207 protein-coding genes, 2 tRNA genes, 1 pseudogene and 2 riboswitches are annotated in these 214,546 nt (G+C 66.1%); of the genes and pseudogenes, 101 read left to right on the top strand and 109 right to left on the bottom strand.

Features of this window, described 5'->3' with window-relative positions:
- The 6 genes and pseudogenes from ABIE58_RS05120 to ABIE58_RS05095 form a co-directional block, all read right to left on the bottom strand.
- Window positions 1-401: pseudogene (locus ABIE58_RS05120) on the bottom strand (phage major capsid protein); the annotation flags it as partial.
- Window positions 394-717 carry an HNH endonuclease gene (locus tag ABIE58_RS05115; protein ID WP_354543614.1) on the bottom strand — a complete coding sequence of 108 codons (324 nt, stop codon included), beginning with the start codon at window positions 715-717 and terminating at the stop codon, window positions 394-396. The gene ABIE58_RS05115 and the pseudogene ABIE58_RS05120, both read right to left, overlap by 8 nt.
- Window positions 714-1,061 carry a head-tail adaptor protein gene (locus ABIE58_RS05110; protein ID WP_354543612.1) on the bottom strand — a complete coding sequence of 116 codons (348 nt, stop codon included), beginning with the start codon at window positions 1,059-1,061 and terminating at the stop codon, window positions 714-716. The genes ABIE58_RS05115 and ABIE58_RS05110 overlap by 4 nt, the downstream gene beginning before the upstream one ends.
- Window positions 1,058-2,554, bottom strand: coding sequence for a terminase large subunit domain-containing protein (locus ABIE58_RS05105; RefSeq protein ID WP_354543611.1), 1,497 nt, complete (start codon window positions 2,552-2,554; stop codon window positions 1,058-1,060). Before ABIE58_RS05105 ends, ABIE58_RS05110 begins: the two co-directional genes overlap by 4 nt.
- A 141-nt stretch (window positions 2,555-2,695) precedes the next feature.
- The gene (locus tag ABIE58_RS05100) at window positions 2,696-3,244 is read right to left on the bottom strand and encodes a head-tail connector protein (protein WP_354543610.1); all 549 of its coding nucleotides are present in this window, start codon (window positions 3,242-3,244) and stop codon (window positions 2,696-2,698) included.
- A gap of 510 nt (window positions 3,245-3,754) precedes the next feature.
- Window positions 3,755-4,627 carry a hypothetical protein gene (locus tag ABIE58_RS05095; RefSeq protein ID WP_354543609.1) on the bottom strand — a complete coding sequence of 291 codons (873 nt, stop codon included), beginning with the start codon at window positions 4,625-4,627 and terminating at the stop codon, window positions 3,755-3,757.
- A gap of 207 nt (window positions 4,628-4,834) precedes the next feature.
- Between ABIE58_RS05095 and ABIE58_RS05090 the strand changes: the two genes are divergently transcribed.
- The 3 genes from ABIE58_RS05090 to aroA all read left to right on the top strand — a co-directional run bounded on the left by ABIE58_RS05090 (window position 4,835) and on the right by aroA (window position 9,094).
- Window positions 4,835-5,989, top strand: coding sequence for a phosphoserine transaminase (locus ABIE58_RS05090; RefSeq protein WP_354543608.1), 1,155 nt, complete (start codon window positions 4,835-4,837; stop codon window positions 5,987-5,989).
- 87 nt (window positions 5,990-6,076) lie between these two features.
- Window positions 6,077-7,672, top strand: coding sequence for a phosphoglycerate dehydrogenase (gene serA, locus ABIE58_RS05085; RefSeq protein WP_354543607.1), 1,596 nt, complete (start codon window positions 6,077-6,079; stop codon window positions 7,670-7,672).
- Between the two features lie 75 nt (window positions 7,673-7,747).
- Window positions 7,748-9,094, top strand: a complete 1,347-nt coding sequence (gene aroA / locus ABIE58_RS05080) for a 3-phosphoshikimate 1-carboxyvinyltransferase (protein ID WP_354543606.1) — start codon at window positions 7,748-7,750, stop codon at window positions 9,092-9,094.
- Window positions 9,095-9,362: 268 nt separating this feature from the next.
- Here aroA and ABIE58_RS05075 read toward each other — a convergent pair whose 3' ends face one another.
- The 5 genes from ABIE58_RS05075 to ABIE58_RS05055 are packed head-to-tail and all read right to left on the bottom strand — an operon-like array spanning window position 9,363 to window position 14,506.
- Complete coding sequence (locus ABIE58_RS05075) at window positions 9,363-9,911, bottom strand: cytochrome c oxidase subunit 3 (protein ID WP_354543605.1); 549 nt, start codon at window positions 9,909-9,911, stop codon at window positions 9,363-9,365.
- Entirely contained in the window at window positions 9,908-11,845 is a 1,938-nt protein-coding gene (locus ABIE58_RS05070; protein ID WP_354543604.1) for a nitric oxide reductase activation protein NorD, read from the bottom strand. The genes ABIE58_RS05075 and ABIE58_RS05070 overlap by 4 nt, the downstream gene beginning before the upstream one ends.
- 9 nt (window positions 11,846-11,854) lie before the next feature.
- Complete coding sequence (locus tag ABIE58_RS05065; RefSeq protein ID WP_354543603.1) at window positions 11,855-12,667, bottom strand: CbbQ/NirQ/NorQ/GpvN family protein; 813 nt, start codon at window positions 12,665-12,667, stop codon at window positions 11,855-11,857.
- A 5-nt stretch (window positions 12,668-12,672) separates the two neighbouring features.
- The gene (locus tag ABIE58_RS05060) at window positions 12,673-14,037 is read right to left on the bottom strand and encodes a cbb3-type cytochrome c oxidase subunit I (RefSeq protein ID WP_354543602.1); all 1,365 of its coding nucleotides are present in this window, start codon (window positions 14,035-14,037) and stop codon (window positions 12,673-12,675) included.
- Between the two features lie 16 nt (window positions 14,038-14,053).
- Window positions 14,054-14,506: a c-type cytochrome gene (locus ABIE58_RS05055; protein ID WP_354543601.1), complete on the bottom strand. Its 453-nt coding sequence runs from the start codon at window positions 14,504-14,506 to the stop codon at window positions 14,054-14,056.
- Window positions 14,507-14,764: 258 nt separating this feature from the next.
- Here ABIE58_RS05055 and ABIE58_RS05050 point away from each other — a divergent pair, with 258 nt between their 5' ends.
- The 12 genes from ABIE58_RS05050 (at window position 14,765) to ABIE58_RS04995 (ending at window position 26,103) form a co-directional block, all read left to right on the top strand.
- Window positions 14,765-16,444, top strand: coding sequence for a cytochrome D1 domain-containing protein (locus tag ABIE58_RS05050; protein ID WP_354543600.1), 1,680 nt, complete (start codon window positions 14,765-14,767; stop codon window positions 16,442-16,444).
- An 85-nt stretch (window positions 16,445-16,529) separates the two neighbouring features.
- The gene (locus ABIE58_RS05045) at window positions 16,530-18,272 is read left to right on the top strand and encodes a NapC/NirT family cytochrome c (RefSeq protein ID WP_354543599.1); all 1,743 of its coding nucleotides are present in this window, start codon (window positions 16,530-16,532) and stop codon (window positions 18,270-18,272) included.
- Between the two features lie 78 nt (window positions 18,273-18,350).
- Window positions 18,351-18,752 carry a c-type cytochrome gene (locus ABIE58_RS05040; protein WP_354543598.1) on the top strand — a complete coding sequence of 134 codons (402 nt, stop codon included), beginning with the start codon at window positions 18,351-18,353 and terminating at the stop codon, window positions 18,750-18,752.
- A gap of 108 nt (window positions 18,753-18,860) precedes the next feature.
- Complete coding sequence (gene cobA, locus ABIE58_RS05035; RefSeq protein WP_354543597.1) at window positions 18,861-19,640, top strand: uroporphyrinogen-III C-methyltransferase; 780 nt, start codon at window positions 18,861-18,863, stop codon at window positions 19,638-19,640.
- A complete protein-coding gene (locus ABIE58_RS05030) occupies window positions 19,633-19,935 on the top strand; it encodes a c-type cytochrome (RefSeq protein WP_354543596.1) in 303 nt (100 codons plus the stop codon). The genes cobA and ABIE58_RS05030 overlap by 8 nt, the downstream gene beginning before the upstream one ends.
- Window positions 19,936-20,072: 137 nt before the next feature.
- Window positions 20,073-21,200 carry a cytochrome D1 domain-containing protein gene (locus ABIE58_RS05025; RefSeq protein ID WP_502950063.1) on the top strand — a complete coding sequence of 376 codons (1,128 nt, stop codon included), beginning with the start codon at window positions 20,073-20,075 and terminating at the stop codon, window positions 21,198-21,200.
- A 3-nt stretch (window positions 21,201-21,203) separates the two neighbouring features.
- Window positions 21,204-22,193: a siroheme decarboxylase subunit beta gene (gene ahbB, locus ABIE58_RS05020; protein ID WP_354543595.1), complete on the top strand. Its 990-nt coding sequence runs from the start codon at window positions 21,204-21,206 to the stop codon at window positions 22,191-22,193.
- Complete coding sequence (locus tag ABIE58_RS05015) at window positions 22,190-22,639, top strand: Lrp/AsnC family transcriptional regulator (RefSeq protein ID WP_354543594.1); 450 nt, start codon at window positions 22,190-22,192, stop codon at window positions 22,637-22,639. Before ahbB (ABIE58_RS05020) ends, ABIE58_RS05015 begins: the two co-directional genes overlap by 4 nt.
- Window positions 22,636-23,124, top strand: a complete 489-nt coding sequence (ahbB, locus tag ABIE58_RS05010) for a siroheme decarboxylase subunit beta (RefSeq protein ID WP_354543593.1) — start codon at window positions 22,636-22,638, stop codon at window positions 23,122-23,124. The genes ABIE58_RS05015 and ahbB (ABIE58_RS05010) overlap by 4 nt, the downstream gene beginning before the upstream one ends.
- A 1-nt stretch (window position 23,125) precedes the next feature.
- Window positions 23,126-24,343, top strand: coding sequence for a heme d1 biosynthesis radical SAM protein NirJ (gene nirJ, locus ABIE58_RS05005; RefSeq protein ID WP_354543592.1), 1,218 nt, complete (start codon window positions 23,126-23,128; stop codon window positions 24,341-24,343).
- Window positions 24,318-25,865 (top strand): cytochrome D1 domain-containing protein, encoded by a 1,548-nt coding sequence (locus ABIE58_RS05000; RefSeq protein WP_354543591.1) that lies wholly within the window; start codon window positions 24,318-24,320, stop codon window positions 25,863-25,865. The genes nirJ and ABIE58_RS05000 overlap by 26 nt, the downstream gene beginning before the upstream one ends.
- A 7-nt stretch (window positions 25,866-25,872) precedes the next feature.
- Entirely contained in the window at window positions 25,873-26,103 is a 231-nt protein-coding gene (locus ABIE58_RS04995; RefSeq protein WP_354543590.1) for a hypothetical protein, read from the top strand.
- 22 nt (window positions 26,104-26,125) lie between these two features.
- Here the strand turns inward: ABIE58_RS04995 and ABIE58_RS04990 are convergent, their stop codons facing one another.
- The 8 genes from ABIE58_RS04990 to ABIE58_RS04955 form a co-directional block, all read right to left on the bottom strand.
- The gene (locus ABIE58_RS04990) at window positions 26,126-27,013 is read right to left on the bottom strand and encodes an FAD:protein FMN transferase (protein ID WP_354543589.1); all 888 of its coding nucleotides are present in this window, start codon (window positions 27,011-27,013) and stop codon (window positions 26,126-26,128) included.
- A complete protein-coding gene (locus ABIE58_RS04985) occupies window positions 27,010-27,519 on the bottom strand; it encodes a nitrous oxide reductase accessory protein NosL (protein WP_354543588.1) in 510 nt (169 codons plus the stop codon). Before ABIE58_RS04985 ends, ABIE58_RS04990 begins: the two co-directional genes overlap by 4 nt.
- Window positions 27,516-28,340, bottom strand: coding sequence for an ABC transporter permease (locus ABIE58_RS04980; RefSeq protein WP_354543587.1), 825 nt, complete (start codon window positions 28,338-28,340; stop codon window positions 27,516-27,518). Before ABIE58_RS04980 ends, ABIE58_RS04985 begins: the two co-directional genes overlap by 4 nt.
- Window positions 28,337-29,242, bottom strand: coding sequence for an ABC transporter ATP-binding protein (locus tag ABIE58_RS04975; RefSeq protein ID WP_354543586.1), 906 nt, complete (start codon window positions 29,240-29,242; stop codon window positions 28,337-28,339). The genes ABIE58_RS04980 and ABIE58_RS04975 overlap by 4 nt, the downstream gene beginning before the upstream one ends.
- A complete protein-coding gene (locus ABIE58_RS04970; protein ID WP_502950064.1) occupies window positions 29,229-30,485 on the bottom strand; it encodes a nitrous oxide reductase family maturation protein NosD in 1,257 nt (418 codons plus the stop codon). Before ABIE58_RS04970 ends, ABIE58_RS04975 begins: the two co-directional genes overlap by 14 nt.
- A 28-nt stretch (window positions 30,486-30,513) precedes the next feature.
- Window positions 30,514-32,409 (bottom strand): TAT-dependent nitrous-oxide reductase, encoded by a 1,896-nt coding sequence (gene nosZ / locus ABIE58_RS04965; protein WP_354543585.1) that lies wholly within the window; start codon window positions 32,407-32,409, stop codon window positions 30,514-30,516.
- Entirely contained in the window at window positions 32,402-34,591 is a 2,190-nt protein-coding gene (locus ABIE58_RS04960) for a 4Fe-4S binding protein (protein ID WP_354543584.1), read from the bottom strand. The genes nosZ and ABIE58_RS04960 overlap by 8 nt, the downstream gene beginning before the upstream one ends.
- A gap of 107 nt (window positions 34,592-34,698) precedes the next feature.
- Window positions 34,699-34,893: a SlyX family protein gene (locus tag ABIE58_RS04955; RefSeq protein WP_354543617.1), complete on the bottom strand. Its 195-nt coding sequence runs from the start codon at window positions 34,891-34,893 to the stop codon at window positions 34,699-34,701.
- A gap of 111 nt (window positions 34,894-35,004) precedes the next feature.
- On the opposite strand from ABIE58_RS04955, the gene hisS reads away from it, so the two are divergent.
- From hisS to hisG, 3 genes are read left to right on the top strand one after another with little or no spacing between them, the layout of a single operon-like run.
- Complete coding sequence (gene hisS / locus ABIE58_RS04950; RefSeq protein WP_354543583.1) at window positions 35,005-36,642, top strand: histidine--tRNA ligase; 1,638 nt, start codon at window positions 35,005-35,007, stop codon at window positions 36,640-36,642.
- Window positions 36,642-37,727: an ATP phosphoribosyltransferase regulatory subunit gene (locus tag ABIE58_RS04945; protein ID WP_354543582.1), complete on the top strand. Its 1,086-nt coding sequence runs from the start codon at window positions 36,642-36,644 to the stop codon at window positions 37,725-37,727. The genes hisS and ABIE58_RS04945 overlap by 1 nt, the downstream gene beginning before the upstream one ends.
- The gene (gene hisG, locus ABIE58_RS04940; RefSeq protein WP_354543581.1) at window positions 37,724-38,419 is read left to right on the top strand and encodes an ATP phosphoribosyltransferase; all 696 of its coding nucleotides are present in this window, start codon (window positions 37,724-37,726) and stop codon (window positions 38,417-38,419) included. Before ABIE58_RS04945 ends, hisG begins: the two co-directional genes overlap by 4 nt.
- Before the next feature lie 72 nt (window positions 38,420-38,491).
- Here the strand turns inward: hisG and ABIE58_RS04935 are convergent, their stop codons facing one another.
- The 17 genes from ABIE58_RS04935 to ABIE58_RS04855 all read right to left on the bottom strand — a co-directional run bounded on the left by ABIE58_RS04935 (window position 38,492) and on the right by ABIE58_RS04855 (window position 51,641).
- Complete coding sequence (locus ABIE58_RS04935) at window positions 38,492-39,076, bottom strand: outer membrane protein (protein ID WP_354543580.1); 585 nt, start codon at window positions 39,074-39,076, stop codon at window positions 38,492-38,494.
- 293 nt (window positions 39,077-39,369) lie between these two features.
- Window positions 39,370-40,023, bottom strand: a complete 654-nt coding sequence (locus ABIE58_RS04930) for an outer membrane protein (protein ID WP_354543579.1) — start codon at window positions 40,021-40,023, stop codon at window positions 39,370-39,372.
- A gap of 111 nt (window positions 40,024-40,134) precedes the next feature.
- Window positions 40,135-40,560 carry a DUF1489 family protein gene (locus ABIE58_RS04925; RefSeq protein ID WP_354543578.1) on the bottom strand — a complete coding sequence of 142 codons (426 nt, stop codon included), beginning with the start codon at window positions 40,558-40,560 and terminating at the stop codon, window positions 40,135-40,137.
- 182 nt (window positions 40,561-40,742) lie between these two features.
- Window positions 40,743-42,257, bottom strand: a complete 1,515-nt coding sequence (gatB, locus tag ABIE58_RS04920) for an Asp-tRNA(Asn)/Glu-tRNA(Gln) amidotransferase subunit GatB (protein WP_354543577.1) — start codon at window positions 42,255-42,257, stop codon at window positions 40,743-40,745.
- 65 nt (window positions 42,258-42,322) lie between these two features.
- Window positions 42,323-43,006: a TenA family protein gene (locus ABIE58_RS04915; RefSeq protein ID WP_354543576.1), complete on the bottom strand. Its 684-nt coding sequence runs from the start codon at window positions 43,004-43,006 to the stop codon at window positions 42,323-42,325.
- Window positions 43,003-43,935, bottom strand: coding sequence for an ABC transporter substrate-binding protein (locus tag ABIE58_RS04910; protein ID WP_354543575.1), 933 nt, complete (start codon window positions 43,933-43,935; stop codon window positions 43,003-43,005). The genes ABIE58_RS04915 and ABIE58_RS04910 overlap by 4 nt, the downstream gene beginning before the upstream one ends.
- A complete protein-coding gene (locus ABIE58_RS04905) occupies window positions 43,932-44,909 on the bottom strand; it encodes a ThiF family adenylyltransferase (protein ID WP_354543574.1) in 978 nt (325 codons plus the stop codon). Before ABIE58_RS04905 ends, ABIE58_RS04910 begins: the two co-directional genes overlap by 4 nt.
- On the bottom strand, window positions 44,906-45,502 hold the full coding sequence (locus tag ABIE58_RS04900) for a thiamine phosphate synthase (protein WP_354543573.1): 597 nt from the start codon (window positions 45,500-45,502) through the stop codon (window positions 44,906-44,908). Before ABIE58_RS04900 ends, ABIE58_RS04905 begins: the two co-directional genes overlap by 4 nt.
- Window positions 45,502-46,272, bottom strand: a complete 771-nt coding sequence (locus tag ABIE58_RS04895) for a thiazole synthase (RefSeq protein ID WP_354543572.1) — start codon at window positions 46,270-46,272, stop codon at window positions 45,502-45,504. The genes ABIE58_RS04900 and ABIE58_RS04895 overlap by 1 nt, the downstream gene beginning before the upstream one ends.
- A 1-nt stretch (window position 46,273) precedes the next feature.
- Complete coding sequence (gene thiS / locus ABIE58_RS04890) at window positions 46,274-46,471, bottom strand: sulfur carrier protein ThiS (RefSeq protein WP_354543571.1); 198 nt, start codon at window positions 46,469-46,471, stop codon at window positions 46,274-46,276.
- Window positions 46,455-47,441, bottom strand: coding sequence for an FAD-dependent oxidoreductase (locus tag ABIE58_RS04885; RefSeq protein ID WP_354543570.1), 987 nt, complete (start codon window positions 47,439-47,441; stop codon window positions 46,455-46,457). Before ABIE58_RS04885 ends, thiS begins: the two co-directional genes overlap by 17 nt.
- Window positions 47,438-48,232, bottom strand: coding sequence for a bifunctional hydroxymethylpyrimidine kinase/phosphomethylpyrimidine kinase (gene thiD, locus ABIE58_RS04880; RefSeq protein ID WP_354543569.1), 795 nt, complete (start codon window positions 48,230-48,232; stop codon window positions 47,438-47,440). Before thiD ends, ABIE58_RS04885 begins: the two co-directional genes overlap by 4 nt.
- 46 nt (window positions 48,233-48,278) lie before the next feature.
- Window positions 48,279-48,382: riboswitch (TPP riboswitch) on the bottom strand.
- Window positions 48,383-48,510: 128 nt separating this feature from the next.
- Window positions 48,511-49,626 (bottom strand): site-specific DNA-methyltransferase, encoded by a 1,116-nt coding sequence (locus ABIE58_RS04875; protein ID WP_354543568.1) that lies wholly within the window; start codon window positions 49,624-49,626, stop codon window positions 48,511-48,513.
- A gap of 96 nt (window positions 49,627-49,722) precedes the next feature.
- Complete coding sequence (gene rnhB, locus ABIE58_RS04870; RefSeq protein WP_354543567.1) at window positions 49,723-50,346, bottom strand: ribonuclease HII; 624 nt, start codon at window positions 50,344-50,346, stop codon at window positions 49,723-49,725.
- A 57-nt stretch (window positions 50,347-50,403) separates the two neighbouring features.
- A complete protein-coding gene (locus tag ABIE58_RS04865) occupies window positions 50,404-50,835 on the bottom strand; it encodes a hypothetical protein (protein WP_354543566.1) in 432 nt (143 codons plus the stop codon).
- A 52-nt stretch (window positions 50,836-50,887) separates the two neighbouring features.
- Complete coding sequence (locus ABIE58_RS04860; RefSeq protein WP_354543565.1) at window positions 50,888-51,256, bottom strand: hypothetical protein; 369 nt, start codon at window positions 51,254-51,256, stop codon at window positions 50,888-50,890.
- A 52-nt stretch (window positions 51,257-51,308) separates the two neighbouring features.
- Entirely contained in the window at window positions 51,309-51,641 is a 333-nt protein-coding gene (locus ABIE58_RS04855; RefSeq protein ID WP_354543564.1) for a hypothetical protein, read from the bottom strand.
- A gap of 202 nt (window positions 51,642-51,843) precedes the next feature.
- Between ABIE58_RS04855 and ABIE58_RS04850 the strand changes: the two genes are divergently transcribed.
- Both ABIE58_RS04850 and ABIE58_RS04845 read left to right on the top strand, forming a co-directional pair.
- The gene (locus ABIE58_RS04850) at window positions 51,844-52,077 is read left to right on the top strand and encodes a hypothetical protein (RefSeq protein WP_354543563.1); all 234 of its coding nucleotides are present in this window, start codon (window positions 51,844-51,846) and stop codon (window positions 52,075-52,077) included.
- An 18-nt stretch (window positions 52,078-52,095) separates the two neighbouring features.
- Entirely contained in the window at window positions 52,096-52,806 is a 711-nt protein-coding gene (locus ABIE58_RS04845; RefSeq protein ID WP_354543562.1) for a winged helix-turn-helix domain-containing protein, read from the top strand.
- Window positions 52,807-53,016: 210 nt separating this feature from the next.
- On the opposite strand, the gene ABIE58_RS04840 is transcribed toward ABIE58_RS04845, so the two are convergent.
- Genes ABIE58_RS04840 through ectA form a run of 4 tightly spaced genes read right to left on the bottom strand, consistent with a single transcriptional unit; the run spans window position 53,017 to window position 56,754 of the window.
- Window positions 53,017-54,453, bottom strand: coding sequence for an aspartate kinase (locus ABIE58_RS04840; RefSeq protein WP_354543616.1), 1,437 nt, complete (start codon window positions 54,451-54,453; stop codon window positions 53,017-53,019).
- Between the two features lie 35 nt (window positions 54,454-54,488).
- Window positions 54,489-54,881 (bottom strand): ectoine synthase, encoded by a 393-nt coding sequence (locus tag ABIE58_RS04835; protein WP_354543561.1) that lies wholly within the window; start codon window positions 54,879-54,881, stop codon window positions 54,489-54,491.
- Between the two features lie 6 nt (window positions 54,882-54,887).
- Window positions 54,888-56,180 (bottom strand): diaminobutyrate--2-oxoglutarate transaminase, encoded by a 1,293-nt coding sequence (gene ectB / locus ABIE58_RS04830; protein ID WP_354543560.1) that lies wholly within the window; start codon window positions 56,178-56,180, stop codon window positions 54,888-54,890.
- A 43-nt stretch (window positions 56,181-56,223) separates the two neighbouring features.
- Window positions 56,224-56,754: a diaminobutyrate acetyltransferase gene (gene ectA / locus ABIE58_RS04825; protein WP_354543559.1), complete on the bottom strand. Its 531-nt coding sequence runs from the start codon at window positions 56,752-56,754 to the stop codon at window positions 56,224-56,226.
- Window positions 56,755-56,986: 232 nt separating this feature from the next.
- Between ectA and ABIE58_RS04820 the strand changes: the two genes are divergently transcribed.
- On the top strand, window positions 56,987-57,463 hold the full coding sequence (locus ABIE58_RS04820) for a MarR family winged helix-turn-helix transcriptional regulator (RefSeq protein WP_354543615.1): 477 nt from the start codon (window positions 56,987-56,989) through the stop codon (window positions 57,461-57,463).
- Window positions 57,464-57,520: 57 nt separating this feature from the next.
- On the opposite strand, the gene ABIE58_RS04815 is transcribed toward ABIE58_RS04820, so the two are convergent.
- The 3 genes from ABIE58_RS04815 to ABIE58_RS04805 form a co-directional block, all read right to left on the bottom strand.
- Entirely contained in the window at window positions 57,521-57,862 is a 342-nt protein-coding gene (locus ABIE58_RS04815) for a DUF2853 family protein (protein ID WP_354543558.1), read from the bottom strand.
- Between the two features lie 189 nt (window positions 57,863-58,051).
- Window positions 58,052-59,440 carry an adenosylhomocysteinase gene (gene ahcY / locus ABIE58_RS04810; protein WP_354543557.1) on the bottom strand — a complete coding sequence of 463 codons (1,389 nt, stop codon included), beginning with the start codon at window positions 59,438-59,440 and terminating at the stop codon, window positions 58,052-58,054.
- A 72-nt stretch (window positions 59,441-59,512) separates the two neighbouring features.
- Window positions 59,513-59,839 (bottom strand): hypothetical protein, encoded by a 327-nt coding sequence (locus tag ABIE58_RS04805; protein ID WP_354543556.1) that lies wholly within the window; start codon window positions 59,837-59,839, stop codon window positions 59,513-59,515.
- Window positions 59,840-60,000: 161 nt separating this feature from the next.
- On the opposite strand from ABIE58_RS04805, the gene ABIE58_RS04800 reads away from it, so the two are divergent.
- Together ABIE58_RS04800 and ABIE58_RS04795 are read left to right on the top strand one after the other, a co-directional pair.
- Window positions 60,001-60,912, top strand: coding sequence for an FkbM family methyltransferase (locus ABIE58_RS04800; RefSeq protein ID WP_354543555.1), 912 nt, complete (start codon window positions 60,001-60,003; stop codon window positions 60,910-60,912).
- Window positions 60,913-60,941: 29 nt separating this feature from the next.
- The gene (locus tag ABIE58_RS04795; protein ID WP_354543554.1) at window positions 60,942-61,535 is read left to right on the top strand and encodes an HD domain-containing protein; all 594 of its coding nucleotides are present in this window, start codon (window positions 60,942-60,944) and stop codon (window positions 61,533-61,535) included.
- A 115-nt stretch (window positions 61,536-61,650) separates the two neighbouring features.
- Here the strand turns inward: ABIE58_RS04795 and ABIE58_RS04790 are convergent.
- Window positions 61,651-61,736, bottom strand: a tRNA-Leu gene (locus ABIE58_RS04790).
- A 145-nt stretch (window positions 61,737-61,881) separates the two neighbouring features.
- Here ABIE58_RS04790 and ABIE58_RS04785 point away from each other — a divergent pair.
- Window positions 61,882-62,862 carry a complex I NDUFA9 subunit family protein gene (locus ABIE58_RS04785; protein ID WP_354543553.1) on the top strand — a complete coding sequence of 327 codons (981 nt, stop codon included), beginning with the start codon at window positions 61,882-61,884 and terminating at the stop codon, window positions 62,860-62,862.
- 5 nt (window positions 62,863-62,867) lie between these two features.
- Here the strand turns inward: ABIE58_RS04785 and ABIE58_RS04780 are convergent, their stop codons facing one another.
- Entirely contained in the window at window positions 62,868-63,674 is an 807-nt protein-coding gene (locus tag ABIE58_RS04780; protein ID WP_354543552.1) for an undecaprenyl-diphosphate phosphatase, read from the bottom strand.
- 215 nt (window positions 63,675-63,889) lie between these two features.
- On the opposite strand from ABIE58_RS04780, the gene ABIE58_RS04775 reads away from it, so the two are divergent.
- Window positions 63,890-65,323: an NAD(P)-dependent oxidoreductase gene (locus ABIE58_RS04775; protein WP_354543551.1), complete on the top strand. Its 1,434-nt coding sequence runs from the start codon at window positions 63,890-63,892 to the stop codon at window positions 65,321-65,323.
- A gap of 130 nt (window positions 65,324-65,453) precedes the next feature.
- Window positions 65,454-69,989 carry a glutamate synthase large subunit gene (gene gltB, locus ABIE58_RS04770; protein WP_354543550.1) on the top strand — a complete coding sequence of 1,512 codons (4,536 nt, stop codon included), beginning with the start codon at window positions 65,454-65,456 and terminating at the stop codon, window positions 69,987-69,989.
- A 26-nt stretch (window positions 69,990-70,015) separates the two neighbouring features.
- Here the strand turns inward: gltB and ABIE58_RS04765 are convergent, their stop codons facing one another.
- Together ABIE58_RS04765 and ABIE58_RS04760 are read right to left on the bottom strand one after the other, a co-directional pair.
- A complete protein-coding gene (locus tag ABIE58_RS04765) occupies window positions 70,016-71,680 on the bottom strand; it encodes an ABC transporter permease (protein ID WP_354543549.1) in 1,665 nt (554 codons plus the stop codon).
- A gap of 82 nt (window positions 71,681-71,762) precedes the next feature.
- Window positions 71,763-72,227, bottom strand: coding sequence for an Lrp/AsnC family transcriptional regulator (locus ABIE58_RS04760; protein WP_354543548.1), 465 nt, complete (start codon window positions 72,225-72,227; stop codon window positions 71,763-71,765).
- Between the two features lie 136 nt (window positions 72,228-72,363).
- On the opposite strand from ABIE58_RS04760, the gene ald reads away from it, so the two are divergent.
- Window positions 72,364-73,476 carry an alanine dehydrogenase gene (gene ald / locus ABIE58_RS04755; protein ID WP_354543547.1) on the top strand — a complete coding sequence of 371 codons (1,113 nt, stop codon included), beginning with the start codon at window positions 72,364-72,366 and terminating at the stop codon, window positions 73,474-73,476.
- Between the two features lie 63 nt (window positions 73,477-73,539).
- Here the strand turns inward: ald and ABIE58_RS04750 are convergent, their stop codons facing one another.
- Window positions 73,540-74,025 (bottom strand): fasciclin domain-containing protein, encoded by a 486-nt coding sequence (locus ABIE58_RS04750; protein WP_354543546.1) that lies wholly within the window; start codon window positions 74,023-74,025, stop codon window positions 73,540-73,542.
- A 188-nt stretch (window positions 74,026-74,213) separates the two neighbouring features.
- Between ABIE58_RS04750 and ABIE58_RS04745 the strand changes: the two genes are divergently transcribed.
- Window positions 74,214-75,554 (top strand): metallophosphoesterase family protein, encoded by a 1,341-nt coding sequence (locus ABIE58_RS04745; RefSeq protein WP_354543545.1) that lies wholly within the window; start codon window positions 74,214-74,216, stop codon window positions 75,552-75,554.
- The gene (locus ABIE58_RS04740) at window positions 75,554-79,030 is read left to right on the top strand and encodes an AAA family ATPase (RefSeq protein ID WP_354543544.1); all 3,477 of its coding nucleotides are present in this window, start codon (window positions 75,554-75,556) and stop codon (window positions 79,028-79,030) included. The genes ABIE58_RS04745 and ABIE58_RS04740 overlap by 1 nt, the downstream gene beginning before the upstream one ends.
- A 391-nt stretch (window positions 79,031-79,421) precedes the next feature.
- Here ABIE58_RS04740 and ABIE58_RS04735 read toward each other — a convergent pair whose 3' ends face one another.
- Both ABIE58_RS04735 and ABIE58_RS04730 read right to left on the bottom strand, forming a co-directional pair.
- Entirely contained in the window at window positions 79,422-80,345 is a 924-nt protein-coding gene (locus ABIE58_RS04735) for a glucokinase (protein ID WP_354543543.1), read from the bottom strand.
- Window positions 80,338-81,108, bottom strand: a complete 771-nt coding sequence (locus ABIE58_RS04730) for an HpcH/HpaI aldolase family protein (RefSeq protein WP_354543542.1) — start codon at window positions 81,106-81,108, stop codon at window positions 80,338-80,340. The genes ABIE58_RS04735 and ABIE58_RS04730 overlap by 8 nt, the downstream gene beginning before the upstream one ends.
- 122 nt (window positions 81,109-81,230) lie before the next feature.
- Here ABIE58_RS04730 and ABIE58_RS04725 point away from each other — a divergent pair, with 122 nt between their 5' ends.
- The gene (locus ABIE58_RS04725; protein WP_354543541.1) at window positions 81,231-82,130 is read left to right on the top strand and encodes a DMT family transporter; all 900 of its coding nucleotides are present in this window, start codon (window positions 81,231-81,233) and stop codon (window positions 82,128-82,130) included.
- Window positions 82,131-82,178: 48 nt separating this feature from the next.
- On the opposite strand, the gene ABIE58_RS04720 is transcribed toward ABIE58_RS04725, so the two are convergent.
- A complete protein-coding gene (locus tag ABIE58_RS04720; protein ID WP_354543540.1) occupies window positions 82,179-82,988 on the bottom strand; it encodes a division plane positioning ATPase MipZ in 810 nt (269 codons plus the stop codon).
- 306 nt (window positions 82,989-83,294) lie between these two features.
- Between ABIE58_RS04720 and rsfS the strand changes: the two genes are divergently transcribed.
- Both rsfS and rlmH read left to right on the top strand, forming a co-directional pair.
- On the top strand, window positions 83,295-83,657 hold the full coding sequence (gene rsfS / locus ABIE58_RS04715) for a ribosome silencing factor (protein WP_354543539.1): 363 nt from the start codon (window positions 83,295-83,297) through the stop codon (window positions 83,655-83,657).
- Window positions 83,658-84,128: a 23S rRNA (pseudouridine(1915)-N(3))-methyltransferase RlmH gene (gene rlmH, locus ABIE58_RS04710; protein ID WP_354543538.1), complete on the top strand. Its 471-nt coding sequence runs from the start codon at window positions 83,658-83,660 to the stop codon at window positions 84,126-84,128.
- Window positions 84,129-84,170: 42 nt separating this feature from the next.
- On the opposite strand, the gene mscL is transcribed toward rlmH, so the two are convergent.
- Window positions 84,171-84,593 (bottom strand): large conductance mechanosensitive channel protein MscL, encoded by a 423-nt coding sequence (gene mscL, locus ABIE58_RS04705; protein WP_354543537.1) that lies wholly within the window; start codon window positions 84,591-84,593, stop codon window positions 84,171-84,173.
- A gap of 207 nt (window positions 84,594-84,800) precedes the next feature.
- Between mscL and ABIE58_RS04700 the strand changes: the two genes are divergently transcribed.
- The 5 genes from ABIE58_RS04700 to serB all read left to right on the top strand — a co-directional run bounded on the left by ABIE58_RS04700 (window position 84,801) and on the right by serB (window position 89,994).
- Window positions 84,801-85,610, top strand: coding sequence for an alpha/beta fold hydrolase (locus ABIE58_RS04700; RefSeq protein ID WP_354543536.1), 810 nt, complete (start codon window positions 84,801-84,803; stop codon window positions 85,608-85,610).
- Window positions 85,607-86,548 (top strand): DMT family transporter, encoded by a 942-nt coding sequence (locus ABIE58_RS04695; RefSeq protein ID WP_354543535.1) that lies wholly within the window; start codon window positions 85,607-85,609, stop codon window positions 86,546-86,548. The genes ABIE58_RS04700 and ABIE58_RS04695 overlap by 4 nt, the downstream gene beginning before the upstream one ends.
- 13 nt (window positions 86,549-86,561) lie before the next feature.
- A complete protein-coding gene (locus ABIE58_RS04690; RefSeq protein ID WP_354543534.1) occupies window positions 86,562-88,091 on the top strand; it encodes an AAA family ATPase in 1,530 nt (509 codons plus the stop codon).
- Window positions 88,088-88,807, top strand: a complete 720-nt coding sequence (locus tag ABIE58_RS04685) for an SDR family oxidoreductase (protein ID WP_354543533.1) — start codon at window positions 88,088-88,090, stop codon at window positions 88,805-88,807. The genes ABIE58_RS04690 and ABIE58_RS04685 overlap by 4 nt, the downstream gene beginning before the upstream one ends.
- Window positions 88,808-89,124: 317 nt before the next feature.
- A complete protein-coding gene (serB, locus tag ABIE58_RS04680; protein WP_354543532.1) occupies window positions 89,125-89,994 on the top strand; it encodes a phosphoserine phosphatase SerB in 870 nt (289 codons plus the stop codon).
- Here the strand turns inward: serB and ABIE58_RS04675 are convergent.
- Together ABIE58_RS04675 and ABIE58_RS04670 are read right to left on the bottom strand one after the other, a co-directional pair.
- Window positions 89,967-90,950: an alpha/beta fold hydrolase gene (locus tag ABIE58_RS04675; protein ID WP_354543531.1), complete on the bottom strand. Its 984-nt coding sequence runs from the start codon at window positions 90,948-90,950 to the stop codon at window positions 89,967-89,969. The genes serB and ABIE58_RS04675 overlap by 28 nt on opposite strands.
- Window positions 90,950-91,240, bottom strand: coding sequence for an SCP2 sterol-binding domain-containing protein (locus tag ABIE58_RS04670; protein WP_354543530.1), 291 nt, complete (start codon window positions 91,238-91,240; stop codon window positions 90,950-90,952). The genes ABIE58_RS04675 and ABIE58_RS04670 overlap by 1 nt, the downstream gene beginning before the upstream one ends.
- Window positions 91,241-91,321: 81 nt before the next feature.
- Between ABIE58_RS04670 and ABIE58_RS04665 the strand changes: the two genes are divergently transcribed.
- The 7 genes from ABIE58_RS04665 to ABIE58_RS04635 all read left to right on the top strand — a co-directional run bounded on the left by ABIE58_RS04665 (window position 91,322) and on the right by ABIE58_RS04635 (window position 97,152).
- Complete coding sequence (locus ABIE58_RS04665) at window positions 91,322-91,873, top strand: tetratricopeptide repeat protein (protein WP_354543529.1); 552 nt, start codon at window positions 91,322-91,324, stop codon at window positions 91,871-91,873.
- 33 nt (window positions 91,874-91,906) lie between these two features.
- On the top strand, window positions 91,907-94,786 hold the full coding sequence (locus tag ABIE58_RS04660) for a helicase-related protein (RefSeq protein ID WP_354543528.1): 2,880 nt from the start codon (window positions 91,907-91,909) through the stop codon (window positions 94,784-94,786).
- Between the two features lie 51 nt (window positions 94,787-94,837).
- A complete protein-coding gene (locus ABIE58_RS04655) occupies window positions 94,838-95,131 on the top strand; it encodes a hypothetical protein (protein ID WP_354543527.1) in 294 nt (97 codons plus the stop codon).
- A complete protein-coding gene (locus ABIE58_RS04650) occupies window positions 95,128-95,583 on the top strand; it encodes a PIN domain-containing protein (RefSeq protein WP_354543526.1) in 456 nt (151 codons plus the stop codon). The genes ABIE58_RS04655 and ABIE58_RS04650 overlap by 4 nt, the downstream gene beginning before the upstream one ends.
- Window positions 95,580-95,960, top strand: coding sequence for an RNA-binding S4 domain-containing protein (locus tag ABIE58_RS04645; protein ID WP_354543525.1), 381 nt, complete (start codon window positions 95,580-95,582; stop codon window positions 95,958-95,960). The genes ABIE58_RS04650 and ABIE58_RS04645 overlap by 4 nt, the downstream gene beginning before the upstream one ends.
- 63 nt (window positions 95,961-96,023) lie before the next feature.
- A complete protein-coding gene (gene fdxA, locus ABIE58_RS04640; RefSeq protein WP_354543524.1) occupies window positions 96,024-96,362 on the top strand; it encodes a ferredoxin FdxA in 339 nt (112 codons plus the stop codon).
- A gap of 280 nt (window positions 96,363-96,642) precedes the next feature.
- A complete protein-coding gene (locus tag ABIE58_RS04635) occupies window positions 96,643-97,152 on the top strand; it encodes a CarD family transcriptional regulator (RefSeq protein ID WP_354543523.1) in 510 nt (169 codons plus the stop codon).
- A gap of 78 nt (window positions 97,153-97,230) precedes the next feature.
- Here the strand turns inward: ABIE58_RS04635 and ABIE58_RS04630 are convergent, their stop codons facing one another.
- The 10 genes from ABIE58_RS04630 to leuS form a co-directional block, all read right to left on the bottom strand.
- Window positions 97,231-98,004 carry a LamB/YcsF family protein gene (locus ABIE58_RS04630; RefSeq protein WP_354543522.1) on the bottom strand — a complete coding sequence of 258 codons (774 nt, stop codon included), beginning with the start codon at window positions 98,002-98,004 and terminating at the stop codon, window positions 97,231-97,233.
- Window positions 98,005-98,007: 3 nt separating this feature from the next.
- On the bottom strand, window positions 98,008-99,021 hold the full coding sequence (locus tag ABIE58_RS04625) for a 5-oxoprolinase subunit C family protein (protein WP_354543521.1): 1,014 nt from the start codon (window positions 99,019-99,021) through the stop codon (window positions 98,008-98,010).
- Complete coding sequence (locus ABIE58_RS04620) at window positions 99,018-99,767, bottom strand: 5-oxoprolinase subunit B family protein (RefSeq protein WP_354543520.1); 750 nt, start codon at window positions 99,765-99,767, stop codon at window positions 99,018-99,020. The genes ABIE58_RS04625 and ABIE58_RS04620 overlap by 4 nt, the downstream gene beginning before the upstream one ends.
- Before the next feature lie 33 nt (window positions 99,768-99,800).
- Complete coding sequence (locus ABIE58_RS04615; RefSeq protein WP_354543519.1) at window positions 99,801-101,084, bottom strand: TRAP transporter large permease; 1,284 nt, start codon at window positions 101,082-101,084, stop codon at window positions 99,801-99,803.
- Complete coding sequence (locus tag ABIE58_RS04610; protein ID WP_354543518.1) at window positions 101,081-101,647, bottom strand: TRAP transporter small permease subunit; 567 nt, start codon at window positions 101,645-101,647, stop codon at window positions 101,081-101,083. The genes ABIE58_RS04615 and ABIE58_RS04610 overlap by 4 nt, the downstream gene beginning before the upstream one ends.
- Window positions 101,648-101,649: 2 nt before the next feature.
- On the bottom strand, window positions 101,650-102,690 hold the full coding sequence (locus ABIE58_RS04605) for a TRAP transporter substrate-binding protein (RefSeq protein ID WP_354543517.1): 1,041 nt from the start codon (window positions 102,688-102,690) through the stop codon (window positions 101,650-101,652).
- Window positions 102,691-102,715: 25 nt separating this feature from the next.
- Window positions 102,716-103,534 carry a putative hydro-lyase gene (locus ABIE58_RS04600; protein ID WP_354543516.1) on the bottom strand — a complete coding sequence of 273 codons (819 nt, stop codon included), beginning with the start codon at window positions 103,532-103,534 and terminating at the stop codon, window positions 102,716-102,718.
- A 152-nt stretch (window positions 103,535-103,686) separates the two neighbouring features.
- Window positions 103,687-104,712: a DNA polymerase III subunit delta gene (gene holA / locus ABIE58_RS04595; RefSeq protein WP_354543515.1), complete on the bottom strand. Its 1,026-nt coding sequence runs from the start codon at window positions 104,710-104,712 to the stop codon at window positions 103,687-103,689.
- Window positions 104,709-105,200, bottom strand: a complete 492-nt coding sequence (lptE, locus tag ABIE58_RS04590; protein WP_354543514.1) for an LPS assembly lipoprotein LptE — start codon at window positions 105,198-105,200, stop codon at window positions 104,709-104,711. Before lptE ends, holA begins: the two co-directional genes overlap by 4 nt.
- Complete coding sequence (gene leuS / locus ABIE58_RS04585) at window positions 105,187-107,865, bottom strand: leucine--tRNA ligase (RefSeq protein ID WP_354543513.1); 2,679 nt, start codon at window positions 107,863-107,865, stop codon at window positions 105,187-105,189. The genes lptE and leuS overlap by 14 nt, the downstream gene beginning before the upstream one ends.
- Before the next feature lie 153 nt (window positions 107,866-108,018).
- Here leuS and ABIE58_RS04580 point away from each other — a divergent pair, with 153 nt between their 5' ends.
- A complete protein-coding gene (locus ABIE58_RS04580; RefSeq protein WP_354543512.1) occupies window positions 108,019-109,269 on the top strand; it encodes a glycosyltransferase in 1,251 nt (416 codons plus the stop codon).
- Window positions 109,270-109,332: 63 nt separating this feature from the next.
- Here the strand turns inward: ABIE58_RS04580 and ABIE58_RS04575 are convergent, their stop codons facing one another.
- Window positions 109,333-109,767 (bottom strand): MerR family transcriptional regulator, encoded by a 435-nt coding sequence (locus tag ABIE58_RS04575; protein WP_354543511.1) that lies wholly within the window; start codon window positions 109,765-109,767, stop codon window positions 109,333-109,335.
- A gap of 72 nt (window positions 109,768-109,839) precedes the next feature.
- Between ABIE58_RS04575 and ABIE58_RS04570 the strand changes: the two genes are divergently transcribed.
- The gene (locus ABIE58_RS04570) at window positions 109,840-110,478 is read left to right on the top strand and encodes a cation efflux transmembrane domain-containing protein (RefSeq protein ID WP_354543510.1); all 639 of its coding nucleotides are present in this window, start codon (window positions 109,840-109,842) and stop codon (window positions 110,476-110,478) included.
- Here the strand turns inward: ABIE58_RS04570 and ABIE58_RS04565 are convergent.
- On the bottom strand, window positions 110,460-110,939 hold the full coding sequence (locus ABIE58_RS04565; RefSeq protein ID WP_354543509.1) for a DUF3576 domain-containing protein: 480 nt from the start codon (window positions 110,937-110,939) through the stop codon (window positions 110,460-110,462). The genes ABIE58_RS04570 and ABIE58_RS04565 overlap by 19 nt on opposite strands.
- Window positions 110,940-111,059: 120 nt before the next feature.
- Here ABIE58_RS04565 and ABIE58_RS04560 point away from each other — a divergent pair, with 120 nt between their 5' ends.
- The gene (locus ABIE58_RS04560) at window positions 111,060-111,713 is read left to right on the top strand and encodes a YggS family pyridoxal phosphate-dependent enzyme (RefSeq protein WP_354543508.1); all 654 of its coding nucleotides are present in this window, start codon (window positions 111,060-111,062) and stop codon (window positions 111,711-111,713) included.
- Window positions 111,714-111,974: 261 nt separating this feature from the next.
- On the opposite strand, the gene ABIE58_RS04555 is transcribed toward ABIE58_RS04560, so the two are convergent.
- Window positions 111,975-112,469: a L,D-transpeptidase family protein gene (locus ABIE58_RS04555; RefSeq protein ID WP_354543507.1), complete on the bottom strand. Its 495-nt coding sequence runs from the start codon at window positions 112,467-112,469 to the stop codon at window positions 111,975-111,977.
- Window positions 112,470-112,653: 184 nt separating this feature from the next.
- Here ABIE58_RS04555 and ABIE58_RS20330 point away from each other — a divergent pair, with 184 nt between their 5' ends.
- Window positions 112,654-112,989, top strand: a complete 336-nt coding sequence (locus ABIE58_RS20330; RefSeq protein ID WP_502950062.1) for a DUF1127 domain-containing protein — start codon at window positions 112,654-112,656, stop codon at window positions 112,987-112,989.
- A gap of 226 nt (window positions 112,990-113,215) precedes the next feature.
- Here ABIE58_RS20330 and ABIE58_RS04545 read toward each other — a convergent pair whose 3' ends face one another.
- Entirely contained in the window at window positions 113,216-113,497 is a 282-nt protein-coding gene (locus ABIE58_RS04545) for a hypothetical protein (RefSeq protein WP_354543506.1), read from the bottom strand.
- Between the two features lie 93 nt (window positions 113,498-113,590).
- A riboswitch (cobalamin riboswitch) is annotated at window positions 113,591-113,794 on the bottom strand.
- A 123-nt stretch (window positions 113,795-113,917) separates the two neighbouring features.
- Between ABIE58_RS04545 and ABIE58_RS04540 the strand changes: the two genes are divergently transcribed.
- From ABIE58_RS04540 to ABIE58_RS04530, 3 genes are all read left to right on the top strand, one after another.
- Window positions 113,918-116,425 carry a heavy metal translocating P-type ATPase gene (locus tag ABIE58_RS04540; protein WP_354543505.1) on the top strand — a complete coding sequence of 836 codons (2,508 nt, stop codon included), beginning with the start codon at window positions 113,918-113,920 and terminating at the stop codon, window positions 116,423-116,425.
- Between the two features lie 14 nt (window positions 116,426-116,439).
- A complete protein-coding gene (gene cueR, locus ABIE58_RS04535) occupies window positions 116,440-116,856 on the top strand; it encodes a Cu(I)-responsive transcriptional regulator (RefSeq protein WP_354543504.1) in 417 nt (138 codons plus the stop codon).
- Window positions 116,857-116,951: 95 nt separating this feature from the next.
- On the top strand, window positions 116,952-118,589 hold the full coding sequence (locus ABIE58_RS04530) for an amidohydrolase family protein (RefSeq protein WP_354543503.1): 1,638 nt from the start codon (window positions 116,952-116,954) through the stop codon (window positions 118,587-118,589).
- Window positions 118,590-118,771: 182 nt separating this feature from the next.
- Here the strand turns inward: ABIE58_RS04530 and katG are convergent, their stop codons facing one another.
- The 4 genes from katG to rpe form a co-directional block, all read right to left on the bottom strand.
- Window positions 118,772-120,937 (bottom strand): catalase/peroxidase HPI, encoded by a 2,166-nt coding sequence (gene katG, locus ABIE58_RS04525; RefSeq protein ID WP_354543502.1) that lies wholly within the window; start codon window positions 120,935-120,937, stop codon window positions 118,772-118,774.
- 338 nt (window positions 120,938-121,275) lie between these two features.
- Window positions 121,276-122,232, bottom strand: coding sequence for an NAD(P)H-dependent flavin oxidoreductase (locus tag ABIE58_RS04520; RefSeq protein WP_354543501.1), 957 nt, complete (start codon window positions 122,230-122,232; stop codon window positions 121,276-121,278).
- Entirely contained in the window at window positions 122,229-122,885 is a 657-nt protein-coding gene (gene gph, locus ABIE58_RS04515; protein ID WP_354543500.1) for a phosphoglycolate phosphatase, read from the bottom strand. Before gph ends, ABIE58_RS04520 begins: the two co-directional genes overlap by 4 nt.
- Window positions 122,882-123,583, bottom strand: a complete 702-nt coding sequence (gene rpe / locus ABIE58_RS04510; protein ID WP_354543499.1) for a ribulose-phosphate 3-epimerase — start codon at window positions 123,581-123,583, stop codon at window positions 122,882-122,884. Before rpe ends, gph begins: the two co-directional genes overlap by 4 nt.
- A 199-nt stretch (window positions 123,584-123,782) precedes the next feature.
- On the opposite strand from rpe, the gene ABIE58_RS04505 reads away from it, so the two are divergent.
- The 4 genes from ABIE58_RS04505 to ABIE58_RS04490 are packed head-to-tail and all read left to right on the top strand — an operon-like array spanning window position 123,783 to window position 127,655.
- A complete protein-coding gene (locus ABIE58_RS04505; protein ID WP_354543498.1) occupies window positions 123,783-125,426 on the top strand; it encodes a long-chain fatty acid--CoA ligase in 1,644 nt (547 codons plus the stop codon).
- A complete protein-coding gene (locus ABIE58_RS04500; protein WP_354543497.1) occupies window positions 125,423-126,445 on the top strand; it encodes a phosphotransferase family protein in 1,023 nt (340 codons plus the stop codon). The genes ABIE58_RS04505 and ABIE58_RS04500 overlap by 4 nt, the downstream gene beginning before the upstream one ends.
- Window positions 126,442-126,840 carry a PaaI family thioesterase gene (locus tag ABIE58_RS04495; protein ID WP_354543496.1) on the top strand — a complete coding sequence of 133 codons (399 nt, stop codon included), beginning with the start codon at window positions 126,442-126,444 and terminating at the stop codon, window positions 126,838-126,840. The genes ABIE58_RS04500 and ABIE58_RS04495 overlap by 4 nt, the downstream gene beginning before the upstream one ends.
- 47 nt (window positions 126,841-126,887) lie before the next feature.
- A complete protein-coding gene (locus ABIE58_RS04490; protein ID WP_354543495.1) occupies window positions 126,888-127,655 on the top strand; it encodes an FkbM family methyltransferase in 768 nt (255 codons plus the stop codon).
- A 106-nt stretch (window positions 127,656-127,761) separates the two neighbouring features.
- Here ABIE58_RS04490 and ABIE58_RS04485 read toward each other — a convergent pair whose 3' ends face one another.
- The 6 genes from ABIE58_RS04485 to ABIE58_RS04460 are packed head-to-tail and all read right to left on the bottom strand — an operon-like array spanning window position 127,762 to window position 134,181.
- Window positions 127,762-128,718, bottom strand: coding sequence for a hypothetical protein (locus ABIE58_RS04485; RefSeq protein WP_354543494.1), 957 nt, complete (start codon window positions 128,716-128,718; stop codon window positions 127,762-127,764).
- Window positions 128,718-129,677, bottom strand: coding sequence for a glycosyltransferase family 2 protein (locus tag ABIE58_RS04480; RefSeq protein ID WP_354543493.1), 960 nt, complete (start codon window positions 129,675-129,677; stop codon window positions 128,718-128,720). Before ABIE58_RS04480 ends, ABIE58_RS04485 begins: the two co-directional genes overlap by 1 nt.
- Window positions 129,678-129,694: 17 nt before the next feature.
- Window positions 129,695-130,498 carry a hypothetical protein gene (locus ABIE58_RS04475; RefSeq protein WP_354543492.1) on the bottom strand — a complete coding sequence of 268 codons (804 nt, stop codon included), beginning with the start codon at window positions 130,496-130,498 and terminating at the stop codon, window positions 129,695-129,697.
- 24 nt (window positions 130,499-130,522) lie between these two features.
- Complete coding sequence (locus ABIE58_RS04470) at window positions 130,523-131,272, bottom strand: FkbM family methyltransferase (protein ID WP_354543491.1); 750 nt, start codon at window positions 131,270-131,272, stop codon at window positions 130,523-130,525.
- Between the two features lie 30 nt (window positions 131,273-131,302).
- A complete protein-coding gene (locus tag ABIE58_RS04465) occupies window positions 131,303-132,349 on the bottom strand; it encodes a glycosyltransferase family 2 protein (RefSeq protein ID WP_354543490.1) in 1,047 nt (348 codons plus the stop codon).
- On the bottom strand, window positions 132,346-134,181 hold the full coding sequence (locus ABIE58_RS04460; protein ID WP_354543489.1) for a hypothetical protein: 1,836 nt from the start codon (window positions 134,179-134,181) through the stop codon (window positions 132,346-132,348). The genes ABIE58_RS04465 and ABIE58_RS04460 overlap by 4 nt, the downstream gene beginning before the upstream one ends.
- Window positions 134,182-134,278: 97 nt before the next feature.
- On the opposite strand from ABIE58_RS04460, the gene ABIE58_RS04455 reads away from it, so the two are divergent.
- Window positions 134,279-136,285: a tetratricopeptide repeat protein gene (locus ABIE58_RS04455; RefSeq protein ID WP_354543488.1), complete on the top strand. Its 2,007-nt coding sequence runs from the start codon at window positions 134,279-134,281 to the stop codon at window positions 136,283-136,285.
- A 319-nt stretch (window positions 136,286-136,604) separates the two neighbouring features.
- Here the strand turns inward: ABIE58_RS04455 and ABIE58_RS04450 are convergent, their stop codons facing one another.
- The gene (locus ABIE58_RS04450) at window positions 136,605-137,588 is read right to left on the bottom strand and encodes a hypothetical protein (RefSeq protein ID WP_354543487.1); all 984 of its coding nucleotides are present in this window, start codon (window positions 137,586-137,588) and stop codon (window positions 136,605-136,607) included.
- A 420-nt stretch (window positions 137,589-138,008) separates the two neighbouring features.
- Between ABIE58_RS04450 and ABIE58_RS04445 the strand changes: the two genes are divergently transcribed.
- On the top strand, window positions 138,009-139,220 hold the full coding sequence (locus ABIE58_RS04445) for a hypothetical protein (RefSeq protein ID WP_354543486.1): 1,212 nt from the start codon (window positions 138,009-138,011) through the stop codon (window positions 139,218-139,220).
- Window positions 139,221-139,229: 9 nt separating this feature from the next.
- Here ABIE58_RS04445 and hutU read toward each other — a convergent pair whose 3' ends face one another.
- Genes hutU through hutI form a run of 4 tightly spaced genes read right to left on the bottom strand, consistent with a single transcriptional unit; the run spans window position 139,230 to window position 144,401 of the window.
- Window positions 139,230-140,900 (bottom strand): urocanate hydratase, encoded by a 1,671-nt coding sequence (hutU, locus tag ABIE58_RS04440; protein ID WP_354543485.1) that lies wholly within the window; start codon window positions 140,898-140,900, stop codon window positions 139,230-139,232.
- Window positions 140,900-141,679, bottom strand: a complete 780-nt coding sequence (hutG, locus tag ABIE58_RS04435; protein ID WP_354543484.1) for an N-formylglutamate deformylase — start codon at window positions 141,677-141,679, stop codon at window positions 140,900-140,902. Before hutG ends, hutU begins: the two co-directional genes overlap by 1 nt.
- Window positions 141,676-143,202: a histidine ammonia-lyase gene (gene hutH / locus ABIE58_RS04430; RefSeq protein ID WP_354543483.1), complete on the bottom strand. Its 1,527-nt coding sequence runs from the start codon at window positions 143,200-143,202 to the stop codon at window positions 141,676-141,678. The genes hutG and hutH overlap by 4 nt, the downstream gene beginning before the upstream one ends.
- Window positions 143,199-144,401, bottom strand: a complete 1,203-nt coding sequence (hutI, locus tag ABIE58_RS04425; protein WP_354543482.1) for an imidazolonepropionase — start codon at window positions 144,399-144,401, stop codon at window positions 143,199-143,201. The genes hutH and hutI overlap by 4 nt, the downstream gene beginning before the upstream one ends.
- A 70-nt stretch (window positions 144,402-144,471) precedes the next feature.
- Here hutI and ABIE58_RS04420 point away from each other — a divergent pair, with 70 nt between their 5' ends.
- The 4 genes from ABIE58_RS04420 to ABIE58_RS04405 all read left to right on the top strand — a co-directional run bounded on the left by ABIE58_RS04420 (window position 144,472) and on the right by ABIE58_RS04405 (window position 148,307).
- Window positions 144,472-145,842, top strand: a complete 1,371-nt coding sequence (locus ABIE58_RS04420; protein WP_354543481.1) for a formimidoylglutamate deiminase — start codon at window positions 144,472-144,474, stop codon at window positions 145,840-145,842.
- Entirely contained in the window at window positions 145,839-146,540 is a 702-nt protein-coding gene (gene hutC, locus ABIE58_RS04415) for a histidine utilization transcriptional repressor HutC (RefSeq protein WP_354543480.1), read from the top strand. Before ABIE58_RS04420 ends, hutC begins: the two co-directional genes overlap by 4 nt.
- 148 nt (window positions 146,541-146,688) lie before the next feature.
- Window positions 146,689-147,594 (top strand): LysR family transcriptional regulator, encoded by a 906-nt coding sequence (locus tag ABIE58_RS04410; RefSeq protein ID WP_354543479.1) that lies wholly within the window; start codon window positions 146,689-146,691, stop codon window positions 147,592-147,594.
- Between the two features lie 125 nt (window positions 147,595-147,719).
- Window positions 147,720-148,307 (top strand): glutathione S-transferase family protein, encoded by a 588-nt coding sequence (locus tag ABIE58_RS04405; RefSeq protein WP_354543478.1) that lies wholly within the window; start codon window positions 147,720-147,722, stop codon window positions 148,305-148,307.
- A gap of 8 nt (window positions 148,308-148,315) precedes the next feature.
- Here the strand turns inward: ABIE58_RS04405 and ABIE58_RS04400 are convergent, their stop codons facing one another.
- A complete protein-coding gene (locus ABIE58_RS04400) occupies window positions 148,316-149,479 on the bottom strand; it encodes a TIGR03862 family flavoprotein (RefSeq protein WP_354543477.1) in 1,164 nt (387 codons plus the stop codon).
- A 314-nt stretch (window positions 149,480-149,793) separates the two neighbouring features.
- Between ABIE58_RS04400 and ABIE58_RS04395 the strand changes: the two genes are divergently transcribed.
- Window positions 149,794-149,973 carry a hypothetical protein gene (locus ABIE58_RS04395; protein ID WP_354543476.1) on the top strand — a complete coding sequence of 60 codons (180 nt, stop codon included), beginning with the start codon at window positions 149,794-149,796 and terminating at the stop codon, window positions 149,971-149,973.
- Window positions 149,974-150,024: 51 nt separating this feature from the next.
- Here the strand turns inward: ABIE58_RS04395 and gabT are convergent, their stop codons facing one another.
- Window positions 150,025-151,404, bottom strand: coding sequence for a 4-aminobutyrate--2-oxoglutarate transaminase (gene gabT / locus ABIE58_RS04390; protein ID WP_354543475.1), 1,380 nt, complete (start codon window positions 151,402-151,404; stop codon window positions 150,025-150,027).
- A gap of 220 nt (window positions 151,405-151,624) precedes the next feature.
- On the opposite strand from gabT, the gene ABIE58_RS04385 reads away from it, so the two are divergent.
- The 5 genes from ABIE58_RS04385 to ABIE58_RS04365 are packed head-to-tail and all read left to right on the top strand — an operon-like array spanning window position 151,625 to window position 158,498.
- The gene (locus tag ABIE58_RS04385; protein WP_354543474.1) at window positions 151,625-152,200 is read left to right on the top strand and encodes a cupin domain-containing protein; all 576 of its coding nucleotides are present in this window, start codon (window positions 151,625-151,627) and stop codon (window positions 152,198-152,200) included.
- 60 nt (window positions 152,201-152,260) lie between these two features.
- On the top strand, window positions 152,261-153,229 hold the full coding sequence (locus tag ABIE58_RS04380) for a carbon-nitrogen hydrolase family protein (RefSeq protein WP_354543473.1): 969 nt from the start codon (window positions 152,261-152,263) through the stop codon (window positions 153,227-153,229).
- A gap of 60 nt (window positions 153,230-153,289) precedes the next feature.
- Window positions 153,290-156,031 (top strand): aminotransferase class I/II-fold pyridoxal phosphate-dependent enzyme, encoded by a 2,742-nt coding sequence (locus tag ABIE58_RS04375; RefSeq protein WP_354543472.1) that lies wholly within the window; start codon window positions 153,290-153,292, stop codon window positions 156,029-156,031.
- A gap of 35 nt (window positions 156,032-156,066) precedes the next feature.
- Complete coding sequence (locus tag ABIE58_RS04370) at window positions 156,067-157,515, top strand: biotin carboxylase (protein WP_354543471.1); 1,449 nt, start codon at window positions 156,067-156,069, stop codon at window positions 157,513-157,515.
- 8 nt (window positions 157,516-157,523) lie between these two features.
- Window positions 157,524-158,498, top strand: coding sequence for a C45 family autoproteolytic acyltransferase/hydrolase (locus ABIE58_RS04365; protein WP_354543470.1), 975 nt, complete (start codon window positions 157,524-157,526; stop codon window positions 158,496-158,498).
- Window positions 158,499-158,507: 9 nt separating this feature from the next.
- Here ABIE58_RS04365 and ABIE58_RS04360 read toward each other — a convergent pair whose 3' ends face one another.
- Window positions 158,508-159,284 carry an enoyl-CoA hydratase gene (locus ABIE58_RS04360; RefSeq protein ID WP_354543469.1) on the bottom strand — a complete coding sequence of 259 codons (777 nt, stop codon included), beginning with the start codon at window positions 159,282-159,284 and terminating at the stop codon, window positions 158,508-158,510.
- A 71-nt stretch (window positions 159,285-159,355) separates the two neighbouring features.
- A complete protein-coding gene (gene mutM, locus ABIE58_RS04355) occupies window positions 159,356-160,207 on the bottom strand; it encodes a bifunctional DNA-formamidopyrimidine glycosylase/DNA-(apurinic or apyrimidinic site) lyase (protein ID WP_354543468.1) in 852 nt (283 codons plus the stop codon).
- A gap of 96 nt (window positions 160,208-160,303) precedes the next feature.
- Between mutM and ubiE the strand changes: the two genes are divergently transcribed.
- Both ubiE and ubiB read left to right on the top strand, forming a co-directional pair.
- Window positions 160,304-161,047, top strand: a complete 744-nt coding sequence (ubiE, locus tag ABIE58_RS04350) for a bifunctional demethylmenaquinone methyltransferase/2-methoxy-6-polyprenyl-1,4-benzoquinol methylase UbiE (protein WP_354543467.1) — start codon at window positions 160,304-160,306, stop codon at window positions 161,045-161,047.
- Window positions 161,044-162,576 (top strand): 2-polyprenylphenol 6-hydroxylase, encoded by a 1,533-nt coding sequence (gene ubiB, locus ABIE58_RS04345; protein ID WP_354543466.1) that lies wholly within the window; start codon window positions 161,044-161,046, stop codon window positions 162,574-162,576. Before ubiE ends, ubiB begins: the two co-directional genes overlap by 4 nt.
- Window positions 162,577-162,579: 3 nt before the next feature.
- Here ubiB and ABIE58_RS04340 read toward each other — a convergent pair whose 3' ends face one another.
- Together ABIE58_RS04340 and ABIE58_RS04335 are read right to left on the bottom strand one after the other, a co-directional pair.
- Window positions 162,580-163,272 (bottom strand): flagellar hook capping FlgD N-terminal domain-containing protein, encoded by a 693-nt coding sequence (locus ABIE58_RS04340; protein ID WP_354543465.1) that lies wholly within the window; start codon window positions 163,270-163,272, stop codon window positions 162,580-162,582.
- Between the two features lie 74 nt (window positions 163,273-163,346).
- Window positions 163,347-164,285, bottom strand: a complete 939-nt coding sequence (locus ABIE58_RS04335) for a flagellar hook-length control protein FliK (protein ID WP_354543464.1) — start codon at window positions 164,283-164,285, stop codon at window positions 163,347-163,349.
- 572 nt (window positions 164,286-164,857) lie between these two features.
- Between ABIE58_RS04335 and ABIE58_RS04330 the strand changes: the two genes are divergently transcribed.
- The 6 genes from ABIE58_RS04330 (at window position 164,858) to ABIE58_RS04305 (ending at window position 168,698) form a co-directional block, all read left to right on the top strand.
- Entirely contained in the window at window positions 164,858-165,157 is a 300-nt protein-coding gene (locus tag ABIE58_RS04330; RefSeq protein ID WP_354543463.1) for a rod-binding protein, read from the top strand.
- On the top strand, window positions 165,144-165,503 hold the full coding sequence (locus ABIE58_RS04325; RefSeq protein ID WP_354543462.1) for a hypothetical protein: 360 nt from the start codon (window positions 165,144-165,146) through the stop codon (window positions 165,501-165,503). Before ABIE58_RS04330 ends, ABIE58_RS04325 begins: the two co-directional genes overlap by 14 nt.
- Window positions 165,504-165,713: 210 nt before the next feature.
- Complete coding sequence (locus tag ABIE58_RS04320) at window positions 165,714-167,045, top strand: flagellin N-terminal helical domain-containing protein (RefSeq protein WP_354543461.1); 1,332 nt, start codon at window positions 165,714-165,716, stop codon at window positions 167,043-167,045.
- 74 nt (window positions 167,046-167,119) lie between these two features.
- Window positions 167,120-167,494, top strand: coding sequence for a flagellar biosynthesis regulator FlaF (flaF, locus tag ABIE58_RS04315; RefSeq protein WP_354543460.1), 375 nt, complete (start codon window positions 167,120-167,122; stop codon window positions 167,492-167,494).
- A complete protein-coding gene (flbT, locus tag ABIE58_RS04310; RefSeq protein ID WP_354543459.1) occupies window positions 167,491-167,898 on the top strand; it encodes a flagellar biosynthesis repressor FlbT in 408 nt (135 codons plus the stop codon). Before flaF ends, flbT begins: the two co-directional genes overlap by 4 nt.
- The gene (locus ABIE58_RS04305) at window positions 167,898-168,698 is read left to right on the top strand and encodes a DUF1217 domain-containing protein (protein ID WP_354543458.1); all 801 of its coding nucleotides are present in this window, start codon (window positions 167,898-167,900) and stop codon (window positions 168,696-168,698) included. Before flbT ends, ABIE58_RS04305 begins: the two co-directional genes overlap by 1 nt.
- 70 nt (window positions 168,699-168,768) lie before the next feature.
- On the opposite strand, the gene ABIE58_RS04300 is transcribed toward ABIE58_RS04305, so the two are convergent.
- On the bottom strand, window positions 168,769-170,151 hold the full coding sequence (locus ABIE58_RS04300) for a FliI/YscN family ATPase (protein ID WP_354543457.1): 1,383 nt from the start codon (window positions 170,149-170,151) through the stop codon (window positions 168,769-168,771).
- 84 nt (window positions 170,152-170,235) lie between these two features.
- On the opposite strand from ABIE58_RS04300, the gene ABIE58_RS04295 reads away from it, so the two are divergent.
- Genes ABIE58_RS04295 through ABIE58_RS04255 form a run of 9 tightly spaced genes read left to right on the top strand, consistent with a single transcriptional unit; the run spans window position 170,236 to window position 174,815 of the window.
- Window positions 170,236-170,622, top strand: a complete 387-nt coding sequence (locus ABIE58_RS04295) for a FlgB family protein (protein ID WP_354543456.1) — start codon at window positions 170,236-170,238, stop codon at window positions 170,620-170,622.
- Between the two features lie 11 nt (window positions 170,623-170,633).
- On the top strand, window positions 170,634-171,020 hold the full coding sequence (flgC, locus tag ABIE58_RS04290; RefSeq protein ID WP_354543455.1) for a flagellar basal body rod protein FlgC: 387 nt from the start codon (window positions 170,634-170,636) through the stop codon (window positions 171,018-171,020).
- 36 nt (window positions 171,021-171,056) lie between these two features.
- On the top strand, window positions 171,057-171,344 hold the full coding sequence (gene fliE / locus ABIE58_RS04285) for a flagellar hook-basal body complex protein FliE (RefSeq protein WP_354543454.1): 288 nt from the start codon (window positions 171,057-171,059) through the stop codon (window positions 171,342-171,344).
- A gap of 4 nt (window positions 171,345-171,348) precedes the next feature.
- Entirely contained in the window at window positions 171,349-171,618 is a 270-nt protein-coding gene (locus tag ABIE58_RS04280) for a flagellar biosynthetic protein FliQ (RefSeq protein ID WP_354543453.1), read from the top strand.
- Between the two features lie 3 nt (window positions 171,619-171,621).
- Window positions 171,622-172,335, top strand: a complete 714-nt coding sequence (locus tag ABIE58_RS04275; protein WP_354543452.1) for a flagellar hook-basal body complex protein — start codon at window positions 171,622-171,624, stop codon at window positions 172,333-172,335.
- A gap of 17 nt (window positions 172,336-172,352) precedes the next feature.
- Window positions 172,353-173,138, top strand: coding sequence for a flagellar basal-body rod protein FlgG (gene flgG, locus ABIE58_RS04270; RefSeq protein ID WP_354543451.1), 786 nt, complete (start codon window positions 172,353-172,355; stop codon window positions 173,136-173,138).
- Window positions 173,138-173,554: a flagellar basal body P-ring formation chaperone FlgA gene (flgA, locus tag ABIE58_RS04265; RefSeq protein WP_354543450.1), complete on the top strand. Its 417-nt coding sequence runs from the start codon at window positions 173,138-173,140 to the stop codon at window positions 173,552-173,554. The genes flgG and flgA overlap by 1 nt, the downstream gene beginning before the upstream one ends.
- A gap of 8 nt (window positions 173,555-173,562) precedes the next feature.
- Window positions 173,563-174,297 carry a flagellar basal body L-ring protein FlgH gene (gene flgH, locus ABIE58_RS04260; RefSeq protein WP_354543449.1) on the top strand — a complete coding sequence of 245 codons (735 nt, stop codon included), beginning with the start codon at window positions 173,563-173,565 and terminating at the stop codon, window positions 174,295-174,297.
- Window positions 174,298-174,320: 23 nt separating this feature from the next.
- On the top strand, window positions 174,321-174,815 hold the full coding sequence (locus tag ABIE58_RS04255) for a flagellar basal body-associated protein FliL (protein WP_354543448.1): 495 nt from the start codon (window positions 174,321-174,323) through the stop codon (window positions 174,813-174,815).
- On the opposite strand, the gene ABIE58_RS04250 is transcribed toward ABIE58_RS04255, so the two are convergent.
- The 9 genes from ABIE58_RS04250 to ABIE58_RS04210 all read right to left on the bottom strand — a co-directional run bounded on the left by ABIE58_RS04250 (window position 174,803) and on the right by ABIE58_RS04210 (window position 184,142).
- Window positions 174,803-175,252: a hypothetical protein gene (locus ABIE58_RS04250; protein WP_354543447.1), complete on the bottom strand. Its 450-nt coding sequence runs from the start codon at window positions 175,250-175,252 to the stop codon at window positions 174,803-174,805. The genes ABIE58_RS04255 and ABIE58_RS04250 overlap by 13 nt on opposite strands.
- On the bottom strand, window positions 175,249-176,337 hold the full coding sequence (locus ABIE58_RS04245) for an EscU/YscU/HrcU family type III secretion system export apparatus switch protein (protein ID WP_354543446.1): 1,089 nt from the start codon (window positions 176,335-176,337) through the stop codon (window positions 175,249-175,251). Before ABIE58_RS04245 ends, ABIE58_RS04250 begins: the two co-directional genes overlap by 4 nt.
- Entirely contained in the window at window positions 176,337-177,110 is a 774-nt protein-coding gene (locus ABIE58_RS04240) for a flagellar biosynthetic protein FliR (protein WP_354543445.1), read from the bottom strand. The genes ABIE58_RS04245 and ABIE58_RS04240 overlap by 1 nt, the downstream gene beginning before the upstream one ends.
- Window positions 177,107-179,188 carry a flagellar biosynthesis protein FlhA gene (gene flhA, locus ABIE58_RS04235; protein WP_354543444.1) on the bottom strand — a complete coding sequence of 694 codons (2,082 nt, stop codon included), beginning with the start codon at window positions 179,186-179,188 and terminating at the stop codon, window positions 177,107-177,109. Before flhA ends, ABIE58_RS04240 begins: the two co-directional genes overlap by 4 nt.
- A gap of 199 nt (window positions 179,189-179,387) precedes the next feature.
- Window positions 179,388-181,715 carry a hypothetical protein gene (locus tag ABIE58_RS04230; RefSeq protein ID WP_354543443.1) on the bottom strand — a complete coding sequence of 776 codons (2,328 nt, stop codon included), beginning with the start codon at window positions 181,713-181,715 and terminating at the stop codon, window positions 179,388-179,390.
- The gene (gene motA / locus ABIE58_RS04225) at window positions 181,712-182,581 is read right to left on the bottom strand and encodes a flagellar motor stator protein MotA (protein WP_354543442.1); all 870 of its coding nucleotides are present in this window, start codon (window positions 182,579-182,581) and stop codon (window positions 181,712-181,714) included. The genes ABIE58_RS04230 and motA overlap by 4 nt, the downstream gene beginning before the upstream one ends.
- Window positions 182,582-182,653: 72 nt before the next feature.
- Window positions 182,654-183,232 (bottom strand): MotE family protein, encoded by a 579-nt coding sequence (locus tag ABIE58_RS04220; RefSeq protein WP_354543441.1) that lies wholly within the window; start codon window positions 183,230-183,232, stop codon window positions 182,654-182,656.
- The gene (locus tag ABIE58_RS04215) at window positions 183,229-183,618 is read right to left on the bottom strand and encodes a hypothetical protein (protein WP_354543440.1); all 390 of its coding nucleotides are present in this window, start codon (window positions 183,616-183,618) and stop codon (window positions 183,229-183,231) included. Before ABIE58_RS04215 ends, ABIE58_RS04220 begins: the two co-directional genes overlap by 4 nt.
- An 11-nt stretch (window positions 183,619-183,629) precedes the next feature.
- Window positions 183,630-184,142, bottom strand: a complete 513-nt coding sequence (locus ABIE58_RS04210; RefSeq protein ID WP_354543439.1) for a flagellar basal body-associated FliL family protein — start codon at window positions 184,140-184,142, stop codon at window positions 183,630-183,632.
- Between the two features lie 126 nt (window positions 184,143-184,268).
- Here ABIE58_RS04210 and fliF point away from each other — a divergent pair, with 126 nt between their 5' ends.
- From fliF to fliP, 4 genes are read left to right on the top strand one after another with little or no spacing between them, the layout of a single operon-like run.
- On the top strand, window positions 184,269-185,903 hold the full coding sequence (gene fliF, locus ABIE58_RS04205) for a flagellar basal-body MS-ring/collar protein FliF (RefSeq protein ID WP_354543438.1): 1,635 nt from the start codon (window positions 184,269-184,271) through the stop codon (window positions 185,901-185,903).
- Window positions 185,903-186,496, top strand: a complete 594-nt coding sequence (locus ABIE58_RS04200) for a FliH/SctL family protein (protein ID WP_354543437.1) — start codon at window positions 185,903-185,905, stop codon at window positions 186,494-186,496. The genes fliF and ABIE58_RS04200 overlap by 1 nt, the downstream gene beginning before the upstream one ends.
- Window positions 186,493-186,795, top strand: coding sequence for a FliM/FliN family flagellar motor switch protein (locus tag ABIE58_RS04195; protein WP_354543436.1), 303 nt, complete (start codon window positions 186,493-186,495; stop codon window positions 186,793-186,795). Before ABIE58_RS04200 ends, ABIE58_RS04195 begins: the two co-directional genes overlap by 4 nt.
- Window positions 186,792-187,544: a flagellar type III secretion system pore protein FliP gene (fliP, locus tag ABIE58_RS04190; protein WP_354543435.1), complete on the top strand. Its 753-nt coding sequence runs from the start codon at window positions 186,792-186,794 to the stop codon at window positions 187,542-187,544. Before ABIE58_RS04195 ends, fliP begins: the two co-directional genes overlap by 4 nt.
- Here fliP and ABIE58_RS04185 read toward each other — a convergent pair whose 3' ends face one another.
- A complete protein-coding gene (locus ABIE58_RS04185; protein WP_354543434.1) occupies window positions 187,545-188,447 on the bottom strand; it encodes a MurR/RpiR family transcriptional regulator in 903 nt (300 codons plus the stop codon). It lies immediately after the preceding gene.
- 86 nt (window positions 188,448-188,533) lie between these two features.
- Between ABIE58_RS04185 and ABIE58_RS04180 the strand changes: the two genes are divergently transcribed.
- From ABIE58_RS04180 to ABIE58_RS04150, 7 genes are all read left to right on the top strand, one after another.
- Window positions 188,534-189,340 (top strand): N-formylglutamate amidohydrolase, encoded by an 807-nt coding sequence (locus ABIE58_RS04180; RefSeq protein WP_354543433.1) that lies wholly within the window; start codon window positions 188,534-188,536, stop codon window positions 189,338-189,340.
- Window positions 189,333-189,941, top strand: a complete 609-nt coding sequence (locus tag ABIE58_RS04175; RefSeq protein ID WP_354543432.1) for a TRAP transporter small permease subunit — start codon at window positions 189,333-189,335, stop codon at window positions 189,939-189,941. Before ABIE58_RS04180 ends, ABIE58_RS04175 begins: the two co-directional genes overlap by 8 nt.
- Complete coding sequence (locus tag ABIE58_RS04170; RefSeq protein ID WP_354543431.1) at window positions 189,931-191,256, top strand: TRAP transporter large permease; 1,326 nt, start codon at window positions 189,931-189,933, stop codon at window positions 191,254-191,256. Before ABIE58_RS04175 ends, ABIE58_RS04170 begins: the two co-directional genes overlap by 11 nt.
- 64 nt (window positions 191,257-191,320) lie before the next feature.
- Entirely contained in the window at window positions 191,321-192,358 is a 1,038-nt protein-coding gene (locus tag ABIE58_RS04165) for a TRAP transporter substrate-binding protein (RefSeq protein WP_354543430.1), read from the top strand.
- Between the two features lie 90 nt (window positions 192,359-192,448).
- Window positions 192,449-193,804: a glutamine synthetase family protein gene (locus tag ABIE58_RS04160; RefSeq protein ID WP_354543429.1), complete on the top strand. Its 1,356-nt coding sequence runs from the start codon at window positions 192,449-192,451 to the stop codon at window positions 193,802-193,804.
- Between the two features lie 73 nt (window positions 193,805-193,877).
- A complete protein-coding gene (locus ABIE58_RS04155) occupies window positions 193,878-195,260 on the top strand; it encodes an aldehyde dehydrogenase family protein (RefSeq protein ID WP_354543428.1) in 1,383 nt (460 codons plus the stop codon).
- Entirely contained in the window at window positions 195,257-196,402 is a 1,146-nt protein-coding gene (locus tag ABIE58_RS04150; RefSeq protein WP_354543427.1) for an iron-containing alcohol dehydrogenase, read from the top strand. The genes ABIE58_RS04155 and ABIE58_RS04150 overlap by 4 nt, the downstream gene beginning before the upstream one ends.
- 272 nt (window positions 196,403-196,674) lie before the next feature.
- On the opposite strand, the gene ABIE58_RS04145 is transcribed toward ABIE58_RS04150, so the two are convergent.
- The gene (locus ABIE58_RS04145) at window positions 196,675-197,658 is read right to left on the bottom strand and encodes an adenosine kinase (RefSeq protein ID WP_354543426.1); all 984 of its coding nucleotides are present in this window, start codon (window positions 197,656-197,658) and stop codon (window positions 196,675-196,677) included.
- Window positions 197,655-198,299, bottom strand: a complete 645-nt coding sequence (gene nth, locus ABIE58_RS04140; protein WP_354543425.1) for an endonuclease III — start codon at window positions 198,297-198,299, stop codon at window positions 197,655-197,657. The genes ABIE58_RS04145 and nth overlap by 4 nt, the downstream gene beginning before the upstream one ends.
- Window positions 198,300-198,394: 95 nt before the next feature.
- Here nth and ABIE58_RS04135 point away from each other — a divergent pair, with 95 nt between their 5' ends.
- Together ABIE58_RS04135 and ABIE58_RS04130 are read left to right on the top strand one after the other, a co-directional pair.
- Window positions 198,395-199,219, top strand: a complete 825-nt coding sequence (locus ABIE58_RS04135) for a methylated-DNA--[protein]-cysteine S-methyltransferase (protein WP_354543424.1) — start codon at window positions 198,395-198,397, stop codon at window positions 199,217-199,219.
- Window positions 199,220-199,340: 121 nt separating this feature from the next.
- Complete coding sequence (locus ABIE58_RS04130; RefSeq protein ID WP_354543423.1) at window positions 199,341-199,997, top strand: YiaD family glycine zipper/OmpA-like lipoprotein; 657 nt, start codon at window positions 199,341-199,343, stop codon at window positions 199,995-199,997.
- A 79-nt stretch (window positions 199,998-200,076) separates the two neighbouring features.
- Here the strand turns inward: ABIE58_RS04130 and fdhF are convergent, their stop codons facing one another.
- The 6 genes from fdhF to ABIE58_RS04100 form a co-directional block, all read right to left on the bottom strand.
- Window positions 200,077-202,851, bottom strand: coding sequence for a formate dehydrogenase subunit alpha (gene fdhF / locus ABIE58_RS04125; RefSeq protein ID WP_354543422.1), 2,775 nt, complete (start codon window positions 202,849-202,851; stop codon window positions 200,077-200,079).
- 176 nt (window positions 202,852-203,027) lie between these two features.
- The gene (gene pnp / locus ABIE58_RS04120) at window positions 203,028-205,160 is read right to left on the bottom strand and encodes a polyribonucleotide nucleotidyltransferase (protein WP_354543421.1); all 2,133 of its coding nucleotides are present in this window, start codon (window positions 205,158-205,160) and stop codon (window positions 203,028-203,030) included.
- A 166-nt stretch (window positions 205,161-205,326) separates the two neighbouring features.
- Entirely contained in the window at window positions 205,327-205,596 is a 270-nt protein-coding gene (gene rpsO, locus ABIE58_RS04115; protein ID WP_354538684.1) for a 30S ribosomal protein S15, read from the bottom strand.
- Between the two features lie 155 nt (window positions 205,597-205,751).
- Entirely contained in the window at window positions 205,752-206,861 is a 1,110-nt protein-coding gene (locus tag ABIE58_RS04110; protein ID WP_354543420.1) for a calcium-binding protein, read from the bottom strand.
- A gap of 75 nt (window positions 206,862-206,936) precedes the next feature.
- The gene (locus tag ABIE58_RS04105) at window positions 206,937-207,905 is read right to left on the bottom strand and encodes an NAD(P)-dependent oxidoreductase (RefSeq protein ID WP_354543419.1); all 969 of its coding nucleotides are present in this window, start codon (window positions 207,903-207,905) and stop codon (window positions 206,937-206,939) included.
- 81 nt (window positions 207,906-207,986) lie between these two features.
- Window positions 207,987-209,012, bottom strand: a complete 1,026-nt coding sequence (locus ABIE58_RS04100; protein WP_354543418.1) for a LacI family DNA-binding transcriptional regulator — start codon at window positions 209,010-209,012, stop codon at window positions 207,987-207,989.
- A gap of 143 nt (window positions 209,013-209,155) precedes the next feature.
- On the opposite strand from ABIE58_RS04100, the gene ABIE58_RS04095 reads away from it, so the two are divergent.
- From ABIE58_RS04095 to ABIE58_RS04085, 3 genes are all read left to right on the top strand, one after another.
- Window positions 209,156-209,232, top strand: a tRNA-Arg gene (locus ABIE58_RS04095).
- Between the two features lie 232 nt (window positions 209,233-209,464).
- Window positions 209,465-209,596, top strand: coding sequence for a hypothetical protein (locus ABIE58_RS04090; protein WP_354543417.1), 132 nt, complete (start codon window positions 209,465-209,467; stop codon window positions 209,594-209,596).
- Between the two features lie 125 nt (window positions 209,597-209,721).
- On the top strand, window positions 209,722-210,132 hold the full coding sequence (locus ABIE58_RS04085; protein WP_354543416.1) for a hypothetical protein: 411 nt from the start codon (window positions 209,722-209,724) through the stop codon (window positions 210,130-210,132).
- On the opposite strand, the gene ABIE58_RS04080 is transcribed toward ABIE58_RS04085, so the two are convergent.
- Window positions 210,110-210,577 (bottom strand): GNAT family N-acetyltransferase, encoded by a 468-nt coding sequence (locus ABIE58_RS04080; protein ID WP_354543415.1) that lies wholly within the window; start codon window positions 210,575-210,577, stop codon window positions 210,110-210,112. The two genes, ABIE58_RS04085 and ABIE58_RS04080, sit on opposite strands and share 23 nt — an antisense overlap.
- Window positions 210,578-210,757: 180 nt before the next feature.
- Between ABIE58_RS04080 and ABIE58_RS04075 the strand changes: the two genes are divergently transcribed.
- A complete protein-coding gene (locus ABIE58_RS04075; protein ID WP_354543414.1) occupies window positions 210,758-214,213 on the top strand; it encodes a chromosome segregation SMC family protein in 3,456 nt (1,151 codons plus the stop codon).
- The last annotated feature ends 333 nt before the right edge of the window (window positions 214,214-214,546 follow it).

Below are 214,546 nucleotides of genomic sequence, written 5' to 3'. Positions count from 1 at the left end.
CCGGCCACCGTCTCGCCCGCGCGTTGCTCCAGCGCCTGCCAAGGAACCGGGATGCCACGGAACCCGCCAGCCGAACGCAGCTCTTGCACGATCTCGCCCGTCTGGCCCTCGATCGCGCGCCCCTCGTCCAGATAGAGGGCCACCTGCCGCATCTCGAACCCGGCCATCATTTCGGACCACTCGCGGCTGGAACGGGTTTCCAGCTCGCCCTTGGCCTGCTCGCGTTCCTCGTTTTCGCTGATCAGGGCCGCGCGGAACCTGCGCTCATTGTCCTGATATTCGCGGTCCATCGCGTCCATCTTGGACCGGGTTTCGTCGGTCAGGGTTTCAGCCCCGGCCAGCTCGGCCAGCGCCTGCCGGATTTCCGACTGCCGACGCTGGATTTTCACGGAATCAAGCATTGATTTCTCCTTTTCGCTCGATCGGTTTCGTGGCCAGCTCGGCCACCGCTTTGCGCCATGCGACGCGCTTCGGATCGGGATTGTTGCCCAGCTCCAAATTCGTGACTCGTGTGTGGCAGGGACCGCACAGGGTGAGGCAATTCGACGGATCGAACGCCAGCTCGGGGTGATCGGCCACGCGCTTGACGTGATGCACCTCCAGCCGCCGCCGCGCCCCGCAATGCTGGCATTGCCAGCCGTCACGCTCCAGAACGCCGTGCCGCACCGCCTGCCATTCCTTGCGCACAAGCGCCCATCTGCCCGGTCGCTTGGTCATGTCAGCGGCCCCTCGACGGTGAACTCCAACAGCTGCCGACGCCGCCCTTGGGCTGGCTCCTTGATGCCGACGATGCCGAACAGCTGGCCCTCGTGCTGGATCCGATCGTCTGCCGTGATGCCCCGCGTGAACTCGGTCGATCGGCACTGAAACCGGATCATTGACCGCTCGCGGAACACGCCCGCCGCCACGGTTTCGGTATCGCTCACGTCCATGCGCAGCGCCGGGATAACCTCGCCCAGATCAGACCAGACCAGGGTGAACCCGCCGAACCCGTCCGCCGTTTCCGTTGCCCGCTGAAACTGAATTTGCCGGTCCAGTGCCGACCCGATAGCCCGTGTCATGCCCATTGCATCCTCGCTTTGCTCACCGGTCGGCTGGCCATCCGCTGGCCCTCGGCTATCGCCAGAACCGCCGCCGCCGCCGGATCAATGCGCCCCAGAGAACGCCCCTTTGCCAATTTCAGATTGCCCGCCGGATCCGATAGACAGACTGCATCCGACAGGGCCGCGCGCAGTAGCAGGCTCTTGGGGGCCGCAATCTGCCGATCGTAAACCGCGCGCTGAAAGCGGGTGATGTCCTCGGCCCCGTCGCGCCAGCCAAAACCCCGCCATGTCACCGGGCCGCGATAGCCTGCCGATTGAAGCCCGTCCTGCACCTCGCCCTGTTTAAACCGATCGGCCAGAACCGTGGCGATGCTCTCGCCAGCGACGTGCTGCAACACCTGCTCGATCCACAGCGCCACCGGCACGGTGCGCCCCGTCATGGTGCGCAACTCGCCCCGATCGGCCATCTCCTGATACCGCCGCCCCACGCCATCATTCACGCCGCGAACGGCCAGAGATGGATCATCCGGGAACCAGCCCAAAGTTTCCAGCCTGCCGCTATCCGGCCAGTAGAACGCCGCCGCCGTCATGCTGGCACTTGCGCCCAGATCAAGCCCGACACAAACCGGACCCTGCCGTGACGGTTGCATGTCAACCTCACACGCCGCCCATTGCTCCAGCTCGATCAACAGCTGCCGCGCCTCGGTATTCACGCGCTCGTTTCTGTGAAGGTTTCTGAAACTGGCCAGCGCATTGCCGCCGCGCTCGATCGCCTGCGCCGCCGCGCGCAACAGCCAGTCCTTGGACGGGCCGATATTCTCGGGGACGCCGGGGTTGGCCTGCAACAAGCTCGGCCAGTCATCCGCCGCCAGATCAGGGGCCGCGCGATGCTCTTGCACATAGCAGCCGCGTGGGGGTGTATCCAGCCAGCGTGAGAACGCATTGCCATCATCCGGGGCCGATGTGCTGATCAACAGCGCCCGCCCGTCACGCTTGCCCAGGGACGTGAGAAGCGCGCTTTCCAGCTCATCGCCGCGCCCCTCGGGCCATGCCGCCCTTTCGTCCAGGATCGCCAAGGTGGCCGAACCGCCCAGGGCCGTCTTGCCCTGCGATGCAATGGCCTTGAGAAGGTGCGGGCCGGTGGCGTCCTGATACTCGATCTCCAGCACATTGCCGCGCCGAATTGTGACGTCCTCACAATCGCCCACGAAAGAGGCACAGAACCGAAAGCATGTGCGGGCCTGATCCAGCGTCCGGGCCGATATGACGATCTCCCGCTGCGCCTGATCGTCCCAATGGCCAAGAAGGTGGGTGACGGCCAGCGCCGCAGACAGGGCCGTTTTGCCAGCACCTCGGCCGACAGACAGGCAACCGATATTGACGCCCCCAGAGAACGCGCCCTCGATGAACTCGCGCTGGAACTTTGCCAGCGTGACAGGCTCACCAGCAAGCGGGCCTTGGGGAACTGTCAGCCCCTGCACCGCGTCGATGATCTGCCCCGCCATCGTCATGGCCGCGCACTCGCAAGAAAATGTGAACTCTCACCACCGGTTACTGTCTGTGAGAAAAACGTCGGCATTGGGACCGCCAGCGCCCACAGGGCCCCAGAGCGCCTCACACAGTGCTGTTGACGTGCTGCCATGTGCCCCCCCCTACGCGCCTATCGCAACGCGCCTGTAGCGGGCCGCTATGCGTGCTGTTGAGGGTGCAAGGCCGGGGGACGTGTCCGCGTCGCCGCGCCTGTCGTAAAGCCGGATCGCCTGATCCAGGATCGCAAGGGACAGGTCGCGGGGCAGGGCTTCATAGTCAGTGCCATAGCCTGCCGTGTATGTGACGCGCAGCTCGGCCTCGGGGGCCACGTCGAAGCGTAGGCTTGGATAGCGCCCGTGTATCAGGTGCCAGCCCGAGGCGATCGGTGTGGTGCTGCCATCCTCCTCGATCCGCTCAACCGTGACAAGCGCACCGGCTTGGACAGGGCCGATCGGCAATGACGCGACGGTGCCGATAGCTGATCCGGTGGCCACGATCTCTTGCGTCAACAGGGCCAGCGCCGCGTGCCGCTCGACCTCATCCGCCGCCGCTCGGGCAAAGCGCATGGCGTTCGCTGCCTCGGCCAGCTCCACGCGCAGGTGGTCGGCCAGGTCGATCACGTCAACAGGCTCGCCGGTGGCAACAGGGTTTCGCTCGATCAGCTGCAACATGGTGTGGCCCTAATAGGTCAGCGTTGCTTACCGATACCACAGATGGGATAGGTCAGCAAGGTTTACCTATCCTCTCAGGACACACTCCCGCACCCGCTACTTCCCCCCGCCTAAGGCTTGCAGGCCAGTGCGGCCCGACTTGGGGAAGTCCCTGCGCCTCCTCGATCCGTATCCACGCGATGCCCGTATCGTGGGCCAGCCGCTTCCCCCTGAGCTTTTCACTCAGCCCGCCCTTTGCAGCTCTGCGCCGGTGCGGTCCCCGATCTGTCACCACGGCCCTATGGGCAATGTCACCAGCCGGTGGGTTTTAGTCGTCGCGTTTCTGAGCGGGCCTAGCAGGAGCCGGTGCCGCTCGGGGTGGGTTACAAGTCCCCGGATCGTCATAAGCCCATTGATTTCGCTCAACGGTCAAAGGCTAGGGCGGGTCGGTGGGATATGCCCGGTCTGGCCGGTCTGCTCCGGTGGGTTGACGCTCCAGCACCACGCCCATGATGCTGGGGCGCGGTGGCGTTAAGCTGCCCTTCCGATGAATTGGAGAAGGGTCTGGCGTTCGGCGCGCTCGATCTCTTTGAGGCGCTGCAACTCATACGCTGGCAGGTGACGCTCGATAGCCTCGCGCACCATGTCGCGCAGCGTGTCGGGTGGTATTGCGTCCAGCTCGGCGGCATAGTCATGCGGCCAGCGTTTATCGGCTTCGCTCTTGCGCTTGGCTGGTCGCGTTGGAAGGCTCAGATAGCCGACCTGAAATTCAGTCAGCCCCAGCTCCTCGAACACCACCGGGACGCCATATTCCGCGCCGAACCGCTCTACCTTTTCCTTGAGCGATGCCGCTGCATCCCGGCCTGATCGGTCGAAGTCATAGAGCGCATAGACCACCAGTGTTTTGCCGGAGCCGCGCAGGTGATTGACCGCCTCATGGGCGAATGTCTCAGAGGTGTAGCCGCCCGTTGGCATGAGCGGCACGTCATACTCCGCCGTCACCGGGTAAATGACACCGGCAAGCGCCGATTTCTCCACCCATATTTCAACTTCCAGATCGGTATTGGCCCAGAGGTTTTTGCGATAGAGCCTCGCCGTATCCTGCAGAGCGTCCTCCCAGCCGTCGAAGGTCCGGGGCTTGCGCATGTAGCGGGTTGCATCGGCTATGCAGTGATATGGCAAGCGGCCCTCGCGCCGTAGTGCCAATACCTGAGCCTGCACCTTGTTATAGCCGCTCTCCGATTTCTCAATCAGATCGACCACCGTTGCCGCATAGAACAACTGCCGCACCGTGACCGGGCCATGACGCCGGGCATAGTCGATCAGGAACGCGGCCCGCTCGGCCATCTCGGCTTTTGTCGCGCGTTTCCGTTTTATCGGGCTGGCCTGATAAACGTCCGTCATGTCGCCGCCCTCGCAGCAACAATCCGCGAACATCCTGTGTCAGTTTTGTGCCACTTAGTCCCGGACGTTCTTGTTTCATTCTGCGACAAGTCGCCAGAACCTGCATGGCAACGCGCTTTGGCACTTGCTGTTTTTATGGGGTTTCTGTAGAGGCGTCCGTGGGACACCCCTCCCCAACGAGGGGCGCTTATCTGAAAGGGTAGCTACATGGCTATTGCAAAGCCCGGCACGCGGCCGGAAAATCCGCGTTTTTCCTCTGGCCCCTGCGCCAAATTCCCCAATTACAACGTCAACATGCTTGCCGATGCGCCGCTCGGGCGCTCGCACCGTGCCGCCGTGGGCAAGGCGCGGCTCAAGGCCGCCATTGACGGCACGCGCGAAGTGCTCGGCATTCCCGATGACTATCGCATTGGCATCGTGCCCGCGTCTGACACCGGCGCGGTGGAAATGGCGATGTGGTCGCTTTTGGGCGCGCGGCCCGTGGAAATGCTCGCCTGGGAAAGCTTTGGCGCGGGCTGGGTGACCGACGCGGTCAAGCAGCTGAAGCTCGACGCGGTGGTGAAGACCGCCGACTATGGCGAGATCGTCGATCTGACCTCGGTCGATACCGACAATGACGTGGTGTTTACCTGGAACGGCACCACCTCGGGCGTGCGCGTCCCGAATGGCGACTGGATCAAACCGGATCGCCAAGGGCTGACGATCTGCGACGCCACATCGGCGGCCTTCGCGCAGCGCCTGCCCTGGGACAAACTCGATGTGACCACGTTTTCGTGGCAAAAGGTGCTGGGCGGCGAGGCGGCGCACGGGATGCTGATCCTCAGCCCCCGCGCGGTGGAGCGGCTGGAAAGCTACACACCGCCCTGGCCCCTGCCGAAGATTTTCCGCCTCACCAAGGGCGGCAAGCTGATCGAGGGTATTTTCAAGGGCGAGACGATCAACACGCCGTCGATGCTCGCGGTCGAGGATTACCTTGCCGCGCTCGACTGGGCGCGCTCTGTGGGCGGGATCGAGGGGCTGCGCAACCGCGCCTATGCCAACCTCGCCGAAATCCAGGGCTTCGTTGCCGCGCATGACTGGCTGGCCTTCCTCGCCAATGATCCGGCGGTGCGGTCCAACACCTCGGTGTGTCTGAAATTCACCGATCCGCGCATCAGCGATGGCGCGGCCTTCGCCAAGGCGGTGGTGAAACGGCTCGATGACGAGGGCGTGGCCTTTGATATCGGGGCCTATCGCGACGCGCCGCCGGGGCTGCGCATCTGGTGCGGCGGCACGGTCGAGACGGCCGACGTAGCCGCGCTGATGCCGTGGATCGAATGGGCCTTCGAGGCCGAGATCGCGGCGCTCACCGAGTCGGCGTGACCCCGATTTCCTGAAAAGAAATCGGCCCGGAGTCTTTTCAAGACTCCGGGCCTTCCCCCGAAACGTTTCATCAAAGGACCAGCAAAAATGGCTCCCAAGGTTCTCGTATCCGACAAGCTTTCCGAAACAGCCGTGCAGATCTTTCGCGATCGCGGTATCGACGTGGATTTCCAGCCTGATCTTGGCAAGGACAAGGACAAACTGGCCGAGGTGATCGGCCAATATGATGGCCTCGCCATCCGCTCGGCCACCAAGGTCACCGAGAAAATCCTCGCCAATGCCACCAATCTCAAGGTGATCGCGCGCGCGGGCATCGGCACCGACAATATCGACAAGGCGGCGGCCTCGAAGCGCGGCGTGATCGTCATGAACACGCCCTTTGGCAACATGATCACCACCGCCGAACACGCCATCGCGCTGATGTTCGCCGTGGCGCGGCAAATCCCCGAGGCCAGCGCCTCGACCCATGCCGGGAAATGGGAGAAATCGAAATTCATGGGGGTGGAGCTCACCGGCAAGACGCTCGGTGTGATCGGCGCGGGCAATATCGGCGGCATCGTCTGCGACCGCGCGCGCGGCCTCAAGATGAAGGTGGTGGCCTATGACCCGTTCCTCGGCCAGGAAAAGGCTGACAAGATGGGGGTGGAGAAGGTCGAGCTGGACGACCTCCTGAAGCGCGCCGATTTCATCACGCTGCATGTGCCGCTGACCGATCAGACCCGCAACATCCTGAGCCGTGAGGCGCTGGAGAAGACCAAGACGGGCGTGCGCATTATCAACTGCGCGCGCGGCGGTCTGGTGGACGAGGCGGCGCTGGCCGACCTTCTGAAATCCGGCCATGTCGCGGGCGCGGCTTTTGACGTGTTCGCGGAGGAACCCGCCACAGAAAACCCGCTGTTCGGCCTGCCCAACGTGGTCTGCACGCCGCATCTGGGGGCCGCCACCACCGAGGCGCAGGAAAACGTCGCCCTGCAAGTGGCCGAACAGATGTCGGATTACCTGCTGACGGGGGCGGTGAGCAACGCGCTCAACATGCCGTCGGTCACCGCCGAAGAGGCCAAGGTGATGGGGCCGTGGATCAAGCTCTCGGATCACCTGGGCAATTTCATCGGCCAGATGACCGACGAGCCGATCAAGGCCATCAACATCCTCTTTGACGGGGTGGCGTCCGAGATGAACCTTGGCGCGCTGACCTGCGCCGCCGTGGCGGGGATCATGAAATCGGTGAACCCCGAGGTGAACATGGTCTCGGCCCCCGTCGTCGCCAAGGAGCGCGGGGTGAAGATCTCCACCACCAAGCAGGACAAATCCGGTGCCTTCGAGGGCTATGTCAAGATCACCGTGGTGACAGACAAGCGCGAGCGCTCCATCGGCGGCACGGTGTTCTCGGACGGCAAGCCGCGTTTTATCCAGATCAAGGGCATCAATATCGACGCCGAGATCGGGCGGCACATGCTCTATACCACCAACGAAGACGTGCCCGGCATCATCGGCACGCTGGGCCAGACCATGGGCGAGAACGGCGTCAACATCGCCAACTTTACCCTTGGCCGGTCGGATGCGGGCGGCGAGGCCATCGCGCTTCTCTATGTCGATGCGCCGGTGCCCGAGGCCGCGATTGCCGCGCTCAACGCGACGGGCAAATTCCAGCAGATCCGCCCGCTGCACTTCGACATGGCCTGAGCCACACCCAAGCGATGGACACCGGTCGCCTGCCTGCGCTATCAGGCAGGCGATTTCGCATTGAGGAGCGCGCCCATGTCCGGCCACGGCACCCCCATCCCGATGGTCTCGCACCCGTCCGGGGCCTTGACAGGCACGGCGGATGTGCCCGGCGACAAGTCGATCTCGCACCGCGCGCTGATCCTTGGCGCGCTCTGCGTCGGCGAGACGGTCATCACCGGCCTGTTGGAGGGCGATGACGTTCTGGACACCGCGAAGGCAATGCGCGCCTTCGGGGCGGAGGTGACGCGCGACGACGGCGGCACATGGCGCGTGCATGGCGTGGGTGTGGGCGGCTTTGCCGAGCCGGAACAGGTGATCGACTGCGGCAATTCCGGCACCGGCGTGCGGCTCATCATGGGGGCGATGGCGACCTCGCCCATCACCGCGACCTTTACCGGCGATGCGAGCCTCAACAAGCGGCCCATGGCGCGGGTCACCGATCCGCTGGCGCTCTTTGGCGCGCGGGCGGTGGGGCGCGCGGGCGGGCGGCTGCCGATGACGATCGTCGGGGCGGACTATCCGGTGCCGGTGCGCTATACCGTGCCGGTGCCGTCCGCGCAGGTGAAATCGGCGGTGCTGCTGGCCGGGCTCAACGCGCCGGGGCAGACCGTGGTGATCGAGCGCGAAGCAACGCGCGACCATACCGAGCGGATGCTGGCGGGGTTCGGGGCGGAAATCACCACCGAAGCGACCGACGAGGGCCGCGTCATCACCCTGACCGGGCAGCCGGAACTCATCCCGCAAACCATCGTCGTGCCGCGCGATCCAAGCTCGGCGGCCTTCCCGGTCTGCGCGGCGCTCATCACACCCGGCTCGGATGTGCTGGTGCCCAACATCGGGCTGAATCCCACGCGGGCGGGGCTTTTCACCACGTTGCGCGAGATGAGGGCCGATCTCACTTACGAGAATGAGCGCGAGGAGGGCGGCGAGCCGGTGGCCGATCTGCGCGCGCGTTTCTCTCCCGATCTGAAGGGCATCGAAGTGCCGCCCGAGCGTGCCGCCTCGATGATCGACGAATACCCGGTGCTGTCGGTCGTCGCAGCCTTCGCCCAAGGGGCCACCGTGATGCGCGGCGTGAAGGAATTGCGCGTCAAGGAAAGCGACCGGATCGAGGCCATGGCCACGGGCCTGCGTGCGGGCGGCGTCACGGTCGAGGATGGGCCAGATTGGTGGATCGTGCAGGGCATGGGGCATGGCCGCGTGCCCGGCGGGCAGATCTGCGCCAGCCATCTCGATCACCGTATCGCCATGTCGTTTCTGGTGATGGGCATGGCCGCAAACGCCCCGGTCAGCGTCGATGATGCCAGCCCCATCGCCACGTCATTCCCGGTATTCGAGCCGCTGATGGCCGGGCTTGGCGCGGATATCCAGCGGGGGTGAGCCGTGCCCGATGCGAGATAAAGCCCGAGCAGCAACAGGCAGAACCCGGCAAGCGATACCCCGAACCCCCGCCGCCAGAACGGTGCCGCGACAAGCCCGAGATAGCGGCCAAGGATCACGCGCGCCTTGAGCCAGGCAAGCCCGAGGATGAGCGCCCCGGCAACGGCGCTCAGGCCCGGCGGCACCGGTGCGAGCGACAACAGCGTAGACCCGAGGCTAAGCCCGATCAGCGCGCCCCAGGCGCGCAGGAGCGGATCGCGGGGCATCCTCATCGCAGCAGGTAGATGACCGGGAACAAGAGCACCCAGACCAGATCGACCATGTGCCAGAACGCGGCCCCCGCCTCGATATTGCGCGGCGCGTCCTGCCACGCGACCAGCAACAGCACGACGACCCCCGCGACGACATGCGCCGCGTGAAACCCGGTGAGAAGGTAATAGAAGGTAAAGAACGGGTGGGTATCCCAGCCGATACCCTCGGCGGCCTTGCCCGCATATTCCGCGCCCTTGATGACGAGAAACACCACGCCGAGCGCCGCCGCCCCGATCAGCGCCACGCGCGCAGCCCCGCGCCGCGCGCCCTCGCGCAGGCGCAGGGCAAGGGCGGCCAGCGCGCCGCTTGTCACCAGAACCACGGTGTTGAGCCCCGCGCCGGTGCGGTAAAGCGCGTCCTGCGCCACGGCAAACCCCTCGGGATCGGTGATCCGCACCGCCAGGAATGCAGCGAGGCCCGCCCCGAAAACCAAAAGCTCGCTGACGATCAGAACCCAGATCATCAGATCGCCGGGCAAGTCGTCGAACACGCTGGTGTCGCTCATGCGCCCACCAGATCGCGATAGATCATCGGCAGCGCCTCGGTCAGGCGTTCGGGATGGGGGATGACGTGAAACCCGCCCTGCCCGAACATCCGCGCGAACCACGATTTGGCCTGCCGGTCCACGGTGATGCCGAACACCGATTGCCCCGCGCGCCGCGCCTCGCGCACCGCCATGGCGGTATCCTCGATGCCGTGGCGGCCCTCGTAATGATCGAGATCGTTGGGCTTGCCATCGGTGATGACCAGAAGCAGGCGGCGCCTGCCGCCCTGCGCCGACAGCCCCTTGGAGGCGTGGCGCACCGCCGCCCCCAACCGGGTATAGAAACCGGGGCGCAACCCGCCGATCCGGTCCTCGACCGAGGCGCTCATCGGCTCGTCAAAGCGCTTGCAGGTGCGGATATAGACCCGGTCGCGCTTGAGCGAGGAAAACGCGTTTATGGCGAAACTGTCGCCGCAGGCCTCCAGCCCCCAGGCCAGCGCCGCCAGCGCCTCGCGCTCCACATCGATCACCGCGCGGTCGCCCACCGCGCTCTCGGTCGAGCGCGATATGTCGAGCAGGATCGACACCGCGAGGTCACGGGCCTGCGGGCGGGTCTGCCGCCAGATGCGGTTGCTGCCCGCCCCGTTGGCGAGGATATCGACGCGCGCGCGCACCGCCGCCTCGATATCGAGCTCGTCGCCGTCGAGCTGACCGGGGATCGAGACGCGGCCGGGGCGCAGCGCCTCGAATTGCCGCCGCACCCGGTGGATGCGCCGCTGCGCGCGCGGGTCGGCGCGAAACGAGGGCACGCCGCTGCCCGGCTCTGCCACGCTATCCAGCACGCGCACATGATCGGGCAGGTAGGCCCCGGTGCGCACGTCCCATTCAGGGTATAGCGTGACGCCCGACAGGCGGTCGCGGTCGACATCCTCGGGCGCAAGATCAAGATGCAGCTTGAGCCGCGTCGCGGGGGCCTTCGATATCTGGCCCAGCCCGATTTCCTCCTGGTCGTCGGCGGCCTTCTTGGCGCTGTCGGGGTCGTCGTCATCGACACGGCGGTTGAGGTTAAGAAACTCGGTCCAGCTCAGGATCGCCTCGAACTTGTGCAGGATCAGGCTGTCGCCGCGCTCGGCCTGATCGGCCTTGCGGCGACGGGCGCGGTGGGTCTTGTTGCTGCCCTCCTCGGGCGGGCCGTCGGTGTCGCGGCTCTCGACCTCGTCGCGCGCCGACATCACCAGTTCGCGCAGGTCGGGCCAGAGCGCAACCGGCTGAAACGGGCGATAGCCGCGCGGGGCGGCGATCTGCGCCAGGTCGCCCGCCTCGATCGCGGAGTGCAACGCCTTTGCCCGGTCGGTCAGGGGCGCGGGATCCCCGAGCATCTCGCGGATCAGCGCCTCGATCGCCGCTTCCTCGCGCGGCAGGGCTTGCGCTGCGCGGTAATGCAGGGTGGCCGCACACAGGTTCTGGTAAAGCTCTTGCAGGCCCGGCGCGGCGGCAAGGGTGGCCTGCACCATCGCCCGCGCGGTGCGCAACGCGCGCAGGTCCGCGCGCAGCGGATCATCCTCGGCCACATGGCCGGGCGCATGGGCCACTGCCGCCGTCAGCCACAGGTAAAGCGCGCCATTGGCCGCGCGCGTCGGCAACAGCCCGAGGCTGTCGGGCAGGCGCAGCACCTCGCCGTCAAAGCTGGCGCGCGGGGTGATTTCCACCTCGGTGCCCAGACGCCGCAAAAACCGCAGGCGATGGCGCGATACCTCTGGCGAGACCGGGCGGATTTCGACCGAATGCCCGCCGCCAAGCCCACGAAAGAACACCGCCAGCCGCCCGCTGACCTCGGACAGGTCCACGGCGGCCCCGTGATGCGCCTTGGGCGCATCAAGGCGGCTGGCGAATGCGTGCCACAGTTTCCCGATGGTTTCTTCGGGCTCCCACGGCTCTATGTCGATACCGGTCACGGCCATGCCTCACCCAAAGACGGCCGTGACCAGATCGAGAAGCCCGCGTTTGATATCAGCATCATCGGTCAGCGGCTCTATCATTGCGGCCTCGATGGCGCGCTCCACGGGCATTCCCTGCCCGATGAGGGTGGCCGCGTAAATCACGAGGCGGGTCGAGACGCCTTCCTCAAGATCCTGGCCCTTGAGCGCGCGCAGCTTGCCCGCAAGCCGCACAAGGGCGCGGGCGCGATCCTCGGCGATACCCGTTTCCTGCACCACGATGCGGGTTTCCAGATCGGGGGGCGGAAAATCGAACTCCATCGCGATAAAGCGCTGCCGGGTCGAGGGCTTGAGCGTCTTGAGGATATTCTGATAGCCGGGGTTATAGGACGCCACGAGCATGAAACCCGGTGCCGCCTCCAGCTCTTCGCCGGTGCGGTCGATGGGCAGGATGCGGCGATCATCGGTGAGCGGGTGCAGCACCACGGTCACGTCCTTGCGCGCCTCCACCACCTCGTCGAGATAACAGATCGCGCCCTCGCGCACCGCGCGGGTGAGCGGACCATCGACCCAGACCGTCTCGCCACCCTTGAGCAGGTAACGGCCAATCAGGTCCGCCGCCGACAGGTCATCATGACAGGCCACGGTATAGAGCGGGCGGCCAAGCGTTGCCGCCATATGCGCCACGAAACGGGTCTTGCCGCAGCCGGTCGGCCCCTTCAGGAGCACCGGCAGGTCATTCTCGCTGGCGGCGCGGAACAGCGCGCATTCATCGCCTTGCGCGAGGTAGAAGGGGGCGGTGGCCGCCCCCTCCTGTTGCAGGGTCATATCACCGTCCATGCCCGTCACTCCGCGGCCATCGACGGCTCGGCCGTGATGATCTCCCGGCGCGGGAAGGCCAGCGAATAGACCAGCAGGACCAACCCGAGGAATACCACCACGCCCGCACCAAGGCGCATCCAGTAGAAGATCGCGATCTGGTCCTGAACGGTCATGTAATACTCGCCCATCACCCGTTGCAGATGGGTTTGCACCGTGCCGGCAATGGTCAGCGTGAAGGTCATGAACACCATCCCGCCCGACATCAGCCAGAACGCGGCCATGTTGAGCACCTGGTTATAGGGATCACGCCCGCGCAGAATGGGCAGCGCATAGGTGAAGATCGCGATATTGAGGCAGACATAGGCCCCGTAGAACGCAAGGTGCCCGTGAGCGGCGGTGATCTGCGTGCCGTGGGTATAGTAATTGACCCCGTGCAGCGTGTGCAGGAACCCCCAGACACCCGCCCCGAAGAACGCCAGCGTGGCACAGCCCAGCGACCACAGAAGCGCCGCCTTGTTGGGATGATCGCGCCGCCCCTTCCAGACCATGACAAAGGCAAAGGCCATCATGGCAAAGAACGGGATCACTTCGAGCGAGGAGAAGATCGAGCCGATCCACTGCCAATAGCCCGGCGTGCCGATCCAGTAGTAGTGGTGCCCGGTGCCGAGAATGCCCGAGAAAAGCGCGGCGGCGACAATGACATAGAGCCATTTTTCCACCACCTCGCGGTCAACCCCCGTCAGCTTGAGCATCAGGAAGGCGAGGATCGAGGCCATCACCAATTCCCATGTGCCCTCCACCCAGAGATGGACCACATACCACCAATACATCTTGTCCAGCGACAGGTTGGCGGGGTTGTAGAAGGAAAACAGGAACAGCAGCGCAAGCAGCCACAGGCCCAGCAACAAGATGTTGGTGATCGCGGTCTTGCGGCCCTTCAGCACGGTCATCGACACGTTGTAGAGAAAGATCAGCGCCGCCACGACGATACCGGCCTTGACCCATTTGGGTTGCTCAAGGAACTCGCGCCCCTCCTTGCCCAAAAGCCAATGCCCCTCGAACAGATTGAACAGATAGGTCACCACCACGCCCAGCGTGCCGAGAACCAGGATCGCGAGTTGCAGATAGGCAAGTGTCGGCGAATGGATCTCGCGCTCGGATTCCTCGGGGATAAGAAAATAGGCGGCCCCGAAGAAGCCCAGCAAGAGCCAGACGATGAGCGAATTGGTGTGCAGCATCCGCAGGATGTTGAACGGCACAAGCTCGCTGAGGAAATTGGGGCTGACATAGACCCAGCCCACCAGCAGCCCGCCGATGATCTGGATCACGAAAAGACCCAGCGCGACAGCAAAGTAGGCCATCGCAATTTTTTGCGTTTGGTATTTCATCGAGTGTCTCCTTCACTCAGCCCGCATCATTGGGCGGCCAGCCCTGTGCATCGATCTGGTCAACCCAGAGCAGGAAATCGGCAAGGTTGCGCGTCTCTTCCTCGGTCAGGTCGAAATAGGGCATCTGACGGCGCCCCTCGACGCCCGAGGGCTGCGATTTCATCCAGCCGTCGAGGATCTCGTAACCGGCCTCGGCATCACCGCTCGCGCCCCAGCGCGTCATCACGTTCATCAACTCGGGCGCAAAGTAGGCCCCCTCGCCCATGATCGAATGACAGTTGATGCAGGAGTGCTTCTCCCAGACATGCTTACCCTTGGCGACGCTCTCGGTGAGTTGGTCGTTATTGGTCGATTTGGTCAGGATATGACGGTGCGAGTGAGCAGTGAGGCCGACGAAGATCACGATGAAGAACAGCGATCCTCCGTAAAAAATGTTTCGGGCCATGCTCTTGGTCATGACTTCGCGCATGCGATTCTCCTTTGCGCGTGAATGCGACTGCACACAAATTGCGCAGGTCCGGCGGCCCGCTCCTTGACTATTGTTAACAGGGGGCAAAACAGTTTGGCCGCTCTTGGGCCGCGCGGCGCGCATGCCCAGCGCCCTTTTGCACAAGCGATCTCAACCGCATCGCGTGGCCCTTGTGGCCGCCTTAACGAAAGTCAAGGCGCGCGGCGGCAAGGTCATGTTCACTTTCCCGTGCCTCACCAACGCAATGGAGAACATGATATGACAGCCCCAAATGCGAAGACTGCGCGCGCCGCAGGCCTTGGCCTTGGCTTTTCCCTGCTTTTGTCAACGGTCGCCCTGCCGGTCTTTGCGCAGGATCGGCCCACCATGACCGAAGAGGCCTTTGAAGGTGCCAAGCAGACCTATTTCGAGCAATGCGCCGGCTGCCACGGCGTGCTCCGCAAGGGCGCGACCGGCAAGCCGCTCCTGCCCGAAGTCAAGACCAAGGCCGCCGACGGCACCGAGACGGTCACCGGCACGCTCAAGCTTGGCCAGGACCGGCTGGAGCGAATCATCGCCTACGGCACCGAAGGCGGGATGAACAATTTCGACGGCATCCTGAGCGAAGAGAAGATCCGCGACCTGGCGACCTATATCCAGCTCGATCCGCCCAAGCCGCCGGAAATGTCGCTCGCGCAGATGAAGGAGACCCGCAAGGTCTATATCGAGCCCAAGGATTACCCCACAGAGCCGCTGCATGGCCGCAACTGGGAGAATTTCTTTGTCGTGATCGAGCGCGACGTGGGCAAGGTCGCGGTGATCGACGGCGACACCAAGGAGGTGCTGGTCCATATTCCCACGGGCTATGCCGTCCACGTCCTCAAGGCGTCGGAACATCACAGCATCGACGAGCCGGAAAACCCCGGCCGGTTCTGGTACACGATGGGCCGCGACGGCAAGATGACCAAGATCGACCTGTGGCAAAAGCCCGAGAACATGCTCGTGGCCGAGGTCAAGATCGCCTATGACGCCCGCGACGTGGCCGTATCCGGCGACGGCAAATACGTCATCGGCGGGGGCTACTGGCCGCCGCATTTCGCCATCGTCGATGCCGAAACGATGGAGCCGAAAAAGGTCGTCTCGACCCGCGGCGTCAACGTCGATGGCGAATATGTCGAGGAGGCGCGCGTCGCCGCCATCTACACCACCCCGCACGAGCCGACATGGCTGGTCGCGGTCAAGGAACTGGGTCAGATCTGGCAGGTCGACTACTCCGATATCGACAACCTGCGGATCGACAAGATCGACAACTCGAAATACCTGCATGACGGGTTCTTTGATCCGACAGGCCGTTATTTCCAGATCGCGGCCAATGCCTCGAACCAGATGGTTGTGATCGACTCCAAGACCCGCAAGCTCGAAGCGATCATCGACGTCAAGTCGAAGCCGCATCCGGGACCGGGCGCCAACTGGGTTGACCCCAATTGCGGCCCCGTGGGCGGCACCACGCATCTTGGCACGGGCTTCGTGACGGTCTGGGGCAACGATCCCGAGGGCCATCCCGACAACGCCTGGAAGATCTGCTACGAGGTCGAAACCGACGGGCCGGGCCTGTTTGTGCGCACCCATCCGAACAGCAAATATGTCTGGGCGGATCAGACGCTGCATCCCGAACCCGAGATCCAGCAATCGGTGCAGGTGATCGACAAGGCCACCGGCGAGATCGTCAAAACCATCCAGTTGACCGAAACCGAAGGTTCTGTCGCCGTTCATTTCGAATTCAACCAGGACGGCACCGAGGTCTGGGCCTCGGTCTGGAACCGGTCGGATTCGAAAACCGACAATGGCGAGATCGTGGTTTTCGACGCCGAGACGCTGGAAGAGAAATACCGGATCAAGGGCCTCTTTGCCCCCACCGGCAAGTTCAACGTCTATAATCGGTCGAACCACAAGACCTGAGCCATGAGGGCCGGGGGGCATGATCGCCTCCCGGCCCTTTCTCTTTGCCAAGGATCAACCGCAGACCTGACGGAGCGCCGATCACATGACTGACGAAACCCCCAAGAAACCCGGCCGCATGTGGCGGCGCTGGGTGCTTTTCGGCGTGCCCATCGGTGGTGCGGCCGCAGCCTTTATCGCCGGCATCGTCTTCTGGGGCGGGTTCAACACCGCGATGGAAGCGACCAACACGCTGGATTTCTGCATCTCCTGCCACGAGATGCGAGAGAACGTGTTCAAGGAATACGAGCACACCATCCACCACGAGAATCGCTCGGGCGTGCAGGCGACCTGTTCGGATTGCCACGTGCCCGACCCTTGGGTGCACAAGATGGTGCGCAAGGTGCAGGCGTCCAAAGAGCTTTACGGCAAGCTTGTCGGCACGATCGACACGCGCGAGAAATTCGAGGAGGAACGCCTGCGGCTTGCCACCAATGTCTGGACCGCGATGAAAAAGACCGATTCGCGCGAATGCCGCAACTGTCACACCATCGAAAGCATGAACCCGCGCTTTCAGAAACCGCGCGCGCGTCAGCAGCATCTGACCGCGATGGAGACAGGCCAGACCTGTATCGACTGTCACAAGGGGATCGCGCATTCGGATGTGCGCAGCCGCGCGCCCGAGGAATTGATCGAGGCGCTGGAAACCCCGAACCCTGCCCATATCAAGGAGGTGCCGCAAAGCTTCCTCGACGGGCTGGCCTATATCGAGAAGGTCGAGGCCGAAGAGGCGGCCGCCGCCGCCAAGGCAGCGCAGGCGGCCGAAGCAGCGGTCGAGGCGCGCATTGCAGCGGCTGTTGATGCGGCGCTGAGCGAGAGCGAGCCCGCCCCCGCCACCGAGGGGCCGGACGGCGCAATCGACTGGTCCGCCATCACCCCCGTCACCGTTGGCCTCTTCTATCCCGGCCAGACGCCGTGGGAATGGGTGCTCAACGGCAAGGAACATGGCGGCGCGCGCGCCTTTACCAAGGGCGGCGATCAATGCTCGGTCTGCCACGCCAAGGAGACCGCCGCGATGGGGGCCAAGATGGTCAGCGGCGAAAAGGCCGAGCCCACCCCCATCCCCGGCAAGCGCGGCGCGGTGGATGTGGCCATTCAGGCCGCGCATGACGCCGACAACCTCTACCTGCGCCTGCGCTGGAAGGATGGCGGCCACGCGCCGGTGCCCTTTGTCGATGGCGGCATGATGGACCCGGAAAACCCGGTGAAACTCGCCATGATGATCGTGGGCAGCGGGGTGGAGCGCGCCAATCAGGCGGGGTGCTGGGCAAGCTGCCACATGGACAGCCGCACCATGCCCAACACGCCCGAGAGCCTTGGCGATCTCGACGCGGCGCTGGGCGGGCACGGCTATGTGCAGAAATACATCCCCAACAGCCGCACCGATATCGAGATCCGGGGCCGGTCGCGCCCGGCGGGCGGCTGGGATCTGCTGCGCGACGAGGGCGAGCTTAAAGCCTTCCTGGAGAGCGACACCTTCATGGACTTCACCCGGCTCGACGCTTCGGGCAATGCGCGGCGCGGCTATTTGCTGGAGCGGCGGCACGAGGATGCGGGCCACCCGGTAGACGGCTCGATGGTGCGCGAGGGCGATACCTGGACGGCGGTGCTGGTGCGTCCGCTTGCGGCCACCGCGCCGGGGCAGATCGCCATCGAGCCGGGCAAGGTCTACACGGTGGGCTTTGCGCTCCATGACGATCACGCGGCGGCGCGGTTCCACCATGTCTCGCTCGATCTGCGGCTGGCGCTCGACGATGCGTCGGTCGAATTGAACGCCGTAGCGCCCTGAGGGCGGGTGTGCCGGCGCAGGCGGCCCCGGTCCCGAAACGGGCCGGGGCCGCTGTTTTGTAATGGAAAGGAGAGAGCCATGCCCCCGATTCGAACCCTTGCGCTGCTTCTGGTATTCTTGCCACTGCCCGCACACGCCACTGACGACCTGCCCACCGACCCCGAGGCGCTGGCCGAGGGCGCGGCGATCTTCGAGCGACGGTGCAGCCAGTGTCACGGGCTTGACCACGTGATCTACAAGGCACCGTGGCTCAACGGGTTGATCGGGCGGCCCGCAGCTTCGGTGCCCGATTTCCCCTATTCCGAGGCGATGCGCGCCTGGGGGGGGACCTGGACGGTGGAGAACCTCAAGACCTGGCTGACCAAGCCCGAAGCCTTCATCCCAGGCACCGCGATGAATTTCGGCGGCTTCCGCCGCCGCACCGAGGACCGCGACAAGGTCATCGCCTGGCTCATCGAGGCGACACGCGCAAAAGAGTGATCGCGCGCTGCCCTTTTCAACGGCAGTCGCGGCGCACCTTAACGAAAGTCAAGGCGCGCCCCGCCCGATGGGCGACAATCGCGGGGTAGGTCACACCGGGAGACAGCGATGACATATCTTAGCCAGGGCCGCGTGTTGCTTGTAGGGGCCGGACCGGGCGCGGTGGACCTGATGACGCTGCGCGCGATGCGGATGCTCGAGACCGCCGACGCGGTGGTCTACGATCGCCTCGTCAGCCCCGAAATCCTCGGCTTTGCGCCCCCTGACGCGCGCATGATCGCGGTGGGCAAGGGCCCGAAATGCCCCACCGTTCCACAGGAGCGGATCAACGAAATCCTCTATGATCTTGCGCGCGAGGGCCTGTGCGTGGCGCGGCTCAAGGGAGGCGATCCGCTGATCTTCGGGCGCGGATCGGAAGAGGCGGAATACCTGCGCGCGCGCGGGGTCGCGGTCGAATACTGCCCCGGCATCACCGCCGCGCAGGGCATGGCCGCGAGCACCGGCGTGCCGCTCACCCATCGCGGTCTCTCGACCGGGGTGCGCTATGTCACCGGCCACCGGGCGCGCAACGCGCCGCTCGATCTCGACTGGAAGAGCCTTGCCAGCGAGGACACCACGCTGGTGGTCTATATGGGTGCGGCCAATATCGCGGAAATCGCGCTCAACCTGATGCGCGAGGGCCTGCCCGGCGCGCTGCCGGTCATGGCGGTGTCCGAGGCCACCACCCCGCGCGAAATACGCCGCGTGTCGCGGCTCGACCGGATCGGGCTGGACATGGCCGCCGCCCCGCTGCCCGCGCCGGTGCTGTTTGTCATCGGTCACGTCGTGTCGCTTTACCGCGATACGGCGCTGCCCTTCGATCTGCCCGAGGCAATGGCCGGTGAATAGGGCGCTTGTGATCCTGGCGCTCGCCGCCGCCACGCCTGCATGGGCCGAGCCCGACGCCGCCGCGCTCGAACGGCTGGTGTTGCAGGATTGTGGATCGTGCCACGGGCTGACGCTCAAGGGCGGGCTGGGGCCGGATATCCGCACCGGCGCGCTTGGACATCACGACAACGACAGCCTGGCCCGCGTCATCCTCGACGGCATTCCCGGCACCCCGATGCCGCCCTGGCGACCGCTCTTGAGCGAGGCCGAGGCACGCTGGATCGCAGCCTATCTTTTGGAAAGAGACCCCGGATGACCCGCATCACACGCCTTTTCGGGGGCGCTGCCCCCGTCGCGCAAAGCGCGACTCCCCCGGAGTATTTCCCTCAGGAAGAAACGCGATCAGGGCATCTTCTTGGTCCAAATACCCGCCTCCGTCATCTGCTGGGCGCGGTGGCGCTTGTTCTATGCAGCGCGTTTGCCAGCGGGGCCGGGGCGCAGGGCACCGGCGATCTGGGGCTGGTGGTGGAACGCGCCAGCGGCTCGCTGCTGGTGGTCGATCAATCAGAGCGCGCGCGGATCGGGCGGATCGAGGGGCTGGGCGATCTGAGCCATGCCTCCATCGTCTATTCGCCGGACGAGCGCTTTGGCTTCGTCTTCGGGCGGGATGGCGGGCTGACCAAGGTCGATATCCTCGAGCGAAAGATCGTGGGCCGGGTGATGCAGGCGGGCAATTCCATCGGCGGGGCGATCTCGGATGATGGGCGCTATGTGGCGGTGTCCAATTACGAGCCGGGCGGCGTGCGGGTGTTCGACGCGGCCACGCTCGATCTGGTGGCCGATATCCCCACGGGGTCGAAAACCGTCGGGCTGGTGGATATTCCCGGCACGCGCTTCGTGTTTTCGCTCTGGGATGCGGGCGAGACATGGGTCGCCGATCTGTCGGGGGACACGCCCGAAATCACCCGGATGACGGGCATGGGCAAGAACCCCTATGACGCGCTGGTGACCGGGGACGGGCGCACCTATATCGTCGGGTTGTTCGGCGAGGATCATCTGAGCGCGCTCGACCTGTGGCAGGACGCGCCCAAGCCAACGGCCATCCTGCCCGGCTATGCCGAGGGGCGCGAGGGGCTGCCGGTCTACAAGATGCCGCATCTCGAGGGCTGGGCGCTGGCGGGGCACGAATTCGCCCTGCCCGCGATGGGCCAGCACGAGGTGCTCTGGGTCGATGCGCGCAGCCTTGGGGAATCCGGGCGCACGGCGGTGCATGGTCAGCCGGTCTTTGCCATGGCGCGGCCGGATGGACGCCATGTCTGGGTGAATTTCGCCCATCCCAGGAACGACACGATCCAGGTGATCGACAGCCTGAGCAAGCAGGTGATCCACGAATTCAAGCCCGGCCCCGGCGTGCTCCATATGGAGTTTACCCCGCGCGGTCACGAGGTGTGGCTGTCGGTGCGCGATGCCGGAAAGATCATGATCTACGACACCGAGACCTTTGAAAAGCTGGGCGAGATCGAGGCCGATAGCCCCTCGGGCATCTTCTTTACCGCGCGCGCGCACAAGACGGGGCTGTGAGCCATGCACCACTTTGCCGATCCCATCGACCGGGCGCTGCTCAACGACTGGCAGCGTGATTTCCCCGTCACGGCGCGGCCCTATGACGTGCTGGCGCAGCATCTCGGCACCACCGAGCTCGATGTGCTGTCGCGCCTTCTGGCCAAGCGGGCGGCGGGGCAGATCACCCGCGTCGGGGCCACCTGCGCGCCCAACACCATCTCCGCCAGCACGCTGGCGGCGGTGGCCGCCCCCGAGGACCGGATCGAGGAGGTGGCGCGGATCATCGGCGAAGAGCCGGGGGTGAACCATTCCTACCTGCGCGAGAACGACTGGAACCTGTGGTTCGTGGCCACCGGCCCGGACCGGGCGCATGTCGATGCGGCGCTTGCGCGGATCGCGCGGCGCAGCGGCTTGCAGGTGCTGGATTTGCGGCTGGTGCGCCCGTTCAACCTCGATCTCGGGTTCAGCCTGCGCGACGAGCCGCGCGGCGGGATCGTGCCCATCCCCCCCGATACAAGCGTGCTGGAGCCCGGAGACCGGGCGATCATGCAGGCCCTGATGAGCGGCCTTCCGCTGGAGCCGCAGCCCTATGCCGCGCTGGCCGCGATGATCGGCCTGCGCGAGCACGCGGTGATGGCGCGTATCCGCGCGCTGATTGATGCGCGGATCGTGGCGCGGCTGGGCGTCATCGTGCGCCACCGCGCGCTGGGCTGGCGGGCGAATGCGATGGTGGTCTGGGATTTGCCCCACGAGGCGATAGACCGCGCCGGGCCGGTGCTGGCGGCATCGCCCGGTGTGACGCTGTGCTATGAGCGCGGCATCGTGCCGGGCCTCTGGCCATACCGTCTCTACTCGATGATCCACGCCCGCAGCCGCGCCGAGGCGCTGGGCTGGCTGCACCAGGCCGCCTCTCTGCCCGAATTGCGCGGGGTGCCGCATCTCGCGCTGTTTTCCACCCGCTGCTTCAAGCAGACCGGTGCCATGATCGCCCCCGAAAGGAACAGCGCATGACCCCCGACGCCACCGATCGCGCGATCCTGAACCGCTTGCAGGACGGCTTTCCGATCACGCCTGCGCCCTTCGCCGCCGTGGCGCGGGAATTGGGGCTGACCGAGGCCGATCTGATCGCGCGGCTGGAGCGCATGAAGGCTGCGCGCATCCTCACCCGGTTCGGCCCGTTCCTTGACGCCGAGGCGATGGGCGGCGCGTTCTGTCTTTGCGCGATGGCGGTGCCGGAGGCCGATTTCGAGACCGTGGCGGCGCAGATCAACGCATACCCGCAAGTGGCGCATAATTACGCGCGCGCGCACCGGCTCAACATGTGGTTCGTTCTCGCCACCGAGACCGGCGACGAGATCGCGGCGGTGGCCGGGATGATCGAGCGCGAGACGGGCCTGCGCGTGCTGCGCTTTCCGAAACTGCGCGAGTTTTTCATCGGGTTCCGGGTGGCGGCATGAGCATCGACGCCACCGACCGCCGCATCATCGCCGCCACGCAGGCGGGCCTGCCGCTGGTGGCAGAGCCCTATGCCGCGCTGGCCGATACGCTGGGGATGGACGAGGCGGCGCTTTGCGACCGGCTGCGCGCGATGCAGGAGCGCGGGATCATCCGCCGCATCGCGCTTGCGCCCAATCACTATGCGCTGGGTATGGTGGCCAATGGCATGTCGGTCTGGGATGTGGAGGATGCGCGGATTGCCGGTCTCGGCCCGCGTATCGGCGCGCTCGACTATGTCAGCCATTGCTACGAGCGCCCGCGCGCCCTGCCGGACTGGCGCTATAACCTGTTCGCCATGATCCACGGCACAAGCCGCGACGAGGTGGAGCAAAAGCGCGCGCAGATCAAGGCGATCCTCGGCGAGGCCTGCCGCGACGATGACATCCTCTATTCCACGCGAATTCTGAAAAAGACCGGGCTGCGGCTGCGGCAAAAGGAGGGCTGAGATGTTCCGTCTCACCGAATATATGCACCAACTGGTCACCCCCACACCGGTGGCCGCGCGGCGCGGCACCGGGCCGGTCAAGCCGGTGGTGATCTGGAACCTCACGCGGCGCTGCAACCTGCGCTGCCGACATTGCTACACGGTGTCGGCCAATGTCGATTTCCCAGGAGAGCTGAGCCACGACCAGGCGATGGCCACGCTGGATGATCTGGGTGATTTCGGCATCCCGGCGCTGATCCTGTCGGGGGGCGAGCCGCTGGACCGGTTCGATTTCTTCGATCTGGCCGAGGCCGCGCGCGACAAGGTGCGGTTTCTGGCGCTGTCGACCAATGGCACGAAAATCCACGGCGAGACCGCCGACCGGGTGGCCGATATGGGGTTTCACTATGTTGGCATTTCCATCGACGGGATCGGCAAGACGAATGACTGGTTTCGCGGCGTCAACGGCGCATTCAACGATGCGCTGCGCGGCGTGCGCGAGTGCAAGGCGCGCGGCATCAAGGTGGGCTTGCGCTTCACGCTGACCCGCGACAATGCCGGGCAACTGCCCGATCTGCTGAAGCTTTGCGACGATGAGGGGGTGGACAAGTTCTACCTGAGCCACCTCGTCTATGCCGGTCGCGGCGACAAGAACCGCGGCGAGGATGCCGTGCACGATCACACCCGCGCCGCGCTCGACCTGCTGATCGACCGCGCGTGGCGCGCCGCGTCGGAGGGCCGCCCGCTCGATATCGTCACCGGCAATAACGATGCCGACGCGGTCTATATGCTGCATTGGGCCGAGCGGCATTTCACGGCGGATCGCGTGGCGCATCTGCGCGATCACCTGGAGGCCTGGGGCGGCAATTCCTCGGGGCTGGGCGTGGCCAATATCGACCCGCAAGGCCGCGTGCATCCCGATACCTATTGGTCGGATTACACGGTGGGCAACGTCAAGACCGCCAAATTCTCAGAGCTTTGGACCGGCGATGATCCGATGCTCGCGCAACTTCGCCTGCGCCCGCGCCCCTTGAAGGGCCGCTGCGGGGCCTGCGCCCATAAATCGGTCTGCGGCGGCAATACCCGCATCCGCGCGCTGCAACTGACCGGCGACCCCTGGGCCGAGGATCCGGCCTGCTATCTCGACGACCGCGAAATCGGCGTCGAGACCAGCGCCGCCCGCCTGACCGTCACACCATTCCGGGGGAAACGCCATGATCCGGCACATCGTTTTCAATAGCGCGCTGGCAGCGGCGCTCTTGTGGGGGCCTGCGGCGCAGGCAGAACCCGACGCCAAGGCCCTCTACCGCGCGCATTGCGCCGAGTGCCACGCCGAAACCCGGCTGGGCGGCACCGGCCCGGCGCTCATTCCGCAGACCCTGCGGCGCATGTATGGCCCTGCCCTGACCGAGGTGATCGCGCATGGCCGGGTGGCCACGCAGATGCCCGGCTTTGCCGAGGTGCTGAGCCCCCCCGAGATCGCCGCGCTGGCGGCATGGCTAGAGACCCCGCCCGAGCATGTGCCCGCCTGGGACGAGGCGGCAATCGCCGCCACGCTGGCCCTGCGCGAGGATTACACGCCCGCCGAGGCACCGGTATTCGACGCCGACCCGCTCAACATCACGCTGGTGGTCGAGATCGGCGATCACCATGTCAGCGTGCTGGATGGCGATACATTCGCGGTGCTGGACCGGTTCGAGACCCCCTTTGCCGTGCATGGCGGACCAAAGTTCAGCCCCGACGGGCGATTCGTCTACATCATGTCGCGCGATGGCTGGGTGCAGAAATACGATATCTGGTCCCTGTCGGAGGTGGGCCGCGTGCGCGCCGGCCTCAACAGCCGCAACATCGCGATCAGCCGCGATGGCAAATGGCTGGCGGTGGCCAATTACCTGCCCATGACGCTGAGCATTCTCGACGCGGCCACTCTCGCGCCGCAGAAAACCATCGCGATCAAGGGGCGCGATGGCACCCCGAGCCGCGTTTCGGCGGTCTATCAGGCCCCGCCGCGCGACAGCTTTGTTCTCGCGCTCAAGGACATCCCCGAGGTCTGGGAAATCTCCACCGCCGAGAACCCGCCGCATACCGGCTGGGTGCACGATACCCGCGTCGAAGGCCCCCCCGAGATCACCCGCCGCTTTCCGGTGCGCAAGATGAAGGTGGATCATATCCTCGACGATTTCTTCTTTGACCAGAGCTATGAGCATGTCATCGGTGCCTCGCGCGCGACCGAAACCGCACAGGTGATCGACCTGACCTATGGTCACAAGGTCGCCGAGATCGACCTGCCGGGAATGCCCCATCTGGGATCGGGCATCACATGGGAGAGGGGCGGCACAAGGATCATGGCCACCCCGCACCTCAAGGAAGGGGTGATTTCCTTCATCGACATGACCACATGGCAGACCGTCAAGCGGCTTGAAACGCTGGGGCCGGGCTTTTTCATGCGCTCGCACGAGACAAGCCCCTATGTCTGGGCCGATGTCTTCTTTGGCCCCAACCGCGACGCGATGCATGTCATCGACAAGCAAAGCCTAGAGATCGTGCGCACGCTGCGCCCGGTGCCCGGTGCCACGCTGGCGCATGTGGAGTTTACCCGCGACGGGCGCTATGCGCTGGTGTCGCTCTGGGAGGATGATGGCGCGGTGATCGTTTATGATGCCGCCACGCTGGAAGAGGTGACGCGCCTGCCGATGCGCAAGCCTTCGGGAAAATACAATGTCTACAACAAGATCACATTCGCCGAAGGCACCAGCCATTGAGCGCGCCATGACCGGCCAGAAACGCCCGCCGCTGCGGCTTTACCTGCTCCTTTACCCGTTCACGGCGCTTGCCGTGGCGGTCAACCTTTTCATGCTGTCGCTGATGTGGCAGGCTGTGGGCCTGCCCGTCTTGTCACCGATGGCGGCGCTGTTGCTCTGCGTGCCGCTCGGGCTGCCGGTCAACATATGGGTTGCCCGGTGGGTGCAAGGGCTGATGGATGAGGCCGATGGCGGCTGACGAGCCTTCGCCCACTGCAGCCTCAGGCCAGAGCCTCGATCCGCGCCCCGGCAAAGCGCGCCACCGCGCGCTCTGCGGTAACGTCATCAACAAGGCATAGCGCCGTTGACAACCCGTCGGCCACCGCCGCACGGGGGGCCGATACGCTAACCAGCGTCCGGCGCGCCTGCCCGCCCACAGGATCGATGATATGGCCGCGCCCACCCACGAGGCGCGTGCCCATCGGGGCCGATGTCGCCAGTGCCCGGTCGCGCAGCGTCACCCGCCCGACAAGCGCGCCGTCGGGGGCGGCAATCCCCGCCTGCCAGGCCGCGCCATCGCCACGGCGGCCACGCGCCACCACCTCGCCCATATCCACCAGCACATCGCCAAAGCCACGTGATCGCAGCAGGTCGGCGATGCGGTCGGTGATATAGCCTTGTGCGATCCCGTTGAGCGTCAGCGCCATGCCGGGGCGGGCAAGCGTCACGGTTTGCGCATCGAACCGCACGCCTTGCCAGCCAATAAGCCCCCGCGCCGCCGCCTCGTCGCCACCGGTGGCGCGCGCGCGCCAGAGCGGCTGCACCGTGGGATCGAACGCGCCGCCAGTAGCGTCATGGATCGCGCCCGCGAGCGACAAGAGGTCGAGCATCTCGGGCGGCGGGGCGTCAAGATGGCCCTGCGCATTGAGCCGCGCCAGCGCGCTGTCATCGCGGTAGAGGCTGAATATTCGCTCCAGCCGCAGCACTTCGGCCTCCAGCGCGGCAAAGACCGGGCGCGCGGCAGGGGGCGTCACCCCGGCAAGCACCATCGAGGCGGGCGCGCCCAGCGCCACGCCCTGCCAGCGGGCGCTCTCACCCGCCTGCGCGGCAGCCGGGACAGATAGCGCGGCGGCGGAAATGCTCAGGAAGCGGCGGCGGGTCAGGGTCATGTCGGTGGCTCCTCCAGCGTGATATCGACGGGGGCAAGGACCAGTTCGGCGGGGATGGCGTCGAGCATCATTACCTCGCCGCCCTTGTCCTCGGCAAAGCGTTGCGCGGCCTCGACCTGCGAAAAGGGCACGATCTCGGGTGCGCCCATGCCCCCCCTCACATCCGCACCGACGACGAAATACGCGGTCGTCGCGTCGGTCCAGTTGTCGATCCCGGGCAGATCCCATGAGGCGGCGCGGCCCATGTCGCTGACATAGATGGCGCGGATATCGGCATCGCGCTCGGGGCCTTTGAGATAGGCCAGCGCATCGCGCACCTGAGAGAAAAAGATCGGATCGGGCAGCCCGGCAAGGTGGATTTGCGCCTTGGGGCCGGGGTGCTGATCGAGCTGCATCATGCAGAAATGGCCCAGCGCATCGCCGGTCATGGTGACGGGATCGGGCGCGCGCGCCTCTTCCTCGCGGCAGGCGGCGAGCAACAGCACGGCAAGCAAAAGACGTTTCATGGTTCAACCCTCGCAAAAGCCGCCCGTGCCAGCAAAAGCGCCAGCACCGGCCAGAGCAAAAGCGACAGCGGCGCGGCCCAGACGGGCAAGGCCGCCCCCGCCCCGGCCATGCCTGATACGAGCGCCACCTGCTCGGACCCGGCGACATTCCACAGCCGGAACGCATCTGCCGGGTTGGCGGCGAGAAGCCACGGAAAGGCATGTTGCGTGAACGCGCCGCCATCATCAAAGACCAGCGCCCCCAGAAGCCCCAGATCATACAGCACCACCAGCACCAGCCACAGCCCCACGGCCAGCCCGGCGGCCCCCGCGCCGCTGCCTGATAGCGCCGAGGCGGCATAGCCAAGCGCCAGGAACGATGCCCCCAGCAGGATCGCGGTGGCAATCAGGCGCGCCAGCGACATGAGGCTCTCGGGCCCTGCGCCGCCTGCCAGCCATGCCGCCGCCCCCGCCGCGCCCAGCCCCAGCCCGATGGCGATGGCCAGCACCGCCAGATGCGCCGCGAACTTGCCCAGGAGCATCTCGCCGCGCGACAGCGGGTAGGTGAGCGTCAGGCCCAGCGTGCCGCGCTCTGCCTCGCCCGCCACCGCGTCAAACGCGATCATCAGCGCGAGGAAGGGGGCGAGATAGACGGCAAGCGTGGTCATCGAGGCCACCGCGACGGTGAGCAGGTCCACCCCCAGCGTGCCGGTGGGGGCCGATCCGGCAAAGGTCAGCGCCAGCGCGAAAAGCAGCATCAGCACCGTGGCCGAGGCCAGCCAGCGGTTGCGGGTCTGGATGCGGAATTCGGCCGCCGCGATGGCCATGATACGGGCGATCATTTCAGGCCCTCCCCGCAATAGTGACGATAGAGATCCTCAAGGCTCGGCGGCACCATCTCGATGTCGCGCACCGCATCGCCAAGGGCGGTCACGCGGGCAAGCTGCGCCATCTTCTGATCGGTGGTGCATTGCAATTCGACCGCGCGGCCATTGATCCGGGTGCCGCCCAGTTCCGAGTGCAGCGCATCCGCCGCGCCGTCGCGCGCCGTGAGCTTGATCCGCGTTGGGAGGGCGGCGGCGCGGGCCAGATTGGCAAGGCTGTCATCGGCCACCAGCCGCCCGCGCGCCATGATCGCGATACGGTCGGTGCGCGCCTCCAATTCGGTGAGCGCGTGGCTCGCGATCAAAAGCGCGGTGCCGTTTGCGGCCATCTCGTCGATCACGGCATAAAGATCGTGGCGCGAGATCGGGTCAAGCCCGCTTGTCGGCTCGTCCAGAAGCGCGACGCGGCGACGGCCCAGAAGCGCCTGCGCAAGGCCAAGCCGCTGGCGCATCCCCTTGGAATACGTGCCGATGCGGCGGTCGGCGGCGTCGATCAGGCCGACACGTTCCAGAAGCGGGGCCACAGTTTTCACCGGCTCGCCCGCCAGCCGCGCGAAGGTGGTCAACTGTTCGCGTCCGGTGAGGGATTTGTGAAACGCCACCTGCTCGGGCAGATAGGCGGTGGCGATGCGCGCGCCCGTGCTGCCGGGGGCGTGACCCGCCACGCGGATCGTGCCGGATGTGGGCCGGGTGAGGCCCAGCACCAGCTTTATCAGCGTCGATTTGCCCGCGCCGTTATGACCCAGAAGCGCCACCCGCTCTCCGGGGGCCACGTCAAGCGCGATACCGTCGAGCACCTGCGCCCGGCCATAGCGCTTGCCAAGGCCCGCGATGTTCAGGGCGCTGTCACGATCCGTCATGGTTTGCCTCCCAGTCGGGGACGAAAATCTCCACCGGCTGCATCAGCGGCGCGCGGTCCACCACGCCCCCCGGCAACAGCGCCGGAAAGGCCGCTTGCGCCCATTTCACCAGTTGCACGGCGGGAGACCCCAGCAGGAGCTTGGCCGATGGCTGGCTCCAGAGCACGTGATCCATGCTGTCATTGGGCCGGTAAGGCGTGTCCGCGATGCCGTCGCCGTCAAGGTCATAGCCCGCAAAATCCGACCAGTAATTGCCGATGCCCCCGGCGCTCCAGTCCACCCATGTGGTGCCCACGTATTTCACCTGCGTGCGGTTGCCGACAAAGGCGTTGCCGCTGATGGTGTTGCGCTCTGACCCGGCGGTGAAATGCACGCCCACAGCGCAGCGCTCGAACCGGTTGCCGGTGATCTCGTTCTTGTGGGCATTGTAGATAAACAGGCATTTCGTGCCGCCCCCGCGCACAAGGTTGCCGCGCAGCACCGAGCTGTTGGTATAGTTGAGCATCACCCCGTGCTCGGCATCATTGATCGAGATGTTGTCGATGATCTTCACATCCTTGGAATACATCACCGCATAGCCCAGATCGTTGCCGATCGAGAGATTGCCGCGCACCTCGGAGCGGTTGGCATACATGTAATGCACGGCGAATCGCAGGTCGCGAAAGCGGTTGCCAATAAAGGCGTTGGAATGCGAGGTGTTGACGAATATCCCGTCGCGCCCCCAGCGGATATCATTGGCCTCGATGCGCGCGCCCGGCGCGTTCCAGATATAGACGCCGTTGCCGCGCGCGTTCTTAACCGCATCGCGCCGCCCCTCGATCACGTTGGCCTGCACGAGCGCATCGCGCGCACCGTGGATATCCACGCCGTAAAGGTTGCCGATCAGGCGGTTGGCGGTGATGCGGGCGCGGTCGGCCCCCTTGAGCAGGCGAATGCCGCTGTCGATCCCCTCGTGATCGCTGCCCGATCCGGTGAGGAGGCAGCCGGTGATCGTGACATCCGGGGCGGTCACGGTCAGAACGCTGCCCTGCCCGCCGCCGTCGATTTGCGCGCCCTTGGCGCAGTCGATCGTCAGCGGTCGTGAAATCTCGATGCCGCCCTCGTGGCGACCGGCACCAAGGCGGAGGGTCTCCCCCGCCCCGGCATTTGCAACGGCCTGCGCCAGCGCGCCCCCGCCCGCCATGACCTCGCGCCCTGCCGCCGGGGCCATGTCGCCCCACGCGGCCCAGGCAAGCCAGATCATCAATGGCAGAAGGAGACGCAGCATGGGATCAGGCCCCTCTCGGCTCGACCAGCATCCGGCCGCGCATTTCCATGTGCAGCGCGTGGCAGAACCACTGGCAGTAGAACCAGTGCACGCCCGGACGGTCGGCGGTGAAGGTGACCGAGGCGGTGGCCATTGGCCCGATCTCCATCGCGACACCGTAGTTCGAGATCGTGAGACCGTGGGTCACGTCATCCACATCGTCGAGGTTGGTGACATAGATCGTCACCTCGTCGCCCTCGCGCACGATGAATTTCTCGAGGCTGAACATGGGCGCCTGCGACCACATGTAGATGCGCACCTTGTTGCCATCGCGGATCGACTCGGGGTGACCATCCTCGAGCACCACACCATCGGCGGCAGCCTGTTTGCGGGCATCCTCGAACATCGGATCGTTGCGGTCCCAGACATTGACCGGGTTGACGATATCGCGGCGCACGATGATCGAATCATGCGGTTCGGCGAATGTCGGGCCGTCATGCACAACCTTCATTTCATCGCCGCTGGTGATGTCGATCAACTGCTCGTTCTCGGGCTTCAAGGGGCCGACATTGATGAACCGGTCCTTGGAGAACTTGTTCATCGAGATGAGCCATTTGCCATCGGCTTCCTTGGTTTCGCCCATGGAGGTGGAGTTGTGGCCCGGCTGGTAATGCACATCGACCTTGGAGATGATCGGATCCTCACCGCGCAGGGCCTTGGCGATGTTCCACTTGGCGATCTGGCTGTCGAGAAACAGCGTGGTAAAGGCGTTGCCCTGCCCATCGAATGCGGTATGGAGCGGCCCGAGGCCAAGCTGCGGCTCAGCCACCACGGCAGAGCGCGGATCGGCGTCGCTCTCGAACAGCGCATCGAATTTGGTCACGTCGAGGATCGACACGGTGGGCGAGAGCTTGCCGTTGATGACCACATGTTGTCCGTCAGGGGCGGTGTTCACGCCATGCGGGCTGTTGGGGATGGGGATGTAGCGCGTGTATTTCTTGTTGCGGCCCTTGCGCCCGTCGAGCACCGGAACGCCGTTCAACTCCTGGTAATCGCCTGCCGCAACCCCGGCCTCGATCTCGGCAAGGTTGAAGACCACGACGTGATCCATCTCGCTTTCCGTCATCTCGGGCAGGTTCATGCCCATTTCCGAGTTGTAGGAGGTCGAGAAGGCATATTTGCCCTGATAGTCGCAATCGGTGTTATCAAGGTTGCCCGAGACGATCACCTGCCACGCCACCTTCATCGTGTCGCCGTCAATCGCGCTGAAGATGTTGACGTATTCCTCGGGCTTGTCGAGCACCGAGCCGTCATTCACCAGCGGGGCCTCATGCTCGCCATTGGCAAAGACATAGCCGGTGCGCGGGTATTTCTGCGGGCGCATCCCGTGGATGTCGCTGGCATTGGGGATTTCGATGATCTTGTCGCATTTCATCACGTCGCAGCGCACCCGCGCCACGCGGGTGTTGGCCTTGTCGTTCATGAACAGGTAACGCCCGTCATAGGTGCCATCGGTGAACGACATATGCGGGTGGTGCAGGTCGCCATTGTCATAGGTGACCTTGCCGCGCTTGGCGAGGAACGCCTTGGTTTCCTCGGTCAGCCCCTCGGTCAGGATCTTGAGGCTTTCGTTGGTCTGGCCCCAGCCGGTGGCCGAGCAACGGTTGAACACCGGCACGCGCATCAATTCGCGCATCGAGGGAAAGCCGAGGATGCGCAATTCGCCGGTCTGACCCGAGGACCAGAAGCCGTAATACTCGTCCAGCTCGCCGGGTTCCAGATTGACCTTGCCCGCCGCCCTGGCCATCGGTGCGCTGGCAAACAGCCCCGCACCGCCAGTGGTGGCGGCAAGCGCGCCGGTGGCCGTGACCCCGAGCATCCCGCGTCGGCTCAGTTTCATCTTTCCTTGATCGTCAGACATTGTGGGTCTCCTTTCCCGCTGTCTTGGGGCCGACAAGGCGCTCCAGCGCACCTGCGTCGGCCTCTTGCGTCGCACGATCCTTCGCGCGACGTTTGAGTTGCCGGATGATTACCGGGCATTTCGCGTCGGACTGATACAGAACCTGGCAATGCAGGCAGTTGACGCATTCGTTGGGGTTGATCTCGCCCGTCGGGTGGATCGCCTGCACCGGGCATTCATGGGCGCAGGTCTGGCACGGGCTGCCGCAATCGCGGTAGCGCCTCAGCCAGTCAAACATCCGCATCCGCGCCGGAATCGCCAGCGCCGCACCAAGCGGGCAGAGGTAGCGGCAATAGAACCGCTCGATGAAGAGCCCGATCACCAGCAGGATCAGCGCGAACACCACGAAGGGCCAGTCGCGCATGAACTTGAGGATGATCGCGGTCTTGAACGGCTCCACCTCGGCGAGTTTCTCGGCCATCGGCATCGAGGCCAGCGACACGCCGAAAAGCCCGAGAAAGATCATGTATTTCACCGGCCAAAGGCGTTCATGCAGCCCCCAGGGCAGGGTCCATTGCGGCACTTTCAGGGCGCGCGCGATGCGGTTGGTGATTTCCTGCAACGCGCCGAACGGGCACAGCCAGCCGCAATAGGCCCCGCGCCCCCAGAAGAGCAGCGCCGTCGCCACCGCGAACCACTGGATAAAGACCAGTGGGTCCATCAGGAACGCATCCCATGTAAAGCCCGCACGCAGCGATCCCGCCAGCGCCATCAGGTTCACCACCGACAGTTGCGCATTGGCATACCAGCCCAGAAACACCAGCGTGAAAGCGAGAAAGCCGACGCGAAAGGCCCGATAGGCCCGCGCGTTACGGGTGATCTGCATCTGAAAGAAGAACGCACCGGTCAGAACCGTCAGCATCACGCCCAGCACCGCGATCTCGGGTATCTTGTCGCGCCAGATCCGTTGCCACAACGCGGTTTTGGCGGCGGCCTCCTCGTCCGCCGCGTTGATCTGCAGGGCAGGCGCAAGCGGGGCGAGATATGTCTCGGGCAGGCGATAGCCGAGGTCGTAGGTGACGAAGGTCTTTTCCACCGCGCCCACCGCCCGCTGCACCAGAAGTTGCAAGCGCCATGGCTCTGCCGGATCAAAGCCGCTCTCGGCGGGGATGCGAAAGAGGTCAAGCTCGGGGAAACTCGGCGCGCCATCCGCCGCGATCTCGCCCAGCCGCCGGTGATCGCGGTCAAAGAACCGCACCGAGCGATCCCCCTGGATAAGCTGGATACGGTCGAAAATTCCGCCGCGCACATAGCCCGATCCCTTGAAGGAATAGCGCCCGCGCCCCGCCACCAGGATCGCGTGATCGCCGTCCTTCAGCCATTCTTGCAGGTTGGCATATTCATTCTCGCCCAGCAGGCTGCGCCCGATGGTGGGCACGCTGACAAGGGCCGCGCGCATGTCGATGAAGGTCTCGTCATCCGCCCCTTTCTCGGGGCGGGCGGCGGCGCGGGCATCGCCGGTTTCCTCGAACGCGCGGTTGACCTGCCCGATATCGAGCGCCAGCCCCCGAACAGAGCCATCCCCAGCCAGCGTCTGCCAGTCCTTGATCGTGCCCTCACCCGGCATAAGCGTGCGTTTCGGCCCCGCCTGCGCCACCGGGGCCAGCCCGCCAAGGCCCAGCGCGCGCGCCACCTTGATCCCGCCGCGCACAAGGCTGTCGTCGATCACCATCACCGTGACCGTCGCGCCGGAAATGATATCGAGATCATGCGCCGTGCCCGATTGCGCCGCCTCGGCCTTGAGGTCGAGCCCGGCATAGCCCTCGATCACGCGGCGCATCTTGGATTCGGGGATACCGACCAGAACGATCGGCTCGGAATGCTTGACCAGAAGCGCGCCGGTCATCACCGCATCCGCGTCAATCGCGGCGACGACGTGAATCGGCTTGCCCGAATAGCCGATGGTGCCCGCGAAATCCGAGGTCAGGAACGCCCAGGCGACGGTTTCGCCGGCCTTGAGGACCGGGGCCACCGGCACGTCCTCGCGCAGCGCGCCAAAGCTATCGGCCCCGGCAACAAGCTGATTTGCCTCGATATCGGGGAGAAAGCGGCCAAGCTGCGCCCCGTCATTGGCCTGTGCCGCGGCGGCAGATAGCAGGACACCCAGCGCCACTACGAGGCGGAATGTAAGACGCGCGACCATGAGACCCCAACGGATTGACTGTGTGGGGCTCAGAACACCACGCGGCGCGCCGGATGGCGTTGACCTAAGTCAAGGGTAGAGCATGATTTGCGCGCTTGGGGGCCGGGCTAGTAATGCGGCGGGCGCTCGTCGCCGAGCACGATGCCGCCCTCGCCGTCGCGCGCTTGATCCCCCGCACGACGCGCAAGCCACGCCACCTGCGCGGCAAGGCGGTCGATCTCACGGTCCTGCCGCGCGACCACCTCGGAGAGGTCATCGACGGCGCGGATGAGATGGGCCAGCTTTTCCTCGATCTCGGTCATGGGGCGGGGGATACGCGGCGGCACGGGGGCGGTCAAGCGTGCCGCCATGCTTGCCCCCGCTGGCCCCTTGGGCTAGACCGCGCCGCGAAGTGCCCCCGAAGGACAAAGCGCATGGCCAAGCACGCCAAGACCCCCCGCCCGAGGGCCGAAACGCCCAAGGGATTCCGCGATTATTTCGGCTCGGAAGTGGTTGAGCGCGCCGAGATGCTGCGCCGCATCGCCGGGGTCTATCATCGCTACGGCTTTGACGCGCTGGAAAGCAGCGCGGTGGAGACGGTCGAGGCTTTGGGCAAGTTCCTGCCCGACGTTGACCGCCCCAACGAGGGGGTCTTTGCCTGGCAGGACGAGGACGAGAAATGGCTGGCGCTGCGCTATGACCTGACAGCACCCCTCGCCCGCGTCTATGCCCAGCACCGCAATGACCTGCCCACCCCCTACCGCCGCTACGCAATGGGGCCGGTCTGGCGCAACGAGAAGCCGGGGCCGGGGCGGTTTCGCCAGTTCTATCAATGCGATGCCGATACGGTGGGCACGAGCAGCATGGCGGCGGATGCCGAAATGTGCATGATGTTGGCCGATGCACTTGAAGAAGTGGGAATTAAGCGTGGCGATTACACGATACGTGTCAGTTCCCGTAAACTTTTGGAAGGGTTGTTGAACGGACTAAATGATAGTGAGCACGATCCGCGACCGATTTCCGCACCGCAGCGTGAGATTGTATTCCGTTCCGTTGATAAATTGGACAAAATCGGAATTGAAGGCGTGCGAGAGTTACTTGGAAAGGGACGACGTGATGCGAGTGGAGACTATACAGTAGGGGCGGATTTATCAGAGTGGCAATGCGACCGTGTTGTTGGTTTATTGGATCACACAAAAACTGTTTCAGATGTGATTGCACATATCCTAGAAGCGCAAAACAATGATGACCAAGTAGACAAAGACTACCTGCAAAAGCTTGTGGAAACCCAATCCTTCATCAGCGGGCATCCTTTGCTTGATAACCCAGTCGTTAATCGGTTGCGATTGAACGAATTGCACCTTGCCGCTCTTAAAGCCCTCGCAGAAATTGCGCCAGAAATGAACGAAGGCATCTCTGAGTTGGAGCAAATCACGGAGATTTGTGCGGCCCAAGGCTACGGCCCCGACCGTATCGTGATCGATCCTTCGGTGGTGCGTGGCCTCGGATACTACACCGGCCCGGTCTTCGAGGCCGAACTCACCTTCGAGATCACGGACGAAAAGGGCCGCCCGCGCCAATTCGGCAGCGTGGCAGGCGGTGGCCGCTATGACGATCTGGTGGCGCGCTTTACCGGGCAGAAGGTGCCGGCCGTGGGCGTCTCCATCGGCGTGGATCGCCTGTTGGCCGCGCTTCATGCCAAGGGGCGCGCGGGCGGCGAGGCGCAGGGGCCGGTCGTGGTCACCGTGATGGACCGCGCGCGCATGGCCGAGTATCAGGCGATGGTGGGCGACTTGCGCCGCGCGGGTATCCGCGCCGAGGTCTACCTCGGCAATCCGAAGAATTTCGGCAACCAGATGAAATATGCCGACCGGCGCGGCAGCCCCGTCGCCATCATCGCAGGCGAGGATGAATTCAAGCGCGAGGTTGTGCAGGTCAAGGACCTGATCCTCGGCGCGCAGATCGCGCAAAACGCGACGCTGGAGGAATGGAAGGACCGCCCGAGCCAATATGAGGTTTCGCGCGACGCCCTTGTGGACAAGGTGCGCGCCATCCTCGCGGGGCAGGCCTGATGCCGGAGCGCGCCGCGACGCTGGCCGAGGCGCTGCGCCTGCGCGGCCTCTTTGAGGCGGCAGGCGCGCTGCCCGTGGAAACCGCGATCCTGCAACCCGCCGAATTGCTGCTTGATCTCTACGGCGAGGACATTCGCGCGCGCGCCTATGTGACCTCGGACACTTTGCGCGGCGAGCAGATGCTGCGCCCCGACTTCACCGTGCCGGTGGTGCAGATGCACATGACCCACGGCGCGGAGCCCGCGCGCTATACCTACGCGGGCGAGGTGTTCCGCCGTCAGGAAGAGGATGCGCGCCGCGCCAATGAATATATCCAGGTGGGGTTCGAGATCTTCGCGCGCGAAACACCCGAGGCCGCCGATGCCGAGGTGTTCGCGCTCTTTTGCGATATCCTGCGCCCGCTTGGCCTGCGCGCGGCGACCGGCGATATCGGTATCCTGATGGCCGCCGTCGGGGGGCTGCGGACCACCGGGGCGCGCAAGGCGGCGCTCATGCGCCATATCTGGCGACCGCGCCGTTTCCGTGCGCTGATCGAGCGTTACGCGGGCCGGGTGCCCGTGCCCGAGGCGCGCGCGGCGCTCCTGGCCGCGCGAGATCCGATGGCCGGGGCAGAGCCGCTGATCGGACTGCGCGGCCCCGACGAGATCGCCGCCCGCATCAATGCCTTGCGCGAGGATGCGGCGGCGGGGCCGCTCTCGGGCACGGAGGTGGACCTGCTCGACGCGCTTCTGGCGGTGCGCGAGACCTCGGATAACGCGCTGGAACACCTGCGCGATATCGCCGTGGACCTGCCCGCGATCCTGCCCGCGGTGGAGCGGCTGGCGCGCAGGCTCGATGCGCTCACCGCGCGCGGGCTTGACGTGACGCAGCTTGATTTCGAGGCCAGCTACGGGCGCACGCAGATGGAATATTACGATGGCTTCGTGTTCGGCTTTTATGCCGAGCGCCGCCCCGACCTGCCCCCCGTCGCCACCGGCGGGCGCTATGATGCGCTGACCCGGCGGCTTGGTCAGGGGCGCGAGATCCCCGCCGTGGGCGGCGTCATCCGCCCCGGCCTGGTGCTGAGCCTGGGAGGTGCGGCATGAGCCTCAAACTGGGCGTGCCCTCCAAGGGGCGGCTGATGGACAAGACCGTTGAATGGTTCGCGCGGCACGGAATCGACCTTGGCCGGTCCGGCTCCGAGCGCGAATATGCGGGCTATGTCAGGGGGATAGAGGGGGTCGAGCTGGTCCTTCTGTCGGCGGGCGAGATCCCGCGCGAACTGGCGGCGGGGCGCATCCATCTGGGCGTGACCGGCACCGATCTGGTGCGCGACAAGCTCGGCCAATGGGAGCAGCAGGTCGAGGAACTGGCCGAGCTGGGTTTCGGTCAGGCCGATCTGGTCATTGCCGTGCCGCGCTGTTGGGTGGATGTGGCGCGGCTCGACGATCTCGACGCCGTGGCCGCCGCGTTTCGCGCGCATCACGGCGTTCGCCTGCGGATCGCGACCAAGTATCACCGGCTGGTCCGCGATTTCCTGCGCGACAACGGCGTGGCGGATTACCAGCTTGTCGATAGCCAGGGCGCGACCGAGGGCACGATCAAGAACGAGACCGCCGAGGCGATTGCCGATATCACCTCGTCGGGCGATACGCTGCGCGCCAACCACCTGAAAATCCTCGAGGACGGGCTGATCCTGAAATCGCAGGCGACGCTGTTCAGGTCGCGGATGGCCCCGATGGCAGATGCCCAGCGAACCACGCTGCGCGCGCTCCGGGATCGGCTGCATCTGGGCTGAGATGCCAAGGCGCGTCCGTCACGCGAAAGGGCGGCCCCGTGAGGGCCGCCCTTTGCTCATAGCCCTGCCGGATCAGAAGCGGAACGTGGCCCGCGCCTGAACCGTGGTCGCATCGATATCACCGCCGCCGTTGAAATCGTCGAACTGGTGATACAGAACCTCGCCGCCGAGCGAAATTTTCTCGGTGACCATGTGCTCATAGCCGGCACCGATGAAATACCCGTCATCATCGCCAAGATCGTCGGTATCCGCCCAGGCATAGCCACCGGTGGCATAGGCCAGGCCGCGCCCGATCTTGTAGCCGCCGCGCAGCTTGGCGCGGAACAGTTCCTCAGCCGTGCCGGCATTGCCGATATCGGCATCGAGGAAATCATAGTCGAGCCCGGCCCCCACGACGAAGCCGTTCTGGAAGTCATAGTCATACCCGGCCGTCAAACCGCCGATCAGGCTGTCATCATCATCGAACCCGTCCGCGTCAACATTGGCATAGCCAACTTGACCACCAGCGTAAAAACCGGTCCAGTTCGGGGTGATGGGGGCGGCGGGAACGGGGGCCGAGATCACCGGCTCGGGGGCGGGTTCTGCCTTGTTCCCCGCGAAGGCGGGAACCGCCATGAAAGAGGCCACTGCCACAATCGCCGTTGTCGTCCTGAACATCTTGCGTCCTTTCCTTTTATCTACGGACCGGAGGCGCGCGCCCCGGCCCGGCGGCCATTCATCTGACCGTCCTGGTGTATGTTGTCATCATGTCGCATATCGGCAAGGGGCGGAGGGCTATGGCGCGGTCACGACCTGGTGAGTGGCACATACTTGCGGACCTCCGGGAGGATTTCGGCGGATTTCCGCAGGTTTCTGCCGCCTGCGACCAAGGCTGGCGCGATCCGCCCTTGACGGAGACAGGCGGGCGCGCTGGAGGACGCCCCCGCCTGCCCTGCCGCGCCGTCGCCCACTCAGAAGCGGTAGGTGGCACGCACCTGCACACTGGTGAATTCGATATCATTGCCGGTGCCGTTGAAGCTGTCGAATTCGTGGTAAAGCACCTCACCACCGACCGAGAACCGGTCATTCACCATGTATTCATAGCCCCCCCCGATGAACCAGCCGTCATCGTCGCCAAGGCTGCTGGTATCGGCAACGGCCCATCCCGCGGCCCCGTAGAGCAAGCCCCTGCCGATCTTGGGGCCGCCGCGGATCTTGAGGCGGAACACCTCTTCGAGATCGGCACCGGGGGCAACCTCGGCATCCGCAAAATCGTAATCGAGCGCCCCGCCCAGCACCCATCGGCCGAAATCATGATCGTAGCCAAGGGTGACACCGCCCATGATACTCTCGTCGTTGCTGGACCGGTTCGACTCGGTGAAGCCGGCCCCGAACTGCCCGCCGATATAAAAGCCGGTCCAATCGACCGACCCGCCGATGGGCCGCCCCTGCGAAGACATGATCGAGCCGGTGCCAGCGGTGGCGGGCATATCCGCGCCAAAGCTCAGATCAGGCGGCGTGTCAAAAACGGGATCGGGCAACGTGGTGCCCGTCGCCTGGGCAAAGGCCGGCGCGGCAAGCGGAAGTGCCGCGACAAGGGCGACGGCGAGAGCCGGGAAATGCATGATCCTGTCCTTTCATTCTATCTTGATGAAAGGATGGGGGCACACGGGGATTGTCGCAATGAACGTTCCGGTCGCGCGGTGTCAATGCCTCGTGATCGGCCCGAGAGGATCTCAGATCACACCGATATCCGCGAGCGCCGAGGACAGCTCTGGCGGCAGGCTGTCCTCGCTCTGGCGCGACGATGGCAGATCGGGGGGCGCGTCATCGGGCACGAGGTAGCGCCATCCCTGGAACGGGCGCTTGTGCGCGGCGGCGGTGCGGATGAGCATCGGATCAAGCACGATAGCGCAGCGGCGGATACCGTCACCGCCCGTCGCCTCGTCAAGCCGCAGGATGCGCTGACGGCATTGCACCAGCCCCCCGATCACCCAGTAGATCGAGCCGCCATCGAGCAATTCCCCGGCACGGCGCGGCCACATGCGGGTGACGTGACGGGGCTGGCCGTCTGGCCCCTTGGCATGCACCGAACCCTGCCACGCGGCGAGATCCTCGACCGAGGATGTGCCGACGCTCAGTTTTATCAGGTGCAGTGCCATGCGAATCTCCCGTTGAGCAGGATCGTAGCGTTCAGGACGCGGGGGGCAAGGGATTGCGGCGGGTGGCACCGCGCGCGCCCGAAGAGACAAGACAAACGGCCCCGACATCGCCCGAATACGAGACCCGTATAGGGCAGCGCGTGACGGTGCATGACGGGGCGCGCTTGCTCTATCCCCCGGCGTTACAGGCCCAGTTTTGCCGCCACGATCTCATTGACGGCCTTGGGGTTTGCCTTTCCGCCCGTGGCCTTCATCACCTGACCGACGAACCAGCCCGCAAGCTTGGGGTTGGCCTTGGCCTTTTCCACCTGCGCGGGGTTGGCGGCGATGATCTCGTCCACGGCTGTCTCTATCGCGCCGGTGTCGGTGACCTGTTTCATGCCGCGATCCTCGACGATCTTTTCGGGGTCACCGCCCTCGGTATAGACGATCTCGAAGAGGTCCTTGGCGATCTTGCCGGAAATGGCGTCGGATGTGATGAGCCGCACGATGGCGGCGAGTTGATCGGGGCTGACCGGGCTTTGCTCGATGGAGTGATCCTCTTTCTTCAACCGCCCGAACAGCTCGTTGATGACCCAGTTCGCCGCCAGCTTGCCGTCGCCCGCCTTTGCGGCCACCGCCTCGAAATAGGCGGCGTTGGCGAGATCTGCCGTGAGCACAGAGGCGTCATATTCCGACAGACCGAATTCGAGCACGAAACGCGCCTTCTTGGCGTCGGGGAGTTCGGGCAAGCTGGCCTTGATGCTGTCGACCCATTCTTGCTCGATCTCCAGCGGCAGAAGGTCGGGATCGGGGAAATAGCGGTAATCATGCGCCTCTTCCTTGGAGCGCATGGACCGCGTTTCGCCCTTGTCGGGATCGTAAAGGCGGGTTTCCTGCACCACCGCGCCGCCTGCCTCGACAATGGCGATCTGGCGGCGGGCCTCGACCTCGATGGCTGCCTGGATGAAGCGCATGGAGTTCATGTTCTTGATCTCGCAGCGGGTGCCGAGATGCGCGAAATCCTGCGTCTCCTGATATTTCTCATACTGACCGGGCCGACAGATCGACACGTTCACATCGGCGCGCAGGTTGCCGTTCTGCATGTTGCCGTCGCAGGTGCCAAGATAGCGCAAGATCTGGCGCAGCTTGGTGACATAGGCGGCGGCCTCCTCTGGCCCGCGAATATCGGGGCGGCTGACGATCTCCATCAGGCAGACGCCGGTGCGGTTCAGGTCCACAAAGGACATCGCCGGGTCCATGTCGTGGATGGATTTGCCCGCGTCCTGCTCCATGTGAATCCGCTCGATCCGCACGAGGCGCGCGATACCGGGGGCCATATCGACAAGGATTTCGCCCTCGCCCACCAGCGGATGATAAAGCTGGCTGATCTGGTAGCCCTGCGGCAGGTCGGGGTAGAAATAGTTCTTGCGGTCAAAGGCCGACCAGAGGTTGATCTGTGCGTTGAGGCCGAGGCCGGTGCGCACCGCCTGTTCGACACAGTATTCGTTGATGACCGGAAGCATCCCCGGCATCGCCGCATCGACAAAGGCGACATGGCTGTTGGGCTCTGCGCCAAAGCCGGTCGAGGCTCCGGAAAACAGCTTGGCGTTGGAGGCCACCTGCGCGTGGACCTCCATCCCGATCACCAGTTCCCAATCGTGCTTGGCCCCGGCGATCACCTTGGGCTTGGGGGTGTCATAGGCAAGGTCCAGCATCCTGCGGCTCCGTCAATTGGCTCTGGCGGCGTTCTACGCGGCAGGGGCACGCACGACAAGGGGCCTCAATGTCCCAACGAAAGCCCCATCTCCCAGAACCCGACCTCTAGCCGCGTCGCGGTGGTGAAGCGGCGGCAGAGGCGCGCCCAGCCCGGCGTGGTGTGCGGATCGGGGCCAAGGCGGCGGGTGACGGCCCCGTCCAGCAGCACGCCCGCCTCGCGGCAGACCTGTTGATAATCGTCGCCTGCATAGGTGCCGATCCAACCGGCATAGGGATGATCCCCCGCCACCGGCCCCAGCCGCGCGCCGATCTCGCCATATCCCATTACACAAGGGGCAAGTGCGGCGAGCAGGTCGAGCAGATCGCCCGAATGCCCGGCATCGAGCACATAGCGCGTATAAGCGAGGTTGGCGGGGTGTTCCTCGGCATTGTAAAGGTCCGCCTCCGACAGCCCCGCCTCGGCGCAGGTTGTCACATGCAGGCCCAACTCGTGGTTCACCAGCGCATCGACCGTGGCGGCGCAGGCGCGCATTTCCGCCAGCGTCTCGGTCTTGGTCACGGCAAGTGCCCAGGCGCGGGCGAAATGGATGAGGAACACGTAATCCTGCACCAGATAGCCAAGAAATGCCGTGCGCGGCAGGCGGCCCGTGCGCAGCCCCTCGACAAAGGCGTGGTGGGTATAGTCCCGCCAGACCGGCCCCGCCGCATCGCGCAGGCGGGCAAAGGTCACGCCGTAATCGCCGGTCATTCGGCGTTCAGGTCCATGGCCAGGCCCGAGACGGGCGTGGCTGTCTCGATCATCCCGGCATCGAGCAGGAATTGCTCGAACCGCTTGTAACGCGCGTGATCGAGCGCGGCGGGACGGGTGGCGAAGCGCTGGTAGGTATCGGCCCAGGCCTTTTCGTTCAACGCGTCCTGCAATTCGCGCGAGGTGCCCGCGAAAATCTCCCATGCCTTCTCGGGATGGTTCAGGATGTATTGCGTCGCGCGCTCGGTCGCGTGCAGGAAGCGGCGGATCATGTCCGCGTCCATGCCCTCGGGATTGGCCACGTAGATCAACTCGTCATAGGCGGGAATGCCCTCTTCCTCGACGAAGAAGCAGCGCCCCGGCACGCCCTCGATCTCCATCTGGTTCAGTTCGAAATTGCGATAGGCCCCGATCACCGCATCCACCTGCCCCGACATGAGCGAGGGCGAGAGCGACCAGTTGACGCTCACCAGTTCGATATCGTCGAGATTGTGGCCGTGCTGTGCGAGGATTGCCGAGAGCAGCGCCTCCTCGACGCCCGCCACCGAAAACCCCACCTTGCGGCCCTTGAGATCGGCGGTGGATTTTATCGGGCCGTCCTCGAGCACCAGAAGACAGTTGAGCGGCGTGGCAATCAGCGTGCCGACCCGGCGCAGCGGCAGGCCGTTCTCGATCTGCATGTGGAGTTGCGGCTGATAGGACACTGCCAGATCGGCGCGCCCGGCGGCGACCATCTTGGGCGGGTCCGAGGGATCGGCTGGGGCGACCACCTCGACCTCAAGCCCGGCCTCGCGGAAATAGCCAAGCTCCTCGGCGAGGATGATGGGGCCGTGATCGGGGTTCACGAACCAATCGAGGATCAGCGTCATGCGGTCCTGCGCCATGGCCGGGGCGGCCAGAAGCGCGAGGATCAGGGTCAGGTATTTCATGGGTTTGTCTCCTCGGGGGAATCGCCAAGGGCGATCAATGCAATCTCTCCGTCCCAATGCGCGCTAAGCCGCGCCGCCGCCTGCCACGACCGCAGGCCGGATCGGCACGCCAGCACGGCGCGCGTGCCTTGGGGGTGAAGCGTGTCGAACTCCGGCACGCCGTGGCGCGTAGCCCCCGGCAGGGCGGGGCCGCTTTCATCCTCGGCGCGCAGATCGGCGAGCCAATCGGTCTTGGCGATCTGAGCAGGCGCGATGAAGGCAAAACCGCCCTCCGGCTCTGGCGCGCCGTCGAAACGGAACCCGCCGAAGCGCGGCCCAAGCGCGTCAAAACTCACAAGCTGCCCCAGCGGAACGGGCTCTATTCCCGCCAAAACGGCCAATGCCATCTGCGCCTGAAGGCTTCCGATCACGCCCACCGACGGCCCCATGACGCCATCCGCGTCACAACTGCCAAGCCGGTCGGGCAGGTCGGGAAAGACCGCGCGCAGGCTCGGCGCGCCGCCGCAGAAGCCGCCGACATAGCCAGAAGTGCCCACCACCGAGGCGCTGATGAGCGGTGTGCCTTCTGCAAGGCAGGTGTCAGAGAGCACATATGTTGCCGCGAAACTGTCGGCGCAGTCGAGCACCAGATCGGCCGCGGCCACGCGCGCGGGGGCGTTCAACGGGGTGAGCGGCTCTAACACGGCAGAAATCGTGCAATCAGGGTTGAGCGCGGCCATATGCGCGGCGGCGGCCTGCGCCTTGGGGTGGCCGATATCGGCCATGCGAAAGAGGGTCTGCCGGTGCAGGTTGCTCAAGGCTACCCGGTCGCCATCCATCAGCGTGATCCGCCCCACGCCCGCGCCCACGAGATATTGCAGCACCGGCGCGGTGAGGCCCCCCGCGCCGACGATCAACACATGCGCCGCCGCGAGGCGATCCTGCCCCGCTGCCCCGAATTCGGGCAGGGCGATCTGACGGGCGTAGCGGCTCATGCCGTCACCTTGATCCATTGCCGCACCCGCACCTCGGGATCGGCATTGAGCGTGATATCCGTCACCGCCGAGACCACATCCGCCCCCGCCTCGAACGCACCGCGCGCGCGCGCCACCGACATGCCGCCAATGGCGACAAGCGGCGTGTCGCCAATCAGGCGCTTCCATTCGGTGAGGCGGTCCAGGCCCTGCTCGTGCCATTTCATCTGCTTGAGGATGGTCGGATAGACCGGGCCAAGCGCCACGTAATCGGGGGCAAGCGCCAGCGCGCGGTCAAGCTCGGCATGGTCATGGGTGCTGAGGCCGATCCTGATCCCGGCGCGGCGGATGGCGGGGATGTCGGCGGTGTCGAGATCCTCTTGGCCCAGATGCACCCAGTCGCAGCCCAGATCAATCGCCACCTGCCAGTGATCGTTGACCACGAGGATCGCACCATGCGCGCGGCTGAGGCTCTGTGCCTGCGCGATTTGCGCGTGCAGCGCCGCGCCAGCCATCTCCTTGATGCGCAATTGCACCAGCCCCACGCCAAGCGGCAGCAGGCGGCGCAGCCAGTCGGCATCATCGAAAATCGGGTAGAAACGCGGCAGGGCCATCAGGTAAACGCCCTCCCCAGAACCGGCGTCGAGGGCGCGGCCATGTCGCGCGGCTCCATCGGGTCGGCCTCATAGCCCAGCCGCCCCGCCTCCAGCGCGCGCGCGAACCCCTCGGCCATCGCCGCCGGGTCGCCCGCACGGGCCACTGCGGTGTTGAGCAGCACCGCATCATAGCCCAATTCCATCGCGTGGGCCGCCTGTGAGGGCAGGCCCAATCCGGCGTCGATCACAAGAGGCAGGTCGGGGAAATGCGCGCGCAAGCTGCGAAGCCCATAGATATTGTTCAGCCCCAGCCCGGTGCCGATGGGCGCGCCCCAGGGCATCAGCACCCGGCATCCGGCCTCAACCAGCCGCTCGCAGAGCACCAGATCCTCGGTGCAATAGGGAAACACGGCAAAGCCCTCATCGGTGAGGATGCGCGCGGCCTCGACAAGGCCGAAGGGATCGGGCTGCAACGTGTCGGCATGGCCGATCACCTCCAACTTGATCCAGTTGGTGTCGAAAAGCTCGCGCGCCATCTGCGCCGTGGTCACCGCCTCGCGTACCGAATGGCAGCCGGCGGTGTTGGGCAGGACATGCACGCCAAGCGCGCGGATCATGTCCCAGAACGCCTGCCCCGCGCGCTCGCCCCCCGCCTCGCGGCGCACGGAGACAGTGGCGATGCCCGCGCCGGAGCGTTTAAACGCGTCGGCCAGGATCGCGGGAGAGGGGTATTGCGCGGTGCCCAGCATCAGGCGGGATGTCACTTCTATATCGTAGAAAACCGGCATATCAGCCCCCTTGCCGAGGGGCGACGATCTCGACGCGGTCCCCGTCATTCAGTCTCTGTTCCGGCCTGAGAGCGGCAGGAACAAAGCGTTCGTTCACCGCCGTCGCGACCTTGGCCCCGCCGTGGCCCACCTCGATCAGCAGCGCGTCGAGGGTCGGCGCGGCGGTGTCCTGTGCGGTGCCGTTAACCGTGATCTTCATGGGCAAACTCCGGTTTTTCATTCTCGCGCATCACCAGCGCGGCGGTCATCCGCGCCACGGCGGGCGACAGCAGAAAGCCGTGGCGAAAGAGGCCGTTGGCATGGATCGTCTCGCCCCTCGCCGTGATGCGCGGCAAGTTGTCGGGGAAGGCCGGGCGCGCGTCCACGCCGATTTCCACCACCTCCGCCTCGCCAAAGGCGGGGTGGAGCGCGTAGGCCGCCGACAAAAGCTCCATCACCGACCGGACCGAGGCGCGCCAGCGGTCGCCGCTCTCGATCTGCGTGGCCCCGAGCATGAAGACGCCGTCGCCGCGCGGCACGATATAGAGCGGAAAACGCGGATGAAGCAGGCGAACGGGCCGGGACAGGGTCACATCCGGGGCGCGCAGCACCACCATCTCGCCCTTGACGCCGCGCAGATCGGGCAGGCTGTCCTGCGCCGCGAGGCCGCGACAGTCGATCACCGGGCCATCGGCGGGCGCGTCGGTCTGCTCGAACCGCGCGCCCGCCTCTTGCAGCCGCTTGCGCAGGTGAAGCAGCGCGGCGCGCGGGTCGATATGCGCCTCACCTGCAAAAAACAGCGCGCGGTCGTGGCGATCCGCGAGATGCGGCTCTAACGCGGCCAGTTCTGCACCTGTGAGCAGCCGGTGGCCGGTGGTGCGGCGCGCGAATTGGTCGAGTTCGCGCCGGTCGCGCGCGAGTGTCACCACCAGCGATCCGCGCCGGATCACCTCCACGCCCTGCGCCTGCCACCAGTCGGCGGCCTCCTGGCCCAACCGCATCACCGGTTCTTCGGCGCTGAACCCCTCGCAGAACGGCGCGAGCATCCCGCCCGCCCACCAAGAGCAGCCATGCGCGCCGGGGGCGGGGGCGGGATCGCGCAGGGTGACGGAGATGCCGCGCGCCATCAATTCGGTGGCGACGCAAAGCCCCACGACGCCTGCGCCACGGATGGTGACAGCCCCGGTCATGGCCAGACCTCGTGGAAATGATGCACCGGGCCGTGGCCGTGGCCGATATCGAGCCTGTCGGCGGCGCGGATCGCGGCGTGGAGCCAGCTATGCGCGTTGCTGACCGCCTCGGGCAGGTCCAGCCCCTGTGCCAGCCCCGCCGCGATGGCCGACGAGAGCGTGCAGCCGGTGCCATGCGTGTTGCGCGTGGCAATGCGCGGGGCGTCAAGGCGGATCACCTCGTCACCGATCAGCCAATCGGTGCAGGTCTCGCCCCGGCCATGCCCGCCCTTCATCAAAACGGCCCCCACCCCCATCTCGCGCAGGCGCGCGCCCTGCTGCTGCATCGCCCGATCATCGCGCGCCTCGGCACAGCCCAGAAGCACCGCCGCCTCGGGCAGGTTCGGGGTGAGCAGATCGGCGCGCGGCAACAGATGCGCAATGAGCGCCGCGCGCGCGGCATCGGGCAGGAGCCGCGCACCGGATTTCGCGACCATCACCGGATCGAGCACCACGGGGCCTTGGTAATCCGCCAGCGCCCCTGCCACCGTCTCGATCAGGCTGGCATCGCCCAGCATCCCGATCTTGATCGCATCGACCCTGATATCGCCCAACACGGCGGCGAGTTGCGCGGCGACCGTGGCATCGGGGATCGGGTGAACATCGCTGACGGCCACGGTGTTCTGCGCGGTGACGGCGGTCAGCACGCTTGCGCCATAGACGCCCAGCGCCGAGAATGTCTTGAGATCGGCCTGAATGCCCGCGCCGCCGCCGCTATCGGAGCCTGCGATCGTCAATGCGGTTGCGACCATGTACCGTTCCTCTCAGACTTTCGGGGAACGGGAGGGGGCGCGCGAGGGCGTGCCGAAATCCGTTCCCTACGCCGGTATCACCCGGATCAGGTTCGATGGGTTGGCGGATGGCCTCTCAGCCCCGTTTTCGGGGCACCCCAACGGATGAAACAAACGTAACAGCGCCCACGACCGGCAACAAGGGGGCCGCACAAAAAAGCCCCGTCACGCCAATAGTGACGGGGCAAGGCAAGGGTGCCCGGTCAAGTCAGTGCCCGGACACCGGCGGCACGCAGGGATCAGTTGGGGCGGTCGGCCATCTCGGCGCGGATCTGCTGGCGCAGCACGTCGATGGGCACGATCTTGCCCTCGCGGCGAAAGCACCAATAGGTCCAGCCATTGCAGCTTGGCGCGCCCTCAAGATGCGCGCCGACCTGGTGGATCGAGCCGTTCACGCCATCGGCCACGAGCGTGCCATCGGCGCGCACCTTGGCCGCCGCCTTGCCGTTCATCGAGGTCAGCACCTCGCCCGGGCGCAGCATCCCGCGCTCGACAAGCTGGCCAAAGGGCACGCGCGGCTCGGCGCGTTTCGAGGTCGAGACGCGCAGCGCCTCGCTGTCATATTTGCGCACCGCCCGGAGCCGCGCCTCGGCCACGCGGCGATAGCTTTCCTCGCGCTCGATACCGATGTAATCGCGGCCCAGCATCCGCGCCACGGCCCCCGTCGTGCCAGTGCCAAAGAACGGATCAAGCACCACATCGCCGGGATTGGTGGAGCCGACCAGAACCCGGTGCAACAGGCTCTCGGGTTTTTGCGTCGGGTGCGCCTTGTCGCCGTTTTCGTCCTTGAGCCGCTCATGTCCGGTGCAAATCGGCAGAACCCAGTCGCTGCGCATCTGCACGCCCTCGTTCAATGATTTCAGCGCCTCGTAATTGAACGTGTATTTCCCGCCCTCCTCGCGGCTGGCCCAGATCATCGTCTCATGCGCGTTGGTGAGCCGCTTGCCGCGAAAATTGGGCATCGGGTTGGATTTGCGCCACACCACATCGTTGAGAATCCAGAACCCCGCATCCTGCAACGCGGCACCGACGCGAAAGATGTTGTGATACGAGCCGATGACCCAGATCGCGCCGGTGGGTTTGAGCAGGCGCCGCGCGGCGGCGAGCCAATCGCGCGTGAAACGGTCATAGGCGGCAAAGCTGGCAAAGCTGTCCCAGGCGTCATCGACGGCATCGACCTGGCTGTTATCGGGCCGGTGCAGATCGCCGCGCAGTTGCAGATTGTAGGGCGGATCGGCGAAAATCAGGTCGATGCTGGCCTCGGGAAGGCCGTTCATCACCTCGATGCAATCACCGGCGATAATCGTGTTGAGAGGGAGCGCGGGCGCGCCCTTTGCCTTGGTTTTCGTTGTCATTTTCTGCCTCTGTCCCGGCGCCTTGGGCGCTCTGATCCTTGGCAAAACAATGAGTCAAAGCTGATTCGTGGTCAATTTCTTTTTTGAATCAGTAGGTTAGTTATTTTCTTGATACAAGATATTGTGGACGGGCCTGAACGAACGCCTATGGTGAGGGGTCACACCAAGATTTAGGAGCGCGTCGCGATGCGCCTTTGACGGGTAGCCTGCGTTGCGCTCCCATCCATAGCCCGGAAACTGTTGCGCCAAATCCCGCATGAGGCGATCACGCGCCTCCTTGGCCACGATCGAGGCGGCGGCAATCGAGAGCGAAGCGGCATCGCCCCTGATGATCGCCCGCGCCGGGAGCGTCAGGCCGCGCGGAACCATATTGCCGTCGATCAGCACCATCTCGGGGGCCGGATCGAGGCCCGCAATGGCCCGTTCCATCGCCAGATGCGCCGCGCGCAGGATGTTGAGGCTGTCGATCTCGGCGACGGTGGCATGGGCAACCGACACCTCGGCACAGGCCATGAGCGCCGCACAAAGCGCCGCGCGCCGCCCTGCGCCGAGCTTCTTGGAATCGTCGAGCCCCTCGGGCACGCGCGCGGGATCGAGGATCACCGCCGCCGCCGTCACCGGCCCGGCAAGCGGGCCGCGCCCGACCTCGTCCACCCCCGCGATGCGGGCATGGCCAAGGGCGCGGGCGGCGTGCTCATGGCTAAAATCGGGGCCGGTCATGCGCCGTCATGGCACGGGCTTGCGGCGAATGCAAAGGCCCGCACGCCTGCCCGTCCCTCAGTAATAGCCATACCGGTTGAGGCAGCGGTCACGATAGACCGTCCCGTGATACCCGCCGATATGCACCGCGCAGTCCGAGGGCAGCGCCGAATAGCCGTAATTGTAGCCATTCAGGCAGCGCCCAGAATATCCCGAGCGGTAATTGCTATGCACGCGGCAGGCACCGGGCAGGTTGACGCGCCGCTCCGGGCCATAGCTGTCATGGCCCTGATAGCCGCGATCATGGCCGTCGTAAGAGCTATTGCGATATCCGCCGCCATGACGATCCCGCCCGTTGTCGCTGGCAATGGCCGCGCCGATGATCGCACCGACGGCAAGACCGGCGATGACCTTGCCGGCGTCATTGTCGGCGCGCACCTGCGTCGGCGCGGCAACCGAGGCAAGCGCGAAAGCGCTTGCCATGAGGGTGGTGGTGAGCCTTGTAAACATGATCCGATCCTTTCCTTTACGGGGACGATGTCATGACAGGGACGCGGCGCGATCACCGGCCATAGTCATGACCATAGGAACGGTGACGCGGCGCATGGCGCGGGCCGCGCTGGTAGACGCGCTGCTGCTGGCCATAGCCGTGACGCCCCCGATACCCGCGATCATGGCCACGGGAATAACCGCGATCATACCCGCCCTGGTATCCGCCCTGGTATCCGCGCGAGTATCCGCGCGAGACATAGCCGCCATCGTGACGGTTCCGATTGTTGTCGCTGGTAATGGCCGCGCCGATGATCGCGCCAATGGCAAGCCCGGCGATGACCTTGCCGGCGTCGTTGTCGGCGCGCACCTGCGTCGGTGCGGCGAGGGTGGCGAGCGCGAGAGCGCCCGCCATGAGGGTGGTGGTGAGCTTGTTAAACATGATCTGATCCTTTTCTTTGGTGATACGATGTCACGACCGGTCTGCGGCGCGATCACCGGCCATATTGATGCCCATAGGAGCGGTGGCGCGGTGCGTAATACGGGGCGGGGCGATAGACATAATGCCGACCATAACCGCGCTGATAGCCATAGCTCGGGCGGTAGTGGCCGCGCCCGCGATAGCGGGGCCGCGCGTGGCCATAGCCGTTATGGCCGTAGCCATAGCCGCGCGAGACATGGCCGCGATAATGGCGCTGGCCGCCTGCTAGGATGATCTTGGCACCGGCGGCGGGAGCGGTCTGGGTGATCGGGGCCGCAGAGGCGACAGGCGCGCCACCAAGGCTGAGCGCCGCGCCAAAGGCGAGAGCGAGGACTGTGCGAAACATGGTGTCTCCTTTCAGGTTTGCGTGGCAGCGCGGCGTCGGGAGCCGTTGTCATTCGCCCTGGCCGCAAGTCGTGCCCTGAACATGTGCCCGCCCTGCCCGGACAGGCAATATCACCCCCATGATATCCGATATCACCCGCTTTCAGGGTCATTTCGGGTCACGGGTTATTGAATAGCCGCGGGCGCTGGCGCATGTTGTCGCCATGACACGCATCATCCCCACCCTCGCAGCGACCCTCGCGTTCACCCTCTCTGCCGAGGCGGCGGTGGCGGCGTGCCAGGTCGAATACAAGGCCAAACGGGAAAACCCGTTCGAGCTTTTCTATAACGTGACCACGCTCAGCGTGCCCTGTTCGGCGGCAGAGGGGGCGCTTCGGGCGCAACTGGCCCAACAGGGGCTGACGCTGCTCAAGATCATGTCGAAGAAGGAAAAATAACGTGGTTTCACGATCAAGATGAGGCTGGGCGGACAAGGCACCTCCGCCGCCGACATGCGCCGGTCGGGTAACCGCGTCGTCGTGTTCGGCGTGGTGGCCATCGTTGCGATCCTGACGGTCGCAGCGGTGTTCCTGTTTCTGAGCCTGCCCGACGCGAATGCCTTCAACGCGCGGGTCGAGCGTATCTTTGTCGAGAACGACGCGCTGACCGGTCAGGGCGAGATAAAGCTTCTGGAAATCCTCGCCCTGTCGGGCACCGCCTTTTCCGAAACACTTGTCAGTTACCGGATGGTCATATTCGTGCTGCTGGTGTTTTCCACCGCTTTGCTGGTGGCCTCGCTGGTGTTTCTGGTGATGCTGGTGGCGCTCAACCGGCGCATGGCACAGATCGAGCGGACGGGGATACAGGTCTCGTCGCTGCATATCAGCCGCGAGGAACGCACCGTCTATCTCAACGACATGGCGTTCAAGCTGACCGATGCCGCGCTCGAGACGCTGAGCATATTGGCCGAGGCGCGGCTTGACGATGACGTGCTCAGCGGGGCCGAGATCGAGGCGATCATCTCGGGGCGGAAATCTGAGGATTGCGAAGAGGCCGCCGGGGCCACCCGGATAAAGCGGCTGCGCGACGCGCTCGGCAATCAGCTTGTCAGCGAAATGCTGGTCAAGAACATCGCCCGGCGCGGCTATGTCCTTCTGGTGGATAAGTCGGCGATCCGCGTGCAATGACGGGCACAGGCGCGACACGATGAAAACGGAGGATGCCAGCCCGTTGACCAGCACCCTCCGCCACCCCACGTGCTCCCTACGCACCACACGTGTTACTCTTTGGAAGGTCCCGGCCATCCTGGCCCTGACCCTTTGACCCTACAGCAAAAGCGCGGCACCGCCAAACCCGGAGTGCCGCGCATTCGTCTCAAATTGTGGGAATAGCCCCCCTCACGCGGCCTGTCGTGGAGCCTGCACTGCCCTGCCCTCGATCAACGCGCGGTGCAGCGCGGTGATGCCCGCGTCAAGATCGCCGGTGCCCAGCACGAATTGCACATCCACGCCGCGCGGTGTCTGATGCGCGGCGATCACCTCGATCCCCGCCTCTTCCAGCGCGGCAAGGCCCCGGCTCAACACCCTGAGCCCCTTGAGGTCGCGCCCGATGGGCGAGACCAGCGCCAGCGTGCGCGCAGAGACCTGCGCCGCCGGATAGAGCGCCTCCAGGTCATGCGCCACGCGACGCACCACCTTAAGCGAGGCCTGCACATAATGCGTGATCGTGTTGGCGTTCGAGGTCTTGGAGACGATCCAGACATTGTGCCGCTTGAGCGCGTCGAGAATCGCCGCATCATAGCCCTTGACGCCCACCATGTCCTGCTCGAACAGTTCCAGCGCCACCACCTTGAGGCCGGTCACGATCTCGACCGCCGGGGTATCGGTGGGCTGATCGTCGATCAGCGTGCCGGGATCGCCGGGATCAAAGGCGTTGGTCACGCGCAGGGGCACCTCGGCCTGCCGCAGCGTCTTGGCGGCCTTGGGGTGAATCGCCTCCATCCCAAGATTGGAAAGCTGATCGGCCACGTCGTAATTGGTATGCCCCAGCTTGCGCACGGCCTCTTCGCCCACCAGCTTCGGATCGGCCGAAGACAGGTGAAATTCCTTGTGAATGATCGCCTCGCGCGCGCCCGTGTGGGCGGCGATGCGGGCGAAGGTCACCTCGGAATAGCCGCGATCAAACTCGCGCATCAGCCCCTCGCTGCATTGCGCATAGCCGGTGACGATGGGCATTTCCGCGCTCAGGTCCACATCGCTCAATCCCGCCGCGATCCGCTCGGCGAGCGTGTGCTCGGTCTCGTCGCGCCAGCCGCTGAGGTCGATGAACCGCGCATTGACGCCCGCGCGCTGCAGCAACAGCGTGGTGACAAAGGCCGAATGCGCCTCGCCCAGACCCGAGAGCAATTCGCGGATGACCATCATGTGATCGCCCAGTCGGAAATGCCCGTAGGAACACAGCCGTTGCAGATCAAACAGGCACGAGCGCGCGCCCTCAATCCGTTCGCGCACGAATTCGTCGGCCATGTTGCGATCACCGGGATTGTCGAGGATATCGCCATGCGCCGCACGCATCGCGTGGCCCACCTCGGTCAGCGCATCAAGCCAGCCGTGATCGTCGTCATTATTGGCAAAGCGCGCATAAACGCCGGGCTGCCCGGATTTCTTGTGTTCCAGCAACAGGTTGGTGATCCCGCCAAAGGCCGAGACCACGAAAACGCGACCATAGAGAGCCGCCCCCTCGCGCCCCGCGATAAAGAGCGTGTCGAGCAGTTCATTGACACGGCTCATCGACGTGCCGCCGATCTTCTCGACGGTGTGGGTTGGAAATGTCATATCCCTCATGCCGGGGCCTTCGCGCCCCGACCCTCTCAACTTGATTGAAGCGCGTAAGAGCCGTCGGCCTGATGCACCTCTTTGCCGGTCACCGGCGGGTTGAAGCAGCAGGCCATCACAAGCTCTTCGTCGGCGCGCAGGGTGTGGCGATCATGCTTGTCGAGCGCATACATCACGCCCGGCGTGATCTCATACGTCTCACCCGTGGCCAGATCGGTGATCGAGCCTTTGCCCTGCATGCAGTAGACACTCTCGAAGTGGTTCTTATACTCAAAGGTGTGCTCCGATCCCGGCTCCAGAAACGTGATGTGGAACGAAAACCCCATCCCGTCATCTGCAAGCAGCATCCGCACGCTTGACCATTGCGCATCTGACACGACGCGATTGCGTTCTTCCTCGATGATCTTGTTGAAGTCTCTGACGATCATTTTGCGTTACTCCGCTGCTATTTTCTGGGTCTTGGTCACATCCCGCACCGCTTGCGCGAGGATGTCCAGCCCCTTGGCGAATGTGTCCTCGGGCGTGGTGAGCGGGGCAAGCACCTTGACCACCTCATCGCGCGCGCCCGAGGTCTCGATGATGAGGCCCAATTCAAAGGCCCGCGCACAGATCGCACCGGCCAGATCGCCATTGCCCACATCGACCCCCTGCATCATGCCGCGCCCCTTGAGGCGGGCACCGGGGATGGTGTCGGCGATACGGCCAAGCGCCGCGCGCAGCATCTCGGCCTTTTCGGCCACTTCGTTTTGAAAGGTGTCGTCCTTCCAGAACTTCTCCAGCGCCACCCGCGCGGTGACAAAAGCATGGGTATTGCCTCGGAACGTGCCGTTATGCTCGGCCGGCCCCCAGATATCATGCTCGGGCTTGATCAGGAGCGCGGCAAAGGGCAGGCCCATGCCGGAAAAGCTCTTGGCCATCGGGATCAGATCCGGCTCGATCCCCATTTCCTCGAAGCTGAAGAAGGTGCCGGTGCGCCCGCACCCGGCCTGAATGTCATCAACGATCAGCAGCGCGCCGTGATCCTTGGCGATCCGCGCGATGCCCTGCATGAAGGCGGTGGAGGCGGCGTTCAGCCCGCCCTCGCCCTGCACCGGCTCGATGATGAACGCCGCGGGCGCATCGACGCCGCTTGACGGGTTGCCGAGCATTTCCTCGATGATGCGCAGGCTATCCACATCTTCGCCAAAGGCACCCTCGAACGGCATATGCGTAGTGCCACACAGCGACCCGCCGCCCGCGCCCGCGCGCTTGCTGGAATTGCCGGTGCAGGACAGCGCACCCATTGTCATGCCGTGAAACCCGTTGGTAAAGGCGATGATGTTGCGCCGCCCCGTGACCTTGCGCGCCAGCTTCATAGCGGCCTCGACGGCGTTGGTGCCGGTCGGGCCGGTCATCATCACCTTGTAATCCATGCTGCGCGGTTTGAGGATGATATCCTCGAAGGCGCGCAGGAAATCGGCCTTGGCACCGCTGTGCATGTCAAGGCCGTGGGTGATGCCATCGGCGGTGATATGCTCGATCAGCGCGGCCTTCATGTCCGGGTCGTTATGGCCGTAATTCAGCGACGAGCACCCGGCGAGAAAGTCGATATAGGTGCGGCCCGTCGCATCTGTCAGTTCCGAGCCAGTCGCCTTGACGAAAGACGTGGGAAAGCTGCGGCAATAGCTGCGCGCCTCGGATTCGCGGCGGGAATAGATGTCGAGATCGGCTGATTGCTCAGTCGGCATGTCATGTTCCTTCATGTGATTGGGGAGCGGGCGGCGGCCCCGGTCAGGCCGCCTTTTTCATCCGCGCCTTGAGAGAGATCGTCACCATGTATTCGGTGTCGTGAAGCTCGTCGAAATGCTGCGATTTCGAGAAATAGGGCGCGCTTGACAGCTCTGCCTCGCTCACCTCGGTGAACTTGCGAAAGAGCGCCCAGCTTGCGGCATTGTCGCGGGTGATCGTGGTCTGCACGCGCGTCACGCCCTTGCAGCTCTCGCGCGACAACAGCCCGCGCAGCATCAACGTGCCAAGCCCGGTGCCCCGCGCCGTCTGCGAGACCGCGACCTGCCAGACAAACAGCGTCTCGGGGTCGTCGGGCAGGCGGTAGCCCGAAACCCAGCCGACGATCTCGCCATCCATCTCGGCGACGATGCAGGTGTCGCGGAAGTGGTCGCACTGCACGAGGTTGCAATACATGGAATTCTCGTCGAGCGGCTTGCAGGCGCGAACGAGCCTCCAGATATCTGCCCCGTCCTCTGCCACCGGCTTGCGCAGCGATGGCAGTGATTTCCCGAAAATTTCCCTTGCATGGCGCATGGATCATCAGCCCTCTGTTGTTTCGATTGACTAAGTATAATACTTAGCCTATAAAATCAACCTTGTTCCTAAAATTTGTTCTGGAACGGTAAATTTGAGCATAAAATGCAGGCTTACACGATAATTATCATTAGCTTTGTCTATGATATCGAGCGAAAATGGCAAGGGAGGGAAGGATTTGCAATTGAGTGACAGCTTTGCGACCATCGCGTCCATCACCGGGAGGGACCGCATGGATCGCACCGATCAGAGCCTCATCGCGCTACGGCGCATCCTGCGCGCCACGGAAATCTACGGGCGCAAGCTCGCGAATGCCGCCGGTCTGACGGCAGTGCAGTTTCGCGTGCTTCAGATCGTGGCCGAGCGCGGCCAAAGCACCGCGACCGAAATCGCGCGCCGGATGCGCGTTAGCCAGGCGACGGTCACCTCTCTGGTGGACAAGCTGGTGAAACAGGGCATGGTCACGCGCGAGAAATCACAGGCGGATCGGCGGCAGATCAACATCCTGATATCCCAGGCCGGTCACGACACGATCCGCCTTGCGCCCGACGCGCTGCAACAGCGCTATGTGCGCAAGTTCGAGGCGCTGGAGGATTGGGAACAGGCGCAGCTTGTCGCCTCACTGGAACGGGTGGCGGCGATGCTCGATGCAGACGAGATCGACGCCTCGCCAGTGCTTGATACCGGCGATCTGCGCAGCGCGTCCTGAGCCAGACATGAAAACGCCCGCCACGGGGGGCGGGCGCATGGGCAATCGCGGGGCCGGTCAGCCGTAGACGGCCTCCTTGCCGAAATGCTTGGTCAGCATGTAATAGACCACCGCGCGATACTTGTTGCGCTCGGAGCGGCCATAGGTGTCGAGCACCTGATTGATCGCATCCATCAGCGCGGGGCTGTCGGCAAGGCCCAGTTTCTTGATCAGAAAATTGGTCTTGACCGTCTCAAGCTCGTCGGGCTGGCCTGCGGCCACGGTCGCCGCATCGGCATTGTAGATCGCCGGACCACAGCCGATGGTCACCTTGGTGAGCAGCGCCATATCCGGCTCCATCCCGCATTTGTTGCGCAGGTCATCCGCGTAGCGCGCAATCAGATCGTCACGTTTTCCCATCGACTATCTCCCAATCACCCGGCAGTTTCGCCGGTCCCTCGTTTCTGCAAGCCCCGGAAATGGTGCTCGGGCGAGGATAGCGGCAGTTGTTCGACGCACAAAGGGAAAATTGCCCGCCCCCTCCCCGTCCACGAAAAACGCCCGCCAGCCAAGGGCCAGCGGGCGCAAATCCTGTGCAGGCCGCGCCGCTTAGTAGCGGTAATGCTCGGGCTTGAACGGCCCTTCCGGCGACACGCCGATATAGGCGGCCTGATCGGGGCTCATCTGGGTCAGCTTCACGCCGATGCGATCCAGATGCAGGCGCGCGACCTTTTCATCCAGATGCTTGGGCAGGATATAGACCTCGTTGCCGTATTGGTCGCCCTTGGTCCAAAGCTCGATCTGCGCCAGAACCTGATTGGTGAAGGACGCCGACATCACGAAAGACGGGTGGCCGGTGGCGTTGCCAAGGTTCAGCAAGCGCCCCTCGGAGAGCAGGATCAGACGGTGCCCATTGGGCATCTCGATCATGTCGACCTGTTCCTTGATGTTGGTCCATTTGTGGTTTTTCAGGGCAGCGACCTGAATTTCATTGTCGAAATGGCCGATATTGCCGACAATCGCCATGTCCTTCATCTCGCGCATATGCTCGATGCGGATCACGTCCTTGTTGCCGGTGGTGGTGATGAAGATGTCGGCGGTGGATACGACATCCTCCAACAGCACCACTTCAAACCCGTCCATCGCCGCCTGAAGCGCGCAAATCGGGTCAACCTCGGTCACCTTGACGCGCGCACCGGCACCGCGCAGCGACGCAGCAGAGCCTTTGCCGACATCGCCATAGCCCATAACCACGGCCACCTTGCCCGCCATCATCGTGTCGGTGGCGCGGCGGATACCGTCGACCAGCGATTCCTTGCAGCCATATTTGTTGTCGAATTTCGACTTGGTCACGCTGTCATTGACGTTGATCGCCGGGAAGGGCAGTTGGCCCTGCTTGTGCAACTCGTAAAGACGATGCACGCCGGTCGTGGTTTCTTCCGACACGCCCTTGATCTGGTCACGCACGCGTGTGAACCAACCGGGGCTGGCGGCCATGCGCTTGGCGATCTGCGCCTTGATGACCGCCTCTTCCTCGGATTGCGGCACCGGGATGATATCCTCGCCCGCCTCGGCGCGCGCGCCAAGCAGCACGTAAAGCGTGGCATCGCCGCCATCGTCGAGGATCATGTTGGGGCCATCTGCAAACTGGAACGACTTGTCCAAGTAATCCCAATGCTCTTCAAGGCTCTGGCCCTTGATCGCGAACACGGGCGTGCCGCCCTCGGCGATCGCCGCCGCCGCGTGATCCTGCGTGGAAAAGATGTTGCACGACGCCCAGCGCACATCGGCCCCAAGCTCTACCAGCGTCTCGATCAGCACGGCGGTCTGGATGGTCATGTGCAGACTGCCGACGATCCGCGCGCCCTTGAGCGGCTTGGCCTCGCCATATTCGGCGCGCAGCGCCATCAGGCCGGGCATTTCGGTTTCGGCAATATCGAGCTCCTTGCGGCCATAGGCGGCGAGGCTGATATCCTTGACGATGTAATCATTTGCCATTCGGGGGGTGGCTCCTTGCGTGTTAATATCGCGAGGCAGATAGCACTCCCCCCCTTCATGGGCAATGCGCGATCACCCGGCCACGCCTGCGGCGGCGGCGGTGGTGGCCCCGGTCCAGTGCTGACCGGTCGCAACAATGCAACTCACGCCGTTGGGACGGGTGATGAAGACGGTAAAGCTGCCGGTCTCGGACGAGGCCCAGACCTCCAGCAATTGCTGCGGATTCTGAAGCCCGCCACCGGTCGGGCTTTCCTTGTAGGCCCCCTCGAGCCGCTCGACGAGCGCGGCGCGCGGCAGGCAGGTCAGGCCCTGCGCCTGGGCCTGTGCCTGCGTGGCAAAAGGCGGGGCAAGGGCTGCGGCGCCAAAGATGACGGCGGTGGAACAAAGACGCTTGAACATGGTGTTTCTCCTTGGTTTGGGGCGCGCGGGACATGCGCCGGTTTCGTGCCTTGAATCTGGGGGGATGCGCGGCGCTACGCACTAAAATTCAGTGCACAAGCGCGTGTGGCGGGCGTGTGCGCCTCTGGCCTCTGCCCCGGTGCCGGGTTAGGTGCTGTGGCATGACCCGCCTCACCTTTTCCTCGCCCTCCGCGCGGGTGCAGTATCACCTGCTGATGGGCCTCTTCCGGCTCGCCGTGACGCGCGCGCTTTATGGCCGCTTCGCGCGCGGGCTGGCGCGGCTCTTTCCGAAAGGCAATGCGGTCTTTCTCCACGAGAGCGGCGCGCCGCCGTTTCGCATCGCTCTGAGTGACGGCTACTGGACCCGCTTCGCCCTCTACCGCGCGCCCTATGAGCCCGAGGTCGGCGCGGTGTTGCGCGCCGCCGCCGGGGCCACGCCGCTCTTTTGCGATCTGGGCGCGAACAAGGGATACTGGACAACCCGCGCCGCGCCGCTTTTCGAGCGCGTGCTCGCGGTCGAGGCATCGGACGCGACCTTTTCCGCGTTGCAGGGCAATGCGGGCCATCTCGCCAATGCCACCCTGCACCGCGCCGCGATCCACGCGCGCTCGGGCGAGGTGCTCAGCTTCGTCAACACCCATCTCAGCCACGCCTCCGCCCGCCTTATGGGCGACACGCCCGCCGGGACCGGGGACCGCATCGAGACCGTGCCAACGCTCGCGGTTGACGATCTCGTGCCCGAAGGCACCGCCGCCCTCATCAAGCTTGACGTGGAAGGGGCCGAGATTGCCGCCATCGACGGGGCGGCGCGCGCGTTGCGCGATGGCGCGGTGCTGATCTACGAGGATCACGGCAACGATCCCGCCTGCACGGTGAGCGCGCATCTGTTGCAAGACCCGGAGATGGTGGTGTTTGCCATCGAGGGCGGGCTGATCCCGATGGCCGAGGTTTCTGCCATCGCCGCGCGGAAAACCGATCCCTACAAGGGCTACAATTTCCTCGCCGCCCACAGCACCTCGCCGCTTCTGGCCACGCTCAGGGCGCGCTTTGCAAATCCTTCGCCACCGGGCTAATCAAGACCACCGCAAATCCCGGAGGCCCCATGCCCAAACCCCGCGCCTGGCAAAAGATGCTCTCGGGCCGCAGGCTCGACGTGCTCGATCCGACCCCGGTCGATATCGAGATCGAGGATATCGCGCATGGTCTCAGCTTTGTCGCACGATGGAACGGTCAGACACTGGGAGAGTTTCCCTATTCCGTGGCCGAGCACTCGCTGCTGGTGGAGCGGCTCTATTCCCGCCTCAATCCGCGCGCGCCTGCGAAATGGCGGCTGGCCGCACTCTTGCACGACGCGCCGGAATACGTGATCGGCGACATGATTTCACCGGTCAAGGCCGCCATCGGCCCCGCCTATGACGATCTCGACAAGCGGCTTGCAGCGGCGGTGCATCTGCGGTTCGGCCTGCCCGCCGCCTTGCCCGCCCCCGTCAAACGGCAGATCAAGACCGCCGACAAGATCAGCGCCTGGATGGAGGCCACGGAGATTGCCGGGTTCACCCTGGCCGAGGCGAACCGGTTCTTCGGCACCCCCGGCGCCGGCGTGCTGGACGGGCTCACCGTCGCGCTGCGCCCCCCGGTCGAGACCCGCGCCGCCTACCTTGCGCGGCATAACGAATTGCTCGCGGAGATGGGCTAATCTCGGCCCCCCTCACCACAGGTTGCGGGGGGGGTTGAAAATCCAACGCCAGCATTTGCATTGAGCTTGATGGCGACCAAGGCGCACGGGCAGCCATGCGGCCAGGTCAAACAAATGGTGCCCAGGAGAGGACTCGAACCTCCACGGCCTTGCGGCCACTGGCACCTGAAGCCAGCGCGTCTACCATTCCGCCACCTGGGCAGGTGTCGTGAGGCAGGCGTGTAAACGCCGCCCGTTCGTGTGTCAACGCCGATTCCGAGCGATTTGGCGCGGGGGCTTTATCGTCTTGTCGGTCGGGCGTCCCGGCGTTAGGAAAGAAGGGATTATGCACATCCCGGAGGCCCCGATGTCCAAGCTTGTCACCATTTACGGCGGATCAGGTTTTGCAGGTCGTTACATCGCGCGGCGCATGGCGCAGGCCGGATGGCGGGTGCGGGTGGCGGTGCGTCGGCCTAACGAGGCGATGCATGTCAGGCCCTACGGCGTGCCGGGGCAGGTCGAGCCGGTGCTATGCAACATTCGCGATGATGCCAGCGTGCGGGCGGCGATGCTGGGGGCCGATGCGGTGGTCAACTGCGTCGGCACCTTCGATCGCGGCGGGCGCAACAATTTCAATGCCGTGCAGGCGGAGGGCGCGACGCGAATCGCGAAGATCGCCGCCGAGCAAGGCGTGGCGCGGCTTGTGCACCTGTCGGCGATCGGGGCAGATCATGCGTCGGCAAGCGCCTATGCGCGCAGCAAGGCGGCGGGCGAGGCCGGGATCCAGAGCCATTTCCCGCAGGCGGTGATCCTGCGACCGTCGGTGATTTTCGGCGGCGAGGACCAGTTCTTCAACCGGTTCGCGGGCATGACGCGCTTCTCGCCCATTCTGCCGGTCGTGGGCGGCGAGACGCGGTTTCAGCCGGTCTATGTGGATGATGTTGCGCAGGCCGCGGCCAAGGCGGTCATGGGCGCGGTGGAGCCGGGCATCTACGAGCTTGGCGGCCCCGAAGTGGCGACGTTCCGCGAATGGATGCAGGTAATGCTTGGCATCATCCGCAGGCGACGGCTGATTGTCGGCATCCCGTTCGGGGTGGCCTCGGTCATGGCGGCGGGGATGGAACTGGTGCAGACGGTCACGCTTGGCCTTGTGCCGCCGCAGATCACCCGCGACCAGGTGCGCAGCCTGCGGGTGGACAATGTGGTGAGCGCGGATGCGCGGAGCTTTGCCGATCTCGGGATCGACCCGGTTGCACCCGAGGCAGTGCTTTCGGACTACCTGTGGCGCTTCCGGCCCGCAGGCCAATACGAGGCGATCCACGAATCCGCCCGCAATCTCAATGCGTAAGCGCCTCAGCCATAGGCAAATGCGAGCAGCACCACGCCCAGCGCGACCCGGTAGATCACGTAAGGGGTAAAGCTCACCCGGTTGAGAAACTGCATCATGAGGCTGAGCGCGCCCCAGGCGGCTGCGAATGAAAACAGCGCGGCGAAACCGGCGCGTGCCAGCAGGTCGGCCCCCGCCTCGGCCTGCGCCAGATCAATCGCGAGCACGGCACCGGTGGCGAGCGTCGCGGGGATCGACATGAGCATGGACAGCCGCGTGGCGTCGTGCCGTTCCAGGCCCAAGGCGCGTGCCCCGGTGATCGTGATGCCCGAGCGCGAGACGCCGGGGATGAGCGCCACCGCCTGCCATAGCCCAAGGATGATGGCGCGGCGCAGGCTCCAATCGGGGGCGCGCAGGGTTTGCGAGGCGGTGCGGTCGATCCACCACAAGAGGATGCCGAAAACGATCATCGTCCAGCCGATCACGCGAATGTCGCGCATCGCGTCCTGCCAATCCATCAGGACGATCACCCCGCCCGCCATGACGAGCGGTATGGTGGCGACGATGAGATTGCGCGCAAGGCGCGCCTCGGAACTGTGCCGCCTGCCGCGCAAGATATCGGCCAGCCCGCGGCCCGCAGCGGCGGACTCGGTGCGGAAATAGATGATGACGGCAAGAATCGACCCGAGATGAACCGCCACATCGAGGGCGATATCGTCCGTCCCGGCACCGTTGACCTGATGCAGAAGCGCCAGATGCGCCGAGGAGGAAATGGGCAGAAACTCAGTGATGCCTTGAATGATTGCGAGGAGAAAAAGCGAAAACAGCGTCATGAACCAAGTCCTACAAATATTTTCGCTGTCCGTATAAGAGGTTGAGTTTAATAAACAAGGCGATTATTTATTCCGGTTCGGACCTATATTGCCAGAAAATTCATGCAAAATGCTTCCTTTCTGATGACTAAAGCAAAACCAAGTCAGCATATATGACTTTTAATGCTCGCATACCTGCGTTACAACATTGCTGACCGAGTCCGGGAGAGATGAACATGGCGAAGCAACCCATGCTGAAATTCGTGACAGTCGGGCGCGATATGCCCGAGAAGCGGGGGGCGGCGGCGCGCAGGCGGGATTTTGATGAAATCTATGCCGAGTTCGCCGAGGCCAAGGCGCAGGAGCAGGCGGGACGGTGCAGCCAGTGTGGCGTGCCCTATTGCCAGAGCCATTGCCCGCTGCACAACAACATCCCCGACTGGCTGCGCCTCACCGCCGAGGGGCGGGTGAAAGAAGCCTACGAGCTCAGCCAGTTCACCAATACCTTCCCGGAAATTTGCGGGCGCATCTGCCCGCAGGACCGGCTCTGCGAGGGCAATTGCGTGATCGAGCAATCCGGCCACGGCACCGTCACCATCGGCGCGGTTGAGAAATACATCACCGATACCGCCTGGGAGGAAGGCTGGGTCGAGCCGATCAAGCCCGCCTCGGAACGCATTGAATCTGTTGGAATAATCGGGTCTGGGCCCGGCGGGCTTGCAGCGGCGGATGTGCTGCGGCGGGCGGGGGTGCAGGTGACTGTCTATGAACGCTCCGACCGGGCGGGAGGCCTGATGACCTATGGCATTCCCGGCTTCAAGCTCGAGAAGGACGTGGTGATGCGGCGGATCGCGCAGCTTGAGGAAGGCGGCGTCGAATTCGTGCTCAATTGCGACGTGGGCACAAGCATATCCTTTGACGAAATTCGCAGTAAACACAACGCGGTAATGATCGCGACCGGGGTCTATAAGAGCCGTGATCTGGGCGGGCCGGGGGCGGCGGCGCAAGGCATCGTGCGGGCCATCGACTATCTGACGGCGAGCAATCGGGTGGGCTTTGGCGATGCTGTGCCGGAATTTGACAGCGGCGAATTGAATGCCGAAGGCAAGCGAGTGGTTGTGGTTGGCGGCGGTGATACCGCAATGGATTGTGTGCGCACGGCGATCCGGCAGGGGGCCAAGGCCGTCACCTGCCTCTACCGCCGCGACCGCGACAACATGCCCGGAAGCCAGCGCGAGGTGACCAATGCCGAGGAAGAAGGCGTTGTTTTCGAATGGCTTAGCGCGCCTGTGGGGTTCACGGGCGATCCGGTGAACGCGGTGAAGGTGCAGAAGATGCGCCTTGGCGCGCCCGATGCGACGGGCCGCCAAAGCCCCGAGCCGATCGAGGATGCGATCGAGGATGCGCCCGCCGATCTGGTCATCAAGGCGCTGGGGTTCGAGCCGGAAAACCTGCCAACCCTCTGGGATCAAAGGGAATTGGAGGTCACGCGCTGGGGCACGGTCAAGGCCGAGTTCACCACCGGGCGCACCGCGATGCCGGGGGTTTACGCGGTGGGCGACATCGTGCGGGGCGCCTCTCTCGTGGTCTGGGCAATCCGCGACGGGCGCGATGCGGCGGCGGCGATCCTCGAGGATCTGGGCGCAAAGCAGGCCATCGCGGCGGAATGAACCGCAGGGTTTGGGACCGGCGGCGTGACCGGGCGGCAAGGGGCGGTTAACCGAAGCGATACCGCACCGACAAGAACAACATGACTGACCTTTCAGGTGCTGGGCCGGGGTCAAGGAAGGGTAAGGACCGATGACCGAATTCGATCTGAACTGGGCGGCCAAGGAAGCGGCCAAGCGCGACTGGCTGGCCGAGAACGGCATGTATGCCCATGACGAGGAGCATTCCTCTTGCGGCGTCGGCCTTGTCGTCAACATCGACGGCACGCCGTCGCGCAAGGTGGTGCAAGCGGGGATCGACGCGCTCAAGGCGATCTGGCACCGGGGCGCTGTCGATGCCGATGGCAAGACCGGCGATGGGGCGGGCATTCATGTGCAGATCCCGGTGCCGTTCTTCTACGACCAGATCCGCCGCACCGGGCACGAGCCCGATGAAAGCCGCCTGATCGCGGTCGGGCAGGTGTTCCTGCCGCGCACCGATTTCGGCGCACAGGAGCGGTGCCGCACCATCGTGGAAACCGAGGTGCTGCGCATGGGTCACACGATCTATGGCTGGCGGCATGTGCCGGTGGATGTGTCCTGCCTGGGTGAAAAGGCCAACGCGACGCGGCCCGAAATCGAGCAGATCCTGATTTCAGATGCCAAGGGGCTTGATGAAGAGGCATTCGAGCGCGAGCTATACGTGATCCGCCGCCGGATCGAGAAATCCGCGCAGGAAGCGGCGATCACGGGCCTTTATATCGCCAGCCTCTCGTGCCGCAGCATCATCTACAAGGGCATGATGCTGGCCGAGCAGGTGGCGGTCTTTTATCCCGATCTGGTGGACGCACGGTTCAAGAGCGCCTTTGCCATCTATCACCAGCGCTATTCCACCAATACTTTCCCGCAATGGTGGCTGGCGCAGCCGTTCCGGATGCTGGCGCATAATGGCGAGATCAACACGCTCAAGGGCAACCTGAACTGGATGAAGAGCCACGAGATCCGCATGGCCAGTAGCGCCTTTGGCGAGATGGCCGAGGATATCAAGCCGATCGTGGCGCAGGGATCGAGCGATAGTGCCGCGCTTGATGCCGTGTTCGAGGTGCTTGTGCGCGCAGGCCGCAACGCGCCGATGGCCAAGACCATGCTGGTGCCGGAATCCTGGTCGAAACAGGCCGAGGAACTGCCGGTCGCGTGGCGCGATATGTATTCCTATTGCAACTCCGTGATGGAGCCGTGGGACGGGCCTGCGGCGCTTGCGATGACCGATGGCCGCTGGGTCTGTGCCGGGCTTGATCGCAACGGGCTTCGTCCGATGCGCTATGTGGTGACGGGCGACGGGCTGGTGATTGCCGGGTCCGAGGCCGGGATGGTGCCGGTGGACGAAGCCACGATAAAGGAAAAGGGCGCGCTTGGCCCCGGTCAGATGATCGCGGTGGACATGGAAGAGGGGCGGCTGTTCCACGATTCCGAGATCAAGGACAAGCTGGCCAATGCGCAGCCATTCGGCGAGTGGGTTGGCAAGATCAACGAGTTGGACGAGGTGCTGGCGGGCGTGACCGAGGCCCCGCTTTTCAACGGGGCAGACCTGCGTCGCCGTCAGATCGCCGCCGGATACAGCATCGAGGAGATCGAGCAGATCCTTGCGCCGATGGCCGAGGATGGCAAGGAGGCGGTGGCCAGTATGGGCGATGATACGCCCGCCGCCGTCCTGTCGCGGCAATACCGCCCGCTGAGCCATTATTTCCGGCAGAACTTCAGCCAGGTGACCAACCCGGCGATTGACAGTTTGCGTGAATTCCGGGTGATGAGCCTCAAGACGCGGTTCGGCAACCTCAAGAACGTGCTGGATGAATCGAGCGCACAGACCGAGATCATCGCGCTGGAAAGCCCGTTCGTGGCCAATGCGCAATGGGACGAGCTGTTGCGGCAGTTCGGCGGCGACGTGGCCGAGATCGACTGCACCTTTGCCGCAGATACCGGGGCGTTGCAGGCCGGGCTGGAGCGCATTCGCGCCGAGGCCGAGGATGCCGTGCGCTCTGGCATTGGCAATATCGTGCTGAGCGATCATGGGCTAGGCGAGGCGCGTATCGGGATGCCGATGATCCTCGCCACGAGCGCGGTGCACAGTCATCTTACGCGCAAGGGGCTGCGGACCTTCTGTAGCCTCAACGTGCGCGCAGCGGAGTGCATCGACCCGCATTATTTCGCGGTGCTGATCGGCGCGGGGGCGACCACGGTCAACCCCTATCTTGCCGAGGACACGATTGCCGACCGCATTGGCCGGGGCCTTGTAGATGGCAGCCTGACCGAGGCGGTGGCGCGCTATCGCGCGGCGATTGATCTTGGGCTTCTCAAGATCATGTCGAAGATGGGCATTTCGGTGATTTCCTCCTATCGCGGCGGGCTCAATTTCGAGGCGGTGGGGCTGTCGCGCGCCATGTGCGCGGAGTATTTCCCCGGCCTGGTGAGCCGCATCTCGGGGATCGGGGTGAGCGGTATACAGGCCAAGCTTGAAGAGGTGCATGGCCGCGCTTTTGCGGGCGGCGGCAGCGCCATTCTGCCCATCGGCGGCTTTTACAAGGCGCGCAAATCGGGCGAAACCCATGCCTGGGGCGCGCAGGTCATGCATATGATGCAGACGGCGTGCAACACTGCGAGTTTCGAGCTGTGGAAGCGGTATAGCGCGGCGATGCAGGCGAACCCGCCCATCCATCTGCGCGACCTGATGGCGATCAAGCCCAAGGGCGAGGCGGTGCCGCTCGAAGAGGTCGAGAGCGTGACCGCGATCCGCAAGCGGTTTGTCACGCCGGGGATGAGCCTTGGCGCGCTGTCGCCCGAGGCGCACAAGACGCTGAATATCGCGATGAACCGGATCGGCGCACGCTCTGATTCGGGCGAGGGTGGCGAGGATCCGGCGCATTTCACGCCCGACGCCAATGGCGACAACCCGTCCGCGAAGATCAAGCAGGTGGCGAGTGGCCGCTTCGGGGTGACGGCGGAATACCTCAACCATTGCGAGGAGCTGGAGATCAAGGTGGCCCAAGGTGCCAAGCCCGGCGAGGGCGGGCAGTTGCCTGGGATGAAGGTCACCGACCTGATCGCGCGGCTGCGGCATTCGACCAAGGGCGTGACCCTCATCAGCCCGCCGCCGCATCACGATATCTATTCCATCGAGGATCTGGCGCAGCTTATCTATGACCTCAAGCAGATCAACCCCACCGTCAAGGTGACGGTCAAGCTGGTGGCGCAATCGGGCGTCGGCACGATTGCCGCCGGTGTGGCCAAGGCCAAGGCGGATGTGATCCTGATTTCGGGCCATAATGGCGGCACCGGGGCATCACCTGCGACAAGCATAAAATATGCCGGGCTGCCGTGGGAAATGGGCCTCACCGAGGCGCATCAAGTGCTGTCGATGAACAAGCTGCGGGGGCGGGTGACGCTGCGCACCGATGGCGGTTTGCGCACCGGGCGCGATATCGTGATGGCGGCGATGATGGGGGCCGAGGAATTCGGTATCGGCACCGCCGCGCTCATCTCGATGGGCTGCATCATGGTGCGGCAGTGCCAGAGCAACACCTGCCCCGTGGGCGTGTGCACGCAGGACGAGGCATTGCGCGACAAGTTCACCGGCACGGCCGAGAAGGTGGTGAACCTCATCACCTTCTACGCGCAGGAGGTGCGCGAGATCCTCGCGAGCATCGGCGCGCGTAGCCTTGATGAGGTGATCGGGCGGGCGGACCTGCTCACGCAGGTCAGCCGGGGCTCGGCGCATCTCGACGATCTCGATCTCAACCCGATGCTGATTACCGTCGATGGCGCGAGCCATATCCGCTATGACCGCACCCGCCCGCGCAACGAGGTGCCCGACACGCTCGACGCCGAAATCGTGCGCGACGCGGCGCGGTTTCTGGAGGATGGCGAGAAGATGCAGCTTCACTATACGGTGCAGAACACGCACCGGACCGTGGGCACGCGGGTCAGCAGCCACATCGTGCGCCGTTTCGGGATGCGCAACAGCCTGCAACCCGATCACCTGACCGTCAAGCTCAAGGGCAGCGCGGGGCAAAGCCTTGGCGCGTTTGCGGCCCCCGGTCTCAAGATCGAGATCGCGGGCGATGCCAATGATTACGTCGGCAAGGGCCTCTCGGGGGCGACCATCGTGGTGCGCCCGCCGATGGCAAGCCCGCTTGTGGCGCATGACAATACCATCATTGGCAACACGGTGCTTTACGGGGCGACCGATGGCTATCTCTTTGCCGCCGGGCGCGCGGGCGAGCGGTTTGCCGTGCGCAACTCGGGCGCCAAGGTGGTGGTCGAGGGCTGTGGCAGCAATGGCTGCGAATACATGACCGGCGGGGTAGCGGTGATCCTGGGCGGGATCGGGGCCAATTTCGGCGCGGGCATGACCGGCGGCATGGCCTATATCTACGATCCCGAGGGCCGCGCGCCCGCGCTGGTCAACGGCGAGACGCTGGTGGCCTGCCCGGTGGCCGAGCCGCATTGGCAGGCCGAGCTGAAAGGGCTGATCGAGCGCCACGCCGCCGAGACCGGATCGCAGCGGGCGCGCGATATCCTGCAATACTGGGACCGCGAATTGCCGCATTTCGTGCAGCTTTGCCCGCGCGAGATGCTCGACAAGATCGCGCATCCGCTGGGCGCGGAGCCGGAGGCGATCCCGGCGGAGTGACGCGACGGGGGGGCGCGCGGCCCCCCTCAACCCGCCGAGAGCGCCGCCCCCAGCCGCACGCTGGGGCGCGACTGACCGTCACGCCCCAGCGTGCGGCACAGGATCAACACCGGGATCAGCCCGAACGCCACCAGCACCAGCGACGGCACCGCCGCCTCGGCAAGCCGCTCGTCCGAGGCGAGCCGGTGCGCCTGCACCGCCAATGTCTGGAAGTTGAACGGGTGCAGGATCAGCGTCGCGGGCAATTCCTTCATCACGTCCACGAACACGATGAGCAGCGCCGTCAGCACCGAGCTGCGCGCCACCGGCAGATGCACCCGTCTGAGCAGCCCCGGCCCCGGCTGACCCAGCGAGCGCCCGATCGCGTCGAGATTATGCGGCACCGTCGCCATGCCGCTGTCATAGGCGTTGAGGGCGGCGGCCATGAAGCGCACCACATAGGCCGTGACCATCAGCCAGATCGACCCGGTGATGAAGAGCCCGGTGCGAATGCCGAAATACTCGCGCATGACCGAATCCAGCGCGTTGTCGAACGCCGCCATCGGCACCATCAGCCCCACCGCGATCACGCCGCCGGGCACCGCATAGCCAAGCCCCGCGCCCACCACCAGCGCGCGCGACGCCCGCCCCGGCCGCGTGCGGGCGCGAAAGCCGACAAGGATCGCGCAGAGCACCGTCAGCACCGAGGCGACCGAGGCCAGCACCAGCGAGTTGGACATGAAGCCAAGATAGCGCGGCGACAGCATATCTTGCCCCGATCCCGCAGCCATCACCCCCAGCATCACCACCGGCACCACGAACCCGAGCAGCACCGGCAGCGCGCAGAACACCACCGCCGCCACCGCCGCAGCGCCGCGTAGTGCCGGGCGCTCCATCGTCTCGAAGCGGCCGCCGCGCCCGGCGGTCTGCGCGCGGCCCCGGCTTGCGCGTTCTATCCCCGCGAGAAGCAGCGCAAAGGCCAGCAGGCACAGCGCAAGCTGCGCCGCCGCCGCGCGATCCCCGAGCGAGAACCACGCCTGATAGATGCCGGTGGCAAAGGTCTGCACGTTGAAGAACGCCACCGTGCCGAAATCGGCGATGGTCTCCATGATCGCCAGCAGAACGCCGCCCGCGATGGCGGGCCGCGCCATCGGCAGCGCCACCCGCCGGAACGCGTAGGCGGGCGAACGCCCCAGCGTGCGCGCCACCAGGAAGGCATTGGCCGATTGCTGCCGGAACGAGGCGCGCGCCAGCAGGTAGACGTAAGGATAAAGCACGATGGTCAGCATCAGCGCCGCGCCGCCAAGGCTGCGGACCTCGGGAAACCAATACTCGCGCGGGCCCCAGCCCATTACCGCCCGCAGCGCGGTTTGCACCGGGCCGGGATGGTCGAGCATATGGGTATAGGCATAGGCCATCACATAGGCCGGAAAGGCCAGCGGCAGCGCCAGCGTCACCTCGAGCAGGCGCACGCCGGGAAAGCGGTAAACCGTCACCAGCCACGCCGTCCCCGCCCCGATCACCGCTGTGCCCAATGCCACGATCACCACCAGCTTGAGCGTGTTGGCGGTATAGCGCGGCAGCACCGACCACAGCACATTGCGCCAGGTCTCCAGATCGCCGGTCAACGCCGCCAGCGCCGCCGCCACGATGGGCGCGAGGCACAGGGCCACCACGATCCAGGCCAGGCGGTGCAGAAAGGTCTCGCTCATCGCGGGGGATGGCTCCGGGCTTATCCGACGAAATCAATCAGTATTCCGCCCGGCGGGAAGGGTCAAGCGGGCCGCGCGCCGCTTAGCCGTTCACCGGCAGGGCGGTGGTGGAAAATACCGTGCGCAGGGCAAAGCTCGATTGCATCTTGGCCACGCCGGGCAGGCGCGCGAGGTGCTGGCGGTGGATGCGCGCGAAATCCTCGGTATCCTCGGCCACGACCTTGAGCACGTAATCCGCCGCCCCCGCCGTCAGGTGACATTCGAGCACATCGGGCACCCGCGCCACCGCCTTCTCGAAGGCGTCGAGCACGTCATCGGCCTGCGTGGTCAGCGTGATCTCGACAAAGATCACCGCAGGAACGCGCAGCTTGCGCGCGTCGAGCAGGGCGACATAGCCGGTGATATAGCCGTCGGTTTCCAGCCGCTGCACCCGCCGGTGACAGGCCGAAGCCGACAGGTTCACCGCCTCGGCCAGATCGGCATTGGAAATGCGGCCGCGTTTCTGAAGCACGCGCAACAGCCGTCGGTCTGTGTCGTCCAGCGCCATTGCCGCAAGACCCTCCCCCGAAACCACGCAATCTTCGAAGTATATTCACAAGAATGCCGGTCAGGCGAGCAGAATTTCAACCCTCTTGCGGCGCATCCGGGCCAGACTATGGCGATAATCCAAGGAGGAGACCCAAATGAAAATCGGCTGCCCCACTGAAATCAAGCCACAGGAATTCCGCGTCGGCCTGACGCCCAATGCCGCACAGGAGGCCGTGGGCCACGGCCACGAGGTGATCGTGCAATCGGGTGCGGGGCTTGGCGCGGGCTTTGACGATGCCGCCTATGAGGCGGCGGGCGCGCGCATCATCGCCACGGCAGAGGAGGTGTTCGCCGAGGCCGACATGATCGTGAAGGTCAAGGAGCCGCAGGCCGCCGAGCGCGCGATGCTGCGCGAGGGGCAGTTGCTGTTCACCTATCTTCACCTCGCCCCCGACGAGGCGCAAACCCGCGACCTTCTGGCCTCGGGCTGCACGGCGATTGCCTATGAGACCGTGACCGACCGCGCGGGCGGCCTGCCGCTTCTGGCACCGATGTCCGAGGTTGCCGGGCGGCTGGCACCGCAGGTGGGGGCCTGGACGCTGCAAAAGGCCAATGGCGGGCGCGGCGTGCTGATGGGCGGCGTGCCGGGCGTCGGGCCTGCGAAGGTGATCGTGATCGGTGGCGGCGTGGTCGGCACGCACGCGGCCAAGATCGCCGCCGGGATGGGTGCCGATGTAACGGTGCTCGACCGTTCCCTGCCGCGCCTGCGCTATCTTGACGATGTATTCGGCGGCACGTTCAAGACCGGCTATTCCTCTGCCGGGCTGGTCGAGGAGCTTTTGCCGCAGGCCGACATGGTGATCGGCGCGGTGCTCATTCCCGGTGCGGCGGCCCCCAAGCTGGTGCGCCGCGATCAATTCGGCATGATGAAGCCGGGCGCGGTGCTGGTGGATGTGGCCATCGACCAGGGCGGCTGTTTCGAGACCTCGAAGGCGACCACCCATGCCGATCCGATCTACGAGGTGGACGGGATCATGCATTACTGCGTGGCCAACATGCCCGGTGCCGTGGCCCGCACCTCGACGCTCGCGTTGGGCAATGCCACCATGCCGTTCATGCTGGCGCTGGCCGACAAGGGCTGGAAGCGCGCCTGCGCCGACGATCCGCATCTGCTTGCAGGTCTTAACGTCCATGCCGGTCAGCTTACCTATGCCGCCGTGGGCGAGGCGCTGGGGATCGAGACCGTCGATCCCAAATCGCTGCTTTGATCTAACACCCCCCGGCCCTTGCGCGGGCCGGGGGGCGCTCTGCCCTTCGGGGCAAAGCAGGCGTTACTTGGGCAGGATAACCCCGTCGATGACGTGAATCACGCCGTTGCTGGCCTCGATATCGGCCTGCACCACGTTGGCACCGTTCACCGTCACGCCGCCGGTCGTGCCGATGGTGACCTCGCCGCCCTGCACGGTCTTGGCGTTCATCCCATCCGACAGATCGCCCGACATCACCTTGCCCGGCACCACGTGATAGGTAAGGATCGAAACAAGCTGATCCTTGTTCTCGGGCTTGAGGAGGTTTTCAACCGTGCCCTCGGGCAGGGCGGCAAAGGCCTCGTTGGTGGGTGCGAAAACCGTGAAGGGTCCATCGCCCTTGAGCGTCTCGACAAGGTCTGCGGCGGTGACGGCAGCGACGAGGGTCGAGAACGTATCGTTGCCAGCGGCGATATCGACGATATCCTTCTTGTAGCCGTGCCCGTCGGCAAAAACGGGGCCCGCCATCAATGTGGCGGCGGCGAGGGTAAGACAGGTTCTGCGAAGCATGTCGGTTTCTCCCTTTCTAAAGAGTATGGCGACGCCGCGTTTGCGGCACCGATGCAAGGACTACGGAGGATCTGGCGGATCGGTTCAGCGGGGATTCCCGCTTATGCCGTTTGACGTCGAGGCAATCGCCGCTAAGCTGGGCCGCACTGAAATATCCAGTCACGATCTTGTGACTTCACCGGCCTGCGATGAGGGCAAACCGCCCCTGCCCCGCCCCCATCGGCTTTGGCTTGAGCTTTGTCCCGGCGGCTGACATGGTCGGGTCGAAGGGGCGCGCCGTGATCCGTATCCTGCACACCGCCGATATCCATCTCGATGCGCCGCTGGTCTCGCTGGCGCTGCGCGATCCCGAGTTGCGCGAGAGTGTCGCGGCGGCCACGCGCGCGGCCTTTGAACGGATCGTCGAGGTGGCGATCTCGGAGCGGGTGGCAGCACTCCTGATCGCGGGCGACCTGTTCGATGGCCGCGCCCGCAGCGCGCGCACCGCCGCCTTTCTGACCGGGCAGTTCGAGCGGCTGGGCGCGGCGGGCATCCGCACATTCTATATCAAGGGCAATCACGACGCCGAAAACCCGGTGGCGGGCGCGCTTGACCTGCCCGAGGGGGTGCATGTCTTTGACGCGCGCGGCGGCAAGGTGCAGCTTGCCGAGGATATCTGGATTCACGGCGTGAGCTTTGCCGACCGCCACGCCCCCGAGAGCCTGTTGCCGCGCTTTGACGCGCCGGTGGCGGGGACGGTCAACATCGCCATGCTGCACAGCTCGCTTGGCGGGGCAGCGGGGCATGACACCTATGCGCCGTGCAGCCTCGGGGATATCACGCGCATGGGGTTCGATTACTGGGCGCTGGGCCATATCCACAAGCGGCAGGTCCATGCCACCGACCCTTGGGTGGTCATGCCCGGCACGCCGCAGGGCCGCGATATCGGCGAGACCGGGCCGAAATCGGCCAGCCTGCTGAGCATTCATGACGGCGCGATCGAGGTGACGGAGGTGCCCGCCTCGGTGGTTGAGTTCGCCACCGTCACGCTCGATATCTCGGGGGTGGAGAGCGACGACGCGTTGCGCGCGCGGCTGCGCGCGCATCTGCGCGAGACGGCGGCGGCGCTGAACGCGCGGGCGGGCGTGGTGCGGCTGACGCTTGCCGGGGCATCGTCGCGCCGCTGGCACATCCTGCGCGACCGCGATTACTGGATCGAGCAGGCGGCGCTGATCGCGCGCGAGACCGGGGCGCTGTGGCTCGACACGCTGTGTTTCGATCTCGACCGCGCAGAGGCCGGGGCCACAGGGGCCGCCACGAGGGCCACCGGGGCCGCCGAAGAACTGGCCACGCTGATGGCCGGGATCGCCGCAGAGCCGGGCCAGGCCACCCGCGCGCGCGCCACGATCGACGAGGTGATCGCCGACCTACCACCCGGCATCCGCGCGCGGCTCCTGCCTGATGAGGGAGCGGCAGAGGCCCTTGCCCGCGCGCTATCGGAGAGCGGCGCGCAGCGGGTTCTGGCGCGGCTTCGGGGGGCGCAGGGCTGATGCGTCTGCGCCGCCTCTGCCTTGACCGGTTCGGCCATTTCACCGATCGCGTATTCGATTTTGGCCCCTCGGGCGACGGGGCCGATTTCCACATCATCCACGGCCCCAACGAGGCCGGAAAGACCACCGCGATGGAGGGGGCGCTGCGCCTGTTTTACGGCTTTGCGCATCGCGAGACCTATGATTTCAAGCATCAGCGCAAGAATTTACGGGTCTCTGCCGTGGTCGAGATCGACGGTCAGCCGCGCCAGTTCACGCGCCTGCCCCTGCGCAGCGGCGCGCTTGTGGACGAGGCCGGCACCGCCCTGCCCGAGGCGGCGCTGGCGGCGCATCTGGGCGGGCTGGCAGAGGCGGATTACCGCAATCTTCTGTGCCTTGACGATGACACCATCGAACGCGGCGGCGAGGAGATCGCGCAGGCGCGCGGCGATATCGGGCGGCTGCTGTTTTCCGCCGCCGCCGGGGTGGCCGATCTCAGCACCGCGCTCGATGCGGTGCGCGACGAGGCCGATGCGATCTGGCGCAAGCGCGCGAGCAAGACGCAGGTGGCCGAATTGAAGCGCGCGTTGGCGGAGGTCGAGAAAGAGATGCGCGAGCGTGACATCTCGGCAAGCGCGTGGCGCGCACTGAAGAGAGCACTGGCCGGGGCGCAGGCCGCCGAGGCCGAGGCCCGCGCCGCCCGCGACCGCCTGCAAGCGCGCGCCGCCACGCTCGATGCCCTTCGCCGCGCGCTGCCGCAGATCGCCGGGATCGACGCGCTGGCGGCGCGCATCGCGCCGTTCGCGGCCTATCCCGAGCGGCTCGATTTCGACCCCGAGAGCCTCGTGGCGCTTGTCGCCGACGAGAGCGGCGCGCGCGCCGATATCGCGCGGCTGACCGGGGAGATCGCCGCGCTGAGCGCCGAACGCGATGCGCTCGACCTTGTGCCGGACCTGCCTGCGCTGGCCGGGCAAATCGAGGCGCTGGACGATCTGCGCAGCCGCGATGCGACCGCCGGTCTCGACCTGCCGCGCCGCCGCGAGCTGGTGGCCGGGGCCGAGGCGGCGATGGCGCGCGCGGCGCGCGACCTGGGGCTGGCCGAGGGCGCGGGTCCTGCCGGTCTGGTGCTGTCGCCCGCCGATATCGTCCGGCTCGATGCCGCGCGCGAGGCGCTGCGCCGCGCCGAGGATGCTGCCGAGACCGGGGCGCGCGAGGTGGACGACCTCGCCGCGCGGCACCAACAGGCGCAGGCCGCCTGCGCGCGCGCCGAGGCCCCCGGCGCGGGCGAGATCGCGGCGCTGCTGGCGCGGCATGATGCCGACCGCCTTGCCCCCGCCGTTGCCCGCGCGCGGCAGGCCATCGAGGCCGCAGAAGAGGCGGAGCGCGCCGTGCGCGCCGCGCTTTCACGGGGCGGCATGCAGTTTGACACCCTGCCCGCCTGCCCGATGAGCGCCGCCGAGGCCGCCGCGCGCGCCGAGGCCCATGCCGGGCTTGTTCATCGCATCGACGGGGCCGAGGAGGCGCTGGCCGCGCAGCGCGGCGAGATCGCGGGGCTGCGCGCGCGGGCCGAACAGATCGTCGCCGGGGCCGCGCTTGTGCCGGATGCCGAGGCCGCGGCGCTGATGGCCCGGCGGGTGCGGCTCTGGCAGGCGCATCGCGCGGCGTTGGACGAGGCAAGCGCGCAAGAGTTCGAGGCCGCGATGGAGGCGCTCGATGCGGCGATGCAATCGCGCCTCGCGCAGGCGCGCGATCTTGGCGAATTGCGCCGAACAGAGCAGGCCGAGGCCGAGGCCGAGGCGCGCGCCGACGAGGCCGAGGCCCGCCTCACGGCGCTGCGCGCGCGGCGCGACGCGCTGGAGGGCGAGATCGCGGCGGCGGCCAATGCCGTTGGCCTGCCCGCACCGCTTGGGCCCGCCGAATGGCGCGACTGGGTGGCGCAGCACGCCAGCGCCCTTGAGGCCGCGCGCGCGCTCGACGCGTTGCGCGCGCGCCACGGCCGCGACCTGGATCGCGCCGGGCGGCTGCTGGCCGATCTCGGGCCGCATCTCGACCTTGTCGAGCCCGATTTCGACGGCGCGCTCGCTGCCGCCCGCGCCCGCGCCGAGGCCGAGCGCGCGGCTCTTGCCGCCACCGAGCGCGCCCGGCAAGCGCGCGCCACGCTGGCAGATGAGCTTGCCCGCCGCCGCGCGTGCCACGAGGCCGCCCTTGGCGAGGCGCGCGAGGCCGGGACGGCGTGGCGCGCGCTGGTATCCGACCTGCTGGGCGCGCGGGTGGCCCCCGAGACGCTGCGCGCCAGTCTCGATCCGCTGCGCGCGCTGCGAGAGGCCGCCGTCACGCGCGACGAGGCCGCGCAGCGTGTCAGCCGGATGGAGGCCGACCAGGCGCAATTCGCCGCCGCCGTGGCCGCGCTGGCCGAGGCATGGGGGGCGGCGCAGGCCGACACCCCCGCCGCGACCTTTGCCCGCCTGCGCGAGACATGCAGCGCCGCGCAGGCCGCCGAGGCGCAGGCGGAGCGGCTGGGCGCGCAGATCGCAGCGGCGCATGACGCGCGGCAAGAGGCCCGCCGCCGCCTGGACGAGATCGCCGCGCAGGTCGAGGCGCGGGGCCGTATCTTTCCGCCCAGCGCGGCGGTGGACACGCTCGACGCGCTGCGCCGTGCCGCCGCGCAGGCACAGCAGGTGATCGGCGACCGCGAGGACATGGCCGCGCGCGAAGCTGCGGTCCTGTCCGAGCTTGGCGTGCCCGACATGGCCGCCGCCCGCGCGCGGCTTGACGGGATGACGGCGGCGGCGCTCGACGCAGAGGCCGCGACGGTCAAGGCCGATCTGGCCGCTGCCGAGCGCGACCTGACGGCGGCGACCGAGGCGCGCGTGACCGCCGCGCAGGCGCTGGCGCAGGTGACCGGCGAGGCCGATATCGCCGCGCTGGCACAGCGCAAGGCGACGATCGAGCTTGAGATCGAGGCGGCGGCACGCGATCACCTGGAGCTGTCGCTGGGCCATCACCTTGCCGAGGAGGCGATCCGCCGCTATCGCGACACCCATCGCAGCGCCATGATGGCCGCGACCGAGGCCGCCTTTGCCGCGCTCACGCAGGGGGCCTATACCCGGCTTGTAGCGCAGCCCGAGGGCAATGGCGAAATCCTGCTCGCCGTCGATGCCGGGGGCGCGGCCAAGCGCGTGGCGGAAATGTCCAAGGGCACGCGGTTTCAGCTTTATCTCGCGCTGCGCGCCGCCGCGCATGAACAGCTTGTGGCGCAGGGCACCTGCCTGCCGTTCTTTTGCGATGACATATTCGAGACCTTTGACGAGCACCGCACCGCCGCCGCCTGCCGCGTGATGGAGCGGATCGGGCAGCGCGGGCAGGCGATCTATCTCACCCACCATCGTCATGTGGTCGAGATCGCGCGCGAGGTCTGCGACCGGGCGCCGATCGTTCACATGCTTGGCGAGGGGGGCAGTGGCAGCTTCATACCTCAGGAGCCGAGTTCAGGATAAGACAAGCAACATGCTTTGTCACCGGCGTCCGACAGATGTTGCCCAATGATGATTCGGCCAGCCATGCTGTGCAAAGCGGTGCGGCATGTATCGCGAATGGCTGGAGGGGACGTTCGATAGATGCGCTGAGCCGCGCGAGTGCCCGACCGCGGGTGGGCGCTGCAACCTCTGTGGGATGCGCTTTATGGTGCCGCATACTTGAACGATTGTGAGGGATGCCACGTCGCAAAAGCGCCCGCCCGTCCGGGCGGGTCATGCCGGAGGCATGCCTTCGGCATGACCGCTCGCGCGGCGGCGCGCCAGAGCGCGCCTCGATTCCGCGCGGGGAAAGATTTTGAACGTCCCCTCCCGGCGATGAGCGTTCCCCTTGTTCAGCAGCGGGCACTTTGTGTCAGGTGGCGAACACGAGCGCCCGCCAGCAGCCGATGAGCGCCGCGTTGTCATCGGTGATGAGCATCACCGGCATCGCGCGCATGATCGCCGCGTAGGGGCCGCGCGCGGCGAAGCTCTCGCCAAAGCCCGTTGCCGCCAGCCGGGGGGCCACCGCCCGCGCCGTGCCGCCGATGAGATAGGTGCCGCCCGTGGCCATGTGGATGAGCGCGAGATTGCCCGCCACCGCCCCCAGCATCCGCGAGAACAGCGCCAGCGTCTCGCGCGCCGCCGCCTCTCCGTGATCGGCCCCGGCGATGATCGCGGCGGCGTCGCGCGTCTCGCCGGTGCCGAGCCGGTGCAGCCGCCCCAGCCCCGACCCCGACAGCAGCGCCTCGTAGGGTTTGTGCGCGATCTCGCGCCCGAGCGCGGTGATGAGCGCGTTGGCTTCCGCGTCCAGATGCGGCAGGCCGGAATGGCCTGCCTCGGCAGCGGGCACGAACAGCCGCGCGCCCACCCGGTGCGCCACCGCGATATTGCTGCCGGTGCCGAGGCCGAGCACCATGCGCGCGCCATCCCGCTCCGGCGTGCCGGGCAGGACGGGCGCGAGGTGCCGGGGGTCGAGATCATCAAGCGCCATCGCCTGCGCCTGAAGGTCGTTCAGCAGGTGGACATGCGCCGCCCCGGTCAGACGCGCGAGGGTGCCCGCGTCGATGCGCCAGTCGCGGTTGGTGATCTGCGCGGCACGCCCGTGCACTGGCCCCGCGACGCCGGCGCAAAACGCGGTGACGGTGGTGCCGCCGAGATAGCTGGCAATCAGTGCCTCCGGCCCGGCGAAGTCATCGTTGACCAGCCGCTGCACGGTGCCCGGCCGCAGCCCGTCCGCATCGGCCAGCGCCAGCCGCGTGTGGCTCGCGCCGATATCGGCCAGAAGCCACTCAGCCATCGCGCCAGCGCGCCACCAACGCCCGCGCCGCCTGTGCCAGAAGCACCACGTCGATCCCCACCGCGAGGAACCGCGCGCCCCAGTCGCGATAGCGCCCAGCCGTCTCGGGATCGAGCGCGAGGATGCCCGGCGCGCGCCCCGCTGCCGCGATCCGCGCCAGCGCATCGCGGATCGCGTCCTGCACCTCGGGCGCGGTGGCGTCGCCCAGATATCCCATGTCGGCGGCAAGGTCGGATGGGCCGATAAACACCCCGTCCACCCCCTCGACCGTCAGGATATCGTCGAGCGCGGCCAGCCCCGCGCGGCTTTCGACCTGCACCAGAAGGCACATCTGCGCGTTGGCGGTGGGGATGTAATCGGCGATGCCCGAGAACCGCGACGCCCGTGCCAGCGCCGCGCCGGAGCCGCGCACGCCCTCGGGCGGGTAGCGCATGGCGCGCACGAGGGCGCGCGCCTGATCCGCGCTCTCGACCATCGGGATAAGAAGCGTCTGCGCACCGGCATCGAGCACCTGCTTGATCGCCCATGTCTCGCCCATCGGCAGGCGCACCACCGCCTGTGTCTCGGCCCCGCGCAGCACACCAAGCTGCGCCGAGATCGCCCCCAGATCGTTCGGCGCGTGTTCGGCGTCGATCACCAGCCAGTCAAAGCCCGCCTCGGCCAGCACCTCGGTGGGGTAGGGCGCGGCAAAACCCGCCCAGCAGCCATAAAGCGTCTCGCCACGCGCAAGCGCGGATTTCAGGCGGTTTTCGGGGGCGGGCATGGCTCTCTCCTGTTGCAAGTCTTGCGGATCATAACCCCCGCCCGCGCCGCTTGGGTAGGGGGGTGCATAGACAATTGCGCGCGCGCGTGATTGGCTCGCCGCGAAACGCGGGAGGACGCAGCGTGACAGACCATCTCAAGGGGCTTCTCATCACCGCGACGGGCGTGCTCTTCATCGTGCCGGATTCGCTGTTCGTGCGGCTGATCGAGGGCGATGCCGCCTCGATCGCCTTCTGGCGGGGGATCACGGCGGGATCGGTGATCCTTGTGGGCGTGCTGCTGACCCGCGGCTTGCACGGCTTTCGCGAGGTGGCCGCGACCGGCGCGAAAGGCTGGCTTTACACGGTTCTGCTGGGGGCGGCGGCGCCGGGATTCGTGCTGGCGGTGAGCTGGACCAGCGTGGCCAACGTGGTTTTCATCCTTGCCTCGATGCCGGTCTTTGCCGCGATCCTCAGCCGGGTCTTTCTTGGCGAGGCGATCAGCACCCGCATGATCCTGACGATGATAGGCGTCTTTGCCGGGCTTGCGCTCATCCTGCGCGGCTCGGGCGAGACGCATGGCGCGCATTGGAGCGGCGATCTGGTGGCGCTCGCGGTCTCGGCCACCTTTGCCGGCGCGATGACCACGGCGCGGCGCCTGCGCGCTGTGTCGCTCATCCCCGCGATCCCGGTGGCGATGCTGGGCGCGTCGCTGTTGATCTGGCCGCTGGCCTCGCCGGGGGCGGTCTGGGCCACAAGCTGGCCGCTGCTGATCGCCCACGGGCTGTTCATCAGCGTGGCAACCTCGCTGATGACGCTCGGCCCGCGCTATATCCCGTCTGCCGAGGTGGCGCTGCTGATCCTGCTCGAATCGGTGCTGGCCCCGCTCCTGGCCTGGGCGGTGGTGGGCGAGGATCCCGGCATCTGGGCGCTTATCGGCGGGGCGGTGGTGATCGCGGTGCTGCTGGTCTCGAACCTGTGGGCGCTGCGGATGACGCGCCGGATGCGCAACCGCCCCCATCCCCGTGCAGGCCCGCCGATCTGAGGCGCGCAGCCCCTGCCCTGATGTTTGAAATCCGTCAGATGTCGACCATTAGAAATTCAACGTCACCCCCGGCAGGTTGAGCGCCTTCAACAGGTCGCGCAATTCCTGGCGCGCGGCGATGTTGGAGATGTTGAGCCCCTTCACCCCGATATCGCGCAAATCGAGCAGCGTCAGGCCGCGCGGGAACAGCTCGCGGAAGATCACCCGCTCGTTGAACCCCGGCGCTACGCGAAACCCGATCCGTTTGGCAAGCGCACCGAGCGCGCGGCCCATCTTTTCCTTGTTCACCATCGCCTGCGCGCCGACCCGGTTGCGCAACACCACCCAATCAATCGGCCGCAACCCCGCCTGCGCGCGCAATTGCCGCGCATTCCACACCATCTCGGAATAGACTGAGGGGCCAAGCACCTTGAGCCCATCCGTGTCGGTATGCGCCAGCAGGTCGAAATCAATGAAACTGTCGTTGAGCGGCGTGATAAGCGTATCGGCCAGGCTATGCGCGACCTGGCTCAGCCGGGTATGCGAGCCGGGGCAGTCGATCACGATGAAATCGCTTTCGGGCTCGGCGGCGGCCATCGCGGCGGCAAGGCGGCGGTCATAGATGTTCTCGCCGGGCTTGAGATCGGCCTCGGCGAGGTCTGGCAGCGTGAGCAGCCGCGCGCTTGGCAGGTCGAGCCGCTCCTGTTCGAGAAACCGCGCCCGGTTCTCGGCATAGCGGCCAAAGCTGCGCTGGCGCAGGTCAAGATCGAGCGCGCAGGTGCGGTGCCCCATGCGCGCCAGCGCGGTTGCCAGATGCATCGAGACGGTCGATTTGCCAGCACCGCCCTTTTCGTTACCGACAACAATGATATGCGCCATGCCTGACCCCCTTGCAGCGGCGGATTGTCGCCGACCCTAACCTGTGGTTCTCCTTCGGGGAAGCGCGGCGCAGGGTCAAGCCGGATCGCGTGGCGTGACCGGCACGGGCGCGGCGGTGTGGGGGGGGATGGGTAAATTTGGCGCACATTCCCGCGCATGCGTGCGTGATTCATTGAAAAGTCACGTTTGCCTTGCTACCTTGGCCCTACGCCTTGCACCGGGGCGTTGCGGTGCGTAGCCAAGGAGGACGATGTCCTGTCTCTCATGTCTCATGCGGCCCATGCCGCTGATACCCCGGCGGTTCACATGATCCCGCTTCCCCAATCCGATAGCGAAGCGCAGCTTGCCGCCATCCTGAAATCCCTCGACGATGACAAGGCCGAAGATGTCGTGCAGATCGACCTGCGCGGCAAGTCCGCGATGGGCGATTACATGGTGATCGCCTCGGGCCGGTCCTCGCGCCAGGTCGCGGCGATCTCCGAGCATCTGGTGGAGCGGCTCAAGCAGGATCACCGCGTGCCGTCCCGCACCGAGGGCAAGGATCTCGGCGACTGGGTGTTGATCGACACCGGCGACGTGATCGTGCATGTGTTTCGCCCCGAGGTGCGCGACTTCTACCAGCTCGAGAAGATGTGGCAGCCCGCCGGGCCGGCGACCGCACAGGGCTGAATGCGCGTGCATCTCTGCGCGGTGGGCCGGTTGCGCACCGGCCCGGAACGCGCGCTGATCGGTGATTACACCACCCGGTTCGACCGGACAGGGCGGGCCTTGGGGCTTGGCCCGCTCAACCTTCACGAGGTCGAGGACCGCAAGGGCGGTGGCATGGAGGCCGAGGCGGCTCTGTTGGAGCGCGCGATTCCGCAGGGCGCGGTGGTGGTGGTGCTTGACGAGCGGGGGGCGCAGATGACCTCGCCCGAGTTTGCCGACCGGCTGGCAGACTGGCGCGACAGGGGCTGCGGCGACGTGGCGTTGCTGATTGGCGGGGCGGACGGGGTCGCCGCCGGGCTGCGCGACCGCGCCGATCTGTCGCTGTCCTTCGGGCGCATGGTCTGGCCGCATATGCTGGTGCGCGTGATGCTCACCGAACAGCTTTACCGCGCGGCCTCGATCCTCGCGGGCAGCCCCTATCACCGGGTGTGACGGGAGCGCAGCAGTGCGGACCCATCCCCCTGTGTCTGCGGCTCATTTCCTGAGCGCGTCGCGGATTTCCATGAGGATATCAAGCTCCGACGGGCCGGGATCGGCCGCCGGTGCGGCCTTTTCGGGGGCCGATGCGGCACTCTTGGCGCGGTTCACGATCTTGACCAGAACGAACACCACCCAAGCGACGATGAGAAAATTCATCACCGCCATGATGAACCGGCCATAGGCGAAGACGGCGGCGCCCGCCTCTTCGGCGGCGGTGATGGAGGCATACTCGCCCGAGCCAAGCAGCACGTAGAGGCCGGAAAAGTCGATCCCGCCGAGAAACAGGCTGATGATCGGGTTGATGAGGTCGGATACGAGCGAGCCGACAATCGCGGTGAACGCCGCGCCGATGATGATGCCGACGGCCATGTCCATGACATTGCCCTTGGCGATGAAATCCTTGAACTCTTGAAGCATGTTGGTTCCTTTCGCACTGACCCTGGCGGGATGTCTCTCCCGTCCGCGCGAGCGATTTACCATGAAAGCCGCGAAACCCGCGCCAAAAATATGGCACTCCGGCGGGGAAAGCGGCGGGCCTCCTCCCCATACGTGGCACCTGCCGCCTTGCCATTCCCGAGGCCGCCGCCTAGCGTGCCGCCGTTGCCGATCATCACGGAGACACCCATGCAACTCGCGCTCTCGACGACCGACGCGCTTTTTTATATCCACCACGCGCCCACCCGCGAGGATGCGCCGACCTTCGTGTTCGTCAACGCGCTCACCGGCTCCACCGATGCATGGGAGGCGGCGGTGGCGCCTGCCTTGCGCGCCCAAGGGTTCGGCACGCTGAGCTACAATTTCCGGGGGCAGGCGGACTCGCCCTTTGATCCGGCGCTGGAGTTGTCGGATGCCGTGATCGTGGCCGATCTGGAGCGGCTTCTGGCCGAGGTGGTGCCTGCGCGGCCCATCCTTGTGGGCCTGTCCATCGGCGGGCTTTACGCCGCGCGCGCGGTGCTGAACGGGGCGCAGGCGCGGGGCCTCGTGCTGCTCAACACCCTGCGCGAGGTCGGGCCGCGCATCGACTGGGTCAACCATGCGATGGCGCGGATCGTGGCGCATGGCGGGGTGTCGCTCTTTCTCGACGCGCTTTTTCCGCTGCTGGTCAACGGCGATTTCGCCGCTCAGGCGCGGGGCAATTTCCTCAAGGACGATTACGCGCCGCTGCCGCCCGAGCATGGCCATATGAACCTGATGCGCAACGCCGCCCATACCGATTGGGCGCTCGATTGGGGCGCGCTCGCGCTGCCCACGCTCGTTATCACCGGGTTGCAGGATCGGGTGTTTCTCGACCGCGACGTGGTGGACCGACTTTACGCCACAATGCCCGACGCGCGGCGCGAGGATTGGGCGGAGGTGGGCCACCTGTTGCCGCAAGAGGCCCCCGAGCGGCTGGCGGCAAGCCTCGCACGGTTCGGGGCGGAGATGCGTTCATGAACATCCCTGAGAAATGGGCCTATCCGGCGGTGATGATCGGCGTGGCGGGGCACGCGAGCAGCGAATTCTTTGCCAAGCTGGGCGGTGTCGCGGGGCCGGAAACCAGCGTCTGGCGCTATCTTCTCGGCGGTTTCGGCCTGATCCTCTGGGCGCTGTGGGATCGTGACAGCCGCGATCTCATCACCCCCCTGCGCCGCGAGGGGCTCAACATCGTGTGGCTGTCGTTCATGGGCGTCACCGTCACCTACCTGTTCTTTCACTGGGCGCTTGATTACGCGACCGTCATTCAGGTGGCCACGGTCACCACCACGATCCCGATTTTCGTGGCCCTCGCCAACTGGACGCTGAACGGCGTGCATCCCGGCGCGGTCAAGATGGTCACCGGCCTGCTTGCGGTGCTGGGCATCGCGGTGCTCTTGACCGATGGCGCGCTGGCGGCGCTGGCGGGCGAGGCGGGCACGCTGCCGGGGGTTCTGCTCGCCACCGGCTGTGCCGCGCTCGGCTCTTTCTATGCGGTGCTCATCAAGCCGGTGATGGCGCGCCACGGCGGCCTCAAGATCATCGCGCTCACCATGATGATCGGCGGGATCGGCCTGTGGCTGCTGGTGGGGGTGGCCTGGGGCAAATGGGTCAACCCCGCGAGCATCGTCGAGAAACCGGCGCTGGCGGCGTGGTCGCTGGTGATCCTTGCGCTGTGGAACACCACGGTAACGCAACTCATGTGGTTCGGCGGGCTGTCGGCGGCCCCCGACATCACCCGCGCATCCTATCTCTTCTTTCTCAAGCCGATCATCGCAGCGGCGTTGGCCATCGTGATCCTTGGCGCGTGGCCAACGTCGCTTCAGGTGCTGGCAATCGCGCTGGTCACTGCCTGCGTGCTGGTGGAGCTGTCATGGCCGCGCCTGCGCGCGCTGGTCGGGCGCAAGGCCCCGCGATGAGGCAAGGGGCCGCATGACCGACACCGCGCTGAGCTATTCGCCGGATCAGGCCGAGGCCCATGACCGCATCGCGCTGGCGCTGCGCGGGGTTGGCGTGGATATCGAGGGCGGCACGCTCACCCCTCCGCGCGAGGGCAAGCAGGTGGCGCTGGCCGTGATCGGCAAGGCCGGGTCGGGCAAGACGCTGCTTCTGGCCGCGCTTTACCGCGCGCTAGAGGAGGCGGGCGTCGACGTTGTCTCGGGCGATTGGGAGGGGCGCAAACGGCGCGACCGGCGCACGCTGGCGATCCTTGCGCCCACCAACAAGGCGGCAAGCGTGCTGCGGATGCGAGGCGTGCCCGCGACGACCATCCACCGCATCCTTTATACCCCCGTCTATCACCCGGAATACGAGAAGATCGCCGAATGGCTGGCAGGCCAGGGCGCGCGCCCCGAGATCGAGGGGCTGACCGATCTGGCGCTTGATCGGGCGCTGGCGTTTTACCAGGCGCAGGCATCCATCCCCGGCGCGCTGGCTGCCGCGGGCTTGCGCGGGTCGGATTTCATCACCGGCTGGACGCGGCGCGACGAGCCGCTTGATATCGGCCTTGTCGACGAGGCGAGCATGCTCGACGCCAAACAATTCGAGGATTTGCAAGAGATCTTCCCAACGCTGATCCTGTTCGGCGACCCGGCGCAATTGCCGCCCGTGAAATCCACCGGCGGCATGGTGTTCGAGACCCTGCCCGCGCCCGACCTGCTGACGCTCAGCCGCATCCACCGGCAGGATGCCGACAACCCGATCCTTGATCTGGCCCATGCGCTGGCCGATCCGGCGCTGGAATTCCATCATTTCGAGCGGATGATCGAGGAGGCCGCCGCGCGCGACGAGCGGGTGCGCTGGGCCGAGCGGGTGGAGGTCGATCTGATGGCGCGCTCGCCCGTCCTTGTCTGGCGCAACGCCACGCGCATCCGCCTCATCAATGCGTTTCGCGCGGTGCATGGCGCGCCGGAAACCGCGCTGCTGGAGGGTGAGCCGCTGATTTGCGACGGGATCGAGCTGCCGCTCAAGCATCGCAAGAAGCGGCTTGATCTCGAGGCGCGCGGCCTCATCAAGGGGGCGCAGGTGATCTATCTCGGCCCCGGCAAGCGCGCCGGCTTCTCGCGGCTGCATGTCATCGGGGCCGAGGATCCGCGCCTCTCGGCGGCCTCGATCGTCAAGATCGAGAAGCCAGACGAGGAAGAGCCGTTCATTCCCTATGCCGCCAATATGGGGGCCACCTTCCTGCACGGGGCGGCGGTCACGATCCACAAGGCGCAGGGCAGCCAGTGGCGCGATGTGCAGGTCTTTGCCCCCGATATCCACGCCGCCGCACGGATGGGGCGCTCCGAGGCCGGACAGCCCTTGTGGAAACGGCTTGCCTATGTGGCGATCACCCGCGCCGAGGAGCGGCTGCACTGGGTGGTGCGCAACCGGCTGTCGAAACCCACCGCGCCGCTTGGCATCGACGACTTGCGGGCAAGGCCGGTGGCATTGGAACTCGCAAGGGAGGAAGAGCCATGAAATCCGTTCTCATCACCGGGGCCAGCGCCGGGATCGGGGCCGCCTGCGCGCGCGCCTTTCTCGATGCGGGCTGGCGCGTGGGACTGATGGCGCGGCGCGAGGGCGCGCTGAACGCGGTGGCGGCGGGGCATGAGCACGCCGTGCCCTTGCAAGGCGACGTGACCTCGCCCGAGGATGTGGCGCACTGTTTCGCGGAGTTCACCGCGACGGCGGGCCGGCTCGACGTGCTGTTCAACAACGCCGGCAGTTTCGGGCGCGCGGCAATGATCGACGAGCTGGGCTATGACGAGTGGCGGCAGGTGGTCGATGTGAACCTGAATGGCATGTTCCTGTGTGCGCAGGCGGCGTTTGCACAGATGCGGCGGCAGCAGCCGCAGGGCGGGCGGATCATCAACAATGGCTCGATCTCGGCGCACGCGCCGCGCCCCGGATCGGTCGCCTATACCACCACCAAACACGCCATTACCGGGCTGACCAGGACGCTCAGCCTCGATGGCCGCGCCTTTGACATCGCCTGCGGGCAGATCGACATCGGCAACGCGCGCACCGAGCTTCTGGAGGGGATCATCGCCGCCAATCCCGACGCCCCGCCACCCACGATGGAGGTGGCGGAGGTGGGGCGCGCGGTGGTGCAGATGGCCGATCTGCCGCCCGAGGCCAATGTGCAGTTCATGACGCTGATGGCGACGAAGATGCCCTATATCGGACGGGGCTGAGCGGCCCCGCGACATGCGGAGGCTGTCGCAAGGGCGGCGATGGTGCCCGTGTCCGCCACTTGGCACGAGATGGCCGATTCTGTGTGGGGGGACATTCCTGGCTTGGAGGGGACGGTCGATACGATGCGATGAGCCGCGCGAGTGCCCGACCGCAAACGGATACCAGAAACCGCCCGAACAAGACGGATATTCCAAATGATCGGGTTGTCGCGATTTCGAACCGAAAAAACCCTGTCACCTTCTTCTGAAATTGCGTTAAACCGCCGCCTGAGCGAAACCCGCGACGCGTGACGCGTCTTTGCCAGGACGACTGCCCCATGTTCACCGCCACCCTGATCGCGCCGCCCGGTGCCCTTGATCCCGCGCTTGTCGAGGCGCTGCGCAGCGCCTGGGGCGGCGGCGAGGCGGTCTGGCTATCGGGACGCGAGGCGGCGGAATTCGGCCTGCCGCATAGCCCCGGCAACCTGTGGCAGGTCTGGGCCGATTTGCAGGCGCAGGGCGTGGACCTGGTGGTGCAGCCCGGCGCGGGGCGGCGCAAGGCGATGCTGCTGGCCGATATGGACAGCACCATGATCCGGCAGGAATGCATCGACGAGCTGGCCGAGGTGGCGGGCGTCGGCGCGCATGTGCGCGCCATCACCGCGCGGGCGATGAATGGCGAGCTGGATTTCGAGGGCGCGCTGACCGAGCGGGTGGCGCTGTTGCGCGGCCTGTCCGAGACGGTCATCGCCGAGGTGCTGGCGTCGCGAATCACGCTTATGCCGGGCGGGGCCGCGCTGGTGGCGACGATGCGCGCGCACGGGGCCTATGCGGCGCTTGTCTCGGGCGGGTTCACCGCGTTCACACAGGCCATCGCGGCGCGGCTCGGCTTTGACGAGCACCGCGCCAACACGCTTCTGTCGGAGGGGGGGCACCTCACCGGGACGGTGGCCCAGCCCATCCTTGGGCGCGAGGCCAAGGTGCGCGCGCTTGAAGAGATCACCGCGCGGCGCGGGATCACCGAGGCGGATGTGATCGCCGTGGGGGACGGGGCCAACGATCTGGGGATGCTGGGCCGCGCCGGGAGCGGGGTGGCGCTCCATGCCAAGCCATCCGTCGCCGCGCAATGCGATATTCGCATCAACCACGGCGACCTGACGGCGCTGCTCTATCTTCAGGGCTATCGGCGCGACGATTTCGCGGATTGAGCGCGGCTCAGGCGGCGGCTGTGCCCTTCACCATCGTAGAAATCGCAGAGAGTCGCGAAAAGCCGCGCCTGCATCGCGGGCGTATCCATCAGCGTCTCGTGCCGCCCGCCGGGGACGATCTCCAGCCGTCCGCCGGGCCAATGCGCCATGCGATCATGGATGCGGGCGGCGTCGACGATCTCCTCGTCGCTGCCCAGAAGCGTGAGACAGGGCAGCGCGGGCGAGGGGCGGCGCGCCAGCGCGCGCATCTCGCGCAGCGATTCGTGCAGCCAGCGCAGGCTTGGCCCGCCGATGCCAAGCTCTGGATGGGCCTGCAACTGGCGCGCCATGTAATCCCACATCGCGCGGTCATTGGTGAGCTTGTTGGTCTCGAACGGCTCTGACAGCACATAATGCTCAGGCCCCGTGCTTGGCGCGTAGTGATGGCCAAGGCAAAGCCGCCGCGCGCCCCACCCAAGCGACCACGCCACCGGGCGCAGCGCCGCGCCCATATGAATGCCCCACATCGGCGCGGAAAAGGCGGCGCTGGCCACGTCGAGCCGCTCCATGACCGCGCGCAACCCGATACAGCCGCCCATCGAATGCGCGAGCAGGTGCCAGGGGCGCGGCAGATCAAGCGCCTGCGCCGCCGCGATCATTGCCGCCACATCGTGCTGATAGTCGGGGAAGTGATGGACATGGCCCGCCATCGCGTCTCCGGTGAGCCGGTCGGCCAGCCCCTGCCCGCGCCAGTCGATTGCCAGCGTGGCATAGCCGCGCGCCGCGAAATGCCCCGCCGCGCGGCCATATTTCTCGATATATTCGGTGCGGCCGGGAAACAGCAGCACCGTGCCGTTCTCGGCCTCGCGGTGCCACAGCCCCGCGCGCAGCCGCACGCCATCGCGCGCCGCGAGCCACCACGCCGCCCCGTCATCGGGGCCGCTGGCCACCTCCGAATAGAACGGGGCGCGCTCCATCAGGCGAGGACGCTGCCCAGCTTCATCGCGAGGCCCATATCGCCATCGACCGACAGCCGCCCCGACATGAAGGCGGCGGTGGGGTCAAGGTCGCCCGCGAGAATCGATTCAAACGTGTCGGCATCGGCGCTCAGCGTCACGTCGGCGTCATCATCGGCGGCGCGCGCACCATTGGCGTCGATCACGATGCTGCCCTCGCCCTCGATCACGAACTTGGCCGCCCCGTCAAAGCCGTCGCTGCCCATCTTGTCGTTCAGGGCCTTGACCGCGGCCTCTATCACGTCGCTCATCTCATCCATCCTTTCACGATTGCGATGACGGGGCTTTCACTCCCGCCGATCCGCGCTAAACTCAGCCCTGTTATGAAAGACATGCGCCGATATCTCAACCATACCGTAGCGGCAGGGCTGGTGCTGGTCATGTTTTCCTTACCCGTGGCCGCAACCGATGCGCGGCTCGACACGCTTTTCGCGCAGCTTGAGGGCGCAGAGCCCATGGACGCGCGCCGCATCGCCGCCGAAATCGAGCTGGAATGGGCGCGCTCCGGCTCTGCGGCGATGGACCTCTTGTTGCGCCGGGGCGAGGATGCGCTCGAGGCGGGCGATCTGGGCATGGCCATCGCGCATCTCAGCGCCGCCATCGACCACGCGCCGGAATTCGCCGAGGCGTGGCATGTGCGCTCCGCCGCGTTTTTCGAGCAAAAGCGCTATGGCCTCGCGCTGCATGATCTTGCGCAGGTCGTCGTGCTGGAGCCGCGCCATTTCAACGCGATCTACGGCATGGGCGTCATTTTCGAGCAGACCGGGCGGTTTGCGCTGGCACATGACGCGCTGGAGCGGGCGCAGGCTATACATCCCCATCACGAGGCCGTAAGCGAGGCCCTGGAACGGGTGTCGCGCAAGCTGGGCGGCACCGACATCTGAGGCAAGACAGCCAGTCGAGAGAACGGGGGGCGCATGTCCGAACAGTCAAGAACCGTCGCGGTTCTGGGCCCCACCAATACCGGCAAGACCCATTACGCGATCGAGCGGATGCTGGGCTATCGCACCGGCATTATTGGCTTGCCGCTGCGCCTTCTGGCGCGCGAGGTCTATGACCGGATCGTGGCAGTGCGCGGGCCGTCGGTGGTGGCGCTGGTGACCGGCGAGGAACGGATCGTGCCGCCGCGCGCGCAATACTGGGTCTGCACCGTCGAGGCGATGCCCGAGGGGATGGGCACTGATTTCGTCGCCATCGACGAGATTCAGCTTTGCGCCGATCCCGAGCGCGGCCATGTCTTTACCGACCGGCTCTTGCGGATGCGGGGCCTGCGCGAGACGCAGTTTCTGGGCAGCCATTCCATGCGTCCGACCATCGCGGCGCTGGTGCCGGGGGTGGAGTTTCTGGGCCGCGCGCGCATGTCGCAACTCAGCTACACAGGCGCGCACAAGATATCGCGGATGCCCGCGCGCAGCGCCATCGTGGGCTTTTCGGTTGAGAACGTCTATGCCATCGCCGAGTTGATCCGGCGGCAAAAGGGCGGTGCGGCGGTGGTGATGGGCGCGCTTTCCCCCCGCACGCGCAACGCGCAGGTGGCGCTTTATCAGAATGGCGATGTCGATTATCTGGTGGCCACCGATGCCATCGGCATGGGGCTCAACCTCGATATCGACCATGTGGCGTTCTCGTCGCTCACGAAATTCGACGGGCGGCGGATGCGCCCGCTGTTCCCGCATGAATTGGGCCAGATCGCGGGCCGTGCGGGGCGGGGGATGCGCGACGGCACCTTTGGGGTCACTGGCGAGGCCCCGGATCTGGAGCCGGACCTGGCCGAGGCGATCATGGATCACCGCTTTGCCCCGGTGCGCAAACTGGAATGGCGCAACGCGCGGCTGGCTTTCGGCTCGGCGCAGGCGCTGATTGCCTCGCTGGAGGCGCGACCCGAGCATGAGTTGCTGACGCGCGGGCGCGAGGCCGACGATCTGGCAGCGCTCAAGACGCTCGCAGAGGTGCCGGATGTGCGCGCGCGCGCCTCTGATGCGCCCGGCGTGCGGCTGTTGTGGGATGTCTGCCGCATCCCCGATTTTCGCGGGATAAGTGCGGCTGAGCACGCCAGCCTCTTGGAGCGTATATTCTGCGACCTGCACGAGTGGGGCCGCGTGCCCGATGACTGGCTGGGCCAACAGATCAGCCGCATCGACCGCGTGGATGGCGATATCGACACGCTCTCGAAACGTCTCGCGCATATCCGCACATGGACATACGTGGCGCAGCGCAAGGGATGGGTGGATGACGAAACCCATTGGCGCGAGGCGACACGCGCGGTAGAAGACCGCCTGTCGGACGCGCTCCACGGCGCGTTGACGCAAAGATTCGTGGACCGGCGCACATCCGTGCTGATGCGCCGGCTCAAGCAGAAGGAGGCGATGGTGGCCGAAGTGAACGATCAGGGCGCCGTCAGCGTCGAAGGCGAATTCATCGGGCGGCTGACGGGATTCCGCTTTGTCCGCGACAAGGCGGCGGCGGGACAAGAGGCGCGCACGCTGGAACAGGCGAGCCTTGCGGCCCTTGCGCCCCATTTCCATCTCAAGGCGGATCGGTTCTACAACGCCCCCGATACCGAGATCGACTTTACCGAACAGGGCGGCCTCATGTGGGGCAAGGACGCGGTCGGCAAGCTGGTGGCCGGCGCCGATCCGCTGAAGCCGCAGGCGGTGGCCTTTGTCGATGACGAGGCTGGGCCGGATGTGGCCGCCAAGGTGCAGCGCCGGTTGCAACATTTCATTGATCGCAAGGTGGCGACGCTGTTCGAGCCGCTGATGGCGATCAGCCGAGACGAGACGCTGAGCGGGCTTGCGCGCGGCTTTGGTTTCCGGCTGGTCGAGGGCATGGGCGTGCTGCCGCGCGGCGACGTGGCCGAGGAGGTCAAGGCGCTCGATCAGGAGGCGCGCGGCGCGCTGCGCAAGCATGGCGTGCGTTTCGGGCAGTTCACCGTGTTCCTGCCGCTGCTCCTGAAGCCCGCGCCGACGCGGCTGCGGCTGGTGCTGTGGTCGCTTGGCAAGGGGCTTGAGACCTTTCCCGAGGCGCCGCCACCGGGGCTTGTGACCGTGCCCGCCGATTCGGATGCTCAACCGGGCTATTTCGCGATGGCGGGCTATCGCGCTGCGGGCGAGCGGGCGATTCGCATCGACATGCTGGAGCGGCTGGCCGATATGCTTCGCTCTGTCGACGGGCGGGGCGGGTTCGAGGCGACGGCGGATATGCTGTCGATCACCGGCATGACGCTGGAGCAATTCGCGGGGCTGATGCAGGGGCTGGGTTATCGCGCCGAGCGCGCCGAGCGCGAGAAGGTCAAGCCGGTGGACAAGGCCCTGGCCGAGGCCCCCGCCGATGCCGCCGACGCCGCCGAGGAGGCCCCGGAGACCGCCGAGGAGGAGGCCGCCGCCCTGCCCGACGAGGGGGTGGCCCCCGTCGTGGAGGTGCCACAGCCCGATCCCGAGATCGCCGCCGATATCCCCGAGACCCCCGAGGAAGAGATCGCCCCCGGCGATGCGCCCGACGTGGCAGCACCGGAGATCGAGGTATTCTATACCTTCACCTGGGCCCCGAGACAGCCACGCGGTGCGCGCCCGCAACAGGGCGGGCGCGGCAAGGCGCAGGGGAAATCCGAGGGGAGATCAGAGGGCAAGCCGCAGGGCAAATCCGGCGGCAAACCCCGTGGCAAGGGCAAGCCGGGCGACGGCAAACCCCGCGAGGACCGCGCCAAGAGCTTCAGCGCGCGCCCCGAGAAGAAAGACCGCATCGACCCCGACAACCCGTTTGCGGCGGCGTTGATGGGGCTCAAGACTAAAAACTGACGCAAGACGGTTTATATCAACAGAACTCGAAATGCCGAGGAGGTTCCGGACATGGCGCAGGTGAAGGAGAAAAAACTGTCGCCGAAGCAAGCGGTGGATGAGGCGTTCCGGCATTTCAAGGAGCTTTACGAATGCGACATCCTTAGTCATCTACTGCTTGAAGGGCTTCGCTATGACGAGACGCGAAATCTTTGGGAGGTCACGATCGGTTTTGATATCGGTCGAGAAAAAATCGTTGGTGGCCCACTGAGTTTTGCTGAAAAAAAGCTAGAGCCGATTCGAGAATTTCGCGTTATTCGCCTTAACGCAGAAGACGGCGCATTCATCGGACTTGACCACGTGTGAAGCGGCTGCTGCTCGACACCAACCTTCTGGTGCTGTGGATCGTCGGCAACCTCGATCCGGCTCGCATAGGTCGCAGACGGTTGGAGGCTTTCGAGGGAGCGCATCTGTCGCGGCTCAATGATATCTGCGCCGATTTTTCCCACCACGTCTCGACACCGAATATCCTCACCGAAACCTCCAACCTGATCGGCTCCGGCAAGCAACAATTGTGTCGGGGTGGATGTGATGTTCTGGCGGAATATATCGCCACTCTCGATGAGATTTACGTGCCGAGTGTGGACACTTTGAAGGCGCCGTTTTTTGCCCATCTCGGATTGGCCGATGCGTCTCTTGCGGTGCTTGCACGGCGTGGCGATCACGTTCTGACCGCCGATGGCCCGCTTTACGGCATGTTGATGGGGCATGGAATTATGGTCGAGAATTTCTGGCATCGTGTCGAGGTGACGCGGTGACAGAGCCTTGCCCCAAAATCCGCCTCGACAAGTGGCTGTGGCAGGCGCGGTTCTTCAAGACGCGCAGCCTCGCCGCCGGACAGGTCACGGGCGGGCATGTGCGCGTCAACGGCAGCCGCGCCGCCAAGCCGGCGCAGCAGGTCGGGGCCGGTGACGTGCTGACCTTTGCCCAAGGGCACCACGTGCGCGTGGTGCGGATCATCGCGCCCGGCACGCGCCGTGGCCCCGCCCCCGAGGCGCAGGCGCTTTACGAAGATATCACCCCGCCCGAGTCCCGCGACAGTGCTCCGCCCAACCCGCGTTACGAGGGAAAGGGCCGCCCGACCAAGCGTGATCGCCGCAAACTCTTGTCCGATGGCTCTGGCCCGCTTGAATGATCGCGCCGTCTGGACTAGGTCACACCCGAACCGCCGCGCATCCGGCAAGCACGTGAGACGCCCATGACCTATATCGTCACCGACAACTGCATCGCCTGCAAATACACCGACTGTGTCGAGGTGTGCCCCGTGGATTGTTTCTACGAGGGCGAGAACATGCTGGTGATCCATCCCGACGAATGCATTGATTGCGGCGTATGCGAGCCGGAATGCCCCGCCGACGCGATCCGCCCCGATACCGAGCCGGACATGGAGCCATGGGTGGAATTCAACCGCAAGTATTCCGAGGCCTGGCCGGTCATCGTGACCAAGAAAGACCCGCTGCCAGAGGCCGAGGACCGCGACGGCGAAACCGGCAAGCTCGAGAAATATTTCTCGGAAACGCCCGGCGAGGGCGGCTGAAGGGCGATTCGCCACTGGGCGGGCGCAGGACCTGCGCCGCAATGGCGCAACCCCCTGACCAGAAAGGTCAAAAACACGCCCTGCGCGGCGCGCTCTTTCTTTGAGGCGTAATTTGTGTTATGGTCTCTTCACGAATAACATGATGCGCCTGAAACCGTCTCCACCTCATTCGCTGCCGGGGTGGAAAACTCATGACATGAAACACATATACCTGACCCGCTCGGGGTTTAGGAATGTGTTGTTTTATGTGTCGGATGGCGCGCTGCAAGGAAAGAACCGTATGTCGAAAGCCAGAAAGACCGAGTTTCGCCCCGATGAATACGTCGTCTACCCCGCCCATGGCGTCGGGCAGATCATCTCGATCGAGGAACAGGAAGTCGCGGGCATCACGCTCGAGCTTTTCGTGATCTCTTTCGAGAAGGACAAGATGACGCTGCGGGTGCCCACGGCCAAGGCCACCGAAATCGGGATGCGCAGCCTGTCGAGCCCGGACGTGATTTCCAGGGCGATGACCACGCTCAAGGGCAAGGCGCGCGTCAAGCGGGCGATGTGGTCGCGCCGCGCGCAGGAATACGAGCAAAAGATCAACTCGGGCGACCTGATTGCGATTGCCGAAGTGGTGCGCGACCTGCACCGCAGCGACGATCAGCGCGAGCAGAGCTATTCCGAGCGTCAGCTTTACGAGGCCGCGCTTGAACGTCTGACCCGCGAGGTGGCCGCCGCCTCGGGCGGTGACGAGGTGCAGGCCGCACGGCAAGTGGGCGATGTGCTGGTGTCCCGCGCCGCCTGAGCCGGATCAACTCCAACGATCAAGGCCGCACCCCTCCGGGTGCGGCCTTTTTCTTGGGTCGGGGGCGCGTGATCTACCCTATCCGCGCGCGCCGTCGAACTGTGCCACGCGAATGCCTGCGGCCTCCAGCCCCGCGCGCAGGGCGCGGGCGATCTCGACAGCCTCGGGCGTATCGCCATGCAGGCAGATCGTGTCGATCCGTGTGGGGATGTGCGTGCCATCCTCGGCGATGATCGCGCCCGCGCGCAGCATCTCGAGGATGCGTTCCGCCGCGTGATCCGCGTCATGGATCACCGCGCCGGGCTGTCGCCGGTCCACCAGCGTGCAATCGGCGTTATAGGCGCGGTCGGCGAAGATCTCACAGGCGATGCGGGCATTCAGGCTCCGCGCCGCCGCCTCCTGCGCCGTGCCCGCAAGCACCATGACGATGATCTCGGGATCGACCGACAGCGCCGCGTCGTAGCAGGCGCGGGCAAGGCCCTCATCCTCGGATGCCATGTTGGCCAGCGCGCCGTGCAGCTTCAGATGCCGCACAGCACCCCCCGCCGCGCGCGCCATCGCCTGCGCCGCGCCCAACTGATAGCGGACCTGATTGGCCAGCGTCGCATGGGGCACGTCCATGCGGTTGCGGCCAAAGCCCTGAAGATCGGCCAGACCGGGATGCGCGCCGATGCCGGTGCCATTCGTCACCGCGCGGGCCATCGTCGCCGCCATCACATCCGGGTCGCCCGCGTGAAAGCCGCAGGCGATGTTGGCGGAGCTGATGATATCCAGCAGCGCCGCGTCATTGCCCATTTTCCAGGGGCCAAAGCTCTCGCCCATATCGGCGTTGAGATCGACGGATTTTTGCATGGCTCATTCCTCCTCGTTCCCGGCAATCGCGCCGCTGATGAGTTGATAGGACAGAAGATCGCGGATGTCGTGGGGGTCGCGTGTCAGGTGGGTCAGGCGGCGGCGCAGGGTGGCGCGGGCCTCTGCGGCGCGGCGTTCGGCGGCCAATGCCTCATCGGGCGCAACGAAACGCAGGCGCAGGACGGTGCCGGGGGCGGCCTGCGCCACACGCGGCAGGTCGCAGGGAAGCACCGCGCCGATTCGGGGATAGCCACCCGTGGTCTGGCATTCTGCCATCAGCACGAAAGGCGCACCATCGCCGGTGATCTGGATGTCGCCGGGCACGATCGCCTCCGACAGCACGGTGAGGCCCGCGCGGGCGGCAAATCCCGCGCCATCGGGGGCAAGGCGCACGCCCATGCGGTTGCCACGCGCGTCGCGGGTAAAGCGGGTCTGCTCGAAGCGCGTCACCTCGTCGTCGGGGAACATGGGGGTCTGATACCCCGCCACCACCCGCACCTCGCCGCCCGCGAAGCGGTCCTCGGGGTCGAGGAGAAGGCCGGTCTCCTGCCCCCGGTCCGGGCCGATGGGAAGGCTATCGCCTGCCACAAGCGGCGCGCCGATCCCGGCGGCAAGATGGGCGGAACGCGCGCCGAGCACCTCAGGCGTGGCGATGCCGCCGCCCAGATGGAGGTAGCCATAGACGCCGGCAGTGGCCGGGCCGATGGTGAGCCGCGCGCCTGCGGGCAGAAGGTGCGAGGCATTCCACGCCACCGGCGCGCCGTCGATGCTTGCCCGCATGGGCGCGCCGGTGAGGGCGATGCGCATGTCCTCGGAGGCGATGAACGTGCCGCCCATCCCGGCCATTTCCAGCGCCGCCGTCTCTGCCCCCTGCCCCAGCAGCGCCGCGCCCTCATGGATTGCGAGACGGTCCGCCGCCCCGCCGCGCGACAGCCCATAGGCAAGGTATCCGGGCCGCCCGAGATCCTGCACGGTCACGCCCGGACCGGCCTGATGGATGTGCAGGGCGCGGCTCATCGGATCGCCTCGAAGGTCGCGCCGCCATCGGGGCCACTTTCGCGCAGGCGCTCATACTGCTCGCGCGCCACGGCGTCGAAAATCACCTCGTCACCGGGGCGCAGCACAAAGGGCGCCTCGGCCTCGGGGCGAAACAGGCGAAACGCGGTCTGCCCGACATGCCGCCAGCCGGTCGGCGTCGAGACCGAAAAGAGCACAAGTTGACGGATCGCCAGCACCAGCGCGCCCACGGGCACACGCTCGGTCAGCGCCTGCTGGCGGGGGATGTTCCAATGCGCGGGCAATTCACCCAGATAGGGCTGACCGGGGGCGAAACCGATGGTCTGCACGCGCACACGGGTGCCAGCGATCTCGGTGGCGGCGGCCTCGGGCGAAAGCCCCGCCTCGCCTGCCGCCTCAGAGAGTTGCGGGGCGAGATCGGTGCCGTAAACGGTGGGGATGCGCCACAGGCGGCGGCCCTCCGGCAGGGCCTCGGCATACCAGTCGCGGCTGTTCAGAAGCGCCTGCATGGCGCGCGCCACGGCCTCGGGATCAGTATGGAGCGCGTCAAGCCGCAGGAAGACCGAGACCAGCGAGGTGGATGTTTCCTCCACCCCCTCGGGTGTGGCCCGCTCCACCGCCGCGCGAAAGGCCAGCGCCGCGCGGTTGCCCGCCTCGGACAGGCTGTCGCCGAACGACACCAGAAGACCGTCGAGGCCGACCCGCCCGATGCGGGGGAATGTGCCTTGGGTAGTGGTATCGGTCACGTCGATTGCGTCCTTGTCCTGCCGCGGTCCGGTCTACTGCACCGCGTTCGGCAAAAACAGGGCGATCTGCGGAAAGGCAATGAGCAGCCCCGCCATCGCCAGCATGGTCGCGGCATAGGGTGCCGCGCCCACCATCACCTCTGACATGCGCCCGCCCTGCCGCGCGCCCTGCACCACATAGAGGTTGAGGCCCACAGGCGGCGTGATCAGCGCCATCTCAATGAGCACGATCATGAGGATGCCGAACCATATCGGATCGAACCCCTGCGCCACCACCAGCGGCACGACAATGGGGATGGTCACCACCATCAGCGACAGCGTCTCGATGAAGAACCCGAGCACGATATAGATGACGACGATCACGAGGATCGTGCCCAAGGGCGAAAGGCCGAGACCGCCGAGCATAGCTTGCAATTCGCGGCCCAGACCGGCGGCAGCAAGGGTGAAGTTCAGAAACGATGCGCCGATCACCACCAGCATGATCATCGCCGTGATCTTGACCGTGCCCAAGAGGCTCTGGCCCAGCACGGCACCGTTCACCGTGCCGAAAAGTGCGGCTATAACCAGCGCGCCCGCGACACCCACCGAGGCCGCCTCGGTCGGCGTGGCCCAGCCCTTGTAGATCGAGCCGATGATCGCGGCGAATAGCAGGATGATCGGGATAAGCTGCACCAGCGCCCGCAGCATCTGCACGAACGGAAACACCCGCCTTGTGCCGCCCAGATCGGGGCGCACGAGGCAGATGAGGACGGTCACCAGCATGAACGCGAGCGCCAGCCCGATGCCGGGAATAAGCCCCGCCAGAAACAGCTTGGGGATCGAGCTTTGGGTGAGAAAGCCGTAGACGATGAGGTTGATCGAGGGCGGGATCATGATGCCCAGCGTGCCCCCCGCCGCGATGGCCCCGGAGAATAGCCGCGGATCATAGCCGAGCTTTTCCGCCTGCGGCATGGCGACGGTGGCGACGGTCGCGGCGGTCGCCACGGAACTGCCCGAGGTGGCCGAAAACATCGTTGCCGTGGCCACGTTGGCATGGACAAGACCGCCCGGCAGCCACGACACCCAGCGATCAAGCGCGGCATAGGTGCGCGTGGCAATGCCCGAGCGCACGAGGATCTCGCCCAGCAGAACGAAGAAGGGAATCGCGATCAGCGTGGGGTTGTTCGAGGTGGACCAGACGAGATTGCCGAGGCCCCGGATCAGCGGGAAGGGGGTGAAGAAGATGTCGAGGCCAAAGCCCAGCAGGAACAACACGATGCCCACCGGAATGGACAGGCTCAAGAGGCCCAGAAGGCCGAAAACCGCGTAAGAAATCATTGCACCGCCTCCCCTTCGCCCACCACGCCAATCGCGCGGTCGGCGGCATCGAAACGGCCCTGCACCACCAGCACGAGCGCGGCAAGGAAGGTGAGCCAGGCCATCAGCGCGAACCACACCCAGCCCGCGAACCAAGGCAATTGCACCAGCGCAAGCGGCGTCTCCAGCGGCGTGTTGGCGCGGGACGCATTGGCGAGCGAGCGCGCCACCACCGGCCAGCCTTGGATCGCCACAAGGCTGACCGTGCCCGCCAGCACCATCAGCGAAAACAGATCGAACACCGCACGCACCGCCGCGCCGCCCCGCGCGCGCAGGATATCGATGCGCACATGGCCCAGCTCCATTAGCGCATAGCCCATGCCCCAGGCGGTGGCGATGGCCATGACATAGCCGCTGATCTCGTCGGTGCCGCCGAACGAGGCATGAACCCGGCGCAGCGCAACATCCGCCAGCACCAGCGCGACGCAGGCCAGAAGGCCCGCGCCCACCAGCACCGCCACCACGCGGTTGATCCGGCGCAGCGCACGCAGCACCGCCTCGGCCCGTGTCGCCGCGCCGGTCATGCTCAGTTCACCGCGCCGATGGTGACGCCGACGGTCGCGCCGACGCTCTCATTCCAGCGCTTGGCCCAATCATCGCCCGCGCGCGCCGCCCAGTCGGGCAGCACCTTGGACACCAGCACCTCGCGCGCGCGTGCGAAATCGGCATCCGACACTTCGACCAGTGTCATGTCGCGCGCCTCGCCCGAGGGGCACACGCCATTGCCGGTGAGGCAGGCGATGTCATTGACAAGCGCGTCCTGCGCGGTGGCCCAGGCCTTGTCCTCGAAATTGGTCTTGATCTCGGTAGCGATCAATTCCTGCGTGCCCGCGTCAAGGCTGTTCCAGCGGTCAAGGTTCATCGCCGTCACCACGCTGTCCCAGCCGCCCAGCGGGATGGGCAGCAGGTGGGTTGAGACCTCCCACCAGCCGGCGCTATAGCCAGAGCCGGCCCCGGTCACGGCGCAATCCACCACGCCGTTTTGCAGCGCGCCGGGCACCTCGCCAAAGCTCACGTTGATGCCCTCGGCCCCCAAGGCTTCGAGGAATTGCGCGGTCATGCGGCCCGAGGCGCGGACCTTCAGCCCCTCCAGATCCGACAGTTGCGTCACTGGCGCGTTGCAGAACACCACCTGCGGCGGGTAGGGCGCGATGGCAAGGACGTGGCTGTTGAAGCGGTCGTGGAAGATATCCTGCACCATCGGGCGGGCGGCCTCGACCATCGCGCGCGCCTCCTCCGCGGTCAGCGCCAGAAGCGGCACGTCAAGCCCCTCAAGCTCGGGCGCGTCTGCGACGGCATAATCGGCCACGGTCATGCCCACGTCATAGACCCCGTCGCCCAGCAGGCGGTAAACGTCCCCCACGCCCAGGTTCATCTGGTTATGCGTGGTCAGCGCCACGCCGATCTTGCCATTCGAGGCGGCGGGCAGGGTCTCGGTCCAGAACGGGGCCTCGTATTGCTTGTGCAGGGGCAGGCTGGACCAGCTACCAACCACCGAAAGCTCTTGTGCGGCGAGCGGCGTGGCGAGGATGGCGGTTGTGGCGAGCAGGGCAGTGAGGGTTTTCATGGGTAACTCCTTGTTGGTTTCCTGGTTAATTGGCCGGTGAGAGCACCGGGGTTTCCGCGTCCTCGGGAATATCGGTGATCAGCATATGGCCGGGCCTGTGGGTGATGCAGAGCGCGGGCGCGGCGGCCTCGATGGCGGCTTGCGGGGTGACGCCGCAGGCCCAGAAGACCGGCACCTGATCGCCGGTCACGGGCGCGGGATCGCCCCAGTCAGGGCGCGCCAGATCGGCAATGCCAAGCGAGGCCGGGTCGCCCACATGCACCGGCGCGCCATGCGCCAGCGGGTAGCGGCGCGAGAGCGCGATGGCCTCGTCCACGCGGTCAGGATCAATCGCGCGCATACTGACCACCATGTTGGAGCGGAATGGCCCGGCGGGCACGCAAGGGATCGACGTGCGGAACATCGGCACCGTGGTGTCATGGGCAACATGCCAAAGCGGGATGCCCGCCTGCATCAACGCATGTTCGAAGGTGAAGGAACAGCCCAAGCCGAACGCCACCATGTCCCCGGTCCACAGATCGCGGATATCGGTCGCCGTGCCATCAAGCCGCCCGTGGCGGTAGATATTATAGGCGGGCACGTCGCTGCGGATGTCGATATCGCGCCCCAGCGTGTGCATCATCGGGTTGCCGGTATCCGACACGCCCACCAGCGGGCAGGGCTTGGGGTTGCGCTGGCAGAAGCGCATGAAATCAAGCGCCGCCGCCCCCGGCAGGATCACGATATTGGCCTGAAGATACCCCGCGCCCAGCCCCGCCGTATGGCCATGGTAACGCCCGGCGCGGATCGCGGCGCGCAGGGTGGCGAGGTCTGTCTGTCTCAGGCTCTCGAAATCGGTGGTCACGGGCGGCCCCCTCGTTGCATGATCCGAGGGTGACTGGGATGGCCTATAAAATCAAATCGAATAAATTTGTCGGATGATATAAAAATTGATGATCGCCTGACAGCCCGCCATGCCGCCAAGGGCATCACGGGGTCACGCGTTACCCCCCCCCCTCACCGCGCCGCCAGCATCGCCAGCCGGATCAGCGCGCGCTCTACCAGCGCCATGTCGGGGGCGCGTTGGCCTGCCGAGCGCAGGGTGAGGTCGGTCTCGGTGAGGATCGTGAGCGCCTGTTCCAGCCGGGGTGCGCCCCAATGTTGCGCCTGTCGCAGCATCCGGTCGCGGCGCGGGCCAAAGACCGGCGGGCGCATGCGGGCGATGCCCTTGGCCGCGCCGCCGGGATCGGCGGCGGCGGTGTAGAGCGCGCGGAAATGGCGCGCGGCCCCGATGCACAGGCCCACCGGCTGCACGCCCTGCGCCTTCAGCCGCCGCAGCACCGGGCCGATCTCGCCCGCGCGACCATCGGCCACCACGTCGAGGATATCATCGAGATCGGCCTCGGTCGAGGCGGGCGCACAGGCCGCGATATCCAGGGCCGAGAGCGGCGCGGGATCGCCGATCTTGTAGAGCGCGAGCTTGTCCATCGTCTGGCGGAAATCGCCGGGGTCGAGCGTGCGCGCGAGCACCTCCAGATCACCCATCACCGGCCCCGGCACATCGCGCAGCCCGGCGCGCGCCAGCACGGCCTCGATCTCTTCGCGCGAGGGCGGATCGTCGTAGATCGCGGCGGCATAGGCGTTGCGGTGGCCCTCGAACGCCTTGCGCAGCTTCGATGTGGGCTTGAGCTGACCGGCGGTCACGACGATCTGCGCGTCGCCCTCGGCCCAGTCGGCCAGCGCGGCAAGGATCGGATCGGCCACGCCGTCGCCCGCCTCATCCACCAGCACGGCACGCGGGCCGGGAAAGAACCCGCGCGCCTTGACCGCATCAAGCAGCACCGCCGGATCGCGCCGCAGATCGCTTGCGGGCAGGCGGCTCAGGCGCATCTCTTCCTCTGCACCGGGGCCAAGCAGCGCGGCGATCATCTCTTGCCGCCGCAGCGCCACGCGCATCGCGTCGGGGCCATAGATGAGCACCCCGGTGCGCTGCGGCTCGGGCCGGGCGAAATAGCGGGCGGCCTCGCGGGTGCCGAGCTTCATTGCGCCCGCGCGCCCGCCGCGGCAGCGAGGCGGATGAGCATCTGATCGGCGAGCATCTGCATCAGCCGCACCTCGGCATCGCGTTCGGCGGCCTGCGAGGCCACCGGCGTGCCGAAGTTGGAATAGCCCGTGAAATTCGTCACTTCGCCGCGATCCACCACCGCGCCCGTCTCCAGATCGGTGAGGGTGTAGCGCAGCCTGCCGATCACGTTGAAGCGCCCGGTGACGTTGCTGCGGTCGATGGCGATGGCCTCGGAGCGCAGCGCGATCTCGGGGCGCAGCTCAAATTGGGGCGCGGACGGGCGGCCAAGGCGTGTCTCGATCTCGCGGGTGAGTAGGTAGCCTGCGCGGGTGTCGGGCGCGGTCACGCTGACCTGCCCCATCAGCGCGTCACCGCCACCGCCGGGCGCATAGGCGGGGGCAAAGCCGCAGCCCGCCAGCGCGGCGAGGCCCGAGAGCAGGAACAGGCGGCGATCAGATGACGACATTCACGATCCGTCCGGGGACAACGATGATCTTTTTCGGCGCGGCCCCTGAGAGCGCCTTTTGCACAGCATCATGCGCGAGCGCCAGCTTTTCAACCTCGGATTTCGCCATCTCGCGCGGCACGGTGATTTCCGCGCGCCGTTTGCCGTTGATCTGGATGGGCAGGGTTACCGTCTCGTCGATCAGCATTGCCGGATCGGCCACGGGCCAGGGCGCTGTGGCGACAAGCCCCTCGCCGCCGAGCATGGCCCAGATATCCTCGGCCAGATGTGGGGTCATCGGGGCCATGAGCTGCGCCAGCGTGCGGGTGGCGGTGGTTTTCGCCTCTCGACCCGCCTGCGATTTCACCAGCGTGTTGGTAAAGGCATAAAGCCGCGCGATGGCGGCGTTGAAGCCGAAGGACTCGACGCCCTTGGTCACCTCGTCGATGGCCTTGTGCATCTCGCGCAACAGCGCCTCGTCGGCCTCTGGCGTGGCGGTCTCGGGGGCGTTTTCGACCTCCGAGGCCAGCCGCCAGACGCGGGAAAGATGGCGATGCGCGGCCTCGGCGCCCGAGGCGGTCCATTCCACATCCCGCTCGGGGGGGCTGTCCGAGAGCACGAACCAGCGCGCGGTATCGGCCCCGTATTGGGCGATGATGGTGGAGGGATCGACGACATTCTTCTTGGATTTCGACATCTTGGCGGAGGGGATAATTTCAATAGCTACACCGTCCTCCGCATCAATTTTTGACTGCTCAAAAAGGTCGTTTTCGTTAGTAGGTTGACGCCCCGCCTCTCTAAGCCTCTCTCGCAACACAGCAAATCTTTGGCCGTGCATACTAGAGAACGGAACCACGTCCTCGGGTAGGTGATATTGCGTGTAACCTATGCCTCCACCAAGTCTATCGCCGGACTTGGTGACCGCTTTGGAGGCATAGATCTCATGCGTCACCATGCCCTGCGTAAACAGCGCATCAAACGGCTCGATGGCCTTCTCGGGCAGATGCCCGCAAATCTGCATCGCGCGGGCGAAGAAGCGGGAGTAGAGCAGGTGCAGGATGGCGTGCTCGATGCCGCCGATATACTGGTCCACGTTCATCCAATACTCCGCCTCGGCCAGATCGGTGGGCGTTTTGGCATGGGGCGCGGTGAAGCGGGCGTAATACCAGCTTGAATCCACAAACGTATCCATCGTGTCGGTCTCGCGCGTTGCCGCAGCACCACAGCGCGGGCAGGTGCACTCGCGCCATGTGGGGTGCCGGTCCAGCGGGTTGCCGGGCGCGTCGAAACTCACATCGTCGGGCAGGCGGATGGGCAGGTTTTCCTTGGCCTCGGGCACCACACCGCAGGCATCGCAATGCACCACCGGGATCGGGCAGCCCCAATAGCGTTGGCGCGAGAGGCCCCAATCGCGCAGGCGGAACTTGGTTACGCCCCGGCCGATACCATTCGCCTCGCAAACCGCAATCGCGGCTTCGATGGCCTCTGCCCCGGTCTGCATCTCCTCGCCCGCGATGGGGCGGGTATAGCGGACGGCCTCGGGCTTGGGCGGTATATAGGGGCTGGCGGCCACGTCATGCGCGCCCTCGCGCGGCTGGAACGTGTCGATGATCGGCAGGCCGTATTTGACCGCGAAATCATGGTCGCGCTGGTCATGCGCGGGCACGCCGTAGATCGCGCCGGTGCCGTAATCCATCAGGATGAAATTGGCGATCCAGACCGGCAATTCGCAGTCATTGTCAAACGGATGGCGCACGCGAAGGCCGGTGTCGAACCCCAGCTTCTCGGCCTTCTCGATAGCCTCTTCGGTGGTGCCACCGCGCCGCGCCTCGGCGCAGAACGCCGCCACCTGCGGGTTCTCGGCCTCCAGCCGTTTGGCCAGCGGGTGATCGGGCGAAATGCCGAGAAACGAGGCCCCCATCATCGTGTCGGGCCGCGTGGTGTAGACCTCGATCCGGTCATGCCCTTCGGGCCCGTCGATCAGCGAGAAGGCGAATTGCAGCCCGCGCGAGCGCCCGATCCAGTTTTCCTGCATGATCCGCACCTTGGCGGGCCAGTTGTCGAGCGTGTCGAGCGCATCGAGCAATTCCCCGGCGAAATCGGAGATGCGGAAGAACCATTGCGTCAACTCGCGCCGCTCCACCTCCGCGCCCGAGCGCCAGCCCTTGCCGTCGATCACCTGTTCATTGGCCAGAACCGTCATATCGACCGGGTCCCAGTTCACCACCGCCTCCTTGCGGTAAACGAGGCCCTTTTCCAGAAAATCCAGAAACAGCGCCTGTTGCTGCCCGTAATATTCGGGGTCGCAAGTGGCAAATTCGCGGCTCCAGTCGATGCTGAGGCCCAGGGGCTTCATCTGCTCGCGCATCGTCTCGATATTGGCGTAGGTCCAGTCCTTGGGGTGGCCTCCGCTCGCCATCGCGGCATTCTCGGCGGGCATCCCGAAGGCGTCCCAGCCCATCGGGTGCAGCACGTTATGCCCGGTCGCGATCTTGTGGCGCGCGACGACATCGCCCATCGTGTAGTTGCGCACATGGCCCATATGGATGCGCCCCGACGGGTAGGGGAACATTTCCAGCACGTAATATTTGGGCTTGGCGGCATCGCGGGCGGCGCGAAACACCTGCGCCTCGTTCCAGGCCGCTTGCCATTTCGCTTCGATCTCGGCGGGGGAATAGCGCGACATGGGCCGTGCCTTTCTTGCTCTCGTGTGCGTGTTGGCAGGGGTGATAGGCGCTTGGTGCGCGCGGGTCCAGTCAATGTGCGCAAAAATGCGGGGCTTGGCCCGGTGCGGGTGCCGCCGTTATAAGCATCCGGGCGCACAAGGGCAGGCAGGGCCGTGAACATCCTCTTCATCCACCAGAATTTTCCGGGGCAATACAAACACCTCGCGCCCCGGCTGGCGCGGCTGGGGCATCATTGCGTGGCGCTGACCCTGCGGGTCAAGGAGGCGCGGACATGGCAGGGGGTGCGCGTGATCCCCTACAGCCTGCCCAAGCGCGCGGGGCAGGCGCTGCACCCGTGGCTGGTGGATTTCGACACCAAGCTGACGCGCGGCGAGGCGTGCTGGCGCGCGGCGCGTGCGCTGAAAGAGCGCGGCTATGCGCCCGACGTGATCCTTGCGCATCCCGGCTGGGGCGAATCGCTCTTTCTGCGCGATGTCTGGCCCGAGGCGCGGCTGGGGCTTTACTGCGAGCTTTACCACCTCGCGGGCTGGCCGCATCTGGAGTTCGATCCCGAATTCCCAAGCCGCGCGCCGGAGGCCGAACCGCTGCGCATCCGGCTGAAGAACCTCAACAACATGCTGCATTTCGAGCAGGGCCATGCCGGGATCAGCCCGACGCGGTTTCAGGCCGATACCTTCCCCGCGCCGTTTCGCGAGCGCATCACGATAAGCCATGACGGTATCGACACGGTGGCCGCCTGCCCCCTGCCCGATGCGCGGCTGGAGGTGGAGGGCGCAGGGGTCCTGAGCCGCGCCGACGAGGTCATCACCTTCGTGAACCGCAACCTGGAGCCCTATCGCGGCTATCACGTCTTCATGCGCGCGCTGCCGCGGCTCTTGCGCGAACGGCCCCGCGCGCGGGTGCTGATCGTGGGCGGCGACGAGGTCAGCTATGGCGCGCGCCCGCCCAACGGGCAAAGCTGGAAACAGATTTTCATCGACGAGGTGCGCGGGCAGATAGCGGACGCCGATTGGGCGCGGGTGCATTTCCTCGGGCGCATCCCCTATGACCGGTTTCTACGGCTTTTGCAGGTGAGCCGCGTGCATGTCTACCTCACCTATCCTTTCGTGCTGAGCTGGTCGCTTCTGGAGGCGATGGCCTGCGAGGCGGCGATTGTCGCGGGCGACACCGCGCCGGTGCGCGAGGTCATCACTGCGGGCGAGACCGGGCGGCTGGTGGATTTCTTCGATGGCGAGGCGCTGGTGGCCGAGGTCTGCGCCCTGCTCGATGACGGGGCAGAGCGCAAACGCCTGGGCGCGGCGGCGCGCGCCCTCATCCGCGCGCGCTATGATCTCCAGACCATCTGCCTGCCGCGCCAGGTGGCGTGGGTCGAGGCACTGGCAGCGGGCAAGACGCGGCCCTGAATGCGCGATCGAGCGCGGGCGGACGTCATCGCGCGCCCGGCGTGTTGCCACCAAAGCTGTGGCTTACCCCTCCACCGGCGCGTGATCGGTCTCGCAAAGCTCATGATCGGCCAGCGACGCGAGCACATAACATTCCCGCGCCGGGCCGTCGCCGGTGCAGCCTTGGGTGATACGGTCCAGCTCCGCCTCAAGCGCACGCAACCGGCGGATTTTCCGGCGGGTGGCGTCAAGCTGATCGCGGGCAATGCGCGTCGCGGTGTCGCAGGTGCGGTCGGGGTGGGTCTGCAACTCGATAAGCGCCGAGATCGCCGCCAGCGAAAACCCCAGATCGCGGGCGTGGCGGATGAAGCGGAGGCGCTCAAGCTCTGCCTGCCCATAGCGGCGCTGATTCCCGGCGCTGCGGTCCGGCACGCCAAGCAACCCGCGCGCCTCGTAATAGCGGATCGTGGGCACCTTGACGCCGGTCCGCCGCGCCAGCTCGCCAATCGCGAAAATCATATCTCTCCCCTTGAAGCTCTAGTCGCTAGAGAGATTACATTACCGGCGAACTGGATGCAAAGGAGGCCCCGGATGGCAGGATGTTGCGACCACGGCGCGCGGTTCGACGGTGTGTCGGCAGGCTACAAGCGGCGGCTCTGGCTGGTGATCGCGATCAATACGGCAATGTTCGCGGTCGAGATGACCAGCGGCCAGGCGGCGCAGTCGCAGGCGCTCAAGGCCGACGCGCTCGATTTCCTGGGCGATGCGCTGACCTATGGGCTGTCATTGGCGGTCATCGGCATGTCGGTGCGGGTGCGCGCCAACGCCGCGCTGGCAAAGGGGCTGAGCCTCATGGCGATGGGGGCCTGGGTGCTGGGCACGACGCTTTACCGGGTGGTCTATATCGGCGTGCCAGAGGCCGGGATCATGGGCACTGTTGGGGTTCTGGCGCTGGCCGCCAACGTGGCGAGCGTGCTCTTGCTGATGGCCTACAAGGATGGGGACGCCAATGTGCGCTCGGTCTGGCTGTGTTCACGCAACGACGCGATCGGCAATGTCGCGGTGATGCTGGCGGCACTGGGCGTCTGGCAAAGCGGCACGGGCTGGCCCGACGTGATCGTGGCCGCGATCATGGCCGCGCTGTTCGTCAATTCGGCGGTGCAGATCATCCGGCAATCGCTGCACGAGCGGCGCGGGGCCGCGCGTGCGGATCAGAACTTGGCGGCCTGAATGCGCAACTGCCGTGCGCGGTTGAGGATCGCATCCTCGACCGCGCGGGTGGTGGCCGCATCGACCGGGCCGCGCCGCGACTGAAGCGACACATTGAGCGCGCGCGCGTCAAGCGCCGGGTCGCTGATGAGAATGGTGGCGCGATAGGCGGTGTTGCCGCCGGGCGGGGTGCCATAGCCGGTGGAGATGATCCCGGTGAACGGATCTGCCGCCTCGACCGGCAGGAAATCAAGCACCTCGAGCGAGGCCGTCCACAGGAAGCGGTTGACCTTGACGCTGTCCTTGGAGCCCCGGAATGCGTCGAACAGCGACCCGTCCTTTGGATCGGGCCGCGCCTCGCGACCGCTTTTCACGCGCGTTGCCTCGGGATCAAAGCGCGCGTCCTTGAACGTGCTGCACCCTGCGAGCACCACAAGGCCCGCCACGGCCAGGCCGACAAATCTTAAACGCGACTGGGTCATTTCACCGTCCGGATTTATTCACCCCCCATGTATCCAAGCCGCAGCAGCAGGGCAAGCCCGTTGCACCCGGCCTGTGAGCGTGGCAGTCAGATGGCACGCGATAACAGCAGGAGAATGCCGGTGAGCCTGAGCGACATCAAGGAGCGGATCGCCCGTGCCGAGGCCAGTGCCGGGCGCGCGCCGGGCAGCACGGCGCTTGTCGCCGTGTCCAAGGTGCAGCCACGGGACCGGGTCGAGGCAGTGCTCGATCAGGGCCACCGCCTCTTTGGCGAAAACCGGGTGCAGGAGGCAGCAGAGCGCTGGCCTGCATTCCAGGAGCGTTACGAGGGCATCGCGTTGCACCTGCTTGGCCCGTTGCAGACCAACAAGGCGCGGCAGGCGATGGAGATGTTTCAGGCCATTCACTCGCTCGACCGGCCCAAGCTGGCGCGCACACTGGCGCGGCTGGCGCAAGAGATAGGCCGCTGTCCCGATCTCTTCTTGCAGGTCAATACCGGTGAAGAGCCGCAAAAGGCCGGCGTGCTGCCCGCCGAGGCGGATGGCTTCGTGGCTGAGTGCCGGGCGCTTGATCTGCCGATGCGCGGGTTGATGTGCATCCCGCCGGTGGACGAAGAGCCGAGCCTGCACTTCGCGCTTCTGGCGAAGATCGCGGCGCGCAACGGTCTCTCGGGCCTGTCGATGGGGATGAGCGGCGATTTCGAGCGTGCGATTGCACAAGGGGCGACCCATGTGCGCGTCGGCTCGGCGATTTTCGGCGAACGGGATTACGGTTGATAGGGCCGCGGTTGGGCCTCGAGCCGCCATTCGCGTCTTGTCCCCGCGCGGAGTCAAGGCGTGCTTGCACGCCGCCGCGCGAGCGCCCGACCGCCCGGACGCTTCTGCAACGGCGCAATCCGCACAAACGTTCAAGTATTCGGCACCATAAATCGCCCACCACAACCGTTGCAGCGCCCATCCGCGGTCGGGCACCGCGCGGCTCTGCATGTCATATCGAACGTCCTCTTCACATCATGAGCCCCCCGTGCTGCATCGACATTACCGCACGATCAGCCGCGTCTCATACCGGATGCCCTGCGCGATCCGGCGCAGGTGGTCGGGGCGCAGCGCGATACAGCCCGCCGTCGGATAGCCCGGCCGCCGCCAGCGATGGATGAAGATGCAAGATCCGCGCCCGCGCGTGGCCTGCGGCCAGTTCCAGTCGGTCACGATCACCAGATCATAGAGCGGATCGGCGCGGCGCAGCGCCTCGTGGCTGTGGGCGTAGGGCGCGCGCACCATGAGGTTGTAATCCTCATCATTGGGATCGTCCGACCACAGGTCACCGGGGCGAATCGGCACCGCCCAATCCGTGGGCCGCGCCATGCGGTCGGGGCGATAGAGCATCCCGACGATCCGGTGGATACCCCGTGGCGTCGCGCCATCGCCCTCGCGCTTGTCGCCCGTGGGGCCCCCGCGCCCGATGGTGCACGGATAGCGCCGCCCGCCAAAGCGCAGCGCGGTTGGGGTCAGAACAAGATCAAGCGGCGTCATGCCCCTTGCTACCATGTGCCACCGCCCGGTCCAGAGGCTTTCGCCGCGAACATTGCCTTTCTGCGGCGTCACGCCCCCCGGCTGCCTTTACATTCTGTGCAGGTGGGCATCAGGGCGTGCTGAAAAACTGTGCTTTTGCCTGACGTTAGGTCAGGCTCTGCCATGCGTTTTCTGCATAGCAGAAATGTTCACGCCCGCTATTGTGCAACTGCAGAAAGACGCTATCTTCCAATCAAGCGAGGGCACACAGGGTGGCCTTGGCGATAAAAGCGAACAAGATCGCAAGGAAAAGAAGATGGCACAACCGATGGTCACGCGATACGGGATAGCCCCCACGGCGTGGGGCGGGCTTCGTGAGACAGCTAATGCCGCATTGCAGCGTGTCAATGCTTACCTCGCCTATCGGCGGACGGTGCGCGAGCTTTCCGATCTCACCGGGCGTGATCTGGCCGATCTTGGCCTGCATCGCAGCGAAATTCGCCGGGTCGCCTACGACTCGGTCTACGGCGCAAGGCGCTGAACGGAATACGGATGCGCCTCTCCTCCTCCCTGGCGCATTCGTGAAGGTCTCGGGTTCTCTCCTCCTCCCTAGAACTCGGGGCCAGACGACGGGGCCGAATAACGGTCCTGAAAGATAGCGGAAGGTCTCCTCCTCCTCCCTGAGGCCTGACGCGATACAGAACGGCGGCACCCTCCTCCTCCCTGGTGTCGCCGTTTTTGTTTCTCCCAACCGCAAGCCAGCGATGTCAGTTGAGCCAGGCGCCCCCGCGCGCGCCCCTGCGGCGCTGCGCAGATGACGGGACGCAGGTGCACACCTCCCTGACACAGCCGACAAAGGCACGCGCGGCCGGGCTTTGCGCGTCGCGCGCGGCCTGTGTCTCAAGCGCATCCCGCGCCATCCGCGCGGTCACCGGGCCGGGGGTGGCGAACACCCATTCAAGAAACCCAAGGCGCGCGGCATCAAGCGCCTGCGCGCCCTGCGCCGGGCTGTCCTCAAGCGCGTCGATGATTCGGGAAAGGGCCGTCATGCTCATGTCTCCCCGGCCACACCCCGGGCCGGATGGGGCGAGGGCGTGGGGTGCGGGGGCACGGGCGGCTCACACACCCACATCGCCCACCGCGATTTGGCGTTTGTCCTGGCTGGTTTCCGGGCTTGGGGTGGCGGGCGTTCGGCCCATGCGTCGGCGGCACCTTCCCGGGCCGGTCCCGGCCCAGTGGCATATCGCCGCGACGCCCACCCTTACCGTTGCGGGGGCAGCGCCGGTCTCTCACCGGCTTCCCAATTCTCCGCCCCGAGGGGCGGCACCATGACCCGTGAAGCGTAGCACAGCGCCCTGCCCTCGCAAGCGCAAAGGCGAAAGGTTCGGGCGAAAAGCGGCATGGCCCTTGACCCTCCCGTTACTGGAAGGCCTATATCCCCGGTAGTCACCAGAAACCGGAGCGCCAGCATGTCCCATACGCAGCAGATCAAGATCTCTCTCGACGGGTTGTCCTGCGCCTCTTGCGTGCGCCGGGCCGAGACGGCGATTGCCGCGCTTGACGGGGTGACGCGCGCCGAGGTCAACCTCGCGGGCGAATCAGCCCTGATCGAGACGGATGGCAGCACCGCGCTCAAGGATATCGCAAAGGCGCTCGACAGCGCCGGATACCCGATGCGCACCGCTGTCACATCGCTCGCGCTCGACAAGATGTCCTGCGCCTCCTGCGTGAGCCGGGTCGAGGCCGCTCTGGCCGCCGTGCCGGGCGTGATCGAGGCGCAGGTGAACCTTGCCACCGAGCGCGCGCGGGTGGTTCATGCCGACGGCATGACGCGCGCGGGCGACCTGATCGCGGCCGCCACTGCCGCTGGCTATCCCGCCCGGCTTCTGGACGCGGGCGAGACGCACGGCGCCGCCGCGCGCAAGGCCGACAAGGCACACGACCTGGCCCGGCGCACGGTGCTGGCCGCCGCGCTGGCGCTGCCGGTCTTTGCGCTGGAAATGGGCGGCCACCTGGTCCCGGCGCTGCATCGGCTGATTGCCGATACGGTCGGGATGCAGGCAAGCTGGGTGCTGCAATTCATCCTCACCACGCTGGTTCTGGCGGGGCCGGGGCGGGGCTTTTACCGCGTCGGCATTCCCGCGCTCATGCGCGGCGCGCCCGACATGAACAGCCTCGTGGCGCTGGGCACCGGCGCGGCCTATGGCTTTTCGGTGGTGGCCACCTTTGCGCCCGGCCTGCTGCCAGAGGCGGTGCGCGCGGTCTATTTCGAGGCGGCGGCGGTGATCGTGGTGCTGATCCTGCTGGGCCGCTGGCTGGAGGCGCGCGCCAAGGGCCGCACCGGGGCCGCGATCGAGCGGCTGATGGGGCTTCAGGCGCGCACCGCGCGGGTGATGCGCGACGGCACCCCGCAAGAGGTGGAGATCGACGCCATCGTGCCCGGCGATATCGTGCTGGTCCGCCCCGGCGAGCGCCTGCCCGTCGATGGCGAGGTGACCGAGGGCACGGCGCGCGTGGACGAGAGCATGATTACCGGCGAGCCGGTGCCGGTGGCCAAGGGCCCCGGTGACGCGGTCACCGGCGGCACGGTGAACGGCGCGGGCAGCCTCAGCTTGCGCGCCACCCGCGTGGGTGCCGAGACCACGCTGGCGCAGATCATCCGCATGGTCGAGGAGGCACAGGGCGCGAAGCTGCCGATCCAGGGCATGGTGGACCGGATCACGCTGTGGTTCGTGCCGGTGGTCATGGCGGTGGCGGCGCTCACCGTGGCGGCGTGGCTTATCTTTGGCTCGGGGACGGGCGTGACGCTGGCGCTGGTGGCGGGCGTTTCGGTGCTCATCATCGCCTGCCCCTGCGCGATGGGGCTGGCCACGCCCACCTCGATCATGGTCGGCACAGGGCGCGCGGCGGATATGGGGGTGCTGTTCCGCAAGGGCGACGCGTTGCAGCGGCTGGTGGATGTGGCCGTGGTCGCGCTCGACAAGACCGGCACCGTCACCCAAGGCCGCCCCGAGATGACCGATCTGGTGCTGGCCGAGGGGATGGACCGTGCCGAGGTGCTGCGGCTGGTGGCGGCGGTCGAGGCGCGCTCCGAGCATCCCGTTGCCACCGCCATCACCCGCGCGGCAGAGGCCGAGGGGGCCCGCCCCGCCGAGGTGGCGGATTTCGAGGCGATCCCCGGCCACGGCGTGCGGGCCAGGGTCGAAGGCCGCGACGTGCTCGTGGGGGCGGATCGGCTGATGACGCGCGAGGGCATCGACATCGGCCCTCTTGCCGGAACCGAGACCGATCTGGCAGCGCGCGGGCGCACCGCGCTCTTTGCCGCCATCGACGGGCGGCTGGCCGCCGTCATCGCCGTGGCCGACCCGGTGAAACCATCGAGCGCCACCGCCATCGCCGCGCTGCGCAAGGCCGGCCTGCGGGTGGCGATGATCACCGGCGACAAGCGCGAGACGGCGCTGGCCATCGCCCGCGAGACCGGCATCGACGAGGTGGTGGCGGGCGTCCTGCCCGAGGGCAAGATCGACGCGATCGACCGGCTGCGCGCGCATGGCCCGGTGGTCTTTGTCGGGGACGGCATCAACGATGCGCCGGCGCTGGCAAGGGCGGATGTGGGCATTGCCATCGGCACCGGCACGGATGTGGCGATCGAGAGCGCCGATGTGGTGCTGATGTCGGGCGACCTGACCGGCGTGGTCAACGCCGTCGAGGTCTCGCGCGCGACCATGCGCAACATCCGGCAGAACCTGGCCTGGGCCTTCGGCTATAACGTGGCGCTGATCCCGGTGGCGGCGGGGGTGCTCTACCCGGTCTTCGGGGTGCTGTTGTCGCCGGTGCTGGCGGCAGGGGCGATGGCGCTGAGTTCGGTCTTCGTGGTGTCGAACGCGCTGCGGCTGCGGCACCTGCGCCCGGTGATGGAGACGCGGCCCGCCGCGCGCGCTGAGGCCGGGGCCGCGCGCCCCGTCCCGGCGGAATAAGGCGGGGGGCGAAGATGAATATCGGCGATGTCGCACAGCGCACGGGCCTGCCCGCCAAGACCATCCGCTATTACGAGGAGATCGGCCTCGTGCGCCCGCTGCGCGAGACCAACGGCTATCGCCGGTTCCGCGAGAGCGACGTTCACAAGCTGGGCTTTCTGGGCCGCGCCCGCTCGCTCGGGTTTTCCATCGAGGATTGCCGCGGGCTGCTTGCCCTTTACGAGGATGCAGGCCGCGCAAGCGCCGATGTCAAGCGCATCGCCGCCGCGCATCTGGCGCGGATCGACGCCAAGATCGCCGAGCTTGACGCCATGCGCGCCACGCTCTCGCACCTGGTTGACGCCTGCGCGGGCGATCACCGCCCCGATTGCCCGATCCTCTCGGATCTCGCGGTGGATGAGGACAAGGCCGAAAGCCACGAGCCAACCTGACACGGGAAAGCGGCACCGGATCGCCCCGGTGCCACCCGGTCTTCGATGTCTTCCGCCACCCCGCTTGAGATGGGACCGGGTCGTCTCTTCCGTGATTGTGCCGTGTCGTGTTAGTGTTGTGTTTTATTGTCTCGAGGAGTGAATTGATGGCACGCCAAATTCCTTTCATCGACATTCACACGCACCTGTTCAACGGGCGCTACCTGCCGCTGCACGGCATATTGCGATCATGGGGCATTCCTAGAATAACCGCATGGGCTCTTTCGGTCCTTCTTGTGCCGCTGGTCGGCAAGAGCCGGTTCGCCTCCGGCCGTCGCGCCGATGCCGACCAAACCGATATCCTAGACGCGCTGGCGGAAGGCAGGATCAACCGCTCTTACGGAACGCTGCTGAAGCGGCTGGGAAAGAAACTGTTATCGACGGCCAAGACCGCCGCAGATGAACGGTCAGACCGCGAGACACTCGAAGAGATGACCGAGGCCCTATCGGCGCTTTACGCGCAATTCGTTGACGAGGAGCAGAAATTCAAGCTGACCCCGGACTACTTCGAGACCATGACGGCAACTTTGGCCCCCGAGGATGACACGCCTTCAGCGCTGCTGAGTGACCTCGACAGGATCATGATGCCCACCCTTGTCGATGCGGCACGAGGTGCCGAGGGCAACGGGTATTTCGCGGAGCTCAGCCATGGCGGAGCAGAACCGGACCACACCCATGACGAGACATCCGCCCCGTTCGGCAACGAGGCGTTCCCCGCGCAGCAGGCCGGGACCGTGTTGCAGATTCTGATCTTCGTCCTCAGCATGTTCCTGTCCGAGCGCAATCGCTACAAGGCCTTGCAGCGGGACTATGCCAGGGGCAAGCCAGCCGACGGCCACGACCCTATGCACATGGTCACCCTGCTGCCGGACATGCGCCGCGCCTTCGAACTCGCGGTCAGCAGACGTCTCAGACCGCCCTATTACCGCGCCCGCGATCAGGTCGCGCGGGGGGCGGCGCTGGCACGCGAATCGGACGGGGTGCTGATCCCCTTCGGCACCGTCGATCCGTTTCGCGGCGACGGCTGGATCGACAATGTCCGCAATGCGCAGGGCATCGGGATTACCGGGTTCAAGATATACCCGCCGATGGGGTTCAAGCCGATCAGCACGCTGCCCGCCTCGCCAACCGATCCGCTCTTTGCACCGATCGAGTTGTCACAGGAAAAGAAGTACGAGGCCTATTTCGATAACCTGAAGGTCGCCAACGATCCCTTGACCGAACGGGTCATGGGAGAGGTGATCTCGTATGCCGTGGAAAACGACCTGCGTCTTTTCACCCATTGCACGCCCTTGGGGTTCGAAGCGAAGAAAGGCTTCGGGAGCAATTGCCACCCCGCCTGGTGGGCCTCCGCGATGGAACGATATGGCGCGATGAACCTTCGGCTTTGCCTCGGCCATGGCGGCGGCGCGACCGAGGTCGATTTTGGCGGCTGGCTCGCCGAGACGGAGGAGGACTGGAAAAGGACAATGGCCTATCGTGGAATCCTGATGTGCCAGCGCTACCCGAATGTCTACATGGGGCTGGGCTATCTCATCCCGCTGTTGGAGACAAGCAATCGCGACTGCGTTCTTGACCGCCTGAGGGACGTCCTGACGTCGCCGGGGGACGGCAAGTATCACATCGCGGACAAGCTTATCTTCGGAACCGATTGGTCCATGCCCAGATCATTGGCAAGACCCGCTCGTTCCTGAACGTGTTCTATGAGTTCTTCGACGACCCGCATTTCTCGAGAACGGGAATCCCGGATCGCGTCATGCGTCAGAACGCGCAGAAATACCTCGGCATTCCAGTAACCTGAGCCGCGCGCCGGGTCCCCACTAAAGCGGCACCGGGTCACCCCGGTGCCGCTCGAATTTCCAGTTCCGTCCGACGATCAGCCGAGATCGTAGCGGTCGGCCTCCATGACCTTGGTCCAGGCGCTCACGAAATCATAGACGAAGCGCTCGCCCGCATCGTCCTGCGCGTAGACCTCTGCATAGGCGCGCAGGATCGAGTTGGAGCCGAACACCAGATCAACGCGGGTTGCGGTATAGGCCGTCTCGCCGGTCTTGCGATCGACGATATCGTAAAGCCCGCCGCCCTTCGGCTCCCATTTATAGGCCATGTCGGTCAGCGTGGTGAAGAAATCGGTCGAGAGCGCGCCAACCCGGTCGGTAAAGACACCATGCGCCGTGCCGCCGTGATTGGTGCCCAGCACGCGCATGCCCCCCAGAAGGCAGGTCATTTCCGGCCCGGTGAGGCCCATGAGTTGCGCCCGGTCAAGAAGCATCTCCTCGGAGGTGACGATGTAATCCTTCTTGAGCCAGTTGCGGAACCCGTCGGCAAGCGGCTCCAGCACCGAGAAAGAGGCCGCATCGGTCATCTCGTCACTGGCGTCGCCACGACCGGGGGCAAACGGCACCTCGATGTCATGGCCTGCGGCGCGGGCGGCGTGCTCGACGCCGACATTGCCCGCCAGCACGATGATATCGGCCACGCTCGCGCCCACCTCGGCCGCGATCGGCTCCAGCACGCCCAGCACGCGGGCAAGGCGCTCGGGCTCATTGCCCTCCCAATCCTTTTGCGGGGCAAGGCGGATGCGCGCGCCATTGGCTCCGCCGCGATGATCCGACTGGCGGAAGGTGCGCGCCGAATCCCAGGCGGTGGCGACCATATCGGCCACCGACAGATCGCTGTTGGCGATCAGGCGCTTGGCCTTGCCGATATCGTATTCGGTATGCCCGGCGGGCACCGGATCCTGCCAGATCAGCTCTTCTTCCGGGGCGTCGGGACCGATATAGCGCGCCTGCGGCCCGAGATCGCGATGCGTGAGCTTGAACCACGCGCGCGCGAAGGTATCCGAGAAATACGCCTCATCGGCCATGAAGCGCTCGCAGATGGCGCGATAGGCCGGGTCCATCTTCATCGCCATGTCGGCATCGGTCATCATCGGCATGACGCGCTTGGAGGGATCGGTGGTATCCACCGGCATATCCTCTTCGCGGATATCCACCGGCTGCCACTGGTTCGCACCGGCAGGCGATTTGGTCAGTTCCCACTCATAGCCGAACAGCAGCTTGAAATAGCCCATGTCCCATTGCGTCGGGTTGGTCGTCCACGCGCCCTCGACACCCGAGGTGACGGCGTTGGTGGCCTTGCCGTCGAGGTTGGGGTTGATCCAGCCAAGGCCCTGCGTCTCGACATCCGAGCCCTCGGGCTCTGCCCCGAGCGCGTCGGCATTGCCGTTGCCATGCGCCTTGCCGACGGTGTGCCCGCCACAGGTAAGCGCGGCGGTTTCCTCGTCATCCATCGCCATGCGCGCGAAGGTCTCGCGCACCTGTGCGGCGGTCTTGATCGGGTCGGGCTGGCCGTTGACGCCCTCGGGATTGACGTAGATGAGGCCCATCTGCACGGCGGCCAGCGGGTTTTCCATCGTGTCGGGCTTGCTCACATCGTCATAACGGGTGTCCGACGGGGCCAGCCATTCGCGCTCTGCCCCCCAGTAGACATCCTTTTCCGGGTGCCAGATATCGGCGCGCCCGAAGGAAAAGCCGAAGGTCTTCAGCCCCATCGATTCGTAAGCCATGTTGCCCGCGAGCAGGATCAGGTCGGCCCAGCTCAGCCGGTTGCCGTATTTCTTCTTGATCGGCCAAAGGATGCGGCGCGCCTTGTCGAGGTTGCCATTGTCGGGCCAGCTATTGAGCGGGGCAAAGCGGATATTGCCGGTGCCGCCGCCGCCGCGCCCGTCGGCGAGGCGATAGGTGCCCGCCGCGTGCCAGGCGAGCCGGATCATGAGGCCGCCGTAATGGCCCCAATCGGCGGGCCACCACTCCTGGCTGTCGGTCATCAGCGCCTTAAGATCCTCCTTGAGCGCCTCGACATCGAGGCCGCGCACGGCCTCGCGATAGTCGAATTCCGCGCCCAGCGGGTCGGTCTTGGTGTCGTGCTGGTGCAGGATGTCGAGGTTGAGCATTTTCGGCCACCAATCGGTGACGCTCTTGCCGCTCTCGGTCTGCCCGCCATGCATCACGGGGCATTTTGCCATGTCGTTGCCGTCCATCTCGTCCTCCGGTTCAGGTTGTGTCGGTCGCCGGGCGAATACCGCGCCTCGCGCGAATCTGGAACTGTTCTAACAAATCGTTTGAATTAGGTAAAATTCTCTTTTCGGATTATTTCGATAGGATATTCTTATACTCAGTGTTCGACACTTCGCACACCGTGCCCGGTTCTGTGCACGGGACGTTCGTGGCCTCGAGCCGCCATTCGCGTCTTGTCCCCGCGCGGATTCGAGGCGTGCTTGCACGCCGCCGCGCAGCGCCCGACCGCCCGGACGGGCGGGCACCGCGCGGCTCATCTCTGAAACTGCGAACGTCCCCTTAAGGCCATTAACGCCCCCCTTCACCCCGCAGCCCCCGCCAAAAGCGCCTCGGCCTCACCGCTGATCCGCGCAAGCAGATCGGCCACCGGCGGGCGATCATGGATCAGGCCCGCCGCCTCACCCACAAATGTATTGGCGCGCGCAGGATCGCCCGCGTCCCAGCCCGCCACCCACTCCGCCCGCGCCGCCGGGTCGGCGCGCAGGCCCTCGGGATCGTCGTGCCAACGCTCCGTCACCTTGTTGCGCAGCACCCGCGCGGTATAGCGCGCAGGCCAGCGCAGGCCCCGTGCGGCATCCATCACGGTGGAGCGGATGGTGGCATCGCCGGTGGCGGCAATCGCGGCATCGGTCATGGCGTGGCTCACCTCTGCCTCTGCCGAGGCCCAGAGCCGCGAGCCCATGAGCACGCCATCGGCCCCCAGCATCAGCGCTGCCGCCAAGCCCCGCCCGTCGGCGATCCCGCCCGCCGCCAGCAAGAGCGTGTCGGAGCTGTGGCCCGCCAGCCAGTCGGCCAGCTCGGGCACCAGCGTGATGGTGCCGCGCCGCTCGCCATGCCCGCCTGCCTCGGAGCCTTGCGCCACGATCACCCGCGCGCCGCATTCCGCCGCCCGTTGCGCATCACACAAGCTCTGCACCTGGCAAATCAGCGGCACGCCCGCGTCATGGATGCGCGCGGCAAAGGGCGCGGGATCGCCGAAAGACAGGCACAGCGCCGCAGGCTGGCGCGCCAGCACCGCCTCCAGAACCTCGGGGTTTTCCGCCAGCTTCCAGGTGATGAAACCGCAGCCCACCCGCGTATTCCCGGCCTCGGCAAACGCCCCCTCGATCCACGCCGCATCGCCATAGCCGCCGCCGATCAGGCCAAGCCCCCCGCCATGGCTCACCGCCGCCGCAAGCCTGCCCCCCGCCGCCTTTGCCATCGGCGCGAGCACGATGGGGTGCGCCAGCCCGAACGCCTCGGTAAGCCGCGTTTTCATGCCAGCAACTCCGCCACGATCCCCGGCAGATCGGCAAAATCGTCAAACGCGCGCGCGTGCGGCATCGCATCCACCGGCCCCTTGCGATAGCCCTTGGTATAAAGCGCAAAGGGCACGCCCGCCCGCTCCGCCGTCTCGGCATCCACCTCGCTGTCGCCCACATAGACCACGGCGCGCGTGCCCAACCCCGCCAATACCGCCCTGAGCGGCGCGGGATCGGGCTTGCGCACACTCAAGCTATCGCCGCCGATCACAACAGGGAAATGCGCATCGAGCCCGAGATGCGCCAGAACGGCGCGCGCAGGCATGACGGGCTTGTTGGTGCACAGGCCAAGCGCATATGGCGTAGAGGCCAGCGCCACCAGCGCCTCGACCACGCCGGGATAAACCCGCGTCAGCGTCACCGCCGTCTCGTAAAGGTCAATGAACTCCGCGATCAATTGCGCACGCAGCGCGGCGTCGCCCGGACGCCCCCGCGCGCGCAGGCAACAGGTGATGAAATGCGGCACGCCGCTGCCGATGAAGCTGCGGGTCTCCTCGGGCGCGAAGCGGGCAAACCCGTGCCGGTCCATCAGGGTGTTGGCGGCGGCGTGAATATCCGGCGCGCTGTCGATCAATGTGCCGTCCAGATCAAAGACGACGGCGCGGCTCATGCCATGACGCCCGTCGCCGCCTCGGCGGCTGCCCGAATCGCGCGGATATTCTCGCCGTAAGGCGCGGGGTTCTCCACGCTGCCGCCCTTGAAGACCGCCGATCCGGCGACCAGCACATCGGCCCCGGCCGCCGCCATCAGCGGCGCGGTCTCGGGCGTGATGCCGCCGTCGATCTCGATATGGATGGGCCGGTCGCCGATCAGGGCGCGCAGCCGCTTCACCTTGTCGATCTGGCTATGGATGAATTTCTGTCCGCCAAAGCCGGGATTGACCGTCATCACGCAAACGAGGTCCACCATGTCGAGCAGGTTTTCCACCCCGTCAATCCCGGTACCGGGGTTGAGCGCCAGCCCCGCCTTGCACCCTGCGCCGCGAATCGCCTGCAACGTGCGGTGGATATGCGGCCCGGCCTCGAGATGCGCAGTGAGCACATCCGCCCCCGCCCGCGCGAAGGCGTCGATATAGGGATCGACCGGCGCGATCATCAGGTGCACATCCATCACCGTCGTGACATGGCGGCGAAAGGCGGCGATGGCGGGCGGGCCAAAGGTCAGGTTCGGCACGAAATGCCCGTCCATCACATCGACATGGACCCAATCGGCGCCCTGCGCCTCGATGGCCTCTATCTCTTGCCCGAAATCGGCGAAATCGGCCGAGAGGATGGAGGGGGCGATCTTGATGGAACGGTCGGGGCGCATGGCGGCTCTCCTCGCGGGGGGGGGATGGGATGGAAATGCGCGCTCGGGCCGCGAAGGTCAAGGGTTGCCGCCCTTGCGCCGTCATCCCCTAACAGTTCCCGTCATCCTCGGATCAGGCCCGAGGATGACGGGGCACGCGATTGATCCCTCCCGCCTTTCGTGCAACCGTCCGTGAAAATCGAAAACAGGGAGGAGCGCGATGCAAGGCCAAATGATGCACCGGCCACTGAGGATCATCGACATCCTGCGCCATGCGGCGGAGGCCCATCCCGAGGCGGGCATCGTCTCGGCGCGGGTCGAGGGCGATCTGCACCGCCAAAGCTATGGCGAAACGCTGGCGCGCGCCGCCCAGCTTGCCCATGCGCTGAACGGCCTCGGGATCAGGGCCGGCGACCGGGTGGGCACGCTGGCGTGGAACGGCCACCGCCATGTGGAGCTTTACTATGCCGTCTCGGGCATGGGTGCCGTCTGTCATACGATCAACCCGCGCCTCTCGCGCGAGCAACTGCTCTACATCATCGCCCATGCCGGCGACCGGGTTCTGTGCGTCGATGCCGATCTCATGCCGCTGGTCGAGGGGCTTTGGCCCGACCTGCCCGAGGGCCTGCGCCTCGTGATCCTCACCGACCGCGCGCATATGCCCGAGACGGCACCGGGGGCGCTCTGCTACGAGGAGATGCTTGCCGCGCAGCCCGGTGAGTTTGCGTGGCCCGACCTGCCCGAGGACACCGCCTCTGGCCTCTGCTACACCTCTGGCACCACCGGCCACCCCAAGGGCGCGCTCTATTCGCATCGCTCCACCGTGCTGCACGCGCTTCAGGTGCCCATCAGCCAGACCAGCAGTTTTCGCGCCGGGGCGCGCATCCTGCCGGTGGTGCCGATGTTCCACGTCAACGCCTGGGGCCTGCCCTATACCGCGCCTCTCACCGGCATGACGCTGGTGATGCCGGGGCCGCATCTTGACGGGCCGAGCCTCTTTCGCCTGATGGACGCCGAGGGCGTCTATTCCGCCTGGGGGGTGCCCACGGTCTGGGCCGGGCTTCTGGCCGAGATCGAGGCGCAGGGGCGCATCCCCCAAGGTTTCGGCGATATCGTGGTGGGCGGGTCCGCCGCGCCGCGCGTGATGATCGAGGCCTATGAGGCGCGCGGCGTCAACGTCGCGCAGGCCTGGGGCATGACAGAGATGAGCCCCATCGGCACGCATGGCGTGCTGCCGCCGCGCTACGACGATGCCCCCGAGGCCGAGCGCATCGCCGCCAAATGCTGCGCCGGGCGGCGGCTTTTCGGGCTGGAATTCAAGATCGTGGATGATGAGAGCCGCCCCCAGCCCCATGACGGCGCGGCGGTGGGAGAGCTTTACGTGCGCGGCAATACCGTGATTTCCGGCTATTTCGAGAACCCCGAGGCGACGCGCGCGGCGATGGATGCCGAGGGCTGGTTCGGCACCGGCGATGTCGCCTCGGTCGATCCCGAGGGGCGGCTGGTGATTCGTGACCGGGCCAAGGATCTGGTGAAATCGGGCGGCGAGTGGATCAGCTCGATTGATCTGGAGAACGCGGCGCTGTCGCATCCCGCCATTGCCGCCTGCGCCGTGGTGGCGATGCCGCATCCGAAATGGGACGAGCGGCCCGTTCTGGTGGCGGTGGCCGCAGGCGCGGCGCGGCCCACGCTGGAGGAGGTGCAGGCGCATATGGCCCCGCATTTCGCGCGCTGGCAATTGCCCGATGATCTGGTCTGGGTCGAGGCGCTACCGCACACGGCGACCGGTAAGATATCCAAGCTCACCCTACGGCAGAGTATGGGTGACTACGTTCTGCCCGAGTTGCGCGGAGGCGCGGCATGAGCGATCTGGACCTGACCGCGCTCACGGCATGGCTCGCGCAGCACCTGCCGGGGGTCACGGGGCCGGTCAAGGCCGAGAAATTCAGCGGCGGGCAGTCGAACCCGACCTATCGGTTGGTCACGCCAAACGGGCGCTTCGTGTTGCGCCGCAAACCGCCCGGCGTGCTCTTGAAATCCGCCCATGCCGTCGAGCGGGAATTCCGCGTGCAGCGCGCGCTTGCCGGAACGGAGGTGCCGGTGGCAAAGGTCCATGTGCTCTGCGAGGATGCAAGCGTGATCGGCACGCCCTTCTACATCATGGAGGAGGTGGCGGGCCGCATCTTTGACGCGCCGTCGCTGCCCGGCCTTGCGCCGCCCGAGCGTCACGCCATCATCGACGCGATGAACCGGGTGCTGGCGGCGATCCATGATGTCGATCTGGCGGCCACCGGGCTAGACGATTATGGCCCCTCGGGCAATTACTATGCCCGCCAATGCGCCCGCTGGAGCACGCAATACCACGCCACCGCCACCGAAGACCTGCCCGAGATGGAGGCGCTCATTCGCTGGCTTGCCGATAACCTGCCTGATGACGACGGACAGCGTTGCCTCGTTCATGGCGATTACCGGCTCGACAACCTGATTTTTGATGCCGAGACGCCGGAGGTGCGCGCCGTGCTCGATTGGGAATTGTCCACCACCGGCCACCCCTATGCCGATCTGGCCGCCGTGCTCATGCAATGGTCGATGCCCGCCACCGCCGAGGGGCGCGGGCTGGCCGGGGTGGACCGGGCCGCGCTGGGCCTCTGGTCCGACGAGGCGTTTGTCGCGCGCTATTGCGAGCGGCGAGGGATTGCGCCCATCGCGGATTTCGGCTTTTACCTAGCCTTCGCCTATTTCCGCATGGCCGCGATCCTGCAAGGGGTGAAGCGGCGGGCGCTTGATGGCAATGCCGCCGATCCCGCGCGCGGGTTGCGGCTGGGCGCGCATGTGCCTGAATTCGCGCGCGCGGGATTAAAGGCAGCAGAGGGCCGGGAATGACAGATTGGAACGAGCCGCCCTCGGGGCTGCAAACGCATCTGGGCTATCGCCTGATCACATGGGAGAGCGATTTCGCGCGGGTGGAGATGCCGCTTGGCGCTCACCTGATGAACCGGCAGGGCCTGCCGCATGGCGGGCTGCACGCCACATTGCTGGATACGGTGATGGGGTTCGCGGGTTGCCATACCGGCGATCCTGCGCGGCGGCAGATGGCGCTCACGCTATCCTTGACGGTCAATTACCTCGGGCAGGCGCAGGGCGCGCGGCTCATTGCCGAGGCGCGGCGCACGGGTGGCGGCAAGAGCACGTTCTTTGCCGAGGGCAGCGTGCGCGACGATCTGGGCACGCTCATCGCCACGGGAACCGGCGTGTTTCGCTATCGGCGGGGCGGCTGAGCGCCAATTCCCCCTGCCCATGATCCATGGATATGCTAGAAAGCGCCATGACCGTGACCAATCCCATCCCCCGCACCGTGATCGACGCCGAGGCCGCCGCGGTGATCGACGCCTTCATGACCCCGCAGGAAACCGACACGCCGCTGATCCGGCTGGGCGATTTCGGCGATGGCGGCTATCTGGTGCCCGACGATCTGCGCGGGATCGCGGCCTGCTATTCGCCGGGTGTGTCGGAACAGGCAAGCTTCGAGATGGACATGGCCAAGCGCGGGATTGCGTCCTTCATGGCCGATGCCTCGGTCGAACGGCCGCCGCTAAACGTGCCCGGCGCGCAATTCGTGCGCAAGTTTCTGGGCGACAAGGACGAGGGCCAGTTCATGACGCTGGCCTCCTGGGTGGCGGCGACCGATCCCGACCCCGAGGCCGATCTTCTGTTGCAGATGGATATCGAGGGGGCGGAATACGCCACGCTCGCCGCCGCACCCCGCGACTTGCTGCACCGGTTCCGCATGATCGTGATCGAGTGGCACCACCTGCCCTCGGTGCTGACCAAGCCGCGCTTCATGGCCCCCGCGCTCGCGGTGGCCGAGAAGCTGCACGAGGATTTCGTGACCGTGCATCTGCACCCCAACAACGTTTCGGGCAGCGTCGAGATCGAGGGACAGATGATCCCCCGCGTGGTCGAGGCCACGCTCTTGCGCCGCGACCGCGCCCATGGCCTGCGTCCCGCGCGCGACCTGCCGCACCCGCTCGATCGGCGGCACAACCCCAAGCGCCCGGCGCTGGCGCTGCCAGAGCGGTGGCGCGGCGGCTGAGCATGTTGCTCAAAAGTGGGAACCGGTTTTGAGCTCCTCGAACATGCGAAATCAACAGGTTTGAGCAGGGCGCGTGAATGCCAATGAACGCGACTTGCTCTGAGGCTCAGGCGGGGGCAGGTTCCGCGAACAGTTCCGACACGATCACACGGGCGGCGCGGCGCGCGAAGGACTTGCCGTTGAGCATCTCGGCCACGGGATGCGCCGTGCTGATCGGCAGCATCTGCCAGCGATAGCGGCCATCGTAGATCTTGAGGTTGGTCTCGCACATGAAAAGCTTTCCGGTGCGCGCGCAGGGCAGCAGGTCATGCGCGTAGAAATTGCAGCCAAGCGCGCCCGCGACCCCCCGCGCGATACGGGTGATCTGCCGCCGGTTGGGGATCACGAGCCGGTCGTGCAATTCCGCGATTACGGCCAGATCGGCGGGGGTGTCGGCGTTGTGCACGCTGGGATCACCCTCGGCCACGTCGCGGCATCGCACCCAGGAAAAGATCACCCGCCCGCCAAAGCACAGCGCCCGCAGGCTGACATGATAATCGCGCCCGGCGGCGCGATGCACCGTGTCGATCATCTCGGTATTGTAGCGCGCATCGTCGAGCGCGCTGCCCGGCGGCAGCACATCGACGGCGACATGGGCGTTGACCGCCTGGTTGGAAAACACGGTGTGATGCTCCGAGCGCCCGTGGATCAATTGCGGCATCGGCACCCCGGCGGCCGAAAGCATCGCGTTCTGGCGGCGTTTGTCGCCGATCACCCGCGCCACCTCTGCCCGGTTGTGGAGCGTGTAGCCAAGGCCCTCAAGCTCCGCCTCGATGCAGGCAAGCGCGGGCGGCTCGCCGTTCTGGATGTATTTCAACTCGTTGAAATGCATCAGCGCGTGCGCAGGCCGGTGCCGCGCCGGGCCGCGCGCGATCAATTCCTCCGAGGTCAGAACCTCGCTCTTGATGCCCTGTTTTTCCAGCATCCGGGTCATCTGCCGCAAGACATTGGCCGGGCCCTTGCCCTTGGCCACAAGGCCGGGGCCGATGGGGGTGACGAAATGAAATTCCCCGCGCGCCGCCATCAGCCTGCCAGCCTTTCCAGCAGCGTGTCGAAATCCGCCTGCGCCTTCAACTCGGCGATCATCTCGCGGTGGCGCGCGCAGCACGCCTCGTGCAGGCGGCGCAATTCGGGATCGGCCAGCAGGCCCGCGAAAATCTCGGCCTTGGCCGGGCGGATGGCGTCGATGCTGCGATCCTCGATGCGGGTGTGGTTCATCTTTTGCCAATACTCCAGGCCAAGCGCCTCGCCGCCGTGATGCGCGCGACCGCGCGCCTTTTTCACCAGGTAGGATTCGCAGGATTTGAGCGCGTAGTGATTGAGCTGCACCAGATCATAGCCCAGCGAATCCGGCCCCGACCGCCACGACCCGCGCATATAGCGTTCGGGCATCGGCTGGCCCGAGCCGTTATACCAGTGCAGATCGGCGAACGCCTCGACCGTGGGGCGCTTGGGCCGGTGCACGCCGATATGCTCCCACAACCCGCGCTGGAACATGGTCTTGAGGCCCCAGGCCTGCGGCGGGCGGCGGGTCATGTCGGCGGCGGCGCGGGTGAACTGATCGGTGAGAAACCCCTCGCGGTAATCCACCACGCCGCCATTGCCGAAAAGCCGCCATGTCATCGAGAGCGTGCGCGCCTGCGGCACGGCGGCGGTGAGCGCGGGCAATGAATGATCGCCGCAATGCACGTTGATATATTCGTCGGCGTCGATCGGGATCACCCAATCCTCGGGGGCGGCGAGATCCATCTTGAGAAACCGGCGATAGGCGCGGCGCTGCGGCGCGGGCTGTTTCGAGCTGTTGTCGAAATGCCGGACCTTTCCCATCGCATCCAGCCGGTCAAGGAGCGCGTCCGAGCCGTCAGAGCAATCGTTGGAAAAGATCGCGATCACATCCGCCCCGATGGCGAGGTTATGCGCCACCCATTCGAGGATGAACGGCCCCTCATTCTTCATCGGTGTGACAATGACAAAGCGTTCCATGCGTCCCCCTCCCCGCCTCAGGCGGCCACCCCGTGCCGCTCTGCCAGTTCCGCGAGGATAGAGCCCTCGGGCGGCACGCCATCATGCACGACCCTGAGCCGTGCGCGACAGCGCCGCCCGTAGAAATGGATCGACACTGTATCCTCTTTCACGCGTTGCCATGTCCGCACAGCGGGCCGGAAATAGAGACGACGATCGGCGAAGGAGACCGGGTAGAGCACATGCGGCGGTAGCGCGTGGCGAAACTCCTCATGTTCCTTGAGGAAATAGGACAGCGCCCGCGGCCCCCAGACCCCCCAGGGCATTTCCGAGACATGCATCGGATCGCCCGCCGCCGCCCGCTGCGCGATCTCGGCCTGATGAACCGGGCGCATCCAGCGCGGTTGCGCGTATTCATCCTCGCAAAACGCGATCAGCGAGGCAAGCGTGGGCGAGGTCGCAGGCAGAGCCAGAACCCCGCTGGCCACCACGTCATCATTCTCGCGGCCAAAGAAATAGCCGTCCTGCGGCACGAAGGGGCGCAAACAATACGCATCCGTATCGGCCCAGACGATCCCATCATGCCGCGCCAGCAGGTGATAGCGGAACTTGTCCGAATAGGGCGCGGGGCTGCCGGTGCGTTCGTGGCGGATCATCGTGGCGGGGTTGGGCAGGATGTCCGAGGCGGGCGCAGCCTCGACCCCGGCGGGCAGGCCCTCGACCGCGCCATAGGAAAACATCACCACCGGATGCCCGGCATCGACGAAGGATTGCACGCAAAGGCGCTCGATGAACCCGAGCGGCGGGCCGTCCCAGAACATGGCGATGGTGGCAAGGCTCATGCGTTGTGTCCTTTCATCGTCCGGTCACGCCGCGTCGGGGGCGGGCAGGCACTCGGTGCGAAACCGGTCCGATATGAACACCGCATCGCCAAAGCGCAATTGCCCGTTTTTCAGCCGCTTGGACGGGAAGATGTCATAGAGCCAATAGCCATGCCCGCGCATCAGCCCCAGAATTTCATCGAGCAGCGGCACGCCGTCATAATGCGGCAGCGTGAACCATTCGAGCATCAGCATGTCGATGGCCTGCGCCGACAGCAGCCGCTCGGCTCCTTGCAGGATGCTGAATTCGCTGCCCTGCGCGTCGATCTTCATGCAGGCGATATGGCTGATGCCCCGTGCTGCGGCCCAGTCATCGAGCCGCGCGAGATCGACGGTGATCGTCTGCGCGGTGGCATGGGTGGAATGGCGCGCCGCCTCCTCGCCCGCGTTTGTGAAAAGCGACGAAGAGCCGACATGATCGGCGATGTGGAAATCGGCGGTGCCGTTGCGGTCCGAGAGCGCCATCTGATGCACGTTGAGCGTGGGAAACCGCGCGAACCGCTCTTCGAGAAAGCGGCATTGTTCCGGGATCGGCTCGATCAGGTGAATCGGCAGGTCGCAGTAAAGCCGCGCCAGCTTGAGCGCGACGGTGCCGCGATTGACGCCCACATCCAGAACAGCGCCGCGCCGCTCGGAATATCGCGACAGCCGCGCCAGCGCGGCCACCGGGCCGCCGCCCGCGATGATCTGATCGCGGTGCTTGCGCATGGGCTGACGGATGGTTTCGGTGGTCATGGCATGTCCTTGGCGGGTGAGGGCGGGGCCTCAATAATCCTTTTGCGTGATGGTCGCGGTGGTCTCGATCGCGTTGGCGCGCAGCCAGTCGCGGAATTCGTCCCAGCCGGGGCGCGCGCGCAACTCGGCGATCTTGGCGCGGTGCCAGTTCACCGCCCGCTCATGCAGCATCCCAAGCACCGGATCGGCCCGGAGCGCCTCATATATGGGTCGCATCCGCGCGGCATGGGGCAGGATCGAGCGGTCCTCGACCCGGTTCACGTTCATGTCGGACCAGTAATGCTCGGTCTGCTCGCGGGCAATGTGGTTGGTGCGACCCCGGTCGCGCTTGACCAGAAAACTGTCGATGGAGCGCACCGAATAATGATGCAGCCGCGCATAGCGGTGGCTGAACCCCGGCCAGCCGCGCCATGTCACCTGTTCCATGGGCCGCAGGTTGCCGCCGCAATCGGACCAGCGCACATCCCCCTCGCGCCCCTCGGGCACGCCTTTGGGGCGGTGCGGGTTGAACTTGCGAAAAAGCCCGTTATTGCGAAACATCGTCTTGAACCCGGTGGCGCGCCCGTTGGCCGGATCGTCCTCGGCATCGGCAAGAAAGAACTGCTCGGTCACGGGGCGGTCCTCGTATCCCTCGACCGCGCCGCAACCGAACAGCTTCCACACGAAGGACACCGCATCGCAATCGCCCATGGTGGCGATCATCTCGGGCAGGGTGGTCACGCCCTCGCGCAGGTTGATGAACTCATCGACATCGAGGCACATGAGCCATTCGGCATCCTTGATCCACGGATGCGCGGTGGCGCGCCGCAGCGCCTTGTGCTGCGGTGGCGATCCGTCCGAGACATCGTTGGGCCGGTGGCTGGCATAGCCCAACTCGGTCAGCCGGTCGGCGATCAGATCGGTGCCGTCGTCGCAATTATTGGTGAAAATCACGAAACCGGTAAAGCCGATGGCAAGGTTGTAGGCCACCCATTCAAGCATGAACGGCCCCTCGTTCTTCATCGTGGTCATGATAACATGGCTGCCGCCCAGCGCGGGCACGGGAAGGGCGGCGGCAAACTCCTGCGGGGCGGTCATTCGGCGGCCTCGCGTCTGAGCCTGCGAAAGGCGGGGCTTACGATACGGGCAAGCTTGTCATGCCCGCGCGCCTGCAAATTGCTCTGAAGCGCTTTGCGATACCACGGCAGCGCGCGGCGCTCGCGGTAAAGGCTGTAGAACACCGCCGCCGACAGCGTGCCGTCAATCGCGTGCTGCATGATCGGTTTCAAAAGCCCCGCCCGGCGCAGGAATGGCGGCGCGAAATGCCCCGAACACCAGGTCTTGAGCCGGATCACGTTCTCGCCCTCCAGCCGGTCGACATGGCGACGGTCGGGCGTGAAAAACGGATCGTAAAACACGAATGCCTTGTCCACATCGTCGATCTCATAGGCGCAATCGGAATGCGGCAGCGACCAGTCGCGCGCGCGTCCCATGCCGAACCGCTCTTCCCAGGGCACCAGCGTCGCGTCGAGCGTGGTTTGCGGGTTGAAGCTGATGACCGTGGCACCGGGGGCGAGCGAGGCGAAGGCGAGCGCGGCGAACCCGCCCATCGAGGTGCCGGTGAAAAACACCTTGTCAAAGGCGGCAAAGGTGCCGTCCGCCGCCAGCTTTTGCAGATAGGCGATCAGTTGCGGGCAGCGATACCAGTCCTTGCGCCGCGCCATGACGGAAAGGTGCGAAACGCCATTGTCGCGCAGGAATTTATAGGCCCATGGCTCGCGCCCCGGCGACAGATCATTGACGTTGGAAAGGTTGTCGAAGCTCACCACAAGCCGCGCGGGATCGCGGTAAATGCAAGCGACCGCATGATTTTCGAGCCGGGTGTAAAAACCCTGCCTTGCGCCGCCGGTGTGGATCTCGGCGAACCAGTCAGGCAGGGTGGCGGTGGGGGTGTCCTCGTCCAGCCCGTCGGTTTCGGTCTCTTCTTCGGCGGTCTCGACCGGGGCAGGGGCAGCCTCGGGCAGGAGCCGCGCCAGCGTCTCGCGCTCATCGGCCTCAAGCGCCGCCTGCGCCTCGGCCACGCCGGGCAGCGCCATCAGTTCGGCCATCGCCGCGTCGAGCGCGGGCGCGCGCGCGCCGATCCCGTGCATCGGTCCGGTGATCGCCGCCAGATCGGCCAGCCGCGCCAGCACCGTCTCGGGGGCGGGCTGCTGCTTTTTCGGCAGGTGGTGCTGGCGCAGGATATAGGTGTCGCTTGCCGGCGCCGCGATGCGCAGCACCGAGGCCCGCGCCATGTCAAGGCCCAGGCCCGCCCGCGCCCAGGCCACGCGGCTCTGCGGTGCGGGCAGCGGTGCGCCGCTCCCATCCACCCATTTGACCGCCGCCTTGCCCGCCACCGGCCCCACCGGCACCTCGGGCGTGCGCGCGCCGAACAGCCCCAGCCGCACCACGCTGCGCAACGCCCCCGCCGGTGCCGCCACCGGGCGCGCCATGTGCAGCACCGGGCCGGGCGCGTGGCGCTCATGCCCGCCGGTTCCGGCCTCGCAGACCGGCACCGAGAGCACATCCGCCCCGCCGGCCCCGCGCATCAGGCCCGCGATATCCCCTGCCGCGCAATGGATACGAAAATACTCGTCCGGCCCCAGAAACAGGCCATATCCGCCGCTCTCGTCGTGCTCCATCGCGCCGACGCGCAGGGCGGAATTATGCGGCTCTTCCTTCATGTCGGGATCGACGCCCACCGGCACGATGCGCACCATGCCCGCCGCCGCCAGCGCCGTCAAAAGCGGATGCGCCGTGGCCTGCCTGCGGTCGATCAGCACGTTGACGCAGCCCGCCCCGATCAGGCGATGCCAGGCCAGCCATTCAACGAACGCAGAGGTGGGACGCACCAGATGGGTGCTCAGCAACAGCTTGGACCCTGCTGTCATGAACCGGTTACTCCTTCGCCACTGCCCGGCAGCGGGAGCGCTTGCGACTGTTTCCATTGAGTGTATAGACTTTCCCTCAACGGGAAAAGGTAGTTTTATGTCGAATGCTCCCGATCAGGGCCGGGGTCTGTTCATCGGTTTGCGCAAGGATCAGCTTGGCGCGCGGCTTCTGATGATGCTCAACAGCATTCGCCTGGCCGAGGATTACGCCACCGATTTCCGCATCAACTGGTTCCCGCGCGGGGCGATGGCACCGAAGCTTGATACGCCGTCCGACCTCTTCGCCGCCGAGTTCATCACCCGCCATTTCATCGACAACGCCGATTTCGAGGCGCTCGATGCCCGCACCAAACCGCTCTGGGCCTTCCTCAAGGACCGCACGCCCGAGCGGCTTGAGGCGCATCTCGCGGGGGGCGGGCATGTCCTGCTCGACGAGGGGTTCGAGATCGTCGAATTCCCGTGGGAGGATGCCGAGGCGCTGCGCGGGCGATTTCGCGGCTTTATCCGCCGGATCGGGTTTCACCCAGGCGTGGCACGCCACATGGCGGCGATCGAGGCGGCGATGGCCGCTCAGGGCGGGCGCACCATCGCCTATCACATCCGGCGCGGCGACATCCTCAACGAGGAGCCGTGGACGCACAAGGAATGGCCCGCCAAGATCGAACCGGACGAGCTTTATTCCGCCTACCTGGAAAAGAACGCCGATGCCGGTGCGCTGGTCTTTTCCGATCAGCCCGAGAGCATCGCCCGCTTTACCGCCGCCCATCCAAAGGTGGCGCGGATCGACGATCTGGTGGACCTGTCGGGGTGCAAGCCGGTGCAGCGCGATTTTCTGGAACTGTTCGCCATGTCGCGCGCCTCCGAGATCGTCGCCCCGCCGATCAGCGCCTTCAGCCGCGCCGCCGCGCGCCTCAGCGGGCAGGAGCGCAAATGCTTTCACGAGGTGATGAGCGTCCCCGAGCGCGAGGCCGCCTATGAGCGGCTGCTGGCGCGGTTTCAAGCCGGGATCGGCGGCTTCATCACCCCCAGCGAGGCCGCCCATGTCTATGTCAAGCTCGCTCGCCGTTTGCAGGAAACCGGCCGCGACGAGGCCGCGTGGGAGATCGGCGAGGCGATCCTGAGGGCCGGGGCCGACAATGCCTTCATGCCGCTGATGCAGGCGATCTGCGGGATCTATCTCAACCGCTGGGAGGAGGCGCGCGCCCATGTCGCGGCGGCGCTGGCCCATCCCCATCAATGGCAGGAAAACTATATCACCGCGCTTGCCGTCGAGGCGCATATCCGGGGCGCGCTTGGCCAGCGGCACCGCGCGCGCCGCGCCTTCCTGCGCGCCTTCTGGCAGAAACCGATGCTGCCCGATGTGACGGTGATCGGCACCTTCATGATAAAGCGGCGGCGGCTGCGCCCCGGCGCGGTGCTGCCGTTCGATCGCGACACGGTGCTGATGCTGCCGATCCGCTATCAGCAGACCAATATCCTTGTGCAACAGGCGCGCATCCTGCGCCGCCGCGCCTCGGACCTCTCGACCATCGCCATCGAGTGGCCGGATTTCGCCATCGACGGCAAGGTGGCGCGGCTGCTCGGCAGCCCGCGCGAGCTCTTGGCGCTGCGCGACCGGATCGAGGCGGCGCCGGGCTTTGCCCCCGGCACCCTGCCCGACAGTTTCTGCGCCCTGCTCGACGCGCGCGCGGGGCAACTCGACGCGGCGCTGGCGCGCAATTCAGAGGCCCGCACGGCACAGCCCGGCGAACCCCTGATTGCCAAGCGGCAGGCGGAAATCCTCATGCTCCGGGGCGATCACGCGGGCGCGCTGCGCGAAATGGAAGCCTGCCGCGCGATGGCCCCCGATCATGCCTTCTGGCACTATCTCACCGGGTGCATCCACCTCGCCGCAGGCGATCCGCAGGGCGCCCGCGCCGCGATGGCGCGCGCCAGCGCGATGGATGACAGCACCGCCGAATTGCACGCGCACCTCGCCGATATGTGCCGCGAGGCAGGCGACGAGGCGGCGGCGGCGGCGGCGCTTGAGCGCGCCGCCGACATCGCCCCCAACCAGCAACGCTATGCCAAGCGCCGCGCGCGGCTGATGCGCAACAGCGCGTGATGCGGGTGGGTGTTTGAGGCCTGATACAGAGCACCCGAAGCTGCGCGGGGGACGGTTTCTGGCGTGGAGGGGACGTTCAAATCGAAGCCCCCTTTGCGCGGAGTCAAGGGCGCAGCCCGCCGCGCAGCGCCCGTCCGCCCCCTCGGGCGGGCGATTTTGCAACGATGCAGTTCCTTGATAACGATGAAGTATTTGGCGGGCATAAACTGCCAGTCAAATCTGTTGCAGCGCCCACCCGGCGGACAGGCACCGCGCGGCTCATCTCAAACCGTCAACGTCCACCTCAGGCCTTTCACGATGCCAGCCACCAACCACACGCCTACCCGCGCGCAAGCCGCAGGATCATGCGCACCGCGTGCTGAAACTCCGCCAACTCGCCCGCATGACCGCGCGGGCGCGCCGCGCCCGGATCGGCGGGCGGGAACAGCCGCTCGCGTTCGGGAAAAAAGGCGGCGCGCAGGCCTGCGTTGCGCGTCTCGAAGGCGGCGTTGACCTCGGCGCGCTCCTCGGGCGTCAGCACGTCGCCGCTGCCATAGAGCCGCGTATCGCCACAGGTTTGCAGCACCCGCCCCAGCCGCCGCCGCGCCTTCTTGTCATAGCCCGCCTTGTCGTCGAACAGCCCCAGCGCCTCGCTTGTCACCCGCGACAGCGTGCGGTTGGCGGCGCGCTCGGGGCGCGGCACTTCCTCGGGGGGCACACCGAAAAGTGACAGGAAATCGGTGGTGATGTCATGGCCCGCCATTTCCTCGCGCAGGTAAAGATGCGGGATGATCTCGGCCCCCGGCACCTGCGCGCGGATGCGTGCAAAGGCGGTTTCGAGGTTCATGTAATCGGGATCGGCGGCGATCTTTGCCAGCCGGTCGGCGACAAACGCCGCCGCGCCGCCGGTGGGCAGGCCGTTCTTGGCGCGCTGCTTGTAATCTGCCTCGATGAAATCATCGAAACGGCGCAGGTAGACGACGATCCGCACCGGTGCCTTGATCCGCGACAGGAACCGCTCTTGCAGCGGGGTGAGGTCGCGGCCAAAGAACATCTCGCTCGACACGATGGCGTGGCCGCCCTCATGTGCGCGGCATTCCTCGGCCAGCGCCTCGGCCTGTGCCTCGGGCGTGCCGCGCCAGCCCCGGCTCATCGCGACGGCCATCGCGTTGTGACAAATCAGCCGCGCCCGCCCCGTGCCCCGGTCGCGCCCTGCCACAACGTAGCGCAAGCCGCGCGCGGCCAGGAAATCGGCATGGGCATGAAGCCACGATTGCAGCGCCGTCGTGCCCGTCTTGGGCATCCCGATATGAATCCAGAGCATTGCCCACCCTCCGCCTATGGTCCTGTCCTAGGCCAACGCGGGCGGCGACACAATCGCGCTCAGGCGCGGTAATGAGGATGGTCGTCACGCGCAGGATTACGATGGCACGATGCGCAGTGTGACACCACAGCGGCTCCACAAGCGATATTCGATCATCGTAGCAGTCACTTGCATACGTCGCGCGAGAAAGCGGCGCGTCCAGCGGGGCGTGTTCATTCGCGTTGACGCGGCCCGATCCCAATGTTTGTCTTGGCATGTGCGGATCATTCATAACCAGCTCCGTTTTTTTGAACGAACGGCTCTACGATGAACGGAGCCACTGCGACCTTGGCGCTCAATTTCGGGTTGAACTCATGGGCGGAGTTGTAGATTAATGCGAGGTAAAACAGTTTTCAGATAATTCAGATAAAAGGTGCCTGAATGAGGTATTTTTATATTGTATCCATCGCGGTTCTGCTCGCGGGATGTACATCCCCTTATGACCCACCCGATGTAGTCGGTAGCAAATCCTTTCCCGGTGCGATGACGCTGGCAAGCCAATCCGGGGAAAACAGGGTGCGTGTGGTGATGTCGCATGGAATGTGCTCGGGATCTCACAAGTATTACGGTAATAACAATTGGGTGGCGCAACGCGCACAGCTGGTCGCAAAAAGTATCGGCAACACAAACTTTACGCCACGCGATTATATCCCCCCCACGAAGCAATATCCCGACACCTCGGGCACGAGGAGCGCAGTACAGCGGGTCGATATGACGTTAACAGGTGACAATGGGTTTACCTATGATATGTCGTTTCTGCTCTGGGGAGACACTTTCGACGATGCCCGTGACGAGATTGACCTTGTCCAGATTGACGATTCAACGGGTCAACCCCCGAAACGCGCGCGGTTGAACGCCGCTCTAAAAGACACTCTCATGAATGAATGTTTCGTGGATGCAGTCGCCTATACCGGACCGCGCGGCGATGTTGTTCGCAAGAATATGCGCGCCGCGCTGTGTGAATTGATGGACGGCACGATTTCAGGGCGCAATACCGGGGCATCGTCCGAGACCGTCAAATGTGTCGGCCTGCCCCCGGCTCCGAAGACGCCCGTCATGATCGTGCCAGAGAGTCTCGGTGCCAAGGTCGTTCTCGATGCATTTCTCGCGCTCGATGACGGCGAAGGCGGGGCGCGCAAGGCTCGGGCGCTCGGCCCGGTGAAGGCAATTCATCTCGCCACTCATCAACTGCCTTTACTTGACACGGCGCAGGGTGGCTCGGAAAACGCGGAGAAGGTACATGATCGAGGGTCTTACGTGCGTGCAAACCGTGCGATTCGATCCGAGGACCGCCTCGAGGGCGAGACCGCGCTCAATCATGCCCTTCAGGTTTTGACCGGGGCAGGAGACACGTCACGCGGCGACCCTCCGTTATCCTTGGTGGTTTACTACGACCCCAACGATATGTTTGGCTATCCGCTGACCACATCCTACCTTGACCCGAAACTGAATGTGTCACTTACAAATGTGATCGTCTCGAACGAGCCTACTTTTGCCTCGCTATTCGCAAACCCTGTTAACTCCCACAGGAAAACAGCAAGGCCAGAGGTCGTAGATATGATCGTTCAAGGCTCGGATGCGCTGAAGCGATAAGCGACCGCCTCACCCGAGGATACGCGGCAGCCGCAGCCCGTGTTCGCGCGCGCAATCCAGCGCCTCCTCGTATCCCGCATCCGCGTGCCGCCAGACGCCGCTTGCCGGATCGTTCCACAGCACCCGCTCCAGCCGTTTGGCGGCCTCGGGCGTGCCATCGGCCACCACCACCATGCCCGCGTGCTGCGAGAATCCCATGCCGACGCCGCCGCCGTGATGCAGGCTCACCCATGTCGCCCCCGAGGCGGTATTGACCAGCGCATTCAGCAGCGGCCAGTCGCTCACGGCGTCGCTGCCGTCCTTCATCGCCTCGGTCTCGCGGTTGGGGCTGGCGACCGAGCCGCTGTCGAGGTGATCGCGCCCGATCACCACCGGCGCCTTCAATTCACCGCTGGCCACCATCTCGTTGAACCGCAGCCCGGCGCGGTGCCGGTCCCCCAGCCCGATCCAGCATATCCGCGCGGGCAGGCCCTGAAAGGCGATCCGCTCGCGCGCCATGTCAAGCCATGTGTGCAGGTGGGTGTTGTCGGGAAACAGCTCCTTCATCGCCGCATCGGTGCGATAGATATCCTCGGGGTCGCCCGACAGCGCGCACCAGCGAAACGGCCCCACGCCCCGGCAAAAGAGCGGCCGGATATAGGCAGGGACAAAACCGGGAAAGGCAAAGGCGTTCTCCAGCCCCTCATCCAGCGCCACCTGCCGGATATTGTTGCCGTAATCGAGCGTCGGCACGCCCGCGTTCCAGAAATCCACCATCGCCGCGACATGGGTTTTCATCGACGCCCGCGCCGCGCGCTCCACCGCCTTGGGGTCAGACTCGCGCTTCTCGCGCCATTCCGCCATGCTCCAGCCCTGCGGCAGGTAGCCGTTCACCGGGTCATGCGCGCTGGTCTGGTCGGTGACGATATCGGGCCTTATGCCGCGCCGGTAAATCTCGGGAAAGATATCAGCGGCATTGCCCAACAGGCCCACGGATTTCGCCTCGCCCGCCCTGGTCCACCGCTCGATCATCGCGAGCGCCTCATCAAGATTATCCGCCTTCTCATCGACGTAACGTGTGCGCAGGCGGAACTCTATGCTGTCGGGGTTGCACTCCACCGCGAGGCAACATGCGCCCGCCATCACGGCGGCCAAGGGCTGCGCCCCGCCCATGCCGCCAAGCCCGCCGGTGAGTATCCACTTGCCCGTCAGGTCGCCGCCATAATGCTGCCGCCCGGCCTCGGCAAAGGTCTCATAGGTGCCCTGCACGATCCCCTGAGAGCCGATATAGATCCACGATCCGGCGGTCATTTGGCCATACATCATCAGGCCCTTGCGATCCAACTCGCTGAAATGGTCCCAATTGGCCCAATGCGGCACGAGGTTTGAGTTGGCGATCAGCACGCGGGGGGCGTCCGCGTGCGTCTTGACGATGGCAATCGGCTTGCCCGACTGCACCACCAGCGTCTCGTCCGCCTCCAGATCCTTGAGGCTCTCGACGATGCAATCGAAATCCGCCCATGTCCGCGCCGCCCGCCCGATACCGCCATAGACCACCAATTCGTGCGGGTTCTCGGCCACGTCGGGGTGCAGGTTGTTCATCAGCATCCTAAGCGGGGCCTCGGTCAGCCAGCTCTTGGCATTCAGTTCCGGCCCGGTGGGGGGATAGACATCGCGGGTGTTCTTGCGGGGATCGGTCATCACGGTCTCCAGTCCGACAGGGTTTCAAGGATGGCGCGCAGCGTGGCGCGCAGGCGTTCCGCGCGGGTCTTGTCATAGCTCCAGGGCGGGGCCTCGGCGGCGAGGTAGGTGGATTGCGCAAGCTCCATCTGTATCGCGTGCAGCCCCTCGCCGGGGCGGCCATAGTGCCGCGTGGTCCAACCGCCCTTGAAGCGGCCATCGGTGACGGTGCTGTATCCGCTCGCCGCGCAGGCATCCCCCACCGTCGCCGCAATCCCCGGCGCGCAGGTCGCGCCGCCATTGGTGCCGATATTCAGATCGGGCAGCGTGCCGTCGAAGAGGAATGGAATACGCGAGCGTATGGAGTGACGATCGTAAAGGATCGCAAAACCGTGCCGTTCGCGTACCCGCGCCATCTCCGCCGCCAGCGCGGCGTGATAGGGCGCGTGATAGGCGGCGCGGCGGGCCTCCACCTCCTCGGCATCGGGCGCCTGCCCATCGCGCCAGATCGACACCCCGTCGAAATCGGTCAGCGGCACCAGCCCGGTGGTGTTCTGCCCCGGATAAAGGCTCTCGCCACCCGGCGCGCGGTTCACGTCGATCACGTAGCGATGCACGCGCGTGCGCACCGTGGTCACGCCGTCGATCAACCCGGCATAAAGCCGCTCTATATGCCAATCGGTATCGGCCAGCGCGCGGCCCGTCTCGTTCAGCCGCGCCGCGATTTCCGGCGGCACATACACCCCCGTATGCGGCAGGCCCAGCACCAGCGGGCCATCGCCCTGCGTCACCTCGATCATAGCACAAGCTCCAGCCCAGCCGCGCGCACCAGCGCGCCATCGCGCATCAGCGCGGCGGCGGCCTCCAGATCGGGGGCCATGTAGCGATCGGCCCCGAGGCTCGGCACCCTCTCGCGCAGGCAGGCCACCGCATCGCGCAAGGCCGCCGAGGTCTCCAGCGGCGCGCGCGCCTCGATGCCTTGGGCGGCGCAGATCGCCTCGACGCCAAGGATCACCGACAGGTTCGCCACCATCCGCCGCAACCGGTAGGCGGCATGCGCGGCCATGCTCACATGGTCCTCCTGATTGGCGGAGGTGGGCGTGCTGTCGATGGTGCAGGGATGCGCCATATGCTTGTTTTCGCTCATCAATGCGGCGGTCGTCACCTCGGCGATCATCAGCCCAGAATTCAGCCCCGGATCGGGCGTGAGAAAAGGCGGCAGGTCAAACGACAGCGTCGGATCGACCATCAGCGCCACCCGCCGTTGCGCAATGGCCCCCAGCTCGGAGATTGCCATCGCCATCGTGTCGGCGGCAAAGCCCACCGGCTCGGCATGGAAATTCCCGCCCGACAGGATCGCGCCATCCTCGACCAGCACCAGCGGGTTATCGGTCACCGCGTTGGCCTCCACCTCCAGCGTGCGCGCGGCCCAGCGGATCAGGTCGAGCGCAGCCCCCGTCACCTGCGGCTGACAGCGGATGCAATAGGGGTCTTGCACGCGGGTATCGCCGTCGCGGTGGCTCTCGCGGATGACGCTGCCCGCCATCAGCGCGGCCATCGCAGCCGCCACGTCGATCTGCCCCTGATGCCCGCGCAAGCCGTGGATCATCGGGTGCAAGGGCGCGGTCGAACCCATGATCGCATCCGTGCTGAGCGCCGAGGTCACCACCGCCCCGCGCAACAGCACCATCGCGTCGAACAGCCCGCCCAGCGCGCAGGCGGTGGAAAACTGCGTGCCGTTGATGAGCGCCAGCCCCTCCTTGGGGCCGAGCACCACCGGCGACAGCCCCGCGCGCCGCAATGCCTCCCCGCCGGGCAGCGTCTCGCCCCGATACACCGCCTGCCCCTCGCCGATCATCACGGCGGCCATATGCGCCAGCGGGGCCAGATCGCCCGACGCTCCGACAGAGCCTTGCGCCGGGATCACCGGCACGACACCGGCGGCCAGCATCGCCTCGATCTGCGCGCAAATCTCCCAGCGCACGCCCGACGCCCCGCGCCCGAGGGACAAGAGCTTGAGCGCCATCATCAGCCGGGTGGTGGGGCCGTCCAATGCCTCGCCCACGCCGCAGCAATGCGACAGGATCAGGTTGCGCTGCAATTGCTCGGTGTCGTCGGCGGCGATCTTGACCGAGGCGAGCTTGCCAAAGCCGGTATTGACGCCGTAAACCGCCGCCTCGCCCTGCGCCGCCTGTTTGACCAGCGCCGCCGCCCGGTCGATCCCGTCCCGCGCCGCCGGATCGAGGCGCACGTCCCCCGTGCCGCGCCACAGCGTCTCCAGTTGATCGAGCGTTGCCGCTCCGGGTGTCAGCGTCTCGGTCATGCCTGTCCTCCGAATATGCGGGTGTAAAGCGGGTTGGTGCCGATGCGATAGGCAAGCTCGGCGGGCGTCTCGACATCCCACACCGCAAGATCGGCGCGCAGCCCGGCGCGGATCTCGCCGCGATCCGCCAAGCCCAGCGCCCGCGCGGCGTGGCGGGTGGTGCCCGCCAGCGCCTCCTCCGGGGTCAGGCGAAACAGCGTGCAGGCCATGTTCATCGCCAGCAGAAGCGAGCCCAAGGGCGACGATCCGGGGTTGAGATCGGTGGCCACCGCCATCGCCACGCCCGCCTCGCGGAACGCCTGCACCGGCGGGGCCTGTGTCTCGCGCAAGGTGTAGAACGCACCCGGCAACAGCACCGCGACCGTGCCCGCCTGTGCCAGCGCGGCGGCATCCGCGTCACCCGCATATTCCACATGATCCGCCGAGAGCGCCCCATACCGCGCCGCCAGCGCCGTGCCGCCGATATGGCTCAACTGCTCGGCATGGAGTTTGACCGGCAGGCCAAGCGCGCGGGCGCGGTCAAACACCCGCGCGATCTGCGCGGTGTCAAATGCGATCCCCTCGCAAAACCCGTCCACCGCATCCACCAGCCCCTCGGCGTGAGCCGCCTCCAGCGCGGGCAGGCAGGTCTCGTCGATATAGCTGTCGGCATCCTCGCCGCCGGGCACCGCGTGCGCGCCCAGAAAACTTGTGACCACGGTGACGGGCCGCATTTCACCGATCCGCCGCGCCACCCGCAGCATCCGCAATTCGGTGTCGTGGTCGAGGCCATAGCCCGACTTGATCTCGATGGTGCCCACCCCCTCGGCAATGAACGCATCGACGCGGCCCAGCGCCGCGCGCAGCAGCCCCGCCTCGTCCTCTGCCCGCGTGGCGCTCACGGTCGAGACGATGCCGCCACCGGCGCGCGCGATCTCCTCATAGCCCGCCCCCTCAAGCCGCATCTCGAATTCGCGGGCGCGGTTGCCGCCATGCACCAGATGGGTGTGACAGTCGATCAGCGCGGGCGTGACCAGCCGCCCGTCGAGGCTGCGCCGGGGCCAACCGGCCAGATCGCCGGGCAGGTCACACGCGGCACCCACCCAGCGGATCGCGCCGCCCTCGATGGCGATGGCGGCCCCGTCGACGAGGCCATAGGCCCCCCCGCCCGGCGACATGGTGGCGGCGCAAAGATCGGTCAGAAGCAGGGGCGCGGTCATGGTCTGTCCTTGATTATCAGTGCTGTTAACGATAATATGTATGCACTTATTTTGTCAACGGAGTCGTGCCATGCAAATTATCACGGCCAGTCAGGCCCTTATGCCCGAAGGCTGGCAAAGCGACGTGGAGATCCGCATCGCCGCCGATGGCCGAATCGCTGAGGTCGGCCCGATGACCACCCGCGCGGCGCATCATCTCGACATGCTTTTGCCCGCGCCGCTCAACCTGCACAGCCACGCCTTTCAGCGCGCCATCGCCGGGCTGACCGAGGCGCGCGGCCCCGACCCGGCGGATACGTTCTGGACATGGCGGCAGCAGATGTATCGCTTTCTCGACCGGCTCGATGCCGATCAGGTCGAGGCGATCACGGCGATGGTGTTCATGGAAATGCTCGAGGCGGGCTATGGCGCGGTGGCGGAGTTTCACTATCTCCACCACGCCGCGCAGGGGCAGCCCCATGACGACCCCGCCGAGATGTCGGCGCGCATCATCGCCGCCGCGCAGATCGCGGGGATCGGTCTCACGCTCTTGCCGGTGCTCTACCAATGGGGCGGCTGCGACAGGCGGGTGCTGGCGGGCGGGCAGCGGCGGTTCGGCACCGACCCGGACAGTTTCGCGCGGCTGCACGCGGGCGCGACGCGGCACCTGCGCGACCATGGCCACGCCGACGACCGGCTGGGCGTGGCCCCGCATTCGCTGCGCGCGGTGGATGCAGAGGGCCTTGACGCGGCGCTGGCGCTTTGTCCCGAAAGCCCGGTTCACATGCACCTCGCCGAGCAGGTGGCCGAGGTCGAGGAGGTCATGGCCCATCACGGCGCGCGGCCCGTGACTTGGCTGCTCGACACTCACGATGTGGATGCGCGCTGGTGCCTCATCCATTGCACGCAGATGACCCCGCAGGAAACCGCCCGCCTTGCCGCCACCGGCGCGGTGGCGGGGCTTTGCCCGATCACCGAATCGAACCTCGGCGACGGGATTTTCGACGGGGTGCGCTATCTCGGCGCAAACGGGCGCGCCGGGATCGGCTCTGATTCCAACGTGCATATTGCCCTTTTCGACGAGTTGCGCACGCTCGAATATTCCCAACGCCTGCGCGATCGCAGCCGCGCGGCGCTTGCCACGCCGACCGCCCCCACCGGGCGGCGGCTATTCGAGATGGCCCTCGCGGGCGGCGCGCAGGCAGGCGGGCGCGACGCGGGGCGGATCGAGGCGGGGGCCTGGGCCGATCTGCTTGGGATCGCTACCGATAACGCCTGGCTCTGTGACCGGCACGGCGATGCGGCGCTCGATACCGCGATTTTCGGCGGCCACGGGCAGGCGTGCATCAGCGATGTCTGGAGCGCCGGACGCCATGTCGTGCAAGAGGGCCGCCACATCCACCGCGACGCCATCCGCGCGCGCTTTCGCGCGGCGATGACGGCGCTGGAGGCCACTGTATGACCGCTCCCGATCCCACCGGCTGGCGCGCGCTGCGCAACACCATACACCAGCGTATACTTGACGGCACCTACGGCCCCGGCGCGCGCCTGCCGCGCGATGCCGATCTGGCGATGGAGCTGGGCTGCGCCCGCACCACGGTGCAGCGCGCCATGCGCGCGCTCGCCGATGAGGGGCTGATCGAGCGCAAGCGCAAGGGCGGCACGCGGGTGCTTGCGCGCCCCGTCACCCGCGCGACATTCGACATCCCCGTGGCGCGCGAAGAGGTCAAGGCGACGGGCCGCGCCTATGGCTATCAACTGGTGGCGCGCGAGATCGCCCCATCGCCGCATTCGGTGACTGCCGCGATGGGGCTGTCGGCCCCCGAACGGATGCTGCGCGCGCAGGCGCTGCATCTGGCCGACCGGCGGCCCTTCATGTTCGAGGATCGCTGGATCAGCCTCGCCACCGTGCCCGAGATCGCCGGGGTCGATCTTGCCGTCGAGAGCGCCAATGAATGGCTGCTCGCGCACCGCCCCTACAGCCATTACACGCTGCGCTTTTCGGCGGCAAATGCGACGGCGGCGCAGGCCGAATTGCTGGGCGCGCGCGCGGGCGACGCGCTTTTCGTCATCGAGCGCTGCACATGGCTGGGCACGGCCCCGATCACCTGCGTGACGGCGCTGGCACCACCCGGCTATGCGCTGATCTCCCGCGCCTGAGGGGGCCGGGGTGTAGCGTGCTGCGGACGGTCGCCCCCGTATCCCGCGCGGAATAAAGGGCGAAGCCCGCCCCGCCCATATCACCATTGGGCAACCGGCACACCTTGGTGAATACTACGGGCATCCGCCCCGCATCCGAGAATCGCCCATGACCCCGATCAACCTCGCCAACCTGCACACCTTCCTTGCCGTCGTGCGCACCGGCGGGGTGCGTCGTGCCGCCACCAGCCTCAACCTCACGCAGCCCGCCATCACCGCGCGGATCCGCAACCTCGAGGACAGCCTTGGCGGCGCGCTGTTCGACCGCGCGGCCGGCGGCATGACCCTCACCCGGCAGGGCGAGCGCCTGCTGGTCTATGCCGAGAAATTCGAGCGCTTGCAGGAGATGATAGAGAAGGACGTGATCAACCCCGAGGGGCTGGAGCGTCACCTGCGGATCGGCGTCTCCGAGACCATCGCGCAATGCTGGCTGCCCGAATTCATCGCCCGCCTGCACCGCCGCTTTCCCCGGCTGGAGATTGAATTCAACGTCGATATCTCGCTCGACCTGCGCGAGCGGCTGATGGGCCGCGAGATCGACCTCGCGATCCTGCTGGGGCCGATTTCGGAATATACCGTGGATAATATCGAGCTGCCGGGCTTTGATCTGGCGTGGTATGTCGCCGCCTCTGCCCCGGTCGGGGGCGATGCGACGGCCTGCCAGACCCGCCCGGTGCTGACCTATGCGCGCAACACGCGGCCCTATCGCGAATTGCGCGAATTGCTCTATGAGCATGTCGGCCCCGATGTGTCGATCTTTCCCTCCTCGTCGCTTTCGGCCTGTTTCCGGCTGGTCGAGGCCGATCTCGGCATCGCCGCCCTGCCCCGCGCGCTGGGGGCCGATTACGTGGCAGCAGGGCGCATCCGCGAATTTGATCCCGGCTGGGTGCCGCCGCCGCTGCGCTTCACCGCCTCATGGGTGGCCGAGCCGCGCAGCCATCTGATCGAATTCGCCGCCCGCACGGCGCGGGATGTGGCGCGGGACTATCAGGCGGCGTTGCAGGGCCCTGAGTGACGGCGGGGCACCCCGTGAGTGCGGGGTGGGGTGGCGCGCGGTTTGTCTCACCGCCCGTTGCATCCGCCATTGCGCCCGCCGCATGACCGGGCGAGGCTGCAACATCAGGAATAGGGGAGACCACCATGTATGACGTGATCGGGTCGCGGGCGAGCCGGGCCTTTCGGGTGCTTTGGCTGCTCGAGGAATTGGGGCTGGACTATAACCATCTGCCGGTCGCGCCGCGCTCGGCGGAGGCGCTGGCGGTCAACCCTTCGGGCAAGATACCGGCGCTGCGCGATGGCGATGCGGTGCTGACCGATTCGGTCGCGATCATGACCTTTCTCGCCGACCGGCACGGGCAGTTCACCCATGCCCCCGGCAGCCATGAACGCGCCGCGCAGGATGCGCTCACGCACCGGGTGCTTGACGAGGTGGACGCGATCTTGTGGACGGCGGCGCGGCATTCCTTCGTGCTGCCCGAGGAACACCGGGTGGCGGCGGTCAAGGACTCTCTAAAATGGGAATATGAACGCAATATCACCGGGCTGGAGGCGGCGTTCGAGGGGCCGTTCCTCCAGGGCGAGAGCATGACCATCGCCGATCTGCTGCTGGCGCATTGCCTGATGTGGGCGGGCAAGGCCGGGTTTGCCGCGCCACCCGCGCGGCTGGCGGAGTATCTGGCGATGATGATGGCGCGACCCGCGTTTCAGCGCGCGGCGGCGCTGCCCTGAGGGCGGAATCAGATGTTCAGCGCATGGGCGGCGGCGTGCCGTCCGGCCCAGAGCCCGGTGGCGAGGCAGGCGGTGAGCAGGTAGCCGCCGGTGGGGGCTTCCCAATCCAGCATTTCCCCGGCGGCGAAGGTGCCGGGGCGGGCGCGCAGCATGAGGGTATCGTCGAGTGCCTCAAACCGCAGCCCGCCCGCGGTGGAAATCGCCTCGTCCATCGGGCGGGGGCCGATGATGGGGATCGGCAGGGCCTTGAGCGCGCGTGCGAGGTCGGGGGCGGTGCGGGCGCATTCCATGACCAGCGCGCATTTGACGGGATCGAGGCGCAGCGCCTTGCGCAGGCGATTGCCGAGGCTGTCGCGGGGGCGGGCGCGGGCCAGCCTTGCGGCGATGTCCTCTGCGCTCAGGTTTGGCAGCAGATCAAGGACAAGCGGCGCACCATCGCGCAGGGCGGCGCTCACCTCGTAGACGCCGCCGCCCTCGAGGCCAGTGGCCGAGATCACGCATTCCCCGCGCGAGCGGGCCGGGCCTGCGCGCAATTCCACGCCCTTTACCGGCTTGCCGAAATGCGCTTCCATATGCGGCGACCAGTTTACCAGAAATCCCATATTGGCGGGGCGGAACGGGGCAAGCACTGTCGCGTCAAAGGCCTGCGCCCATGCCCCGTCAGAGCCAAGCCGCGCCCAGCTTGCACCGCCGCAGGCCAGCACGGTGACGGCGGGGCTGAGGCATTGCCGCCCTTGGGGCGTGTCGAAAAGAACCTGCGCGCCATCCCACCCCGCCCAGCGCCAGCGGGGGCGGATATCGACGCCAAGACCACGCAATTCGGCCAGCACGCTGCGCAGAAGCGGCGAGGCTTTCATCACATGCGGAAACACCCGGCCGGTGGAGCCGGTGAACAGCGTCTGACCGTGGCTGCGCGCCCAGTCCTGCACGGCGTCCGGGCCAAAGGCGGCCAGCATCGGGCGCAGGGCCTCGGCGCGCGCACCATAGGCGGCAAGGAAATCCTCGAACGGCTCGGATTTGGTGAGGTTCAGCCCGGATTTCCCAGCCATCAGGAATTTTCGCCCGACCGAGGGCTTGGCCTCGGCCAGCGTAACCCGCAGCCCGGCGCGGGCCAACTCGCCTGCCGCCATGAGGCCCGCAGGCCCGGCCCCGATGACGAGCGCATCGGTCATGGCGCGGGCACTGCTCCCTTGTGGTGGATCACGCGCTGCACGCGATCTGCATGACCGGCGCGAACCACAGGCAGGCTGCGCCGTGAATAGGAACCTGGCTGCCCGTTCATCCCTTGCCCCTTTTACGCCGGTGACGCGTTGCGCGATCTCTTGCCCGCAGCATGGGAGGGGATCAAGGAAAACCGTGGGTAATGACGGCAGGCGGGGCGATACGGCCCCGGTATTTCCACGCGCGGGCCACAATCCGGCACGATTGTTGCCACGGAGCGACGATATCAGTGAACCATCGAGCAACCGTATCAAGGACGGAAACGATGGGACTGGAAAACACCGATGAGATCCGCGATTTCGTGATGGGCGAGCGCGTCAAGGCCGTATCAGAGCGCGAGTGGCGGCACCGGCTGCGCGGCTATGGGTTTGCCATTCGCGACGATGCCGAGGGGGCCTATGTCACCTCGATCCTGCGCGGCGGCGCGCTCTGTCGGCTGAACTGAGGCCGGGGGAACTTCCCCGGCCCCTTGGTTTAGGCGCGCCGGCAAGACGGCTCAGGCGGTGTGGCCCTCGGTAGCGATGGCATCCGCGAGCGCGGCTTCGAGGATAGCGAGACCTTCTTCGATGAGCGCGTCAGACGCCGTGAGCGGCACCATGATGCGCAGCGCGTTGCCGTGCATCCCGCAGCCGAGCAGGATAAGCCCGCGTTTGAGCGCATGGGCGATCACCGATTTGGTCAGCGCGGCATCGGGCTGTGCGGTGTCGAAATCGGTCACGAACTCGACCGCGAGCATCGCGCCAAGGCCGCGGATATCCCACATGCGATAGGGGGCCGTGCGCGCGCCGATCTCGGCAAGGCGGGCGCGCTGCATCTCGCCCATCGCGGTGGAGCGGGCAAGCAGCCCCTCGCCCTCGAGCGCATCAATGGCCGCAAGCGCTGCGGCGCAGGCCACCGGGTTGCCACCATAAGTGCCGCCAAGCCCGCCGGGGGCTATCGCGTCCATCACATCCGCACGACCGATCACGCCCGCAAGCGGATAGCCGCCCGCCATCGACTTGGCCACGGTGATGAGATCGGGCACCACGCCGGAATGCTCGATCGCAAACCATGCGCCCGTGCGCCCGAACCCGGACTGGATCTCGTCGGCGATGAGCAGGATACCGTGGCGGTCGCAGATCGCGCGCAGGGCGCGCAGCATCTCGAACGGCACCGGGATATAGCCGCCCTCGCCCTGCACCGGCTCGATGATGATGGCGGCAATGCGGTCGGGCTGGGCATCGGTGAGAAACAGCGTCTCCAGCGCGCGAAGGGCATCATCCACCGTGATCCCGGCGCGCGTATCGGGCATCGGTGCGCGGAAGATATCGGGTGGAAAGGGGCCTGCGTCCTTCTTGTAGGGGGTGATCTTGCCAGTCAGGCCAAGGGTCAGCAGGGTGCGGCCGTGATAGCTGCTGTTGAAGGCGATGACGCCGGGGCGACCGGTGGCCGTGCGCGCGATCTTGACCGCGTTTTCAACCGCTTCGGCCCCGGTGGTCACAAGCAGCGTCTTTTTTGGCGCATCGCCCGGCGCAAGCGCGTTGAGCCGCTCGGCGAGGGCTATATAGGGCTCGTAGGGGACAACCTGAAACGAGGTATGGGTAAAGCGGTCCTCTTGCGCCTTGGCGGCGGCGACAACCGCCGGGTGGCGGTGGCCGGTGTTGAGCACTGCAATGCCACCGGCAAAGTCGATATAGCGGCGGCCCTCGACATCCCAAAGCTCGGCGTTTTCGGCGCGGTCGGCAAAGATCGGCGCGGCAGAGGCGACACCGCGCGCCACGGCGGCCTCGCGGCGGGCGAGAAGGGCGGCGTTGGTGGCACTACTGGGCGCGGGCGCAGCGGCGGCGGGCTTACGGGTGGCCGGTTTGCGTTTCGGCTTGGCGGTCGCGGTTACCATGATGTGATCCGTTTTGCTGGGGCTTTGGGCATGACAGGGGACGCCATGCGCCTCACTGTGGTTGATATTTCAATCATGATTTTAGAATACTGTCAACGCTGCCTACGTATTCAGCAGGTTTACGGAGGCTTTCAGCCGTCATGCATTTGACATGTTGTGTATTTCATCGAGAGCGTGTTCAATAAATTCAACACGCACGAGACGGGAGACGCAACAGGCCATGACACTGGATATCGGAACCCGGCTGCGGGCCGTGCGCGAGGCGCGGGGGCTGTCGCAGCGCGAGCTTGCCGGGCGCGCCGGGCTGACCAATGGCACCATCTCGATGATCGAGCAGAACAAGACCAGCCCCTCGGTCGCATCGCTCAAGAGCCTGCTCGACGCGCTGCCGATGCCGCTGTCGGAGTTCTTTGCCGATGTCGAGGAGCAGGCGGCACCCAAATATTTCTACTCCCCCGGTGAATTCACCGAATTGTCACCGCAGGAGGCGGGGCTTGGCGCGGGCGCGGCAAGGGTGTCGCTGCGGCAGTTGGGCAATGCCAGCAGCCACACCATCCAGATGCTGCACGAGGTCTATCCGCCCGGTGCCGATACCGGGCCGGAAATGCTGCGCCACGCGGGCGAAGAGGCGGGCGTGGTGATCTCGGGGATCATCGAGGTGACGGTGGCCGATCAGGTGCGGGTGCTCAACCCCGGCGATGGATACCTCTTCGACAGCACCCTGCCCCACCGGTTTCGAAATATCGGGCCGGGCGACTGCGTGATCGTGAGCGCCTGCACGCCGCCGACCTTCTGAGATGCGCCCCCGGCCCGAAAACACTCGACAACGCAAACCATACGGAGCAGGATAGTTTACATGACACCTTTTGCGATCGCTGGCGTGCAGATGCATGTCGCAGCCGTTCATTCCAACGTGGAGGCGATGCTCCACCGGCTCGACATCCTCATGGCCCGGTTTCCCTGGACGCAGATGGTGGTGTTCAGCGAACTGGCACCGTTCGGGCCGCTTGATCGCTATGCGCAGCCCTTTCCCAACGACACGCTGGCCATTTTTCAGGACGCGGCGCGGCGCTATGGCGTATGGCTTCTGCCCGGCTCGATGTTCGAGAAACGCGAGGATGGGCGCATCTTCAACACCGCCGTGGTGATCGACCCCGAGGGCACGATCATCGCCAAATACTCCAAGATGTTTCCGTTTCGGCCCTACGAGGCCGGGATCTCGGCTGGCACCGAATTCTGCGTGTTCGACGTGCCCGATGTGGGCCGGTTCGGCCTGTCGATCTGCTATGATATCTGGTTCCCCGAGACCACCCGCCACCTCACCAGCCAGGGCGTGGAGATCCTGCTCAACCCGGTTCTGACCGGCACCACCGACCGCGATGCGGAACTGGCCATCGCGCGGGCCACGGCGGCGCAATTCCAATGCTACGTGTTCGCGGTCAACGGGCTGGGCAGCGGCGGCGTGGGGCGGTCGATCGTGGTCGATCCGTCGGCGATGGTGCTGCACCAGAGCCAGGGACAGGAAGACCTCTTTCCCGTCGAGGTCGATCTCGATCTGGTGCGGCGGCAGCGCGAAACCGGGCTTCGGGGTCTGGGCCAGGTGCTCAAGAGCTTTCGCGACCGCGAGGTTGATTTCCCGGTCTATGACCGCGCAAGCGGCGCGGATGCCTATCTCAACACGCTGGGCGCGCTCAGGATTCCGACGCGCGGCGACACGGCCGGGCTTTCGGCACAAGATCCGCGGCAGGCGCTTGGCCATGCCGGAGGGGATGTGCCGGAGGCGGTGAATATCCACGCGTTCAAGGGGATGACCGGCACCGAATAGACGAGACCAACGACCCACAAATGACGGCAAAAGCCGCAGCCAGCACGGGAGGCCGGCATAATGAACAAACAAAACAACGTGCCGGGGCTACCCTCGGTCGCGGATTATTACAGCGCCGCGCAGTTGCGCGCCGACCGCTGGAGCGCCCTGCGCGAGGTGAGCGAGGCGCTTTGGCGGCAGGGGGCAGAAGGGGCGCGCGGCGAAAAGGCGCTGGCGCTGGTGCGCAATCTGCTTGATGCGCTCGCCCCGATCGAGGCCTATTTCGCCTTTCCCGGCGCGGCGGCCTTCGATCACCTGCGGCGGCTTCTGGATCAGCGCAACCTGGAGGATCTGAGCCAGGCGGTGCGCCGCGCGGGGCGGGCGCTGACCTCGGGGGCCTACCGGCGCCGTCACATCCCGCTCATCGCCGAGGATGGCGATGACGAGTTCGAGGACGAGACCGCCCTTTCCCCCGAGGCGCGGGCGCTGGGGCGGGCCTATTTCGAGGTGTTGATCGTCGATCAAGTCAACGAGCATCAGGGCCGGTTCCTGCGCCAGAACCTGCACCGGATGCGCCGCGACGAGGATTCATTCATCTACGAGACGGTGATCGTGCCCTCGATCGAGGATGCGCTCATCGCGATCCTGCTCAACCCCAATATCCAGGCGGTGATCGTGCGGCCGGGCCTTGTGCTCAAGTCGCATAACGCGCTCGATATTCTCAAGCGCTACCTCAACCGGGTGAGCGACGAGGACGTGGACGCGCTGCGCCCGTCGGATTATGGCCCCGAAACCTGCCGCCTGATCGCGCGGCTGCGCCCCGAGCTTGACGCCTATCTTGTCACCGACCGCTCCGCCGAGGATATCGCGGGCCTCGATCTGGGGCTATGCCGGCGGGTGTTCTACAATCAGGAGGATTTCCAGGAGCTGCACCTCAACATCCTGCGCGGCGTCAACCGGCGCTACAAGACGCCGTTCTTTACCGCGCTCAAGGAATATTCCAAGCAGCCCACCGGCGTGTTTCACGCCATGCCGATCAGCCGGGGCAAGTCGATCTCGCGCTCGCACTGGATCCAGGACATGGGCGCGTTCTACGGCCCCAACATCTTTCTGGCCGAGACCTCGGCCACCTCGGGCGGACTCGACAGCCTGCTCGAGCCGCGCGGCCCGATCAAGGAGGCGCAGGAGGCCGCCGCGCGGGCGTTCGGCTCGAAACAGACCTTCTTTGCCACCAACGGCACCTCGACCTGCAACAAGATCGTGGTGCAGGCGTTGGTGCGGCCCGGCGATATCGTGCTGGTGGACCGCGATTGCCACAAGTCGCACCATTACGGGATGGTTCTGGCGGGCGCGCATGTCGTCTATATGGAGAGCTACCCGCTGCACCAATACTCGATGTATGGCGCGGTGCCGATCTCGGAGATCAAGCGCAAGCTGCTGGAACTGCGCGCGGCGGGCAAGCTCGACAAGGTGCGGATGGTGCTGCTTACCAACTGCACCTTTGACGGGATCGTCTATAACGTGCAGCGGGTGATGGAGGAATGCCTCGCCATCAAGCGCGACCTCGTGTTCCTGTGGGACGAGGCGTGGTTTGCCTTTGCCCGGTTCGAGCCGACCTACCGCCAGCGCACGGCGATGCACGCGGCGGGGGTGCTGCGCCACTCGCTGCGCACGCCCGAGCACGCAAAAGCCCATGCCGCGCAGCAAGAGGCGCTCAAGGATGCGCCCGACGAGACATGGCTGGAGACGCGGCTCATCGCGCCGCCCGATGCGCGGGTGCGGGTCTATGCCACGCAATCCACGCACAAGACGCTGACATCGCTGCGGCAGGGCTCGATGATCCATGTCAACGATCAGGGATTCAAGGGCGAGGTCGAGGAGGCGTTTCACGAGGCCTACATGACCCACACATCGACCAGCCCGAATTACCAGATCATCGCCTCGCTCGATGTGGGTCGCAGGCAGGTAGAGCTTGAGGGGTTCGACTTTGTCCAGCGGCAGGTGGAAAGCGCGATGGCGATCCGCCGGGCGGTGGCCGATCATCCGCTCTTGTCCAAATATTTCCGCGTGCTGGCGGCGGGCGACATGATCCCCGAGCAGTGCCGCGAGAGCGGCGTGACCAGCTATTACGACAGCCAGCAGGGCTGGACCGATATCTGGGAATGCTGGGCCAGCGACGAATTCGTGCTTGATCCCACGCGCGTCACGCTTCTGGTGGGCAATACCGGCTGGGACGGCGATACGTTCAAGACCAAGATATTGATGGATAAATACGGCATCCAGATCAACAAGACCTCGCGCAACACGGTCCTGTTCATGACCAATATCGGCACCACGCGATCCTCGGTCGCCTACCTGATCGAGGTGCTGGTGGAAATCGCGCGCGACCTTGACGACCTGCTTGACGACGCCTCGAAGATGGAGCGCATCGGCTTTGACAAGCGGGTGGCGAACCTTGTCGAGAACGTCCCGCCACTGCCGGATTTCAGCCGCTTTCACGATGCGTTCCGCAGCGAGGGATCAACCCCCGAGGGCAATATCCGCGTCGCCTTCTTTCTCGCCTATGACGAGGATAATTGCGATTACGTCGATCTCGACGAGGCGCTGGTGACGCGGCTGGAGGCGGGCGAGGAACTGGTTTCTGCCTCGTTCATCATCCCCTACCCGCCCGGCTTTCCGATCCTCGTGCCGGGGCAGGTCATCAGCACCGAGATCGTGAAATTCATGCGCGCGCTGGACGTGAGCGAAATCCACGGATTCCGGCCCGATCTGGGCCTGCGCGTCTTTACCCCGAAGGCCCTCAAGGGCGTTCGCAACACATAAACCAACAGGCAATCCACCAAGGGAGGTGACACGACATGCCCAAGAAGGTCCTCAAGAACATCTCGGAAATCCGCCGGTTCTTTCACACCAACAAGGATCCGGTCTATTTCGTCTCGGCCACCAATTTCAACCTGCTCGGCCTCGACGAATGGGTAAAGAATTTCATGTATATCTGCTACATGGACTGTTTCGACGGGCGCCACCCCAACGTGTTCGTGCCCGACGAGATGCCCCATGACGAATTTCAGTCGATCGAGGACATCAACAACTATTTGCTTCAGCACAAGGACGTGGTGGACCTCGTGAAGCGGCGCGGCGGCAAGCCGAAATTCGTGTTCCTGATGTTCGACGAGACCACCGAAAAGCTGGTCAAGGATCTGGGCGGCGATCTGTGGTTTCCCAAGGCGAAACTGCGCACGCGCTGCGACAACAAGATCGAGACGGTGCGCATCGGCGACAAGGCCGGCGTGCCCTCGGTGCCTAACACGCTCAGCGTGGTCAAGAACTACAAGCACCTGCGCGAGCTGTGCGACAAGGCCGGGCTGGGGCATGATCTGGTGCTGCAATCGGCGTTCGGCGATTCGGGGCACACCACGTTTTTCATCAAGTCCGAGGCCGATTTCCGCAAGCACGAGCACGAGATCGTGGGCGAGGGCGAGATCAAGATCATGAAGCGGATCGACTGCCGCGGATCGGCGATCGAGGCCTGCGCCACCAAGGAGGGCACTATCGTCGGCCCGCTGATGACCGAGCTTGTGGGTTTCAACGAGTTGACCCCCTATCGCGGCGGCTGGTGCGGGAACGAGATCTTCGCCACCGCCTTTCCGCCCAAGGCGCGGCAGAGGGCGCGCGAGCTGACCTTTCAATTCGGCGAGCAGTTGCGCAAGGAGGGCTATCGCGGCTATTTCGAACTCGATTTCCTGATCGACAAGAAGACCGGCGAGCTGTGGCTGGGCGAGTTGAACCCGCGCATCACCGGGGCAAGCTCGATGACCAACCATGCCGCCTTTGCCCATGCCGATGCGCCGCTCTTCCTGTTCCACCTGCTGGAATTCTCCAAGAAGCCGTTCAAGCTCGATGTCGAGGAAATCAATGCCCGCTGGGCCGATCCCGACATGATCGACAGTTGGTCGCAGATGGTCATCAAACACACTGATGACAGCGTCGATATCGTCACCGACGCGCCGCAATCGGGCATCTACCGGATGCTCGACGATGGCCGGGTGGTGTTCGACCGCTTCGATTATCACCGCCGCGCGGTGGGCGAGAACGAGGCGTTTTTCCTGCGCATCCTCAAGCCCGGCGATTACCGCTACGAGGGGGCCGACCTTGGCATCCTGGTGACGCGCGGGCGGTCGATGACGGGCGGGTTCCGGCTTACCGACCGGTCAAAGAAATGGATCCACGGGATCAAGAGCGCGTTCTCGACCCGCCCGCTGCCCTCGGCGCAGGCGTTCGAAGAGCCGGCGTTCAAGATCATGTAAGGCGGCGCATGGCCCTGATTTTCCGTGCCCTGCGCGAGGAACAGCCCGGCCCGAAACTGGCCGGGCTGTTTCGCGAGTTCTGGCCCGCCTATCACCGCTGGTGGGCGAGCGAGGGCTATGTCGCGCGCCCCACCTACATGGAATGCCGCCGCACCATCGCCACGCATATGCCCGAGATGCTGGCGCTATACGACACGCTGGCCGAACTGGCAGGCGGCAGCGACAGCGCGGCGCGGTTCCTGAGCCTCTACTGCCCGCCGAAATACCTCTCGGGCTGTTCCCAGGCGATCTGGCAGGGTGACGAGCCGCTCTTGGTGCGCAATTACGATTACAGCGCCAAGGCGTTTGACGCGGTGGTGCTGCATACCGGCTGGCAGGGGCGGCGGGTGATGGGCATGGCCGACGGGCTTTGGGGGCTTCTCGACGGGGTCAACGATGCCGGGCTGGCGGTGTCGCTGACATTCGGCGGGCGGCGCGAGGTGGGCGAGGGCTTCGGCGTGCCGCTGATCCTGCGCTACGTGCTCCAGACCTGCGAGACAGCGGCAGAGGCCTGCGCCACCCTGTCGCGGGTGCCCTGCCACATGAGCTATAACGTCACGGTGCTGGATCACGCGCGCGATTTCGCCACCGTCTACCTGACCCCGGACCGCGAGGCGATCGTGACCGGCACCCCGGTCGCGACCAACCATCAGGAGCGCGTGGAATGGGCGCAGCACGCGCGCTTTACCGCCACGGTCGAGCGCGAGCGGTTCCTCTTGTCGCGGCTGACGCTGCATCCCGACCGGCAGGAGCGGTTCATCGACGCGTTCCTGCGCCCGCCGCTCTATTCGACGGCATTCGGCGCCGGGTTCGGCACGCTTTATACCGCCGCCTACCGCCCGCGCGCCGGGCGGATGGAGCTTTTATGGCCCGGCCTGCGCTGGCCCTTTACCCTTGGCGGGTTCGAGGAAGGCGCGCGGCACATCCTCATCCCCGAGGGCTGAGCGCGGCGCTCACTTGTCGCGGAACTGCGCCTCGCGCTTCTCGGCAAAGGCCGCCATGCCCTCTTTCTGGTCGTCGGTGGCAAAGAGCGAGTGAAACACGCGCCGCTCGAACAAGAGCCCCTCGCGCAGTGTCGTCTCGAACGAGCGGTTGACCGCCTCCTTGGCCGCCATCACGGTGATCTGCGATTTCTCGGCGATCTTTTGCGCCGCCGACATCGCCTCGTCCATCAGCTTCTTGGCGGGCACGATGCGGCTTACCAGCCCCGCGCGCTCGGCCTCTTCGGCATCCATGAACCGGCCCGTCAGGTTCATGTCCATCGCCTTGGCCTTGCCGATGGCGCGGGTCAGACGCTGCGTGCCGCCAAGCCCCGCGATGACGCCAAGGTTGATCTCGGGCTGGCCGAATTTCGCGGTATCCGAGCAGATGATGAAATCGCACATCATCGCCAATTCGCACCCGCCACCCAGCGCATAGCCCGACACGGCGGCGATGATCGGCTTGCGGATGCGCATGATGGCATCGCTGTCGGCGGTAAAGAGGTCTTCGGTGAAGACATCGACAAAGCTCTTGCCGCTCATCATCTTGATATCGGCCCCGGCGGCGAATGCCTTGTCCGAGCCTGTGAGCACGATGCAGCGCACCTTGTCGTTGGTCTGTGCCTCGGCAAGCGCGCGGGCCAGTTCGGTCATCAACTGATCGTTGAGCGCGTTGAGCGCGTCGGGGCGGTTCAGCTTGATAAGGGCGACGTGGTCTTCCACTTCGACGATGATCGTCTCATAGGCCATGAATTTCGCTTTCGGTGGTTGCGACAGGTATATCAGGCCGAGTCATTACCATTCTGGCGCGCCCGATCAACCTATCTTTGGCAGCGTGGGCAGTAGAAGCTCGACCGCGCGGATTGCACGATGCGGGTAATCCGGGCCTCGCAGGCGGCGGTTCGGCAGGGCGCGCCCTCGCGCCCGTAGACATCAAAAGCGTGCTGGAAATAGCCCAACTCGCCATCCGCCTGCCGGTAGTCGCGCAAGGACGAGCCGCCCGCCGCAATGGCATCGGTCAGAACGTCGCGAATCGCCGGAACAAGCCGCGCGATGCGGCGCGGCCCGAGGTTCCCCGCCTGCCTGCGCGGCGAAATGCCCGCCCGGTAAAGCGCCTCGCAGACATAGATATTGCCCAGGCCCGCCACGATCCGCTGATCCAGCAGCGCGGCCTTGACGGAGGTGCGCCGCCCCGCGAGCCGCGCGGCAAGATGACCCTCGTGAAAGCCGTTGCCAAGCGGCTCTGGCCCGATCCGCGCCAGCAGCGGATGCGCCTCGGCGCTGGCGGTTTCCATCAGGTCCATCGCCCCGAACCGGCGCGGATCATTGAAGGTGATACGCGCGCCGCCCGCCATGTCGAGGATCACATGATCGTGTTTCTCGGGCGCGGGGTGGTCATGCACGAATTGCCCCACCAGCGCCCCCGAGACCAGCATCCGCCCCGACATGCCCAGATGCACCAGCAGCGTCTCGCCCCGGTCGAGATCGGCCAACAGGTATTTCGAGCGCCGCCGCAGCGCCAGCACCCGCGCCCCAGTCAACCGCTCCGCCATGCCGGGCGGAAACGGCCAGCGCAGATCGGGGCGGTTGAGCGTCGCGCGCGCGATCACCTGCCCCTCCATAACGGGCGCAAGGCCGCGCCGCACGGTTTCGACCTCTGGCAATTCGGGCATCGTCGACCTCGGCGCGTGAAAGGGGCGCATTGTCACCCCCGTTTGGCACCCTATAAGAAGGGGACGCGTTAGAAACGACAAGGGCCGGGGCAGGGCATGAGCGAGAAAACCACCCATTTCGGATTTCAGGACGTGCCCGAATCGGAAAAGGCAGGCCGCGTGCGCGGCGTCTTTGGCAGCGTGGCATCGAAATACGACGTGATGAACGACGCCATGTCCTTTGGCGTCCACCGCATCTGGAAGGATGCGATGATGGATTGGCTCGCCCCGCGCGCCGGTCAGCGCCTGCTCGACGTGGCAGGCGGCACCGGCGATATCGCGTTCCGCTTTCTGCGCCGTGCAGGCCACGGCCACGCCACCGTGCTCGACCTGACCGAGCCGATGCTGATCGAGGGCCGCAAGCGCGCCGAGGCCGAGGCGCTGGCCCAGAGCCTCGATTGGGTGGTCGGCGACGCGATGGCGCTGCCGTTCGAGGATGCGAGTTTCGATACCTACACGATCAGTTTCGGCATCCGCAACGTGACCCGCCCGCAAGAGGCGCTGAACGAGGCGTTCCGCGTCCTGCGGCCCGGCGGGCGGCTGATGGTGCTGGAATTCAGCCAGATTCCCAACGAGTTGATGCAAAAGGTCTATGATCTCTATTCCTTCAACATCATCCCGCGCCTTGGCCAGGCAATCGCGAATGACCGCGACAGCTATCAATACCTGGTGGAATCGATCCGCCGCTTTCCCGATCAGGAAACATTCCTCGACATGGTGCGCGCGGCGGGCTTCGAGAACGCCAAATACCGCAACCTGTCTATGGGCATCGCCTGCCTGCACTCAGGGTGGAAGATTTGAGGGGCCCGCATAACCTCATCCGCCTGATCCGAACCGGGGCCACGCTCGAGCGCACCGGCGCGATGGGCCTCATCATGGAGGCGTTCGAGGCGCCGCCGCTGGTGCGCGCGACGATGCGCGCGCTCGCCTGGCCGTTTCAATGGCTGGGCGACCGGGGCGACCCGACCACGCCACCGGCGGTGCGCGCGCTGACGGCGCTTGGCCCCGCCTATATCAAGTTCGGGCAGATTCTCTCGACCCGGCCCGATCTGGTGGGCGAGGAACTGGCCGGGCAGTTGCGCGTGCTGCAAGACAAGCTGCCGCCGTTTTCCATCGACACCGCCAAGGCCTCGATCGCCGCCGAGCTTGGCCGCCCGGTAGAAGAGATATACGACGATTTCAGCCCGCCGGTGGCCGCGGCCTCAATTGCGCAGGTCCACAAGGCGCGGCTGCGCGAGACCGGCGAGACGGTCGCGATCAAGGTGCTGCGGCCCGGTATCGAGCGCGCCTTTCGCCGCGATATCGACGCCTTCTATTTCGCCGCGCGCATGGTCGAGGTGCTGGCCCCCGGCGCGCGGCGGCTTCGGCCCACCGATGTGATCGCGCATTTCGAAGGCGTGGTTCTGGGCGAGCTGGACCTGCGGCTGGAGGCCGCCTCGGCCTCGGAATTCGCCGCCAACACCCAAGGCGACGAGGGGTTTCGCCTGCCATCGGTGCATTGGCACCTGTCGTCGCGGCGCGTGATGACGATGGAATGGGCCGATGGCGTGCCGATGGGCGACAATGCCGCCATTGACGCGGCGGGCCATGACCGGGTGGTGCTGGGCGCGCGGGTGTTGCAGCTTTTCCTCAGCCATGCGCTGCGCGACGGGTATTTTCACGCCGACATGCACCAGGGCAACCTCAAGGTGGCCGCCGATGGCGATATCCTCGCCTATGATTTCGGGATCATGGGCCATATCGACGAATACACCCGGCGCGTCTATGCCGAGATCCTCTATGGTTTCATCAAGCGCGATTATGCTCGTGTTGCCGAGGTGCATTTCGAGGCGGGCTATGTGCCGCGCGACCGCGATGTGGTTGCTTTTGCACGCGCGCTGCGCGCGGTGGGAGAGCCGATCTTCGGCATGGATGCCAGCCGCATCTCGATGGGCAACCTGCTGAGCTATCTTTTCGAGGTGACCGAGCAATTCGGGATGGAAACACGCACCGAGCTGATCCTGTTGCAGCGCACGATGGTGGTGGTCGAGGGGGTGGCGCGCTCGCTCGATCCGCAGATCAACATCTGGCAGGTGGCCCGCCCGGTGGTGGAGGATTACATCCGCCGCACGATGGGGCCGCGCGCGGCGCTGCGCGATCTGGGGCGCACGGCGCTGGTGCTCTCGCGCTATGGCCCGCGCCTGCCCGGCCTTGTCGAGGCGGCGCTGATCCGGCAGGCGGCCCCGGCGCCCGCCCCGCCGCCCCGCCGCTGGCGCGAGCGTGCGCTCTGGGCCACGGGCGGGCTTGCGGCGGGCGCGGGGATTGCGTTCGGCGTGCTGGCGCTCATCTAACGCTCACTCTGGCGGCGGCGGGCGCAGGCCGATCACCTCGGCGGGGGTGACGCTCTGTCCATTGCCAAGCCCGAGCCGGACCTCGCCGCCCTCGAGCCGCGTCTCGATCACGCGGCTGCGCATGTGGGCCTCGTGGCGGGCGATGGTCTCTCCAGCCGATTGCGACAGCACCGAGAGCGTATAGCTGCCCGGCGGTAGCGTCTGGCCTTGCGCGTCGCGCCCCGCCCACAGGACCGGGCCGCTCTCGGCGGGCAGGGCAGACCGCGCCACCACCGCCCCCGTAGCGTCAGAAACAACCAGTTCGGCGGCATCCGCGCGCGGATCGACCACCGCCTCGATCTGCACGCGCTCACCGGCAAAGCGCACCGGCGCGCGCACCTCGGCCTCGAGTCCGATCCAGCCGGGAAACTCGCCCATGCCAAGCGTCGCCATCTGCGCGCCAAGTCCGGTCAGCAACTCGTTGGTCCGCACCTGTTGCTCGACGGAGGAAAACGTGGCGAGTTGCACCGCGAAATCGGCTGATTCGACGGGGTTGAGTGGATCCTGATTGCGCATCTGTGTGGTGAGCATCTTGAGGAATGTCTCGAAATCCGAACTGAGCGCGCCGGTGGTTCCGGGGCCGGGTGCGCCCCCGGCAGCAAGCGCCACCGGGGCGGTCGCGGCAGGGCCGGTGGCGATACCTGTCAACGTATCCATGATGTCTCCTTTCCAAAGCGTGGCTCAAAACCGGGAAGCAGATTTGAGCGTCTCGAACATGCGAAATCCATAACTCAGAGCCTGATATCGAGCCGGTCGCCCAACACGAGCAGCGCACCGGGCGCAAGCGGCGTGATATCAGGCGGCGCGGCGGCGCGTGCGGGTGCTGCGGCATCAAGGGGCAGTGCGTGGTCCTGATCAGTGCCCTGCCCTCCCTGGGTGAAATCGAATTGTGTCCCCTCGTATCCGATCTGAACGAACTCGCGCGCCAGAAGGTCGATGTTGCGGCGCATGAGATCGAGTGTCTCGGGGCGGTCGGCGGTGATTGTCACGCTGAGCCCGGCCTCGGACGGGTGCAGGCGCAGGCGCACGCGGCCAAGCTCTTCGGGGCTGAGGCTCAACTCGATCGTGCCGCGCGCCCCGCCCCCCGCCTCTGCCGCATGGGCGATCTGCACCGCGATCTGGCGCGGGATATCCGGGCCCGCCGTGGCAGAAATCGACGCAGGCACAGACAGCGATGGAAGCGCGGTCGAGGCGCGCAACTCGTTCAGGCCGGGGGCCGACTCCGCGAGGCCCGCAGGATCGGCAGCCGTGCCCATCGCAGCGGCGAGCGCGGCGGACAGATGAACGGCAGGCGGGGCGGCGCGTAGTGCCGGGACGATCGGGGATGTCAACGCCGATGGCAGAACGCCCGTCCCGGACGCGGGCATGTTGAGCCGGGGGGTGGCGGCGGGTCGATCTGCGGCGTACAAGGCAGCCATTACCTGCATCGGCACGGCGGCTACTGGCACGGCGGTCGTAGACGCGGGCCCATCCCCGGACTGCGCCACGATGGGTGCCACGGTCAACGGCATGGATTGCGGCCCCGACACGGGAGCCAAGGCCACCTCGCGCGCAATGGCGTGGGGGGGCGCGGCCAAGACCTCGGCGGCCCCAGCGGTCCCGCCACTTTGCCCCTGCGCGCTCTCAAACGGGCGGGCCGACACCGCATCACCGCGCGCAATCGCATCCATGGGCGGGGCGTCCTGCAGAGTGTCCGGCCCCGGCTGGGACGAGGACCGCGCCGTCGCTGAGGCCTGCCCCGGAGCGACGGGCGACGGGGGCAAAACACCCTCAACCCCCGCAAGCGCCACGGCAACAGGCGACTCTGTTGTATCCTTGGGCGGCGGAGCAACCCCCGTTTCGGCGGTTGCCTCCATCCCCTTCCCCGCAGCGCCAGCTTGTCGCTCCAAGGCATTTACCGGGGTCGTACCGGCAGGGTCCACCCCGGTGAGAGACACGGTCTCCCCCGGTTCGGCCTCTGTTGCGACTGCCTCGGCAATTCCCGCGCCCTCCTTCATCGGCGCGGCGAGGAACGTGGCAAACGTCCCGCCCGGCACGGGCTTTGCCGGGGCCGATGCCGGTTGTCCGCCAACAGTTGCCGTGCCCGGTGCCGGGGGGCCGTCGTGATGCCCGGTGAGAGTAATCATGCGTCTCTTTCCGCCATTCCATCCGCTTCGCATCGCAGAGTCGCAGAATTCGGTTACCGGTTCTTTACTGCTTTGCGGTTTCATGGCGTCAAATTCCAACAATTCGAGGTAACGCCATGCTTTCGCCCCCGTCGCTCCCGATCACCCGCGCCGATGCGTCCCACCCGACACCGCCAACGCGCGCGCAAACCCGCGCCGCCGCCGCTCAGGCGCTCGAGGCCAGTTTTCTGGCCGAGATGCTCAAGGCCACCGGGCTTGGGGAACAAGAAAACAGCTTCACCGGCAGCGCGGGCGAGAGCCAGTTTGCCTCGTTCCACCGCGAGGCGATCGCCGCCGAGATCGTGCGCAAGGGCGGGATCGGCCTTGCCAAGGTAATCGAGGCCGCAATGAAGGAGACCCAAGATGACATCGCATGATCCCGACGATCTTCACCGGCGACTCAGCGCCCTGCTCGCGCGCGAGCGGGCGGCGCTTTTGTCCGGTGATCTGCACGCGGTGGGCGCGCTGGCCGGGGAGAAAGAGGCGCTTGCCGCGCAGCTCAAAAGCCTCGGGCCCGAGGCGCTTGCCGCGACGCAAAGCCTTGGCGAGGCAGCGCGGCGCAACCAGGCGCTGCTTGATGGGGCACTTCAGGGGATACGCCTCGCGGCGGCGCGGCTTTCGGCCTATCGCCGACTGCACGGCGCGATGGAAACCTACGACCCGCAGGGCCGCAAGACGACCATCGCCGGTATCCTGGCGCACAAGGTCGAACGCCGGGCCTGAGCGGTTTGTCTCAAATGCGAGGGAAATCGCCGGGCGGGATTAGCACTCCATTAGCAGTTGGCTGGCAAACCTACACGGGCACTCAGCACGAGATGGCGCAGCCGAACCCCGCTATCGGGGCGGCCGCAAACGTCAGAACGACACAGCCAACCGCCCCCGAGGGCGGTTTCCAACCGGCGCGACAGCGCCGCAGCCATGAGGTGAACAACCATGTCAAGTATCCTGACCAACAACAGCGCGATGGTCGCGCTCCAAACGCTGAAATCCGTCAATGCCAACCTCGCCAAGACGCAGGATGTGATCTCGACCGGCAAACAGGTGAGTTCGGCCAAGGACAATGCCGCCGTCTTTGCGATCTCCAAGGTGATGGAATCCGATGTCACCGGGTTCAAGGCGATCTCCGACAGCCTGTCGCTGGGTGAATCCACCGTGGCGGTCGGCCGTCAAGCCGCAGAAACGGTCACGGACCTGCTCAACGACGTCAAGGGCAAGATCGTCGCGGCGCAGGAGGAAAACGTCGACCGCGCCAAGATCCAGACCGATATCGACGAGTTGACCAAGCAGATCGGCTCGGTCGTGGGCGCGGCACAGTTCAACGGGCTCAACCTCGTCGATGGCAGCAGCACCGACCCGGTGAACATCCTTTCGTCGCTCGACAGGGATGCCTCGGGCAACGTGACCGCAAGCCAGATCGAGGTCACGCGCCAGAACCTGTCGGTGACTACGCCGGTCACGGCGCAGGCCTTCGGCACCACCGATCTTGCCAATACGGCTGCGGCGGAGGCCCTGATCGACAGTGCCAACTCGACCACTATCGAAGGCGACGCCGCAACGATCGATGGCGGCACGTCGAACGTCGCGGTCGCCAATGCCGCCAACGAGGTTATCACCATCGGGCAGGTGGCTGCGGGCGACAGCTTCCAGATCGATCTTGGCAACGTCCCGGTGAACGTGGCGGGCGGCGGCACCGCAACCGGTGAACGCACCTTCCAGTTCGTGGCCGGCGCAAACGATGGCACAGCGGATGTCGCCAGCAACCTCGCCAATCAGATCAACGCCTTCTTCGAGGCTGCGACCGATTCCTCGCTGAAGCTCTCGGCCACGGTGAGCGGCAACGAGATCACGATCACCAACGGCGATGGAACGACGACCAACGCCGCCCTCGATATCGGCCTGCGCGCCCAGACCGGCGGCACGCCCGGCTCCTCCGCCGCGAGCGGTGGTCTGGGGGCGCTGCAAACCATCGACGTGACCACGAATGCCGGGGCCACGGGGGCGCTCAACGCAATCGAGGATCTGATCCAGACCTCGGTCGACGCCGCCGCGGCCTTCGGCTCGACCGAAGGGCGGATCGCAACGCAATCCGATTTCGTCGGCAAACTGACCGATTCGCTCACGGCGGGTATCGGCTCGCTCGTCGATGCCAATCTCGAGGAAGCCTCGGCGCGGCTTCAGGCCCTGCAGGTGCAGCAGCAGTTGGCGACACAATCGCTGTCGATCGCCAACCAGGCCCCGCAGGCGATCTTGTCGCTGTTCAGATAATCCAGGGCAGGGGCGTCTTCTCAAGGCGCCCCTGATCCGCCGTCGGGCAGCTTTCCCCAAAGAAAGGATACGTCGTGAACACCACCTTGCAGGCGCGCGCGGCCTACACCGCCGAGAGCGGTGCCATAAACACACCGCGCGCCACCGAATACCGCGCCTTCGCGCGGATCACGCATCGGCTCAAATCTGCGGTCGCGAACGGTCGTGACATGCCGGCCCTTGCCGCCGCGATCCACGATAATCGGCGGCTGTGGACGATTCTCGCGGCCGATGTCGCCCAACCGGCCAATCCCCTTCCCGTCGCGCTGCGGGCACAGCTTGTCTCTCTCGCCGAATTCACACGCATCCATAGCGGCAAGGTCCTGCGCGAGGGCGCATCGCCCGACCCGCTCATCGAGGTCAACATCGCCGTGATGCGCGGGCTGGCCGGAACCGGTGGCACGACATGAGCGGCCTGGTTCTCAAACTCGGCCCGCGCGAGCGGGTTCTTGTGAATGGTGCCGTGATCGAGAATGGCGACCGCCGGTCGCGCCTGTCGATCATGACGCCGGACGCGCGTATCCTGCGGCTGCGCGATGCGATCCACCCGACAGAGGCAACAACGCCGGTGCGGCGCGCCTGCTATGCCGCGCAACTCATTCTTTCGGGCGATGCCGCGCCTGAGGACATGCATCACCAGCTTCTGCACCGGATCGAGGAACTCAGCCAGGTGTTGCGCGACCCCGACAGTCGCGCCCTGCTCGCGCAGGCCGGCACCGCCCTTATCGAGGCGGAACATTATCGCTGCCTCAAGGCGTTGCGGGCGCTGCTGCCGCGCGAGGATCGCCTGCTCGCACACCGCAAGAGCGCCTGATGTTCACGCCGGTCATCCCCATCGGTGGCCTGCCAGGCTGGACCTTGCTCAATCGCACGATTGAGCGGCAAAGCGCGCTCTTCTCGGCGGCCCCGGCCCTGCAACGCGATACCGACCATTTTCGCGAGGCCATCGCCGAGGTGAAAACCGCCGCAGACCTCGTCTCGGATCGGCGGCTTTTGCGCGTGGCGCTGGGGGCCTTCGGCCTTCAGGAGGATATCGACAGCCGCGCCTTTATCCGGGCCATCATCGAGCAGGGGACGCAAGCCCGCGATGCGCTCGCCAACCGGCTGGCGGATGACCGCTACCGCGGTCTTGCAAACGCCTTCGGCTTTCTTGCGGGGCCGTCGAATGAGCCGCCCCCCCCGGATTTCGCCGACCGCATCATCAATCAGTTCCGGCAACGCGAATTCGAGACCGCTGTTGGCGAACAGGACGCCGGGCTACGCCTCGCGCTCAATGCAGACCGCGAATTCGCAGCACTCGCGGCCGAAGACAGCTCCGACAACGCGCTTTGGTTTCGTATCCTCGGAACACCGCCGCTGCGCGAGGTTTTCGAGGTGGCGCTGGGATTGCCACAGAGCTTTGCCCAGCTCGATCTTGACCGGCAGCTTCAGGATATCCGGTCGCTTGCGGCACGGCGCCTCGATATTTCCTCGCCCAGGGATCTCGCCAGCGATGACCTGCGCGAGGGGTTGATCCGGCAATTCCTGCTCCGCGATCAACTCGCGTCGTTTACCGTCAACTCCTCGCAATCCATCGCGCTGACGCTGCTGCAATCGGCCCCGCGCCTGTTCTGACGCCGACGCGCGGCAGCCTCCCGCCCCTGCCCGCCGCCAGAACCCCCGACAGGCTATAGAACGCCACCGCTCAGGGCGATCCTGCCCCGCCGGGCAGGGCAGGCCGACCTCCCTGCCCGGCTGTCTGCCCACCCGCCCGCCGCAGGATGACCGCCAGGCGCGCGAAACTGTTGGCGGCATCGCCCGGCTCGGATGCCGCGAGAAACCCGTCGAGATCGGGCCAGACCCGGATCGCCTGATCGAGGCCCGGATCGCTGCCCTCGGCGTAAAGCCCGGCACGCAGCATCGTCTCGGACCGCGCATACCGCCCCAGAAGGTCGCGCGCGCGGGCAATGAGCGCGTTTTCCTCCGCACTCGCCGCCCTTGGCAGGCTTCGCGAGACCGACCGCAGCGCGTCGATCGCCGGGTAGCGCCCGCGCTCGGCAATATCGCGGGAGAGCACGACATGCCCGTCAAGCACCCCGCGCAGGATATCGGCCACCGGCTCGTCCATATCCGATCCCGCGACCAGCACGGTAAAGAGCGCGGTGATGTCGCCCGCCGACGGCCCGCCGCCCGGCCCCGCGCGTTCGCACAAGGACATGATCGCATGCGAGGTCGAGGCCGGGAAACCGCGCAACGCGGGCATCTCGCCTGCCGCAGTGGCCACCTCGCGATGCGCCTCGGCAAAGCGGGTGATCGAATCGGCCAGCAACAGCACATGCTGACCGGCATCGCGGAAATGCTCGGCCACGGCCATCGCCGTCCAGGCGCAGCGCCGCCGCACCAGCGGCGAGCGGTCCGAGGTGGCCGCAACGATCACCGCGCGGCGCATCCCCTCGGGGCCCAGCACGTCGCGTATGAATTCCCCAAGCTCGCGCCCGCGCTCGCCAATCAACGCGACCACCACGACATCGGCCTGCACATGGCGTGCGAGATGGCCCAGCAGCATGGATTTGCCCACGCCCGACCCGGCAAAGAGCCCCATCCGCTGACCGCGCACCAGGGGCAGCAGCGTGTTGAACGCCGCCATCCCGGTTTCGAGCCGGGGCCCGAGCGGACGGCGCGTGGCCGGATCGGGGGGCGGCGCGCGCAGCGGGCGCGGGATGGGGCCGCGCAACAGCGGGCGGCCATCGAGCGGCGCGCCGAACGGGTCGATCACCCGCCCGATCCACCCCTCCGAGGGCGCGATCCGGGCCGCGCCAAGAAGCCGGACCCGATCGCCAAGCGCCACCCCTTCGGCGGCGGCATCGGGCAGCACGAGGATCGAGGCGGCATCGAGTTGCAGCACCTCGCCGGTGAGCACGTCGCCGCCGCGCAACGACACGCGCACCCGGTCGCCGAGACGCGCCGCCCCCGAAAGCCCGCTTACCCGCAGCACGCCACCCTGCACCGCGACCACCCGGCCCACCGCATGCGCCGCGCTGAGCGCGCAAATCTCGGCCTGCATCCCCCTGATCGCGTTTTCGCTCATCCGTGCGCTCTCCTCATGTCCCGAGAACCATTTCTAAACGAATCAGGGTTAAGCCTTGATTGAAACCAGCGAGGGAGAAGCCCGATGCTTGAAGAAATCGACCTGTTTCGCCTGTCACACGCGATGGCGCGCCACGCCGGGGCCCGCCAGGCGGTCGTGGCGCAGAACATGGCCAATGCTGACACGCCCGGCTACGGCGCGCGCGACATCGCGCCCTTTGCCGCCCATCTCGGGGACGGGCCCGGATTTGTTGCGCGCGCGACACGGCCCGGCCACCTCGCAGGCCCCGCGCCCGGCCACGAATTCGAAGCGCGGATCGAGCGCGATGCCGTCCGTGATCCCAATGGCAATTCCGTGGCGCTCGAAACCGAGATGCTGCGCGGTGTCGAGGCCAAGCGCCAGCATGACCGCGCCCTCGCGCTCTATCGCGCCGGCCTGAACGTGCTGCGCACGGCCATCGGCCGCAACTAGGAGGGCAGGAAATGAGCGATTTTTCCAACGCCCTGTCGGTCTCGTCCAGCGGGCTGAAGGCGCAGGCGCAGCGGCTGCGCCACGTGGCAGAGAATATCGCCAATGCCGACACGCCCGGCTATCGCCGCAAGACCGTTTCTTTCGAGGCCGCGCGCGACAGCGACGCAGGCGGGGTGATCCCCGGCCCGGTCCGGCTCGACCGTGGGGCCTTGCAACGGGTCTATGACCCCTCGCACCCGCTCGCCGACGAGACCGGCCATTACGACGCCTCGAACGTGAACCTGATGATCGAGATGGCCGACGCCCGCGAGGCGCAGCGCAGCTACGAGGCCAATCTCAAGATGTTCGACCAGGCGCGCCAGATGTCCTCGGGCCTGATGGACCTGCTGCGCCGATGATGACGCGACCTTAACCATAATGAGAGGAAATCCAGAATGGATATGACCACACTCACCGCATTGCAGGGCTATTCCGGCCTTCGTGGTGCCACCCGGTCAGAGCCCGCAGAACAGACAGCGCCGGGCCTTGCCGCGCTGGCGCGCGATTTTGCCGCCACCTTGCAGGAGGGCGAGGATACCGCCATCGCCGCCATGACCGGCGAGGCCGACCCGCACGCGCTCGTGCAGGCGCTGGTGCAGACCGAGCTTGCCGTCGAGACCGCCGTGACCGTGCGCGACCGCGTGGTCGAGGCCTATCAGGAAATCCTGCGGATGCCGGTCTGAGGCGATGGAACAGGAACTCCTCTTCTACGACACGCTGCGCGAGGGGCTCTGGGTCTCGGTGATCGTGTCGTTTCCGATCCTTGTGGTGGCGCTTGTCGCCGGACTGCTTGTCGGGCTGTTCCAGGCGCTGACCTCGATCCAGGAGCTGACGCTCACCTTTGTCCCCAAGCTTGGCGCGATCGTCCTCACCTTCTGGCTCAGCATGGGGTTCATGACCCAGACGCTCGTGACCTTTTTCCAGGACCGGCTCGTGCCGCTCATCATCGGAGGCTAAGCAATGGAAGCCACAGGATACACCACGCTCACCCGGCAGACGGGGCTGATGCGCGAAATGCAGATCGTGGCCAACAACATCGCCAATACCGCGACCACCGGCTACCGCGCCGAGGGGCTGGTATTCTCCGAATTCGTGCGCCGCACAGACGGCGGGCCGTCGCTGTCGATGGCGCGCGGCAATATCCCCGTGACCTCGCGCGCGCAGGGCCCGCTCGCCGCCACCGGCGGGCGGTTCGATTTCGCCATCGAGGGCGAGGGCTTCTTTCTGATCGAGACGCCCGAGGGCGAGCGGCTGACCCGCGCCGGGGCCTTCTCCCTCTCGGCCAATGGCGATCTGGTGACCGCCGACGGGTTTCGCGTGCTCGACGCGGGCGGCGCGCCGGTTTTCGTGCCGCCCGATATCGGCGAGCCGGGGCTTGCCCCCGACGGCACGCTGAGCGGCGATGGGCGCCCGCTGGCACAGCTTGGCCTGTTTCGCCCGGTGGGCGATGGCGCGCTCACGCGCGTGGGCGGCAATCTCTACGAGTCCCCCGCCGGGGTCGAGCCGGTGGTTGAGGGGCAGATATTGCAAGGATTTCTCGAAGGCTCGAACGTCGATCCGATGGCCCAGATCGCCCGCCTGATCGAGGTGCAGCGCGCCTACGAGATGGGCCAGAGCTTTCTCGATACCGAAAACGAGCGCGTGAGAGACGCGATTGACACCTTCACCCGCTAACCCAAAGGAGCCACGATATGCGCATTCTCAAGATCGCCGCGACGGGCATGGCCGCCCAGCAGATGCGTGTGGAAACGATCTCCAACAACCTCGCCAACATGTCCACCACCGGCTATAATGCCCGCCGCGCCGAATTCTCGGACCTGCATTACCAGCAGGTCACGCGCGCGGGCACGATCAGCGCCTCCGACGGCTCGGTCCTGCCCACCGGCGTGCAGCTTGGCCTTGGCGTCCGGCCTTCGGCAATTTCCGTGACCCTCTCGCAAGGCCCGCTGCGCGCGACCGGCGGCGATCTCGACGTGGCCATTGACGGTGCCGGGTTCCTCGAAGTGACGCTGCCCTCGGGCGAGGCCGCCTATACCCGCGATGGCGGGCTCAAGCGCTCGGCGGATGGGCTGATCGTGACCTCAGATGGCTTTCCCCTGGCCCCCGAGATCACCATCCCCGACGATGCGCGCAGCCTGTCGATCAATCCCGAGGGCGAAGTCTTTGTGTTTTTCGACGATACCGCCGAGGCGCAATCCATCGGCCAGCTCAACCTCGTCGGTTTTGCCAATACCAAGGGGCTCGAGGCGCTCGGCGGCAACCTCTTCCAGGAGACCGAGGCCTCGGGGCCGCCCAATGTCACCACCGCCGGCGAGGACGGGCTCGGCACCTTGCGGCACGGCTATCTCGAGGATAGCTCGGTCGATCCGGTGCGCGAGATCACCGAGTTGATCGAGGCGCAGCGGGGCTATGAGCTCAACGCCAAGGTCATCACCGCCGCCGACCAGATGCTCGCCGCGACGACGCAGGTGCGGTGATGCGGGCCGCGCTCCTTCTTCTCACCCTCATGGTGGCGTTGCCTGCGCGGGCCGACCGGGTAGAGCCGGTGCGCGTGATCCGACCGCAGGAAATCATCGCCCCCGAGGACGTGATCCTGCGCGAGGGGCCGCCTGCCGGACGCCTCGCGCTCGACGAGGTGATCGGACGCGAGGCGCGCGTCGCGCTCTATCCCGGCCGCGCGATCCGCGCGGGCGATATCGGCACGCCCGCCGTGATCGAGCGCAACCAGTTGGTGCCGCTTGTCTACATGCATGGTGGACTCCGGATCAAGACCGAGGGGCGCGCGATGGCGCGGGCGGGCGCGGGGGAATATGTGCGCGTGATGAACCTTTCGTCACGCGCCACCGTGATCGGACGCGTCACCGCATCCGGGCGAATCGAAGTGTCACGATAGGTGAGATAATGCTCAGGATAGTGATCATATGCGCTTTCGTTTTCGCCCTTGGCCTCGCCGGGTGCGGTCGGCTGGATCATATCGGCAAACCGCCAAGCCTCACGCCCACGATGAATGCAAGCGAGCAGCTCGCCATGCTCGATCCCGGCCTTCCGTCGGAGTCGGTCAACCGCACGCCCGTGCAGGAGGCCTCGCTCTGGAGTGCGGGGCGGCGCTCTCTTCTGGGCGACCGGCGGGCGGCGCGGCGCGGTGATATTCTCACCGTGGTGATCGAGATCGACGAGGAGGCGGAGATTTCCAACGCCACGTCGCGCCGCCGCACCGGTGCGGAAAACCTGTCCATTCCCGATCTCTTCGGCATCCCGCAGCGCATCGACAAGACCCTGCCCGAGGGGGCTACCCTCGACCGCGCGGTCGGGATCGATTCGTCGAGCAGCTCCGGCGGCGACGGCTCTGTAAGCCGCAGCGAAGAGCTGACCCTGCGGGTCGCGGCAACGGTGACCGGGGTGCTGCCGAATGGCGTCCTCGAAATCAGCGGATCGCAGGAGGTGCGGGTGAATTTCGAGCTGCGCGAGCTTCTGGTGAGCGGTTTTGTGCGGCCCGAGGACATCTCGCGCCAGAACGAGATCAGCCATGACAAGATCGCCGCCGCGCGGATTTCCTATGGCGGGCGCGGGCAGATCACCGATGTTCAGCAACCACGCATCGGCCAGCAAGTGCTCGACGCGATCCTGCCATTCTGACAGCCCAGCAAGGAGAGCCCGAGATGATCCGCAAACTGCTTCCCGTCCTGATGGCGCTCATCGGCACCGGCGCGGGGGTCGGCGCGGGGCTTTTCTTCGCACCCGTCCCCACCGAAGACGCCGCGACAGACGCGCAAGCGCCGCAGGCGCAGGGCGAGGAAGCGGCCCCTGCCGCGCCCGGCTCCGAGGCCGTGACACGCGATTTCGTGCGCCTCAACAACCAGTTCGTGGTGCCGATCGTCGAAGACGGGCGCATCGGCGCGATGGTGGTGCTGTCGCTCAGCATCGAGGTGACGGCGGGCAATGCCCAGACCGTGTATGCGCTCGAGCCGAAACTGCGCGACGGGTTCCTCCAGGTGTTGTTCGACCATGCCAACCGGGGCGGCTTTGACGGCGCTTTTACCAATGCCAACAGCATGGATGTGCTGCGCCGGATGCTGGCGCAGGTGGCGCATGATCTGCTTGGCCCGGTGGCGCACGGGGTTCTCATCACCGAGATCGCGCGTCAGGATACCTGATCCGGCCCGCCATCCCGCCGCATCCGCATCATCACCCCAAGCCCCTCGAGCAGCGCGGCCTGCTGCCCATCCTGCCGGGCCCGCGCCTCTGCCAGTGACCGCGCGTGCAGCGCGCGCGCCGCCTCGGCGCGGCCAAAGGCGCGGCGCTGCGCGGGCATGGCGTGTTCCTTGCGCGCCAGCACCTGCGCCAGCGCATCCCGAAGCGTCGCCCGGTGCCGTGCAAGCCATCCCTGCCAGGCCAGATCGGCCCCGATTTCGCGCACCCCGCGCAACGTATCCTCGGGCAATCGGCGCGCGTCATGGGCCTGCGCATCGAGCCGCGCCAGCGCCATGCGCAGCCGCGCCTCCTCGTCGCGCAACGCGCGCAACCGCGCCGCCTCGCGCTCAAAAAGCGCATCGGTCAGGTCGCATAGCGCGGCATGGTCGTCTCGCCTCATCCGAAATGCCTCGCCTTGCGGCGCATGGCATCGGCAAAGCGGATCGACGCCGCCACCGCGCGATAGTGACGCGGGTCGATCTCCTGGCCGATGTCGGTCTCGGCGTGGAGCGCGCGCGCCACCGGCGGATCGTGATGCACCGGCACACCGTTTTCATGCGCCAGCGTGCGGATGCGCAGCGCGATATGATCGACCCCCTTGGCCACGCAAACCGGGGCCGCGCCCGGTGCCCGGCTCCAGCGCAGCGCCACGGCGTAATGGGTCGGGTTGACGATCACCACATCGGCCTTGGGCACATCCTCCATCATCCGCCCCGAGGCGATTTCCAATGCCCGCTGACGGCGTTGCTGTTTCATCTGCGGATCGCCCTCGTGATCCTTGTGCTCGTCGCGCATCTCCTTGTGCGACATCCGCTGCCGACGGGCATGATCGAACCGCTGCCAGAAGAAATCCGCCACGCCGATCAGCAGCGCGAGCACCATCACCACGGCCAGAAACGCGATCGACATGCGCGCCATCACCGCCCCGATCTGCCCCGGCTCGGCATGGAGCGCGGCGGCCATGCGTGGCAATTGTCCGGCGAGAAACACCCCGAGCAGCGCGCTGAAGGCGATCAGCTTCACGGTGCTCTTGGCAAATTCGAAAAGCCCGGTCGGCCCGAACTTGTTCTTGGCATTCTCGATCGGGTTGATGCGCGACAGTTTCGGCTCGAGCTTGGCCGGAGCGAAGACAAGGCTGCGCTGCGCCACCACCGACAGAAGCGCCACCCCGCCCGGCAGCACGAAGAACGCCGCGAGCGCCCCCGCCACCCCCGCCAGAAGCCCGCCCAGCGCCGCCATCCCCGCACCGCCCGAGAAGACCAGCGGCGCGAGGCGGTCGGGCTGATCCAGCAGGCGCATCATCCACGATCCCGCCGCATCGACCGACCCCGCCCCCACCGCGAGCGACGCAAGCAGAAAACCCGCATAGGACCCGGCGGTATTGAGATCAGCGGAGCGCGCGAATTCGCCCTTCTCGCGCGCCTGTGCAAGCTTGTGCTCGGTGGCCTCATGGGTCTTGTCGCTGTCATCCTGCTCCCCGGCCATCAGCGCCCCCCGACGGGATCGGCGAGAAACCCGCCCAGACCGCTGGCCCAGATGGAGATCATCATCGGCGCGAGCAAAAACAGCAGGACAAGCCCCGCCGCCGTGATCGCGGGCGCGCCGACAAACACCACCATGAGCTGCGGCATGGCCCGGTTGATGACGCCAAGCGTGAGGTTGTAGAGCATCGAGGCGATCACAAACGGCGCGGCAAGCGTAAACGCCAGACCAAAGGCATGGGCCACGCGCGCGACGCCCCATTCCGCCACCCCCGCCGCCGGCGGCGCAAGGCCCGGCGGGAACAGCCGGTAGCTCTCGATGGCAAACTCGGCAAGCCGCAGATGCAGGCCCAGGATCATCGCCAGCGCCAGCGCCCCACTCATCAACAGGTGCCCGATGGCGGGCATCGGCGTGATGCTGGCCCCGCCGAGGATCTGCGACAGCGAGGTTGATTGCGCGGCGATCGCCCCGGCGGTCTGCAAGGCCAGCACGAAGAGGCGGATACCGAGGCCAAGCATCAGGCCGATGGCAGTCTCGATCACGATGAAGCCGAGGATAGTGGGGCCAGGCCGCGCCAGCGCGCCAAGCTCGGGCGCGAGCGCAGGCGCGGTGATGGCCGAAAGCGCGAGCGCGAGGCCCAGCTTGATACGCATCGGCACCGTGGCCTCGCCGAAACCGGGAAAGAGCGCAACCATCGGGGCGACCCGAAAAAACACGAGCGCGTGCAGCCAGAGCATATCCTGCGAAAATGCAATCAGCGCCTCGATCCCGGTCATGCCGCCACCACCCCCACCAACGCCGGTTGCGCCTCGACGCCGATCTCCTCGAACGACAGGACCGGCGCGCGGATCCGCCGGGCCGCGAGCGCCGTGCGCAAGAAGCGCCGCCGCTGGCCCGAGGTGATAACCGCCGGCGTGATCCCGCGCTCGAGCGCGGTGCTGACCTGCTCTGCAATGCCCGTGGTGAGCGTATTGAATAACTCCGGCGGCAGTGCCACGTCGGGGCGGCCGCGCTCGGCCTCGACCTGGTGGGAGAGGAACCGCTCCTCCCATTCCGGCGCGAGTTGAATGAGCGGCAGCGTGCCGTCGGGGCGCATCAGTTCGGCCACGAGCTGAAAGCCAAGCCGCTGGCGCACATGTTCACAAACCGCCTCGGCCCCCGCGGCACCTTGCCGCCCCTCCGCCGCCGCCTCGATGATAAGCGGCAGGTTGCGGATCGAGACCTGCTCGGCCAGCAAGAGCCGCAGCACGCCGTGAAGCAGGTCCGGCGCGATGCGGTCGGGGATCATCTCTTCGAGCAGCTTGCGGTTGGCCTCGGCGCGGTCGCGATCGGCAAGGTTGACCATCTCGTCGAGCAGGCGGCGCATCGCCTTCATGGTCAGAAGGCGGCTGAGATTGCGGCGGATGACCTCCAGCAGATGCGTCGCCAGAATCTCGCCGGGAGAAACCACCGTCGCGCCGCCCAGCGCTGCCCGGTCGCGCGCCGCCGCCGCAATCCAGCGCGCGGGCGCTTGATAGACCGGCTCGCGCACGGACTCTCCGGGCGGCAGATCAGGATGGCTCTCGGGATCGAGCACCAGAAGATGATCGGCGCGCAGGCTCGCGCGGGCCTGCTCCACGCCTTGAATGCGGATCGTATAGCTGCCCGCGTCGAGGGCGGGATCGTCGGTCAGGCGTATCTCGGACAGGATCAGCCCGTAGCGCGTCGCGATATGGCGGCGCATGTTGGCGATGCGCGCGTCAAGCCCCTCGCCGGGATCGAGCACCATGTTGATGAGGTCGGGCGCGAATTCGACGTGGATATCATCAAGCTCCAGGATATCGCCCATCGTCGGCTCGGGCGCGGGCGCCCCCGCCGTTGTCTCATCCGCCTGCGGCACGGCCACTGGCGCGCGCGCGCCGTAAAGAGCGACCCCGCCAAGCGCCAGCCCGCCAAGGATAAAAGGCACGAACGGCAGCCCTGGCACCAGCGCGAACAGCACCATAAGCACCGCGACGGTGGCCAAAGCCGCAGGATGGCGCACGATCTGGCTCGCGATCGCGGTGTCGGTGGCCCCAAGCGTGCCGCCGCGCGCCAGCAAAAGCGCCGAGGCGATGGAAATGACCACCGCTGGGATCTGCGTCACCAGCCCGTCCCCCACGGTGAGGATGGCATAGGTCTCGAACGCCTCGCCAAGCCGCATGTCATGGACCAGCGTGCCCATGACCAGCCCCATCACGAGGTTGAGAAGGGTGATGAGCAACCCGGCAATGGCATCGCCCTTGACGAATTTCGACGCCCCGTCTAGCGAGCCGAAAAACGTGGTTTCCTGTTGTTCGCGCAGACGCCGCTCGCGCGCCTCCTCGTGCGAGATCGCCCCGGCCGAAAGATCGCTGTCGATCGCCATCTGCTTGCCCGGCATGGCGTCGAGCGCGAAACGTGCGCCCACCTCGGCCATGCGCGTGGCCCCCTTGGTGATGACCAGGAAATTGACGATCAGCAGCACGCCAAAGACGACCAGCCCCAGAAACACGCTACCCCCCATGACGAAATTGGCAAACCCCTCGATCACGTGGCCGGCGGCACCGGTGCCGCTATGACCCTCGCCGATGATGAGCTTGGTTGACGACACGTTGAGCGACAGGCGCAGCATCAGCGACGCCAGAAGGATCGTCGGGAAAGACGAGAAATCGAGCGGGCGCTCTATGAAGAGCGTGACGGTGAAGATCAGGATCGCCAGCGCGAACGACGCCGCGAGCCCGATATCGAGCATCCACGACGGCACCGGCAGGATCATCATGACAATGATCGCCATGAGAACCAGCGCCATAAGCACCGTGGGCTGAAATATCTGCGCGCGGGTCAGGCGCGGCATCGGCTTACCTCCGCGACGGGAGGTGACGCGAGGGGCGAGGCGGTCATGCGCGCACCCGCCAGACGATCCCCGGCGCGGGCTATGGGCGAAAGCGGTCTGTTGCTGGGCATGAATTGTCCTTGGCTGTGCCGACCGACGATTGGGTCGTGCCTGAACCCTGCGCGATGATGGTTGAGATTCGGTTAGCCATGATACGGAGTCATTGCCGGGCAGGCTCTGGCGGCGGGGCCGCAAGCAGGCGCTGCATCGCGCCACGAAGGGCGGTGCTGCGCTCCAGAAGCGCGCGATGCGCAGCCACCCCGGCCTCCTCTCCCGCCTCGGCAATATCTGCATCCGCAGCCATGATCTCGCCAATCTCACGGATCTGCGGATCTGCCGCCTGCGCCAAGATCGCAGCTTGGCCGACATGCAAGGCGGCTCGATCCGCGCGCCGGTCAACGTCATGCGCGGCAAAGAGCTTTAGCGCACCGGTGTGATCGCCGCGTGCGGCAAACGCTTCGGCGCGCAGCAGGTCGACCTCATCCCCCGACAATCCCAGAAGTTCGCGCAAGGCTTCGGCCGGGCGATCCTGCGCCAGTGCAATCCGCGCGCGCACCAACTTGCGCGCCTTGCGGTCTGCCCCGGTCTCCGCTCCCTGGATCGGCGCGACATGGCGGGCCGCCTGCGCCGGGAAGCCCAGATCGAGCAGACGGCGCGCGACGGCAAGAGACACCGGCGCATCGAGGGTGCCCGGCGGCGCGATCCGATCCGCGATGATGGCGCGCAAGAAGGTGATGTCATCGCCGTAGGTCACCAGATACGTCGCCAGAACCGACGCGACCCGTGGCACCGCGGCGGCCCCGACCGAGGGGCGCAACCGATCGAACTCGGTCATCGCCTCATCAAAGGCCCCCGATGCCGCAAGCGCCGAAAGATATCCCAGGGTAAGCCGCTCACCGAGCGGCGTACCACGATGCTCGAACGCCAGCGCTCCGGCCAGTTGCGCATCGTCAAAGCCAACCGGGGCCTCGCGGGCGAGGGCGCTTTCGATCGTCTCGGCCAGCGCTATCCCTGTCTGCTCCGAATTGGTGCGGGTGATCTCGCGCAGGGTGGTTTGCGCGGTCTCGGGCTTGCCGGTCTCGCGGGCGAGCGCGGCGCGCGCCAAACCCTCCTCAGCATCGGAGGGCGCGTCGCCGCCGGGCATCTGCCGCAAGAGGGCATCGGCGGTTGCGTGGTGCCCGGCGCTGGTCAGCCGCTGCACGAGCGCCGGGCCCACGGCGCGCCGCACGCCATCGGGCAACGCGACGAAGCTGCGTTGAAGCGCGCGATGGTCGAACACGGCCTCATCGGGCAGGCGCGGCATCGCAAGGATCGCCCAGAGCACCCCCGGCTCGCCACAGCCGAGCGCGCCCGCGATGCGCGACCCGTCGGGAACAGACCCGGTCTCGACAAGCGCGGCCAACTCCCGCGCGGCCGCAACCTCGGGTGATCTGGCGTCGAGCCAGCCAAGAACTTGCCGCGCCTCGATCCCAAACCCATGATGGATATAGAGGCGTGCAAGTCGCAGGGCGCTGGCCTCGTCCACGCTATCGAACTCCCCGAAAAGCATGCTGTTGAGCCGCCCGACCTCGGAGGCAAACGGGCCCGCGCCACCCCATGCGGCCACATCAATATGCGCCGCTTGCGGGCAGGTCCGCGCGGGGAGATCGGGAGGCGCGCCGCCGGTGATATCGCGATCCATGCTGGTGGTCGCGCGCAATCCGGGCACGGCGATATGGCGCGCGGCCTCTTGTGGGGGCGGCATGGCGGGGTCCGGATCGGTGGCCTGCGGCAGGGGGACTAGGGCCGCATCGACGGGGCGCGGCGCGCGTTGCGCCGACTGGTTCACTGTCGGCGTGACAAGCCCTTGGCTGGCCGCGCGGCCAAGCTGTTGGCTCAGCGCCAAACGCATTTCCCGGAGCGCGTCATCGGCCTGCGCTGCGACAGAAGGGGCAACCGCCTGTGCAGACGGCCCCGCGCTGATCCGTGGCCCCAACCGCTCGGCCAACGCGGCCCCGGCGATGGATGTGACAGGAGCCGCGAGCCCGGCCGACACGAGGCTGCCCTGTTGCGGGGCCGTGACCGGGCGCAGGCGGGCGGTTGGGGCGGGCGGCTCGGGCGGGGGATCGGCGATGTCGAGCACCAGCATGTTGCCCCCATGCCAGAACGGCGACACCTCGCAGGCGCAGGCAAATTCCAACTCGAGCCGCCCCTCCCCTGGTGCCGAGATCGCACGCAGGCGCTGCCGGTCGATCCGGTCGAATACCGCCCCAAGATCGAAGCGCAGCCCCGTGCCATCGAAGATCACCGATACCCCGGTCTCGCGCGGCTCGATCTGCCAGGGCGTGCGCGCGGGCAGGTCGATCACCAGCCGGTCAAAGCCGTCATGCGCCCCGGAGCGCACGGGCACCGTCTGCGCGGCGGCACCGCCCGCAATCGCCGCCAGCCACAGGATGGCGCATGTGACAAGGCGGCGCATGCGGCGCGAATCGGGCCATAACCGGATCATGCCGCATCCTGTTTCGTGGCCTTGAGCGCCTCTTCGAGATCGCCAAAGCCGGGGCGATTATGCGACGGGGTGTTCTGTCGCCCCACCTCGATACAGATATTGGCCGCGTGATTGTGCAGGTTGGCCACCAGAACCTCGCGGATGAGCTGATAGAAATGGGCATCCTCCTCGGTCACGTCGCGCAGACGGGTGGCAAAGGGGCCAACGAACCCATAGGCGAGAAATACCCCCAGAAAGGTGCCGACAAGCGCCCCGCCGATCATCTTGCCGAGGATTTCCGGCGGCTGGTCGATCGAGGCCATCGTCTTGATGACCCCCAGAACGGCGGCGACGATGCCCAGAGCGGGCAACCCGTCGGCCATGGTCTGAAGCGCGTGGCTGGGAAGCAGGGCGTGGTGTTGATGCGCCTCCATGCGCTTTTCCAGAACCTCTTCGACCTGGTGGGGATCGTCGTAGTTCATCGAGGCCGAACGCAGCGTATCGCCAATGAGCGAAACCGCCTCGGGATCGGCGAGGATGCGGGGATACCGCTTGAAAATATCCGACTCGGCCGGAGCCTCTATATGCTCCTCGACGGCGACCGGGTTTTGCCGCGCGAGGCGAATCAGCGTGAAGAGAAGGCACAGCAAATCGCGGTAATCGTCCGGTTTCCAGCGCGGCCCCTTGAACACCCGACCGAGGCCCTTGAACGTGTGCTTGATGGTGGAGATATCGTTGCTGATGAGAAAGGCCCCGATGGCAGCGCCGCCGATCATCATCATCTCGAACGGGGCGGCGTGGAGGATGATACCAAGCTTGCCCCCGGCGACGAGATAGCCGCCAAAGACCATGACGAACACAACCACAATGCCAACGACGCCGATCATCGCCTTCTCCGTCCAGATGAGATCAACGCCATCATGCCGCCGACCGGTTAAGAAACCCTCACCACGTGCCGGTCATTCGCTTGCGGCATTGCGCCCGGCAAGCACCACGCTGAGCATATGCGCGGCCTCGGGCGACAGCCCGGCCATGATCTCCGCCGCCGCATCGGGGCGCATCCGGGCGAGGAAACCGGCGGCAAAGCTTGCATCCATCTGCTCGAAAAGCGCCGCCGCCTGCTTGGGTTTCATGGTCTCATAGACCCGTGTGAGCCGGGCGATGTCATCCTCGGCGGCGGTCTCGGCGATGGCGAGCGTGCGGCGCAGCGAATCCTCGGCTGCGGCCAATTCCTCGAGCTTGCGCGCGATCTGCGCATCGACGAGGGCCAGCGCCTCGCGCCGATCAGCAAGCGCCGCCTCATCCTCCGAGAGCCGCGATTCGCGCGCCGTCATTTCGGTGAGAAGCTGTTGCAGATCGGCGGGCGTTTCGCATTGCGCCGGACTGTCCGGCGCGCGCGCAGCATCCGCCTCGCTGCGCGCCATCGCCTGGCCAACACCATCGCCAAGCCGCACCAGCGCCGAACCCAAAAGCAGCGCCGCGATCACCGCGAGCGTGCCGCGCGGGCGCATCCGCATCCGGAACCGCGCGCGGCTCATATCGCGGACTCGCGGTCGGCGGGCGCGCTGCGGCGAAAGACCGGGCCAGCCTCACTTTCGGCCGGGGGCGATGCGGGGCGCGACGGTGGCTCTGGCACGGGCTCGGGCAGATCGTGCATCGCCGCGACCAGAAGCTCCAGCCGCTTGGCCACCGTCTCGGCGCGCTCGGTAAGCGCCTCGAGCGTGCGGCTCTCCGTCCCGGCGGCCTTTTGCGCGGCCTGCAAGGTGCGTGCGAGATCGTCAACCTGCGCCGAGAGCACGGCAACCGCGCCGCCGACCCCGGTTTCGAGATCGTTGAACCGGCTGAGCCTGCGCGCGAGGACGTGACAGTAAAGCCCCGCCCCGAGCGCGCCCGCCACCAGCAAAATATCGGCAATCAGGTCCATATCCCCTCCCTTCAGTTGAGCACGAATTCCATCACCAGCAGGTCGTTGACGCGCGCCGCGCCCACCACTGCCTGCACCCGCCGCAACATCTGCGCGCGCAATCGCGGCAGCGCGGCGCTTTCCTCCAGATCGGCAAGGCGCAGCGCCCGCAGATAGGTGTTGAGTACATCGACGATGCGCGGCATGACGCGGGTGACCTCAGCCGCCTCGCCTTTGGGCACTTCAAGCTCGGCGCGAAACCGCAGGTGGCGGTTTTGCCCGTTATCGGCAAAGGACACGATCAGCGGCTCGATCGGCACGTAGACCAGGTTGCTGAAATCGACGACATGTTCGGAGCGCGCACCGTTGGGCGTATCCGCGCCTTCGGCCCCGCGATCCGCCCTGCCGAATGGCAACAATCCGGCCCACACGGCATAGAACCCGGCCCCGCCACCGGCCAGCGCCAGAATCAGCCCGATGACCAGCGGCAGCCGCGACGGCGCGGCGCGGCCAGCGCTATTCCCCGTCTCTTCGGTCATGGCCATGATGCGATCCTCTTTCTTGCGATGGATTTCATCATAACCCGTCAGGAACTAACCGAATGTTAAGCCTGATGCAGGAAGGATGACCCCAACGACCGGCAGAAGGCCGATCCGGAGGAGGCATCACCCGTGCAGCAGATTCTCGGTCAGTGGAACGCGCTCGATATGCGGCGGCGCATGATTGTGGCGGTGGCGACGCTGGGCATGTTCGCCGCCGTGCTCGGCCTGGCGCGAATCGCTGCCAGCCCGTCGATGAGCCTGCTTTACGCGGGGCTCGATGCCGTGGCGGCGGGCGAGGTGATCGCCGCGCTCGATCAGCGCGGGGTCGGCCACGAGGTGCGCGGCGACGCGATCTACGTGCCCGCGCCCGAACGCGACGGGCTGCGCATGATGCTGGCCGGAGAGGGGCTTCCGGCCAATTCCTCCAAGGGATACGAGCTGCTCGACGGGCTGTCGGGCTTCGGCACCACATCGCAGATGTTCGACGCCGCCTATTGGCGTGCCAAGGAAGGAGAGCTTGCGCGCACCATCCTTGCGCATCCGGCGGTGAGCGCCGTGCGCGTGCATCTGAGCATGTCGGGCACCAACCCGTTCCAGCGCGATATCCGGCATTCCGCCTCGGTATCGGTGACAACCGGGGGGCAGGAACTCACGCCGCGCCACGCGCGCGCGCTGCAATTTCTCGTGGCCTCTGCCGTGGCCGGGCTCGCGCCCGAGGATGTCGCGATCATCGACGCCGAGGGCGGGCTGGTCGGGGCCGCCGAGGAGGCCCCCGCCAATGCCCCCGACGACCGCGCCGAGGCGCTGCGCCTGCGCGCGCTGCGGCTTCTGGAGGCGCATGTCGGGATGGGCAACGCGGTGGTCGAGGTCACGCTCGAAACCGAAATGCGCAGCGAAACGCTCCGCGAGCGCCGATTCGATCCCGAAAGCCGGGTGGCGATCAGCACCGATACCGAGGAGCTGAGCGATACCGCCACCGGCCAGAACGGCGGCGTCACCGTCGCCTCGAACCTGCCCGAAGGCGATGCCGGGGGCGCGCCTTCCACCAGCAACCGCGAGGAAACGCGCGAGAGGGTGAATTACGAGGTCTCCACCACCGAGCGCGAGGTGGTGCAGGGCCCCGGCGCGATCCGGCGGATGAGCGTCGCAGTGCTCGTCAACACGCTGCCCGGCACGGGGACTGACGGGACAGCCCCCCAGCCCCGCCCCGAGGAGGAGTTGGAGGCGCTGCGCGCGCTGGTTTCCTCGGCCGTGGGATTCGATGCCGAGCGCGGCGATGTGCTCACGCTTCGGGCGCTGCCCTTCGAGGCGATTGCCCCGGCGGGAACGCTGGCCACACCGGGGCTGCTTGACCGGCTTGCCATCGACACGATGTCGCTTGTGCAGGCGCTGGTGCTTGCGGTCGTGGCGCTGGTTCTCGGGCTCTTCGTGCTGCGCCCGGTGCTGATGCGCCCGCCCGCTGTCCCTGCGCGGCTTGGCGCGCCACAGCCGCGCGCGGGTGCGGCGGCGGCAGAGGCCCCCGAGCCTGCGGCCACGCCCGCGCCGCTGACCGGCGAAATCGACGAGGGCGAATTCGACGCCAGCGGCCTGTCGCTCGTCTCGGGCGAAGAAAGCGCCCCCGCTGCGCCCGCTCCGGCCCTCGGGCCAGCCCGGCCACGGGCAGAGGACCCGGTCGCCCGCCTGCGCGCCCTCATTGGCGAGCGGCAGGAGGAGACCGTGGAGATCCTGCGCACCTGGCTTGAAGGCGAAGAGGAAAAAACCTGATGTCGATCACCCATCTTCTCGAGGATTTCGACGCGGCGCCGGACGAGACCGAGCGGACCATCACCGATGTCTCGCTCGAGGATGAGCGGCTCACCGCCTTCGAGACCGGCTATCAGGCGGGCTGGGACGACGCGATCAAGGCACAGGCCGACGACGCCCGTCGCATCACTGCCGATCTCGCGCAGAATCTTCAGGACCTGCGCTTTACCTATGAAGAGGCCCACGGCGCGGTGATGCAGGCGCTCAAGCCGCTGCTTTTGCAGATGACAACGACGATCCTGCCCCGGCTCGCGCAAGACAGCCTCGGCCCCCGCCTTGCAGAGATGCTGCACGATATGGCGCGCGACGCGGGCCGCCTGAGGGCCGAGATCACCATTTCGCCCGAGGATGCGCCACGGCTCACCCACCTGCTCGAGACCGATCCCGCCATCGAGGCCACGCTGATCGAGGATGACACGCTCGGCCCCGGACAGGTCTACCTGCGCCTGGGCGAGACCGAGCACGAGATCGACCTCGGCGAGGTGCTCGCCGGTATCGACGCCGCGATACGCGGCTTTTTCGACCAGACCCAGCAAGGAAAGGCCAGCACATGAGCGATGATCCAGCCGCCCGCCCCCCCCGGAGCGATCCGGACATGGCAAATCCCTTCACCGCCGTGCCCATTGAGATCACCGTCTCCGTGGGCAAGGCCCGCCCCGCGATCCGCGAGTTGCTGTCGCTGGGGCGCGACGCGGTGCTGCCGCTCGACCGGCGCATCGATGACGCGGTCGAGCTATATATAGGCGAGCGGCTGATCGCGCGCGGCCAACTCGAAGAGATGGAAGGCGACAGCGAGGGACAGCTTGCCGTGCGCCTCACAGAGGTGGCCAACCTGCGGGACGGTCTGGGATGAGAGGCCCACAGAGCGCGCTCATCCCCGCGCTGGCCCTCGGGCTGGCGCTGGCGCTCATCCTCGACCCCGCCCCGGCGCTTGCGCAGGATATCTCGGTCTCGCTCGGCGAGGGCGGATCGCTCTCGGCCCGCGCGATCCAGCTCATCGCGCTCATCACCGTGCTCAGCCTCGCACCGGGGCTGGCGATCATGATCACGTCGTTCCCGTTCATCATCACCGTTCTGTCCATCCTGCGGCAGGGGATCGGGCTGCAACAATCGCCGCCCAACATGCTGCTGGTGAGCCTTGCGCTCTTTCTCACCTGGTTCGTGATGGAGCCGACGTTCAACGCCGCGTGGGAGGCCGGGATCGCACCGCTCGTCGCCGAGGACATCACCCTTGACGAGGCCCTGCCCCGTGCGATCGCGCCGTTTCGCGGCTTCATGGCGGGGCGGCTCGACGCCGAGACCTTTGCCGCGATGGCGGCGCTGCGCCCCGATGCCGCGGGGATCTCGCCCGGCCCCGATGCCCCGCTCTCGGTGCTGGTGCCAAGCTTCATGCTCTCGGAAATCGCGCGTGCCTTTCAGATCGGCTTTCTGATCTTCCTGCCGTTTCTCATCATCGACCTGGTGATCGCCGCCGTGCTGATGTCGATGGGCATGATGATGGTGCCGCCCGCAATCGTCTCGCTGCCCTTCAAGCTGGCGTTCTTCGTGATCGCCGATGGCTGGTCGCTGATCGCCGCAAGCCTCGTGCGTGGCTATATGTGATCACGTCTCGCGAAAGAGCCGCGTCATCTCGAACAGCCGGTCAAGCCGCTCAAACCGGTCGCGCGCATCGGGCCAGCGTTCCTCCTGGGTGGCGGCAATCAGCGCCTCGACCACCGACAGCGTGGCGATATTGCTGTCCCACGCGGACGGGATTTCCCCCCAGCAGTTAAACGTGACCTCGGCCACCGCCGCCACCGGGCTGGCCCATTGATCGGTGACCAGGATCACCCGCACGCCGCGCCCGGCGGCGATGCGCGCAAGGCGCAACAGGTTCTCCTCGTAGCGGCGCATGTCGAAAATCAGGAGCGCGTCGCCCTCGCCCATGTCGATCACGTAATGCGGCCAGCTTGCCGAGGCCGCCGTCAGGTGCCGCACCCCCTCGCGGATCGCCTGGAAATGGGTAAAGGCGTATTCGGCCAGCGAGCGGGTGATGCGCCCACCCACCACGTAAAGCCCCGGTGCCCCCGCCAGCGCCCGCGCCGCCGCGTCGAATTGCGCGGTGTCGATATTGGCGAAGGTCTGCGCGAGATTGGAGGTCATCGCCCCGGCAAAGCGGTTGAGCATATGCGAGTCCGGCGCCTCCGCCGCCCAGACCGCGCGCCGCGCGGCAGGGCCCGAAACCTTGGCCTGAAGCTCTGCCAAGAGCGCCTGATGAAACTGTGGATAGCCCTTGAACCCCAGCTTTTGCACCAGCCGCGCCACCACCGGGGCCGAGACGCCCGCCCCCTCGGCCGCCGCCGTGATCGTCGCAAGGCCCGCGCCGGGATAATTCTCCATCAGCGCATTGGCAAAGCGGCGCTCGGACTGGGTGAGTTGCGCGTAATGACGCCGCACGAGCTGCCGCACCGTCGGCGCGGCGGGCTTGGGGGCGGACGGGTCGGAAGGATCGGAAGGGTCAGACATGGTGCCCTCCTCCTGACGCTTTGACGGGCAACGGCGATATGTCCTCGTGAAACTGGTTGGAAATATATTGACGAAAAACTTTTGGCATGGAAAGCTTTTTCCAACAATCGGGGGAGCACATGGCCGATACCACCGACAAAGCCGTGGAAATCATGAACGAAGAGGGGCGCGGCGCGGCCATCATCGTGTGCGAACACGCGTCGAATCATATCCCCGCCGCCTGGGGCGATCTTGGCCTCGACGCCGCCGCGCGCCAGAGCCACGCGGCCTGGGATCCGGGGGCGGCCCCGGTCGCGCGGCGGCTGGCAGAGGCGCTCGATGCGCCGCTGGTCGCCGCGACCGTGTCGCGGCTGGTCTATGACTGCAACCGCCCGCCCGACGACCCGAGCGCCATGCCCGCCCAAAGCGAGGCCATCGCCGTGCCCGGCAATGCCGGGCTGAGCGCCGCCGCGCGCGCGGCGCGGGTGCGCGCGGTCTATGCGCCCTTCACCGACGCGCTGTCGGCGCTTATCGCCCGGCGGCAGGCCGAGGGCGCGCCATTCGCGCTTGTCACCATCCACAGTTTCAGCCCGACATGGTTCGGCACCCCCCGCGCGGTGGAAGTCGGCATTCTGCACGATACCGATAGGCGGCTGGCCGATGCGATGCTGGCCGAGGCAAACACGCTTTCGCACCGCGACATCCGGCGCAACGCGCCCTACGGCCCCGAGGATGGCGTGACGCATACGCTGCGCGCGCACGGGCTCGCGAACGCGTTGCCCAATGTCATGATAGAGCTGCGCAACGACCTGCTCGCCACCCCTGCCGCGCAGGACGGGATGGCCGCGGAGGTGCTGCGCCTGCTCTGCCCGGCGCTCGCCGCGCTTGGCCTGCGGGAGGGTTACGATGCCTAGGGCGATCCTTGCCTATATCCGGGTGATCGACCGGCTCAACCGCGGTATCGGGCGGCTGGCCATGTATCTGCTCTTTGCGCTGATGGGCGTGCTGCTGTGGTCGTCGGTGTCCAAGACCTTCTTCGATCCGGCGCTGTGGACGCTGGAGACCGCGCAATTCGTGATGGTCGCCTATTACGTGCTGGGCGGGCCGTATTCGATGCAGATCGGCGCGCATGTGCGGATGGACCTGTTCTATGGCGATTGGAGCCTGCGCCGCAAGGCGGCGGTGGATGTGGTCACGATGCTGTTCCTGATGTTCTATCTCGGGGTGCTTCTTTATGGCGGGATCAGTTCGGCGGCCTATGCGCTGGGCTATTTCGGCACCGAGCCGCTCGTGTTCTTCCGCGATCTGGCGCTGGCCTTTGTCACCGGCGGAGCCGAGGGTGTGTCGGGGCTGCTGGGCCATATGGAGCGCAGTTCCAGCGTATGGCGGCCGGTGCTCTGGCCGGTCAAGGCGGTCATGATCCTCGGCGTGACGCTAATGCTGCTGCAATGCCTCGCGGAGCTTTTCAAGGATATCGCGCGCCTGCGCGGCGAGGAGGTCGGCGATGTCCTATGAGATGATCGCGCTGTTGATGTTCGCCACGATGATGGTGCTGCTTTTCACCGGGCAGCGGGTGTTCGGGGCCATCGGCTTTGTTGCCGTGATCGCCGCGCTGGCGCTCTGGGGGGATCGGGGCGGGTTCGATATCGCCTTTGCCTCGGCGATGAAGCTGATGAAATGGTATCCGCTGCTGACCCTGCCGATGTTCATCTTCATGGGCTATGTCCTGAGCGAGAGCCGCATCGCCGACGACCTTTACAAGATGTTCCATGTCTGGATGGGGCCGGTGCGTGGCGGGCTGGCGATTGGCACCATCGGGCTGATGGTGCTCATTTCGGCGATGAACGGGTTGTCGGTGGCGGGCATGGCGATTGGTGCCACCATCGCGCTTCCGGAACTGCTCAAGCGCAATTACGACAAGATCATGGTCACGGGCGTGATCCAGGCGGGATCGTCGCTTGGCATCCTCGTGCCGCCCTCGGTGGTGCTGGTGCTCTATGCCATGATCGCGCGGCAGCCGGTGGGGCAATTATGGCTCGCAGGGGTGGTGCCGGGGCTGATGATGGCCGCGATGTTCATCATCTACATCTATATCCGGTGCCGGATTCAGCCGCATCTCGGCCCGGTGCTGGCCGAGGATGAACGCAACGTGCCCCTGCCCGAGAAGCTGCGCCTGCTGCGCGCGGGCCTGTTGCCGTTGGGGATTTTCGCGGTGATGATGGTGCCCTTCGTCAACGGCTGGACAAGCCTTGTTGAAAGCTCGGCCATCGGCGCGCTCGCGGCCTTTGCCGCCGCCGTGCTCAAGGGGCGGATGACGCGGGCCGTGTTCGAGACGAGCGTGCGCAGCACGCTGGCGATATCGTGCATGTTCATGTGGATCATCCTCGCGGCGCTCGCCTTTGGCGCGGTGTTCGACGGGCTGGGCGCGGTCAAGGCCATCGACGACCTCTTCACCGAAAAGATGGGTCTGTCGCCGCTGATGATCCTGATCCTGATGCAACTCAGCTTCATCGTGATGGGCACGTTTCTCGATGACACCGCGATGCTGGTGATCGTCGCGCCGCTTTACGTGCCGCTGGTGGGCGCGCTTGGGTTTGATCTGATATGGTATGGTGTGCTTTATACGATCACCACGCAGATTGCCTATATGACGCCGCCCTTTGGCTATAACCTCTTTCTGATGCGGGCGATGGCGCCGCCGGAAATCTCGCTCCGCGACATCTATCGCTCGATCATCCCCTTTGTCGGCGTGATGATTGTCGCGCTTGCGCTCATCATGACCTTCCCGGAACTGGCGCTTTGGCTGCCGGGGCTGGTCTATGGCAACTAGAAAATCAACCGAGAACTCCGACCACGGAGCGGACACAATCGAGCAAACAACAGGAGAGAAGACCATGACCACGAGAAGAAAATTCCTCACCACCGCCGGTGTCGGCGCAGCGGCCACGCTGGCAAGCCCCGCAATCGTCAAGGCGCAGGCCCCGATCAAGTGGCGGCTTCAGACCTATGCCGGGGCCGCGTTGGGCGAACAAGTGACCAAGCCGATGGTGGATTACGTCAATAACGCCGCCAATGGCGAAATGGAGATCGAGATTTTCTACGCCGATCAGATCGTGCCCACCGGCGAGCTGTTTCAGGCGCTTCAGCGCGGCACCATCGACGCGGTGCACTCGGACGACGATTCCATGGCCTCGCCCACGCCGCTGCGCCAGTTCGGCGGCTATTTCCCCTTTGCCACCAAGCATATCCTCGACGTGCCGGTGCTCTTCAACCAATACGGCCTCGCCGATATCTGGCGCGAGGAATATGCCAAGGTCGGCGTCCAGTGGATTTCCGCCGCAGGCCAGGACCCGTGCAACTTCAACACCAAGAAGGAAATCAAATCGGTCGCCGATCTCGACGGGCTGAAGCTCTATACCTTCCCGACGGCGGGGCGGTTCCTCGCGAGGTTCGGCGTCGTGCCGCTCAACATCCCCTACGAGGATGCCGAAGTGGCGGTGCAGACGGGCGAGCTTGACGGCATGGCCTGGTCCGGGATCACCGAGGATTACACCGTGGGTTGGGCGAGTGTGACCGACTATTTCCTGACCAACAACATCTCGGGCGCGTGGATCGGCTCGTGGTTCGTGAACCAGCGGCAATGGAGCGATCTGCCCGACCACCTCAAGCAACTGGTGATGGCCGCGACCGAGGCCAGCCATACCTATCGCAACCAGTGGTATTGGGGCGGCGAGGCGCGACTGCGCGCGCGCGGCGACAAGCTGGCGCTGCGCACGATACCGGCCGCGGAATGGGCAGAGGTGGAAAACGCCGCCAAGAACTTCTGGAACGAGATCGCCGCCGAGGGCGAGATCGAGGCAAAGATCATCGGCATCTTCCGCGAATATAACGAGGTCATCAACCAGGCCGGCCCGCCCTATACCAACGGCTGAGCCAAACACTGCCCTGCCCGGCCCCGCGCAACCGGGGCCGGGCAGGCCCGACTTGACGACATATAACCGGAACACAACAAGGACGCGGACATGGCCCTCAGTCTCGAAGATCTCAAATCGCTGGTCGCCGCAGGCAAGGTCGATACCGTGCTCACCTGCCTTGTCGACATGCAGGGCCGACTCATGGGCAAGCGGTTTCACGCGAGCCATTTCCTCGCCAGCGCCTGGGAAGAGACGCATTGCTGCAACTACCTGCTGGCGACCGACCTGGAAATGACCACGCCCGAGGGCTTTGCCGCGACAAGCTGGGAGCGCGGCTATGGTGATTACACGATGAGGCCCGACCTCTCGACGCTGCGCCTGATGCCCTGGCTCGACGGCACGGCGATGGTGCTTTGCGATGTGCTCGACCATCATAGCCACGCGCCCGTCCCGCACAGCCCGCGCGCCATGCTCCAAGGCCAGATCGCGCGGCTTGGCGAGATGGGCTATGACGCGATGATGGCGACCGAGCTGGAATTCTTCCTCTTCGAGAAGAGCTTCGAGGAGATCCGCAAATCCGGGTATCGTGACCTGACCCCGATCTCGGGCTATAACGAGGATTACAACATCCTCCAGACCACGCGCGAAGAGCATGTCATGCGCCCCCTGCGCAATCATCTGGTGGCCGCAGGCATCCCGGTGGAAAACACCAAGGGCGAGGCCGAGGCCGGGCAGGAGGAACTCAACATCCGCTACGCGCCCGCGCTCGACATGGCCGATTACCACACCATCGCCAAGCACGCGATCAAGGAGATTGCCCATCAGCAGGGCCACGCCGCAAGCTTTCTGCCGAAATGGCACGCGGCGCGCGTCGGCTCGTCAAGCCATGTGCATCAATCGCTCTGGCAGGATGGCAAACCCGCGTTTTTCGACCCCGAGGACGAATTGGGCATGAGCACGGTGATGAAACACTACATGGCGGGCCTGCTGACATACGCGCCCGATTACACCTATTTCCTTGCCCCCTATATCAACAGCTACAAGCGCTTCCAGAAAGGCACCTTCGCGCCCACCCGCATCCTGTGGTCGGTGGACAACCGCACCGCCGGGTTCCGGCTCTGCGGCGGCGGCACGAAGGCGGTGCGGGTGGAATGCCGCGTGGGCGGCTCGGACCTCAACCCTTATCTCGCGATGGCGGCGATGCTGGCGGCGGGGATAAAGGGGATCGAAAACCGGCTGGAGCTGGCCCCGCCCGCGCGCGGCGATGCCTATGCGGGTGACACGGGCCGCATCCCCGAGACGTTGCGCGACGCGCGCGAGGCGCTGATGCGTTCGGATTTCATGCGCGCGACCTTCGGCGACGAGGTGGTGGACCATTACGCCCGCGCGGCGGAGGTGGAGATCGAGGATTTCGACCGCGCCGTGACCGATTACGAGATCGCGCGCGGGTTCGAGCGGGCGTGAGGGCCGCGAGCGCGGAATTGGATATTTTTGGCAAGATGAAGCGGCGGGCGGGCTGCCCGCGATCAAGGATGCGATGATGACGACATTGACCTGCATTTCCCCGATCGACGGATCGGTTTTCGCCACCCGCGAGGCGCTGGCGCTTGACGAGGTGCGCGCGGCGGTGGCCGAGACCCGCGCGGCGCAGGCGGCATGGGCGGCGCGACCGTTACAAGAGCGCATCGCGCTGGTGATGGCGGGGGTCGCGGCGGTTGGCGCGATGAATGACGAGATCGTGCCGGAACTGGCGCATATGATGGGGCGGCCCGTGCGTTATGGCGGCGAATTCGGCGGCTTTGACGAGCGCGCAAGCCATATGGCCGCGATTGCCGAGGGGGCGCTGGCCCCGGTCGAGGTGGGCGAAGACGCGAGTTTTCATCGCTATATCCGGCGTGTGCCGCATGGCGTCGTGTTCGTGGTGGCACCGTGGAACTACCCCTACATGACCGCGATCAACACCGTGGCCCCCGCGCTGATCGCCGGCAACGCCGTGGTGCTCAAACACGCCACGCAGACGCTTCTGGTGGGCGAGCGCATGGCGCGCGCCTTCCATTCGGCGGGGGTGCCGGAGGCGGTTTTCCGCAATGTCTTTCTCACCCACGACACCACCTCGGCGCTGATTTCCGAGGCTGCGTTCGATTTCATCAACTTCACCGGCTCTGTGGGAGGCGGGCAGGCGATGGAGCGCGCGGCGGCGGGCACCTTCACCGGGCTGGGGCTGGAACTGGGCGGCAAGGATCCGGGATATGTGATGGAGGATGCCGATCTGAATGCGGCGGTGGAGACGCTGATTGACGGGGCGATGTTCAATTCCGGGCAATGCTGCTGCGGGATCGAGCGTATTTACGTGCATGAGAGCCTGTTCGAGGATTTCGTTGCGCGGGCGGTCGGGATCGTGCAGGGCTATCGCCTCGGCAACCCGCTTGACCCCGAGACGACGCTGGGGCCGATGGCCAATGCCCGCTTCGCCGCCGAGGTGCGCGCGCAAGTGGACGAGGCGCTTGAGATGGGGGCGGTGGCGCATATCGCGCGTTTCGCGCAGGACGATGGCGGCACCTATCTCACCCCGCAAATCCTCACCAATGTCAGCCACGAGATGCGCGTGATGCGCGACGAGAGTTTCGGCCCCGTGGTGGGGATCATGCCGGTCGAGGGCGACGATGAGGCAACGCGGCTCATGAATGACAGCCCCTTCGGCCTCACCGCCTCGCTCTGGACTGCTGATACCGACCGCGCGGCGCGGATCGGCGATGCGCTTGAGACCGGCACCGTCTTCATGAACCGCGCCGATTACCTCGATCCCGGCCTGTGCTGGACCGGCTGCAAGCAGACGGGCCGCGGCGGCGCGCTCTCGGTCATCGGCTATCACAACCTCACCCGCCCGAAATCCTATCACCTGAAGAAGGTCACGTCATGACGCTTACCGCCAACTGGTCCTATCCGACCACGATCAAATTCGGGGCTGGCCGCATTTCTGAGCTGCCCGAGGCCTGCCGCAACGCCGGCATCACCCGGCCGCTTCTGGTCACCGACAAGGGCCTTGCGCCCCTGCCCATCACCGCGCGCGCGCTCGATATCCTGCGCGCGGGCGGGCTGGAGGCAGGCCTTTTTTCCGAGGTCGACCCCAACCCCAACGAGATCAACCTCGCCGCCGGGGTCGCCGCCTACAAGGCGGGCGGGCATGACGGGGTCATCGCCTTTGGCGGCGGCTCGGGGCTCGATCTGGGCAAATGCGTGGCCTTCATGGCCGGGCAGACCCGGCCCGTGTGGGATTTCGAGGATGTGGGCGATTGGTGGACGCGCGCCGATGCGGACGCCATCGCTCCGATCATCGCCGTGCCCACCACCGCCGGGACCGGCTCGGAGGTGGGGCGCGCCGGGGTGCTGACAAATTCCGTCAGCCACGAGAAAAAGATCATCTTTCACCCCAAATTCCTGCCCGCCACGGTGATCTGCGACCCGGAACTGACCGTGGGGATGCCCCGCGCGATCACCGCAGGCACCGGGCTTGACGCGTTTGCCCATTGTGTCGAGGCGTTTTCCTCGCCCCATTACCACCCGATGAGCCAGGGCATCGCGCTCGAGGGGATGCGGTTGGTTATCGACAACCTGCCCCGCGTGTTCGAGACCCCCGACGATATCGAGGCCCGCGCCCATATGATGAGCGCGGCGGCGATGGGGGCCACCGCGTTCCAGAAGGGGCTTGGCGCGATCCACGCCATGAGCCACCCGGTGGGGGCGCATTTCAACACCCATCACGGCACGACGAACGCGGTCTGCATGCCCGCCGTGCTCGATTTCAACGCCCCCGCCATCGCCGACCGCTTTGATCGCGCGGCGGGCTATCTCGGGATCGACGGCGGCTTTGACGGGTTTCGCGCCTTCGTGCAGGGCTTCAACGACCGGCTCGGCATCCCGCGCGGGCTGGCAGCGCTTGGCGTGACCGAGGCGGCCATTCCCGAACTGGTCAAGGGCGCGATCACCGATCCCTCTTGCGGCGGCAATCCGGTGACGCTGACCGAAGAGAACCTCACCAAGCTATTCCGCGCTGCCATGTAAGGGGCACGAGAGGGGTACTGCCCCTCTTGGCCTGCGGCCAATTCACCCCGGGGTATTGATAGCCAAGAAGAAGAAACGGTTTGTTAACCGCGATATGCGAGCCTTCGGATGCGGTACAGGCTGGGGAGCCGATGACCGCCCAAGGAGAAGCCGCGCCCGGCCTTGGCGTGCATCGGCAACGGCCGACCGATGCCAGCGCCGGGCGCGCACCTAGGCTGTTTCTTCTTGGCTGAAATACCCAAACCGCTCCGCCGGAAGCGCACGCAGCGTTGCTAGATCAGCCCCTCGGCGGCAAAGAGCGCGGCCACGTCGCGCTCGGGCCGCGCGCCGTAATGGCCGATCACCTCTGCCGCCGCGATACAACCCATCCGCCCCGCCACCGCAAGCGGCTTGCCCGTAGCCAGCCCGTAGAGAAAGCCTGCGGCGAATTGATCGCCCGCACCGGTGGTGTCGACCGGATCGACGCGCTTGACCGGCACGCTCACCGTCTCGTCACCCTCGACGATCACCACGTCATGGCCCGAGCGCGTGCAGACGATCAACCCGCTCTCGCTGGCCGCCTGTTCCAGCGCCGCGCCAAGATCCTCGGTCTGGAAGAGCGCGCACCATTCATGCTCATTACCGAGAACGAAATCGAGCGACCCGAGAAGGGCGCGAAAATCGTCGCGGTGCCGCTCCACGCAGAACGGATCCGAGAGCGTGATCCCCGCACGACCGCCCCCCGCCCGCGCCGCCTGCGCCGCGCGCTCGAAGGCCGCCTTGCCCTTGGGCTTGTCGTAGAGATAACCCTCGAGGAACAAAAGCCCCGCCTGTCCCGCCACCGTGTCGGGCACGTCGGCCTCGTCAAGGTCGGTCGAGATTCCCAGATAGGTGTTCATCGACCGCTCGCCATCGGGCGAGACGAAGATCATCGAGCGCGAGGTGGGCAGCGCGCCCGCGCGCGGCGGGTTGACGAATTCGGTGCCGACGGCGCGCATTGCTTCGGCGTAATAGCGGCCCAGGTCGTCATCGTTCACCCGCCCGATGAAGGCCGTGGACAGGCCCAGCGCGCCGATCCCGGCCACGCTATTGGCGACCGAGCCGCCCGGCATCTGCCGCCGCTCCGGCATCTGCTCGTAGAGATATTCGGCGCGCTCGATCTCGATCAGTTGCATCACGCCCTTGTCGATTGCCATGCGGGCGAGAAAGGCGTCGTCGCAGCGCCCGATCACATCGACGATGGCGTTGCCGATGCCGACAACCTGATATTGTGTCATATGGTTTTATCCTCATAGGGGCAGAGATCGCGGATCAGGCACGTGCCGCAGGCGGGTTTGCGCGCCTTGCAGGTATAGCGGCCATGCAGGATCAGCCAGTGATGCGCGTGGCGCTGGAAATCAACCGGGATATGGTCCTCGATCGCGCGTTCGACCGCCTCCACATCCTTGCCGGGGCAGATGCCGGTGCGGTTGCCGATACGAAAAATATGCGTATCCACGGCCTGCGCCGGATGACCCCACCACATGTTGAGCACGACATTGGCGGTCTTGCGTCCGACACCGGGCAGCGATTGCAGCGCGGCGCGGGAATTGGGCACGCAGCCGCCATAATCCTCGACAAGGATGCGGCTGAGTTTCAGCACGTTTCGGGCCTTGTTGCGATAAAGGCCGATGGTCTTGATATGGCTGATGAGCGCCTCTTCGCCAAGCGCAAGCATCTTTTCCGGCGTATCGGCGATCTGGAAAAGCGCGCGCGTGGCGCGGTTCACGCCCAGATCGGTGGCCTGCGCCGAAAGCGCCACCGCCACCAGCAGGGTGAAGGCGTTGACATGGTCAAGCTCGCCCTTCGGTTCGGGCTCTGCCGCCTGAAAGCGGGTAAAGATCTCGCGGATCGTGTGATAGTCGAGTTGGCGCGCCATGCCGCTTCTATGGCGTGAAAGCGGGGAATGCGCAACATTCGGGTCGCGGGGCGCGCGCGCGCGGCCTATCTTGGGGTAAACCACCGGGGGCCGCAATGTCGCAGAGCTATCATTACAATGTCATGCGCCGCGCCATCGCGCTGATTGACGCGAGCGGCGAGGGACTGACGCTTGAGGAGCTGGCGGGCGAGATGGGGATGAGCGCGGCGCATTTCCAGCGGCTGTTCTCGGCTTGGGTCGGCGTCTCGCCAAAGCGGTATCAGCAATATCTGGCGCTGGGCCACGCCAAGGAGATGCTGGCGCAGCGCTTTACCACGCTGGAGGCGGCCGAGGCGGCGGGGCTGTCGGGCACGGGGCGGCTGCACGATCTGTTCCTGCGATGGGAGGCGATGAGCCCCGGCGCGGCCGCCCGGCGCGGGGCGGGGCTGCGCATCAGCTATGGCTGGTTCCCAAGCCCCTTTGGCGAGGCGTTGGCAATGGGCACCGGGCGCGGCCTCTGCGGGCTGGCCTTCGCCGGTGAGGTGGGGCGCGAGGCGGCCATGCGCGACCTCTGCGCGCGCTGGCCCGAGGCCGATTTCACCGAATCCCCCGAGGCCGTCGCGCCCTGGGTCGCGTCGGCCTTTGCCGGGCGCGGGGAGGCGCGGCTGCACATGATCGGCGCGCCGTTCCAGATCAAGGTCTGGGAGGCGCTGCTGCGTATCCCCTCGGGCCATGTCACCACCTATTCCGAGATCGCCCGCGCCATCGGCCATCCCCGCGCCGTGCGCGCCGTCGGCACCGCCGTGGGGCGCAACCCGGTGAGCTTGCTCATTCCCTGCCACCGCGCGCTGCGCAAATCGGGCGCGCTTGGCGGCTATCACTGGGGCCTGCCCGTGAAGCGCGCCATCCTCGCACGAGAAAGCGCGCAGGCCGAGGGATAGGCGGGACTCTGCACGCGCGCGCATCTTTGACCGCGAATATGGCTTGGGATGGGGCGTGATATTGCATATCAATGCGTCAATCCCGATGTATCGGGCAGATCAAACACACGAGGCACTTATCATGATCCGGGCACGAACTCCGATCTTTCTTCTTTCCGGCGCGGCACTTCTTCTGGTCACGGCCTGCACCGATCCGGGCTATGTCTCCGGGCAGGACCCAAGGCAGAAAACCAGACAGGGCGCGATCATCGGCGGCCTCATCGGTGCCGGGACCGGCGCGGCCGTGAGCGACAACAAGGCCGGCGGCGCGCTGCTTGGCGGGGCCATCGGCGCGCTTGGCGGGGCGGCCATCGGCAACGCGCTCGACAAGCAAGAGGCCGAACTGCGCCAGCAACTCGACAGCGATGTGAAGATCGTTAATACCGGCGACCGGCTTATCCTGACCATGCCGCAGGATATCCTCTTTGCCACCGACAGCTCTACCGTCGCGCCGGGACTGCGCGATGATCTGTTCAAGGTGGCCTCGAGCCTTCAGCGCTATCCCGACACCACGGTGCAGGTGGTCGGCCATACCGACAGCGATGGTGCCGCGAGCTATAACCAGCAGCTATCCGAGCGGCGCGCCAATGCCGTGGCCGATGTGCTGATGAATGGCGGCGTGCCTTTCGGGCGCATCCGCGCCTTTGGACGGGGCGAGGATCAGCCGGTGGCCTCGAACCTCACCCCCGAGGGCAAGCGCCAGAACCGCCGGGTGGAAATCGTGATCCTGCCGAACTGAGGCAGGGTGGCCCCGGTAGCGGCCCTGAGTATTTCTGGAAAGATGAAGCGGGGCGGCCACATGCGGGCCGCCCTTTTTGCTATTCTGCCGCGACCTCTGCTGCCTCGACACGCACGGCCGAGTATTTGAACTCGGGGATCTTGCCGTAGGGATCAAGCGCCGGGTTGGTCAGGATATTCGCCGCCGCCTCGACATAGGCGAAGGGCAGAAACACCATGTCGGGCGAAACCGCCCGGTCGGCGCGCGCCATGACGGTGACCGATCCGCGCTTGGTCGTCAGCCGCACCATGCCGCCCGGCACCACCCCGAGACGGCGCAGGGTCGAGGGGTGCAGCGAGCAATTCGCCTCCGGCTCCACCGCGTCGAGCACGCTGGCGCGCCGCGTCATCGAGCCGGTATGCCAATGCTCCAGCTGCCGTCCGGTGGTCAGCACCATCGGATAATCGGCATCGGGCACATCGTCGGGCGGGATGATCGCGGCGGGGGTGAACCGCGCGCGGCCCTCGGGGCGCGGAAAACCATCGCCAAAGACCACCGCATGGCCGGGATGATCGGGGGCGGGACAGGGATAGGTGACGGCGTTTTCACGCGCGAGCCGCTCCCATGTGATGTTGTCGAGCGAGCGCATATTGTGCTTCATCTCGGCGAAGATATCTGCCGGGCCGTCATAGTGCCAGCCAAGGCCAAGACGGTTGGCGAGCGCCACGGTGATCGCCCAATCCTCGCGCGCCTCGCCCGGCGGCGTGACAGCGGCGCGGCCAATCTGCACCTGACGGTTGGTGTTGGTGACGGTGCCGGATTTCTCGTAAAACGCCGAGGCAGGCAGGATCACATCGGCATAATTGGCCGTCTCGGTCAGGAAGATGTCCTGCACCACCAGATGTTCCAACTTGGCGAGCGCGTCGCGGGCGTGCTCTACATCCGGGTCGGACATCGCCGGGTTTTCGCCGAGGATATACATGCCCCGGATCGCGCCCTCGTGGACCGCATCCATGATCTCAGTCACGGTGAGGCCCTTTTGCGCGCTGAAATCCTCGCTTTGCCAGACCTCGGTAAAGGCGCGGCGCACGGCATCGCTGGTCACCGTCTGGTAATCGGGCAGGAACATCGGCACCAGCCCCGCATCGGACGCGCCCTGCACGTTGTTTTGACCGCGCAGCGGGTGCAGCCCGGTGCCGGGGCGGCCGACATGGCCGCACATCAGCGCCAGTGAAATCAGGCAGCGCGAATTGTCGGTGCCGTGGATATGCTGGCTTATCCCCATTCCCCAGAAGATCATCGCCGATTTCGCGCCCGCAAACTCGCGCGCCACGTCGCGCAGCGTCTCGGCGGGGATGCCACAGAGGGAAGCCATCTTCTCGGGCGGGAATTGCGCCAGATGCGCCTTTTCGGCCTCCCAGTTCTCGGTGAAACCGGCGATATATTGCTGGTCGTAAAGCCCCTCTTCGACGATCACGTTCATGATCGCGTTCAGCATCGCCACGTCCATGCCGGGCTTGAATTGCAGCATATGGGTGGCAAAGCGACGCAACCCCACGCCGCGCGGGTCCATCACGATGAGCTTGCCGCCGCGCTTGGTGAACTGCTTGAAATAGGTGGCGGCAACGGGATGGTTCTCGATCGGGTTGGCCCCGATGACGATGGCCACATCGGCATTCTCGATCTCGTTGAACGTGGCCGTGACCGCACCAGAACCCACATTCTCGATCAAGGCCGCCACCGATGAGGCATGGCAAAGCCGCGTGCAATGATCGACATTGTTATGGCCAAAGCCCTGCCGGATGAGTTTCTGGAAGAGATAGGCCTCTTCATTGGTGCATTTGGCGCTGCCAAAGCCCGCGACCGCCTCGCCGCCGTGGCTGTCCTTAAGCCGCGCCATCCCGCCTGCGGCAAAATCGAGCGCCTCGTCCCACTCCGCCTCGCGGAAAAACGCCTGCCAGTTGCCGGGATCGACGTTGAGGCCCTTGGGCGGAGCATCCTCGCGCCGGATCAGCGGCTTGGTGAGGCGGTGGGGGTGGTGGATATAGTCGAACCCGAACCGCCCCTTGACGCAAAGCCGCCCCTGATTGGCGGGGCCGTTGATCCCCTCGACATATTTGACGCGACCATCCTTGACCTTGAGCGAGACCTGACAGCCGACGCCGCAGAAGGGGCAGAGGCTCTGCACCTCCTCGTCGTAATCTGCGCTGTTTCCCTGCTGCGCGTCATCAAGCACGGTGGCGGGCATCAGCGCGCCGGTGGGGCAGGCCTGCACGCATTCGCCACAGGCAACGCAGGTGCTACTGCCCATCGGATCGGCGAAATCGAACACCGGATAGGCATCGTGCCCGCGTCCTGCCATGCCGATCACATCGTTGACCTGCACCTCGCGGCAGGCGCGCACACACAGGCCGCATTGAATGCAGGCATCAAGATTGACGCGCATCGCCACATGGCTGTCATCGAGGAGCGGGATACGGTCGCGCTCAAGCTTGGGAAAGCGGCTATGGGTGACGCCGTTCACTTCGGCCATGTCCCACAGGTGGCTCGCGGCGTCGTGCGAGACCTCGCGCTCGGGCTGATCGGCGAGCAGCATCTCGACCACCATCTTGCGCGCGCTTTCCGCGCGGGCCGAATTGGTCATCACCACCATGCCATCCTTCGCCTCGCGGATACACGACGCGATCAGCGTGCGCTCCCCCTCGAGCTCGACCATGCAGGCGCGGCAGTTGCCATCGGGGCGATAGCCGGGGGCAGGCTTGTGGCACAGGTGCGGGATCTTGAGGCCTCGGCCATTGGCGACCTCCCATATGGTCTGACCAGCCTCGGCCTCGACCTCACGGCCATCGAGTGTGAATCGGATTGTCTGGGCCATGCCGCGTCTCCCTTGCCTTGCCCGGATATAGACCATGGGTGCGCCGGGCGCGGTCTGTCAATCCCGACACAAGCACGCGGTTTTACGCCACGGGCGCGCCGGGGCGCGGGCCCAAAGAAAAAGCGCGCCGCAGTCTCCTGCGGCGCGCCGATACGCTCACCAAGCTCAGGCGTGGCTCAGTCTGCCGATTCCTCGGCTGTCAGCTCCTCGCCGGTCGCCTGATCGACCATCTTCATCGCAAGGCGCACCTTGCCACGGTCGTCAAAGCCCAGCAGCTTGACCCAGACTTCCTGCCCCTCCTTGAGCACGTCGGACGGGTGGTTCAGGCGGCGGTTCTCGATCTGGCTGACATGCACCAACCCATCGCGCTTGCCGAAGAAGTTCACGAAGGCCCCGAAATCGACGATCTTGACGACGGTGCCCTTGTAGATCTTGCCCTCTTCCGGCTCTGCCACGATCGAATGGATCATGTCATAGGCCTTCTGGATGGCCTCGCCATTGGGCGATGCGATCTTGATGATGCCCTCGTCGTTGATATCGACCTTGGCCCCCGAAACCTCGACGATCTCGCGGATCACCTTGCCGCCCGAGCCAATCACTTCGCGGATCTTGTCGGTGGGGATCTGCATGGTCTCGATGCGCGGCGCGTGGACCGAGAACTCATTGGCCCCGGTCAGCGCCTTGCTCATCTCGCCCAGGATATGCATCCGGCCTTCGCGCGCCTGCGTTAGGGCCTGCTTCATGATCTCGGGCGTGATGCCCGCAACCTTGATATCCATTTGCAGCGAGGTGATGCCCTCGGTCGTGCCTGCCACCTTGAAATCCATGTCGCCGAGGTGATCCTCGTCGCCAAGAATATCCGACAGGATTGCGAACTCGCCGTCTTCCTCAAGCACCAGCCCCATGGCCACACCGGCCACCGAGGTCTTGAGCGGCACGCCCGCATCCATCATCCCCAGCGACGAGCCGCAGACCGTCGCCATCGACGAAGAGCCGTTCGATTCTGTGATCTCCGAGACCAGACGGATCGTGTAGGGGAAATCGGTCGCCGGCGGCAGGACTGCCTGAAGCGCGCGCCAGGCGAGCTTGCCGTGGCCGATTTCACGCCGTCCCGGAGGGCCAACGCGCCCCGCCTCGCCCACCGAATAGGGGGGGAAGTTGTAATGCAGCAGGAAGTTCGATTTGAAATTCCCGTGCAGCGCGTCGACGAACTGCTCGTCATCACCGGTGCCGAGCGTGGTCACCACGAGCGCCTGCGTTTCGCCACGGGTAAAGAGCGCCGAGCCATGCGTGCGCGGCAGGAGGCCGGTTTCGCAAACGATGGGGCGGATCTCGTCCAGACGACGGCCGTCGATGCGGTTGCCGTTCTTGACCACGTCACCGCGCAGCACATCGGATTCGAGCTTTTTCAGCGCGGCACCAAGGTTGGCATCCTCAAGCTGGTCCTCGCTCAGCTGCGCCTTGATCGCGGCCTTGGCGGCGGAAATCGCGTGGGTGCGCTCCTGCTTGTCGCGGATCGCGAAAGCGGCGCGCATCTGCTCTTCCCCGGCAGCTTTGACCGCAGCATAAAGCGCGGAATAATCCGGCGGGGTGAAATCGAACGGCTCTTTGGCGCATTCCTCGGCAAATTCGATGATCAGGTCGCAAACCGGCTTGATCTGCTCATGGGCAAAGGTCACCGCGCCCAGCATCTCATCCTCCGACAGCTCATAAGCCTCGGATTCGACCATCATCACAGCGTCCCGCGTCGCCGCAACCACCAGATCGAGCCGCTGCTCGGGGTTGTTGCGCAGATCGTGCATGTCGTCGATCTCGGGGTTGAGGATGTAGTCGCCATCGACATAACCCACGCGGCAGGCACCAATCGGGCCACGGAACGGCGCGCCCGAAATCGTCAGCGCGGCAGAGGTGGCGATCATCGCGACCATATCCGGGTCGTTGACCAGATCGTGGCTCAGCACGGTGCACATCACCAGCGTTTCATGCTTGAAGCCGGGGACGAAAAGCGGGCGAATGGGCCGGTCGATGAGGCGCGCGGTCAGCGTCTCTTTCTCCGAGGGGCGCGCCTCGCGCTTGAAAAAGCCGCCGGGCACCTTGCCGGCCGCATAGTATTTTTCCTGATAATGGACCGTCAGCGGGAAGAAATCCAATCCCGGCTTGGGTTCCTTGGCAAAGGTCACGTTGGCCATGACCGAGGTCTCGCCCAGCGTGGCGATCACGGAGCCGTCAGCCTGACGGGCGATCTTGCCAGTTTCGAGGGTGAGGGTTTCCTCGCCCCATTGCATCGATTTTTTCGTCTCAGTAAACATCACGTTTCCTAGCTTGGCCACAGCGGGCGTATCCCGCGCGGCCCGTTTCATACGGGGCCCCATGCCCCACGGCCCTTTCGTCTTTGTCCTGCGACACCGGCAAAGGCCGGACCGGGCCGCAATCGGATCATACGAAAACCGCGCCCGTTGGGCGCGGTTTCATGTGTCAGCGGCGGATGCCGAGGCGCTTGATGAGGTCGGTATAGCGTGCCTCTTCCTTGCGCTTGAGGTAATCCAGCAGCTTGCGGCGCTGAGCCACCATCATCAGAAGGCCACGGCGACCGTGGTTGTCCTTCTTGTGGGTCTTGAAATGCTCGGTGAGCGTGGTGATCCGCGAAGTGAGAATGGCAACTTGCACTTCGGGAGAGCCGGTATCGCCCTCCTTGGTCGCGAATTCCTTGATGACACGGGCTTTTTCTTCGACAGTGATCGACATCGGTCTCTCCTTTGGTTCGAGGGTTGCGGGCGCAAGCCGGGATGTCGTCCAGCAAGGTCCGGGCCCGCCACGTCACCGCGCCGGGATTCTCGCGCGTATAAGGGAAAACCCGTTAAAAAGAAAGCGGGAATTGCCCCGTGGCCAACAGCCCCGGATCACGTGTTAGGCAGAACCGGCATCTGCGCCTGCGGCACCAGCGCCACATGATCGAGCGTCAGGCCCGCCGCGTTGGCGATATGCGCGACCTCGACCCCGTCGAGCAGCAGGCGTTGATCGGCGGCATTGGCGGCATCCGGTTCAAGGGTAATCTCCGGTTCCGGCCCGCCCTCGTGATAGAACACCATGAGCATGTCCTGCGCGACCGAGAAATCGAGGATTTCCGCCTGATGGTCACCATCGAGCCAATCGCCCAACATCACCGTATCGGCCCCGCTGCCGGTGGTGACGATATCGCCGCGTCCGGCGATGATCGCATCATCGCCCCCGCCGCCGTTGAGGTAATCGCGGCCGGTGTCGATATCGTCCACGCGCCCGGTCGCGGGATCGTCCACCACCCCGCTAAGCGTATCGCTGCCATGCCCGCCAAAGAGCGTATCCGACCCCATGCCACCGTCAATCCGGTCATCGTCAAGATCACCATGCAGCGCGTCATCGCCCGCCCCGCCGTGAAGCGTGTCATTCCCGGCGCTGCCAACAAGGCTGTCCTCACCCGCGCCGCCCCAGAGCACATCCTCGCCATTATGCCCGAACAGGCGGTCATCGCCCGCCTCGCCGTATAGGGTATCGTTCCCGTCTTCGCCGTGGATTGTATCCTCGCCCGCATCCCCATGCAGCGCATCCGCATCATCCCCCCCGCGGATCTCGTCATCGCCATCGCCGCCGGTGATCGTATCCTCGCCGCCGCGCCCGCCAATCATCTCGCGGGCCTCGGTGCCGGTAATGGTTTCGGTCTCTTCGCCACCATCGACGATCTGCCACCCGCCCTGCGCGTCCGGAGCCTGCATCTCGCTATTTGCCGAGATGTCAGGATCGGCGTCGTCGGTCGCGGTTTCGCCCTCCAAAGACCCGGTATCGGCATCGTCAACGGTGATACCGACCTCGGACAGCCCCAGCGCCGCGCTCAGCAGGTCAGGGCCATTATCATCAGCCGTCTCCGCATCATCGTCTGCCATGTCGGTCGATGGATCGTCATCGCCGCCGCTCAGCCCGACAAAGGACGACGCACCGATGGCCGCAATCCCGAGAAGACTCGCAAAAAACAACATGGCAATACCCTGCGCGACATCAACGTATCATGCCACGCGCCGCAGCCAGGGGACAACATATTGTTGCATCCGTGGTTAACGCATGGCCGTGTCGGCCTGCCGCCCCCTTGGCCGCACCTCGTATCCCGGCTCCTCGGGTTCGTCATCGACCATTTCCGCCGGAAATCCAGGGGCGGTGATGTCAAGCCCGGTAGCCTCTTCAAGCCGCCGGATGATATCGTCGGATTGCGCCCGCGCACCGTAACGCGCCATCCCGTCGCGAAAAATCCCGATCATCAGCGGCGAGATTTCCAGCGGCACCCCGGCACGTTCGGCGATGGTCTGAAAGAGGCCGATATCCTTCATCACCAGGTCCATGGTGAAACTGATGTCGCGCGAGCCGTTGAGGATCACCTGGCTCTCGGTCTCGTGGACAAAGGAGGTGCCGGAACTGATGCGGATCGCCTCGTAGGTGGTGGCAAGGTCCATCCCCGCCGCCTTCATCGTCACCAACGCCTCGCAGAGCGACAGCAGGTTGGCGGTGGCGAGATAGTTGGTCATCACCTTCAGCACCGAGGCACTGCCCAGCTCGCCGGTATGCAGCACCCGCCGCCCCAGCGTCGTGAGCAGCGGCAGGATGCGCTCGAACGTGGCCCGGTCGCAGCCCGCAAAGATCGAGATATTGCCGGTCGCGGCCCTATGGCACCCGCCCGAGACCGGGCAATCCACCGCCGCGCCCCCGCGCGCGACCACCTCTGCCCCGAGCCTGCGAATCTCCGCCTCGTCGGTGGTGGACATTTCCAGCCAGATCTTGCCGGGGCCGACTTCGGGAAGCATCTCCTCCATCACCGCCGCACTCGCCGCCGGAGAGGGCAGGCAGGTGATGACCACCTCGCAGTCACGCATGATCTGCGCCGGGCCCTCGCCCGCGACCGCGCCGCGCGCGGCAAAGCCGTCGCGCAACTCGCGGTTCAGGTCGTGAACCGTGAGATTGTGACCATTGCGCAAGAGGCTTCCCGCCAGTTTGCCCCCGACATTTCCAAGCCCGATGAATCCAATCCGCATCTGCCCCTCCCGGCACCAGGTGATGCGCCAGCCTTTCGCGATTCGGCCGTGAAAATCAAAGGAGAAATTTCATAAGGACGCTCAGCGAAGCCGCAACGTGTCGCCCGGTTCCAGCCGCGGCTCCAGCGCGATACGCACCTGCTCACGCGCCTCGGGGCTTCCCGCCTGCGTGGCAATGATCCCGGCCGCGCGGCGCCCGATTTCGAGGCGGCAGGCATCCATCGTGGCAAGCCTGCGCGGCAGACCGTCGAGCAACTCGACCCCGTTGAACCCGGCAAGCCCGATGGTTCCGGGAATGTCCAATCCCTGTTCGAGCAGGTAGAGCAGCCCCCCTGCCCCTATCATATCATTGGAATAATAGAGAAAATCGAGGTCCGGCGTGCGGCGCAGCATTTCGGCGGTCATCTCGCGCCCCTTGGCCAGCGCCGATCCGCCGGAATAGAATTCCTGATCGGCCATCTCGATTCCGCCCTTGGCCAGCGCGGCGGTAAACCCCTCGAAGCGTTTGCGCGCGCGATGATCGAGTGGCATTTTCGTGCCCATGAAGCCGATCCGCCGATAGCCCGCCCGGATGATCGCCTGCGCCATCTGCTGCCCGGCGCGGCGGTGCGAAATCCCCACCACCGAATCGACCGGCGTGCCGTCCACATCCATGATCTCGACCACCGGGATGCCCGACGCGGCCAGCATGGCGCGGCTTGCATCCGAATGTTCCAGCCCCGCGATAATCACCCCGGCAGGCCGCCATGACAGCATTTCATATAGAACTTTTTCTTCCTTTTCCGGGCGATAGCCTGTCAGCCCCACCACCGGCTGAAGCCCGGTTTCATCCAGAACCCCGGTGATACCGGTCATCACCTCGGGAAACACCATGTTGGACATGGACGGGATGATGACCGCCACGAGATTGACCCGCTGGCTCGCCAGCGCGCCGGCGATCTTGTTGGGCACATAGCCCAGCCGCCGCGCCGCCTCGAGAACGCGCAGGCGCGTCCCCTCCGACACGTCGCGCTTGTTGCGCAGCACGCGGCTTACGGTCATTTCCGACACGCCCGCCGCCTCGGAGACGTCGCGCAGGGTCAGCGGGTGGCGGTTGGGTGATGTCAAGAACGTGATCCAAAAAGGAAATCCTGATCCATTGATAACGCAGACCCGCCCGCACGATCAAGCGCCGCCGCCCAAAGCCCCGCGCCCGGCTCGCGAAAACGGCGATGACAAACCCCATCAAAGCCGCTAGACCACCCGCGCGCGGCCCCGTGGCTCAACTGGATAGAGCAGCCCCCTCCTAAGGGGCAGGTTGCAGGTTCGAATCCTGCCGGGGTCACCATAAACGCTTGTGGCGGCGCGTGACGGACGGATGACGGCCACGCAAATCATGCGCCATCGCGCCCCTTGTCGTCGCCCCGTAGCCGGCTTATCTTGCCTCTTGCAGCACCGGCCCACGTGCCGTGCCTGCTGCGCCCGAGGGCTCATCGCCCTGACCCTGTCAGGCCCCCTGATCCCCTGAGCACGGCCCGGTCCGGCATTCCGCCCGACCGGGGCTTTCAGGAGCAGATCCCATGTCCAAAGGTAAAAGCCAGAGCAACCGCGAGGCCAAGAAACCCAAGAAGGAAAAGCCCAAGGTCCTTGCCACCGCGAATTCCAACAGTGGCAAGACCGCCCCCGTGATCGCGGGCAAATCGGTCAAGTGACCCCGGCCATCGCGCGCAGGGCAGCATTGGCCCTGTGCGCTGCCTGCCCTCCGGGGCGTGTTGCGTCACCGTTTTATCTGCCCGGCTTAAGGCGATGTTAACCGCCGCACGGTTACGCTTGGCCGATGCGGTGGTTTGCGCCTTTTCTCCTGCTGGCTCTGGGTGCCTGCGCGCAGCCCGGCCCCGCCTTTTACGGCGTGGCCCCGGTACCGGTCACGGTCGGCCAGAGCAGGTTTGACGTGCGCATTGTCGGGCGGCACGCGCAGGCGATCCGTCTGAGCCGGGAATGGGCCCCGCGCACGGCGTCGGTCGCGCCGCGCGCGGCTGCGGCCATCGCGGCGGCAAGCGGTTGCGATGTGCCCCGGCTCTGGGGCGATCAGGCGATGATCGAGGCGCTGCTTGTCTGCGGGCCGGATGCGTCCCGGCGGCGCGGCACCGCGCGCGCCTATGAGTGCCGCACCGTGCCCACCCACCGGCGGTGGACGGAGCTGGCCTGCCGCCCGCGCGGGGGAGCTACGACAGGTATTTTTCCATGAAAACCGAGCTGGGCGCATCCGGGTAATCGCCGAACGGCCCGCGCCGCACAAAGCCGTGGCGCGCATAGAGCCGCAGGGCGGCCTCCAGCCGGTCGCCGGTTTCAAGCCGCAGGCACGGGAGCGCCTGCGCCCGCGCCTCGGCCTCGATCCGGGCCAAGAGCGCCTCGGCCACGCCCTGCCCGCGCGCCGCCCCGTCCACGAACATGGATTTCACCTCGCCATAGCCATCGCAAAGCGCGAGCGCGCCTGTGCCGACCGTCTCGCCCTCCCGCAGCGCCACGAAAAACCGGATATCGGGGGCCGCGAGCGCGCCCGGATCGAGACAGAAATTCTCCTCGGGCGGGAACAGCGCGCGCATGAGATCATGCGATTGCCGCAAGAGCGCCGCCGCGCCCGGATCACGCGGGTCGCCAGGGGCTATGACAAGGCCGGGTGCGGTGTGCATGGCATCGGGATACGCCGCCCCCGCCCGGCGCGCAAGCCGCCTGACGGCGGGATCGCGCCCAATATCGTGTGGATAACTCGCCCCATCTCCCCATATCCTGTGTTTCAATATTGACAGCCGCCCCCCTGGGCCAGCACAATTCCCCATCATCGGACCCAATCACCCCGAGGGCGGGCGCGCGTGCAGTTCTCACGGCTCAGACTGACCGGCTTCAAGAGCTTCGTCGATCCCACCGATCTGGTGATCGCCGAGGGGCTGACCGGCGTTGTCGGCCCCAATGGCTGTGGCAAGTCCAACCTCCTGGAGGCGTTGCGCTGGGTGATGGGCGAGAACCGCGCCAAGGCGATGCGCGGCGATGGCATGGAGGACGTGATCTTTGCCGGCTCCGCCAGCCGCCCGGCGCGCAATTTCGCCGAGGTGGTGATCCATCTCGACAATTCCGAGCGGCTCGCGCCCGCCGGGTTCAACGAGACCGACCATCTCGAGATCACCCGCCGGATCACCCGCGACGTGGGCAGCGCATACAAGCTCAACGGCAAGGAACTGCGCGCGCGCGATGTGCAGATGCTCTTTGCCGATGCCTCGACCGGGGCGCATTCGCCCGCGCTGGTGCGGCAGGGGCAGATATCCGAGCTTATCAACGCGCGGCCCAAGTCGCGGCGGCGTGTCCTTGAAGAGGCGGCGGGGATTTCCGGCCTCTACCAGCGCCGCCACGAGGCAGAGCTGAAACTGCGCGGCGCAGAGGCGAACCTGACCCGCGTCGATGACGTGATCGAGCAATTGGCCAGCCAGATCGCGCAATTGACCCGGCAGGCGCGGCAGGCGGCACGCTATCGCCAGATCGGCGAGGAATTGCGCCGCGCCGAGGGGCTGTTGCTGTGGCGGCGCTGGGCCGAGGCCGACGAGACCCGCGCCGGGGCCGAGACCGCGCTGCGTGAGCACACCCTTGACGCCGCCCGCGCCGAGCGCGCCGCCCGCGAGGCGGCACGGCTGCGCGCCGAGGCCGACGCGGCGGTGCCCCCCGCCCGCGAGGAAGAGGCCATCGCCGCCGCCATTCTCCAGCGTCTGGCGGTGCAGCGCGACACGCTGGCGCAACAGGAAAGCGCCGCGCGCGCCGAGATCGCCACGCTCGAGGCACGCATCGCGCAGCTTGACCGCGACATGGAGCGCGAGGCCGGGCTGAACCGCGATGCCCATGACACCATCGCGCGACTGGATTGGGAGGCGGCAGAGCTTGCCAAGGCGTCTCAGGGCCAGGACGCACGCCTGGAGGCGGCAACCGCAGAGGCGGCGGAGGCGGCGCGTATCCTTGAGGCGCGCGAGGCCGATCTGAGCCAGATGACCGAGGATATGGCGCGGCTGTCGGCGCGCCACCAATCCGCGCAACGCCTGATTGACGACAATCGCAAGACGCTTCTACGCAGCGAGGCCGAGGCAGAGCGCGCCCGCGCCGCGCGCGCGCAGGCCCGCGACGCAGAGCAGGGCGCCGGGGCCGCCCAAGTAGCGGCAGAGCAGGCCGAAGCCCGTGCCGTGGAGCGCGCGCAGGCGGCAGAGGCCGCGCTTGTCGCCGCCGACGAGGCCCGCGCCGAGGCCCAGAGCCGCGAGGCGGAGGCGCGCGCCGCCCGCTCCGAGGCCGAGGGCGAATTGGGCGCGCTGCGCGCCGAAGCCGCGGCGCTGGCACGGTTGGTGGAGCGCGATACCGCCGAGGGCGGGCAGATCATGGACGCGTTGCAGGTGGCTCCCGGTTACGAGAAGGCGCTGGGGGCCGCGCTGGCCGATGATCTGCGCGCGCCCGAGGTGGCGGCGGACGGGCCGTCGGGCTGGTGCGACCTGCCCTTCTATCCCGCGCCGCAGCCGCTCCCCGAGGGGGTGGCGGCGCTCGGCGCTCATGTCACGGTCCCGGCGGTGCTGGCGCGGCGGATGGCGCAGATCGGCCTTGTCGAGCCGGAGGATGGCCCGCGTCTTCAACCGCTGCTGAGGCCGGGGCAACGGCTGGTCAGCCGCGAGGGCGATCTGTGGCGCTGGGACGGGTTCCGCACATGGGCCGAGGATGCGCCCTCGGCGGCGGCGCTGCGGCTGGAACAGCTCAACCGGCTGGAAGAGCTCAAGCAACAGCTAGAGCGGGCAGAGGCGCGGGCCGATGGCGCGTTGCGCGCGCACGAGGCGCTGCGCGCCGATCTCGCCGCGCGCACCGAAGAGGATCGCGCCGCGCGCGAGGCCCGCCGCGCCGCCGATGCCGCCCTGACCGAGACGAGCCGCGCGCTAAGCCGCGCCGAGGCCGACCGCAGCCTTGCCGCCTCGCGCAACGAATCGCTGGGCCTTGCCGTCGCGCGTCACGAGGAAGAGGCCGAGGCCGCGCGCGCCGCGCTGGCGCAGGCCGAGGCTGCGCTGGCGGGGTTGGCAGACCTGGCCTCGGCGCGGGCCGGGCTTGAGGATATCAAGACCGCCGTCGAGGCCGCGCGCATCGCCATGATGACGCGGCGTTCGGCGGCGGATGAATTGCGCCGCGAGGGCGAGCGGCGCACGGTGCGCCGACAGGAAATCGCCCGCGAGGCGAGCGGATGGCGGCACCGGCTGGAGACCGCAGAGACCCGTGCCGCCGAGCTTGCCGAGCGCAAGGCCACGTCGGAGCAGGAGTTGGCCGAGGCGCGGGCCACGCCCGAGATGCTGGTGGCCAAGCGCGCCGACCTGGCCGGGGAGATCACCCGCGCCGAGGCGCGCCGCGCTGCCGCCGCCGATGCGCTCTCTGCCACCGAGGGGGCAGCGCGGCAGGCCGCCACGGATGAGCGCGACGCCGAGCGCCACGCCTCCGAGGCGCGCGAGGCCCGCGCCCGCGCCGAGGCGCGGCGCGACGGCGCGCGCGAGGCCTGCGAGCAGGCCGCCGAGCGGATCATGGAGGCGCTTGGCCTGACACCCGAGGCGTTGCGCGACACACTCGGGGTTGACCCGGCGGCGATGCCGGCCCCGGACGCGATCGAGGCCGATGTGGCCCGGCTAAAGCGTCAGCGCGAGGCGCTTGGCGCGGTCAACCTGCGCGCCGAGGAAGACGCCGCCGAGGTCGAGACCGAACACGCCTCGCTCAGCGCGGAAAAGGCCGATCTGGAGGCGGCGATCAAGACGCTGCGCAACGGGATCGCGAGCCTCAACCGCGAGGGGCGCGAGCGGCTCTTGACCGCGTTCGAGCAGGTGAACTCGAATTTCACCCTGCTGTTTCGCCACCTCTTTGGCGGCGGCGAGGCCAACCTGGTGCTGGTCGAGAGCGACGATCCGTTGGAGGCGGGCCTCGAGATCATGTGCCAGCCGCCGGGCAAGAAGCTCTCGACGCTGTCGCTTTTGTCGGGGGGCGAGCAGACGCTGACCGCGCTGGCGCTGATTTTCGCGGTGTTCCTGGCCAATCCCGCGCCGATCTGCGTGCTGGATGAGGTGGATGCGCCGCTTGACGATGCCAATGTCACGCGGTTCTGCGACCTCTTGGATGAAATGTGCCGCCGCACCGCGACGCGGTTTCTCATCATCACCCATCACGCGGTGACGATGAGCAGGATGGACCGTCTTTTCGGCGTGACGATGGCCGAGCAAGGGGTGAGCCAGCTTGTCTCGGTCGATCTCAAGAAGGCGGAAGCGATGGTGGCATAAGTTGCGCGGCCTCAGCCTGTTCGCGGTTCTTCGTCCCGCTCCAAATCATTGATTTCGAATGTTTCAGGGCATGGTGGCCGATGAAGATCCGGCCTTCCATGCGGCGCAATGCGGGGTGGTAGGCGTGGTGACGGGCGTGGAGGGGGCATTGGCTATGATGCGATGAGCCGCGCGAGGGCCCGACCGCGGGTGGGCGCTACAACATCTGTGGTATGCGCTTTATGGCGGCCAAATACTGCAACGATTGCGCGGAAGTGCAACGTCGCAGAAGCGCCCGCCCGGGGGGCGGTCGGGCGCTCGCGCGGCGGGCTTCGCCCTTGTGTCTGGAGATTG

Source organism: Roseovarius sp. MBR-78 (genome assembly GCF_040547535.1).
Lineage (GTDB): Bacteria > Pseudomonadota > Alphaproteobacteria > Rhodobacterales > Rhodobacteraceae > Roseovarius.
The sequence above is the reverse complement of the archived record's forward strand: the minus strand, read 5'-3'. Positions and strand labels throughout refer to the sequence as shown.

Coding starts and splice junctions, on each gene's coding strand:
- ABIE58_RS04735 (WP_354543543.1), bottom strand. CDS start 80,345: ATGGCTGAGTGGCTTCTGGCCGATATCGGCGCGAGCCACACGCGGCTG.
- ABIE58_RS04110 (WP_354543420.1), bottom strand. CDS start 206,861: ATGTTGTTTTTTGCGAGTCTTCTCGGGATTGCGGCCATCGGTGCGTCG.
- rpsO (WP_354538684.1), bottom strand. CDS start 205,596: ATGTCGATCACTGTCGAAGAAAAAGCCCGTGTCATCAAGGAATTCGCG.
- hisG (WP_354543581.1), top strand. CDS start 37,724: ATGAGCCTCAAACTGGGCGTGCCCTCCAAGGGGCGGCTGATGGACAAG.
- ABIE58_RS04085 (WP_354543416.1), top strand. CDS start 209,722: ATGCGGTGGTTTGCGCCTTTTCTCCTGCTGGCTCTGGGTGCCTGCGCG.
- flgC (WP_354543455.1), top strand. CDS start 170,634: ATGAGCGATTTTTCCAACGCCCTGTCGGTCTCGTCCAGCGGGCTGAAG.
- ABIE58_RS04635 (WP_354543523.1), top strand. CDS start 96,643: ATGTCGAAAGCCAGAAAGACCGAGTTTCGCCCCGATGAATACGTCGTC.
- ABIE58_RS04540 (WP_354543505.1), top strand. CDS start 113,918: ATGTCCCATACGCAGCAGATCAAGATCTCTCTCGACGGGTTGTCCTGC.
- ABIE58_RS04370 (WP_354543471.1), top strand. CDS start 156,067: ATGCCCAAGAAGGTCCTCAAGAACATCTCGGAAATCCGCCGGTTCTTT.
- ABIE58_RS04420 (WP_354543481.1), top strand. CDS start 144,472: ATGCAAATTATCACGGCCAGTCAGGCCCTTATGCCCGAAGGCTGGCAA.
- ABIE58_RS04930 (WP_354543579.1), bottom strand. CDS start 40,023: ATGCATTTCCCGGCTCTCGCCGTCGCCCTTGTCGCGGCACTTCCGCTT.
- ABIE58_RS05040 (WP_354543598.1), top strand. CDS start 18,351: ATGCCCCCGATTCGAACCCTTGCGCTGCTTCTGGTATTCTTGCCACTG.
- ABIE58_RS04740 (WP_354543544.1), top strand. CDS start 75,554: ATGCGTCTGCGCCGCCTCTGCCTTGACCGGTTCGGCCATTTCACCGAT.
- ABIE58_RS04960 (WP_354543584.1), bottom strand. CDS start 34,591: ATGGTCGCGCGTCTTACATTCCGCCTCGTAGTGGCGCTGGGTGTCCTG.
- serB (WP_354543532.1), top strand. CDS start 89,125: ATGTTCACCGCCACCCTGATCGCGCCGCCCGGTGCCCTTGATCCCGCG.
- ABIE58_RS04685 (WP_354543533.1), top strand. CDS start 88,088: ATGAAATCCGTTCTCATCACCGGGGCCAGCGCCGGGATCGGGGCCGCC.
- ABIE58_RS04985 (WP_354543588.1), bottom strand. CDS start 27,519: ATGAAACGTCTTTTGCTTGCCGTGCTGTTGCTCGCCGCCTGCCGCGAG.
- ABIE58_RS04255 (WP_354543448.1), top strand. CDS start 174,321: ATGATCCGCAAACTGCTTCCCGTCCTGATGGCGCTCATCGGCACCGGC.
- ABIE58_RS04695 (WP_354543535.1), top strand. CDS start 85,607: ATGAACATCCCTGAGAAATGGGCCTATCCGGCGGTGATGATCGGCGTG.
- ABIE58_RS04855 (WP_354543564.1), bottom strand. CDS start 51,641: ATGTTTCGCACAGTCCTCGCTCTCGCCTTTGGCGCGGCGCTCAGCCTT.
- ABIE58_RS04575 (WP_354543511.1), bottom strand. CDS start 109,767: ATGATTTTCGCGATTGGCGAGCTGGCGCGGCGGACCGGCGTCAAGGTG.
- ABIE58_RS04185 (WP_354543434.1), bottom strand. CDS start 188,447: ATGTCTGACCCTTCCGATCCTTCCGACCCGTCCGCCCCCAAGCCCGCC.
- ABIE58_RS04365 (WP_354543470.1), top strand. CDS start 157,524: ATGGCCCTGATTTTCCGTGCCCTGCGCGAGGAACAGCCCGGCCCGAAA.
- ABIE58_RS04570 (WP_354543510.1), top strand. CDS start 109,840: ATGGCAGGATGTTGCGACCACGGCGCGCGGTTCGACGGTGTGTCGGCA.
- ectB (WP_354543560.1), bottom strand. CDS start 56,180: ATGCCGACTGAGCAATCAGCCGATCTCGACATCTATTCCCGCCGCGAA.
- ABIE58_RS04105 (WP_354543419.1), bottom strand. CDS start 207,905: ATGCGGATTGGATTCATCGGGCTTGGAAATGTCGGGGGCAAACTGGCG.
- ABIE58_RS04905 (WP_354543574.1), bottom strand. CDS start 44,909: ATGAGCCGCTACGCCCGTCAGATCGCCCTGCCCGAATTCGGGGCAGCG.
- gltB (WP_354543550.1), top strand. CDS start 65,454: ATGACCGAATTCGATCTGAACTGGGCGGCCAAGGAAGCGGCCAAGCGC.
- ABIE58_RS04150 (WP_354543427.1), top strand. CDS start 195,257: ATGACGCTTACCGCCAACTGGTCCTATCCGACCACGATCAAATTCGGG.
- ABIE58_RS04405 (WP_354543478.1), top strand. CDS start 147,720: ATGTATGACGTGATCGGGTCGCGGGCGAGCCGGGCCTTTCGGGTGCTT.
- ABIE58_RS04605 (WP_354543517.1), bottom strand. CDS start 102,690: ATGAAAACCCTCACTGCCCTGCTCGCCACAACCGCCATCCTCGCCACG.
- ectA (WP_354543559.1), bottom strand. CDS start 56,754: ATGCGCCATGCAAGGGAAATTTTCGGGAAATCACTGCCATCGCTGCGC.
- ABIE58_RS04275 (WP_354543452.1), top strand. CDS start 171,622: ATGGAAGCCACAGGATACACCACGCTCACCCGGCAGACGGGGCTGATG.
- ABIE58_RS05105 (WP_354543611.1), bottom strand. CDS start 2,554: ATGACGATGGCGGGGCAGATCATCGACGCGGTGCAGGGGCTGACAGTT.
- nth (WP_354543425.1), bottom strand. CDS start 198,299: ATGGCGCGCCAACTCGACTATCACACGATCCGCGAGATCTTTACCCGC.
- ABIE58_RS04330 (WP_354543463.1), top strand. CDS start 164,858: ATGCTTTCGCCCCCGTCGCTCCCGATCACCCGCGCCGATGCGTCCCAC.
- cueR (WP_354543504.1), top strand. CDS start 116,440: ATGAATATCGGCGATGTCGCACAGCGCACGGGCCTGCCCGCCAAGACC.
- rsfS (WP_354543539.1), top strand. CDS start 83,295: ATGATCCCGCTTCCCCAATCCGATAGCGAAGCGCAGCTTGCCGCCATC.
- ABIE58_RS04975 (WP_354543586.1), bottom strand. CDS start 29,242: ATGACGGATCGTGACAGCGCCCTGAACATCGCGGGCCTTGGCAAGCGC.
- ABIE58_RS04175 (WP_354543432.1), top strand. CDS start 189,333: ATGCCTAGGGCGATCCTTGCCTATATCCGGGTGATCGACCGGCTCAAC.
- gabT (WP_354543475.1), bottom strand. CDS start 151,404: ATGGTAACCGCGACCGCCAAGCCGAAACGCAAACCGGCCACCCGTAAG.
- ABIE58_RS04215 (WP_354543440.1), bottom strand. CDS start 183,618: ATGGACCTGATTGCCGATATTTTGCTGGTGGCGGGCGCGCTCGGGGCG.
- ABIE58_RS05050 (WP_354543600.1), top strand. CDS start 14,765: ATGACAGCCCCAAATGCGAAGACTGCGCGCGCCGCAGGCCTTGGCCTT.
- ABIE58_RS04395 (WP_354543476.1), top strand. CDS start 149,794: ATGGGACTGGAAAACACCGATGAGATCCGCGATTTCGTGATGGGCGAG.
- ABIE58_RS04980 (WP_354543587.1), bottom strand. CDS start 28,340: ATGATCGCCCGTATCATGGCCATCGCGGCGGCCGAATTCCGCATCCAG.
- ABIE58_RS04795 (WP_354543554.1), top strand. CDS start 60,942: ATGCCCAAACCCCGCGCCTGGCAAAAGATGCTCTCGGGCCGCAGGCTC.
- serA (WP_354543607.1), top strand. CDS start 6,077: ATGGCTCCCAAGGTTCTCGTATCCGACAAGCTTTCCGAAACAGCCGTG.
- ahbB (WP_354543593.1), top strand. CDS start 22,636: ATGAGCATCGACGCCACCGACCGCCGCATCATCGCCGCCACGCAGGCG.
- ABIE58_RS04615 (WP_354543519.1), bottom strand. CDS start 101,084: ATGATTTCTTACGCGGTTTTCGGCCTTCTGGGCCTCTTGAGCCTGTCC.
- ABIE58_RS05015 (WP_354543594.1), top strand. CDS start 22,190: ATGACCCCCGACGCCACCGATCGCGCGATCCTGAACCGCTTGCAGGAC.
- ABIE58_RS04375 (WP_354543472.1), top strand. CDS start 153,290: ATGAACAAACAAAACAACGTGCCGGGGCTACCCTCGGTCGCGGATTAT.
- ABIE58_RS04445 (WP_354543486.1), top strand. CDS start 138,009: ATGAGGTATTTTTATATTGTATCCATCGCGGTTCTGCTCGCGGGATGT.
- holA (WP_354543515.1), bottom strand. CDS start 104,712: ATGAAGCTCGGCACCCGCGAGGCCGCCCGCTATTTCGCCCGGCCCGAG.
- ABIE58_RS04565 (WP_354543509.1), bottom strand. CDS start 110,939: ATGACCCAGTCGCGTTTAAGATTTGTCGGCCTGGCCGTGGCGGGCCTT.
- ABIE58_RS05055 (WP_354543601.1), bottom strand. CDS start 14,506: ATGCGCGAAGTCATGACCAAGAGCATGGCCCGAAACATTTTTTACGGA.
- hutH (WP_354543483.1), bottom strand. CDS start 143,202: ATGACCGAGACGCTGACACCCGGAGCGGCAACGCTCGATCAACTGGAG.
- ABIE58_RS04760 (WP_354543548.1), bottom strand. CDS start 72,227: ATGGCGCTGGACGACACAGACCGACGGCTGTTGCGCGTGCTTCAGAAA.
- ABIE58_RS04655 (WP_354543527.1), top strand. CDS start 94,838: ATGGCGCAGGTGAAGGAGAAAAAACTGTCGCCGAAGCAAGCGGTGGAT.
- ABIE58_RS04155 (WP_354543428.1), top strand. CDS start 193,878: ATGATGACGACATTGACCTGCATTTCCCCGATCGACGGATCGGTTTTC.
- ABIE58_RS04465 (WP_354543490.1), bottom strand. CDS start 132,349: ATGACCGCCCCGCAGGAGTTTGCCGCCGCCCTTCCCGTGCCCGCGCTG.
- hutI (WP_354543482.1), bottom strand. CDS start 144,401: ATGACCGCGCCCCTGCTTCTGACCGATCTTTGCGCCGCCACCATGTCG.
- ABIE58_RS04865 (WP_354543566.1), bottom strand. CDS start 50,835: ATGTTTACAAGGCTCACCACCACCCTCATGGCAAGCGCTTTCGCGCTT.
- ABIE58_RS04840 (WP_354543616.1), bottom strand. CDS start 54,453: ATGACATTTCCAACCCACACCGTCGAGAAGATCGGCGGCACGTCGATG.
- ABIE58_RS04450 (WP_354543487.1), bottom strand. CDS start 137,588: ATGCTCTGGATTCATATCGGGATGCCCAAGACGGGCACGACGGCGCTG.
- flbT (WP_354543459.1), top strand. CDS start 167,491: ATGAGCGGCCTGGTTCTCAAACTCGGCCCGCGCGAGCGGGTTCTTGTG.
- ABIE58_RS04835 (WP_354543561.1), bottom strand. CDS start 54,881: ATGATCGTCAGAGACTTCAACAAGATCATCGAGGAAGAACGCAATCGC.
- pnp (WP_354543421.1), bottom strand. CDS start 205,160: ATGTTTACTGAGACGAAAAAATCGATGCAATGGGGCGAGGAAACCCTC.
- ABIE58_RS04200 (WP_354543437.1), top strand. CDS start 185,903: ATGTCGATCACCCATCTTCTCGAGGATTTCGACGCGGCGCCGGACGAG.
- ABIE58_RS04295 (WP_354543456.1), top strand. CDS start 170,236: ATGCTTGAAGAAATCGACCTGTTTCGCCTGTCACACGCGATGGCGCGC.
- gph (WP_354543500.1), bottom strand. CDS start 122,885: ATGAGCCGCGCCGTCGTCTTTGATCTGGACGGCACATTGATCGACAGC.
- nirJ (WP_354543592.1), top strand. CDS start 23,126: ATGTTCCGTCTCACCGAATATATGCACCAACTGGTCACCCCCACACCG.
- ABIE58_RS04170 (WP_354543431.1), top strand. CDS start 189,931: ATGTCCTATGAGATGATCGCGCTGTTGATGTTCGCCACGATGATGGTG.
- ABIE58_RS04410 (WP_354543479.1), top strand. CDS start 146,689: ATGACCCCGATCAACCTCGCCAACCTGCACACCTTCCTTGCCGTCGTG.
- ABIE58_RS04090 (WP_354543417.1), top strand. CDS start 209,465: ATGTCCAAAGGTAAAAGCCAGAGCAACCGCGAGGCCAAGAAACCCAAG.
- fdxA (WP_354543524.1), top strand. CDS start 96,024: ATGACCTATATCGTCACCGACAACTGCATCGCCTGCAAATACACCGAC.
- ABIE58_RS04495 (WP_354543496.1), top strand. CDS start 126,442: ATGACAGATTGGAACGAGCCGCCCTCGGGGCTGCAAACGCATCTGGGC.
- ABIE58_RS04280 (WP_354543453.1), top strand. CDS start 171,349: ATGGAACAGGAACTCCTCTTCTACGACACGCTGCGCGAGGGGCTCTGG.
- ABIE58_RS04165 (WP_354543430.1), top strand. CDS start 191,321: ATGACCACGAGAAGAAAATTCCTCACCACCGCCGGTGTCGGCGCAGCG.
- ahcY (WP_354543557.1), bottom strand. CDS start 59,440: ATGGCAAATGATTACATCGTCAAGGATATCAGCCTCGCCGCCTATGGC.
- ABIE58_RS04785 (WP_354543553.1), top strand. CDS start 61,882: ATGTCCAAGCTTGTCACCATTTACGGCGGATCAGGTTTTGCAGGTCGT.
- ABIE58_RS04630 (WP_354543522.1), bottom strand. CDS start 98,004: ATGCAAAAATCCGTCGATCTCAACGCCGATATGGGCGAGAGCTTTGGC.
- ABIE58_RS04245 (WP_354543446.1), bottom strand. CDS start 176,337: ATGGCCGGGGAGCAGGATGACAGCGACAAGACCCATGAGGCCACCGAG.
- ABIE58_RS04335 (WP_354543464.1), bottom strand. CDS start 164,285: ATGGATGCGATTGCGCGCGGTGATGCGGTGTCGGCCCGCCCGTTTGAG.
- ABIE58_RS05065 (WP_354543603.1), bottom strand. CDS start 12,667: ATGGACGGTGATATGACCCTGCAACAGGAGGGGGCGGCCACCGCCCCC.
- ABIE58_RS04775 (WP_354543551.1), top strand. CDS start 63,890: ATGGCGAAGCAACCCATGCTGAAATTCGTGACAGTCGGGCGCGATATG.
- hisS (WP_354543583.1), top strand. CDS start 35,005: ATGGCCAAGCACGCCAAGACCCCCCGCCCGAGGGCCGAAACGCCCAAG.
- flhA (WP_354543444.1), bottom strand. CDS start 179,188: ATGCCGCGCCTGACCCGCGCGCAGATATTTCAGCCCACGGTGCTTATG.
- ABIE58_RS04665 (WP_354543529.1), top strand. CDS start 91,322: ATGCGCCGATATCTCAACCATACCGTAGCGGCAGGGCTGGTGCTGGTC.
- ABIE58_RS04800 (WP_354543555.1), top strand. CDS start 60,001: ATGACCCGCCTCACCTTTTCCTCGCCCTCCGCGCGGGTGCAGTATCAC.
- ABIE58_RS04475 (WP_354543492.1), bottom strand. CDS start 130,498: ATGAGCCTTGCCACCATCGCCATGTTCTGGGACGGCCCGCCGCTCGGG.
- hutU (WP_354543485.1), bottom strand. CDS start 140,900: ATGACCGATCCCCGCAAGAACACCCGCGATGTCTATCCCCCCACCGGG.
- ABIE58_RS04135 (WP_354543424.1), top strand. CDS start 198,395: ATGTCGCAGAGCTATCATTACAATGTCATGCGCCGCGCCATCGCGCTG.
- ABIE58_RS04625 (WP_354543521.1), bottom strand. CDS start 99,021: ATGAGCCGCGCCCTGCACATCCATCAGGCCGGTCCGGGCGTGACCGTG.
- ABIE58_RS04300 (WP_354543457.1), bottom strand. CDS start 170,151: ATGAGCGAAAACGCGATCAGGGGGATGCAGGCCGAGATTTGCGCGCTC.
- ABIE58_RS04505 (WP_354543498.1), top strand. CDS start 123,783: ATGCAAGGCCAAATGATGCACCGGCCACTGAGGATCATCGACATCCTG.
- hutG (WP_354543484.1), bottom strand. CDS start 141,679: ATGATCGAGGTGACGCAGGGCGATGGCCCGCTGGTGCTGGGCCTGCCG.
- ABIE58_RS04820 (WP_354543615.1), top strand. CDS start 56,987: ATGGATCGCACCGATCAGAGCCTCATCGCGCTACGGCGCATCCTGCGC.
- rpe (WP_354543499.1), bottom strand. CDS start 123,583: ATGCGCCCCGACCGTTCCATCAAGATCGCCCCCTCCATCCTCTCGGCC.
- mscL (WP_354543537.1), bottom strand. CDS start 84,593: ATGCTTCAAGAGTTCAAGGATTTCATCGCCAAGGGCAATGTCATGGAC.
- nosZ (WP_354543585.1), bottom strand. CDS start 32,409: ATGTCTGACGATCAAGGAAAGATGAAACTGAGCCGACGCGGGATGCTC.
- ahbB (WP_354543595.1), top strand. CDS start 21,204: ATGCACCACTTTGCCGATCCCATCGACCGGGCGCTGCTCAACGACTGG.
- leuS (WP_354543513.1), bottom strand. CDS start 107,865: ATGTCGCGCTATTCCCCCGCCGAGATCGAAGCGAAATGGCAAGCGGCC.
- ABIE58_RS04325 (WP_354543462.1), top strand. CDS start 165,144: ATGACATCGCATGATCCCGACGATCTTCACCGGCGACTCAGCGCCCTG.
- ABIE58_RS04485 (WP_354543494.1), bottom strand. CDS start 128,718: ATGGCGGCGCGCGGGGAATTTCATTTCGTCACCCCCATCGGCCCCGGC.
- ABIE58_RS04320 (WP_354543461.1), top strand. CDS start 165,714: ATGTCAAGTATCCTGACCAACAACAGCGCGATGGTCGCGCTCCAAACG.
- ABIE58_RS04360 (WP_354543469.1), bottom strand. CDS start 159,284: ATGGCCTATGAGACGATCATCGTCGAAGTGGAAGACCACGTCGCCCTT.
- mutM (WP_354543468.1), bottom strand. CDS start 160,207: ATGCCCGAATTGCCAGAGGTCGAAACCGTGCGGCGCGGCCTTGCGCCC.
- ABIE58_RS04805 (WP_354543556.1), bottom strand. CDS start 59,839: ATGTTCAAGCGTCTTTGTTCCACCGCCGTCATCTTTGGCGCCGCAGCC.
- lptE (WP_354543514.1), bottom strand. CDS start 105,200: ATGTCGTCATCTGATCGCCGCCTGTTCCTGCTCTCGGGCCTCGCCGCG.
- thiS (WP_354543571.1), bottom strand. CDS start 46,471: ATGAAGATCACGGTTAACGGCACCGCACAGGACACCGCCGCGCCGACC.
- motA (WP_354543442.1), bottom strand. CDS start 182,581: ATGATCGGCGTCGTTGGCATTGTGGTTGTGTTCGTCATGGTCTTTGGC.
- thiD (WP_354543569.1), bottom strand. CDS start 48,232: ATGGTCGCAACCGCATTGACGATCGCAGGCTCCGATAGCGGCGGCGGC.
- ABIE58_RS04895 (WP_354543572.1), bottom strand. CDS start 46,272: ATGCCGGTTTTCTACGATATAGAAGTGACATCCCGCCTGATGCTGGGC.
- ABIE58_RS05060 (WP_354543602.1), bottom strand. CDS start 14,037: ATGAAATACCAAACGCAAAAAATTGCGATGGCCTACTTTGCTGTCGCG.
- ABIE58_RS04380 (WP_354543473.1), top strand. CDS start 152,261: ATGACACCTTTTGCGATCGCTGGCGTGCAGATGCATGTCGCAGCCGTT.
- ABIE58_RS04455 (WP_354543488.1), top strand. CDS start 134,279: ATGTCGAATGCTCCCGATCAGGGCCGGGGTCTGTTCATCGGTTTGCGC.
- ABIE58_RS04230 (WP_354543443.1), bottom strand. CDS start 181,715: ATGATCCGGTTATGGCCCGATTCGCGCCGCATGCGCCGCCTTGTCACA.
- rnhB (WP_354543567.1), bottom strand. CDS start 50,346: ATGACCGGCCCCGATTTTAGCCATGAGCACGCCGCCCGCGCCCTTGGC.
- ABIE58_RS05045 (WP_354543599.1), top strand. CDS start 16,530: ATGACTGACGAAACCCCCAAGAAACCCGGCCGCATGTGGCGGCGCTGG.
- ABIE58_RS04480 (WP_354543493.1), bottom strand. CDS start 129,677: ATGGAACGCTTTGTCATTGTCACACCGATGAAGAATGAGGGGCCGTTC.
- ABIE58_RS04970 (WP_502950064.1), bottom strand. CDS start 30,485: ATGATCTGGCTTGCCTGGGCCGCGTGGGGCGACATGGCCCCGGCGGCA.
- ABIE58_RS04955 (WP_354543617.1), bottom strand. CDS start 34,893: ATGACCGAGATCGAGGAAAAGCTGGCCCATCTCATCCGCGCCGTCGAT.
- ABIE58_RS04160 (WP_354543429.1), top strand. CDS start 192,449: ATGGCCCTCAGTCTCGAAGATCTCAAATCGCTGGTCGCCGCAGGCAAG.
- ABIE58_RS04520 (WP_354543501.1), bottom strand. CDS start 122,232: ATGAAAACGCGGCTTACCGAGGCGTTCGGGCTGGCGCACCCCATCGTG.
- ABIE58_RS04885 (WP_354543570.1), bottom strand. CDS start 47,441: ATGACCGGGGCTGTCACCATCCGTGGCGCAGGCGTCGTGGGGCTTTGC.
- ald (WP_354543547.1), top strand. CDS start 72,364: ATGAAAATCGGCTGCCCCACTGAAATCAAGCCACAGGAATTCCGCGTC.
- ABIE58_RS04995 (WP_354543590.1), top strand. CDS start 25,873: ATGACCGGCCAGAAACGCCCGCCGCTGCGGCTTTACCTGCTCCTTTAC.
- ABIE58_RS04670 (WP_354543530.1), bottom strand. CDS start 91,240: ATGAGCGACGTGATAGAGGCCGCGGTCAAGGCCCTGAACGACAAGATG.
- ABIE58_RS04675 (WP_354543531.1), bottom strand. CDS start 90,950: ATGGAGCGCGCCCCGTTCTATTCGGAGGTGGCCAGCGGCCCCGATGAC.
- ABIE58_RS04545 (WP_354543506.1), bottom strand. CDS start 113,497: ATGACGGCCCTTTCCCGAATCATCGACGCGCTTGAGGACAGCCCGGCG.
- rlmH (WP_354543538.1), top strand. CDS start 83,658: ATGCGCGTGCATCTCTGCGCGGTGGGCCGGTTGCGCACCGGCCCGGAA.
- fliE (WP_354543454.1), top strand. CDS start 171,057: ATGGATATGACCACACTCACCGCATTGCAGGGCTATTCCGGCCTTCGT.
- ABIE58_RS05095 (WP_354543609.1), bottom strand. CDS start 4,627: ATGACGGACGTTTATCAGGCCAGCCCGATAAAACGGAAACGCGCGACA.
- cobA (WP_354543597.1), top strand. CDS start 18,861: ATGACATATCTTAGCCAGGGCCGCGTGTTGCTTGTAGGGGCCGGACCG.
- ABIE58_RS04935 (WP_354543580.1), bottom strand. CDS start 39,076: ATGTTCAGGACGACAACGGCGATTGTGGCAGTGGCCTCTTTCATGGCG.
- ABIE58_RS04730 (WP_354543542.1), bottom strand. CDS start 81,108: ATGCCCGCCCCCGAAAACCGCCTGAAATCCGCGCTTGCGCGTGGCGAG.
- ABIE58_RS04240 (WP_354543445.1), bottom strand. CDS start 177,110: ATGACCGGGATCGAGGCGCTGATTGCATTTTCGCAGGATATGCTCTGG.
- ABIE58_RS04700 (WP_354543536.1), top strand. CDS start 84,801: ATGCAACTCGCGCTCTCGACGACCGACGCGCTTTTTTATATCCACCAC.
- flgH (WP_354543449.1), top strand. CDS start 173,563: ATGCTCAGGATAGTGATCATATGCGCTTTCGTTTTCGCCCTTGGCCTC.
- ABIE58_RS04660 (WP_354543528.1), top strand. CDS start 91,907: ATGTCCGAACAGTCAAGAACCGTCGCGGTTCTGGGCCCCACCAATACC.
- ABIE58_RS04490 (WP_354543495.1), top strand. CDS start 126,888: ATGACCGTGACCAATCCCATCCCCCGCACCGTGATCGACGCCGAGGCC.
- ABIE58_RS05090 (WP_354543608.1), top strand. CDS start 4,835: ATGGCTATTGCAAAGCCCGGCACGCGGCCGGAAAATCCGCGTTTTTCC.
- ABIE58_RS04845 (WP_354543562.1), top strand. CDS start 52,096: ATGAGGCTGGGCGGACAAGGCACCTCCGCCGCCGACATGCGCCGGTCG.
- flgA (WP_354543450.1), top strand. CDS start 173,138: ATGCGGGCCGCGCTCCTTCTTCTCACCCTCATGGTGGCGTTGCCTGCG.
- ABIE58_RS04745 (WP_354543545.1), top strand. CDS start 74,214: ATGAGGGCAAACCGCCCCTGCCCCGCCCCCATCGGCTTTGGCTTGAGC.
- ABIE58_RS04250 (WP_354543447.1), bottom strand. CDS start 175,252: ATGAGGCGAGACGACCATGCCGCGCTATGCGACCTGACCGATGCGCTT.
- ABIE58_RS04910 (WP_354543575.1), bottom strand. CDS start 43,935: ATGAAATACCTGACCCTGATCCTCGCGCTTCTGGCCGCCCCGGCCATG.
- flgG (WP_354543451.1), top strand. CDS start 172,353: ATGCGCATTCTCAAGATCGCCGCGACGGGCATGGCCGCCCAGCAGATG.
- ABIE58_RS04750 (WP_354543546.1), bottom strand. CDS start 74,025: ATGCTTCGCAGAACCTGTCTTACCCTCGCCGCCGCCACATTGATGGCG.
- ABIE58_RS04145 (WP_354543426.1), bottom strand. CDS start 197,658: ATGACACAATATCAGGTTGTCGGCATCGGCAACGCCATCGTCGATGTG.
- ABIE58_RS04690 (WP_354543534.1), top strand. CDS start 86,562: ATGACCGACACCGCGCTGAGCTATTCGCCGGATCAGGCCGAGGCCCAT.
- ABIE58_RS04945 (WP_354543582.1), top strand. CDS start 36,642: ATGCCGGAGCGCGCCGCGACGCTGGCCGAGGCGCTGCGCCTGCGCGGC.
- ABIE58_RS04900 (WP_354543573.1), bottom strand. CDS start 45,502: ATGGCCCTGCCGCGTTTCTACCCGATTTTCGATGATGCCGACTGGCTG.
- ABIE58_RS04720 (WP_354543540.1), bottom strand. CDS start 82,988: ATGGCGCATATCATTGTTGTCGGTAACGAAAAGGGCGGTGCTGGCAAA.
- ABIE58_RS04220 (WP_354543441.1), bottom strand. CDS start 183,232: ATGAGCCGCGCGCGGTTCCGGATGCGGATGCGCCCGCGCGGCACGCTC.
- ABIE58_RS04210 (WP_354543439.1), bottom strand. CDS start 184,142: ATGGCCATGACCGAAGAGACGGGGAATAGCGCTGGCCGCGCCGCGCCG.
- hutC (WP_354543480.1), top strand. CDS start 145,839: ATGACCGCTCCCGATCCCACCGGCTGGCGCGCGCTGCGCAACACCATA.
- ABIE58_RS04195 (WP_354543436.1), top strand. CDS start 186,493: ATGAGCGATGATCCAGCCGCCCGCCCCCCCCGGAGCGATCCGGACATG.
- ABIE58_RS04925 (WP_354543578.1), bottom strand. CDS start 40,560: ATGGCACTGCACCTGATAAAACTGAGCGTCGGCACATCCTCGGTCGAG.
- ABIE58_RS04860 (WP_354543565.1), bottom strand. CDS start 51,256: ATGTTTAACAAGCTCACCACCACCCTCATGGCGGGCGCTCTCGCGCTC.
- ABIE58_RS05100 (WP_354543610.1), bottom strand. CDS start 3,244: ATGTTGCAGCTGATCGAGCGAAACCCTGTTGCCACCGGCGAGCCTGTT.
- ABIE58_RS05075 (WP_354543605.1), bottom strand. CDS start 9,911: ATGAGCGACACCAGCGTGTTCGACGACTTGCCCGGCGATCTGATGATC.
- ABIE58_RS04815 (WP_354543558.1), bottom strand. CDS start 57,862: ATGGGAAAACGTGACGATCTGATTGCGCGCTACGCGGATGACCTGCGC.
- gatB (WP_354543577.1), bottom strand. CDS start 42,257: ATGCTGGACCTTGCCTATGACACCCCCAAGCCCAAGGTGATCGCCGGG.
- ABIE58_RS04180 (WP_354543433.1), top strand. CDS start 188,534: ATGGAAAGCTTTTTCCAACAATCGGGGGAGCACATGGCCGATACCACC.
- ABIE58_RS04915 (WP_354543576.1), bottom strand. CDS start 43,006: ATGACCGGCGATTACGGCGTGACCTTTGCCCGCCTGCGCGATGCGGCG.
- ABIE58_RS04875 (WP_354543568.1), bottom strand. CDS start 49,626: ATGACAACGAAAACCAAGGCAAAGGGCGCGCCCGCGCTCCCTCTCAAC.
- ABIE58_RS04765 (WP_354543549.1), bottom strand. CDS start 71,680: ATGAGCGAGACCTTTCTGCACCGCCTGGCCTGGATCGTGGTGGCCCTG.
- ABIE58_RS05115 (WP_354543614.1), bottom strand. CDS start 717: ATGACCAAGCGACCGGGCAGATGGGCGCTTGTGCGCAAGGAATGGCAG.
- fdhF (WP_354543422.1), bottom strand. CDS start 202,851: ATGGCCCAGACAATCCGATTCACACTCGATGGCCGTGAGGTCGAGGCC.
- fliP (WP_354543435.1), top strand. CDS start 186,792: ATGAGAGGCCCACAGAGCGCGCTCATCCCCGCGCTGGCCCTCGGGCTG.
- aroA (WP_354543606.1), top strand. CDS start 7,748: ATGTCCGGCCACGGCACCCCCATCCCGATGGTCTCGCACCCGTCCGGG.
- ABIE58_RS20330 (WP_502950062.1), top strand. CDS start 112,654: ATGTTCACGCCCGCTATTGTGCAACTGCAGAAAGACGCTATCTTCCAA.
- ABIE58_RS04555 (WP_354543507.1), bottom strand. CDS start 112,469: ATGACGCCGCTTGATCTTGTTCTGACCCCAACCGCGCTGCGCTTTGGC.
- ubiE (WP_354543467.1), top strand. CDS start 160,304: ATGAGCGAGAAAACCACCCATTTCGGATTTCAGGACGTGCCCGAATCG.
- katG (WP_354543502.1), bottom strand. CDS start 120,937: ATGGACGGCAACGACATGGCAAAATGCCCCGTGATGCATGGCGGGCAG.
- ABIE58_RS04400 (WP_354543477.1), bottom strand. CDS start 149,479: ATGACCGATGCGCTCGTCATCGGGGCCGGGCCTGCGGGCCTCATGGCG.
- ABIE58_RS05110 (WP_354543612.1), bottom strand. CDS start 1,061: ATGACACGGGCTATCGGGTCGGCACTGGACCGGCAAATTCAGTTTCAG.
- ABIE58_RS04990 (WP_354543589.1), bottom strand. CDS start 27,013: ATGACCCTGACCCGCCGCCGCTTCCTGAGCATTTCCGCCGCCGCGCTA.
- ABIE58_RS04080 (WP_354543415.1), bottom strand. CDS start 210,577: ATGCACACCGCACCCGGCCTTGTCATAGCCCCTGGCGACCCGCGTGAT.
- ABIE58_RS04610 (WP_354543518.1), bottom strand. CDS start 101,647: ATGACCGGCGCGGCGACACGGGCCGAGGCGGTGCTGCGTGCGCTGCGC.
- ABIE58_RS04305 (WP_354543458.1), top strand. CDS start 167,898: ATGTTCACGCCGGTCATCCCCATCGGTGGCCTGCCAGGCTGGACCTTG.
- ABIE58_RS04780 (WP_354543552.1), bottom strand. CDS start 63,674: ATGACGCTGTTTTCGCTTTTTCTCCTCGCAATCATTCAAGGCATCACT.
- ABIE58_RS04460 (WP_354543489.1), bottom strand. CDS start 134,181: ATGACAGCAGGGTCCAAGCTGTTGCTGAGCACCCATCTGGTGCGTCCC.
- ABIE58_RS04500 (WP_354543497.1), top strand. CDS start 125,423: ATGAGCGATCTGGACCTGACCGCGCTCACGGCATGGCTCGCGCAGCAC.
- ABIE58_RS04130 (WP_354543423.1), top strand. CDS start 199,341: ATGATCCGGGCACGAACTCCGATCTTTCTTCTTTCCGGCGCGGCACTT.
- ABIE58_RS04850 (WP_354543563.1), top strand. CDS start 51,844: ATGACACGCATCATCCCCACCCTCGCAGCGACCCTCGCGTTCACCCTC.
- ABIE58_RS04470 (WP_354543491.1), bottom strand. CDS start 131,272: ATGACCACCGAAACCATCCGTCAGCCCATGCGCAAGCACCGCGATCAG.
- ABIE58_RS05000 (WP_354543591.1), top strand. CDS start 24,318: ATGATCCGGCACATCGTTTTCAATAGCGCGCTGGCAGCGGCGCTCTTG.
- ABIE58_RS04340 (WP_354543465.1), bottom strand. CDS start 163,272: ATGGATACGTTGACAGGTATCGCCACCGGCCCTGCCGCGACCGCCCCG.
- ABIE58_RS04385 (WP_354543474.1), top strand. CDS start 151,625: ATGACACTGGATATCGGAACCCGGCTGCGGGCCGTGCGCGAGGCGCGG.